186 protein-coding genes, 7 tRNA genes and 7 pseudogenes are annotated in these 179,292 nt (G+C 53.7%); 76 read left to right on the top strand and 124 right to left on the bottom strand.

The features are described from left to right. Window positions 1-258, bottom strand: a pseudogene (locus tag H7F11_RS06680) (hypothetical protein); the annotation flags it as partial. Between the two features lie 46 nt (window positions 259-304). Between H7F11_RS06680 and H7F11_RS06675 the strand changes: the two are divergent. After that, window positions 305-463, top strand: a pseudogene (locus H7F11_RS06675) (transposase domain-containing protein); the annotation flags it as partial. 96 nt (window positions 464-559) lie between these two features. Here H7F11_RS06675 and H7F11_RS06670 read toward each other — a convergent pair. The 3 genes and pseudogenes from H7F11_RS06670 to H7F11_RS06660 all read right to left on the bottom strand — a co-directional run. Next, a complete protein-coding gene (locus H7F11_RS06670) occupies window positions 560-769 on the bottom strand; it encodes a type II toxin-antitoxin system HicB family antitoxin (protein WP_193651539.1) in 210 nt (69 codons plus the stop codon). Between the two features lie 491 nt (window positions 770-1,260). After that, complete coding sequence (locus H7F11_RS06665) at window positions 1,261-1,674, bottom strand: GFA family protein (protein ID WP_193651538.1); 414 nt, start codon at window positions 1,672-1,674, stop codon at window positions 1,261-1,263. Window positions 1,675-1,950: 276 nt separating this feature from the next. Next, window positions 1,951-2,151, bottom strand: a pseudogene (locus H7F11_RS06660) (IS5/IS1182 family transposase); the annotation flags it as partial. Window positions 2,152-2,179: 28 nt separating this feature from the next. Here H7F11_RS06660 and H7F11_RS06655 point away from each other — a divergent pair. Together H7F11_RS06655 and H7F11_RS06650 are read left to right on the top strand one after the other, a co-directional pair. Beyond that, window positions 2,180-2,323, top strand: a pseudogene (locus H7F11_RS06655) (transposase); the annotation flags it as partial. Window positions 2,324-2,445: 122 nt separating this feature from the next. Further along, window positions 2,446-3,021, top strand: a complete 576-nt coding sequence (locus tag H7F11_RS06650; RefSeq protein ID WP_413773190.1) for a GTP-binding protein — start codon at window positions 2,446-2,448, stop codon at window positions 3,019-3,021. Between the two features lie 189 nt (window positions 3,022-3,210). Here H7F11_RS06650 and H7F11_RS06645 read toward each other — a convergent pair. The 3 genes and pseudogenes from H7F11_RS06645 to H7F11_RS06635 form a co-directional block, all read right to left on the bottom strand. Then, window positions 3,211-3,438: pseudogene (locus tag H7F11_RS06645) on the bottom strand (transposase domain-containing protein); the annotation flags it as partial. Between the two features lie 185 nt (window positions 3,439-3,623). Continuing rightward, entirely contained in the window at window positions 3,624-6,983 is a 3,360-nt protein-coding gene (locus tag H7F11_RS06640) for a tyrosine-type recombinase/integrase (RefSeq protein WP_193651536.1), read from the bottom strand. Next, window positions 6,980-9,697, bottom strand: coding sequence for a hypothetical protein (locus H7F11_RS06635; RefSeq protein WP_193651535.1), 2,718 nt, complete (start codon window positions 9,695-9,697; stop codon window positions 6,980-6,982). Before H7F11_RS06635 ends, H7F11_RS06640 begins: the two co-directional genes overlap by 4 nt. A 426-nt stretch (window positions 9,698-10,123) precedes the next feature. Between H7F11_RS06635 and H7F11_RS06630 the strand changes: the two genes are divergently transcribed. Further along, entirely contained in the window at window positions 10,124-10,345 is a 222-nt protein-coding gene (locus tag H7F11_RS06630; RefSeq protein WP_193651534.1) for an antitoxin MazE family protein, read from the top strand. Next, a complete protein-coding gene (locus tag H7F11_RS17225) occupies window positions 10,336-10,620 on the top strand; it encodes a type II toxin-antitoxin system PemK/MazF family toxin (protein WP_413773189.1) in 285 nt (94 codons plus the stop codon). Before H7F11_RS06630 ends, H7F11_RS17225 begins: the two co-directional genes overlap by 10 nt. Window positions 10,621-10,852: 232 nt before the next feature. Here the strand turns inward: H7F11_RS17225 and H7F11_RS06620 are convergent, their stop codons facing one another. The 4 genes from H7F11_RS06620 to H7F11_RS06605 form a co-directional block, all read right to left on the bottom strand. Next, window positions 10,853-11,407 carry a TraI domain-containing protein gene (locus H7F11_RS06620; protein ID WP_193658076.1) on the bottom strand — a complete coding sequence of 185 codons (555 nt, stop codon included), beginning with the start codon at window positions 11,405-11,407 and terminating at the stop codon, window positions 10,853-10,855. Window positions 11,408-11,778: 371 nt separating this feature from the next. Next, window positions 11,779-12,075 (bottom strand): hypothetical protein, encoded by a 297-nt coding sequence (locus H7F11_RS06615; RefSeq protein WP_193651532.1) that lies wholly within the window; start codon window positions 12,073-12,075, stop codon window positions 11,779-11,781. Further along, a complete protein-coding gene (locus H7F11_RS06610; protein WP_193651531.1) occupies window positions 12,068-13,297 on the bottom strand; it encodes a site-specific integrase in 1,230 nt (409 codons plus the stop codon). Before H7F11_RS06610 ends, H7F11_RS06615 begins: the two co-directional genes overlap by 8 nt. Continuing rightward, window positions 13,290-13,532, bottom strand: a complete 243-nt coding sequence (locus H7F11_RS06605) for a hypothetical protein (RefSeq protein WP_193651530.1) — start codon at window positions 13,530-13,532, stop codon at window positions 13,290-13,292. The genes H7F11_RS06610 and H7F11_RS06605 overlap by 8 nt, the downstream gene beginning before the upstream one ends. A 159-nt stretch (window positions 13,533-13,691) precedes the next feature. On the opposite strand from H7F11_RS06605, the gene H7F11_RS17220 reads away from it, so the two are divergent. Continuing rightward, window positions 13,692-13,913, top strand: a complete 222-nt coding sequence (locus H7F11_RS17220) for a helix-turn-helix domain-containing protein (RefSeq protein ID WP_193651529.1) — start codon at window positions 13,692-13,694, stop codon at window positions 13,911-13,913. A gap of 206 nt (window positions 13,914-14,119) precedes the next feature. On the opposite strand, the gene H7F11_RS06595 is transcribed toward H7F11_RS17220, so the two are convergent. Both H7F11_RS06595 and H7F11_RS06590 read right to left on the bottom strand, forming a co-directional pair. Next, a tRNA-Arg gene (locus tag H7F11_RS06595) sits at window positions 14,120-14,196 on the bottom strand. A 10-nt stretch (window positions 14,197-14,206) separates the two neighbouring features. Then, window positions 14,207-14,866, bottom strand: coding sequence for an RlmE family RNA methyltransferase (locus H7F11_RS06590; RefSeq protein ID WP_193651528.1), 660 nt, complete (start codon window positions 14,864-14,866; stop codon window positions 14,207-14,209). An 89-nt stretch (window positions 14,867-14,955) separates the two neighbouring features. Between H7F11_RS06590 and H7F11_RS06585 the strand changes: the two genes are divergently transcribed. From H7F11_RS06585 to H7F11_RS06575, 3 genes are all read left to right on the top strand, one after another. Next, window positions 14,956-15,249 carry a YhbY family RNA-binding protein gene (locus H7F11_RS06585; RefSeq protein WP_193651527.1) on the top strand — a complete coding sequence of 98 codons (294 nt, stop codon included), beginning with the start codon at window positions 14,956-14,958 and terminating at the stop codon, window positions 15,247-15,249. Between the two features lie 77 nt (window positions 15,250-15,326). Next, window positions 15,327-15,710, top strand: coding sequence for a Co2+/Mg2+ efflux protein ApaG (apaG, locus tag H7F11_RS06580; protein ID WP_142087622.1), 384 nt, complete (start codon window positions 15,327-15,329; stop codon window positions 15,708-15,710). Beyond that, entirely contained in the window at window positions 15,707-16,309 is a 603-nt protein-coding gene (locus H7F11_RS06575; protein ID WP_193651526.1) for a class I SAM-dependent methyltransferase, read from the top strand. The genes apaG and H7F11_RS06575 overlap by 4 nt, the downstream gene beginning before the upstream one ends. Window positions 16,310-16,585: 276 nt before the next feature. Here the strand turns inward: H7F11_RS06575 and typA are convergent, their stop codons facing one another. Together typA and H7F11_RS06565 are read right to left on the bottom strand one after the other, a co-directional pair. After that, window positions 16,586-18,412: a translational GTPase TypA gene (gene typA / locus H7F11_RS06570; RefSeq protein ID WP_075323303.1), complete on the bottom strand. Its 1,827-nt coding sequence runs from the start codon at window positions 18,410-18,412 to the stop codon at window positions 16,586-16,588. 154 nt (window positions 18,413-18,566) lie between these two features. Then, complete coding sequence (locus H7F11_RS06565) at window positions 18,567-19,787, bottom strand: porin (RefSeq protein ID WP_193651525.1); 1,221 nt, start codon at window positions 19,785-19,787, stop codon at window positions 18,567-18,569. 197 nt (window positions 19,788-19,984) lie between these two features. Here H7F11_RS06565 and H7F11_RS06560 point away from each other — a divergent pair. From H7F11_RS06560 to hslU, 7 genes are all read left to right on the top strand, one after another. After that, a tRNA-Gln gene (locus H7F11_RS06560) sits at window positions 19,985-20,058 on the top strand. 46 nt (window positions 20,059-20,104) lie between these two features. Then, window positions 20,105-21,022, top strand: coding sequence for a diaminopimelate epimerase (dapF, locus tag H7F11_RS06555; protein ID WP_413773188.1), 918 nt, complete (start codon window positions 20,105-20,107; stop codon window positions 21,020-21,022). A 34-nt stretch (window positions 21,023-21,056) separates the two neighbouring features. Then, window positions 21,057-21,233, top strand: a complete 177-nt coding sequence (locus H7F11_RS06550; protein ID WP_193651524.1) for a hypothetical protein — start codon at window positions 21,057-21,059, stop codon at window positions 21,231-21,233. 1 nt (window position 21,234) lies between these two features. Then, window positions 21,235-21,918 (top strand): DUF484 family protein, encoded by a 684-nt coding sequence (locus H7F11_RS06545; RefSeq protein ID WP_075323305.1) that lies wholly within the window; start codon window positions 21,235-21,237, stop codon window positions 21,916-21,918. Continuing rightward, the gene (locus H7F11_RS06540; RefSeq protein WP_193651523.1) at window positions 21,912-22,856 is read left to right on the top strand and encodes a tyrosine recombinase XerC; all 945 of its coding nucleotides are present in this window, start codon (window positions 21,912-21,914) and stop codon (window positions 22,854-22,856) included. Before H7F11_RS06545 ends, H7F11_RS06540 begins: the two co-directional genes overlap by 7 nt. Continuing rightward, window positions 22,853-23,392, top strand: a complete 540-nt coding sequence (hslV, locus tag H7F11_RS06535; RefSeq protein WP_010639818.1) for an ATP-dependent protease subunit HslV — start codon at window positions 22,853-22,855, stop codon at window positions 23,390-23,392. Before H7F11_RS06540 ends, hslV begins: the two co-directional genes overlap by 4 nt. Window positions 23,393-23,394: 2 nt before the next feature. Next, the gene (hslU, locus tag H7F11_RS06530; RefSeq protein ID WP_193651522.1) at window positions 23,395-24,717 is read left to right on the top strand and encodes an ATP-dependent protease ATPase subunit HslU; all 1,323 of its coding nucleotides are present in this window, start codon (window positions 23,395-23,397) and stop codon (window positions 24,715-24,717) included. A gap of 32 nt (window positions 24,718-24,749) precedes the next feature. Here hslU and H7F11_RS06525 read toward each other — a convergent pair whose 3' ends face one another. From H7F11_RS06525 to ftsY, 5 genes are all read right to left on the bottom strand, one after another. Continuing rightward, the gene (locus H7F11_RS06525; protein ID WP_193651521.1) at window positions 24,750-25,073 is read right to left on the bottom strand and encodes a hypothetical protein; all 324 of its coding nucleotides are present in this window, start codon (window positions 25,071-25,073) and stop codon (window positions 24,750-24,752) included. A 4-nt stretch (window positions 25,074-25,077) separates the two neighbouring features. Next, on the bottom strand, window positions 25,078-25,938 hold the full coding sequence (rpoH, locus tag H7F11_RS06520) for an RNA polymerase sigma factor RpoH (protein ID WP_193651520.1): 861 nt from the start codon (window positions 25,936-25,938) through the stop codon (window positions 25,078-25,080). 152 nt (window positions 25,939-26,090) lie between these two features. Further along, complete coding sequence (ftsX, locus tag H7F11_RS06515) at window positions 26,091-26,999, bottom strand: permease-like cell division protein FtsX (RefSeq protein WP_319803379.1); 909 nt, start codon at window positions 26,997-26,999, stop codon at window positions 26,091-26,093. Beyond that, window positions 26,996-27,667, bottom strand: coding sequence for a cell division ATP-binding protein FtsE (gene ftsE / locus H7F11_RS06510; protein ID WP_010637749.1), 672 nt, complete (start codon window positions 27,665-27,667; stop codon window positions 26,996-26,998). The genes ftsX and ftsE overlap by 4 nt, the downstream gene beginning before the upstream one ends. After that, on the bottom strand, window positions 27,664-28,803 hold the full coding sequence (gene ftsY, locus H7F11_RS06505; RefSeq protein WP_227485314.1) for a signal recognition particle-docking protein FtsY: 1,140 nt from the start codon (window positions 28,801-28,803) through the stop codon (window positions 27,664-27,666). The genes ftsE and ftsY overlap by 4 nt, the downstream gene beginning before the upstream one ends. Window positions 28,804-28,967: 164 nt before the next feature. Here ftsY and rsmD point away from each other — a divergent pair, with 164 nt between their 5' ends. From rsmD to H7F11_RS06490, 3 genes are read left to right on the top strand one after another with little or no spacing between them, the layout of a single operon-like run. After that, on the top strand, window positions 28,968-29,519 hold the full coding sequence (gene rsmD, locus H7F11_RS06500; protein ID WP_193651518.1) for a 16S rRNA (guanine(966)-N(2))-methyltransferase RsmD: 552 nt from the start codon (window positions 28,968-28,970) through the stop codon (window positions 29,517-29,519). Window positions 29,520-29,525: 6 nt separating this feature from the next. After that, window positions 29,526-30,050 carry a pantetheine-phosphate adenylyltransferase gene (coaD, locus tag H7F11_RS06495; protein WP_193651517.1) on the top strand — a complete coding sequence of 175 codons (525 nt, stop codon included), beginning with the start codon at window positions 29,526-29,528 and terminating at the stop codon, window positions 30,048-30,050. A 28-nt stretch (window positions 30,051-30,078) separates the two neighbouring features. Beyond that, window positions 30,079-30,330: a YfhL family 4Fe-4S dicluster ferredoxin gene (locus H7F11_RS06490; protein WP_193651516.1), complete on the top strand. Its 252-nt coding sequence runs from the start codon at window positions 30,079-30,081 to the stop codon at window positions 30,328-30,330. On the opposite strand, the gene H7F11_RS06485 is transcribed toward H7F11_RS06490, so the two are convergent. From H7F11_RS06485 to hemA, 5 genes are read right to left on the bottom strand one after another with little or no spacing between them, the layout of a single operon-like run. Further along, window positions 30,314-32,293, bottom strand: a complete 1,980-nt coding sequence (locus tag H7F11_RS06485) for a dynamin family protein (RefSeq protein WP_193651515.1) — start codon at window positions 32,291-32,293, stop codon at window positions 30,314-30,316. The two genes, H7F11_RS06490 and H7F11_RS06485, sit on opposite strands and share 17 nt — an antisense overlap. A gap of 16 nt (window positions 32,294-32,309) precedes the next feature. Next, entirely contained in the window at window positions 32,310-33,122 is an 813-nt protein-coding gene (gene mutM / locus H7F11_RS06480; protein WP_193651514.1) for a bifunctional DNA-formamidopyrimidine glycosylase/DNA-(apurinic or apyrimidinic site) lyase, read from the bottom strand. Next, window positions 33,115-33,960, bottom strand: a complete 846-nt coding sequence (gene prmC, locus H7F11_RS06475; protein WP_193651542.1) for a peptide chain release factor N(5)-glutamine methyltransferase — start codon at window positions 33,958-33,960, stop codon at window positions 33,115-33,117. Before prmC ends, mutM begins: the two co-directional genes overlap by 8 nt. After that, window positions 33,953-35,029, bottom strand: coding sequence for a peptide chain release factor 1 (gene prfA / locus H7F11_RS06470; RefSeq protein ID WP_227485323.1), 1,077 nt, complete (start codon window positions 35,027-35,029; stop codon window positions 33,953-33,955). The genes prmC and prfA overlap by 8 nt, the downstream gene beginning before the upstream one ends. 14 nt (window positions 35,030-35,043) lie before the next feature. Then, complete coding sequence (gene hemA / locus H7F11_RS06465) at window positions 35,044-36,375, bottom strand: glutamyl-tRNA reductase (protein WP_193651512.1); 1,332 nt, start codon at window positions 36,373-36,375, stop codon at window positions 35,044-35,046. Between the two features lie 55 nt (window positions 36,376-36,430). Between hemA and H7F11_RS06460 the strand changes: the two genes are divergently transcribed. The 10 genes from H7F11_RS06460 to H7F11_RS06415 all read left to right on the top strand — a co-directional run bounded on the left by H7F11_RS06460 (window position 36,431) and on the right by H7F11_RS06415 (window position 42,244). After that, on the top strand, window positions 36,431-38,092 hold the full coding sequence (locus H7F11_RS06460; RefSeq protein WP_193651511.1) for a tetratricopeptide repeat protein: 1,662 nt from the start codon (window positions 36,431-36,433) through the stop codon (window positions 38,090-38,092). Continuing rightward, window positions 38,089-38,739: a lipoprotein insertase outer membrane protein LolB gene (gene lolB / locus H7F11_RS06455; RefSeq protein WP_193651510.1), complete on the top strand. Its 651-nt coding sequence runs from the start codon at window positions 38,089-38,091 to the stop codon at window positions 38,737-38,739. The genes H7F11_RS06460 and lolB overlap by 4 nt, the downstream gene beginning before the upstream one ends. Before the next feature lie 2 nt (window positions 38,740-38,741). Then, window positions 38,742-39,587 carry a 4-(cytidine 5'-diphospho)-2-C-methyl-D-erythritol kinase gene (gene ispE / locus H7F11_RS06450; protein WP_193651509.1) on the top strand — a complete coding sequence of 282 codons (846 nt, stop codon included), beginning with the start codon at window positions 38,742-38,744 and terminating at the stop codon, window positions 39,585-39,587. Between the two features lie 5 nt (window positions 39,588-39,592). Beyond that, window positions 39,593-39,667, top strand: a tRNA-Gln gene (locus H7F11_RS06445). A gap of 47 nt (window positions 39,668-39,714) precedes the next feature. Then, on the top strand, window positions 39,715-40,662 hold the full coding sequence (locus H7F11_RS06440) for a ribose-phosphate pyrophosphokinase (RefSeq protein ID WP_193651508.1): 948 nt from the start codon (window positions 39,715-39,717) through the stop codon (window positions 40,660-40,662). Between the two features lie 71 nt (window positions 40,663-40,733). Then, window positions 40,734-40,809, top strand: a tRNA-His gene (locus H7F11_RS06435). Window positions 40,810-40,934: 125 nt separating this feature from the next. Continuing rightward, window positions 40,935-41,150, top strand: a complete 216-nt coding sequence (locus tag H7F11_RS06430; RefSeq protein ID WP_193651541.1) for a type II toxin-antitoxin system PrlF family antitoxin — start codon at window positions 40,935-40,937, stop codon at window positions 41,148-41,150. Then, complete coding sequence (locus tag H7F11_RS06425; RefSeq protein ID WP_193651507.1) at window positions 41,137-41,493, top strand: type II toxin-antitoxin system PemK/MazF family toxin; 357 nt, start codon at window positions 41,137-41,139, stop codon at window positions 41,491-41,493. Before H7F11_RS06430 ends, H7F11_RS06425 begins: the two co-directional genes overlap by 14 nt. A gap of 38 nt (window positions 41,494-41,531) precedes the next feature. After that, on the top strand, window positions 41,532-41,876 hold the full coding sequence (locus H7F11_RS06420; RefSeq protein WP_319803378.1) for a YbjQ family protein: 345 nt from the start codon (window positions 41,532-41,534) through the stop codon (window positions 41,874-41,876). After that, window positions 41,876-42,244, top strand: coding sequence for a hypothetical protein (locus tag H7F11_RS06415; protein ID WP_193651505.1), 369 nt, complete (start codon window positions 41,876-41,878; stop codon window positions 42,242-42,244). Before H7F11_RS06420 ends, H7F11_RS06415 begins: the two co-directional genes overlap by 1 nt. 10 nt (window positions 42,245-42,254) lie before the next feature. On the opposite strand, the gene H7F11_RS06410 is transcribed toward H7F11_RS06415, so the two are convergent. Continuing rightward, on the bottom strand, window positions 42,255-45,323 hold the full coding sequence (locus H7F11_RS06410) for a type I restriction endonuclease subunit R (RefSeq protein ID WP_193651504.1): 3,069 nt from the start codon (window positions 45,321-45,323) through the stop codon (window positions 42,255-42,257). Next, the gene (locus H7F11_RS06405; protein ID WP_193651503.1) at window positions 45,320-45,706 is read right to left on the bottom strand and encodes a hypothetical protein; all 387 of its coding nucleotides are present in this window, start codon (window positions 45,704-45,706) and stop codon (window positions 45,320-45,322) included. Before H7F11_RS06405 ends, H7F11_RS06410 begins: the two co-directional genes overlap by 4 nt. A 35-nt stretch (window positions 45,707-45,741) precedes the next feature. On the opposite strand from H7F11_RS06405, the gene H7F11_RS06400 reads away from it, so the two are divergent. Continuing rightward, window positions 45,742-47,094 (top strand): IS1182 family transposase, encoded by a 1,353-nt coding sequence (locus H7F11_RS06400; protein WP_193658082.1) that lies wholly within the window; start codon window positions 45,742-45,744, stop codon window positions 47,092-47,094. Between the two features lie 108 nt (window positions 47,095-47,202). Here H7F11_RS06400 and H7F11_RS06395 read toward each other — a convergent pair whose 3' ends face one another. From H7F11_RS06395 to H7F11_RS06365, 8 genes are read right to left on the bottom strand one after another with little or no spacing between them, the layout of a single operon-like run. Then, the gene (locus H7F11_RS06395; protein WP_193650231.1) at window positions 47,203-47,964 is read right to left on the bottom strand and encodes a restriction endonuclease subunit S; all 762 of its coding nucleotides are present in this window, start codon (window positions 47,962-47,964) and stop codon (window positions 47,203-47,205) included. Then, a complete protein-coding gene (locus H7F11_RS16715) occupies window positions 47,954-48,484 on the bottom strand; it encodes a hypothetical protein (RefSeq protein WP_227485313.1) in 531 nt (176 codons plus the stop codon). The genes H7F11_RS06395 and H7F11_RS16715 overlap by 11 nt, the downstream gene beginning before the upstream one ends. Beyond that, a complete protein-coding gene (locus H7F11_RS16710; protein WP_227485312.1) occupies window positions 48,391-48,981 on the bottom strand; it encodes an ORF6N domain-containing protein in 591 nt (196 codons plus the stop codon). The genes H7F11_RS16715 and H7F11_RS16710 overlap by 94 nt, the downstream gene beginning before the upstream one ends. After that, entirely contained in the window at window positions 48,974-49,222 is a 249-nt protein-coding gene (locus H7F11_RS06385) for a hypothetical protein (RefSeq protein WP_193650230.1), read from the bottom strand. Before H7F11_RS06385 ends, H7F11_RS16710 begins: the two co-directional genes overlap by 8 nt. A 3-nt stretch (window positions 49,223-49,225) precedes the next feature. Continuing rightward, the gene (locus H7F11_RS06380) at window positions 49,226-49,441 is read right to left on the bottom strand and encodes a hypothetical protein (RefSeq protein ID WP_193650323.1); all 216 of its coding nucleotides are present in this window, start codon (window positions 49,439-49,441) and stop codon (window positions 49,226-49,228) included. A gap of 30 nt (window positions 49,442-49,471) precedes the next feature. After that, complete coding sequence (locus tag H7F11_RS06375) at window positions 49,472-49,696, bottom strand: type II toxin-antitoxin system MqsA family antitoxin (protein WP_024892899.1); 225 nt, start codon at window positions 49,694-49,696, stop codon at window positions 49,472-49,474. Then, a complete protein-coding gene (locus H7F11_RS06370; protein ID WP_024892898.1) occupies window positions 49,693-49,980 on the bottom strand; it encodes a DUF4258 domain-containing protein in 288 nt (95 codons plus the stop codon). Before H7F11_RS06370 ends, H7F11_RS06375 begins: the two co-directional genes overlap by 4 nt. After that, window positions 49,970-51,541, bottom strand: a complete 1,572-nt coding sequence (locus tag H7F11_RS06365; protein ID WP_193650229.1) for a type I restriction-modification system subunit M — start codon at window positions 51,539-51,541, stop codon at window positions 49,970-49,972. The genes H7F11_RS06370 and H7F11_RS06365 overlap by 11 nt, the downstream gene beginning before the upstream one ends. A gap of 382 nt (window positions 51,542-51,923) precedes the next feature. Between H7F11_RS06365 and H7F11_RS06360 the strand changes: the two genes are divergently transcribed. From H7F11_RS06360 to H7F11_RS06350, 3 genes are all read left to right on the top strand, one after another. Further along, window positions 51,924-52,460 carry a hypothetical protein gene (locus tag H7F11_RS06360; protein ID WP_193650228.1) on the top strand — a complete coding sequence of 179 codons (537 nt, stop codon included), beginning with the start codon at window positions 51,924-51,926 and terminating at the stop codon, window positions 52,458-52,460. Between the two features lie 61 nt (window positions 52,461-52,521). Beyond that, entirely contained in the window at window positions 52,522-53,202 is a 681-nt protein-coding gene (locus H7F11_RS06355) for a hypothetical protein (protein WP_024892895.1), read from the top strand. Between the two features lie 211 nt (window positions 53,203-53,413). Beyond that, on the top strand, window positions 53,414-53,659 hold the full coding sequence (locus H7F11_RS06350) for a hypothetical protein (RefSeq protein WP_227485311.1): 246 nt from the start codon (window positions 53,414-53,416) through the stop codon (window positions 53,657-53,659). 214 nt (window positions 53,660-53,873) lie between these two features. On the opposite strand, the gene H7F11_RS06345 is transcribed toward H7F11_RS06350, so the two are convergent. After that, a complete protein-coding gene (locus H7F11_RS06345; RefSeq protein ID WP_193650227.1) occupies window positions 53,874-54,179 on the bottom strand; it encodes an Lpp/OprI family alanine-zipper lipoprotein in 306 nt (101 codons plus the stop codon). A gap of 308 nt (window positions 54,180-54,487) precedes the next feature. Between H7F11_RS06345 and H7F11_RS06340 the strand changes: the two genes are divergently transcribed. Next, window positions 54,488-55,072 carry a hypothetical protein gene (locus tag H7F11_RS06340; RefSeq protein ID WP_193650226.1) on the top strand — a complete coding sequence of 195 codons (585 nt, stop codon included), beginning with the start codon at window positions 54,488-54,490 and terminating at the stop codon, window positions 55,070-55,072. 10 nt (window positions 55,073-55,082) lie between these two features. Here the strand turns inward: H7F11_RS06340 and pepP are convergent, their stop codons facing one another. The 17 genes from pepP to cysM all read right to left on the bottom strand — a co-directional run bounded on the left by pepP (window position 55,083) and on the right by cysM (window position 72,648). Then, window positions 55,083-56,417: a Xaa-Pro aminopeptidase gene (gene pepP / locus H7F11_RS06335; protein WP_193650225.1), complete on the bottom strand. Its 1,335-nt coding sequence runs from the start codon at window positions 56,415-56,417 to the stop codon at window positions 55,083-55,085. 87 nt (window positions 56,418-56,504) lie between these two features. After that, window positions 56,505-56,864: a DUF4168 domain-containing protein gene (locus H7F11_RS06330; protein WP_193650224.1), complete on the bottom strand. Its 360-nt coding sequence runs from the start codon at window positions 56,862-56,864 to the stop codon at window positions 56,505-56,507. Between the two features lie 139 nt (window positions 56,865-57,003). After that, window positions 57,004-58,362, bottom strand: a complete 1,359-nt coding sequence (gene radA, locus H7F11_RS06325; protein ID WP_193650223.1) for a DNA repair protein RadA — start codon at window positions 58,360-58,362, stop codon at window positions 57,004-57,006. Continuing rightward, window positions 58,359-59,453, bottom strand: a complete 1,095-nt coding sequence (gene alr / locus H7F11_RS06320) for an alanine racemase (protein WP_193650222.1) — start codon at window positions 59,451-59,453, stop codon at window positions 58,359-58,361. The genes radA and alr overlap by 4 nt, the downstream gene beginning before the upstream one ends. Window positions 59,454-59,561: 108 nt before the next feature. After that, window positions 59,562-60,935 (bottom strand): replicative DNA helicase, encoded by a 1,374-nt coding sequence (gene dnaB, locus H7F11_RS06315; RefSeq protein WP_193650221.1) that lies wholly within the window; start codon window positions 60,933-60,935, stop codon window positions 59,562-59,564. 25 nt (window positions 60,936-60,960) lie between these two features. Further along, a complete protein-coding gene (gene rplI / locus H7F11_RS06310; RefSeq protein WP_010637682.1) occupies window positions 60,961-61,407 on the bottom strand; it encodes a 50S ribosomal protein L9 in 447 nt (148 codons plus the stop codon). A 36-nt stretch (window positions 61,408-61,443) separates the two neighbouring features. Next, window positions 61,444-62,361, bottom strand: a complete 918-nt coding sequence (locus H7F11_RS06305) for a DUF2232 domain-containing protein (protein WP_193650220.1) — start codon at window positions 62,359-62,361, stop codon at window positions 61,444-61,446. Between the two features lie 15 nt (window positions 62,362-62,376). Further along, window positions 62,377-62,649, bottom strand: coding sequence for a 30S ribosomal protein S18 (rpsR, locus tag H7F11_RS06300; protein WP_010637680.1), 273 nt, complete (start codon window positions 62,647-62,649; stop codon window positions 62,377-62,379). A gap of 17 nt (window positions 62,650-62,666) precedes the next feature. Continuing rightward, complete coding sequence (gene rpsF / locus H7F11_RS06295) at window positions 62,667-63,074, bottom strand: 30S ribosomal protein S6 (RefSeq protein WP_193650219.1); 408 nt, start codon at window positions 63,072-63,074, stop codon at window positions 62,667-62,669. Between the two features lie 107 nt (window positions 63,075-63,181). Beyond that, complete coding sequence (gene nagZ, locus H7F11_RS06290) at window positions 63,182-64,222, bottom strand: beta-N-acetylhexosaminidase (RefSeq protein ID WP_193650218.1); 1,041 nt, start codon at window positions 64,220-64,222, stop codon at window positions 63,182-63,184. Beyond that, window positions 64,206-66,344, bottom strand: a complete 2,139-nt coding sequence (locus H7F11_RS06285) for an APC family permease (RefSeq protein ID WP_193650217.1) — start codon at window positions 66,342-66,344, stop codon at window positions 64,206-64,208. Before H7F11_RS06285 ends, nagZ begins: the two co-directional genes overlap by 17 nt. Window positions 66,345-66,355: 11 nt before the next feature. Further along, window positions 66,356-66,880 carry a L,D-transpeptidase gene (locus tag H7F11_RS06280; protein ID WP_227485310.1) on the bottom strand — a complete coding sequence of 175 codons (525 nt, stop codon included), beginning with the start codon at window positions 66,878-66,880 and terminating at the stop codon, window positions 66,356-66,358. After that, entirely contained in the window at window positions 66,870-68,192 is a 1,323-nt protein-coding gene (gene rlmD, locus H7F11_RS06275; protein WP_193650215.1) for a 23S rRNA (uracil(1939)-C(5))-methyltransferase RlmD, read from the bottom strand. The genes H7F11_RS06280 and rlmD overlap by 11 nt, the downstream gene beginning before the upstream one ends. Continuing rightward, entirely contained in the window at window positions 68,179-69,000 is an 822-nt protein-coding gene (locus H7F11_RS06270; protein WP_193650214.1) for a 3'-5' exonuclease, read from the bottom strand. The genes rlmD and H7F11_RS06270 overlap by 14 nt, the downstream gene beginning before the upstream one ends. After that, window positions 68,985-69,683: a DUF1318 domain-containing protein gene (locus H7F11_RS06265; RefSeq protein WP_193650213.1), complete on the bottom strand. Its 699-nt coding sequence runs from the start codon at window positions 69,681-69,683 to the stop codon at window positions 68,985-68,987. Before H7F11_RS06265 ends, H7F11_RS06270 begins: the two co-directional genes overlap by 16 nt. Before the next feature lies 1 nt (window position 69,684). Next, the gene (locus H7F11_RS06260) at window positions 69,685-71,670 is read right to left on the bottom strand and encodes a hypothetical protein (protein WP_227485309.1); all 1,986 of its coding nucleotides are present in this window, start codon (window positions 71,668-71,670) and stop codon (window positions 69,685-69,687) included. A gap of 93 nt (window positions 71,671-71,763) precedes the next feature. Further along, window positions 71,764-72,648, bottom strand: a complete 885-nt coding sequence (gene cysM / locus H7F11_RS06255) for a cysteine synthase CysM (RefSeq protein ID WP_193650211.1) — start codon at window positions 72,646-72,648, stop codon at window positions 71,764-71,766. A 96-nt stretch (window positions 72,649-72,744) separates the two neighbouring features. On the opposite strand from cysM, the gene H7F11_RS06250 reads away from it, so the two are divergent. Then, window positions 72,745-73,440: a VIT family protein gene (locus tag H7F11_RS06250; RefSeq protein ID WP_193650210.1), complete on the top strand. Its 696-nt coding sequence runs from the start codon at window positions 72,745-72,747 to the stop codon at window positions 73,438-73,440. A 24-nt stretch (window positions 73,441-73,464) separates the two neighbouring features. Further along, window positions 73,465-74,169: a 6-phosphogluconolactonase gene (pgl, locus tag H7F11_RS06245; protein WP_193650209.1), complete on the top strand. Its 705-nt coding sequence runs from the start codon at window positions 73,465-73,467 to the stop codon at window positions 74,167-74,169. Window position 74,170: 1 nt separating this feature from the next. On the opposite strand, the gene H7F11_RS06240 is transcribed toward pgl, so the two are convergent. The 6 genes from H7F11_RS06240 to glgB form a co-directional block, all read right to left on the bottom strand. Beyond that, entirely contained in the window at window positions 74,171-74,506 is a 336-nt protein-coding gene (locus tag H7F11_RS06240; protein WP_193650208.1) for a type II toxin-antitoxin system HicB family antitoxin, read from the bottom strand. Continuing rightward, window positions 74,503-74,757, bottom strand: a complete 255-nt coding sequence (locus tag H7F11_RS06235) for a type II toxin-antitoxin system HicA family toxin (protein ID WP_193650207.1) — start codon at window positions 74,755-74,757, stop codon at window positions 74,503-74,505. The genes H7F11_RS06240 and H7F11_RS06235 overlap by 4 nt, the downstream gene beginning before the upstream one ends. 126 nt (window positions 74,758-74,883) lie before the next feature. Next, window positions 74,884-75,096 (bottom strand): hypothetical protein, encoded by a 213-nt coding sequence (locus tag H7F11_RS06230; protein WP_193658074.1) that lies wholly within the window; start codon window positions 75,094-75,096, stop codon window positions 74,884-74,886. Between the two features lie 206 nt (window positions 75,097-75,302). Next, a complete protein-coding gene (locus tag H7F11_RS06225; RefSeq protein ID WP_193650206.1) occupies window positions 75,303-76,232 on the bottom strand; it encodes an SPFH domain-containing protein in 930 nt (309 codons plus the stop codon). Continuing rightward, the gene (locus tag H7F11_RS06220) at window positions 76,208-76,669 is read right to left on the bottom strand and encodes an NfeD family protein (RefSeq protein ID WP_193650205.1); all 462 of its coding nucleotides are present in this window, start codon (window positions 76,667-76,669) and stop codon (window positions 76,208-76,210) included. The genes H7F11_RS06225 and H7F11_RS06220 overlap by 25 nt, the downstream gene beginning before the upstream one ends. A gap of 30 nt (window positions 76,670-76,699) precedes the next feature. Beyond that, a complete protein-coding gene (glgB, locus tag H7F11_RS06215; RefSeq protein ID WP_193650204.1) occupies window positions 76,700-78,892 on the bottom strand; it encodes a 1,4-alpha-glucan branching protein GlgB in 2,193 nt (730 codons plus the stop codon). Between the two features lie 195 nt (window positions 78,893-79,087). On the opposite strand from glgB, the gene glgC reads away from it, so the two are divergent. Genes glgC through murI form a run of 5 tightly spaced genes read left to right on the top strand, consistent with a single transcriptional unit; the run spans window position 79,088 to window position 85,857 of the window. Next, window positions 79,088-80,395: a glucose-1-phosphate adenylyltransferase gene (glgC, locus tag H7F11_RS06210; RefSeq protein ID WP_193650203.1), complete on the top strand. Its 1,308-nt coding sequence runs from the start codon at window positions 79,088-79,090 to the stop codon at window positions 80,393-80,395. Between the two features lie 4 nt (window positions 80,396-80,399). Continuing rightward, a complete protein-coding gene (locus H7F11_RS06205; protein ID WP_193650202.1) occupies window positions 80,400-82,100 on the top strand; it encodes a glycoside hydrolase family 57 protein in 1,701 nt (566 codons plus the stop codon). A 3-nt stretch (window positions 82,101-82,103) separates the two neighbouring features. Next, window positions 82,104-84,131: an alpha-amylase/4-alpha-glucanotransferase domain-containing protein gene (locus H7F11_RS06200; RefSeq protein ID WP_193650201.1), complete on the top strand. Its 2,028-nt coding sequence runs from the start codon at window positions 82,104-82,106 to the stop codon at window positions 84,129-84,131. Further along, complete coding sequence (locus H7F11_RS06195; RefSeq protein WP_193650200.1) at window positions 84,124-85,068, top strand: ROK family protein; 945 nt, start codon at window positions 84,124-84,126, stop codon at window positions 85,066-85,068. Before H7F11_RS06200 ends, H7F11_RS06195 begins: the two co-directional genes overlap by 8 nt. A 3-nt stretch (window positions 85,069-85,071) precedes the next feature. Next, window positions 85,072-85,857, top strand: a complete 786-nt coding sequence (gene murI / locus H7F11_RS06190) for a glutamate racemase (RefSeq protein WP_193650199.1) — start codon at window positions 85,072-85,074, stop codon at window positions 85,855-85,857. Here murI and H7F11_RS06185 read toward each other — a convergent pair. Both H7F11_RS06185 and H7F11_RS06180 read right to left on the bottom strand, forming a co-directional pair. After that, window positions 85,854-86,186, bottom strand: coding sequence for a hypothetical protein (locus tag H7F11_RS06185; protein WP_193650198.1), 333 nt, complete (start codon window positions 86,184-86,186; stop codon window positions 85,854-85,856). The genes murI and H7F11_RS06185 overlap by 4 nt on opposite strands. A 224-nt stretch (window positions 86,187-86,410) precedes the next feature. Continuing rightward, entirely contained in the window at window positions 86,411-87,739 is a 1,329-nt protein-coding gene (locus tag H7F11_RS06180; RefSeq protein ID WP_193650197.1) for a DUF445 domain-containing protein, read from the bottom strand. Between the two features lie 85 nt (window positions 87,740-87,824). Between H7F11_RS06180 and H7F11_RS06175 the strand changes: the two genes are divergently transcribed. Continuing rightward, window positions 87,825-88,013, top strand: a complete 189-nt coding sequence (locus tag H7F11_RS06175; RefSeq protein WP_010637640.1) for a YqaE/Pmp3 family membrane protein — start codon at window positions 87,825-87,827, stop codon at window positions 88,011-88,013. 63 nt (window positions 88,014-88,076) lie between these two features. On the opposite strand, the gene H7F11_RS06170 is transcribed toward H7F11_RS06175, so the two are convergent. Both H7F11_RS06170 and H7F11_RS06165 read right to left on the bottom strand, forming a co-directional pair. After that, complete coding sequence (locus tag H7F11_RS06170; protein ID WP_227485308.1) at window positions 88,077-89,180, bottom strand: Fic family protein; 1,104 nt, start codon at window positions 89,178-89,180, stop codon at window positions 88,077-88,079. A gap of 197 nt (window positions 89,181-89,377) precedes the next feature. After that, on the bottom strand, window positions 89,378-89,857 hold the full coding sequence (locus tag H7F11_RS06165; RefSeq protein ID WP_193650196.1) for a single-stranded DNA-binding protein: 480 nt from the start codon (window positions 89,855-89,857) through the stop codon (window positions 89,378-89,380). Window positions 89,858-89,959: 102 nt separating this feature from the next. On the opposite strand from H7F11_RS06165, the gene uvrA reads away from it, so the two are divergent. The 7 genes from uvrA to dmeF all read left to right on the top strand — a co-directional run bounded on the left by uvrA (window position 89,960) and on the right by dmeF (window position 98,918). Next, a complete protein-coding gene (gene uvrA, locus H7F11_RS06160; RefSeq protein WP_193650195.1) occupies window positions 89,960-92,761 on the top strand; it encodes an excinuclease ABC subunit UvrA in 2,802 nt (933 codons plus the stop codon). Between the two features lie 41 nt (window positions 92,762-92,802). Beyond that, on the top strand, window positions 92,803-93,357 hold the full coding sequence (locus tag H7F11_RS06155; protein ID WP_193650194.1) for a hypothetical protein: 555 nt from the start codon (window positions 92,803-92,805) through the stop codon (window positions 93,355-93,357). An 85-nt stretch (window positions 93,358-93,442) separates the two neighbouring features. After that, window positions 93,443-94,312, top strand: coding sequence for a thioredoxin (trxA, locus tag H7F11_RS06150; RefSeq protein WP_193650193.1), 870 nt, complete (start codon window positions 93,443-93,445; stop codon window positions 94,310-94,312). A gap of 99 nt (window positions 94,313-94,411) precedes the next feature. Beyond that, on the top strand, window positions 94,412-95,932 hold the full coding sequence (locus H7F11_RS06145; protein ID WP_193658072.1) for a Do family serine endopeptidase: 1,521 nt from the start codon (window positions 94,412-94,414) through the stop codon (window positions 95,930-95,932). 382 nt (window positions 95,933-96,314) lie between these two features. Continuing rightward, window positions 96,315-97,085, top strand: a complete 771-nt coding sequence (locus tag H7F11_RS06140; protein ID WP_193658070.1) for a hypothetical protein — start codon at window positions 96,315-96,317, stop codon at window positions 97,083-97,085. A gap of 298 nt (window positions 97,086-97,383) precedes the next feature. Beyond that, entirely contained in the window at window positions 97,384-97,662 is a 279-nt protein-coding gene (locus H7F11_RS06135; protein ID WP_193658068.1) for a metal/formaldehyde-sensitive transcriptional repressor, read from the top strand. Between the two features lie 8 nt (window positions 97,663-97,670). Beyond that, the gene (gene dmeF / locus H7F11_RS06130; RefSeq protein WP_193658066.1) at window positions 97,671-98,918 is read left to right on the top strand and encodes a CDF family Co(II)/Ni(II) efflux transporter DmeF; all 1,248 of its coding nucleotides are present in this window, start codon (window positions 97,671-97,673) and stop codon (window positions 98,916-98,918) included. A gap of 320 nt (window positions 98,919-99,238) precedes the next feature. Here dmeF and H7F11_RS06125 read toward each other — a convergent pair whose 3' ends face one another. From H7F11_RS06125 to H7F11_RS06090, 8 genes are all read right to left on the bottom strand, one after another. Further along, window positions 99,239-100,690, bottom strand: a complete 1,452-nt coding sequence (locus H7F11_RS06125; RefSeq protein ID WP_193658064.1) for a PQQ-binding-like beta-propeller repeat protein — start codon at window positions 100,688-100,690, stop codon at window positions 99,239-99,241. 169 nt (window positions 100,691-100,859) lie between these two features. After that, the gene (locus tag H7F11_RS06120) at window positions 100,860-101,309 is read right to left on the bottom strand and encodes a hypothetical protein (RefSeq protein WP_193658062.1); all 450 of its coding nucleotides are present in this window, start codon (window positions 101,307-101,309) and stop codon (window positions 100,860-100,862) included. Between the two features lie 227 nt (window positions 101,310-101,536). After that, window positions 101,537-102,472 (bottom strand): sulfur oxygenase reductase family protein, encoded by a 936-nt coding sequence (locus H7F11_RS06115; protein WP_193658060.1) that lies wholly within the window; start codon window positions 102,470-102,472, stop codon window positions 101,537-101,539. A 73-nt stretch (window positions 102,473-102,545) separates the two neighbouring features. After that, a complete protein-coding gene (locus tag H7F11_RS06110; protein ID WP_193658058.1) occupies window positions 102,546-102,719 on the bottom strand; it encodes a CsbD family protein in 174 nt (57 codons plus the stop codon). Window positions 102,720-102,766: 47 nt separating this feature from the next. After that, window positions 102,767-103,402: an ABC transporter substrate-binding protein gene (locus H7F11_RS06105; protein ID WP_193658056.1), complete on the bottom strand. Its 636-nt coding sequence runs from the start codon at window positions 103,400-103,402 to the stop codon at window positions 102,767-102,769. Window positions 103,403-103,430: 28 nt separating this feature from the next. Further along, entirely contained in the window at window positions 103,431-103,889 is a 459-nt protein-coding gene (locus tag H7F11_RS06100; RefSeq protein ID WP_193658054.1) for a DUF3568 family protein, read from the bottom strand. Window positions 103,890-103,972: 83 nt separating this feature from the next. Next, entirely contained in the window at window positions 103,973-104,233 is a 261-nt protein-coding gene (locus tag H7F11_RS06095; RefSeq protein WP_193658052.1) for a hypothetical protein, read from the bottom strand. A gap of 28 nt (window positions 104,234-104,261) precedes the next feature. Beyond that, window positions 104,262-104,534 (bottom strand): EexN family lipoprotein, encoded by a 273-nt coding sequence (locus H7F11_RS06090; RefSeq protein WP_227485307.1) that lies wholly within the window; start codon window positions 104,532-104,534, stop codon window positions 104,262-104,264. 476 nt (window positions 104,535-105,010) lie between these two features. Between H7F11_RS06090 and H7F11_RS06085 the strand changes: the two genes are divergently transcribed. From H7F11_RS06085 to H7F11_RS06030, 11 genes are all read left to right on the top strand, one after another. Next, entirely contained in the window at window positions 105,011-105,802 is a 792-nt protein-coding gene (locus tag H7F11_RS06085; protein ID WP_193658048.1) for an autotransporter outer membrane beta-barrel domain-containing protein, read from the top strand. A gap of 201 nt (window positions 105,803-106,003) precedes the next feature. Beyond that, complete coding sequence (locus H7F11_RS06080) at window positions 106,004-106,381, top strand: hypothetical protein (RefSeq protein WP_193658046.1); 378 nt, start codon at window positions 106,004-106,006, stop codon at window positions 106,379-106,381. 622 nt (window positions 106,382-107,003) lie between these two features. Beyond that, window positions 107,004-109,058, top strand: a complete 2,055-nt coding sequence (locus H7F11_RS06075) for a DNA topoisomerase 3 (RefSeq protein ID WP_193658044.1) — start codon at window positions 107,004-107,006, stop codon at window positions 109,056-109,058. Between the two features lie 406 nt (window positions 109,059-109,464). Then, entirely contained in the window at window positions 109,465-110,775 is a 1,311-nt protein-coding gene (locus H7F11_RS06065; protein ID WP_193658040.1) for a conjugal transfer protein TraB, read from the top strand. 48 nt (window positions 110,776-110,823) lie between these two features. Then, window positions 110,824-111,117, top strand: coding sequence for a hypothetical protein (locus H7F11_RS06060; RefSeq protein ID WP_193658038.1), 294 nt, complete (start codon window positions 110,824-110,826; stop codon window positions 111,115-111,117). Further along, window positions 111,080-111,292 carry a hypothetical protein gene (locus H7F11_RS06055; protein ID WP_193658036.1) on the top strand — a complete coding sequence of 71 codons (213 nt, stop codon included), beginning with the start codon at window positions 111,080-111,082 and terminating at the stop codon, window positions 111,290-111,292. Before H7F11_RS06060 ends, H7F11_RS06055 begins: the two co-directional genes overlap by 38 nt. Next, the gene (locus H7F11_RS06050; RefSeq protein ID WP_227485306.1) at window positions 111,264-111,854 is read left to right on the top strand and encodes a S26 family signal peptidase; all 591 of its coding nucleotides are present in this window, start codon (window positions 111,264-111,266) and stop codon (window positions 111,852-111,854) included. Before H7F11_RS06055 ends, H7F11_RS06050 begins: the two co-directional genes overlap by 29 nt. 95 nt (window positions 111,855-111,949) lie before the next feature. Next, window positions 111,950-112,390, top strand: coding sequence for a hypothetical protein (locus H7F11_RS06045; protein ID WP_193658034.1), 441 nt, complete (start codon window positions 111,950-111,952; stop codon window positions 112,388-112,390). Further along, window positions 112,369-113,139 carry a ParA family protein gene (locus H7F11_RS06040; protein ID WP_193658032.1) on the top strand — a complete coding sequence of 257 codons (771 nt, stop codon included), beginning with the start codon at window positions 112,369-112,371 and terminating at the stop codon, window positions 113,137-113,139. The genes H7F11_RS06045 and H7F11_RS06040 overlap by 22 nt, the downstream gene beginning before the upstream one ends. Before the next feature lies 1 nt (window position 113,140). After that, entirely contained in the window at window positions 113,141-114,394 is a 1,254-nt protein-coding gene (locus H7F11_RS06035) for a ParB/RepB/Spo0J family partition protein (protein WP_193658030.1), read from the top strand. 83 nt (window positions 114,395-114,477) lie between these two features. Further along, window positions 114,478-114,735: a hypothetical protein gene (locus tag H7F11_RS06030; RefSeq protein ID WP_065973711.1), complete on the top strand. Its 258-nt coding sequence runs from the start codon at window positions 114,478-114,480 to the stop codon at window positions 114,733-114,735. A 576-nt stretch (window positions 114,736-115,311) separates the two neighbouring features. Here the strand turns inward: H7F11_RS06030 and H7F11_RS06025 are convergent. Continuing rightward, window positions 115,312-115,548, bottom strand: a complete 237-nt coding sequence (locus H7F11_RS06025) for a MarR family transcriptional regulator (RefSeq protein ID WP_065973709.1) — start codon at window positions 115,546-115,548, stop codon at window positions 115,312-115,314. Window positions 115,549-115,826: 278 nt separating this feature from the next. Here H7F11_RS06025 and H7F11_RS06020 point away from each other — a divergent pair, with 278 nt between their 5' ends. Together H7F11_RS06020 and H7F11_RS06015 are read left to right on the top strand one after the other, a co-directional pair. After that, a complete protein-coding gene (locus H7F11_RS06020; protein ID WP_193651690.1) occupies window positions 115,827-116,009 on the top strand; it encodes a hypothetical protein in 183 nt (60 codons plus the stop codon). A 1,115-nt stretch (window positions 116,010-117,124) separates the two neighbouring features. Then, window positions 117,125-117,397, top strand: coding sequence for a hypothetical protein (locus H7F11_RS06015; RefSeq protein ID WP_193651689.1), 273 nt, complete (start codon window positions 117,125-117,127; stop codon window positions 117,395-117,397). A gap of 251 nt (window positions 117,398-117,648) precedes the next feature. On the opposite strand, the gene H7F11_RS06010 is transcribed toward H7F11_RS06015, so the two are convergent. The 6 genes from H7F11_RS06010 to H7F11_RS16705 all read right to left on the bottom strand — a co-directional run bounded on the left by H7F11_RS06010 (window position 117,649) and on the right by H7F11_RS16705 (window position 123,341). Further along, window positions 117,649-118,011 (bottom strand): hypothetical protein, encoded by a 363-nt coding sequence (locus H7F11_RS06010; protein ID WP_193651688.1) that lies wholly within the window; start codon window positions 118,009-118,011, stop codon window positions 117,649-117,651. A 623-nt stretch (window positions 118,012-118,634) separates the two neighbouring features. Next, on the bottom strand, window positions 118,635-118,802 hold the full coding sequence (locus H7F11_RS06005) for a hypothetical protein (protein ID WP_193651687.1): 168 nt from the start codon (window positions 118,800-118,802) through the stop codon (window positions 118,635-118,637). A 455-nt stretch (window positions 118,803-119,257) separates the two neighbouring features. Further along, the gene (locus H7F11_RS06000; RefSeq protein ID WP_193651686.1) at window positions 119,258-121,672 is read right to left on the bottom strand and encodes a type IV secretory system conjugative DNA transfer family protein; all 2,415 of its coding nucleotides are present in this window, start codon (window positions 121,670-121,672) and stop codon (window positions 119,258-119,260) included. Window positions 121,673-121,682: 10 nt separating this feature from the next. Continuing rightward, entirely contained in the window at window positions 121,683-122,300 is a 618-nt protein-coding gene (locus tag H7F11_RS05995; protein ID WP_193651685.1) for a lytic transglycosylase domain-containing protein, read from the bottom strand. Beyond that, entirely contained in the window at window positions 122,297-122,527 is a 231-nt protein-coding gene (locus tag H7F11_RS05990) for a hypothetical protein (protein ID WP_227485305.1), read from the bottom strand. Before H7F11_RS05990 ends, H7F11_RS05995 begins: the two co-directional genes overlap by 4 nt. A gap of 82 nt (window positions 122,528-122,609) precedes the next feature. Next, window positions 122,610-123,341 carry a TrbI/VirB10 family protein gene (locus H7F11_RS16705; RefSeq protein ID WP_227485304.1) on the bottom strand — a complete coding sequence of 244 codons (732 nt, stop codon included), beginning with the start codon at window positions 123,339-123,341 and terminating at the stop codon, window positions 122,610-122,612. Between the two features lie 195 nt (window positions 123,342-123,536). On the opposite strand from H7F11_RS16705, the gene H7F11_RS16700 reads away from it, so the two are divergent. Further along, a complete protein-coding gene (locus tag H7F11_RS16700; protein ID WP_227485303.1) occupies window positions 123,537-124,013 on the top strand; it encodes a hypothetical protein in 477 nt (158 codons plus the stop codon). Here the strand turns inward: H7F11_RS16700 and H7F11_RS05980 are convergent. From H7F11_RS05980 to H7F11_RS05960, 5 genes are all read right to left on the bottom strand, one after another. Then, window positions 123,971-124,954 carry a TrbG/VirB9 family P-type conjugative transfer protein gene (locus H7F11_RS05980; RefSeq protein WP_193651682.1) on the bottom strand — a complete coding sequence of 328 codons (984 nt, stop codon included), beginning with the start codon at window positions 124,952-124,954 and terminating at the stop codon, window positions 123,971-123,973. The two genes, H7F11_RS16700 and H7F11_RS05980, sit on opposite strands and share 43 nt — an antisense overlap. A 1-nt stretch (window position 124,955) precedes the next feature. Beyond that, complete coding sequence (locus H7F11_RS05975) at window positions 124,956-126,086, bottom strand: TrbG/VirB9 family P-type conjugative transfer protein (RefSeq protein WP_193651681.1); 1,131 nt, start codon at window positions 126,084-126,086, stop codon at window positions 124,956-124,958. Window positions 126,087-126,098: 12 nt separating this feature from the next. Then, entirely contained in the window at window positions 126,099-126,767 is a 669-nt protein-coding gene (locus tag H7F11_RS05970; RefSeq protein WP_193651680.1) for a type IV secretion system protein, read from the bottom strand. 210 nt (window positions 126,768-126,977) lie between these two features. Next, window positions 126,978-127,235, bottom strand: a complete 258-nt coding sequence (locus tag H7F11_RS05965; protein ID WP_010641624.1) for a CopG family antitoxin — start codon at window positions 127,233-127,235, stop codon at window positions 126,978-126,980. Beyond that, a complete protein-coding gene (locus tag H7F11_RS05960) occupies window positions 127,219-127,500 on the bottom strand; it encodes a BrnT family toxin (protein ID WP_193651679.1) in 282 nt (93 codons plus the stop codon). The genes H7F11_RS05965 and H7F11_RS05960 overlap by 17 nt, the downstream gene beginning before the upstream one ends. Window positions 127,501-127,932: 432 nt before the next feature. On the opposite strand from H7F11_RS05960, the gene H7F11_RS05955 reads away from it, so the two are divergent. After that, window positions 127,933-128,163 (top strand): hypothetical protein, encoded by a 231-nt coding sequence (locus H7F11_RS05955; RefSeq protein WP_193651678.1) that lies wholly within the window; start codon window positions 127,933-127,935, stop codon window positions 128,161-128,163. Between the two features lie 142 nt (window positions 128,164-128,305). Here the strand turns inward: H7F11_RS05955 and H7F11_RS05950 are convergent, their stop codons facing one another. From H7F11_RS05950 to H7F11_RS05930, 5 genes are all read right to left on the bottom strand, one after another. Continuing rightward, window positions 128,306-128,869 (bottom strand): DUF2062 domain-containing protein, encoded by a 564-nt coding sequence (locus H7F11_RS05950; protein ID WP_193651677.1) that lies wholly within the window; start codon window positions 128,867-128,869, stop codon window positions 128,306-128,308. Window positions 128,870-129,122: 253 nt separating this feature from the next. Then, entirely contained in the window at window positions 129,123-129,701 is a 579-nt protein-coding gene (locus tag H7F11_RS05945; RefSeq protein ID WP_227485302.1) for a hypothetical protein, read from the bottom strand. After that, window positions 129,698-130,552, bottom strand: coding sequence for an ATP-binding protein (locus H7F11_RS05940; protein WP_193651676.1), 855 nt, complete (start codon window positions 130,550-130,552; stop codon window positions 129,698-129,700). Before H7F11_RS05940 ends, H7F11_RS05945 begins: the two co-directional genes overlap by 4 nt. Window positions 130,553-130,562: 10 nt before the next feature. Next, on the bottom strand, window positions 130,563-131,564 hold the full coding sequence (locus H7F11_RS05935; protein WP_227485301.1) for a YdaU family protein: 1,002 nt from the start codon (window positions 131,562-131,564) through the stop codon (window positions 130,563-130,565). 117 nt (window positions 131,565-131,681) lie between these two features. Further along, a complete protein-coding gene (locus H7F11_RS05930; protein ID WP_081576713.1) occupies window positions 131,682-131,906 on the bottom strand; it encodes a transcriptional regulator in 225 nt (74 codons plus the stop codon). 81 nt (window positions 131,907-131,987) lie between these two features. On the opposite strand from H7F11_RS05930, the gene H7F11_RS05925 reads away from it, so the two are divergent. The 5 genes from H7F11_RS05925 to H7F11_RS05905 all read left to right on the top strand — a co-directional run bounded on the left by H7F11_RS05925 (window position 131,988) and on the right by H7F11_RS05905 (window position 134,909). Further along, window positions 131,988-132,752 carry a helix-turn-helix transcriptional regulator gene (locus tag H7F11_RS05925; RefSeq protein WP_193651674.1) on the top strand — a complete coding sequence of 255 codons (765 nt, stop codon included), beginning with the start codon at window positions 131,988-131,990 and terminating at the stop codon, window positions 132,750-132,752. 113 nt (window positions 132,753-132,865) lie between these two features. After that, complete coding sequence (locus tag H7F11_RS05920; protein WP_010641749.1) at window positions 132,866-133,099, top strand: hypothetical protein; 234 nt, start codon at window positions 132,866-132,868, stop codon at window positions 133,097-133,099. A 199-nt stretch (window positions 133,100-133,298) separates the two neighbouring features. Further along, entirely contained in the window at window positions 133,299-133,559 is a 261-nt protein-coding gene (locus H7F11_RS05915; protein ID WP_010641747.1) for a hypothetical protein, read from the top strand. A 92-nt stretch (window positions 133,560-133,651) separates the two neighbouring features. Next, entirely contained in the window at window positions 133,652-133,891 is a 240-nt protein-coding gene (locus H7F11_RS17215) for a DUF4224 domain-containing protein (protein ID WP_077273075.1), read from the top strand. Between the two features lie 28 nt (window positions 133,892-133,919). After that, entirely contained in the window at window positions 133,920-134,909 is a 990-nt protein-coding gene (locus tag H7F11_RS05905) for a tyrosine-type recombinase/integrase (protein WP_193651673.1), read from the top strand. A 13-nt stretch (window positions 134,910-134,922) separates the two neighbouring features. Here the strand turns inward: H7F11_RS05905 and H7F11_RS05900 are convergent. The 32 genes from H7F11_RS05900 to tldD form a co-directional block, all read right to left on the bottom strand. Beyond that, window positions 134,923-134,999: transfer RNA gene (locus H7F11_RS05900), tRNA-Pro, on the bottom strand. A 36-nt stretch (window positions 135,000-135,035) separates the two neighbouring features. Next, window positions 135,036-135,488, bottom strand: coding sequence for a MerR family transcriptional regulator (locus H7F11_RS05895; RefSeq protein WP_193651672.1), 453 nt, complete (start codon window positions 135,486-135,488; stop codon window positions 135,036-135,038). Beyond that, the gene (locus H7F11_RS05890; protein ID WP_226831449.1) at window positions 135,463-135,732 is read right to left on the bottom strand and encodes an integration host factor subunit alpha; all 270 of its coding nucleotides are present in this window, start codon (window positions 135,730-135,732) and stop codon (window positions 135,463-135,465) included. The genes H7F11_RS05895 and H7F11_RS05890 overlap by 26 nt, the downstream gene beginning before the upstream one ends. Window positions 135,733-135,774: 42 nt before the next feature. Further along, the gene (gene pheT / locus H7F11_RS05885) at window positions 135,775-138,168 is read right to left on the bottom strand and encodes a phenylalanine--tRNA ligase subunit beta (protein ID WP_193651671.1); all 2,394 of its coding nucleotides are present in this window, start codon (window positions 138,166-138,168) and stop codon (window positions 135,775-135,777) included. Window positions 138,169-138,180: 12 nt separating this feature from the next. Next, the gene (gene pheS, locus H7F11_RS05880) at window positions 138,181-139,203 is read right to left on the bottom strand and encodes a phenylalanine--tRNA ligase subunit alpha (protein WP_193651670.1); all 1,023 of its coding nucleotides are present in this window, start codon (window positions 139,201-139,203) and stop codon (window positions 138,181-138,183) included. 20 nt (window positions 139,204-139,223) lie between these two features. Then, window positions 139,224-139,583: a 50S ribosomal protein L20 gene (gene rplT / locus H7F11_RS05875; RefSeq protein ID WP_193651669.1), complete on the bottom strand. Its 360-nt coding sequence runs from the start codon at window positions 139,581-139,583 to the stop codon at window positions 139,224-139,226. An 18-nt stretch (window positions 139,584-139,601) separates the two neighbouring features. Beyond that, window positions 139,602-139,799, bottom strand: a complete 198-nt coding sequence (gene rpmI, locus H7F11_RS05870) for a 50S ribosomal protein L35 (RefSeq protein WP_010641739.1) — start codon at window positions 139,797-139,799, stop codon at window positions 139,602-139,604. Between the two features lie 9 nt (window positions 139,800-139,808). Continuing rightward, window positions 139,809-140,327 (bottom strand): translation initiation factor IF-3, encoded by a 519-nt coding sequence (infC, locus tag H7F11_RS05865; RefSeq protein ID WP_193651694.1) that lies wholly within the window; start codon window positions 140,325-140,327, stop codon window positions 139,809-139,811. Between the two features lie 16 nt (window positions 140,328-140,343). Further along, complete coding sequence (thrS, locus tag H7F11_RS05860; protein ID WP_193651668.1) at window positions 140,344-142,278, bottom strand: threonine--tRNA ligase; 1,935 nt, start codon at window positions 142,276-142,278, stop codon at window positions 140,344-140,346. A 54-nt stretch (window positions 142,279-142,332) separates the two neighbouring features. Then, window positions 142,333-142,407, bottom strand: a tRNA-Val gene (locus H7F11_RS05855). Between the two features lie 35 nt (window positions 142,408-142,442). Further along, window positions 142,443-142,757, bottom strand: a complete 315-nt coding sequence (locus H7F11_RS05850; RefSeq protein WP_024893606.1) for a DUF2818 family protein — start codon at window positions 142,755-142,757, stop codon at window positions 142,443-142,445. Then, complete coding sequence (nuoN, locus tag H7F11_RS05845; RefSeq protein ID WP_193651667.1) at window positions 142,757-144,202, bottom strand: NADH-quinone oxidoreductase subunit NuoN; 1,446 nt, start codon at window positions 144,200-144,202, stop codon at window positions 142,757-142,759. Before nuoN ends, H7F11_RS05850 begins: the two co-directional genes overlap by 1 nt. 13 nt (window positions 144,203-144,215) lie before the next feature. Next, on the bottom strand, window positions 144,216-145,697 hold the full coding sequence (locus tag H7F11_RS05840) for an NADH-quinone oxidoreductase subunit M (protein WP_227485299.1): 1,482 nt from the start codon (window positions 145,695-145,697) through the stop codon (window positions 144,216-144,218). A gap of 6 nt (window positions 145,698-145,703) precedes the next feature. Further along, on the bottom strand, window positions 145,704-147,686 hold the full coding sequence (gene nuoL, locus H7F11_RS05835) for an NADH-quinone oxidoreductase subunit L (protein WP_193651665.1): 1,983 nt from the start codon (window positions 147,684-147,686) through the stop codon (window positions 145,704-145,706). Window position 147,687: 1 nt separating this feature from the next. Next, a complete protein-coding gene (gene nuoK, locus H7F11_RS05830; protein ID WP_193651666.1) occupies window positions 147,688-148,002 on the bottom strand; it encodes an NADH-quinone oxidoreductase subunit NuoK in 315 nt (104 codons plus the stop codon). Window positions 148,003-148,004: 2 nt separating this feature from the next. After that, on the bottom strand, window positions 148,005-148,601 hold the full coding sequence (locus H7F11_RS05825; RefSeq protein ID WP_193651664.1) for an NADH-quinone oxidoreductase subunit J: 597 nt from the start codon (window positions 148,599-148,601) through the stop codon (window positions 148,005-148,007). Window positions 148,602-148,617: 16 nt separating this feature from the next. Then, window positions 148,618-149,109, bottom strand: a complete 492-nt coding sequence (gene nuoI, locus H7F11_RS05820; RefSeq protein WP_010641710.1) for an NADH-quinone oxidoreductase subunit NuoI — start codon at window positions 149,107-149,109, stop codon at window positions 148,618-148,620. A gap of 10 nt (window positions 149,110-149,119) precedes the next feature. Continuing rightward, the gene (nuoH, locus tag H7F11_RS05815; protein WP_024893600.1) at window positions 149,120-150,145 is read right to left on the bottom strand and encodes an NADH-quinone oxidoreductase subunit NuoH; all 1,026 of its coding nucleotides are present in this window, start codon (window positions 150,143-150,145) and stop codon (window positions 149,120-149,122) included. After that, on the bottom strand, window positions 150,145-152,493 hold the full coding sequence (gene nuoG / locus H7F11_RS05810) for an NADH-quinone oxidoreductase subunit NuoG (RefSeq protein WP_193651663.1): 2,349 nt from the start codon (window positions 152,491-152,493) through the stop codon (window positions 150,145-150,147). Before nuoG ends, nuoH begins: the two co-directional genes overlap by 1 nt. Continuing rightward, the gene (gene nuoF, locus H7F11_RS05805) at window positions 152,493-153,776 is read right to left on the bottom strand and encodes an NADH-quinone oxidoreductase subunit NuoF (protein ID WP_010641703.1); all 1,284 of its coding nucleotides are present in this window, start codon (window positions 153,774-153,776) and stop codon (window positions 152,493-152,495) included. The genes nuoG and nuoF overlap by 1 nt, the downstream gene beginning before the upstream one ends. Then, entirely contained in the window at window positions 153,766-154,257 is a 492-nt protein-coding gene (gene nuoE / locus H7F11_RS05800) for an NADH-quinone oxidoreductase subunit NuoE (protein WP_193651662.1), read from the bottom strand. Before nuoE ends, nuoF begins: the two co-directional genes overlap by 11 nt. 3 nt (window positions 154,258-154,260) lie before the next feature. After that, window positions 154,261-155,514, bottom strand: coding sequence for an NADH-quinone oxidoreductase subunit D (locus H7F11_RS05795; RefSeq protein ID WP_024893595.1), 1,254 nt, complete (start codon window positions 155,512-155,514; stop codon window positions 154,261-154,263). Next, window positions 155,498-156,106: an NADH-quinone oxidoreductase subunit C gene (locus H7F11_RS05790; RefSeq protein WP_193651661.1), complete on the bottom strand. Its 609-nt coding sequence runs from the start codon at window positions 156,104-156,106 to the stop codon at window positions 155,498-155,500. Before H7F11_RS05790 ends, H7F11_RS05795 begins: the two co-directional genes overlap by 17 nt. A gap of 3 nt (window positions 156,107-156,109) precedes the next feature. After that, a complete protein-coding gene (locus H7F11_RS05785; RefSeq protein ID WP_010641695.1) occupies window positions 156,110-156,586 on the bottom strand; it encodes a NuoB/complex I 20 kDa subunit family protein in 477 nt (158 codons plus the stop codon). After that, window positions 156,577-156,933 carry an NADH-quinone oxidoreductase subunit A gene (locus tag H7F11_RS05780; RefSeq protein ID WP_024893593.1) on the bottom strand — a complete coding sequence of 119 codons (357 nt, stop codon included), beginning with the start codon at window positions 156,931-156,933 and terminating at the stop codon, window positions 156,577-156,579. The genes H7F11_RS05785 and H7F11_RS05780 overlap by 10 nt, the downstream gene beginning before the upstream one ends. Before the next feature lie 134 nt (window positions 156,934-157,067). Then, window positions 157,068-157,152, bottom strand: a tRNA-Leu gene (locus H7F11_RS05775). Window positions 157,153-157,189: 37 nt separating this feature from the next. Further along, complete coding sequence (gene secG, locus H7F11_RS05770; protein ID WP_193651660.1) at window positions 157,190-157,627, bottom strand: preprotein translocase subunit SecG; 438 nt, start codon at window positions 157,625-157,627, stop codon at window positions 157,190-157,192. 4 nt (window positions 157,628-157,631) lie between these two features. Continuing rightward, the gene (gene tpiA, locus H7F11_RS05765; protein ID WP_193651659.1) at window positions 157,632-158,405 is read right to left on the bottom strand and encodes a triose-phosphate isomerase; all 774 of its coding nucleotides are present in this window, start codon (window positions 158,403-158,405) and stop codon (window positions 157,632-157,634) included. Window positions 158,406-158,502: 97 nt separating this feature from the next. Next, entirely contained in the window at window positions 158,503-159,843 is a 1,341-nt protein-coding gene (gene glmM / locus H7F11_RS05760; protein ID WP_193651658.1) for a phosphoglucosamine mutase, read from the bottom strand. Next, the gene (folP, locus tag H7F11_RS05755) at window positions 159,840-160,652 is read right to left on the bottom strand and encodes a dihydropteroate synthase (RefSeq protein WP_193651657.1); all 813 of its coding nucleotides are present in this window, start codon (window positions 160,650-160,652) and stop codon (window positions 159,840-159,842) included. The genes glmM and folP overlap by 4 nt, the downstream gene beginning before the upstream one ends. Window positions 160,653-160,705: 53 nt before the next feature. After that, a complete protein-coding gene (gene ftsH, locus H7F11_RS05750) occupies window positions 160,706-162,631 on the bottom strand; it encodes an ATP-dependent zinc metalloprotease FtsH (RefSeq protein ID WP_193651656.1) in 1,926 nt (641 codons plus the stop codon). 96 nt (window positions 162,632-162,727) lie between these two features. Next, window positions 162,728-164,173 (bottom strand): metalloprotease TldD, encoded by a 1,446-nt coding sequence (tldD, locus tag H7F11_RS05745; RefSeq protein WP_193651655.1) that lies wholly within the window; start codon window positions 164,171-164,173, stop codon window positions 162,728-162,730. A 313-nt stretch (window positions 164,174-164,486) separates the two neighbouring features. Between tldD and H7F11_RS05740 the strand changes: the two genes are divergently transcribed. The 6 genes and pseudogenes from H7F11_RS05740 (at window position 164,487) to H7F11_RS05715 (ending at window position 171,967) form a co-directional block, all read left to right on the top strand. After that, window positions 164,487-167,339, top strand: coding sequence for a ribonucleoside-diphosphate reductase subunit alpha (locus H7F11_RS05740; RefSeq protein WP_193651654.1), 2,853 nt, complete (start codon window positions 164,487-164,489; stop codon window positions 167,337-167,339). A gap of 20 nt (window positions 167,340-167,359) precedes the next feature. Next, window positions 167,360-168,475: a ribonucleotide-diphosphate reductase subunit beta gene (locus tag H7F11_RS05735; protein ID WP_193651653.1), complete on the top strand. Its 1,116-nt coding sequence runs from the start codon at window positions 167,360-167,362 to the stop codon at window positions 168,473-168,475. Between the two features lie 272 nt (window positions 168,476-168,747). Then, the gene (locus H7F11_RS05730; RefSeq protein ID WP_193651652.1) at window positions 168,748-169,359 is read left to right on the top strand and encodes a hypothetical protein; all 612 of its coding nucleotides are present in this window, start codon (window positions 168,748-168,750) and stop codon (window positions 169,357-169,359) included. Continuing rightward, window positions 169,359-170,345, top strand: coding sequence for a DUF262 domain-containing protein (locus tag H7F11_RS05725; RefSeq protein ID WP_193651651.1), 987 nt, complete (start codon window positions 169,359-169,361; stop codon window positions 170,343-170,345). The genes H7F11_RS05730 and H7F11_RS05725 overlap by 1 nt, the downstream gene beginning before the upstream one ends. 2 nt (window positions 170,346-170,347) lie before the next feature. Beyond that, a pseudogene (locus H7F11_RS05720) lies at window positions 170,348-170,634 on the top strand (IS66 family transposase); the annotation flags it as partial. 46 nt (window positions 170,635-170,680) lie between these two features. After that, window positions 170,681-171,967 carry a toll/interleukin-1 receptor domain-containing protein gene (locus tag H7F11_RS05715; protein WP_193651650.1) on the top strand — a complete coding sequence of 429 codons (1,287 nt, stop codon included), beginning with the start codon at window positions 170,681-170,683 and terminating at the stop codon, window positions 171,965-171,967. Between the two features lie 160 nt (window positions 171,968-172,127). Here H7F11_RS05715 and H7F11_RS05710 read toward each other — a convergent pair whose 3' ends face one another. The 4 genes from H7F11_RS05710 to H7F11_RS05695 all read right to left on the bottom strand — a co-directional run bounded on the left by H7F11_RS05710 (window position 172,128) and on the right by H7F11_RS05695 (window position 178,718). Then, a complete protein-coding gene (locus H7F11_RS05710) occupies window positions 172,128-173,354 on the bottom strand; it encodes a hypothetical protein (protein WP_193651649.1) in 1,227 nt (408 codons plus the stop codon). 553 nt (window positions 173,355-173,907) lie between these two features. After that, the gene (hsdR, locus tag H7F11_RS05705; protein ID WP_193651648.1) at window positions 173,908-176,205 is read right to left on the bottom strand and encodes an EcoAI/FtnUII family type I restriction enzme subunit R; all 2,298 of its coding nucleotides are present in this window, start codon (window positions 176,203-176,205) and stop codon (window positions 173,908-173,910) included. 9 nt (window positions 176,206-176,214) lie between these two features. Next, window positions 176,215-177,417, bottom strand: a complete 1,203-nt coding sequence (locus H7F11_RS17095) for a restriction endonuclease subunit S (RefSeq protein WP_193651647.1) — start codon at window positions 177,415-177,417, stop codon at window positions 176,215-176,217. Continuing rightward, window positions 177,414-178,718, bottom strand: a complete 1,305-nt coding sequence (locus tag H7F11_RS05695; RefSeq protein ID WP_227485298.1) for an N-6 DNA methylase — start codon at window positions 178,716-178,718, stop codon at window positions 177,414-177,416. Before H7F11_RS05695 ends, H7F11_RS17095 begins: the two co-directional genes overlap by 4 nt. 90 nt (window positions 178,719-178,808) lie before the next feature. Here H7F11_RS05695 and H7F11_RS05690 point away from each other — a divergent pair. Continuing rightward, a pseudogene (locus H7F11_RS05690) lies at window positions 178,809-179,292 on the top strand (transposase); the annotation flags it as partial.

The following is a 179,292-nucleotide window of genomic DNA, read 5'->3' as shown; positions in this document are numbered from 1 at the left end:
GTGGGCTCGGAGATGTGTATAAGAGACAGCCTGACGCCCATCAACCATCCGCACCGTCGCAAATTCTTCCAGCAATACCGCCACCTCTGCCTCTATGGCCTGCTCAATCAGAGAGCGTGCCGCGCGTCGAAGTATCCCTTCAATGCCCAGACCCAACTCTCCCATCCCACCTGCTATTACGGTATTCTTTTCCACGGCGTACTCCTTATGTTGCTCTTTGAGTCGGAAACCCTTTGTAGCAACAGTACGCCACCTCATTCAAGCCAGTTGTAACGCGCCCGTACACCACTTTCGAGCATAGCTCCGCCTTCACGACATTAATCCCTACGACTATCTGGTCGATGTCCTGCAGCGGGTCAGCCAGCATCCCGCATCTCGCGTCGCCGAACTGACCCCCAGACTCTGGAAACAGCACTTCGCCGCCAACCTCCTGCGATCGGACCTCTACAATATCCTGAAGTAGCCCGCAAGATACGCCGCTCAGTTACCGGTTACGTAGCGAGTGGTAGATGTCTTGGTCATAGCCGCTACTCCGAAAGGTTTCGAACGAGGCGTAAAGCTATCTTGATGTCTCAGGAACGCTGAACATTGTTACCAGCGGATGGCCCTGCGCTGGCAGCGGAAACTCAGACAGATAAAGTGCTGTAGCTTCAGTCAGATTGACAATAGCCTCTTCGACCGTTTCGCCTTGGGTGGTCGTACCTGTCTCTGGATTTAGCGCGACATAGCCGCCTTCTTCGGCGGGGGTAAGAACAGCAGTCAGTTCCATAGCTTCGCTCCCAAGAAGACATTCATTGTCTCGCAATTGATGCTTGACGCCTAAAAAATTTAGACTCAACAATGCTATCATCAAGCGATGTTTAATGCAAAATTAGCAGTAACAACACGCTGTATATTCATGGCATTTTCCATTGCACACAATTTAGGACAGCCTAAAATCTTCCAGATGAAAAACACCAAACCAGATTCCAGCAACCCACCCAAACTTCTGGATCGGCTGCGCGCTTTCTGGCTCTAACGCCTGGGCTCGTGCGTGTGGCCGCCGACCTGGATTTCCGATTCAGCGACCTCTTGTTCCTCACCAGCTACGAGGACGTAACCCTGAGGGCTTCTCTCCGATTGGTGAAGCCCGCTAACTGACGTACCACTTATCAGTGTGTCTAATTGAGCGGGAAGGTTTTTCAATCAAGCAATCCGACGCGTACTTGTGCAGCACACTGGCGATAGCTGTCGGCCAAATAGACTTGATATGCACAATCGTTAGCTTTGTGCCGCCCCCTGCTTTTTAGGTAGCTCTGGATTCATGCAGTCCCATGGTGCAGCGCTACTTACATGAAAATCCATTGTTGGAACATAATTCGATGGGTCATCTAAAGTGCCAGCCTTTATACCCAGCACTCCTGGCATATGGCCGAACCTTGCGAACAATTGGGAACCACAGTTCGGGCAAAAGCCTCTTTTGTGGATATTTCCGCTATCTGCCTGAGATTCGTAATATTTTACTGCACCTGAAACAACCACATTTTTTTCAGGGAAAAGCATCGCCGGAATAAATGCACCACCTGATGATCTTTGACAGTCTTTGCAATGACAATTTCCAGTAAACACTGGCTCAATATCAACTGAATAGCTGATTTCCCCACAAAGGCACCGCCCGGAATATTTTGCATTCATAAAAATTCCTATCTATATAGTTGATGCACAATCGGGATAGTGAAGAAGCCTCACGGTCCCCTCCTCTCACAACACACCGGACGAACGGGCCACATATCCTGCGGTTCGATGAACTAAATTCTAACAGTGCTGCAAGGCTCGGTACTCCTAGCAGCCCGTCGGTTTTAACTTCGGACTACTGCCAGATTTCGCCCCGAATTTTTTGAAATCGCTCATTTTGAGTCTTTTTCGGTCATTATTGCCCTGTTTTTTGCGGTTTATCTGCATTTTCCTGCCCTACAGGCGCAATACGGCCATGCGTTTTATGTTCCACGCCAGGCAGACCAGACTCCATTCTCCCTGAACCTGACGCAGGCCGCGCAAGGAGAACTGCCGGAATCCCATCACGGATTTGATAATCCCGAAGACCGGTTCTACCGTTTGTTTGCGCAGACGATAAACGCTTCGGCCTGCCTGCGTCTTCAGACGATGTATCATCGCCTGCATGCGGGTTGCATKYWMASGRACGGTAGAACCGGTCTTCGGGATTATCAAATCCGTGATGGGATTCCGGCAGTTCTCCTTGCGCGGCCTGCGTCAGGTTCAGGGAGAATGGAGTCTGGTCTGCCTGGCGTGGAACATAAAACGCATGGCCGTATTGCGCCTGTAGGGCAGGAAAATGCAGATAAACCGCAAAAAACAGGGCAATAATGACCGAAAAAGACTCAAAATGAGCGATTTCAAAAAATTCGGGGCGAAATCTGGCAGTAGTCCGAAGTTAAAACCGACGGGCTGCTAGCGAATGATCCACAGCTTAGGCAACACTTTTGCCCAGGGCGGATTGTGACGCTGATCGATGCTATACATGCCGAACTCCAGCAGATCCATCATCCAGAATGGCTTGCTCAGGCGGGTGCCGCCGATACGTTAGTGATCAGCAAAACTGATTGTGTCGAAACATCGGCACTGCTGGCGCTGCGCGATGCACTGGCAGGACTTAATCCTGCCGCTGATCTCGTTTACGGCTATACGGCGTCGGCGGCCTGGTTAACGCAGTTCGCTGCGGGGCCAGCGGTGACACAGCAGCGTGTCTTTAAAACATTGACCCGGCTAGGAACCCTCGCCGAGGTACACGCCGAGGTGCATGCAGTCAGTTTGATACTGGACAAGCCGCTCGATTGGACACATTTCGGAATCTGGCTATCAATGTTACTGCACGCCCACGGTGACCGGCTCCTGCGTTTCAAGGTGCTGCTCGATGTCGGCACTGAAGCTCCGGTGGTGTTACACGGCGTGCAACACGTACTGAACCGTCCGAGGAGATCAAAGCGTCTCTCACCCGTTTTATGGCAGCCATGGCTCCCATGAAGTGTTAATTCGCGCCTAACAGAAAAAAAGCTTTTTTTTCAAAATCTTGTTGGGAAAATCTAAGTGAAATAGTGAATGGGTAGAATTTAATGTCCGTTTTCACAAGCGCGGTTGTTAAACAGATACCGTCTTGATGACGCCTATGCAAGGTAAGCGTTCAGCGAATCCACCCTTGCGGATTGGAGCCAATCAGGCTAATGCAGATTTTTTCCAGTTCCACGGCAAGAGTTCGTGGAGTTTTTTGTTGGGCCAGGTCGGGAGCTTTTCGAGGGCATCACAGCGGTACGCGAAAGGCTCAATGCCATTGAGCTTGCACGTTTCGATGATACTGTAAAAGGACGCGGCCCGTTTACCACCAGCGTCATTACCCACGAACAAGAAATTCTTGCGGCCAATGGCCACACGTAGAGAATCTTCACTGACGATCTTGCGTGAGTACGGTCATCTTGCGCATGCCCAGAATGTTGGGACTCACGCCGTCACTGCGTAACGCCGTGACGTGGGCATAGCGGCGATGACCCGTCAGAATAGAGAGGAATAAGGTCCCCAGTACATCACGTTTCTGCGGCTTTTAAGTTAATACGTTGACGCTTACGATCAATCTACAACCCAACCAAAACCATCGCCCCCATCACCATCAAATAACTGAACGCCGGGGACATACCCTGCGGTTGCCACCCTGCCCGCTCAAAAACTGGCTGGATCTGCAACCAGGAGGCTTCCGTACTCTCCCATTTTTCAAAAGCATGCTTGACCTGAATCTCATCCCGCTTATTGAGATGCAGCGCTACCCGCCAGGATTGCCGCCAACGGGAACGCTGCTTCTCATGATCAAAGCTCAGATACCGGATATTACGCGGGGAAATCCCCAATTGCAGCAGCAGTTGCTTGTAGGCTTGCGCTAGAACCACTTCCTTAGTATCGTCCGGGGATCGTAGCAGCAAAACTCCAGGCTCACTGCGCCAGGCTCTTTTCAGGTACGCATCAAGCGCGCTGCTTAATAGTGCAGGATCTTGCTCCATCATGGTCCAGAATCCTGGAAGCATGTTTTTTAGGTGTTCCTGGTCATTCCGGGTTAAGGGACGGGGTGGCAAGGGTATTTCCAGCGTGCCTTTGCCGAACTGAGGAATTTTAAGCGACTTGTGGCGCGGACCCATCCGGCTTTTCAGCGCAAATATGTCCTGCGCTTTGCGCGCCATTCGGGCTAATTGCTGTGCGGTGTAGTCAACGTCTTCAGCTATGGGCTGCCAGAACAATTCGTCTTCTGCTTTTTGCGGATCGGTAATCACTGCAGATTGGGTAAACCCCTGCAAAAGTAAATACCAAAGATTTTCCAGGATGCGGATTTTGGACGCTCCTACGGATTGGGCGGATGCAGTTTCAGAGGATACAGTTTGAAACATCCCGTCCTCCTGTAAAAATTCGGGGGACTGCAGATCATCCGGCATCTTGATCCGAAGCCTTGACAACAGACCATCCATACCCGCCTGCTTATAGGCTCGATAAATAGTTTTCTCATGCAGTAGGCCTGCCAGTATTGCGAGCCAATCACGGATCGAATGGGCTTCAGCTATCTGTACACGCAGATGCAAAGCCAGAATCAGATCCAGGTTATGCAGGTAGTGGTTCATACTGATTTCAGGACCGGAGTGTCCCAACAGCGCCGCTACGGCATAGAGCTGCTTGCGGTTGGCGTGATCAACACCCAACAATCTCTGCCGAAATACCCGGGCGGAACCCTGTTCGCTCTTATATGGCAAAGGTAAATATTGCGGCCCAATATCTGCCAACATCAACTTCCACAAAATCTGGTTAGCAAAACTATGCCGCAGATGATGAAAATGCAGGCTTTGGTTGCCCGTAACCGCTCGCATATCTGCATGAATGCGGGACATCGCAGTTTCCTGGGCAATGGGATTGTGACCAATCTCAGGGAGCACAAAGAGATATTCCTCACCAGAAACCGCGCCACTTTCTCCGCGATAGGCTATCCATTTACGCAGAAGTTCCAGTTCGTCATTCTCCAACAGCACATCCAGTGGTAAAGCGCGCGTTGCATGACGGGTTTTCAAACGCCGTTCACTAAATGGACGAATGAGCAATCTGGCCTGCCCTATCAGATGACAGTCGGTCAGACGCAGACGCAGCACTTCCATGCGCCGCAGCCCACAACGGTAGCCCAGAATGGCAACCAGCGTGAGCAGATTGGGAAGCTGCTGATGGTGCAGGGCATGCCTGCCATCCTGAAGGCGTTTTTTCAGGCGAACGAACTCCGCCTCGCTGATGACCTGAGCGTCGGGAATCACATCGATCTGAAACCCACCCAGATCCTGAAGCAGTAAAGGGTCTACTCCCTGACGCTCCACCAGAAACTGATGCCATTCCCGAATGGCCCGAATCAGATGGACTCTCTGATGTACCGTATCGACCTGCTCCAGAAGGTCTTCATAAAGTTGACGCCAGGACGGATCACCGAAACTTTCCACCAACTGGGTATCTTCCAGCACCTGCAGCATCAAGGCCGCGAGACGGCTAACATAGCGGCGAATAGTCGTCATCTCCAAGCGGTGGCGATAGGATGAGCCTTCTTTCAGTAAATGCTCAGCCCAGGCAAACATACGCCTTCCCAGGGGATCCGAAACATTCTCCTGCTTCAGAGCGTCCTTTAGCAGTTTTAGAGCATTGGCTCGGTTTTTGGCCCGCATGGCCTGCCGTAGTGCCCGCAGCCAGGCGACCGTCACAACCCCTTCCATTACTTCAGGGGCTGATTCCAACGCTGCATCGGCTTTATTCGATATACTTTCCTTTGCCTCAGAAATCTTGGCCTGAGACCCTTCAGAATAGCCATGAATACGCCACCAACTTTGACTTACCAAGGCATGGGCATCCAGATCTCCCAAGGCATAAGCACCCAAAAATTGCGGTAATTCCAGACGCGCCGCTTGTGTCATGCCTCTGAACAATGCCCTGATTTGGAGATGCCGTCGTCCGATCCGGGGCCATTTGCGCAAGGGTAATGTCATGATCCGTTGTATTTCCTGCGCGGATATTTCCGAGGTCCGTTGCTGTAGCGTGTCTTCTGCATCATCTGTCCGTGGAAATGCCCGCAAATAATGCAAAATCAGGATTTCCGAAAATGGATCAGGAAACCAGCGGCGCAACCGCACACCACCCCGAGGCATAGGAATTTGCAGGTCCCAGAATGTGAGTCCCGGTGATTCGAAATAGACCAGCGCATGCCGCCCACGCAACATAGATGACAGACACTTTAATGCCACCATTTCCCCTAAGCCACCAAAAAGTAGTGCCGACAGCAGAATTTCTCCCTCACAATAGGCTTGGATTTCCGCCCGGGATCCATCCAGCCTTGAATGTTTTTGCTGCATTGCCTGTTTCAGCAGCATTCTGGCATTACCGACCTGCTGGTAATCCGCCATGGCTTGCCTCCGAAAGGGTATTGCTTCGCGTTCCAGCATCATCGGTACGGCCGGTGGGCACCAGGTCCATAACGATGCCTGATTCCCACGCCGGATCAGCAGGCTGAAATATTGTAGACATTTGGCCTGAGCCCGCAGCCGGGATTTGAGTCCGGCTTTGATGTCTGTACATTTATTGTTGCCCCCATCCGGCGCATAGGTTTCCAGGATCCGGTCATGCAGCGTGGTCGCCAAGGACTCCCGGCCTTTATCGGATACCAAAAAATGGGTAACAGCTCCCTGCAGGTTATTGAGGAAGGTTCTATAAGGCAGCCCTTCAGTTCCTTTCTTTCGGGCATATGCCGTATTGCTTTCCCGCAAAAGCCATCGCTCGTATTCTTCGATTTCTGCCTCGTCAAATAGAAACTGTCCACGTTTAGCAGCCGGCATCTGCAGAATTTCCTGACGAATTTCCTTAAAAGAGGCTGTCTGGATGGGAGGTTTGGGTGTTGCAACATTCAGAGAAAATTTTGCTTCTTCCATCATTTTTGTCGCTTGGCGACCCTAGTAGGCAAGGGCTGTGACCGGAAACCCAAGCTATTCAGCATCGACTCCAGATACGGCTTCAGCAGATTCACATAGGCCAGAGCTGACTGACTGGAGTAGCGGCTCCAGGGAGATTCTCCGGTATACCAATGCCCCATGAAGGCATCGACCACTTCGGCCGGGCAACCCCGTTCCAACAGGTAACTACGGCAGAATCGTCGATGACTGTTCACGGGCATATCCACCTCGAAAAGGGATATTAGTTCGGGACGCAAATCGTTTGGACACAAGCCTGTTATCGCCCGACCCTTCATCAGAAAATTGCTGCCAGAAGCGCTGTCGCGGACACGTGAACTCTCCGACCATTTTTTCTGTTGCATGGCCAGATCCCATTGCCTCTGCAATTGCTGAAGCAAATCTGGGGGTAACCAGAGCAAGCGCAGATGGGACTGATCCCGCGTCGATTTGTCCTGATGAACGATAAAGCCTGACGCAGTCCCTTCTGCGGGATTTTCTGGAAAAGGCGCACAAATTACCCGCGAGGCGGTGGCATAGGCAAAATACAACCAGGTGTAGAGTGTGTAGTCGTTGTAATAGGCATTCCAGTCTGCACTTAGATTTTTGGCATGGTTGCTGAGCGTAGGGAGGGATTGGACCTGTTGATCCAGGCGATCCTGCAATCGTTTTATTCCTGTCCGAATGATTTCAATCCTGGGCCGAAACAGGGAACCCAGATAGCCTGAATTATCTGCTGGCAAAACCTCAACGGAACCGGCCAACAAGGAATGGCTGCCATAGGTTTCCTGCAACACCTGGACATAGCGCGCCACCAACCTTTTCTGGGTGAGTGTCGTATAAAAACGCCGCACCTGACCAAGACGCTGTTTTTTAGGGAAAACCAGTTCTGTTTCCCCGATGTCTCCACGACCCGCGCATCGGTACCAGAGAAAATTTTCCACACGGGTCAGAGTGAGATAGCCAGAGGGGTCGACCGTGCGCAAATATTTCTGGATATCCTGTTGATAGTTACGCCTACCCTCTCCGAACAGGCGCACTTTGGGGAGGTTTTTATCTGAGTAATGGTTTAGTAGCTGCTCCAGATATTCGCCACAGCCCGTCACATCCGGCAGGCATAAGATGGAGTCCTGGATATCCGCACACAATTTCGGTGCTTCAGCAAATTGATTGTACCATCTGCTGGGAGGCTCGATTTTGACATACCATGTACCCCATTGCCTCTTTTCTCCCGATTGAAAGGCAAAATGATGGTATCCTTTGATATGGCCTCGGCTTTTGACCAGTTTCAGCTGGTGACATTTTTCAAAGCCAATACCAGTTCCGAGTAAAATAAACAAGATAACGAGGCTCTGTGCACGCAATGATGGCTTCAGGGGGGCTTTTTCGAGGGCATCGGGAAATGCTTCGGCCATTGCACGACGCAACCCGTGGATGGCGGTATCCGTCAACTGTTCATAATCCCAGAGGAAAAGCTGGTTTTGCAGGGCTTCCGCCCGGACTCGACCCTGCAATGCCGTCGTCAGCAGATTAGCCGCACCACCACCGGATTTACGTGAACATATGGGCACTTCCTCGACAAAAGCTTCACCCACATTTTCATCGACATCAATGTCGTACTCTTTCTGATAGCGAACAGCGTCACCCGGCTTGCTACCGAAACTGCCAGCTGCTTCGGCTCTTTTGCGAAGAGGGCGCTGAGGTTTTTGAGGATCTTGAAAATCCGGTTTGACCGTCTCTTGATCCAGATTCATAAGAGGCAGGTATCCCACAATACTTTCCTTTTTGCCTCTACCCTGAGTCAACCGTCCCGTTGGCTGATGGAAGTCATAGGCGGTAGCCAGCATATAGATGAAACCCTGCAAATGGCTCCGCAAGGAGCGATGAATGGGTTCGCGCGTCAGTTTTTTAAAAACTTCGTCAAACTCGCTTTTCTGCTTCCGCTCTCTTTCATCACCTTGTTCCTCTTGACCGTCGGTCTTTTCGCCCCTGGTATAGACCTGCCAGGCAACATAAATTGATTCCGCCAGTTCCTGGGGAGCATGTTCAGGATGCAAGAGTTCTGCCGAAATCCCTTCACGACGTGCAGAAATTTCCCGTAAAAAAATACCTGCCCGGTAGGTATAACCCAAAACATCGTCGTAGGGGGCTGAAGTAACCCTTGCAAAGTCATAGAACCGATCTTTGTTCCTGGCGATTAAGTGCAGATGCGCCAGAAGGACATGTCCCTGCAATAAATACCATTCATCCTGCTGGCCGAGGTCAGTTTTCCACCACAAGAGCGCATAGAGTGGATGAGATTTTGTACAAACACCTGTCAAGGGAGACTTATGGGGATTTTTTGCATATTCGGAGGGAGGAATAACATCGGGTTCCTGGCGTAGAATCCAATCAAGCAACAGGGGCCACTGCGACATTTCCACCGGCGGCGCGTTCAAAAATTCCGCCAAATCGATCAGGTCCAAGATTGATTGCAGATTTTCTGCAACGATGGTCAACTCCAGTAACGTGCCATAGACCCCAATGTCCCGAAACAGGGCCAACAGCGCATCTGCCGAAATGGTCGGGTCTCTTTCAGCCGCTTCCATACAACGCTGAAATTCCGGGCAGTCCCGTGGCGCAACCGCTGCGGACTTTTTTCCTCCCGGCTTTTTGGGCTGGGGCGAACGAGAGGGACTTGCGCTTTCTGCATCAGTCATTACATTGCCTTTCTATCTCCCCAGAACACACCCGTTATTATCAATCCAACCCTTAAACACCCGACATGGCATAATGGTCAGAAGGGTAACGAAAATAGCTGGTGGCCTTGTGTGGCATTTGGCGCAGACGCTCCATAAAGACTGTGGCCTTGGTCATGGTGGGGTTACCAATATGTGCAATCTGCTTTGATAGTTTAGGATGCGCTCCAGACGCTTTGATCAATTATTGCACACTCGTCCGCGTCTGTTTGCACAGACAATACACAGGGCAAGCGATCTGACGAACGTATTATGACAGAAAAAGTGAACTCTCCACCGCTAAAGGCAGTAGCTTCATTTGCAACTGAAAGCAAAGCCCAAATGCCTTTTGTCGTGCGTCTGCACGTATGGTAACATGTCACTATACATGCAACCAGCGGAGGTATCATGTCGTCTCTTCACACTTCAACCGACAAGACTGCCCGTCATCGCGAAAGAATGAAGGCTGCAGGTTTACGCCCTGTTCAGTTCTGGGTGCCCGACACCCGCTCCCCCGAGTTCGTTGCACAAGTTCGCCATCAGTGCCTGAAACTCAACACTGATCCAACCGAAGCGGATATTTTACAGTTTACCGAAGAAGCTGCTGCACTCATAGATGGATGGGTATAATGCAACGGGGGGACCTGGTCACACTGTCTCTGCACGGTGACTATGAGAAACCCCGTCCCGCCGTCATCGTGCAGTCTAATCTGTTGTCGGATCTCGAAAGTGTCGTGCTCTGTCCGATCACCAGCGATCTGCGTGACGCAGTATTCCGCGTGACGATTGAGCCCAATCCATCCAATGGCCTACGAGCCTTATCCCAAGTAAGGTGGACAAGCTGGCGACCTTACCAAGGAGCAAAATTAGCACCGCTTTTGGCCGTCTGGACGAGGGCAAGATGAAAGCAGTTGATCGGGCGCTGCTGCTGGTGATCGGCATGGCCTGATCCGCTCAAACGAACTCCCGATTATTTCTCAAGCACTGACCGTCAGCACCATATTGGTGAAGGCCACGCATAAGCCGGTCTGATCTCGGTTGCAGCCACTCGGCAGAAGCAACTACGGGGCAACTGGACCGGTTATTTCAAGGCTGAGGGCAACTGCTGGTCCTTGTTTGATATAATCGTTCTCCCTTTTACCCTACTAATGGTCTCCAGAAACGCGAAGCGGGCCCGGGACCTGACAGACAAGCAAACTGTCGATGGGGTGGTTGCGCCGTAAACGCCTGTTGGCGGCTATCTAATGCTGCACTCATTCGGTCGCAGGCCTCTACCTGAATCCTGCCGGGCATCAGGGGGCGGGTCGAACGACTGGACCAATGGATTTTGAGCGCAGCAACCAGATCAGGATTCAGCCGTCTTAACCACGCAAGATGAGAAGCCAGCACTTCTGTCGTAGCTTCCTCGTGCGCAACAGTCCAACCTTCCATAATGCGCCTGCCATCTTGATCATAACCCAGAACCTTCCCTACATCGTGCCATAGCAAAGCTGTGCGCGCGATCTCCCATTCCAGCAATGTCATGGATTCTATCCGGGTCAAAAGACGTAGAGCCTCCACAGAGTGCCGTAACAATCCACCCTTCTCTGCATGATGATGTGACTGGCTCGCTGGAATCTTGATCCAAAACAGGCTGATCTCAGGATCAAGCAGAATTCGTTGACTGAAACAGCGTAATGAGGCATTCGTCATTAATTGGATATGCGCCCATAATTCCCGGAGATGGACCGGGTAAGGTGTTTCAGATAGCAACCAGTTTGGTAGACTGGACATTGCTCTACTGTGCAGATCAGAATCAGTAAAAGAAACCAGACGCAAGTCCATGATATCCAGCACCCACTCTTGTCCCAACCGACGCGGACGTACGCTGGCAGAAACTTCGATCCCATCTGGCCAGAAACTTCGGAACGGAAACGCCTGCCACCAATAAGCTGTCCAATGTCTCCCCCCGGGAGTTGTGAGGCAACAGGAGCAGAAAGCCTCCCCAAAGCGACTGGTGCGATGCTGTAATCGGGAAAGCACAAATCTGTGTTGATATGTCGGCAAATGAGTCATGGCGGCCATTAGCATAGGTCTCCAACGTTCAGCGCCCTATCCAGCCTGTCCACGATATCTGGCAGCCGTTGTGCGGCCTGCGCTTCATCCATTTCCAGTAGCACCCTGCAAACCCATTGCAGTAAAATCATTTGGGTGGAAGTTTCTCCCGATACATCAAGTATCTGACAAAGCGTTATTGGATCAGGCAGGATAAAAGAGGCTTCCAGAGCTGCCACCAGACGGTTCAGAACCTCATTACGCACCTCCGGAAGAACTCCAGACGACTGCAACGATGGTGCCGTTGGAAGATGTTGCTCAGTCATGATCCACCTCCGAGGGTAATGACAAATGGGACAGCAGCAGCCGCTCCATCGCTGAACCATCCTGCCGGGTAAGATTGGGGACATAGCGCGAATAAACACGAAACAGCATTTCTGTGGTGCTATGACCCATTTGCCGGGCAATCCATTCTGGGCTTTCACCAGAAGCCAGCCAGAGTGTGGCCGCCGTATGGCGGGTTTGATAAGGCCTGCGAACTTTGAGATTCAGATAACGTAGCAAGGGGTACCAGACCCGCTTGGTCACATTATCGTGACGCAGGGGGGTTCCCTCGCGAGTGCAGAAAACATAATCATTCGGCACCCGCCTCTTGGCCCTATCCTTGTGATGGTAAATCTCGTGCAAAGCCTGAAACGCCTGATGAACAGGCAAAGACATTTCCACGGTCCGAAAAGAGCCATCGTTTTTAGTAGGGACCACTTGCCCTTTGACCGAAGCTTCATGAACCAGGATCTGCCGACGCGCCAGATCCACCTTTTCCCAGCGCAAGCCGTCTATTTCACTGGTACGCAACCCCGTAAAAAAGCGAATCAAATAATAATCACGGAAATCAGCACGCACATTCCGCAAAATCATATCCACTTCTTCCAGAGAAAAAGGTTCCACGTCCGTACGAGGCACCTTCAGGCTTTTGATTCCATGATAAGGTGCGGTAAACTCAAAACGGTTGGCCGCTTCGTTGAGGATCATCCGCAAGGGTGTGAGGATATGATTGATTCTTGAAGCAGAAAGGGTTTTCCCTTTCCGTCCGGGGACTTTGGCGAGGCCCGAACGGAACGCAAGAATATCTCCCTTGGTGATTTGGCCAACCCTTTGCTCCCCGAACACAGGCAACAGGTGCTTTTGCAATGCATTTTCCACGGTATAGTACTGGGTTTCCCGCCACTGAATCCGCATTTCTCCCAACCATAACTCTGCGAATTCTGCGAAGGTGGGGGTATTCTGTTGGCCCAACGTAAGTTGGCCATTGCTAATTTGCTCCTTTCCATTAACCACCCGTCCCGCCGATGCCTTTCCTGGAAAATGTGACGTGTAATCAAAGGTGCCAAGTGCGATTTCTTGCTCAATAATTGTCAAAATCTTCTGCATTTTCCGACGATTAGCTGGACTATCAAGAAGCGTGGTCTGTTCTCGACACCGCTGCCCCTGGTAGCGAAAATCAAAAAATAGTGTTTTAGTAGATTTCCTAACTCGAATGCTACCCATGACACACCCCTCCTCTAGACATGGGAATGGTTAATCCTGAAGAAAAAGAACTCGTTGCCATATCTTTCTCAATAACCTCCCATATATACAATATCTTCCTGCCCCCAAAAGGACGAATATAATGAACACCCTCAATCAGCACTGAGTCCTTCAACCTATCTCTGATAGTTCTTTCGTCATACTTGATACGAATCGACAATTCCCGAGTTGTTAAGTACGTAGTATTTTCTTTCATGGCGTTTTCCTCTATAGTCTTCACGATCTCTGGATGGCTTCCTTAATCTCACAATGCCATCTTGAACAACATTATTCCACACAAAATACCATGGTGCAATATTTTTTGTTGCCTTGGCTAGCATTCCGTTTTTCTGCATAACATTTCGAAAGGACGATCATGATTAAATGTCATCTTTCCAGATTGATGGGCGAGCATAAACTGCGAATCGCTGATGTAGCAGAACGCTCCGGACTAAATCGAAGTACAGTATCTCTGCTCTATAAGGAAACTGCGGTGAGGGTAGATATGGACACCATGGACAAGCTCTGTAAGCTCTTCCAATGTGGCGTAGGGGATGTTTTTGAGTATATTGAAGACCCCGAAAGCCATAATTATTGATTTTTTCTTCGTTTTTGCATTGTTTTTCTACTAATCATGCGATTATTTGCAATCGGCACGGAAGCTAAAGGTCAAAATTAGTAATCTTTTTGCTTGGCACAATGGGTAATTTACGAAAATGGGCACCATTTGGGCACAGAATGGGCACCACTTGGGCACAAAAAAACCGGCACGCAGCCAGCCTTAATGTAACTCAATGATTTTATTGGTGCGCAGTACTGGATTCGAACCAGTGACCTTCGGCTTCGGAGGCCGACACTCTATCCAGCTGAGCTAACTGCGCGTGCTGCAGATTATAGGGAACTCGCTGGCGCGTTGTCCAACCTTTCCTGTGCAACTCCCTGAAAGTCCAGCGCCAGCCAGTACTGTTCGGTAGAACGGGCGCGGGAAGCTTCCGGTTTGCGTACCACAATTTTTTTGAAATCCTTGCGCAGGGCACGGCGCAGCTCTTCAGCGCCCGCCCCCATAAACACCTTGATCAACAGCGATCCGCCCGGACGTAGCCAGCGTTGGGCCATATCCAGCGCCAGCTCCGCCAGGTCTATGGCGCGCGCCTGATCGACACTGGCAATCCCGGACATATTGGGAGCCATATCACTCATAATCAGATCCACCCCTTCCGGCAGGGCTTCCCGACAGGCGGCAATCACCGCATCTTCGTAAACGTCACCACAAATTACCGTGGCATCGGCGACCGGATCCATGGCCAGGCGGTCCACAGCCACCAGCCGCCCGTTACGGCCGATGAGCGGGGCGGCCACCTGGGTCCAGCCACCCGGGGCGGCACCCACGTCAAGGACGCGCATACCGGGGCGAATCAGCCGATCCTTCTCCTGAATTTCCAGTAATTTATAGGCTGCCCGGGAACGATATCCTTCTTTCATGGCACGCTGCACGAACACATCCCGAAAATGTTCTTTCAGCCATTTTTCACTGGATTTACTTCTAGCCACTGCAACAACCTCCGACCTTTGACCACCGCATCGCGCAAACGTACACTCCCGTCCACCATTTATCGAATCATCTGTCTGACGAGGATACCATGCTGGACGCCAAACTAAGACAAAACCTGCGCGGTCAGGCCCATACCCTCAAACCGGTTGTGATGATTGGTGCTCAGGGCGTCACTGATGCCCTGCTCGCCGAACTGGAAATCGCTCTGGATGCTCACGAACTCATCAAGGTCCGCTTGCCCCAAGTGGAACATGCGCTGCGCGATGCCATGATTACCCGGTTGGTCAGCGCCAGTCACGCCGAAATCGTTGGCCGTATTGGCCGCATCGTCATCCTGCATCGGCTCCGGCCCGCTGCAAAAACGCCCAACAAACGACGCTGAAGCAGCTTGGCAGGTGGCTTCCCGCTCGTTAGACTGGTTCTTGATTATCCTAGCGGCTCAACGCCCGGAGTAAGATCATGGCAGAAAACGCCCCCACAGACATTCGGATCACCGTAGAAACCCGATATATTCCCGAACAATCCAGCCCCGAGCAGGCGCATTATGCTTTTGCCTACCAGATCACCATCGAAAACCACGGCCCGCAAACCGCACAGCTGCTCAACCGCCACTGGATTATTACCGACGCCGAGGGTCATATCCAGGAAGTCAAAGGTCCCGGCGTGGTCGGCGAACAGCCCACCCTGCAGCCTGGACAACGCTTTCGCTATTCCAGTGGCTCGGTTCTGTCTACCGCTGTAGGCAGCATGCACGGCAGTTACGAATGGATCACTGCAGACGGGGAAATCTTCGAAAGCCCCATTCCTGCATTTCGTCTGGCCGTCGCTACGGTATTTCATTGAGCCGCAGCAGCCTGCAACGCGCCTACGGCATCTGGGCGCCCATTTACGATCAGGCAGTACGCGGTTTTTCCGAACCTTTACGACAGCGCAGCCTCCGCCAAATCCCCCAGAATGCGTCCTGTCAGATTTTAATTGATGGCATTGGCACCGGGCTGGACATTCCCTTTTTGCCAAATCACTGTACCGCCATTGGCATTGACCTGACCCACGCCATGCTGCGCCGCGCGCAAAATCTGCCAAGCACCATCCCATTGGTTCAGGCCGACGCCGAAGTACTGCCCTTTGCCAATGCGACCTTCGATTTTGTGGTGATGCATTTGATTCTGGCGGTAGTGCCCAATGCCGGCAAAGCGTTGGCAGAAGCCAGCCGGGTTCTCAAACCCGGAGGCCGGATTTTGCTACTCGACAAATTTTTACGCCCCGGCCAAAAAGCATGGATAAGACGTGCGTTGGGTCGGGTAGCGGGTGCCGTGGCCACCCATACCGATCTGACCTTTGAGGAGATTCTGGCAGAGCGCCCGGAATTACAGTGTATACGTGACGAACCGGGTGCCATGGGCGGCTGGTTCCGCCTCATCACGCTGGAAAAGATCGCATAAAATATCAAGCCCGGAAAGCGTTGCCGCTTCCGGGCCTGCAGTCAGCCACCGAACACAGCGTGTTAAGGGGGCAAGGTTCTCTTAATTTAAAAACGACAGTTGCCGTGGGTGCTTTGCAGCGTGTTTCGAGCCGTTGTTGTTCTTGGCGAAATCCAGCGCCCGTCAGGAAAGCTGTCTGAGCCCGTAGGGCGAGTTCTTTCCTGACAGCAGGATGAGCCTTGGAACAACAGGCGAGGAACAGCAAAAAGCACCCACGACAACTGCCGCTTTTAGGGCTTAACCGTTTCCGGCACCGCCACGTGAAGCTTTTTTACGCTCGTTTTCCGTGAGATAGCGCTTGCGAATCCGGATGGACTGCGGCGTTGCCTCCACCAGTTCGTCGTCGGCCAGAAATTCGACAGCAGCTTCCAGCGTCATTTTGATGGGTGGCGTCAACATGATGTTTTCATCAGAACCCGAAGCCCGCATGTTGGTCAGCTTCTTTTCCTTGAGGGGGTTGACCACGAGATCATTGTCGCGGCTATGAATACCAATCACCATGCCTTCATAAACCTTGTCGCCGGGGCTGACAAACATCCGCCCTCGATCCTGCAGATTGAAGAGGGCAAACCCCACTGCCTCGCCTTCTTCTGCAGAAATCAACACACCATTATTACGCGCCGGAATGCTGCCTTTGACCGGACCGTATCCGTCGAAAATATGGCTGATCACCCCTGTACCGGAAGTGGCCGTCAGAAACTCGGTATGAAAGCCGATCAGACCGCGTGCGGGAATTTTGTATTCCAGACGCACCCGGCCACGACCATCGGGCATCATGTCCTGTAATTCACCGCGCCGGATGCCCAGACGCTCCATGATGGTGCCCTGATGGGTTTCTTCCACGTCTACGGTCAAGGCTTCATAAGGCTCTTCCCAGACGCCATCGACCTGACGCTGAATCACCCGGGGACGAGATACGGCCAGTTCATAGCCTTCCCGGCGCATGTTTTCGATGAGGATGGTGAGATGCAGCTCGCCGCGTCCGGACACCATGAACACATCGGCATTATCCGTATCTTCCACCCGTAACGCTACGTTAATGAGCAACTCCTTATACAGGCGATCGCGCAACTGGCGGCTGGTGACAAACTTGCCTTCGCGACCGGCAAAGGGGCTGGTATTCACCTGAAAGGTCATGTTCAGGGTCGGTTCATCAATCGGTTTCCAGGGCAGGGCTTCGGGCGCTTCCGGCGCGGCAATGGTCGCACCAATGGAAGGCTCTTCAATACCGGTCACCGCCACAATATCGCCCACCGTAGCCGTTTCCCAGGGCACCCGCTTGAGGCCATCAAAACCCAGCAACTGCAAAATCCGCGCCTTGGTCTGGGTCTGATCCACACCATGAATCAGGACAATATCCTGGCCGGGTTTCATGGAACCACGGCGGATCCGGCCAATGGCAATACGACCCACATAACTGGAGTAATCCAGATCGGCAATCTGCATTTGCAAAGGGCCTTCCGGATCACCTTCCGGGGCATGCACATGGGTCAGAATCATCTCGAAAAGAGGTTTCATGTCCCCCGAGCGCACCTCAGGATCCTCACCCGCATAGCCCTGCAGACCAGAGGCGTAAATAACCGGGAAATCCAGTTGTTCTTCGGTAGCACCGAGTTTGTCGAAAAGATCAAAAGTGGCGCTGATGACATGGTCGACGCGAGCACCGGGGCGGTCTACCTTGTTGATGACGACAATGGGTTTCAGACCCAGTTCCAGCGCCTTGCGGGTCACGAAGCGGGTCTGCGGCATGGGGCCTTCGACGGCATCCACCAGCAGCAGTACACCATCCACCATACCCAACACCCGCTCCACCTCAGCGCCGAAGTCGGCATGTCCGGGAGTGTCGACAATATTGATATGGGTATCGCCCCACTGCACCGCCGTATTTTTCGCCATAATGGTAATGCCGCGCTCTTTTTCAAGATCGTTGCTGTCCATCACCCGCTCTTCCAGCTGCTGGTGAGCGGCAAAAGTACCGGACTGACGGAGCAACTGATCCACCAGCGTGGTTTTGCCATGGTCAACGTGGGCGATGATAGCGATATTACGAATTTGACGAGCCACTGATATTCCCCAAAACGGTCATAAGAAAAAACGCGGGATCAAGCCTCCCCGCAGCGGGTTTTCTTATAACGGTATCCTGCTCAAAAAGCAAATAAAAACCGCCCCGAAAGGGGCGGCAAGAGGGCGACCGAAGCCACCCGGGAACTGCTTTGACTTAGAAACCAGCCTGGAACTGCAGCATCAGGGTGTTGTAAGCCACACCGTTGATGGGTGCCTGCCCATTTACAGAACTACCATAGATCTGATTTATTGAACCACCACGGGTCGCCATGATGTAGTTCAACTGCACTTCGGCAGCATGGGGGTTGTTGGGATTGACGAAATAATTCAAGCCCACTGTAGCGTTACCCAAGGTACCCTGACCATGTACCGTGTACGAGTCGTAACGGATGGCAGGCTCAATATCAATGGGAGACAGGGTCATCTCGTAAAGATTGGCTCCCAATTCCGCATGCCAATCGTATGCGGTATAGGTAACCGGGTTGTAGAAAGAATTGGTTACAAGAGGAACAAACGCAGGATTACCAGGAGTGTAAGCAAAATTATTCATTCCGCTTGCTCTGGTGAAGCCTGCGCCATAGTGAATACCCATCAAACCACCATGCACGCCCACGTTCCAGCTGTAGAGATCGTCGCTATCATAATAGGTTTCGGTGCCTAAACTGCCACTTGCTTCAGCAGTCAACAACGGACCCATGCTGTACTTCAGCATGCCGGAAACAATGTACTTGCCATTACCATTGAGCATATTGCCCTGACCACCACCCATTGTATTGGCATTACTGAAAACCGTGTAATTGTCTACGGAAGTATTATCAAAAATACCGACCGCGTAACCTACACCTGAACCCATGACGTTGTTGGCATGGAACATGGCACCTGCAGAACGACCGGGCAACAGGGACTGACCCATATTGCGATAGATGAAGGGCAACTCGTTACCGGCAATGCTGGTATATTCCAGGCCTTCAGGGGTTTTGAACTTGCCGACTTTCAACTGCACAAAGGGCACCGGAGCATAGTTGATCCAGGCATCCATCAGCTGGGCTGTGGTGCCGCCCATCATGTTGCCGCCCAGGCCGTTATTCAGGCCATTGGCCATACCATTGCCGAGACCCGCTTCGTCATACGCACCCTCGATGAAATAGTTGACGCCAGGAACCGCTTCACCCTTGAAGCCCAGACGGATGCGGTTGGCACCAAACATCAGTCCATTGGAAGTACCGGGACCGGTACCGAACTGCTGGGCACCCGTGATCTGGGCATACCCAAAAACGACCGGACCGGTGTCATTACTGGAACTGTCTGCAGCAAAAGCCACACCAGGAACCAAAACTGCGGCCGCAACGGCCAAAGCGATAAGATTCTTCTTCATGATAAAGCTCCTCCTCGAGAGCATTGTTTGGATACTACGCTGCAAGTTATAGCACCGGTGTGGGCACTATGCAACATTTTGACAACACCTTTTTTACAACGTCAGCAAAATAAATACAAAGTCCGGTTTATTTTCACCTGATCCGGCAATCCGGTTTGACAGGGAAGCTGGCCTGAAGCTATCATCGCCGCCACTCTTGGGGAATCGTCTAGCGGCAGGACAGCGGACTCTGACTCCGCTAACCGTGGTTCGAATCCACGTTCCCCAGCCAAGAACATAGCAGCGCCCAGGTTTTTCCTTGGCGCTTTTTTGTTGCCATGATGACACTGGCCCTTTTCGAGCCTTCCGCCTTAGTCCGTGCTAAACTCTTGTCCATGATAGCTAAAACTGATCAAACTGCCCGCAGCGCACTGAATTTCACTAAAATGCATGGCCTCGGCAATGATTTTGTCGTGTTCGATGGTATCCGCCAGCGGGTCCATCTGACGCCAGAACAAATCCGCGCCATGGCTGACCGCCATTTTGGTATCGGCTGCGATCAAATCCTGCTGGTAGAAAACCCCCAGTCCCCGGACTGTGATTTTCGTTATCGCATTTTCAATGCGGACGGCGGTGAAGTTGCCCAGTGTGGTAATGGTGCGCGCTGCTTTGCGGTTTTTGTCCGCCGCGCCGGGCTCAGTGACAAGGAAGTCATTCAGGTAGAAACCCAATCCGGACAAATGCAACTGCGCATTCTCGAAAACGGCGATGCAAGCGTCAATATGGGGGCTCCGCGCTTTGCTCCGGAGGCCATACCTTTTAATACCCGGGAAGAAGACCCCGAATACCTGCTGGAAGTCCATCATGACACCCTGCGCCTGGCCGCACTCAGCATGGGTAATCCGCACGCCGTGCTGCGCGTGCCGGATGTGGCCACTGCACCCGTCACCCAGCTCGGGCCGCAAATCGAAAAGCACCCGGATTTTCCGCAGCGCTGCAATGTCGGATTCATGGAAATCTGCGACCGCTCCCACATCCGGCTGCGGGTCTGGGAACGTGGTGCCGGAGAAACCCTGGCCTGTGGCAGTAATGCCTGTGCGGCGGTGGTGGCCGGAATCCGCTGGGGAGCGCTGGACCCGGCCGTTGCGGTAGATCTTCCGGGGGGTCGCTTGCACATTCAATGGGCAGGACCGGGACAAGCCGTTATGATGACCGGACCGGCGCAGGTGGTTTTTGACGGAACCTGGCTCTTGTGACGCATTAGTTTGACAGACAAAGGGGAACAGCCTCATGCAGAATACCACGGTACAAGCCATAGCTGACAGCCTGAACTGCGACGCCCGGGATCTGGCTTTTCTGCACAAACTGACAGATCAGGAAGGTGAAACCCTCGCCCATCTGATCGCGGCGCAGGAAGTACACAGTGCCCCCGAACGCTACAGCGACACCCACTGGGAGGATGATTAAGTTGGCAACAGCCCCTGAACACGATGCTCAGGCAGAACAAGTCCGCCAGTACCTGCTCGAACATCCGCAATATTTATGGGATCAGGAAGATTTGTTACTGTCCCTGACCCTTCCCCATGTCGGTCGCGGGTCCGCCTCCTCCCTGCTGGAAAGACAGGCACAGGTTTTACGCGACGAAAATAGCCGTCTGCAGCAGCGCATTGCCGCCCTGCTGGGTGCCGCCCAACAAAATGCGGCGCTGGGCCTGCACCTTTCGGATCTGGCTACCGAATTGCTGAACACGCCGGACTGTCCGGCCACCTTGAATACCGTGCTGACCCGGCTGCACGAAGGTTTTCAGGTGGAGGCGCTGGCCCTAATAGCCCGCACGCCGGTGTCGGGTCTACCCCAGTTTACGGTGCTTGAAGAAGCGGATTTTCTGGAGATACTGGACGGCTCGCCGCCCACCCAAGCGGCCACTGGTCTTTCTATCAATCCAAGCCTGCGGAGCACTTTGTTTGCAGCCGAGGGCGCAGCTCTGGAATCTTTTGCCCTGATTCCATTGGTCGGCCAGCATATTCAGGCGGGCATTGTGCTGGGCAGTCAACATCCTGAGCGTTATGCCAAGGATGCGGGTGCGGATTTGCTCAATCAAATTGCCCGTCTGGTGACGGCCGCTCTGGATCGCTGCCTGACCCCATGTTGATGCAGGAAGCAGTCAACGACTTCACAGAGACTCTTGCCCGCAGCGGGCGCAGCAGCCCTGCCACCGTCGCGGCTTATCATCGCGACTTACAAGGCTGGTTGCACTTTATGCAAAGCCGTGGACATCAGGACATTGCCCATATTCAGCCCGGCGATTTGCGCGCTTATCTGATGGCGGAACGCAGTCGTGGAGTGGCTGTGCGCAGCCTGCGCAGACGCTTCGCCGCCCTGCGTGCCCTGTATCGGCATTTGCAACAGGCATTACCGGATTTATCGAATCCGGTGCAGGGCATCATGATGCCCAAATCCGAACAACGCCTGCCGGACTGGTTGACCGTCGATCAGGCCAAACAGTTGATGGATCCTGCCGAAAAGACCTCTACAGCCCCCAATTTTGCGCAGAGCCGCGATCAACTGATCCTGGAACTGCTCTATTCCAGCGCCCTGCGCGTCAGTGAACTGGCGGGATTGAACCTGCAGGATCTGGATCGTCATGGCGGGACCGTGCGGGTCATGGGCAAAGGCAGCAAGGAGCGCATTGTTCCAGCCGGGAAAAGCGTCTGGCGAATGCTCGAACTGTATTTACCACTACGTCATGCCCTGCTTATGGACAAGCATCTTTTTGAAGAAAACGCTTTACTGCTCAACGCCTCTGCGCATCGTCTCAGTGTTCGCAGCATTCAGATCCGCGTGACGGAAATGGGAGAAAAACGCCTGGGTCAGCATATTCATCCCCACACCCTGCGCCATAGTGCAGCCAGCCATTTTCTCCAGTCCGCCGGAGATTTGCGCGCCGTGCAGGAATATTTGGGACACGCAGGTATTGCAACTACGGCTATTTATACCCATATGGACTATCAGCAGTTGGCGCATGTATATGATGCGGCCCACCCGCGCGCCAGACACACAAAACGCCCGGAAACCGAGGACAATTTATGACAGATGCATTACCCATGCACGGCACCACCATACTTTGCGTGCGACGCGGCAGCAATGTGGTGATGGCCGGAGATGGTCAGGTAACTTTTGGCAATACCGTCATGAAAGGCAATGCCCGCAAGGTAAGGCGTATTGAACCGGGGGTGTTGACTGGCTTCGCGGGTGCTACCGCCGATGCTTTTACCCTGCTCGAACGCTTTGAGGCCAAACTGAAAGCCCATCCTGGACAACTGGCCAAGGCGGCTGTTGAACTCGCCAAAGAGTGGCGCACCGACCGGGTATTGCGGCGCCTGGAAGCGATGCTGGCCGTTGCAGACGATAAGCAAAGTCTGATTATTACCGGCCAGGGCGATGTGCTGGAACCGGAATTCGGCATTATTGCCATTGGCTCCGGTGGTCCCTTTGCCCTTTCTGCGGCCCGTGCCCTGCTTGAAAATACCGAGTTGCCGGCCCGTGAAGTCGCCGAACGGGCGCTGGGCATCGCCGGGGACATCTGCATTTATACCAACCACAACCATACGATTGAAGAACTATGAGCATGTCTGAAATGACCCCCCGTGAAATCGTCCAGGAACTGGACAAGTACATCATCGGCCAGTCTGACGCCAAGCGTGCCGTGGCTATTGCCCTGCGCAACCGCTGGCGGCGCGGCCAGGTGCCTGCCCCCCTGCATCAGGAAATCACCCCCAAGAACATCCTGATGATCGGACCTACCGGCGTCGGCAAAACCGAAATTGCCCGCCGTCTGGCGCAATTGGCCAATGCCCCTTTCATCAAGGTGGAAGCCACCAAATTCACAGAAGTGGGTTACGTCGGCAAGGATGTGGAATCCATTATCCGCGACCTGACCGAAACGGCGGTAGACATGATTCGTAGCGAACGCCAAACGGCCATGCACCAGCGCGCTGAAGAAATGGCCGAAGAACGCATTCTCGATGCCTTGATTCCCGGCCCCCGGGACAGCACGGTGCCACGCAGCGATGAAGGGACCCGCCAAAAATTCCGCAAGATGCTCCGCGAGGGCAAACTGGATCAGCAGGAAATCGAAATTGAGGTTGCGGCTCCCAAAGCGGGTGTGGAAATCATGGCGCCAGCGGGTATGGAAGAAATGACCAACCAGCTGCGGGATATGTTCTCCAATATGTCCCAAGGTAAAACCAGCACCCGCAAGGTGCCGGTGGCGGAAGCCCGGCGTCTGCTGACGGATGACGAAGCTGCCAAGCTGGTCAATGAAGAAGAAGTACGCGCCCTGGCCCTGGAAAGAGTACAGTCGGGCGGCATTGTTTTCATCGATGAAATCGACAAGGTGGCGGTGCGCTCCGGTAGTCAGCAGGGTACCGACATTTCCCGGGAAGGGGTGCAGAGGGATTTGTTGCCGCTAGTGGAAGGGTCCAACGTCAGCACCCGTTATGGCGTGGTGAAAACCGATCATATCCTGTTCATTGCCTCCGGGGCATTTCATCTCAGCAAACCTTCGGACCTGATCCCGGAACTGCAGGGACGACTCCCTATTCGCGTAGAGCTGGATGCCCTGAGTGCGGCAGACCTGGTCCGTATTCTGCAGGAGCCGGAAAACGCGCTGGTGCGCCAGTACAGCGCCCTGCTCGCCAGTGATGGGGTCACCCTGCAATTTACTGATGATGGCGTACGACGCATAGCCGAAATCGCGCAACAGGTCAACGAACGGGTCGAGAACATTGGCGCCCGTCGCCTGCATACCATCATGGAACGCCTGCTGGAAGAAGTGGCTTTTTCAGCGCCAGACCTGAGTCAGCCCAGCGTCGAAGTCAATGCAGAATATGTGGATGGGCGCTTGCAGGATCTGGCCCAGGACGAAGACCTGTCCCGCTATATTTTATAGACCGGGTTCAGAGTGTGTTACCGGAACGGAACTCAGGGCTTGAGATAAAACGCTCCAGCCGCCTGGGCTTGGGCAATGGCAATGACGCCCGCCGGAACCAGATGACTGCCAGCAGGCCGGGCGGCTGGGTCGAGGCCCATGTTGCGCAGACTGTTTTCACAAAAATCCACACATAAACCGGCGCTGATCCGCTCTTCGATTTCCCGCCGCCAGTGACCATGCGCCCACAGTGAAATCGGAGACTGACCGTTAGCAATGACGCGCAGCGCCTGATCGGGATCCGCTGCCGCTGCGTTGCGCGCATTGGCCAACAAATTCGGCCAGCGTCCTGCATCATCAATATGAAACAACAACATCTGTTCAGGCCGCCGGACTGAGTGCCAGCATTTTCTGCCGCAACTTGCCCATGCTGCTTTTTTCCAGCTGGCGGATACGCTCTGCAGAAACTCCCAGCTCATCACCCAGCACCTGTAATGTCTTGGGATCCTCGCTGAGCCAACGGTTTTCAATGATGTAGCGATCACGCTGAGGCAGGGCCGACAAGGCACTCTGCAATACGGCATGCTGGTGCTCGTCCCAATCCCTATCCAGGAGCTGATCCACAGTGGACTCCGCAGTATCAGCCAGTTCCATGACCCGCGAATGGCCACTTTCCTCATCGGGCTCCATATTCAGGGAATAATCATGACCAGTCATCCGGCCTTCCATTTCCAGCACCTGCTCTTGGGTAACGCCAAGATCTTCAGCAATAGCCGCACTTTCCTCACCACTCAACCAGCCGGTGTGGGTTCGGCTGGAACGCAGATTAAAGAACAGCTTGCGCTGGGCCTTGGTGGTAGCCACTTTGACAATACGCCAGTTGCGCAAAATGAATTCATGAATTTCCGCTTTGACCCAATGTACGGCAAAAGAGACCAAGCGTACGCCATGATCAGGATCATAGCGCTTGACGGCTTTCATCAGGCCGATATTCCCTTCCTGAATCAGGTCGGCTTCCTGCAGGCCGTAACCCCGATAGCCACGGGCAATCCGCACCACAAAGCGCAAATGACTGAGCACCAGGGATTTGGCCGCTTCGACATCTTCATAATTGCGCAGACGCAGAGCCAGGTCCCGCTCTTCTTCGGGCTCCAGCATGGGCTGGGCATTGACAAAACGCAGATAAGCCGTCAGCCCGTCGGCGCTGACCAAATCCCTACTGGCTATAGCAAGTTCATTCATAAGTTAGTCCTCGCAACGATCAACATACATTGGACTCTCAAGATCTGCAGCTGGTTCCTTATCTCCTAAAACTGAACCGAGCCTCTCAATACATATACAACATGAGAACTAGATGGGGATCCCGAACAATATTTTCAAGGGTAGTTCATCCGTTATGAAAAAGTATGGTCGAGGTGCTGACCCACTGCAAGGCGTGAACCCAGCCAGCCAAGAATAGCGCTGATGATAATCAGGATCAGTCCTTCCAGACCCGTCAGGCCTAAAAGCTGAAACCGGGTACCATACAAAGTCGCCAGACGATCAACCGGTCCCTGCAAAATCGCGATGGTAATCGCAATAATAATCCAGGCCAGTATTCCGGCAATGGCCCCCTGAATCAGTCCCTGATACAAAAATGGCCGGCGAATGAAGGCCCGCGTTGCCCCCACCAGACTGGCAATATCAATTTCATCGCGGCGCTGGGCAATATGCAGGCGAATGGTATTACCCATAACCAGAATTGCGCCCACGGCCAACATAATGGCCAAAATCCAGACAGCCCTTTTACCCAGGGCCAGAATGGCCTGCAGACGCGCCACCCAATGCAAATCGGATTGGGCACTGGCTACTCCGGGTTGACGCGCCCACTTCTGAACTTGCGCCTGCAAGGCCGCCGGACTTTCAGACAATGGATTCAGTTCAACAATAAACGAAGCCGGGAGTGGGTTTTCTCCGAGAATTTTGATGGCAGCCGTCATTCCGGCGTTTTTTTCAAATGTTTTCAATGCAGCTTCCTTACCGACATAGCGCACATTGACGACTCCGGTGCTGCCCTGTAACTGCTTCTGCAGCTGCTGTATGTCTTGCTCTGTAGCATCCTGATGGATAAACAGGGAAATCTGGGCCTGATCCCGCCATTGCCCCAGCAATTGCTGGAGATTATTGAGCGCCGCAAAAAGGCCCACAGGTAGCGCCAGCACAATAGCCAGGGCAAAAATGGTCATCAGCGTTGCTAAGGGCTGCTTCAGCAGGGTGTTCAAGGCATTTTGGGCGGCTTCCCGACGAATATGTAAGGCACTCACGCGGATTTCTCCTTGGAATTTTGCAGCATCCCTTGCTCCAGATGAAAGACGGGGAGCCCCAGACGTTCTACCTGGGACTGGTCATGGGTAGCCACCAGAACCGTGGTACCGTGCTGATGAAAGTCCCGAAACAGATCCAGAATTTCCGTGCTTAACGAACCATCGAGATTACCGGTCGGCTCATCGGCGAGCAAAATTTCCGGGGTATGCACAATGGCCCGGGCAATCCCCACCCGCTGCTGTTCGCCGCCCGACAGAGTGGCCGGCAAATTATGAATCCGGTTACCCAACCCGACTTTTTCCAGCGCTGCCCTTACCCGGCTTTGAATCTGCTTTCCAGATACCCCACTGACCTGCAAAGTCAGGGCGACATTATTGAACACGTCACGATCCATCAATAATTTGTGATCCTGAAAAACCACCCCAATGCGCCGACGATAGGCGGGGATATGACGTTTTTTAAGAGTCGAAACATCCACGCCATTGACCATCAGCGTGCCATGACTGACGTCCTCCAGACGCAGCAACAATTTCAGAAGCGTACTTTTGCCTGCCCCCGAAGGCCCGGTCAATAAAGCCATCTGCCCGGTCGGCAATTTAAGATTCAGTTCCCGCAGCACATGATGGCGGCCGGGATAATGTTTGGTGACATTGATAAATTCAATCATGACTTCGGCTCCGCGAAGAGGGCATCAACAAAAGATTCTGGATCAAAGGGACGCAAGTCAGCCACCTGTTCGCCTACACCAATGTAACGAATCGGAATCGGCAGAGCCCTGGCAATAGCCGCCACCACCCCGCCCTTGGCGGTGCCATCCAGTTTGGTAATACAAATACCTGTCAAACCAACAGCCTCATGAAACTGCCGGGCCTGATTCAGGGCGTTTTGTCCGGTTCCTGCATCCAGTACCAACCAGACCTGATGGGGCGCGTCCGGATCCTGCTTTGCCAGTACCCTTTTGACTTTTTTCAGCTCTTCCATCAGATGGTCCTGGGTATGCAGGCGTCCTGCCGTATCGGCAATGAGCAGATCGGCAGATCGGGCCCGCGCCGCCGCAAACGCATCAAAAACTACCGAGGCACTATCCGCACCCGTTCCCTGCGCGACTACCGGAACCTGCACCCGTTGTCCCCAGCCCTGTAACTGTTCAACCGCAGCCGCGCGAAAAGTGTCTCCGGCCGCCAGCACCATGGAAAAGCCTTCGGCTTTCCAGCGTGCGGCGAGTTTGCCCGTAGTCGTCGTTTTCCCGGCACCATTGATACCCACCATCATCAGCACCTGCGTCCGTCCCTTTTCCGGCACCCAGAGTTCCGCACGCGGCCGCAAAATATTGAGCAGGGCATCGCGCAGGGCTTTTTTCAGGACAGCGGGATCCGTCAGTTCCTTGCGACGCACCTTTTCCGTCACCGAGGCCATGATTTCCCGAGTCGCTGCAGAGCCCAGATCCGCTTGTAGCAATAACGCTTCCAGATCTTCCAGCAATTCGTCATCAATGACTTTTTTACCCAGGACCAGTCGGCCGACGCCTTCGGTAAATTGCTCACGACTCCGGTTCAGACCTGCCCGCAGTCGCGCAAAAAGCCCTTTTTGCACGGAAGCAGCGGCGGGTTCGGCAGCAGGCAACGCCATATCGGGAGACTCCGTTGGCTGCTCTTCCGGCTCTTCTAATGGCTGTGCAGGTGGCGGGGTGGTCTCGTCTTCAGATGCGGGTTCCGGCACTGCCTCAACATGTGCAGGCAGATCAGTCTCAGGTTTTTCCTCAGCAGGCTCAGACTGGACAGTTGCGTCAGCGGCTTCTGTCATTTCCTCCTGAGAAGGGCTTTTGTTACGCTTGAACCAGTTAAAAACCATTGAACGGGCAGAACCTCAGACATTATGAACAGTTGCATTATCCACCGAAGCAGCGCAGCGAACAATGCGCCCATCACTTGTGGCGCGCCGCCACCCGCTGCTCGAGCTAATAAAGCATGACCGTCAGCATCATTGCCGGACGTCATCGGGGTCGTCGTCTGTTGACCCCCTCAGGTTCAGGCGTTCGCCCTACGCCCGGGGTAGTCCGTGAACGTTTGTTCAACTGGTTGGGCGGGATGGTTGCAGGCGCGCGCGTTCTGGACCTTTTCGCCGGAAGTGGCGCTTTGGGGCTGGAAGCCTGGTCAAGGAATGCCAGTGAGGTGGTTTTTGTCGAAAAAAACCCCCGGCATCGCGCCCTGTTACTACAGAACCTCAAGGCCTGCGGGGTTCCGGAAAGCCAGCTTGCAGGTAAAGACGCTCTGGATTATCTACAGCAGAATGCCGCTTCCTTTGATATAGTGCTTGCTGATCCGCCCTTTGATCAGGGCTGGCCGCAGCGTCTGGCGTCTTGTTTTGCTGCCTGCGCAACTTCGGAAAAACCCTGCTGGCTATACCTGGAAAGTTCGGCTGCGGAACAATGGCAGGCCGCAGATATTCCTCAAGGTTGGCAGTCTTATCGCCACGGACATTGTGGTGACGCTTTTTACACCCTGTTTAGCAAGCAGTAGGAGAACATGCGCACAACATCCCAGCCCAGACGGATTATTTATCCCGGCACTTTTGATCCAATTACCCATGGTCATGAAGACCTGGTCCGCCGCGCTGCCCAACTTTTTGACGAGGTCGTGGTGGCCATTGCCTCGGAAACTCCCAAAAATCCCATATTTCCGCTGGCCGAAAGAGTCGCCCTGGCCACGGAAACCCTCACAGGCATTCCGGGAGTCCGGGTACGCGCTTTTTCCGGATTATTGATCCACCTCTTGCAGGAAGAAAAAACCCATCTGATTTTGCGCGGATTACGCGCCATTTCTGATTTTGAGCATGAATTTCAATTGGCTTCCATCAATCGCCGCATGGATGCGCAAATTGAGACCCTGTTTTTGATGACTTCCGATCAGCATACTTTCCTTTCCTCCAGCCTGGTTCGGGAAATCAGTCGCCTGGGCGGAGATGTCAGCGCTTTTGTCCATCCTGCTGTAGCCAGCGCCCTGAAACAACATTTTCGCGACGGTGTGGACCTACGCCATTCAGAAAAGTAGAATATGGAATTGGTCCAAGGAGAAATAAATGTCTCTGCTTATTGATGAAAACTGCATCAACTGTGATGTCTGTGAACCCGAATGTCCCAACAGCGCCATCAGTATGGGGCCGAAAATCTATGTCATTGACCCCAATCTCTGCACCGAATGCGTTGGCCATTACGACACGCCGCAATGCATGGAAGTCTGTCCGGTGGATTGTATCAGCAAAGATCCTGAGCATGCAGAATCTGCTGAACAACTGCAAAGCAAATTCCGGCAACTTACCGGACAGGCCTGAAAGGCTCTCGCAGCAGACTCAGGAGCGGAGCGGATTGGCGATCAAGCCGGTCACTCTGCTCCTGAATATTGGCAAGGCTCTGTTCCAGCTGCTGCACTCTCGTATCAATATTACCCATAGTCGTAGCAATGCTTTGTAGGGCATTCAGCTCTTCTTCGGCATTCTGATGAAATAGCTGGAGTTGCTGGTTCATGACGGCCATGATTTCATCCACCCAGTTTTCTGCTTCCCGACGGGTTTCGATGACAAAATCCCGGGTTCGGCCCGCTACCGTTAAAAATGCCTTACGCACCACGCTACTTTGAGTGTTCACCGCAATTTCCAGCATCATTCCAAAACGCTCGTAGCTTTCAGACATATCCATCAATTCCGCACGTCTGGGCATCATGGCGTAGGGCACGGCCCGCAAGGGGGGCAGGCGGTAACGCTTCTGCAAGGCCTTATATTCTTCTGCGACCATGGCGGACACTTGTTGTGCACCCTCCAGTGCCCGGTCAAAGTGGGCAATGGCTTCACTGAAAAACTGCCGAAACCGCTCGACAATTCCTGCGGTTGTCCAGGCCGAAAGCATTTCCGCCTTGGCGTTACTGATCACCAGATCAAAGGTGCTGGGTGCCAGAGGAATCAGCAACAACTCTTCCACTGCCTGGCGGAACCGGGCTTTTTTCTCTTCAAAAGCCTGTCGATCCTGCTCAAAATTTTTGAGCAGGATCTGGTGCTGTGCAACCAGTTTGGGGATTTTTTCAGCCGTACGGTCCTTGAGACTCTGTACACTATCCATTTGCGCCAAAAGACGATGGCGCTGATCCTGCAACATATTTTTTTGATCCAGCACCGCCCGCTCTATGAGCGTCCGGCATTTTTCCTTGATGGTTTCATGACGCGCTGGCAAAAGTACTTCCGCTATGGAGCGTTCCAGCGCGGCCATGCCACTGCGCTCCAGCAGTTCCGCATCCTGACGGATTCGGGCAACCAGGCCTTTTTGACCGGAAACCGGAATGACCTGATCGGGGCTGATACGTAAGCGGGTTGCCGTATTAGCCACCTGCCGGGTAATTTCATGTTGAATATCGTCTTCTTCCCGCAACTCGTCCCAAAGGGTGTCAATTTTATTCAAGAGTACAATCTGCTTTTGATGGGCATTGCGCATCAGGTATTGATCCCAGATCATCAGATCACTTTGCGTTACTCCGGTATCTGCACCCAGAAGAAAAACAATGGCGTCCGCATCTGCCAGCATGCTGAAGGTCAGTTCCGGTTCGGCACCTATGGCATTGAGCCCCGGAGTATCCAGCACCGTCAAGCCTGCATCCAATACCGGGTGTGCCAGATATAATATGGCGTGCCGCCAGCGCGGAATCAGTACCTTACCCAATCCGCAAGAAGGGCAAACCGTGCGTTCGCGATTTTTGGGGGTGCGGTTCAGCGGCGGGCAAAGACCAATACGCCGGGCATCTTCTACGGCCACACAAACCGTTTCCGTCAAATGCGCCAATGACTCGGACCGCTCCTTTTTGTCTGCCACAGACAAGGGGAACTTGCGCCAGGCACTTCCCGCCTTCTTAAGCTTTTCAATGCTGACATCGAGGCTGCGGCTGGCAATGGGCAGCAGCTGCAAACCGGGTCGGCCTTGCGGCGCACCGCGAATTTCCACGGGACACATAGTGGTCTGGCCAGAGCTGGAAGGCAGGAGTCTTTGCCCCATATCCGAAAAAAACAAGGCATTGATCAGTTCGGTTTTACCCCGGGAAAACTCGCCGACAAAAGCAATACGCAGACTGTCCTGTTCTGTGTCGTAGGCCAGGGCTTCCAACTGCAACATGGTTCCACTGGGCAGCAGGCCGAGGTCGGCAGTGAGTGCCGCCATTTCGTGCAGACCACTCACCAGATCCTGGCGCCAGCGGTTCAATTCAGACAGGCCCTCCAAAACCGGTGAAAGGATAATCGACTGCTCAGTGCTCATAGCTACTCCCGACAGGTCAGTGCTGACAATGGGAACAATAAGTAGTCGCCCGCCCGCCGATGCGCATTCCCTGCAAAGCTTTTCCGCAGCGGATACAGGCTTGTCCTTCTCGTCCGTATACCGCCAGAGATAGTCGAAAATAACCATTTCTGCCATCTGGTCGGGTAAAGTCTCGCAGAGTCGTTCCCCCCTGCTGAATAGCGGCTTCCAGCACGGAACGCACGGCTGCGGCCAGGAGCGTGTAGCGGGCCAGAGAGATGCGTCCGGCCGGACGACGCGGATCAATGCCTGCGGCAAAAAGGGCCTCATTGGCGTAAATATTTCCCACACCCACCACTTGATGCGCATCCATCAGAAAGGCTTTTACCGGAATCTGGCGCTGACGACTCTGAGCATGGAGATAGGCCCCGGAAAAATCCTCACCCAGAGGTTCCGGTCCAAGGCGGGCAATCAATGGGTGCGCATCCGCTTCTTTCAGCCAGCAAAGTACGCCAAAACGACGGGGATCATGGAAACGCAAACACGTATCCTGAGCAAAAAGCAGGTCCACATGATCATGTTTCTCCACCGGAGTGTCCTGCGGAAGCACCCGCAAGTGTCCACTCATCCCCAAATGAATCAGAATGCTGCCCCGTTGCAGATCCAGCAGCAGATATTTGCCGCGCCGTCTTATTTGCTCCAGTTTCTGACCGGCAACCTGCGCACTCAAATCCGCATTCACGGCCAGGCGCAAACGTGATTCGCGCACAATCGCGCCCTGCAGATTTTTTCCCAAAAGATGCGGACTGATTCCCAGACGGGTCACTTCCACTTCCGGTAACTCAGGCATGTTCAGGGCTCCTGGCGCTACTTACACGTTCTCTGCCTGCCAGATCACAATGCGTGTGTACCTGCTGAAAACCATGGTCATGCAGGAGTGTGCGCACCGCAGCAGCCTGCTCGCACCCATGCTCCAGCAAAATATGCCCCCCCGGATGCAAACGCGAACGGGCACCGAAAATAATATATTCCAGACATTCCAGACCCGTTGGACCAGCCACCAGCGCAGTCCCGGGCTCATGCCGCAAGTCCGGCAGATGGGGGTCATTACTGGCAAGATAAGGTGGGTTGGAAATAATTTGATCAAAACGCAGGGTTGGATCCAGGGGAGCATACCAATCACCCTGCAGCCACTGGATGTTTTTTACCCCGATTCGATCCCCATTCAGCTGGGCGACGGCCAAGGCTTCCGGGCTTTGCTCCACGGCAAAAACGCTGGCTTGCGGCCGTTCACGGGCCAGCACCAGGGCCAGTGCTCCAGACCCTGTGCCCAGATCAAGCAATTGCAGAGCATCACCAGCCTGATTCCCGGCCAGAGCCAGACTGACCAGTAATTCACTATCGGAACGAGGAATTAATACTGCAGCAGTGACTGCCAGATCCAGTCCATAAAAGGACCATTCACCCAGACAGTAAGCCAGAGGCACACCGCTGAGTCGCTGGTCCAGCAGTGTCTGTATTTGCGCTTTTTCAGCGGGAGCCAAAACCTTTTGAGGATTTACCAGAAGTTCCGTGGAACGGAGACCGAGACCATGTGTCATCAACCAGCGCGCTTCCTGGGCAGGCTGGTCACTGACTGCCGCCAACTGCGCACCCAGATGGCGCTGCCAATCCTGAAGACTAATCATCACCCAGATTTTGCAGCAAATCGGCCTGATATTCCTTGATCAGCGGCTCAATGACGGCATCCAGATCTCCCGCCAGAATAGCTTCCAGCCGGTACAGGGTCAGATTGATCCGATGATCCGTCAGGCGTCCTTGCGGAAAATTATAAGTACGAATGCGTTCGGAGCGATCACCAGAACCAATCAAAAGCCGCCGGGTTTGTGCAGCACTGCTCTGCTGTTTTTCCTGCTCCGTTTCCAGCAGTCGGGCCTGTAACAAGGCCATCGCTTTGGCACGATTTTTGTGCTGTGAGCGATCTTCCTGACAGGCTACCACCAGCCCCGAAGGAATATGGGTAATCCGGATGGCCGAATCAGTCTTGTTGATATGCTGACCACCGGCACCACTGGCTCGAAAGGTATCAATTCGCAGATCCGCCGGATTGATATTGATCTCACTGACCGTATCCACCTCCGGCAATACCGCCACCGTACAGGCGGAGGTATGGATACGCCCCTGGGCTTCAGTTTCCGGGACACGCTGAACCCGATGGCCGCCCGATTCAAACTTGAGTCGGGAATAGGCACCGCGCCCGCTGATTTCCAGCACGGCCTCCTTGTAGCCACCCCGCTCCGACTCCGATGCGGACAACAACAGCACTGCAAAACCCTGACTCTCGGCATAACGGGTATACATGCGCACCAGATCGCCGGCAAACAGAGCGGCTTCTTCTCCCCCGGTCCCCGCACGTACTTCCACGAATACATTGCGCTCATCGTTGGGATCTTTGGGCAACAAGCGCAAGCGCAAGGACTCTTCCAGTTCCTCCAGATCTTTATTTGCGCTCGCCAGCTCGTCATGGGCCATTTCCCGCAAATCGGGATCGCGCTCTTCAAGCAGCATTTTTTCCGCTTCGTCATGATCGCGTTGGCGCTGTTCGTGACGGCGCAACAAATCCAGTATGGGACTGATTTCACCCAACTCTCTGGAAAGACTCTGAAAGCGCTGGGTATCATTGACCAACTCAGGGCTGGTCAACATCTGGCTCAGTTCTTCAAAGCGAAAGGCCAACTGTTCCAGCTGGCCCTGCAAACGCGGACTGAGACTCATCCTTCAGCATCACTGAGATGAAAAAGAATGTCCAAAGCCGCAACCAGACTCTCATTGGTGGCTTCCTGGCAGGGCTGGCGCAAGGTCGCAATGGGATCATGCAGCACTTTATTGATCAGCGCCTTGGAAAAAGCATCCAGAACCGCGTGCGGATCCTGGCCCTGATCCAGATAATGCTGAAAACGCCGCACTTCGTCCTGACGCCGTTCTTCCACATGATCGCGCAGGCGGCGGATAGCCGGCACCACATCCAGACTTTCGCGCCACTGCTGGAATTGGCCCACTTCATCGGCAATGATCAACTCGGCGGCTGCAGCGGCTTCACGTCGCGCCCGCATTCCCGCCTGGGCAATATCATTCAGATCATCCAGCGTGTACAAATAACACTGCTCAATGCTTTCTACTTCAGGGGCAATATCCCGGGGTACGGCCAGATCCACCAGCATCAGGTCGCCACGTTCGCGCTGCGCCATGACGGCAGATACTGCCTCACGGCTGACAATGGGCTGGGTACTGGCCGTGCAGCTGACCACCACATCGGCGTCATGCAGAAGACTGGGGATCATTTCCAGGGCATGGGCATTTCCCGCAAACTTTGCGGCCAGTTGCTCACCACGTTCGGGGCTGCGATTGGCCACGGCAAATGTACTTACGCCGTGCTCCCGCAAATGGGTGGCCACCAGTTCTATGGTATCTCCAGCCCCAATCAGTAATACCGAGCGACCTTCCAGACCACCGAGCAACTGTTTGGCCAGACTGACCGCTGCGTAGGCCACACTCACCGGGGCAGAGCCAATGGCAGTTTCCGACCGCACCCGTTTGGCAACCCGAAACGTCCAGTGCAGCAGGCGATTCAAGACCGGACCGGCTGCACTGCTGTCAGCAGCTACCTGATAGGCATCTTTCACCTGTCCCAAAATCTGGGGTTCACCAATAATCATGGAATCGAGGCCGCAGGCTACCCGAAACAGATGACGGACCGCCTCTGCGTCGCTGGAGTAATAAATATGTCCATCCAGAGAACGGGGATCAATCTGATGAAAAGCACAGAGCCAGTTCTGCAAGGCCTGACGATTCGACCCATGACCGCCATGCACGTAAATTTCGGTGCGGTTGCAGGTAGATACAATCAGAGCTTCCTTGACGAGTCCCTGATCAAGCAGATCGCGATGCGCCACAGCCAGCGATTCTGGAGAAAAGGCGACCTTTTCCCGAACCGCAATCGGGGCAGTATGATGACTTAGACCAAAGCAGAAAATAGCAGCGACCGTCCCTGCAGAGCGACGATGGAGGGGCTGAATTGTCGCTGACCGCGCACAGGATTGCAAGCCGCAGCGCCAGCAGTTATTGTGCTTGCTGAATGATCAATCCGGAGCAGATGGTATGAGAAGCAAGCTGAGCGGCATGGTGGCAGGAATACTGCTCAGCCTCATCGCTGGAAATGCTGTGGCCGATACCAACCCTGCCGGGATGACCGGAGAACAATTGTATTACCTCCTGGTTGCCGAATTTGCGACCTTGCAGCAGGAGCCGAAGCTCGCCATACCGGCATGGGCAGAAGCGGCCAAACTGGCTCCCGAGGCAAATGTTTTAGAGCGCGCCACCCAGGCTACCGCCCGCTTCGGAGATTTTGATGACGCCCTGACCCTGGCCAGAAAATGGCGGAAACTGGCACCCGATAGCGCCAGGGCCGACCAGTTTGAGGCAGCACTGCTGCTGACCAAAGGTCATGAACAGCAAGCCATCAACCTGCTCCAGGCAACTCTGGCGCGCTTTCCTGATGATCCCAAAATCACCCTGCAACTCTCGGAATTACTGATTGCCCACGGCCAAAGTGGCGAAGCAAAGCGACTATTGACAGCGCTGGCCAGCAAAAATCCAAATTCTGCGAATGCTTACTATACCTTGGGTCGCATTGATCTGATCGAAAACAAGCCCGACCATGCCATCACATGGCTGGAAAAAGCGCTCAGCCTGCGACCTGACTGGCAGGAAGCTGCCATTCAACTGGCCGAGGCCCTGCAAGCCTCCCAAGGGCCGACCGCAGCCCTGCACAGTATTCAGTCTTTTACAGCCCATCATCCTGAAGCGACAAAAGCGCGCCAGTATCTGGCCGCGCTGTATTTGAAGATGGGAGGCACAACCCAGGCCTACCGGCTGTATCAGGGAATGGCGCAGCAGCATCCGGACAATCCCGAAATCGCCTTGTCCCTGGGGATCATGGATATTGAACGCCACAACTGGCAGGCGGCTGAAAGCAGTCTGCAGCACGCCCGCGATCTCGCCCCCCAATCTCCCGCACCCATATATTATCTGGGCCGGCTGTATGAGGCCCAGGGCCGCTGGGCAGAGTCTCTGCAGTGGTATCAACGCATTCACTCCGGCCCCCTGTATGCAGAAGTGGAGCTGCACAGTGCGCGCGCGGAGTATCAGCTGGGTGACCATAAAAAAGCCCTGACCCGCCTGCAAACTTTGGCGACTGCCCACCCCAAAGAGGCGCAGATTCCCCTTCTCCAGGCCGGTTTATTACAAAGCAGCGGCCACCTGCAGCAAGCCCTGCAAATACTTCAGCAAGCCCTCGCACGCCTTCCGGAAAATGCGGAACTCTGGTATGCCCAAGGTGCCGTCCAGGAACAACTCCATGATTTTCCAGCCATGGAGAAATCCATGCAGCAGGTCATTCAGCTCGCCCCTGATAATGCCCAGGCATACAATTTTCTGGGCTACAGCCTTGTGGAAAGGAATCAGAATCTCCCCGAAGCCAGCACCCTTTTACACAAAGCGATTGAACTTGAACCCGAAAATCCGGAAATTCTGGACAGTGTCGGCTGGCTCCATCATCGTCAGGGCGACAACCAGAAAGCTCTGGAATACCTGCAAAAAGCCCACCAGGCCCTTCCTGACGATCCCGAACTCAGCATGCATCTGGGACGTATCCTCTGGGCTCTGGGCAAACATCAGGAAGCCCGTCACGTCTGGCAACGGGCGCTGGATAAAAATCCCAATGACATCCCTCTCCGCCAGGAACTGACCCGCCAGCCATGAGACTTTCTTTCCCCACAACTTTAACTTTTGCGGCGTTGAACCGGCCTCTGCAACTCGGTACCGGGGCCATTCTCGCCTTGACGCTCTCGGCCTGCGCGACGATGACTCCTGTGCATCCCAACGCTTCCAACGTTCTCCCCACGGCGGAACGTAATCAGGTGATTTCCAGCCTGAAATACTGGCGTGCCAGTGGCGAAGCCGTCCTCAGCACACCCAAACAGAATGAAAACTTTGGCTTTCGCTGGAAACAGTCGCCCCGGCTGCAGGAACTTTCCATTTATGACCCTCTGGGCAGAACCGTGGCACGCATCACGGTAGATGCTTCCGGTGCTCATCTGGAAACCATCACCGGAGAACATCGGCAAGCTCGCAATCTGTCCACGCTACTGAGCATGGTCCTGCATGTCGAACTTCCTGCTGCGGAACTACCGGACTGGATGCTCGGCTTGCGCGGTAATACCAGTACCATCAGCAACAACGCTTCAGGATTGCCGAACATTCTCCGCAGTGGCCCCTGGCAGGTCCATTATTTGCAGTACACCCCCGTCGGCGGACTGACCATGCCCAAATTATTACAGGCAAATGGTCCGGATGGCATTGCCCTGCGGATGGCCATTACCCAGTGGCAAATGGGTCAAGCAGAATAAACATGCGTATGTCCTACCCTGCCCCGGCAAAACTGAACCTGATGCTTCGGGTCGTCGGACAACGGCCCGACGGCTACCATGAACTGCAGACCGTTTTTCAATTTATTGATTTTGCTGATCAGCTACAATTCAGTTCGCGACCCGCAGGTCAGTTTTCCCGAAGTGGCGGAGCCGCAACCGTCGCTGAGGCAGATGATCTTGCCATCCGTGCGGCGCGCCTGCTGATGGAAAGCGCAGGCATCCGGGAAGGCGTCCATATTCACATCGACAAGGTTCTGCCGCTGGGCGGCGGGATTGGCGGAGGCTCCTCGGATGCCGCCAGCACCCTGATCGTTCTCAACCGCCTCTGGCGAAGCGGCTTTACCCGTCAGGAGCTGATGGCACTCGGCACCCAACTGGGTGCGGATGTTCCGGTGTTCATTTTTGGACAGAGCGCCTGGGCAGAAGGGATCGGTGAACAGCTATCCGCCCTGAATGAGGTCCCCGAATCCCATTATGTACTCGTACATCCCGGCATTGCTGTCAGTACCCGGGAAATTTTTACCGCTCCAGAATTGACACGACAGCACCCGCCCAGCACAATAGGCGCGTTTCTCGGCGGGGTCATGGAAAACACCCTGCAAAGCACAGTATGTGCACGCTACCCGGAGGTCGAATCCGCTATCCAATGGCTGAAAAGTCATGGATTGCGCGATGTTCGTTTAACGGGTAGCGGTGCCTGTGTTTTCGGGGTTGCAGAAGATGCAAGTAGCGCCCGGATCATCGCTGGACAAGTACCTTTGCCATGGCGATCCTGGGCGGTCAAAGGATGTAATCGGCATCCTCTATTTGATCCTGCCGAGCAATGAGTTATTGGGGCGTAGCCAAGCGGTAAGGCACCGGATTTTGATTCCGGCATTCCCAGGTTCGATCCCTGGCGCCCCAGCCAATTGTCCTCGGACTGTTTTGCCACCTGCACAGAGAGAATGACATCACATGGCCCACGGCAATCTTATGGTGTTCAGTGGAAACGCCAATCCTGTTCTTGCTGCGCAAGTAGCCCGTTTTCTGCAAATTCCCCTGGGGCGAGCCGAGGTCAGCTCTTTCAGCGACGGCGAAGTGTTTGTCGAAATCCTCGAAAACGTCCGGGGGCGCGACGTATTTGTCCTCCAGCCCACCTGCGCACCGACCAATGATCATCTCATGGAATTACTGACCATGATTGACGCCCTGAAACGCGCCTCGGCCAACCGGATTACTGCCGCCATGCCTTATTTTGGTTATGCGCGCCAGGACCGGAAATCCCGCTCGCGCACGGCCATTACGGCCAAGCTGGTGGCGGACCTCATCACCAGCGCCGGGGCCAATCGGGTTTTGACCATGGATCTGCATGCAGATCAAATTCAGGGGTTTTTTGATGTTCCTGTGGATAATATTTACGCCTCCCCCATTTTACTGGGTGACATCTGGCGGAAAAGCTACCCGGAACTCATTGTCGTTTCTCCTGACGTAGGGGGTGTAGTTCGTGCCCGCGCCATTGCCAAACGGCTGGAAGTGGATCTGGCCATCATCGATAAACGCCGTCCCCGCCCCAATGAATCCGTGGTCATGAACATTATTGGTGACGTCGAAGGACGCACCTGCGTATTGGTAGATGATATGGTAGATACCGCTAATACCCTTTGTGAGGCTGCTCATGCCCTCAAAGCCCAAGGGGCAGTCAAGGTCTGCGCCTATTGTACTCACCCGGTCCTCTCCGGACCGGCCATGGAACGGATAGCGCGCTCCGAACTGGATGAACTGGTGGTTACGGATACCATTCCGCTCCGTAAAGAAGCGCAGGAAAGCCCGAAAATTCGCGTACTGTCGGTCGCCGAACTCATGGCCGAAACCATTCGTCGCATTGCTGAAGAAGACTCTGTCAGCTCATTATTCATGGACTAAGGATTAACTCCTGCCTGTCGCCGCCTTGCGGCCAAACTTTGCCCGTTGTATCATGCGCTCTCTCCAATATGGTGGCTGTAGCTCAGTCGGTAGAGTCCCGGATTGTGATTCCGGTTGTCGCGGGTTCGAGCCCCGTCAGCCACCCCATATAATACAATCACTTAGCGATGTTTGCTAAGTGATTTTTTGCGTCTTATTTTTTTATCAAGGCTTGCAGATAGCAAGGAATATCCTTACCATAAGTCGTCTCAGAACCCGCAGGCATGAGCGCCATGATTACCAGCAAATTGACCAGCAAAGCCCAAACTACCATTCCGCAGCCGGTGCGTGTTGCATTGCGTCTTCGTGAGGGGGATGCGATCGCCTACCGCATTGAGGATGGCAGGGTCATTCTGAGTAAAGCGACTCAAGAAGCTGAGGAAGACCCCTTCGTGCTATTTTCCGAATGGGACAGTGAAGCAGATCGACGGGCCTATGGGCAGTTGTGAAGTTTGGGATGTCGTAAGGCTACCGTTCCCCTATACCAACCGACCTGTTCATCAGTACCGCCCCGCTCTGGTCCTTGCAATCAACAACGGTACAGGGTCTCCACGTCTGCTGTGGGTGCTCATGATCACCAGCGCGGAAAACAGGGGGTGGCCCGGAGATGTTGAGATTGCCGATCTCGCAGGTGTCGGCCTGCCAGCGGCGTCGGTGGTGCGCACAGCAAAAATCGCCACTGTAGAGATGGACATGGCGGAACGCATAGGCCGTCTGGCCATGCCGGATCGCCGGCGTGTCATTGATGCAGTCCGGGACCGCCTTGTCGTGGCGGGGATTTGTAATGACTAAGGGTGCTGGACCTGTGATGAACGATGAAGGGGATGGTGGTGGAAAATAATATCCTGATACTCACCATCAACGACTGCCCCGGTATGCGGGTGGTTCGGGTCCTTGGGCCGGTCTATGGTACGGGTGTCCGGTCCCGCAATATCGTTGGTAATCTTCTGGGCGGTATCCGTGCCGTTTTTGGCGGAAAACAGTCTGGCTACTTAAAAATGATTGCCCAGACCCGCGATGATGCTCTGGAACAACTGGCGGAACATGCCCGATCTCTTGGGGCCAATGCCGTTCTGGGGATGCGTTTCGATTCTGGTGAGTTTGACGCCGGACAGGGGCAGGCCATGAATGAGGTCACGGCCTATGGAACAGCGGTGGTGGTGGAAGCAGTTTAATGCCGGTGGAATTATCCCCTATTGTGCCGCTACTGGCAGGACTGGATGCCAAACAGCAAGAAACTTCTTTGAGTGTGGGGGCTTCTGTGAAAAGGCAGCAGCAAACCGGCCACTGGACCGGCGACCATGTCGTGTTCAATGTGAACCGCCAGCAGATTTTTACACTGCCCGCCTGCGAGATAAATTCCAGGACCGCAAAAAGTATGGGTATCCCCAAGATACTATCCACACACCATCCTGAAGTCTGCGCCATGCTGTATGAGGACCAGCACGGTGCCGTCTGGTGTATCCGCCTGAACGGACCGGGTTTGCCGGTCTTTCAGGATGACTGGTTCCAAAGTTATGCCAAGATTGCCGTGCTGGTATAACGGGCTTTGGTTATGCCGCCAACCCCTCAGCCTGTTCAATAACCGTATTCACCGCCCCTTCCTGCATATCGGGCGGATAACCATGTTTTCGTAAAACCCGTTTCACCATGCGCCGCAGATGCGCTCGTGCCTGCTCGCGGATGGACCAGTCGATGCGGGTGTTCTGGCGCACGGTATCGGCTACTTCCTTGGCAATCATTTTCAGGGCTTCGTCGCCCATGGCCTGCACGGCGGAATCGTTGGTCGCCAGTGCGTCGTAAAAGGCGGCTTCGTCCTTGCTGAGGCCCAGTGCCGCATGGCGCTGATCCAGCGCTTGCAAGGCTTTGGCGAGTTCGATGAGTTCCTGCATGACCTCAACGGTATCCACCGAACGGTTGTGATATTTATGCAGGGCTTCTTCCAACTTTTCCGAGAAGGCTTTGCTTTGTACCAGATTGCCTTTGCCTTCCTTGCGCACCTTGTCCTGTAAGAGTCTTCTGAGCATTTCCAGCGCCAGATTCTTTTCGGGCATAGCCTCAATCTGGTGGATGAACTCATCGGACAGCAGGGATATTTCGCTTCTGGGGATACCAGCTACCGCATACAGGTCCACCACCCCTTCGGGGGCAATGGACTGGTCAATGAGTTGGCGAATGGCGTATTCCTGTTCTTCAATGATGGTTTCTGCTTCTCTGGACTTATCCAGTGTGGCACGAACACTCAGGAAGAAAACGATTTCCGTCCGGCAGCGTTCAACCGTGTCATCCCCTGCGGCCAGTGTCGCCGCTTTTTTAAGGCCCGATGTGGCATTACGAAAACGACGCTTGAGGCCCTCTTCGGTCAGTTCCTGCGCCAGAATGAACTCAAGTGCCTTACGCAAGGTAGCGACCTGTTCTGACCCGTCGCCGGTCAGATAATCCTGATAGTCCAACCCATGGAAAATACTGCGGCAAATATCCAGCTTTTCCAGCATGACCTTGATGGCGGCCTGCACGGTTTCTGCCGGATTACCCTTGCCACCGGAACGGGTATAGGTGGCGATAGCGTTTTTCAGGTCTTGGGCAATGCCGATGTAATCCACCACCAGCCCACCGGACTTGTTGGTGAACACTCGATTGACGCGGGCAATGGCCTGCATGAGGGTGTGCCCGCGCATGGGTTTGTCCACATAGAGGGTATTGAGCGCCGGGGCATCAAAGCCCGTTAGCCACATATCGCGGACAATGACGATTTCCAAGGGGTCTTCGGGGTCTTTGAGGCGATCAGCAATATCTTCATTGCCTGCTTTGCTGCGGATATGCGGCTTCCATTCGATGGGGTCGCTGGCGGAACCGGTCATGACCACCTTGATGCGACCTTGTGCATCATCGGTACTGTGCCAGTCGGGGTGTATCTGAGTGATGGCGTTATACAGGTCCACGGCAATGCGGCGGCTCATCGCCACAATCATGGCCTTGCCGGACAGGATACTTTTGCGCTTTTCCCAGTGGTCCAGCAAATCAGCGGCAATCTGTTCCATGCGTTTCGGCGCACCCACCAAGGCTTCCAGTTGCGCCCAGCGGGTTTTGAGGCGTTCGCGGTTTTCCTGTTCGTCGTCTTCGGTGATTTCCTCGAAGGTTTCGTCGATGATGGGGCGCTGGTCTTCGGGCAGATTGAGGCGCACCAGACGGCTTTCGTAATAAATGGGGACGGTAGCCCCATCTTCTACGGCTCTTTGAATGTCATAGATGTCGATGTAATCCCCGAAGACTACCCGCGTATCCCGGTCATTCAATTCCAGCGGGGTACCCGTAAAGGCCACAAAGGTAGCATTGGGTAAGGCGGCGCGTAGATTGGCGGCGTATCCATCGAGAATCTCGTATTGGCTGCGCTGGGCTTCGTCCACCATGACGATGATGTTCTTGCGCTCGGATAATACCGGATGCTTGCCCAATGGCGCGTTGCGGTCTTTCTGGAATTTCTGGATGGTGCTGAACAGGACACCACCGGATGCCCTTTGCAGCAGTTCCCGCAAATCACTGACGCTATCCGCCTGTTGCGGGTCTTGCCGCAAAAGTGTTTTGCTTGCTGCAAAGGTGTCGAACAACTGGCCGTCCAGATCGTTGCGGTCGGTGAGCATGAGGATCGTGGGGTTTTCCAGGGCGGGATGTTGGATGAGCATCCCCGCAAAAAAGAGCATGGTGAGGCTTTTGCCGGACCCTTGGGTATGCCAGACCACCCCACCCCGGCGGTCGCCCCCGATGCCTGTCGCCGCCAAGGTGGTCAGCAGGGCTTTCTGTGCGGCATGGAACTGATGGTAAGCGGCCATCTTTTTGATGATTTTATGGCTGTCGTCGCTCAGGACGATGAAATAGCGGATCAGGTCCAGAAAGCGCTTCGGTTCAAAAACCCCGTGAATCAGGAAACGTAAAGGATCATCCCCGCTTTGCATGAGTTCCTGCCCGTCGATGGTTTTCCGCGGCAGGAAGCGTTCATAAGGGGCACCCAGACAGCCCACGGCGGCTTTGAGGCCATCACTGATAACCAGCACGGCGTTGTAGGCCATGAGGTTGGGGATATCGGCCTGATAGGTCTGTAGCTGATTCCAGGCCTTGCGGATAGTGGCGTTGGCGTCTGCCATGTTTTTGAGTTCAAAGAGACCCAGCGGCAGACCATTGATAAAGACCACCAGGTCAGCCCGGCGATTGACCCGGTCATGGATGACGGTGTACTGGTTCACGACCAGAAAATCGTTCTGTTCGGGATGGTCGTAATCCATCAAGCGGACAATGCTGCCGCGTTCTTCGCCATCTACCATAAAGGCCACCCGCACCCCTTCCACGAGCATCTGCTGGAAAAGGCTGTTCTCGGTCATGAGTCCACCCACGGCGATGGCCTGCACATGGCGCAGGGCTTCTTCGCGGATGTCTTTGGGGGCTTCGGGATTCAGGCGATGAATGGACTGTTGCAGGCGTTCCAGTAACAGGGGGCTTTGATAGTCCTGCCGTTCGGGATGGTCGCTGTCGGGGCTGATATCGGGGCCAAAGGCGTAGGTGTAGCCCAGTTCTTTGAACAGGGCGATGGCGTGGTGTTCGATGGTGGATTCGTTGAGGGGGGTCATATTTTCTTGGGCCGGAACTCAATGTTTACGGCTTTGGGGTCCATGCAAAAGACTTCTTTCATGATGCCCAACTTGTCTATTTCAGCCGGTTTTTTGCTGAGCATGTATTCCCAATGTTCCCGCAATACCATGAACCGGACGGGTGATTTGTTCTTCAGGGCGTAAGTAAAGGCAGATAAGATTAAAAAACCTGTTTCATCAAAACCGAGTGGTATATCTGCAAGCTCTGGGGGGATATCATCCACGGTGGAAAATCCTTCCAATGGTTTGCCGATAAATTGATGGTTCCGTTGAACAGAGGCGACACCACGTTCCGTGGTGGTGAAATCAAAAAGGGGGATGCTAGCAGCTTGTCGGACTTTCCCTTTGCGTCGAATTATCATATAATTACTTATAATTCAATGTGATGAGTGATTTCATGGCCCACTTCCTCGATGCTGACCGCAAGACCGATTATCTTCTGCCCCCCTCCATGGACGACTGGCTTCCGGAAGGGCACCTGGCGCGATTTATCGTGGAAGTCATTGATCAGCTCGATCTCTCGCTGCTGGTCCAACAATATGCGGGTCGTGGCCATAAGGCCTATCACCCGGCCACCCTCCTGGCGATTCTGGTCTACGGCTATGCCAACGGGGTCTTTTCCAGCCGTAAACTGGAACAAGCCACCTATGATTCCGTGGCTTTCCGTTACCTCGCGGCCGGTAGCCATCCGGATCACGATACCCTGGCCACCTTCCGTCGCCGTTTTCTGGGCGAACTGCAAGGATTGTTCGTGCAGGTATTGGAACTGGCGCAGGAGATGAAACTGCTGAAGATCGGCCGGGTGTGTCTGGATGGCACCAAGATCCACGCCAATGCTTCCAAACATCAAGCCCTGTCCCATGGGCATATCGAACAGATGGAGCGTCATCTCCAGGCCGAAGTACAGGAACTCTTTGCACTGGCAGAACAGGCGGATCAGTCCGGGATTCCCGAGGGCGTGAATCTGCCCGAAGAGATCCAGCGCCGAGAAGACCGGCTGGCCGTGATGGCAATAGCCAAGGCGAAGATTGCCGAGCGGGCACAGGTCCGTTATGCCAAAGAGAAAGCGCAGTACGACACGCAAATGGCACGCCGTGCGGAACAAGAAGCCCTGGGACAAAAGCCCCGAGGCAAAGCCCCCCAGGCACCGGACCCGGCGCCTAAAGCGCAGGACCAGATCAATCTCACCGATGAAGAATCCCGCATCATGCCGGTCTCAGGCGGTGGCTTTGAACAAACCTATAATGCCCAGGCCGCCGTGGATGACCAGACAATGCTGGTGGTAGCCACCGGAGTCAGTCAGGCCCCCAATGACAAGGAACAGGTCATCCCCATGTTGGAAACCCTCCAGGCACAAACAGCGCAACTGGGGCCCATAGAAGCGCTGGTGTCCGATACGGGTTACTGCAGCGAAAAGAATGTGGAGGCCTGCGAAGCGCTGGGGATTACCCCATTCATTGCCGTGGCCCGAGAAGAACACCATCCCGACTGGCGGCAACGGCATACAGAACCGGAAGACCTCCCTGAAAATGCAACCCGCATGCAGGCGATGATACATCGTCTGAAAACGCAGGCAGGCCGAAGCGTTTACCGTCTGCGCAAACAAACGGTAGAACCGGTCTTCGGGATTATCAAATCCGTGATGGGATTCCGGCAGTTCTCCTTGCGCGGCCTGCGTCAGGTTCAAGGAGAATGGAGTCTGGTCTGCCTGGCGTGGAACATAAAACGCATGGCCGTATTGCGTCTGTAGGGCAGGAAAATGCAGATAAACCGCAAAAAACAGGGCAATAATGACCAAAAAAGACTCAAAACGAGTGATTTCAAAAAAATCGTGGCGAAATTTGGCAGTAGTCCGAAGTTAAAACCGACGGGCTGCTAGGCTTTCAAGTATTCCAACTTCCCACCCTTCAGGAATTTCCCCCAATTCCGAGTCCACCAACCGATCCGGGAACAGGTCCAGAATTTCCGGCGTGAGTTTCAGCCGTTTGCAGATGCTTTCCGGTGATTCCCCGGCCATCTTGGCGCGTACTGGGTCGAAGTCCACGAACCACGACTGGAAGATGGCCTGCGCCATGGCTTCCAGCGTCTTGGCCGTCTTGCGGTTGTTCTCGATCTTGTCGTCAAGGGTGCCCAGAATGTGGGCGATGCGGCGTTGTTCGGGTCTTGGCGGCAGGAGGACTGGGAGATTCTTGAGAACATTCGTATCCAGTTTGCCAGCACCAATGCCTGTATTTTCCACCTTGGAAAGCAACATTGTTTCGTTGCCAGCTAGCCAGTGGTACAGAAAATCCTTGTCAAGCCCGTTTTTTGCACACAAGGCTTTTACGTCTTGGTTAAAGGAGACGTCTCTTACAGCAATCCCAACAGGAATGCGCTTGTGAAGCTCACTACCTCGTACCAATAGCAGCACATTTCCTTTTCTCGTTAGCCTGCTACCTCGCTTCAAACCTTCTGGCGTCAGCGTCCTATCCGACTCAGATAGGCGACCAGTTTTCATCGAACTGGCACTTATCCAAGGGATATCACCACCCCAAAATTCAGGATTGCTTTTTGGGGGCGTCCCGCCTGAAGACCATTCAGTCAAGTCACCGAGCGCAAGTTTCTGCCACTCACTCGCCATATCCAAGCCCCTTCAGGTTGGCCTCAATGAGCGCATCCACCCGCTCCATCACCTTCAATCCGCTCCCGTCCATTCTGGAAAAGGCAAACCACTTCTTGCCCAAATCCTTGAGCGACGCGCCGAGGTGGTAGGCCGCTTTGCCGTCCAGAATCAGAAAACGGTCGTGGCTGTCGCCAAACTCATGTATCTGGATCGGCGGATACTGGGCGTTGTGCTTTTTCAGGTCTTGGGCAATCTGCTTGCTGATGGTTTTGGTCAGGATGGTGGCGCTGACGCCTTGGCGGCGCTTGGTCAGTTGCATCAGCACACTGTCGTCGATGTAGTTGTCGATCAGGACGATGGATTGTTTCGCCTGGCGCAGCAGGTCATTGACAAACACATAGGCGTCGAATATCTGGCCGTCAAAAAAGATGCCCTGGGTGGGATTCAGGGTTTTGCTTTCAAGCGCGTCGAATACCTTGTTGAAGCGGTCGTCGGTGTTGATCTCGTGGTGGATTTGCCGTTTTTCCAGCGAGTCCATGCGTTGGAGCAGGCCGCCATTGGGGCCATGAACCGGCGCATGGCGATAAAGGCATTGATGATGTGGATGCTGATCTGGACGGCAGTTTCGCTGCGCAGCACCGCCGAGAGCATGGCCACGCCCTGTTCGGTGAAGGCGTAAGGATGGTACCTTCTCCCGCCATGGGCACTTGAGGTCACAGATTGTGATCTCAAGTCAGGCTCCTCGTTTAAGGTCACCAATGGTGACCTTAAAGAATCGTATTCAACCTGGGTGAGATGAAAGCGGAAAGACTCGGGAAACCGATCGATATTGCGCTTGACCGCCTGGTTGAAGACCCTGGTTTCAACGCCGTATAACCCTGCTAGATCGCTGTCCAGCATTACCTCCATCCCGCGCACAGTGTATATGAGGCTGCGCAGACTATCTCCCCGCAGTGCGATACCCGTGTCTTTATCACCCCCCATACCCGGCTCCTTCAGGTTGGTTTTTGCCGACTTGTCGTTGCGGTTATCCATCGCCCGCCGTCTCCGCATAAGACGGTAAGGGTGACCTGACCGGCTGCAAGTAGGCCCATGCCTCATCCTCTTCGGGTTTCAACCAGTCTTCAGCCAGTGCAGATTCTGAAAGCAGCGATTCTTCGTTGGCAAGCGGCGTTAGCAAGGTCAACAAGGCACGGCCTGCCGGAAGCGGCTTGCCCAACCCCACGGGATGAACCTGTCCCTGTGCATCAATTTCTACTTCAATAGTTTGTAGCATGGCTCAATCCTCGGATTCTTCATCCAGTTGAAGGTACACCACATACTCACTCTCAACATCCACGGCGATGATTTTGCCTTCCATCAGGGCATTCAATTCCTTGGGCGTTATACGGATAAGTTCACCACTACCCCATCGCTGCCCAAACACGGTATCCCCATCTAGAGGGTCCATGACCTCGTTGACAATCGCTACCCCACGGTTTCGGTCTACGCTCATGTCATCACCTGACCTGCTTGCCCTTGGGTCTCAGGCCACATACCGCAACACTTCCACTTCAGCCCGATGACGAATGGCGTCTTCACCCAGTGTCATGATGCGCTGGGTAGTGGCATCGTCTAAATAATATTCCCCGCACTGTGTACAGACCTCTGCGGGTACATCCTTGATAACCAGCACGGTGTCGGCACGTTCCAACGTAACGGTAACGAATCCGGGTGCCGTTTGTCCCTGCTTGCAGATAACACATTTCATGGCAAATTCCTCTTCCTGAAACCTTCCATCCACTGATCAACCTTGGGAATATAGACCGTAATCACAATGCAGTGGTCGGATATCGCATCCTTTGCGGCTACCAAGTGTAGCGGTTGGCCGTCAAACCAGCCTAGCATGAGCACGCTGGGATATGGTTGATCTGTCGGGTATTCGTCAATGACTTCACCAGCAGATAGTGTACTTACCACTGCATCCCGGGATATTCCGCGCTCAAACATGCGCTGAACGGCATGGCGACTAAAGGCGATTTCCTTACAGTTCATACCCCAACAACCCCAGATTCTTCCTCATTTCGTCTTCCAGCCTGCGTCCTTCGGCCAACTGTTCGGATAGATCTTTGGTCAGCCGTGCCATCTTTTCTTCAAAGGGTTCACCGTCATCATCCTTGGCGGCAGCCCCCACATAGCGCCCCGGCGTCAGGACGTGGCCGTTCTTGCGGATGTCATCCAGACTGGCGGCTTTGCAGAAACCGGGAACGTCTGCATATTCCCCGTCCCCATCGCCGCGCCAGTTGTGGTAGGTATCGGCAATTTTCTGGATGTCTTCGTCGGACAATTCCCGATGGGTGCGGTCGGCCATGAAGCCCATGTTGCGGGCATCAATGAACAGCACTTCGCCGGTGCGTTCAAACAGTTCCTTGCCCGCCAAGCCCCGTCCGTCATCACGGTTCTTTGCCAGAAACCATAGACAGACGGGAATCTGGGTGCTGTAGAACAATTGACCGGGCAGGGCCACCATGCAATCCACCATATCCGCTTCAATGAGGTTTTTGCGGATTTCGCCCTCGCCGCTGGTATTGGATGACATGGACCCGTTCGCCAAGACAAAGCCCGCCACACCATAAGGGGCCAAGTGGTGGACCATGTGCTGCACCCAGCCGAAGTTGGCATTGCCTGTGGGCGGTATGCCGTACTGCCAGCGTTTGTCTTCCCTTAGCAGATCGCCGCCCCAATCGGATATGTTGAAAGGGGGATTAGCCAGAATGTAATCGGCGCGTAAATCAGGATGCAGGTCTTTGTGAAAGGTATCTGCGGCTTCCACCCCCAAATCCGCCTCAATACCCCGAATGGCGAGATTCATGAGGGCCAGCTTCCACGTATTGGGATTGGATTCTTCCCCGTAAACGCTGATGTCGCCCACTTTGCCGCCGTGGGCTTCGATGAACTTTTCCGACTGGACAAACATGCCACCGGACCCGCAGCAGGGGTCATAGATACGCCCTTTATACGGGGCCAGCATGGTGACCAGCGTTCGGACTACCGAGGCCGGGGTGTAGAACTCGCCGCCGCGTTTCCCTTCGGCACTGGCAAAACGGCCCAGAAAGTATTCATAAACCCGCCCCAAGGTATCACGGGCTTGATGTTCTGCAGTCCCCAAGCCAATGGTGCCGATGAGGTCCACCAGTTCACCCAGACGGCGCTGATCCAGCGTGGGGCGGGCATAGCCTTTGGGCAGGATGTTTTTCAGATGGGGATTTTCTTTCTCGATCTCGGTCATGGCGTCATCAATGCGCTTGCCGATATCGGTCTGTTTGGCGGCGGCTTGGATCACTGGCCAGCGTGCCGAAACCGGTACCCAGAAAACGCCTTCTGCCGTGTATTCGTCGCGGTCTTCGACAGCATACGTCCCGGCCTCTTCCCGAATGATTTCCGTATATCTATCGGCAAATCGGTCTGAAATGTATTTGAGGAAAATCAGGCCCAACACGACATGCTTGTAGTCGGCTGCGTCCAGATGACCGCGCAGCTTGTCGGCAGTTGCCCAGAGTTTGGATTCGAGGCTGCTGGGGTCTTCGGTTTTCTTTTTGGCTGGTCCGCGTGGCATGGTGTCCCCTTTTGATTTTGTGTTGTTATATCATGAAAAGGCGGGATGAGGTGAGCGGGTGTGACTGGAATCGGGTGCAAGGTTGGACTAAAATTCAACGAGTTGTAGCCTTGCGTAAAAAACCTTGTGAATCCTTCAAACCGTTAGAGGGCAAAATATGACCACACGGGAATTTTTTCTTTCTGCGACGTTTACGGCAGGGCTGATGTTCATAGTGTCATCGGTAGTTCTTGCCATTGGCATTGTTTACGGTTCAGTAACCCCTTTGTTTTACGTGATCTCTGCTGGCCACCAAAATAAAGGTTGAAGATGAAAATTACACCAGTTTTTATAAAAAATGAATGGAATTGTTTTGTAAAACACCTTGCTCTGGCGTGAGTCAATGACAGACAGTGATATCAAAGCGTTTTATTCGCCAAATATAACCTTCATATTTTTCTATACTTATGGTTCTATCGCCTTAATTATCCTGATCTTTGAGGTCGTAGCATTCCATTACGCGGACAATCGCCCAACATTGTGGGTGACGTGGGTCACCATGAGTTCTTTTGTAGGCGGGTTTTGGATATTGCAGAGATACAAGCCTACCAGAATATCCATTCACCCTCATAATTATTTTTATGTCGTCAAGAATGTAGAATCTGTTATTTCGGAATTACCCATCATCCTTGAGCAGGAAAGAAAGTTTTACGGTTTTTCCCACGGCTATAGAAAAGTAGAAAATGGGGATAGTAGCGTATCATTCATCCCTGTTGGGAAACTGTATGGGGCAGGTGACAGCTTTTATAAAAGCATGATTGGAAAAGTAACGGTATTTTCTGGCACAACGGGAATCGTTGAAGTGAAAAAAGATAATGATGGCGCACTCATCTATGGCCCGTATTTTACCTTAAAGAAAGTATATGATGAAATCTGTTAATCCGTGATGGCAATCCAAGGCCCTTATTTTCTGGGTGCCCTCAATATGCTAAATTCCCGCAATGAGCAATGTTCACCCATTCCCCGCAGGCGGTAAATCCGCCAAACACTTGCGCAAGAAACGTAAACGCCTGACCGCCTATGGTCCGGCTCTGTTGCTGCAAGACATTGATAGCCAACCAGTAGATGTGCTCGATGCTATTATTCAGGCGGGTAGCCTGTACCTTGAACAGGCCGGTCAGGAACCCACTGCGGATGATTTGGCTGTCCCTTGCGCCCAGTTTCTGCAGACTATTCACGGCATGAATGCCCTGACGGAAGCGGCCAATGTGCTGATCTATGAAGCGCAGAGATACCCGGAATTAACGGATCAAGAAGCCGTGGATTGGTTGGTTCAACGGACCAAAGCCACACACAAGGTCATGCGCAAGCTGGATAAAATGCTTCCAACGAATGAATTTATTCTTTCTTCAGACAGTTTTGGACCGGACTTCATGGCGGAATACGCCACCAATGCTGCCATGCTGGTGGTCAGTTATTTTGCGGATGATCTACTGACTTACTATGACGAAAATTTCATCCAGACCAAGAAGGACCGGCGCAAGACGATGATGCTCGACTACCGGGATGCCTATCGGGAAGTGATTCAGGATTGCCAGATACACATAAACGCCCACGGCTTTCTGCTGAAAGAACTGGCTTCGGCGCAACGCGCATTGAATAAAGTAATGAAAGAACTATGACGGGTATCCAATGATTCTTGGGCACTCGTAAATGTTGACATTATTGACAACACCCAAGAAAACGAAAAAATCATTCCATGAAAGCAACCTTGATCACCCGCTTTAGGGATGTTGCACCTACCTAACGGTGACAATCTGAAAATGGTTGTTTGGCGCGTACCGCTATCAATGTGGATCAATTGATTGAGGATTTTATTGTAGAGGTGGAACGGTGGAAACGCGGACACTGACCATTACCGTACAACCGGACTGGCAGGCTGCTCTACGCAGTGCGGGCAAGGCTGCTCAGTCTGAAACCTACCAGGGAGAAACCCTGAATTTTGAATCAGCGGATGTATTTCTTGGCCGACTAACGGCATTACGCTGGTCGTTACTACGCCAGATTATGCGGTTAGGGGATGTCTCCATCCGCGAGCTGGCCCGGGCAGATAGGTCGAGATGTGCGCCGCGTACATGATGATGTGGTAGTGCTCACGGAGCTCGGATTGATTGAGCGCACAGCCAGTGGGGGTGTACTGTGTCCTTTTGTGGATATTCATGTGGATTTGCATTTTCGCAAGGCAGGTTAATCAAGACCACACCAAACTTTCTATAGCCTCATGTAAGCACCAAAAACCAAAGGCCCCGCCGGAAACCGGCGGGGCCTTTGCACATCCAGTACGACGATAAAATTACTTCATCATCGCCTTTTTGAACATGCGCTCTACCTTCTCATTGGCTTCTTCAGCCTTCTGGTTGGCAGCATTGGCAGTGCTCATGGCCTGATCAGCCGTGCTCTGTGCGGCATTAGCCTTGCTCAAAGCGTCAGTAGCAGTGCCCTGTGCGGCATTGGCCTTGGCAAGAGCCTCGTTGGCGGTGGACTGCGCGGCATCAGCCTTGGCAGAAACCTTAGCGAGGTCAGAACTGGTAGCGCAACCGGCCAGGCCCAAGGGCAAAATCAGCGCAGTCACTTTCAAAGCTGTGGTAAACTTGCTCATAGCAGTCTCCTTTGTTGGGTTGGAAAACGAGCAGATGAATCATAACTAAAAAAATAACCATACGCCAGCATCCACGTCACAATGGGTACTATTATTTTTCAATTTATCTGACAATAAAGGCAGCACAACACCACGCACAAGCTCGGATGCAATCGCAACCGATTGTTTTTAATAAATTTAATTTATCTCCTTGATTTTTTCCAGATTTTTTATAAAATATTGTTCCTTTTCATGATTTGAGAACAACGCCCGTCTGTGTTTCGACTGGGAACCGGCTCCAGAATGCCAGCTCAAAGCGGGAGAACCCTATGATTAAAAGTCTGTCTGCAGGAATGTGCGTTGCCCTGATGGCTTCATTATTACCGAATGCTCTGGCATTTAATTCTTCAGGATTGCCAGCCGGGATGCTCACTCAACTCACTCCGCAAACAGCCATCGTCGTGAACCCTTCTGGATCTGGCTCCCTGGAAAAAACCAGTGATCAAGGTAGTAACACCCGCAATGAATCTGCCGCTGGGCAAGGGGATGGCGCCCTCATCATTCACCATCAAGTTTTTTATTTGCGCCGGGTTACGGCATATAACGCTTTACCCAGCCAGACCAACAGCAATCCTGGCATGTCAGCCTGCGGACCCACCCGGCCTGATCAGATCGCCCTGTCGCCTGATCTTTTCTTTCGCAGCAATGGCAGCAATCGCTGTGGAGAACAAATCAACATCGTTCTCTCTTCGGGAAAAATCATTCATGGCATCGTATGGGACACCATGAATCCCCGTTACCACATGGCCGCCGATATTCTGATGGGCAGCGTCCAGCAAGCAATGGACTTTGGTGTTCGAAAAGCCCGCTTGCGTTTTGTGCATTCCAGCAAACCCAGTACCAGCGGCATCTGAACACTTCCGTTCAGGCCGGCCCCGCAGCCATCGTTGCCTCAATGTCTGCCACTTTTTTAGGGACATTTTGCGAAAGAATCTCGGGGTCGGCCGCTGTTACCACCACATCGTCTTCGATCCGGATGCCGATTCCCCGCCACCTTTCCGGTACCGAAAGATTCGCTGGAGCAAAGTACAGACCCGGCTCTACCGTCAATACCATTCCCGGTTCCAGTTTGCGCGAGGTCTTGTCTTTATTGCGATAATGTCCCACATCGTGCACATCCAGGCCCAACCAGTGACCGGTACCATGCATATAAAAAGCTTTATAGGCTCCCTGTTCAATCAGGGCATCACGACTGCCTGAGAGGATTTTCAGATCACGCAGGCCATCTACCAAAACCTTGACCGCCTCATCGTGATAATCAGACACCGGCCTCCCGGCCTGCACCGCAGCAATTCCAGCCTCCTGAGCAGCCAGGACGATTTCGTAGATTTCCCGCTGGGCAGGACTATACACACCATTCACCGGGAAAGTACGGGTAATATCCCCCGCATATCCAGCAACTTCTGCCCCGGCATCAATCAGAACCAGATCTCCGTCGCGTAATTCCGCATTATTTTCCGTGTAGTGAAGAATACAGGCATTTTCACCGCCGCCAACAATACTGGGATAGGCCACACTCGGTGAACCCAGGCGCCGAAAAACATGTTCAATTTCCGAGCACAGGGCATATTCCATCATGCCCGGCTGGCACTGGCGCATGGCATGACGATGCCCGGCACCACTGATGCCGACAGCGGCCCGCATGCACTCCAGCTCGGCAGGATCCTTGAATAGGCGCATTTCATGAATCAGACCGCCGACATCCACCACTTCCTGCGGATAACGAATGCCATGACGAATTTTGCTTTTCGCCAGATTTCGCCAATGCATGACTCTGGCGTCAAAATCACTGTTTTGTCCCATGGGATAAAACAGAAGCTCCCGGCCTTCCAGAAGTGCCGGTATTTGCTCATTTAAATCATGAATGGAATAACAGCGATCCACCTGGCATTGGGCCAGCGCCCCCTCCAGACCCGCCCTGCGCCCATCCCAGGTTTCCCGAGCCGGATCACGAGGACGGCAGAACAGAATTTGCTCTCCCTCAGAATATCCAGGAATCAGGACGAGGACGGCCTCAGGCTCCTCAAATCCGGTGAGGTATAAAAAGTCGCTGTCGCCGCGAAACGGATATTGCACATCACTATTACGCTGTTTGGGGACAGCCGTAGGAATAATGGCAACGGCAGAGTCATGCATTTTCTGCATGAGCTGACGGCGTCGGAATGGATAATCGGGAGTAGGTAAATCAAGTATGGGCATAAGGCAGGCCTCCTATGCCCCTATTATCACATAAATAACCCTGAAAACGACAGTTGGCCTGAAGGCTTTGCAGCACCAATCTGGATTTTAGTGCATCGCCGCTTCAACCTGTTTGAGAAAGGCTGGGTCAGTCTGGGTTTGCTTGAGCATGCTGGAATATTGTTCAGCGCTCAGATGGTTGGTCGCCAGCACTTTGTCCAACTTTTCCACATAGGATTTTTTGACCGCGTCCTGCTTGGCTTTACTCACGCCTTTCTGACTGATTTCAGCATGAGCCTGCGCGTTCAGGGGTTTGATCTGCTCAACAGCATGGGCAAAATCCTTAATCTGAGCCGGGCTTGCGGCCATGGCATCACTGGCAAAAGCCACATTGCTGACTAGTCCCAATCCTCCCAGCGCCAACACGACAAGTCCGAATTTAACAGAATGACCCAACGATTTCTGCATGGTGTTTCTCCTCTTGTGAAAGCAAAAATAAACCACATATATCAGTAAATTACGTGACAAATTGACGACTGTACAGTCGCTACCGTAACGACTCCTTGAAGATTTTGCAAGCCATGAAAACCCGTTGGGGAAAATCTCTCTAAGATCCCGAAAAGGCATCATCCATGGCATCACCCAGGCGCAGTACCGAAGTGATTTGGAACGTGCCGGGAGCCTGCAGCTGATCTCCACGCGGAGTGATCGCGCCTTTAAAGCCCAGCTTGACCGCTTCGCGAATACGCCCCTGGGCATCGGCAACGGGTCGCACCTCTCCCGCCAGACCCAGTTCTCCAAACACTACCCGTCTTCCCGTCATGGCCTTGTTGCGAAAACTACTTAACAAGGCCAATGCCACAGCCAGATCGGCGGCGGGTTCATTGACCCGAATTCCCCCAGCAATATTCACAAATACGTCCTGATCAAAAAACATGCTGTCCCCATGCCGATGCAATATAGCCAGCAACAAAGACAGGCGATTGGGATCCAAGCCAATGGCGACGCGGCGGGGATTAGCCAATGGGCTGGGGGTCACCAGTGCCTGCACCTCGACGAGCAGCGGCCGTGTACCCTCCTGCGTTGCCAGCACCACACTGCCGGGTACCGGTTTTTCATGCTGGGAGAGAAACAGCTGCGAGGGATTGGCCACCTCACTCAATCCGGCTTCCTGCATCTGGAATACGCCCAACTCATTGGCTGCACCAAAACGATTTTTGATGGTGCGCACAATCCGGTAGGGGCTGCCAGCTTCTCCCTCAAAGTACAGCACCGTATCGACCATGTGTTCGAGAACACGCGGACCGGCAATAGCACCTTCCTTGGTCACATGCCCAACCAGCCAGACGGTGGTTGCACTGGCCTTGGCAAAACGCACCAGACGGGCGGCACATTCACGCACCTGGGCTACAGATCCGGGTGCCGACTGCAGGCTATCGGTATACACGGTCTGTATGGAATCAATCAGCAACAAATCGGGTTTTTCAGCCTGCAGTAGTGCTTCGATGGCTTCCAGATGGTTTTCAGCCAAAACCCGCACCGGACTTTTCCCGAGGCTCAAACGCTGGGCGCGCATGGCCACCTGAGCCGCCGATTCTTCTCCCGTCACATAGAGCACCTTGCTACTCAGACTGAGATGATGGGCCGTCTGGAGAAGCAGGGTCGATTTGCCGATTCCGGGTTCCCCCCCCAGCAAAATAGCCGCACCGGGGACTTGCCCACCTCCCAGTACCCGATCCAGCTCTGACAATCCGGTCGTTCTTCGGCCAGCATCTTCCAAAGGTACCGCATGGAGAAACTGGGGCGGGCTCGCATTGGCAAAAGCGGTCTGCGATCGCGCACTGCTTTTTTCGACACGCTGTTCCACAAAGCTGTTCCAGGCCCCGCAATCCGGACAGCGGCCCAGCCATTTGCTGCTGCTGCTCCCGCAATCCTGGCACACGAATACATTTTTATCGCGACTCATGCCCGCAGCCTCCTGGGAACGCGCATCTGGATGCGGCAACTCATTTCATAAGGGATGGTATCCAGCTGCTGAGCGAGCGTTTCCAGAGTAGGTCCTTCGCCACCCATCAGCGTCACCTTGCTGCCAATATCTGCCTGAATATGGGTAATATCTACAAAAAGCATATCCATACTGACCCGCGCCAGAGTACGGGTTTCCTGACCGGCCACCCTGATGGCAGCACCTGATCCCAGCTGACGCGGATAACCATCGCCATAACCTGCTGCGACAACTCCCACCCGACAGGCTTCTGCTGCCTGCCAGGTGGCACCATAACCCAGCCAGTCGCCGGCCTGAAGATGGCGCGTCGCGACGATTTCACTTTGCCAGGAAAGCACCGGTTGCAGGCCCACATCCACACCATTTTTACCGGTGAAGGGCGATAATCCGTACATCATCAAACCCGGGCGCACCCAATATTGTTGGGCCGAAGGCAGACTCAGAACAGCCCCGGAGTTGGCCAGACTATGCTGGCCCAGCGTGTAACCTGAATACGCTTTGACCATGCGCTCAAATACCGCTATCTGTTGATCATTGAATGGATCTTGCGGGTAATCAGCACGCGCCAGATGACTCATCAGGCCCAGCACCTGCCAGTGTGGATAGGGCTGCAGTTTTGCGAAAACTTCACGTAATCGCTCCGGGGAAAAGCCCAGACGGTGCATGCCCGTATCCACCTTGATGAAAATTTGCAGAGCGCAATGCGGGACCAGGCTTTCGAGCCAGGCCAGTTGGCGATCTTCATGAATGACCAGCCAGTAAGCACGTTCGGTGGCGAGCAGTACTTCTTCCGCTGTAAAAGGACCGCCCAACAGACAAATGGGTTTGTTCAATGCCAGAACGTGCAGCGTTTCGGCTTCTTCCAGAGAGGCCACGGCAAAAGCATCCACACCGGCTGATGCCAGAACCGGAGCACAAACACGCACATCATGACCATAGGCATTGGCCTTGACCGCCGCCATGATTCTGGCCTGAGGCGCATGATTACGAGCCACCTGGAGGTTGTGGCACAAGGCTGAAGGGGAAATTTCGGCAAATACAGGGCGGGTCATGGGGCTATGATAATCCAAGCGCCGTTAAATCTGAAAACAAAGGGTAGAGAGAGACATTGCAGCGGCTGTGGCGCTCACGGTTACGGCTGGGCGCGCAACCGGAAAAACTCAATGACTGTATTCGCCACCCGTTGGCGCATAATTTTCGAAGCGGGTATATTCGCCGAAAAAGCTCATCCGCACGGTTCCGATGGGACCATTGCGCTGCTTGCCGATAATGACTTCGGCAATGCCTTTTACCTCTTCATTATCCTTGTTGTACACCTCGTCCCGATACAAAAACAGGATCAGATCGGCGTCCTGTTCGATGGCCCCGGACTCGCGCAGGTCCGACATTTGTGGACGCTTTTCAGTACGGTTTTCCAGACTGCGATTGAGCTGGGACAAGGCGATTACAGGAATGGACAACTCCTTGGCAAGGGCTTTCAATGAACGACTGATTTCGGAAATTTCGGCTACCCGGTTATCGCCTCTACCCGGAACCTGCATGAGCTGCAGATAATCGACCACAATCAAATCCAGGCCCTGCTCGCGCTTCAGACGGCGTGCCCGGGAGCGCAGGTCGGCAGGAGACAAGGCCGCAGAATCATCGGCAAAAAGTGGGGCGGTGCCCAATTCGCCAATGGCATGGGCCAGTCTTGGCCAATCGTCATTTCCCAGGGTACCGTTACGCAGACGGTGCTGATCGACCCGACCCCGTGATGACAAGGCCCGCAAAACAATTTCGTCTGTAGGCATTTCCATGCTGAACACCAGCACATTTTTGCCTTCAACGCAGGCGACGTGCTCGGCCACATTCATGGCAAAGGATGTTTTTCCCATACTGGGACGACCTGCCACAATCACCAGTTGACCCGGATGCAAACCCGAAGTTTTTTCATCCAGGTCAGCAAAGCCCGTAGCCAGACCAGTAACCCCTTTTTTGTCACGGGCGACTGCCTCAATACGATCAATCACGGCGGGCAAGACTTCATTCAACTGTTTAAAAGCTTTGCCTGACCGCTGCTGTCCTTCTGCCAGTTGGAAAACCCGGCTTTCGGCTTCATCCAGAAGCATCCGCGCTTCGCGCCCGTCAGGCCGGTAAGCCAACTCGGCGATTTCCCGGCCTACCCTAATCAGTTGGCGCAGGGTGGCCCGCTCACGCACAATGTGGGCATAAGCCAGCACATTGGCCGCAGAGGGCGTTTCATTGGCCAGCAGGAGCAAATACTGCACACCGCCGGCATCAGCGAGATGCTCATGATCCTGCAGGGTTTCTGACACCGTGACCGCATCCACGACGCGACCGGCGTTAAGCATGTTGCTGATCGTCTGAAATATCAGCCGATGCCGGCGCTCATAAAAATCTTCTGCGGCGACCGCTTCCATGACCTGATCCGCAGATTCAGGATCAATCAGTAACGCACCGATAACCGATTGCTCGGCCTCAATGGAATGCGGCGGAGCTTTCACCCCGCCGCCGTAGTCATCCTCTTCGTACAAGGTCGCGTCTCAGCGTGCCCGGTGATCAGGCCCGCTCGACAAAAACCATGACATCGAGCTCGACTTCAGGGTGCAGATGGATACGGGCGGGGAATTCACCAATCCGCTTGATGGGGCCATCTACCAGACGAATTTCGGTATGCGCCACTTCATGGCCCTGTGACTTGAGAGCAGCACTGATATCGTGCAAACCCACAGAACCGAACAGACGGCCGTCCTCACCCGCCTGCAGGGCAATTTTCACGACGGCATCAGCCAGAGCGGCTGCACGCTGCTGGGCGGCCTGCAGGCGTTCCATTTCAACCTGCTCCAAAGCCGCCTTGCGCTCGGCAAATTCTTCCAGATTCCGTTGGTTGGCAACTACGGCCTTGCCCTGAGGCACCAAAAAGTTACGTCCATAACCGGGTTTGACTTCGACAACATCACCCAGGCGACCCAGCTTGTTAATACGTTCCAGCAAAATCACTTTCATGTTCAATTCCTCCCAAAAATTCTTGCAAAACGTTCCTCAGGAACGTGGTCTCAATAGTCTTTGCCGCAGGTGAAACACCCTGTCCAGAATTCCCAGCACACTCAGTACCAGCAGCAACTGTGACAACAAAATCAGGGCAATATACAGTCCTACCAGGGCCATGGTGGGCCAGCCTTTGGCAGCAAACCACAAATGCACAAAGCTCAAGCCCTGCAGGAGATACCAGGTCCCGACCAGCAGCGCCAGATTTTGCAATGGCCAGGCCGATGCACCGTGGAGCAGACTAATGCCCAGCAGAGTTGCCACCACCAGCCAGATCAGCACGCCCGGCAATTCCAGGCTGCCGTAAAAGCGTTGCGGTCGATCCAGACCTTGATAACGCTCGTACCAACGACTGGCCAGCAATGCCGCAAGGGTCCATAGCAAAACCAAACCCGCTGCCATGATGCCCGGCAACAAGGGTGCCATATGCAAAACTGCCGCCATCTGCACCTTGCTGATCTCCTTGGCCAGGGGTTTCAGCGTCTGTGTCATCTGGGTCTGCCAAAAATCTGGCCCGGCCCCCAGTGGGACTACCCACAACATCAGCACCAAAATCAGCAAAGACAAGCCAATCAGCACCCAGACCACGCCACTCCACTGCGTATCCCAATGCAACCCCTCACCCAACAGTCGCCCCGGTAACCAGGCCACCAGTGCAAATAGCACCCCAAACCAGGGGTTAAAGGTAAAGAGCATACTGGCGATACCGGCGATGACCAGCACTTCCAGACTTTCCTTGCGTCCTGCCTGTAAAGTGACCAGAGCCACCAAAGCCACACAGTTCAAGAAGAGGGGCGCAGCCAGAAAGGGTACCAACCCGGCCAGACTGAACAGGACAGCAATACTTAAACCGGCTTGCCAGCGTCCGCTGAGAAACCAGCGCAGAACTCCACCCTGTGGCTGCGCCGTCACTGCTCCGTCAGCGCCTTAACGCACGACGTATGGTAACAGGGCCAGAAAGCGCGCGCGCTTGATGGCTGTGGTCAACTGCCGCTGATACAAATTACTGGTGCCCGTGATCCGGCTGGGGACAATTTTACCGGTCTCGCCAACATAGGCCTGCAAGGTTTTCAGATCCTTGTAGTCAATTTCCTTGACGCCTTCTGCCTTGAAACGACAGAACTTGCGACGCCGGGTAAAATTTCCACCGCCACGTTTATCACCGTCACCGTCACGATCTCTATCCCGATTAAATGCCATCTTGTCTGCTCCTTGAATCAGGCCGTAGCAACGGCTTCATTATCACTGTGAATGGATTCGCTTTCGCCTTGTTCGTTGTCGGTTTCGACGCGTTCACGACGATCATTTTCGTCTCGGGCCAGAAAAGACGCTTCAGTCACTGCTTCTTTACGCGCCAGAATCAGATGCCGCAGTACCGCATCATTAAAGCGGAAAGCATCTTCCACTTCAGCCAGGGCAGCACCGCTGCATTCCACATTCATCAACACATAATGAGCCTTATGAGCCTTTTTGATAGGATAAGCCAGTTGCCGACGACCCCAATCCTCCAGGCGATGGAAACGACCGCCATCGCCTTCGATCATGCCGCGATAGCGTTCAATCATCTGGGGGACTTGTTCACTCTGATCAGGATGGACCAGAAACACGATTTCATAATGACGCAAACGTTGCTCCTTATGGTTCACTGCGGAGTCCGGACGCCCATCGCCCGAACAAGGAGTAAAAAATGGTGAGGGCGTATTCTAATACGCGACGCGGGAAAAACAAGAGCTTAACAGGATAATTCGGTGATTTCGCGCATACAGCGGGCGCGCTCAGGGGCCGACAGGGGAATTCCGGCGTCTCCAGCAAGAGCGGCAAGCGTGTTGGTCCCGGTCTGCATTCCCTGATTTTGCAGGTGCTCAATGGCTGCATGGGCACCATCAGGATCATTGCAAACCAGGAGCAGATCCGCACCCGCAGCCTGTGCCGCATCCACCCTTGCAGACATGTCTCCCGCCGCATGGGCACCCACCATGCTCAAATCATCACTGACAATAACGCCTGTAAAACCCATTGATCCGCGCAATACGCCTGTGAGCCAACGCGATGAAAATCCGGCGGGCTGCTCGGGGTCTATTTGCGGATACAGACAATGGGCCGGCATGATCGCTGGAATGGCTGCCTGAATCATAGAGCGGAAAGGCTGCAAGTCTTCCTCAATGGCGACAAGTGGTCGATCATCGCGAGGCAAAGCCAGATGCGAATCGGCTGCCACAGCACCATGGCCAGGAAAATGTTTGGCCACTCCCTGCAGACCGGAATCAGACATCCCCTGCCAAAGACGCGCCGCAATGGCACCTACCCAATCCGGATTACGGTGAATGGCGCGATCACCAATCACCCGGGAAATACCGCGATCCAAATCTACACAGGGCGTGAAGCTGAAATCTACGCCAATTTCCCGCAATTCAGTGGCCAGCAGACGCCCCCAGTCATAAGCCAGGGATTGAGCCGCCTCCAGACCCAGAGCTTCGGCCTTTTGACCCAGCCTGGCCATGGGTGGAAAGCGTGTCACGCCCTTTTTGAGACGTTGTACCCGACCACCTTCCTGATCGATTCCAATCAGGAGTGGGGGACTGCGCAGCGCATGAATTTCCTGGCAAAGCGCCTGAACCTGTTGCGCATCTTCACAGTTACGGGCGAACAGGATGACGCCACCCACCGCCGGCTGGCGGAGCCGCTCAAACTCTTCGGGTGTTGGCCAAAGACCAGCAATATCGACCATCAGGGGACCACGCATGAGCAATCGCGGTTCAGCGGAGTGGGACATCCGGGCTGGTCTCCACGGTCGGATCGGCTTTTGCTGCGGAGGGTGCCTGAGCCGCTGCCTTACTCCCTTCCTTATCCACATCCTCCTGCTGGACCAGCTCCATATCGGGCGACATGGAAATAGGCAGCTCAATGCGCGGCGGCTGGCTGGGAATACCATGCACATGCACCGGAACAATCATCATGCTGAAACCATCATGCTGGAGTCGATCCTGGACAATAAAGCTGACTTCATCATGCAGGAGACCATGGAAAGGGCCCTTGCTCCGGTTGTCAATCACCCGTCCTGCAAAAAAGATACTTTGCGGAAAGTAGCGAATAGCCACATCCGCCAGTTCTTCCATAGCCAGAATGCGGTCGGTGGAGTAGGTAGCAAACCAGGTGGCAGCCATCCCTTCATTACGACAGAAGGCCATATACTGATTGGCTTCTGCTTCCACATAAACCTTCAGATCTTCGAGCGCCTTGATGCCCTTGAACTCGCCCTGTCCAACAATGCCAGCCAGCAAAAACACGTAATTTTTGACGAAGCCACCAACCATACGATGCGCCGTCAGCAAGGTATGCAAACCCAGGCCATCAAAGCGGCTCACAAAAAAGACCGCCGTCGCGCCCCGGGGGTCCAGGGGCAGATTGGGACCCGGCTCCAGATGTTCCGGCACCACATCCAGCATGGTCTCATCCAGCTCAGCGGTAATTTTGCGGATGCTCTTGTAGTGCCGATAAATCAGGTATCCGAGCACAACAACAATCAATGTCACCAGCAGGGTAAACCAGCCACCAGCATCAAACTTTTCGAAAATGGTGATGGCCAGAATGGATGCCGTGACCATGAAACCGAGCACACTGATCGTGAGGTGGCCTTTCCAGCGCGGCTCATGATGCCGCTGGGCAAACCAGTGGCGACTCAGCCCCGCCATGGTCAGCGTGAAGGTGATAAACACGTTGATACTGTAGAGCACCACCAGAATACTCACATGCCCGCCGGTCGCCAGCAAAATGGCCACCGCTGCAAAACCGACCAGCAAAATGCCGTTTCGCGACACAAAGCGGTCCGACAAATAGGAAAAGCGTTCTGGAAGCCAGCGGTCTACCGCCATGTTGGCCATGACAATGGGGGCAGTGATAATGCCGGTATTGGCGGCAATATACAGCAGCAATCCTTCCGTGACCAAAGTAATTACCGTGGCTGTAGGACCAAAATGGATTCCGGCAATAGTCCAGTCGCTGGTGATGGCCGTGTAAAGTACGGCATTGAGGGTCTGTCCCTGATGTTCATGCACATGATACATGAGATAGAGAAATATCAGGCTTCCGGCCACCAGTGACAGGGAGGTGGCCAGCAGGGTCATGGTCCGCTGACCAGTCTGGATGCGTGGTTCGCGCATGATATGGACCCCGTTGGCCACGGCCTCCAGACCGGTGTAGGTTCCACCGCCCAGACTGAAGGCACGCATGACCAGTGCGGCAATGAATATCCAGCCATACAACTGGTTATCACGCGCGGCTCCAGCCACCGTATTGTGGGCGATACTCGGAAAATCGCCGACATGACTGACCAGACCAAAACCCAGCATGATGATATGGGTAGCGACAAACGCCATAAAAATGGGCAAGAGAATCTTGATGGACTCCTTCATGCCGCGCAAATTGATGAAAATCAGAAACAGCAAAATAGCCACATCAATCAGGATGCGTTCACTGTACCAATAGGACGGCAGGCTGCTGAGCAACGTTTCGGTACCAGAGGCCACGGAAATGGCTGCGGTCAGAACGTAATCCACAATCAGGGCTGAACCGCTGACCAGACCCGCTTTCGGACCGAGCAGCGTTGAGGCCGTATGATAACCACCACCGCCATCCGGGAATAAGGCAATCACCTGCTTATAACCTGCCGAGATAATGAACACCGAAACCGGAATACCAATGGCCAGGAAAACCGCCAGATATTCATGCCCCTTCAAGGCATAATAAATTTCCGGAGGACCGTAGGCGGATGAGGACAAAGCATCTGAACCCAGGCCTACCCAGGCCAGAAAGGCAGCCAGAGACAAGCTTTCAAACAGTTTCGGGTTGAATACGTTTACGGCACGACGAAATCGGGGTAAGCGAATCCAGGCCATTCAGAACCTCCTCAACGGGGGAAATCAACAGGGGGCTGTAGCCCAATAAAAACAGGGAGCCCTGGAGCAGTTTCAGGGAAGAGGATGCACACATTCTCCGGGCTCATGCGAATGCAGCCGGCCGAGACGGGCTGACCGAGACGAGCGGTATCGGCGGTGCCATGGATATAAATGTAGCGCCGGAACGTGTCGCAATAGCCGCCGCGATTAAACCCGGATTCCATGCCGGAAAGCCAGAGAATCCGCCCCAGTATCCAGTCCTGATGGCCGTTTTCGTCCGGATTCTCGCTGGCGTCATAGCAGTCTCCCGTCCAGCGGCGTCCGCGCAGAATGGCATTAGCTGGCAATCCCGCGCCAATTTTTGCCCTGACTTGATGCCAACCGCGTGGCGTACAGGCGCTGTCACGCCTTTCTCCAAGTCCGTTAAGGGCCGTTGAAATGGGATATTGCACTGTTTCGTGCGCAGCTTGCATCACCCGCAGGTTCTGAGTGGCAACATCCACCCAAAACCAGTTTGCTGGCGTTTCATTTTTCAAAAAGGGCAATGGATTCGACATGGGCAGTATGGGGGAACATGTTAATGACACCCGCTGCTTTCAGGTGATAACCACGCTCGTGCACCAGATATTCGGCATCCCGGGCCAGAGTCGCCGGATTACAGGAAACATAGACCAGACGGGATACACCGGGAGTCAGACTTTGCAACACTTCCATAGCCCCACTTCGGGGCGGGTCAATCAGCATTTTGTCGATAGTTCCTGCCATCTGAAAGTCACTCATCCGCGCCTGGGTCAGATCAGCCACCTGATATCGGGCTTGCGCCGAGAGCCCATTGGCGGCAGCATTTTCCGAAGCCAGGGCCACCAACCGTGCATCGCCTTCAACGCCCAGCACATTCGCGCCCAAACGCGCCATGGGCAAGGTGAAGTTCCCTAAGCCACAAAACAGATCAAGAATATGGTCACCGGCCTGAGGACGGAGCAGAGCCATGGCACGGCGCACCGTCACCTGATTGACAGACTGATTCACCTGAGTAAATACCAACGGATCAAAACGCATCCGCAGTTGATAATCCGGCAGGTCATAATGCAGGGCGGACGGTTGTTCGGGGATCAGCGGATGCAAAGTATCGGGACCGCGCGGCTGCAACCAGATTTGCAGGTCGTGATCCAGTCCAAATTGACGTAAATGCATGAGATCACTGTCCGCCAGGGGACGCATATGCCGAAACACCAAAGCTACAGCGTCGGGGGTACAAGCTACTTCAATCTGGGGGAAATCCTGGGGAGACTGCATTTTGCCAATCAGGACCCGCAGTTCCGGAATACGCTGGCCAACGCGGGGGTCGAGCACCAGACACTGGTTCATATCTACCACGTAGTTGCTGCTACGTTCTCGAAAACCCACCAGAGCACCACGGGTTTTGGGGGTCCGCACCGAAAGGCGGGCCTTGCTTCGATAAGCCAAACCCGGACCAAAAATGGGTGGGAGAATTCTCTGTGGACGCACTTTTCCAATGCGCCAGAGGTTATCCTCCAACTGCCGCTGCTTGATGGCCACCTGCGCGCTCACATCCAGATGCTGCAAACTGCAACCGCCGCACAATCCAAAATGAGGACAGGGGGGTGTTACCCGCAATGAAGAAGTTTTCAGGAGCGTGACCGTTTCGGCCCGTTCAAAAGTTTTGTGATTTTCAGTGCGCCGGGCCATGACCTCTTCGCCCGGCAGGGCGCCATCGACAAAAAGCACCTTGCCGTCCACCCGGGCAACACCCCGTCCTTCTGCATCCAGGCTTTCAATGAGTACCCGCTCAGGCGCTGCATCGCGAATAGGCTTAGGACGCGACATGCAGGTTCTCCGGCCACAAGTCCAGAAACTCGCGGATATGGGCTTCATCACGGCCCTGTAAATAGCTGCGCAACTGGTTCTGACGCGCCTCATAAGCCAACTTGTCCAGATGCCCCCGGGTCAACTCAAAGCGCAAATGCAGCAGCGCAGTATTCAGAACGTCCACTTCGCAGTAATGGCGAATGGCTTGTTTTTCGCCCTGCTGATAATGATTCAGGACCTCCGCACCGCTCATGCCGAGTTTGCCCGGCAGCCCCAGCAACAGAGCCATGTCCTGCAAGCGCGCAACATTACGCGCCTGGTAAGCAGAAAGCACATCCATAAGATCCAGATGGCGCTCATGATAACGACTGGTGTAATTATTCCAGCGATAGTTGGGTTCGTTTTGCCCCTGTTCCCAGTACCGCGTTGCCGGAATGCCGTGCAAAAAAGCCCGATAGTGCAACACCGGTAAATCAAAGGCTGCACCATTCCAGGACACCAACTGTGGAGCGTGACGCTGAATCATCTGAAAAAAAGCATGAACCAGCGTCGCTTCCGGATCCTCAATCGCGCCAAAGCTGCTGAGTTTAACCTGATCGCCTTGCCACCAAAGCGCTGAAATGGCGACCACCTGATGCAGATAAGGGCGTAAAAACTCGCTGGCACCCTGGGTTTCAATTCGGCGTTGATGCTGCAGCAATTCGGCCACTCCCGCATCATCGGCAAGATCAATACCATGCAGGCGCCGACCTCCGGAAATATCCGGAATCGTTTCGATATCAAAAACCAGAATATTCTGCAAAATGGTGTTTATTTCTTCTGCCACTGACCACTGGCGTTCTGATACCAGTATCCTGCAGGGGCCTTGCTGATCCAGGTCTGGGCAAAAGTCTGTTGAATTTGTCCTTCCCAATCAGGATGACCATTGGCATTGGCTATTTGTTGGTAAAGATTCTGCAAGGTACTGTTATTGCTGCTAACCAGGCCACTGAGGCCGGCGCGTGCCTGCAAAGGCACTGCGGAAGCATCATGAATGGCAACCAGCCCGTTGGCCGTCCAGCCAACGGCACCACTTTCAAAATAGGGACGCATCTGCGCGGCAATGGATTCCAACTGGGCCCGTGCGGCCTGCACCCCGGGACTGGAAGCATTCAGATCGGCTGCCGCCTCGGCCGGTGTACTCAATGCCGAAAAGCTCGTTGCCAGCAGATAACCGGCCACATGAGCCGGTGTCAGACGCTCAAAAGCACTGGGGGCTGGTGCAGCTGCGGGCACGGCAGGGGCAGGAGCCACCTGAGCCGGTGCTGAAAGGGTGGGCGCTGTGGGCGTCGAAACCGCGCCGTGGGCTGCCGCCTTGTAAACTTCACCCACCACCTGATCAGCAAGACGTTTGGCAGCAGCGGCCGGAAAATAAATATTCACCGTGACGCAAGCCGAAAGCCCCATCAGCATGCCCAACACCAGCAGTGCCTGCCAGGTTCGGTTTTTCAGCAAAGCTTGCTTCATCATTCTATTCTCCTGTGTGCATTTGCGGTCCGGTTTCCATGGCCGTTTTCAGTCTCGCCAGCAACTCATCCCAACTCACCCGACGATTGTACCCCACTATATCCACCCTGGGCAGTCCTTGTCCCTGCAAAATGACAAAGCCACCATTTTCTGGATGGACGCCAGAAAGCTCTGCCACACCATTTGACAGATTTACGCCCATCCCCAGATGACTGTAACTGAAGGTATTGAACATCCGCAAAAACAGTCCCTGGAAGAAGCCGCTGATCCCATCTCCCCCACCCAGCTTGGTAATGCTCTGAACCGCCTGGTAACTGATTTTTTGGGGAACACCAGGCGTCTTGACGGTTTCAAAATGTCCCTGAAAAGCTTCTGGAGACCAGTTCAACAGGTACAGATTGCGGAGATTTCCATCCAATACCCCGCTGATATACCCAAAATGAAAAGCGTCCGTGAGCGGCTTCAATTGCAAGCCCTGAACGGACACGTTAGCCCGCAACAACGGCATCACGCCCAGGAAATTCTGCACCTGCAGGTCACTTACCCGCAACTTGCCACCAAAAATACCTGCGCTTAATTCTCCACTGGTCTGTATTGTCCCGGCGTGATAAGTCAAGCGCGGAATGGAAGCCTGAATCGTGCCGGTGAAGGGCGGCCAGTGCATAATCTGCGTCAGGGATTTCATGCTCACCCCCTGCAAATTACCCTGCATGGAAAAACCGGAATGGGATCCCGTCCAATGGCCGGAAAGCTCCTGAAAATGCAGCACCCCACCCAGAAGGTGGAGATCCACCGGCTGTTGCAAGGCAAATCCCCCCGGATGCAACAGTACGCGCACGGCCAGCGGGCCTAGAGGAATATGATACAGGGTGGCGCTTTGCCAGTTAAAAACCGCCTTTTCCACGGGTACATGGGCACCCCAGGCGCCATGACTGACGACGCCTGCCAGGCTCATTTGCTGGGTAGAAAAATCACCGTGCGGCAAATCCCAATGCACAGAACGCAAAGCCGGATTTCCCGCCACCGAAAAATGCAAATGACCCGCCAGCAAAGCCTGTGCTGCAAAACTGCTGGCTGGCAATAACGGTTTAATCCAGGTCGTAAAAAGGGGTGCCAGAGCGACATCTGCATCCTGCAAATGCCAGTCCAGCTTACTTCCCTGAACGGGTTCACTGACGGCAAATTTTGCGGTTCCCAGATTCGGCCAATTTATCTGACCCCGCTCCAGATGCCAGTTTTTTGCCGACTGGCGCCAGCGACTCTGCATGACAACCGGTCGCGCCGGCGCCGCCCAGTACCAGGGACTCCATAAAATGCCACCCTCGTCCCAACGCAGCTGAACCTGTCCCTGCCAGTGTCCTTGCAGATGCCCATCACCTGACAATTGTGCGGCGACATTCTGGGCTGCCTGCAACCCATCGGGACTACTGAACTGGCCTTTGTGCAGTTGCGCCCTGAAATGAACCGCAGAAATTTGTGACCAGCCAGCACCCGAAGAATGCATCTGCCAAGCGAGTTCTCCGCCACTTTGCCAGGTGGCCGGGAGCAGATTCAGGGCGGAAACCCAATCGCTTAAAGCGACTTCTCCCCGGGTCTGTAATTGCCAGCGACCTGAAGCTGCACTGCGCGCAAGCAGGGTCAGCTTGCCCAATTTTGCCCCCTCCAACTGGAAGTGCAGGCTACCAGCCCCCCCGGAACGCAGCACCTGAAAACGTCCAGTACCTTGCAAAGCCCCCCAGGGACTTCCCGAAATCGCCAGGTGCAAGGCTGAACACGACCAACCCTGCCGGGTCTTCAGGACACAGTTACCCTGTATGGCTTGCCAGGGACGTTGTTTGCCAAGCTGCAGGATCCCGGCCTGAAATTGCAGACTGGCATTTTTCTGCGCATGCGTCCGCAACATGACCCTCAGGTGCTGCGCTTGCCAGGCAGCGCCCTGAACCCGTGCCGCCGTGATTTCCAGGGTCTGCGCCCAAGCCGAACCGGACAACAAAAATCCCGCACAAAAAAATATAAGCCAATACCTGAGTCTGAACCCGGCGGTTGTTGGCAGGCGCAAGGGGTTAAAGTCCTGCATAAACACTCAGGCCGGAAAAACGCCTGTACTCAGGTAGCGATCACCGCGATCGCAGATAATTGCCACCAGGACCCCCTGCTCCAGAGTTTGGGCAACGCGCAGGGCGGCGGCCACCGCGCCTCCAGAAGATATTCCGGCCAGTACCCCTTCATCGCGCGCCAGACGCCGGGTCATGTCCTCGGCTTCCTCCTGGGTCACGTCTTCTATCTGACTGACCATCTCCCGATGGTAGATTTTTGGCAAATAGGCTTCCGGCCAACGGCGAATACCAGGAATTTTAGCTCCTTCAGCGGGTTGTACGCCGACAATCTGAATATCCGGAGAGACCGTCCGCAAGTAGCGGGAAGTACCCATGATCGTCCCGGTGGTACCCATGGAAGAGACAAAATGGGTGATGCTGCCGCGTGTATCCCGCCAGATTTCCGGACCCGTACTGAGATAATGAGCTTCCGGATTATCGGGATTGGAAAACTGGTCCAGCATGAAGCATTCTCCGGCGGCCACCATTTGCCGGGCCAAATCAATAGACCCTTCAATACTACGTTCAGCTGGCGTCAAAATGACCTCAGCGCCATAGGCCCGCATCACCTGACGCCGCTCGATGCTCATGTTTTCCGGCATAATCAGGGTCATCGGGATCTTCCGCACCGAAGCCGCCATAGCCAGAGCAATGCCGGTATTGCCGCTGGTGGGTTCAATCAATCGGGTGGAAGTCGTGATGGTGCCGCGCTCCAGAGCCCGCCGGATCATGTTCATGGCCGGGCGATCCTTGACGGAACCTGCCGGATTATTCCCCTCCAGCTTGCCAAAAATATGGACACCCGTTCTGGGTGCCAAACTCCTGAATTCGCAAAGCGGGGTATTCCCCACCCAATCTTCCAATCCGCCCATATGCTTCTCCTTGCCTGAACATGACGCCATCATAGACCCAAGCCCTAAACCGGGGCTATCCTGAACCCCCTTCAAGTCGGGATTGGAATCCTTGGAATGGAAAACAAGCACACAGAAAGTCACGAGAAAAACACGGGTTGGCTGCGTGCTGGCGTGCTGGGTGCAAACGATGGTCTCCTTTCTACTGCAGGACTGCTCAGTGGAGTCATAGCGGGTCAGGCCAATCATGATCAGATTCTGCTGGCCGGAGTTGCCGCCCTGTTATCCGGAGCGCTGTCCATGGCGGCCGGTGAATATGTTTCCGTCAGCTCTCAGCGTGACAGCCAGAAAGCGCAACTCCGGCAGGAAGCCCATGAAATAAAGAAAAATCCTGAACTGGAACAACTCGAACTTTGTCGAATTTATATGGACCGGGGCCTGGATGAAGCGCTGGCACGGCAAGTCTCTTTTCAATTGATGCAGCGTGATCCCCTCGAAGCGCATGCACGGGAAGAGCTGGGCCTGACTGAAGTCGCTGAAGCGCGCTCTGTTCAAGCGGCATTAGCCTCCGCTGTTTCTTTTGTGAGCGGCGCGGTACCGCCGGTTCTGATCGGCGCTTTTGTCCCGCACGCCTATGCGCTGCCCATACTCTTTGTAAGTACGCTGATTCTTTTGGCCATACTGGGGGTCATATCTGCCAAACTGGGTGGATCAAACCCTTTGAAGGGTGCCTTGAGAATCCTGTTTTGGGGCACAGTCGCCCTCGCCTTTACGGCACTGATCGGTCACTTTCTCGGTCAGGCTATCGGCTAGGACCATTTTTCGGAGGTATTCAGCATGCTGGAAGAAAACTCACTGCCAAGATGGCATATTTATCCTGACCAGGAACAGATCAGTACCCATCTTGCGGCGGCCATCACCCGCATGGCGGCTGAGGCCATCGCCCTGCGCGGTACTTTTCATCTGGTGGTGGCGGGAGGCAATACGCCGCGTGCCACTTATGCCCGGCTGCCATCCATGGGCCGCGACTGGCAATGCTGGCATATTTATTATGGCGATGAGCGCTGCCTGCCGCCCGAAGATCACGAACGTAACAGCCTGATGCTTGCCCAAACCTGGTTATCCCAGGTACCCATTCCAGGCGCCCAGATTCATACCATACCCGCCGAAGCAGGAGCCAGTGAAGCGGCCCGCCGCTATGCAGCCATTCTGCCCGCACAACGTTTTGATTTGGTACTTTTGGGTTTGGGAGAAGATGGACATACGGCCAGTTTGTTTCCCGGACATGACTGGGGGCAGGAAAAAGGCAGCTCTCCCACCCTCAGTATTCTGGATGCTGCTAAAGCCCCCCCGCAGAGAGTCAGCCTCAGCGCCTGGAGACTGCGCCATACACACGCCCTGTTTTTTCTGGCATGCGGCTCAGGAAAGCAGGACGCCATTGCTTCCTGGTTACGCGGTGAAAACATTCCTGCAGCGGTGGTGGGTCGTGGCGCGGATGTTTGGCTGGATATGGCTGCGTGGCCGGAAAGTCTGCCGGGGTAGTTTACTCTATACGAACCTCACGGCTCAACGCTTCAATAGCCAGCTGATTAAGGCTTTTGCCACCTGCCTGCGCCTTGATTAAGGCTGCGGCATGAAGCTCTGGCGGAACCCTGAGCAAAAGCTTACCGCTAGCCGGTTTTTCAGGTGATTTACCAATTTTTTCACACGCCTCAAGGTAATCATCCACGGCCTCTTCAAATGCCGTGTGTAAATCAGCAACATTCTCGGCGTGAAAGCCAATAATGTCTTGTATGCCAAGCAACCTGCCAACCAGACTATTGTCGCGGTCATCGAAATCAATGCGGGCGGTGTAGCCCTTGTAAGTCAGTGTGTTCATGGTTTAACTCCGATAGCAGTTAAATAGTCGCGTGCTTGCTCAACTTGATACGGTTTAGCTTCCTTGGTGGGATGCGGGCGATGAAAAGCGGTAATTCTGCCATTAAATTCAAAACGAACACGAGAACCACGCCCTTCGATAGCCCGACAACCCAACGCGATGAATAGAGTTTCGATACGCACCCATTCGAGAGAAGCTGTAGTCGGTTTGGCAAAAATAGCTTGCAACGTTTTGGTGTGCTTGGCATTCATATGATACATGCTATCAAAAAACGATAGCAATAAAAACAATTTTGGCAGCACCCTGCTACCGGATTGCTAAATTTATATAGGGAGTATTTTTCAGACTGCTGAACGTGTGGCTACGGAGTGCGCCGCTTAGCGGTATCCAGCGAACGGAAGGAGCAGGTTGAGCGCCAGAGGTGTTGGGTCGGGGTTACCGAAACGAGAAGAGCTAACTGGCATGCCAAGAGACCCAATCTGGCTGAGCACCATCGTTAACATAGAAGTATACCAATATTCTGTAGCACCACTCCACTTTGATGCACCAAGCGAGCGGATACTCATCGATTTGGCCATTGGCAAGCTCATACGCGGCAACTCCTTGTGCACTGAGGTCACCCTGCGAGACAAAAACACTATCGCCTTCGTACCGGAGGTACATGAGCCAAGCGTGTTTGCCGTTGCGAAGCATGCAAACGGAAGGGCCACATGCTTAACGCTAACGTCGCGATATAGCCCCAAATATTGGGGCGCGCTCTTGTCCTACTTCTGGCATCCAGCAACAGGCCCGGCGTTCATTCCGCAGCCGTTTTCTGCGACTGCTTAACCATAGAAAGCGCCGTTCCCACCAGAGCACCAATATTGCCGAGATCGGAAGGAATCACCAGACTGGTACTGCTCTTGGCCAAATATCCCCACTTTTCGATGTAGTCCTTGGCGAGCTGCATTTGCAGGGCTTCGTAGCCTCCGGGTTCACGGGCTGCCGAACCAATAACCCGGATGGCTTCGGCGGTAGCCTCGGCAACCAGTTGAATGGCTTTGGCTTCGCCTTCAGCACGCAATACTTCCGCCTGTTTGCGGCCATCTGCCACATTGATGTCCTGTTGCCGCTGACCTTCAGAAGTGTTGATTTGCTGCTGTCTTTGTCCTTCGGATTTGGCAATCAGGGCGCGCTTTTCCCGCTCTGCGGTGATTTGCAGTTCCATGGCGCGGATGATTTCCTGGGGTGGGGTGATGTCCCGTATTTCGTAGCGGAGCACCTTGACGCCCCAGTTCAGGGCCGCTTCATCCACCGAAGCCGCCACCGCCGTATTGAGCAGCTGCCGGGAAGACAGGGCTGCATCCAGATGCAACTTGCCGATTTCTGAACGCATGGTGGTTTGTGCCAACTGGATAACGGCAGTAAAGGGGTTGCTCGAACCATAAGCCGCCTTGACGGAGTCCGTAATTTGCAAATAGAGAATCCCGTCTACCGTCATGGTGGTGTTATCAAAGGAAATACAGGCCTGCGCGGGCACTTCCATGGGTACTTCGCGCATATCAAAACGAAAGGCCACACGGTCCAGAAAAGGAATAATAAAATTCAGGCCCGGTTCCAGAACCGCGTGATATTTACCGAGTCTTTCAACCACCCAGGCACGCTGCTGGGGAACCACCCGGATGGTGGTGCGTAAAATCAGAAAAGCCGCAACAATGACAATCAGGATGATGATGAGGGAGGACATAAAGACTCCTTGTCGGAGGGTTGCCGGGGTAGCACCCCTAAATGTAGCAGGTTATCGGTCTTGCCCACGATCACGGCGCGATCACCGGCACAGGGGGCCGGGCCATCATCTACCACCGCCATCCATTCGCTGCCCCGGTAACGCACCGTATAATGTTCATTCTGGTCAGGGCCACGAATCACATCCACGCCCTGACCCAAGTCAAAATCCGTCAGTCCCTGGGCTTTTCCGGCGAGCCGGTGGCGCAGCCACATTCCGGCAGGCAGCAATACCAGACAGAAGCCCAGAAACACCCAGTGCAAAACCGCGCCAGGCAGCACCAATCCGGTAATAGCGGTAAACAAGGCGGCTAAAGCCACCGCCGCCAGATAAAAAGTGCCGGTGAACAATTCGGATATTCCCGCTACGAAAGCGATAATGACATAAATATAAAGCATGCTAATTACCCACGCCGGGAGTCATTCTCCTCAGTCCATTTGCAAAAACAGTGCTGCCAGGGGCGGCAGAGTCAACTCCAGTGAACAGGGTAATCCCATCCAGCTCCGCGCTTCGGCAAACAGCGGAAGGTTACCCACATTACTGCCCTGATACGCAGCTGCATCACTATTGAAAATTTCCCGGTAACGCCCGGACTCTGGAACGCCGATACGATAATTTTTGCGCAGTACCGGAGTAAAATTGAACACTGCGAGAATAAAAGCACCGTTGCGATCGCGGCGCAGAAAACTGAGTATGGACTGGTCTGCGTCATGGCAATCCACCCAGGCAAAACCCTCTGGTGCAAAATCCAGATCATGCAAGGCTGACAAGTCGCGGTGCAGGTGTCCGAGATCCCGACTCAGCCAATGTATCCCCTGATGCCAGGGTGTTTGCAGCAAATCCCAGTCCAGAGCCTGCCCACAATTCCATTCCATTCCCTGGGCAAATTCATTGCCCATAAAATTCAGTTTTTTACCCGGATGAGCACACTGATAACTGAGCAGCAGACGTAAATTGGCAAAACGCTGCCAGGTATCGCCAGGCATTTTATCCAGCAAAGAGCGTTTTCCATGCACCACCTCGTCATGAGAGAGGGGCAGTACAAAATTTTCTGCATATGCATATAACTGGCTGAAGGTCAGATCATTCTGATGAAAGCGCCGATAAACCGGATCTTGCTGCATGTAGGACAGGGTGTCATTCATCCAGCCCATATTCCATTTCATGGAAAAACCCAGCCCGCCCACATAGGTGGGGCGGGAGACCATGGGCCAGGAGGTCGATTCTTCGGCAATGGTCAAAATACCCGGATAGCGCTCATTGAGCACCACATTCATTTCCCTGAGAAAATCAATGGCTTCAAGATTCTCCCTGCCACCATACTGGTTGGGAATCCATTCCCCCTCGTTCCGGGAATAATCCCGGTAGAGCAGGGAAGCCACCGCATCCACCCGCAGGCCATCAATATGAAAACTGTCCGCCCAATAGCAGGCATTAGCCAACAGAAAATTGCGGACTTCGTTGCGGCCAAAATTGAAAATATACGTCCCCCAGTCACGATGTTCACCTTCACGGGGGTCTGCATATTCATATAAAGCGGTGCCATCAAAACGTGCCAGTCCCCAGTCATCCTTGGGGAAATGCCCCGGCACCCAATCCAGCAGCACCCCAATACCGGCCTGATGAAAAGCATCTACAAAGGCCCGAAAACCATCCGGGTTCCCGAAGCGGCTGGTCGGCGCATAGTAACCACTGACCTGATAACCCCAGGATTCGTCCAGAGGATGCTCCATCACCGGCATAAGTTCGATATGGGTGTAACCCATGTCCTGCACATAGCGCAGCAGACCTTCGGCAAGCTCGTCATAGCTCAGAAAATCCCCTTTCTCGTCGCGCTGCCAGGATCCCAGATGCACTTCGTAAATATTCATGGGGGCATGCTGCCAGTCGGCCTGCGTCCGCGCAGCCATCCAGTCCTGATCTTTCCAGACATGCTGACTGTCCACTACCCGGGCTGCAGTACTTGGACGTCTTTCAAAAGCATTGGCATAAGGATCGGTTTTCACAAAAACCGCGCCGGAATCCCGGTGACGGAGTTCAAACTTGTAGATTTCGCCCAATTCCAGTCCAGGAACGAACAATTCCCAGAGGCCACTCATTCCCCGGACCCGCATCGGGTGATAACGACCATCCCAGTGATTAAAATCGCCAACGACACTGACCCGCTCCGCATTGGGTGCCCAAACGGCAAAAAACACTCCTTCGACACCTTCATGATAACGACGATGGGCGCCCAGATGTTGATAGGCTTCATACAAGCGACCCTCACTGAACAGATAAACTTCCAGATCGCCCAATACCGGACTGAACACATAGGGATCATAAGCCTCGTGCGTGCCCAGGGAATCCAGCCAGCGGTAACGATAGGGGGTGGGCAGGCTTTCTCCGGCATGGGTGAAAATCCCGTCGGGATGCTGCATGGTCATCAGCACCCATCCCTGCGGGGTTTGCAGTTCTACCTGAGAGGCCCCGGGCAAAAAAACGCGCTGCATAGCTTGATTGTCGTTACCGATCCGGTGCTGCCCCAACCAGGCGAAGGGATCGTGATGACGGGCCTCGCGAATGGCTATTTCGTCATGATTCCAATCTTCGCCATGATTTTTTTTTGGTAATTTCGTCACCACAATCTCCTTTTCATCATTGTGATTGAGGAGCCACTCCCACCAAGAGCATAACACATCGCCGGAAAAGACCATTGTCCCCTTTGAGTGCTTGCCGACATCCTCCAAGTTCAGTACCTTTAAACCGAAAGCACGGGGGAATCCTGTCTATACTCCTAGCTAGGTGTAATACCAGTGCCCGACAAGGAGAAGAGCATGTCCGAAGAAAACCAGAGTGGCCCCAGCAATTCCCCGCGCTTTGTCAGTAACCTCACCAAAAATACCCTCGCCCTGGTCCTGGCTGGCGGTCGTGGCAGTCGCCTTGGACCATTGACCGACTGGCGCGCCAAACCTGCCGTGCCTTTCGGGGGCAAATTCCGCATCATTGATTTTTGTTTATCCAACTGCATGAACTCCGGCATTCGCCGTATTGGTGTGCTGACCCAGTACAAAGCGCACAGCTTGATTCGTCACATTCAGCTGGGCTGGGGATTCCTGAGAGGCGAGTTCAGCGAGTTTATTGAAATCCTCCCTGCCCAACAGCGCATGAATACCGGCTGGTACAAGGGAACCGCAGACGCGATTTTTCAGAATATTGACATTTTGCGTGCCCATCGGCCGCGTTATGTGATTGTTCTCGCTGGTGACCATATTTATAAAATGGACTATGGTCAGATGCTCGCCGAGCATGTGCAAAGTCAGGCAGATATGAGCGTCGCCTGCATTGAGGTCCCTCTGGAAGAGGCCAAAGGTTTTGGGGTCATGACCGTCAACCACGAAGATCGGGTGACCGGTTTCACCGAAAAACCCAGCGATCCCACACCCACACCCAACAACCCCGACCGTGCGCTTGCGAGCATGGGTATTTATGTTTTCAACACGGATTTTTTGTATGAACAGCTCATCCGCGATGCGGACAGTCGCGAGTCCAGCCATGATTTTGGCAACGATCTGATCCCCTACATGGTGTCACGCTATCGGGTCATGGCTCACCGCTTTCGTAACAGCTGCATTTCCAGCAATGAAGGCAAGGCCAGTCGTTGCTACTGGCGGGATGTCGGTACGGTTGACGCCTACTGGTCTGCCAACATTGATCTGGTGCATGTAACCCCGGATCTGGATTTATACGACAGCCGCTGGCCCATCTGGACGTATCAGGAACAACTCCCGCCTGCCAAATTTGTCTTTGACGACGAAGGAAGACGCGGCATGGCCCTGGACAGTATTGTCTCGGGAGGCTGCATCATCAGTGGGGCTACGGTCCGTCGTTCCCTGCTGTTTTCCAATGTCCGGGTCAATGATGGCCATACCCTCATCGAAGATTCGGTGATTTTGCCCAACGTGCGCATGGGCGAAGGGGCTCGCCTGCGTAAAGTCGTCGTCGACAAGGGTACTATCATCCCTGACGGGCTGGTGGTGGGCGAAGATCCTGCCGAAGACGCCCGCCGCTTTTATCGAACGCCCAATGGCGTCACTCTGATTACTCCGGAGTTATTAGGCCAGCAACTACATTTTGTGAGGTGACCTCATGCCCCCCGCACGCGCACTTCATGTCATTTTCTGCTGGCATATGCACCAGCCCGATTATCGCAATGCGGATGGGCAATACGCATTGCCCTGGACGTACCTGCACGCCTGCAAGGATTATGCAGACATGATCGCCCATTATGAGGAAAACCCCATGGCTCGGGGCGTATTTAACTGCGTGCCGATTCTCGTTGAGCAGATTGAAGATTACACCAGTCAGTTTGAAAGTGGGCATTTTCGCGATCCTCTACTCATCGCCCTGGCCAGCACTGATCTAAAAACCCTGAACAATGAGCAACGTCATCACCTCATGGAACAGTGCTTTCGACTGGATCCGGAACATATGCTGAATCCCTTTCCCGGATACCGCCGACTGTATGAAATATATACCATCATGCACAGTGATCCGGCGGAACTTTCTGACTATTTGTCCATTCAGTTTCTGGCCGATCTGCTGGTCTGGTATCACCTGGCCTGGACTGGTGAAACCGTGCGGCGCGGCAGCCCGCTCATTAAGAAGTTGATGGACAAGGGACACGGTTTCACGCTCGCAGACCGGCAGGATTTAATACGCTTTCTCGGTGAGCTGATCGGCGGACTGATTCCCCGTTACCGCGCCCTGGCAGAAGCAGGACGTATCGAAATATCCACCACCCCCTACTACCACCCCATTGGCCCCCTGATGCTGGACTTTGCCGCCGCACGGGAAGCCATACCCGATGCGCCATTGCCCGAATCCCCTGAGTACCCTGGCGGGGTCGAGCGTGTGCGCTGGCATATTAAACGCGCTCAGACTTATCATCCGCAACATTTCGGCATTGCCGCCCAGGGCATGTGGCCAGCAGAGGGCGGGGTTTCTGCCGCCTTCGTCAAAATGCTGGGTGAGGCTCAAGTGACCTGGACGGCTTCGGGAGAAGGCGTACTCACGCATAGCCTGCTGCGCAGCGATGACGATTCTGCACCACGCGGTCGGGCCGAATATTTATACAAGGCTTATCGCCTCGAAAATCAGGGACCGGCGCTGTTTTTTCGGGATGACGCGCTCTCTGACACCATCGGTTTTGACTATAAAACCTGGTTTGGCCACGATGCAGTCATCGATTTCGTGCATAAGCTCGAAGCCATCTGGCGCCAGACCGAAGATCAGGATCATCCCGTCGTCAGCATCATTCTTGATGGAGAAAATGCCTGGGAATACTACCCCTACAATGGCTACTATTTTCTTTCCGAGCTCTACCGGGCCCTTTCCAATCATCCCCATATCAAAATGTGTACCTTCGGCGACTATGTCCAGGACCATCCGGAAGCCATTAAAAGCATTCCGGATCTTGCCGCCGGGAGTTGGGTCTATGGCAATTTCAGCACCTGGATTGGCGATGGGGCCAAAAACCGGGCCTGGGATATGCTCTGCGCCGCCAAGCAGGATGTTGACCAGCATTTTGCCGGACTCACCCCCGAACTGCAGGAAGAAATCACTGAACAGTTAGGTCGTTGCGAGGGCTCGGACTGGTTCTGGTGGTTCGGAGATTACAATCCTGCCGATTCGGTCAGGGATTTTGATCACCTGTTCAGGATGAACCTGCGCAAACTTTATAACCTGATGCAAATTTCTCCTCCAGAAACCCTCAACGAACCCATCAGTCATGGTGGGGGACCCGCCGAATCTGGAGGTACCATGCGCCGCACCCATATGGAAGGATAAGCAATGACCCACAGCACCCCCCTCCTCCTGGGCGTCCACGCCCATCAGCCGGTTGGTAATTTTCCGCAGGTGATTGATGACGCCGTAATGCGCTGTTATCACCCCTTTCTTGAAGCCATGCATCGCTTTCCTGAATTTCCCTTTGCCATTCATATCAGTGGCTGGTTACTACAATATATGGTGCAACAACACCCCAACACCATGAAACTGCTGCAGGAAATGGTCACCCGCCAGCAGGCGGAGCTGGTGGGCGCCGGGGACACCGAACCGGTGCTGGCGGCTATTCCCCATGCAGATCGCATCACCCAACTGGAAGCCATGGCCGACCGACTGGACAAAAATTTCGGACAGCGCCCGGTGGGGGCCTGGCTGACCGAGCGCGTTTGGGATCCCAGCGTGGTTCCCGCCCTGCAAGAGGCGGGAATTCAATATGTGATGGTGGACGATTATCACTTTCTCTGCGCGGGGGCCTCTAGCGACCAACTCGGCAGCTTTCATCGCACCGAAGAAAATGGCCAGGCTATCGATGTTTTCCCCATTTCCGAAGCGTTGCGTTATCGCCTGCCTTTCTCGGAGGCCGCTGCCGCAGTCACTTATATCGAAGAAATATCCGCGCATAATCCGGGTAGCGCCGGGATTTATTTTGATGACATCGAAAAATTCGGGGTCTGGCCGGAGACTTATAGTTGGGTTTATGAAAAAGGCTGGCTGGAACAGTTTCTCCAGGGCGTCCTGAATTCTCCACATATTCAACCCATGCGTTTCAAGGATTATCTGCACCAGCATCGGCCCCAGGGTATGATTTATCTGCCCACGGTGTCCTACAGTGAAATGAACGAATGGACACTGGCACCGGATGCGGCCCGCAACTACGCGGCTTTTCTGGAACAGGAAAAGGCTGCAGGCCGCCTGGACCTACGCAAGCCACTCATTCGTGGCGGAATATGGAAAAACTTTCTGACCCGATATCCCGAGTCCAACTGGATGCAGAAACGCATGCTGCAATTATCCCGGCGCTTTCATGCTTTGCCCAAGCGCCAGCAAAGCAAGCAGATGCGTGCGGATTTACATGAAACCCAGGCCAATGATGCCTATTGGCACGGGCTGTTTGGCGGCATTTATCTGCCGCACCTGCGCCGGGCGGTGTACCATGCCATGGTTCGACTGGAAGCGCAGCTCGATAAAATCCAGGCACGGCCAGGTTTGCAGTTCATTGACGTGGATATGGATGGCCATGAAGAGCTGTATTATCACAATGACGATCAACAGTTGATCATTCGCCCGACGCCCTCCGCCGCCGTAGCCGAGTGGGATTGTTACAAACTGCATCACAATCTTGGGGATACACTGGCACGGCGCGACGAGGCCTACTACGACAAAATCCGGCACGGGGCAGTGGATCATGCGGCTCCCAGTGAAGGTATTGCTTCCGCCCACGACCGCATCAGCTTCAAAACAGAAATTAAGGCAGATGATCTGCTTGCCGACACCGCCCCCTGCCACAGTTTTCAGGAGTGGCTGGATAATGTCGCAGTCACGTATCCGGAAAGCAGCATCGTTCAGGATGCTCCCCATTTTGCGGGCGGTATCGCTGACAGCTGGGCGGTCAGTAAAGCCTATAGCCTCGCCCATAAAGGAATGATGGTGCATTTTCGGATAGAATCACCAGCTTCCCAACACAATACAGAGTCTCACCATTTTCAGACTCGGCTATTTCTGGCCATGCCCAGTTGTGATGGGCCGGCGGGACAGTTTTTTGCGGATGGGCAATCCCAGGGTGGCTTCGGACTTCCCATCCAGGGTGAAAAAACCCGACAAATCGTGCTGGAAGATGCCGTGATGGGCGGTAAAATCACCCTCCATTGCAATCCGCCGGTGCGCTGGGAGGCTGCGCCCCATATGACCGTTTCCCAATCCGAAGCGGGCTTTGAAAAAATCATGCAGGCCCTGCAACTGGATTTTTACTGGGACCTGACGGCTGGCAAGACGCAACATATCGAAATCCTTACGGAGATCATCGCCTATGACTGAGAAACTGACCATAGGTATTGATGTCGGTGGCACCAATTTACGTTTTGGGGTTTTCCGGGGTAATGATTGTCTGGACAGTATTCGCCATGAAGTAGATCTGCACGCCAAATGCGCTGCGGCAGCCGATTCAGAAAGCGCTGCCCGACTGTTCACGGAACTGCTTGAAGCAGGCATTGCTCAACTCCGCCATCAATACCCGGAAATTATTCGAGTCGGGGTGGCTGTGCCCGGTTTTGTGAATGCCAAAGGCGTTTTGCTGCAATCGCCCAACATTCCGCAACTCATCCACTTTGATTTGCAAAGTGCCGTTCAGAATGCCTGCCAATTGCCTGTACTCATCGAAAATGACGCCAATGCTGCCGGATATGGCGAATTCTGGGAAGAAAAACAGGAAAATCCCGAATTGCGCGATCTCTTGTACGTCGGCCTGGGTACCGGTGTCGGTGGTGGGTGGGTCCATGACGACCGCCCCTGGCGCGGTGAACATGGAACCGCCATGGAGATAGGGCACATCATCGTGGTCCCCGGCGGAAGACGATGTGGCTGTGGTAATCAGGGTTGCCTGGAACAATATGCCTCGGCACGCGGAATCCAGTCCAGTTACGTGGAACTGACCGGCACAGCACCGGATACTGCCGTTATTGCCCAGATGGCCTGCGATGGACGCCCCGAAGCCAGTCAAACCTTTCAGATGGCCGGTGATTATCTGGGACAAGCCCTGGCCAGCATTTTGAAGGTTGCCGATGTCCGGGTCATTCGGGTGGGAGGCGGGGTCAGTGCGGCCTGGGATTGTTTTGCGCCAGCCTTATTACAACGTTTGGACGCTGACTTGATTCCCGCGCTGCGCGGCGAGGTGGAAGTCAAACGCGGCAATCATGATGATCTCGCCGGAATGCGCGGGGTCGCCCTGCTGGCCGATCAGGAACTCAGCCAATAACCGATGCGAATTGGTGTATTTGATTCCGGACTGGGTGGCCTCAGCACCCTGCTCTCCTGCCTGCGTTATTTGCCGAATGCCCATTTTTTGTTTTATGGCGATAGCGCTCATAGTCCTTATGGCGACAAAACCGCCGGCGAAGTACAACAATGGACGGAAATTGCTTATGCCTGGTTTGTCCGGCAAGGCGTAGATGCCGTGGTACTGGCTTGCAACACGGCTACCAGCGCGGCAGCCATACCTCTGCGGGAATATGCGGACGTGCCCATCATCGGTATTGAGCCCGCCATCAAAAAAGCGCTGATGCTTTATCCCGAAGGCAGTATTCTCCTGCTGGCCACAGCCATGACCGTCACCGGTGAAAAGCTTCGTAATCTCTTGACGCAATTACCAAATGCCGAACAACGCGTGCAGCCTCTTGCTTGCCCGGGTCTGGCAGAACGCATTGAATCCCAGAGCAATGACTGGCAGCAGCAAGTCCAGGAGTATCTGCACAATCATGTTCTGCCTTATTACTCGACAGACACTCAAGTCATTGTGCTGGGCTGCACCCATTACTGCTGGATCAGCAACTGGCTGTCAGAGCTAAATGGACGGAATATTCCCACCCTGGATGGAAATGATGGCGTGGCGCGGCAATTATGTCGCAGGATCGACATACGGAGTCTCCCCGAGACGCCACCGGATTTGCCCACTGAAGCATCCATTGATTTTTATTTTACCGCCGCCGCTGCTGAAAAAACGCAAGTTGCCCGTCGCCTGCTGCGCGCTCACGGGGTCAAAACCTAGTCCATCTGGGCCCCATGATCCGTCAACTTCACGCCATATTTTTTGGCCTGAGCTTCGCCCTGGGCGTAAGCCAGATTAGCCAGTTCCTCCGCATGCTTGGCCTTGACCACTGCCTCATCATATTTACCGGCTTTGTCTGCCGCTTCGGCTTCTTTATAAATTTTCGGGGTGGAAAGCCACAAATAATGCACGGCTGAAGTTTTTGCCATGGCCGTCTTGGCCGCCGCCAGCGCATGCTGCGCGTCTGTAGCGGTAACCGTCGCCGCCGTCGCAAAACCCGCCATCATCAGGGTGCCTGCTGCCATCACACTCATCAATAGACGCTTCATAAATGCACCTCCCTCTACAAACCTTGTTCAGAATGAAACAACCGACCGGACATTACTCCAATCCTCAATCCAGCAAAATTTGTTCCTTCCCGGTAACTACCTGAAAAAACAAATCCCTCAACATCAATCCAGCAATCTGCTCAGGTTGAAATGGCCAATTCGGGCCAGAAGACCCAATGCACATGCGGGCCATACCGGACCATTTGATTCCATCGGCAGCACCTCTATATGAGTAGAGGCACAGCCAGCGCCAGGGCATGAATCAATACACCCACCAGACCGCCGACCAGGGTTCCGTTCACCCGAATATATTGCAGATCGGTCCCCACCCCTTCTTCCAGCAGGCGGATCATGTCTTTTTCGGGCCAGTCCTGAATGGTTTTTTCAATATGCTGCGCCAAACCATCGCGCATGGCCGGGGCCAAACGACGAGCACTGTTTTCCAGATAATCATTAATGGCCTCCCGCAAGACTGCCTGTTCCGCCAAAAATGTCCCCAACTGCCCGGCCAAAACCTGAATCTGACCCCGTAAACGGGAATCTGGACTGCGCAGATCCTTGTCCAGCCAGGCGCGCAGGTCGCGCAACAAACCATCTGCATACTCCTGCACTGCCGGATGGGAAATCAGGCCATTTTGCCAACGCCGGATACGCTCCTGAAACCGGGCGTCTGTCCGCAGCCGCACAATCGCATCAGCCATCCAGCGATCAAAAGCCAGGCGGCGTGGATGCTCGGGATCGTCCTCGATTTCCTGCAAAAGTTGATGCGCGGCCTTTACCAGATTTCGCGCGAGATTATCACTCAGGGTGGCAGGGTCCATGAGCGCACTCATCCAGGAGAACAAGGTGGGATAGGCGCGTTTCAGAATGGCTGCTATTTGCTCGGCCAGCAGCCCCTGCGTTTCTTCCCCATCCAGCCACTCGCGCAGGCGCTGAATACCATCTTCCAGAAGGGCCTGATGACGGTGGTCTTCTGTCAGTAATGCCAGAATATTTCCCATCCAGCGCGCCCCATCCACGCGCTGAAGCTGGCGACCCAGCGCGCTTCGCAGGGCAACACGCAATTCCTGATCATCAGTCAGCGCCAGGGCTTTTTGCAGCAACGTCGTCAATTGCCGGGCCAGCAGATGGCTGCTTTCCGGCTGGATCAGCCACTGCGCCAGCCAGGTGGCGGGATCGGCGCGGCGCAACAGGCGGACAATGGCTTCGCTTTCCAGAAAATGATCACGAATGAACGTGGCCAGACGCTTCGCCAGACGCGCCTTGTTTCTCGGCAAAATGGCCGTATGGGGAATGGGCAGACCCAGCGGATGACGAAACAGGGCCACCACCGCAAACCAGTCCGCCAGCCCGCCCACCATGGCGGCCTCGGAAAATGCCCCGGTCCAGGCCCAAATGCCCAAAAATCCCTGACTGGCTGAAAACAAGAACAACAGCAATGCCAGCAACAGTAAAACCAAAGCCCAGCGACGCATCACCTGCAATTTTTGCAGGCGTTCTCCTGGCCGAGGATTCAGAAGTGTTTTTGGGGGTTCATTATTATCGGCAACCATGTGAGCGAGTTTAGCACGGAGACTTGCATTCTGTAGAAATCGCCATTTAATATGCAAACATAATTATTGGCAGGGAGTATGGATCATGCGTCTTATTCTGGCGATTTTTTTACCTTTTCTGGTGTTTTTTACCATTGGCCGGCCGCTCGCAGGCATCATCTGCCTGCTTCTGCAAATCACCGTACTGGGCTGGATACCGGCGGCCATCTGGGCGGTTTACGCCTTAAGCCAGTACAAGACCGATCAGAAAATCCAGAAAGCGCTGGGACGTTAAAGGCCCTTATTAAGCCGATATCGGTTAACCAAGATAAGACTTCCTGCTCAAGTTGGCATTCGGTCAGCGTTCGTCTTCCTTAATGACGCGGATCAATGCCAGATTGATGTAGTAGTTGCTTCGTCCTGCCTTGACCTTTTCGACAAAACCCGCTTCGGCCAGATCGTCGAGGTATTTTGTTGCGGTCAGACGTGAAACCTGAAGATCGCGCTCAAAAAAGGCGATCTTGGTGTAAGGATGCTGGAACAGACTATTGATCAAGTCTTGGCTGTAGAAGCGAAACTGATTCCGGATTCGCTTCTTGTAGTCCATCAGGGCGAGGCTGATCGCTTGAATCATTTTGATGGCCTGCTCTGCGGTCTGTTCCACAGCATCCAGCATGTACATAACCCATTCTTCCCAGGCTTCATCATCCCGAACGGCCTGAAGCAGGCGATAGTACTCCCCTTTGTTCCGAACGATGTAGTTGCTGAGATAAAGCAACGGGATGTCCAGCAACTCAGCCTTGACCAGATAAAGCACGTTGATGATGCGCCCGGTTCGACCGTTGCCATCGTAAAACGGGTGGATACTCTCGAACTGATGATGAATCAGAGCCATCTTGATCAACGGGTCAACGTTGAACAGGGCATCGTCATTGATAAATCGCTCTAGGTCGCCCATCAGGCGGATGATCTCGTTATTGTCCTGCGGTGGAGTGTAGACCACCCGGCCTGTATCGGTCTGAAGATCAGTGCCCGGTAACTGGCGAAAGCCTGCGTCGTTCTGTTCCAGTGCTTCCTGAATTTTCAGAATTTGCCGGTTTGTAATCAACCCGGTTTTGCGCACCTCCTCAAAGCCCGTGCGAAGCGCTTGCCGATAACGCAAAACCTCCTTGGTAGCCGGGTCTGAATACACGCGCTCTAAAGCTTCGCCCTTGAACAATGCATCGTGCGTCGTGACGATGTTTTCGATCTCGGAACTGTCTTTGGCTTCCTGCAAACCCAGAGTATTAATCAGGATGCCCTGGTTCGGGATGGTCCGTGCCATACTCTTGAGTTCCGCAAGCTTACGGCTGCTTTTTACTAGCTTCTTCAGAATAGGAGCAGTTTCGAACCGTACCGGATCGAGCTGATGCAGCGGCTCAAGTGTCATGGTTGCTCCCGAATAGATGGAATGGCGAAACATGCAAAGAAAAACAACTCGACCTATACATATCGCGAGAAATATGCATAGGAAAACCCATTCTTATATACACGTCAAGTTTAGTCGGAATAAGATCTGTCTGCCGGGTTGGCATTGTGTAGCCCGTTTCGCGCACATTAAAAATCCCAGAAAGTACAAGACGTTCCGGGATTATGTTTACAATTTATGTTTGGTGGTTTTTAAAAAGGAATATCGTCATCAAAATCTTCCATTGGCGGGGGTGGGGTATCCTGTTTGCGCCCGCTGCTGGCCGGAGCTGAAGAAGCACCCGTCGAATGACCGCCGCCATGATCTTCTTCGTCAAAACTGGCTGCACCACCACCGCCCCCGCGTGGACCCACCAATTGCAGCCGGTCACCGATAATTTCAGTGGTGTAGCGCTCCTGACCTTCCTTGTCGGTCCACTTGCGGGTCTGCAATCGGCCTTCCACATAAGCCATACTGCCCTTGCGCAGGTATTCGCCAGCAATTTCGGCAGTACGTCCAAATAGCACGATACGATGCCATTCGGTGCGTTCCTGTTTATTCCCTTCGCGATCCTTGAAATTTTCAGAGGTGGCAATACTGAAATTGGCGATAGCAGCACCACTGGGCTGATAGCGCATCTCCGGGTCCCGGCCCAGATGTCCTAATAATATGACCTTGTTCACTCCCGCCATTGTCAGATCTCCTTGAGTACAAGGGGACGGCCGTCCCCGAAAGCCCTATACTAACCCATCCAGAGAAAAACTCATTCCTGAACCCAAAAAGGCTACGGCTACATGGAACATATCCAGATCCGGGGCGCACGTACCCATAATCTCAAAAACATCTCATTGACCCTGCCCCGGGACCGCCTCATTGTCATCACCGGCTTATCCGGTTCGGGCAAATCCTCACTGGCTTTTGACACGCTCTATGCCGAAGGTCAGCGCCGCTATGTGGAGAGTCTTTCGGCCTATGCCCGGCAGTTTCTGTCGCTGATGGGCAAGCCTGATGTGGATGCCATTGAAGGGCTATCGCCCGCCATTTCCATTGAACAGAAATCCACTTCCCATAATCCCCGCTCTACCGTCGGCACCATCACGGAAATCCATGACTATCTGCGTCTGCTGTATGCCCGCACTGGCACGCCCTGGTGTTGCGGAGCACCCATTCAGAGCCAGACCATCAGCCAGATGGTAGATCAATTACTGGCCCTGCCTGAAGGCGAAAAACTCATGATTCTCGCCCCCATGGTGCGTGATCGCAAAGGCAGTCATGAAGAGGTGATCAGCGCGCTGCGGGCCAGAGGCCTGATTCGTGCCCGGGTAGATGGGGAAATGCTCGAACTGGATGACATTCCGACCCTGGACAAAAAACGCAAACATCGCGTTGAAGCCGTCATTGACCGCCTGGTGTTGCGCGAGGACAGTGGGCCGCGTCTGGCGGAATCCCTGGAAACCGCACTGAGCCTCGCCGATGACCAGGCCATCGCCGTGTTGATGGGGCCGCAACATCAGGAAGAACGCCTGTTCTCCGCCCACCATGCCTGTCCCAGTTGTGGACGTTCCTTTCCGGCCCTCGAACCCCGGCTGTTTTCTTTCAACAATCCGGCAGGGGCCTGCCCACGTTGTGATGGCCTGGGAGAAATTACCTTTTTTGATCCAGACCTGATTATTCCTGATCCGGGTGCCAGCCTCAGCGCCGGGGCCATCGCCGCCTGGACCAAGCGCCACAAGGAACATTACACCCCCTTGTTGAATGCGCTGGCCGCTCATTTTCACTTTTCCCTGGAGTTTTCCTGGGAAGACCTGCCTTTTGAAGTGCGTGAGCAAATTCTGCACGGTTCCGACGAACGTATTACCGTGCAGCAAGGTTCACGGACGCATCAGATTCATTTTGAGGGAGTCATTCCCGGACTGGAACGGCGCCTGCGCGAATCCCAGTCTAATCTGGCGCGGGAAGAAATCATGCGTTACATGGGCCGCCTGCGCTGTCCGTCCTGTCACGGCAGCCGTCTGCGTGAAGAAGCCCGTATGGTCAAGGTGGGGCCTCTGGCCCTTCAGGAAGTGTCAGCGCTGCCCATTCGCGAATCCCTGCAACACTTTGCGAATTTGCAACTGGAGGGCCAGGAAGCCATCATCGCCGAGAGAATCCTGAAGGAAATCAGCAGCCGCCTGAAGTTTCTGGTAGATGTGGGTCTGGCCTATCTGAGTCTGGATCGTTCCGCAGAAACCCTTTCCGGTGGCGAAGCCCAGCGCATTCGCCTGGCCTCCCAGATTGGTGCCGGTCTGGTGGGGGTCATGTATGTTCTGGATGAACCCTCCATCGGCTTGCACCAGCGTGACAATGACCGCCTGATCGGCACTCTCAAACATCTGCGTGACCTGGGTAATACCGTCATTGTTGTAGAGCATGACGAAGATGCCATCCGCGCTGCAGATCATGTAGTGGATATGGGCCCCGGCGCCGGTACCCACGGGGGTGAAGTCATCGCTCAGGGTACTCCCGAAGAGATTCGCGCCAATCCGGACTCCCTCACCGGTCGTTACCTGACTGGTGATTTGTGCATTGCAATTCCCGAACGCCGCCGTCACGACCAGCAACGCTGGCTGGAAGTCATCGGTGCGACAGGCAACAACCTGAAATCAGTCGATGCAAGAATTCCCATCGGCCTGTTTATCTGCATCACCGGCGTCAGCGGCTCGGGCAAATCCACGCTGATCAATGACACCTTGTATCCCGCCTGCGCGCGGGTTCTGATGGGCAGCACGCAGAGTCCGGCTGCGCATCAGCAACTGCGTGGCCTGGAAGCCCTGGACAAAGTCATAGCCATTGATCAAAGTCCCATCGGCCGTACCCCCCGGAGTAATCCGGCCACTTATACCGGACTGTTCACCCCGATTCGCGAGCTTTTTGCCGCCACCAGCGAGGCCCGGGCCAGAGGTTACAATCCGGGGCGCTTCAGTTTTAACGTCAAGGGCGGCCGTTGTGAAGCCTGTGAGGGCGACGGCGTCATTCGCGTTGAAATGCATTTCCTGCCGGACATTTACGTACCCTGCGACGTTTGTGCCGGAAAACGCTACAAGCGGGAAACCCTGGATGTGCATTACAAGGGCAAAAATATTCACGAAATTCTCGAAATGACGGTGGAAGATGCCCGCCAGTTTTTTGATCCGGTACCAGCCATTGCCCGCAAATTGCAAACACTGCTGGATGTAGGGCTGGGTTATCTGCGCCTCGGCCAGTCCGCCACCACACTTTCCGGTGGCGAAGCCCAGCGGGTAAAGCTCTCCCGGGAATTATCCCGACGGGATACCGGACGCACCCTATACATTCTTGATGAACCTACCACCGGCCTGCATTTTCATGATATCGCCCTGCTCCTGGTGGTCCTGCAGAAGCTCGCCGATGCGGGCAATACCATTGTGGTCATTGAACATAATCTGGATGTCATCAAAACCGCCGACTGGATTATTGACCTGGGTCCCGAGGGTGGCTCCGGAGGCGGGCAAATCATCGCCACGGGCAGCCCTGACGAAGTCGCCCGCAATCCGGTTTCACACACCGGTCACTATCTGGCGCGACATTTATCCCGATAAATTGCACAATAGTCCTGTAAACATGACCTGGAGCCGTGAATATGTCCGTTCTCCCCGAACGCCGTGAACAAATCCGCAGCGCCCACGCCGCCCTGATCCTGCAGGTAGTTGCAGCCTGCCAGAACCCCCGGTTGCGCGGCGCTGTCGACGACCACCTGCGCGTCGCCGCTGCGAATGGTTGGGGAGAACTGGTGGCGGTCATTCAACAGATTATGGCTGGCAAGCGTGAACTGGGTTTACTGCAGGGACTGGATGAAGAAGACAGTGTCATCGTCGAATCCATTCTGATGGGTCTGCAAAATCCCGAAACGCTCCCCAAAAGTACGGGGCAGGCCGACCCGGGACTGGCGGCCCCAGGGCTGGCCAGTGTCATCCTTGCCGCGCGTCGGGGCGACCCCCAGGCCGTCGCCTGGTTGGGGCAAATGGCCAGTCAAATGCAAAAAGCCGGGGGCGACATGGCCCGTATGGGGGCCGCTCTCGGCCCCTTGTCCCGAGGTTTGGATGATCGCCGCAAGCTGGAAAAAGGCATGGGACCATTGGGTCGCAGCCTGCTTCAGGGGGTACTGGACGAACTCGCCAAAGCCGAATTGCAATAAGGTCCATTCCACCCGAAAAGCTTGAAATGTTGCTTTATCGCCCCAATTTCCCGAGTCAACGTCTTTTTATTTTCAGGAGTATTGCATGGCCACTGGTGAACACATCCTCGAAGTCAACTTAGGTAATTTTCAGGAAGCCGTTATTGAGCTTTCCCAAAAGGCCCTGGTCCTCGTGGATTTCTGGGCACCCTGGTGTGGACCCTGTCGCGCCCTGGGTCCTGTCCTCGAAAAGCTGGCGGAAGAAATGCAGGGAGCCTTTGTTCTGGCCAAAATCAATTCTGATGAAAACCCGGAACTTTCCCGGGAATATCAGGTGCGCGGAATTCCCGCAGTCAAGGCTTTCAAAAACGGTAAAGTGGTAGATGAGTTCACCGGTGCTCTCCCGGAGTCGGCCATCCGCCAGTTTCTTGAAAAACATTTACCCAAGCCCGGCGATGATCTGCGCGCCGAGGCCATGGCCGCCATGGCCCAGGGCAAAACCGATGAAGCCCAGTCACTTCTGGAAGAGTCCCTGCAAACAAACCCTCAAAACGATCAGGCACGTTTGGCACTGGCCCATCTCGCCATACAACAGGGACGTCATGCGGATGCTCAGGCACAAATTGATGCCATGTCCCCTCTGTTTCAGATGGAAATCGAGGTCGAAGGCCTGAAAGCATTACTGGAATTTACGGATGCGGCGCGCAAAGCTCCGCCCATGGCCAAGCTGGAGACGACCATTGCCCATGAAAAAGGCGACACGCGCGCTCTGGCCATGTATCAACGGGCGCTGGTTCTGCTTTTGCAGGGCCAGGAAGCTGCCGCTTTGGATCAACTGATTGAAATGGTGGAAAGACACAAAAGTTACGACGATGGCCTCGCCCGCAAAACTGTTCTGAAGATTTTTGCCCTGCACAGCAATCAGGGACCACTGGTTGAGCAATACCGCACCAAATTATCCCGCGCTTTGTATTAAGTGCTATGGTAGACATCAGGCAGGAACTAGATGCTTTATTACCGAGTCTAAACGCAAATGCGTCAATGCTGCAGAACCAAAACTCCAAAGGAGAGTCCTATGGCGAATAGTCGCCCGAAAACCCTGTTGAAACGCCCGAAACTACTGATTACTGCTGTTGTCGCTGCGTGCTTTGGTTTTACCCTGGGCGCCACCGAATGGGCACAGGCCGATGCCACCCCTACGTCGCCCGCCTTATCCATCCACACCAACACCGCACCCCAACAGGCGCTGGTTGCCCTCCCGGACTTTACCCCCATTATTGATCGCTATGGTCCGGCAGTGGTGAACATCAGCAGCACCACCAACAAAGTCATCCACCAACAGCACAACCCGTTTCCGCCAAATTCTCCTTTTTACCAGTTTTTTCAGCACTTCGGCGCACCCGGACAAGCCGGTCCCAGCCATCAGCAGCACGAAAAAATCCAATCTCTGGGGTCTGGATTCATCATCAGCCCGGATGGTTACATTGTCACCGCCGGTCACGTAGTACGGGGTGCCAATCATATTGTCGTCACCCTGACCAATCATCATGCCTATCCCGCCAAACTGATCGGACTTTCGGTGCGCTACGACACGGCCCTGCTGAAAATTGATGCCAAGGATCTGCCCACAGTTCCCATCGGCAATTCTGATCATCTGAAAGTCGGCCAGTGGTTGCTGGCGGTAGGTGCGCCCTTCGGTTTTTACAATACCGTCACCCAGGGGGTAGTCAGCGCCATGAACCGGCCGTTGCCTGATGACGAATACATCCCTTTCATCCAGAGCGACGTGCCCATTAATCCTGGCAATTCCGGTGGTCCGCTCTTTAACATGAAGGGCCAGGTAATCGGCATCAATGATCAGATATACACCAACAGCGGCGGATACATGGGCTTGTCTTTCTCCATCCCCATCAATACCGTCATGCGCGTGGTGCAGGACTTCAAGGACCATAAACCCATTCAGTTCGGGTACCTGGGTGTCGAAGTGCAGGATGTCACACCGCAAATGGCGCAAGCCCTGCATCTTCAGGAACCGGTCGGCGCCCTCGTGGCTTCGGTGATGCCGGGCAGCCCCGCTGCCAAGGCTGGCATCCAGCCCGGTGATGTCATTGTGACCTATGACAGCAAACCGGTTTACAACGTCGGCCAACTGCCGCCCATGGTCGGCAACACGGTTCCCGGCACCCATGCCAGCGTGGGCATCCTTCATCATGGCGTCGCGGAAACCAAAAATGTTCTGGTCACCGCCCTGCCGAAAAACATGGACGAGCAGCCCGGCAGTACCCAACCGGCAGCGCCTGCAAAGACCCTGAAAATCAGTCGGATGGATATTCATGTTCAAAATCTGACTCCAGACATTGAAAAACAGCTGGATGTTCACCATGGTGTCGTGGTGGTAGGTGTCAGTGAAGGCCCTGCCGCTGAAGCGGGCCTGATGCCCGGGATGATCATTCAGCAGATCAATCAGCAGGATGTCCAAAATGTCAGCGAGCTGGCGCACATTGTCGCCGGGTTACCAAAAGACCAACCCATTCCCATGTTGGTCCGTCAGGGTAAAGCGAGCATCTATGTGGTCATTACCCCGGCAAAGAAATAGTACACTGTGCATTGGCACGCGTGTTGTCCCCAAAACCATAATGGACAACGTAGTTAGGGGATTTTAGTTTTTTGCATCGAGTCACAGCTGGCGGAAGAGGAAGTCCATCTCATCCATTCATTCTGGAACAGAACCTGGTACGAATTATTTAATTGCTTTAATCGGTGCATCACTTTGGTATAAAATCTCTATTCCAGATTAATAGCTTCTGGGTATTCCAGCCTGTAGTGACATTGTGAATACCCTTTTGTCCTTATTTCCAGGCTTTTCGCTTTGATCTAAGGATGGCGTTAATCCTATCAAGAACTTTTGACATACTGGGTAGACAAGCTGATTTGCCACCTTGCTACCAGTTTCATGAGAGAGAAAATAAGGAACGTCAATGAACACAGCTGTCTTCAACCGCACTTCCGGAAATGCACCACTCCTGAAGGTACCTAAAATTACCGCCTATTTTTGGATAGCGAAACTCCTGACTACTGCCATGGGAGAGGCCACGTCAGATTTTCTCGTATTTCACACGAACCCCTATCTGGCTGTTATTGGTTGTGGTTTATTATTCCTGATTGCTCTCTGGCTGCAGATGCGTAGCAATCAATATAAAGCACACTATTACTGGTTTGCTGTTATCATGGTAAGCATTTTCGGGACTCAAATAGCGGACGTTACCCATGTCGTACTGGGTGTCCCCTATGATATCTCGACATCCGTTTTTCTGATGGCATTGATCGGGATTCTGGGAATCTGGAAGCTCAAAGAAAAGACGCTTTCCATTCACAGTGTGCATACACCTCAGCGCGAGGCTTTTTATTGGGCGACCATTGTAGCCACCTTTGCGTTGGGCACCGCCGCTGGTGACATGACTGCATCGAGCCTGGATTTAGGCTACCTTGAATCGGGGATCTTGTTTGTCATAATGTTTGGCATTCCCGTGATTGCATATTTCATGTTCGATCTTAATGAAATAGCTGCCTTCTGGATTGCCTATATTTTGACCAGACCATTGGGAGCCTCTTTCGCGGATTGGACAGACAAACCCATTCAGTTCGGTGGCCTTGGTCTGGGTACGGGTCCGGTGAGCATATCGCTAACATTGGTCATTCTGATGCTGCTCACCTACTTGATAATTCACAGAGTGGACGATCCCAACTAAAATTTAATGCGAAAGAGAGGGGTTTATGGTCACAGAAACCCCCGGCCTGTGAATGCCATTTTACGGGATATGAAAACATCTATGCCGGATCGGGCAGGAGTCCGAACCTGATCGGCTTTTTTATCCAGCGTACGGCATTGCTCTGGACACACGAGGCTTCATATTCGGTGGCGGCATCCCTGTATTATGTGTGTGCCACGAACCAAGGGAATAACGCACTCTCCTGGCGGTATATGAGGCTGCATCACCTTTTTTTGGCCGCATTGCATAGGGTAGGGGGGTACTCTATACTGACTCTATGGCACATACCATTAAAGAGAAGCAACAGCTGCTTGCCCGCCTGCGCAGAATACGGGGGCAGATTGAAGCCATAGAGCATGCATTAGAGGAAGAAAGAGGCTGCGAAGTGATTATGCAGCAAATCGCCAGTGTGCGTGGTGCCATTGCTGGATTTATGGCAGAGGTCGTTGAAGATCATGTCCGCACCCATCTGGTAGATACAACCAGTTTTCCAAAGGCTCTGAATCAGGAAGCGACAGAACAGCTTATAGCAGTAATTCGTACCTACTTGAAGTGAGGCAATATATGGCCGTTCAATCTGCCAATCTACGGCATGGACACATTTTTCTGCGAACCGACCACGAACATAATGAACGAAGAACCTGGTGGGTGGTCTGGATATGTATTGTAATGATGTTGGTAGAAATTGTCGGTGGCTTTTTATCTGGATCTATTGCCCTGATAGCCGATGGCGTTCACATGAGCACGCATGCAGGTGCCTTATTGCTAACAGCATTAGCCTATCGCTATGCACGCAAACATGTTCATGACCCACGTTTCAGCTTTGGGACTGGGAAAATCGGTGACCTTGCTGGTTTTAGTAGTGCCATTGTCATGGCAATGATTGCAGTGGTGATAGGGTTTGAGGCTGTGAGACAATTTTTTGCTCCAATGCCGGTCAATTATACTGAGGCGTTGCCTATTGCTGGCCTGGCCTTATTGGTTAATGTGATTACCGGATGGATTCTTATCGGTGGCCACTCTCACCATCATGGGCACCACTCCATGCACACACATCCGCATATAACTGACCATGAAGATGAGCGAAAATCCTTTTTCCTTAACAATAAAAATATTCAACTAGAAATTTATGAGCGGGGTGTGCCGCCAAGATTTCGCATCTATAGTGACCATGCCACCGATCTAGCCAACTTGCCTGTATCCGTCGAGACCGTACGCCCCAATGGCCAACGCCATGTATTCCTCATGGCGACTCAAAAAGGTTATCTGGAATCTGTTGAAGAAATTCCCGAACCACATGAATTTTCGGCCATAGTTGACTGCAATGGAACAAGCAGTTTGGTCCAATTTTCTGAACACGAGCACACACATGAGTCGATCGGGCGGGATAACAATATGCGTGCGGCGATTGCTCATATTGTAACAGATTCAGCGGTATCCGCTCTTGTTGTTGTTGGGCTATGGCTGGGATTTACTTTTAATTGGCTCTGGATGAACCCATTGGCAGCTATTGTTGGGGCAATTGTTATCGGAAATTGGGCATATGGATTAGTCCGGGACACCGCCAAAATTCTTTTAGATATGACCCCTGATCAAAGTCTAGCCCAGCAGATGCAGGAGAAAATTGAAATGGATGGTGACACAGTGTCAGATTTGCATCTCTGGCGCCTTGGTCCGGGTCATCTTGGTGCAATTCTTTCTGTGCAGACATCCACGCAATCTAGTATTAAAGAATACCAGCAGAAATTATCATGTTTTAGGTCCATATCCCACTTAACTATTGAGATCTATAGAACTGAACCTCCAAATTGAGTGAGTGGGTGATCGAGGTGATTTATCGACTGCCTTGGTCGGTATTCTTCTGTTGGATGTGAATCTGGTACATTTGGCCAATGGAAATGCTTTGTGAGATGGATGAATAGAGGGCATAAGCCAGGTAAGAATACACCATCCCTACTCACCCGTTGTCAGTAAAGGCGGTTTCAAGTTTGAAGTGCAACACCATTGTTTAACTGCCTGATTTGCTGTGCCATCACTTCGGCTGGAGTGTGGTTTCGCTGATCGGGCATCAATTGCCTGTATTTTCTGGCCATCTCTCACCTCCGTCTGCCTTCGACCAGAGGTGTTACACTTCATTTTAGGGCGCGCCCAGTTTTTACGGAGACAACCTTCCCAGAAGATCCTCCAACTACCAAATGGTTTCTACTGAGCAAAACATCTGCGGGTCCAGGAGATCCAGCAAAAAGATGCCTTTTATATAAAACCCTTCCATTGTTTGGGTTAATCACAAACAATACACCGTGACTGTTCACTAAATACAATTTACCGTTATAAATATTAGGATTGCTGACATCTTCTCCAGTATCAACGGACCAAAGTAAACGCCCAGTACCAACCCTCAAAGCATATAGTATATGAGTTATCCGAGGCTCTATAAAGATAGTACGATGCCAAGCAGTGAGTGGAGGATCATAAATTCCCGCCTTTTCCGGATCATGGTTGGACATCTTGGAAAAATGAACGTGGATATCTAAAAAGTGCGCCACTCTACGGATGGCAGCAATAGTCCAGTTGGACCAATAGTACTTTTCATCCAGTAGACGTTGATGTATCCATGCGTTGGGAGGCAGTCTCTTTGTATAAGTGGTTTTATTAAAGATCACATCACCTGTTTTTGCCTGCATACCAATAACCTGAAAGGTGAAGTATTTCATCTTTTCATGTCGCCAGATATGGTTGATAATCTGTAACAGACCATATGGTGGATTTCGCATATATGCTGTATAAACAATTCCATGAGAGAGGACTGGAGATGCTTCAGCGAGATTTTGAGCATGAGAAAGATTTTGTGACCATACCACCTTATGAGTTCGCCAATCGATATCATAAAAATAATTTTTGTCTGTAAATGAATTATCAGTCCCAAAATAAAGCTGATTCTGTGCATGCAGAGGTGAAGACATTGCTGACCAACCACTAATTGCTGTTTTCCATAGAATATGGCCCGTTTTCTCGTTCAAAGAAAAGAAATGACCACCGCCATCAGGGCCAAGGATTTCGTGATTTACATACGCAGGTGTTGGCATAACTTGACAGCGGGTCAAATGTTCCCAGGCAGTATGGCCTGTTTTCCTGTGAACGGCTATCACTCCATGCGGGTATGGTGAACGGCAAGAATAACCTTTATTTGTCGAAAACATGCGCTTTCCACCCATTCCAACAATGACCAAATGCCGAGTAACAATGGGTTCTGTCATACTGATATTAGGTAATTTTGTGGACCAAATTATCCGACCATTTTTCCCATCAACTCTGACGACCTTTCCTTGTTGAGGTTTTGATCTTCCAGCGCTTATAAACAGATTGTTTTTGCGGATATTGATGGGAGCGATAATTCTTTCACCTAAATTTATTGTAAAACTTCCCAATTTCTGATTCGATGTATTCAGATGGTGAATATTATCTTCAAATTGATTCACTGACGATGCCGAAGCTATAGTCATGGGCGCAGTTGCAAGATATAGAATCACAACTATTAACCAAACATGTTTTAATGCATTAATTTTTTTTGTGGTGATAGACAATAACCGGTTTATTCTCATTTCTGGCCACCATGGTTAACAATCAACTCAAGAGAATCACCTGTGATTTTTTTGTTTAATCTGTTAGTACTATAGAAAATGATATTTTTTACAAACAATAGGACCGTGTTATTTACATAAGCACCATCAAATATAGAGTTCATCATTTTTATTACTCTCCAACTACATTGCCCTGAATCCTCACAACGATGCGTAATACAAGGTTGGCAATAAACCCTCCAACAATAAGCATGATATTGGCAATTTGCATATCAATATAAGCATCTGATTTTTTCTGAAACACCAGTGCTGCAGTTTTAGTCCCATTAGCAAGAAGCTCCAGAGTAAACAATGAAGACGCAAATATGATCAGGACTATCAGCATCACATTTATTGCAACATTCCATGTATTATGATTAATGCGTTTTGCAATTAATACCGAATCAGAATAGTAAATAATAGACATCAAAGACATTTCTAAGGCAATTTCTGCAAAATCCCCAGAATATATTCTTATCACAATAAAAAACAAATAAATAAGCACGGGAATGCTTAATATGGAAATCTCTGAAAATGAATCGATGCAAATGTGGATTATTTTTTCTATTTTATTAAGATTCATACGCACTCCACGTGATCAACAAAGCGAGTAATATTAGTTCGCAAAAGTACTGGTAAAGAAAATTATCTTTTCATATTTATTGGCAAGTACTATCAAATGCCTACCATTCAATTTAAATGACCATGATGAACAGCCCCCTCATTGCCCATTACGAAGCAATTCCCCAAGGGCTGTTTTTGAAAAGTTCAGATCTGTAAGTGAAAATGACAGATCTTTCCAGCTTGCCATTAAATGACTAATTTTTTACGCCATTGTCCCTGTTCCATCATGGGCTCAAAAAGCATGTAGTAAGGCCCTTTATCCAAATGGGCAAGTACGCCCTCATTGTGAATCTGCCGCAACTCGTAATCCAGCATCGCATGGGCTATGCCCATATGTGCATGTTCAGGAGACTCCCATTCCATGTGCACCAAGTACTGCGTTGGCTTCTGTCCCGGAATCAGTGGCTTATCAGGCACCTGACTGCCATAGTTGGTGTTGTACTCTGGTGGATTGGCGCCCAGCGTGGCCTTCAGCATCCCTTTGGGGTCAAACTGAAAGGATCCTATGGCAGAAACGCCAAACTGTTTCATGATCATCCAGCCGATCATGCCCGGAACATTTTCTTTCATCCAGGTGAGCGTCTCTATGGCCCCTTTTTCAAAAGCTTCCTCATGCCCGTCCATCACCCAATGGTCACCAATGGCAATACTTCGCTTTGCCGATAATGCCACTTTAGGCACGAGCTTCTGCTCTGCGAAAGACTTTCCTAAAGCTGCAGGAATATCGGTCATACCCATAATCAGGGGGAGATCGGAACGAATGACTTCATAATAGGGTTCCCATGGTCCCTCTATGACCATATCCAGGCAGCTTCCACATAATTCAAAAATTTCCTTGAAGTTTTCATGATGCATCTCTTCATGCGACTTCACGTCTTTCCATGCGGTGTACTGAAACATGGAAATAGGATTCAGGGTTTCATGCATATCAATAGCGCCACCACCATAGCGCCCAGCCATAGGATGAATGCCCGTCTGCAATAATTGTTCAAAACCTAAAAACCCGGGATGCGAGGCCGTAGTGATACAAACCTTGGGCCCAACCTTCATCATGGTTTCATAACTTTCCGGTCGATTGGCTACTTTTGACTGATTGATGGCAATAATAGGATTTTTACTCATACATTAACCTCCAGTAGTTACTCATGGAACAAGTTAGACAAGTGAATTACCGATTAACTCACCTATAATATCCTCAATAAGAGATGACAGGAAAACATTTAATCAGAGCACCTCTCTTTGAAATCACCCATTTTTCCTGTACATATCCTGCTTCCTTTGTGTCTTTACCTTCAGCCTCTTGCTGAGCGTTTCCGGTAATTTTACCGGCGACTTCTTTGACGGCATCTTTGACCTGCGTTTTATTCATAAAACTCTCCTTAGTTGATAGATTGTTCAGCAACACGACCTTGGTTATTACTGGGCTGCGTGAGCTAACTTTTCCGAGTGTTTATCGAGCTCATTCAGTAGCACATGAATCCCGCCTTTTTTCAGAGCACTGGTAAATTCTGCTTTCTGCATCGCCAGGTTGCTGACGCCGTTTGTCGTTACATTGACAATTTTCCATTGGCCATGGTTTTGGCTGAGCAGATAATCAAACGTGTTGTTTTTACCACCATTGCCGGACTTCAACGTACTGCTGACCATCATTCGGTGGCCAGGCACGCTCTTGGAGACGGGACTACTAAACTTTTGACCAGCGTAATGGGTGAAATGCGCGGCATAATTTGCCACAGAATAATCGGTCAGCGCCTGCACGAACTGCTTCTTTTCTGGAGCAGACAGCTTATCCCACGCGGTCCCCAGGCTGTAGTGCGCGATCTTTGAAAAATCATAGGCGTGGCTGATTTCGGGATACAATGCGTGAAAACGACTCTTAAAGCTACTGGATGGCCCCATTTTCATGGAGTGTATGAGCGCCATGTTGAGCTTGGCCACGACGCTGTCGGGCGCATTACCTGTTGACGCAATAGCGCTTCCTGTACCCAACATGAATATCGTTATACAAGCACCCAAAAACTTTGGGTTTTCTGTACGTTGTGAAAATTTCATCCTTATCTCCTTTTTCATTTACTTGAAATCAAATAGGCGGGGCCTTGACGGTAGCCTGGACACCCAGCGTCTGGTTCAACGACGAGAAAAACTGTCTGGAAAGTGTTTTATTGCCAAATAGTCCAACGCCCATCGTCACTTTGGTAACCCCTGGACTTGTAGATTTCAAAATGACGCTGACATCCGTGCCTGCTGCCGTTTTTCCATCAATGATCCATTTGTCTGGATTTTTCTTCACATTACCCACATAGGTAATATGCATTTCCGAAAAAACATGCAGAACGGCAGCCTGAACCGTTCCGTGCGGCCTTGGATAATAGGCATGATAGTCGGATAGAACGCCTGAATGTACAGCAGCAACGCTGCCGGCTCCCGCACCGGCTGCAGCGATAGCGACGCAGCCACTTAAAGGCAATACCGCCCCCATACAGAGAACTGCAGCCATCCAGCCGAGTTGCTTCCCGTAGTTTGGATATTGAATACGCATTGTTCATTCCTTGTGTTTGCTGTAAGCATGGAACGGATAGGGCGTCAGGATCCTGCTCAACGAGCAGGACGCTCTATTCCAGTTTACTGGGCATTGTTCGCTTCCCGAGCTGCCTGGTTTGCCGTCTGTTGCGCAGCGTCTGCCCGGTTTAATGCTTCATTTTGTTTATGCTGTAGCGCATCGGCTTTCGCCAAGGCCCGATTGGCTGTCTCCTGGGCAGCGCGTGCATTATTCTGCGCTGACTCGGCTTTGGCGCTAGGGCCGCCTCCGCACCCGGCAAGGGCCAGAGGGGCCAACATGATCATTGTCAGCGTGAGCGTCTTCATCGTTTTCCATACATTCATGATAATTTCTCCTTTGAATTAACACACCTCAAGGCAAGGCTTTCCCGAAACTATGTAGAGTTTTATTGGCGTTATAAGACAATGCATTACCAGAGGCTTTTTCAGCATTTTTGCAGGATGCCAACTTGTCTCGGCCGGCACTGTTTTTACACCAGGCTACTTCCTGCGACATTTTTTTCTGATGATGTAAATACCAGGAAACTGGATGGCCACCCTGGGGCCCTTGAGAAACGGCTGAACAACCGGCAAGAGCCATGCCGAATAACGGCGGTATTAGAAAAAACAATTTTGATATTTTCATATTCTCACTTATCTCCTTCTCCATGTAGATAACTGGATTTAAGATTCAGCTAATTTGATACGTTGATTTATTGTCGATTAATTCTGGTACATTGTCAAAAATTGATTACAATAACGTTGCTGTAGCTAATTGGCGACTTCTTAATGCTTTCTCATATTTCCTTGATTACTGTTTATTAACAATGATCATGGCGGGTTACTGAAGATCTAAAACATACATTATAAAATTACTTTGTCGTTGATATGAAACAATCAAAATAAGAATTTCATTGTACAAAAATGAATAGCATAGATCAGATAACGACACTGCAAAAAGGGCATAGGCAAGCAATAAAATACAAATATAACGTCACCATAAATAAGAATATAATTAAAACAATACAAATAACTTATTTATTTTTCAGATAGATACAAAAGTTGATAAGCTGTAAAATATTTACTATAGTATATAAATCAATTTGCACAAAGGTGAATCAAATGAAAACTATTGCTTTGATTGGCTGCGCAGCGCTGGGCGTGTTCCCCGTATTGGCCTTTGCCAGCCCACTTCAACATGGTCTGAACTATATCGGCATTTACGGGGAGGCTATCGGTACACCCGATTCATACAACTCTTTTAATACGCAAGATTTCGCACAGTCCTTCAAGTCCATGAAACCCGCTGCTGGTGGAAACACCTCGGGTGGTGTCGGTGTGGTACTGAACGGTATCAGTCAGGATGATGTCCTCTTGCATCTAGGGTTTAATTATGGATTTAGCCCCATTATTGGTGACAGCAATGGAAATACCAGCAACAATGGTCATTCCATGGCTTTTAATGCGCGGCTGGGCAAGGGGTTTCAGTTTGGTCACAATCTGATAGTGGGCCCCTATATTGGCTATCAGTACGCTCAGTTCAAATTAGGGATTGGTGATAATGGCAACTTCGGAAATGCAACCTACAATAATAATGCCATCGGTGGTGGATTGTTTCTTGCCATGGGGCCTGTTCAAGACCTCACCCTGTCTGCCCATGCTGGCTATATGGTGGGCATATCATCCAATGAAAAAGTGAAATTTTCTGATTTGTCCGTTCAGCCTGGCGGCGTTCCATCAGCCAATGTATTCCAGGTGGGCAGTAAACTAAGTTACCGCTTCCTGCCGAATGTCAGTGGATTCGTCGGGGTGAATTACGATCGCTACTTGGCATCTAAACAATTCGGCCCCATCAACGTGAAGACCCGTGTAAACAGCTTGCGGGGTATGGTAGGTGTTGCTTATAACTTCTAGCCAAACATTTTTGGTACGATGATATGACTTTTCTGTGAACTAACAGTTGTTTTTAATGCTGTTAGATCTACTGGCTTAGAGGTTACGGATAAAGTCATCCCCAGCGTAACAATCTGGAAGGTTTTTGTTTTATTGTTTACTAATATATCCTGAAGCAGAATGTAATTAGATTTTTCATATATTAGCAGAAAGGAGGACAAAATGCGTAACCTCAAATTATCCAAAATGCTGTTCAACGGATTGTTTCATGTTGCTCTGGTAGCCAGTGCAGATAAGGAATGTCGCTATCTACTAGTCGATGGTTTACGTGAGTTAATTACAGGCTTAAATGAGCTGATTGATCTCAACGATATGCCTGCAAGCTGTAATAACGGGGAAGTTCTGGAGCACGATATTTTAGACATTGAGCATGTAGTTTTTTTAATGTTAGAAGATGCCCGTGCTAAAGACAAGAATTTAGAATTACAATGCTCATTAAGTCAATTGATGGACGAACTTACCGCTATTAAATGGTTTTTGTCTAACCGGTCACAGATTAATAGCTCGATTAGGGTAATGGCTCCTCGACACCATGTGTAGTATATGAGAAGTCTCAGCGATGTATAGTGCCTACATAGAAGAAGCAACCTCTCATCGCTTACTGAGATGTTGATAACTGAAAGTTAGCACGATGAGGCTGTAGTAGAGAATGATGGCAATCAAAATTATGTGCAATGGTTAATCATTCAAAGCCATGAGGCTCCCATTATGGTCGTTAAGCTTTTGAATTCTTAAGATGGACACCTTTATCAGGGAGCAGATTTGGCCCTTTCCAAGGTTCATGGCTCAGTTTATTTACAGCCCCAACCTGATTAAACCGAATTTCCAATCAGCGTTATCGTTAATCATTATTTGGCTCATGTTACCATCAAATGACTAGGAATATGTAGGGTAACCGAATCATTGCTCTTGTCGACCAGTTCAAAGGCAGTGCGGAATATTCGGCAATCCAGAAGTTGGCAATTGCGGCGGCATCGGCGGATGCCATGAGACAGAAAAAGACCTGATTCCCAACCTGCCTTTGAACGACTGCTTCCGCTGCATTTTGGTCGTTCGGATCTAACGCTTGCCGATCCGGGACAGTGACCGACCCAACAACGATCTATACCCTTGCGTTGGGGTGACGCAGAGCGTCTACCCGGTAGACGATTGAGGGTACCTAATGAAACTATACATCGCTGAGAAGCCCAGTCTGGGCAAAGGGATCGCCGAGTATTTGCCCGGACCGAAGAACAAGGGTAACGGGTTCATTCAGTGCGGATCCGATACCGTCGTGACCTGGTGCTTCGGCCATATCTTCGAGCAAGAAGAGCCGGACTTCTATACGCCCGATGATGTCCCCACCACGCCGAAGGGCAAGAAGAAATGGCGATTTGAGGATTTGCCCATTTTCCCCGAGCAATGGAAAAAGCGGGCGAAGGATGACGCCAAGGCCCAGATCAAGGTGATCCGGGACCTGCTCAAGAAAGCTTCGTCTGTCGTCAATGCAGGCGACCCGGACCGAGAGGGCCAGCTGCTGGTGGATGAGGTACTGGAGGAACTCCGCTGGAAAGGACCAACCCTGAGGATCTGGCTGGCCGCCCTCGATGAGCAATCCGTGCGTAAGGCGCTGGCATCGCTCAAGGATAACCAGGACTACCAGAATCTCCGCAATTCTGCCGAAGCCCGTGCCCGCGCGGACTGGCTCATGGGCATGAATCTCACCCGCGCATTCACGCTGCGCAACAGCGGCGCTGGGGTCGTCTCCGTGGGTCGGGTGCAGACGCCGACCTTGGCTCTGGTCGTGGCCCGTGATGAGAAGATCGAGCACTTCAAGCCGAAGGACTACTACGTTCCGCGCATCAACGCGGGCTTCTGGGCCACCTGGGAGCTGAGGGAGGATTTCGAGGGCGTCGATGTCGAAGGCTACCTCACCGACCGGAAAGCCGCTGATCGGCTGGTATCCCGGGCCAAAGCAGACGGCAAGGCGTCGGTGAAGGACTTCACCAGCGCCGAAAAGCAGCAGCAGGCACCATTAGGCTTCTCCCTTGCCGAGTTACAAAAGGTCTGCTCCGCCAAGCTCGGCATGTCGGCGCAAAATGTCCTTGATGCGGCCCAGGCGCTGTATGAGGAACACAAGGCGGCGACCTATCCCCGGACCGATTGCCGCTATCTACCGGAAGAACAGCATGGGGATGCCGGACAGATACTGTCCGGCCTGGCAAAAGCTGGATTTGCGGATCTGGTGAAAGCCGCTGATTCTGACCGGAAGTTGGCCATCTGGAATACGGGTAAAGTGACGGCGCACCACGCCATCATTCCGACCGGCTCCATGCAGGGCTCCATGAGACCCGCCGTGGCCAAAGTCTACGAGATCATCGTCCGCTCCTATCTCGCGCAGTTCTATCCGCCCTATGTGTATCGAGCGATCAGGGCCATTCTGACTTGCACCGGCGAGGACTGGAAGGCGACTGCCAACATCCCGGTCTCCGCAGGCTGGAAAGCCGTGTATGGGATGACCGATGACGATAGTGATGACACCCCCGCCCAGCTGATCCCGGCGCTCAAAAAAGGCCAGGTTCTGAACGTCCAGGATGCAGATGTCCAGGCAAAACAGACCAAGCCGCCGGCCCGATTTACGGATGGGTCGCTCATTGAGGCCATGAGCAACATCCATAAGGTGGTGGAGGATGAAGCCGCCAAGGCCAAACTCAAGGAAACCTCCGGACTGGGAACCGAGGCCACTCGGGCCAGCATCATTGAAACGCTGCTGACCCGGGGATTCCTGGAGCGTAAGGGCAAGCAGATCCTCTCCACCCAGGCAGGGCGGGCGCTGGTTCACGCGCTGCCCAAAGACCTCACCGATCCCGTCCTGACGGCACGCTGGGAAGATGCCCTGTCATCCGTGTCTGAGGGCCGCGTGACGCTACAGCAGTTCGAGGAAGCCCAGCGCAAATTCGTGGTGCGCATGATCGAGGCGGCCAAGGCGACGACCGTTGCTGTCGGCCAGGCACGGCCGACTTCCGGCGCTAGTCGTGGTAAGTCGTCTGCCGTGAAAACGCGGGGCAAGATGCAAAAGGTTGGGCCCTCCTGCCCCGCCTGCAAGAAACCAACCATCATCCTGAAGACGAAGAAAGGCGACGCTTTTTGCAAGTGCGAGGGCTGCCAGTCCTGCTGGTGGCCGGACAAGCAGGATGCCAGGAAGCTCGGAACGAAGTGGAGCGAGAAAAAAACATGAGCGAGACAATTTGTTGCTTCCTGAGATCGTCTACCCGGTAGACGAACCCCGCTTTTCCCAGGACATCTGGTCGCGTTATCCCCGCAGCTCCACCGCCTTATGGACGACTCGTTACCGTGTAACGACCAGCCGGTACTCGTTCCGGCTTGCCGACCACAACCCAGACGGCCGCCGGGGGTCCAGTTGGACCCCACTTCGTTGTCTGGGCTTCGGACTGTGGATCGCGGGGATAACGCTCCAAAAAATCGTCTACCCGGTAGACGAAAACGCCAAAAAAAGTGTCTACCGAAAGAAAAGCGGAACGCAAGATAAAGAAGGGGTCATGTGGGCGTTTTCCGGGAAAACTTGGCCACTGCGCCCGTCTACCCGGTAGACGATCCGCCCCATCTCCGATCTATACCCGCTCATGCAGAGCAAATACGTACCCGTTTCCGTCTACCCGGTAGACGATTCGCGGAGAAAGTCCGCTCCCATCTCCAGATTCGCCATTCCGGCACTCCTGGGCGCCCTGGTTGGTGCCCTGGCCTGGCCTCATGCCATCTGGCTTGCCCCACTGGCGTTGCTGCTTCTGCCCATCGTGAACAAGCGGCACTGGTTGCACCCGTTTCTGCTGATGCTGGGTTACCACCTGGCGACGACCTATGGTCTCATCAAAGGCACATCGGTTTTCTTCCTACACGCCGGGCTGTTTCTCGGTATGGGGTTCTGGTCGCTGTCATCTCTGGCCTTTGCCCTGCCCTATATGGCGTACCCGTACATTACTCTGTATTTCCGTGGCAGCAGCCCTGCGGGCGGCAGCCTTACTGGCGGCGGTTTTGGCGCGGTCACGGCCACCGTCATCACCTCCGCCATATCCACGATCTTCCCGCCTTTGGGCATCATCGGCTGGACTTCCCCCTGGCTCGGCGCCGTCGCCGCAGGACCAACCGGCATCCTGCTGACCATTCTCGGGATCTTCGCGCTGGGGCGCTTGACGCAGAAGAATCAAGAGATCTTGACCCGCCTGCTGGTGGTTGGATTTGTTGTCGTCGCTCTTTGGCTTTTGCCTTTTGCTTTCCCTGCCCTGGATGCCATGATGGGGCACCCGCTGCCCACAGCGCCCACTGGCTGGGTGGGCATCGATACCCACCTGGGCCGTCTGCGTTCCAATCTTTCCTATGTCGAGGCATCCATGGAACTGGCTCCGAAGGTCCTGGCGGATCTGCGCTCTGGCGACAAAGTAGTGTTACTCCCCGAAACCGTGGCTGGCCCCTGGCTGCCGGGCACCCGGGCCATTTGGCGCCCGGTCATCCGCTGGACGGCCCGACATCCAGAACAAATCGTGTTGCTCGGGGCCGATGTGCCCCTTGCCAAGGGTTACCTGGATGCTCTGGTCAAGATCCAGGATGGCCATCAGACGGTGCTGCCGGATCACATCCCTGTGCCATTCTCGATGTGGCACCCGTGGCGCCCCCAGGGCAGTTTCCGGATGGCCCCGTTTTCCCGAAAACCGGAAACCACGGAGATGGACGGCAAAAAGGTCGGCTATCTCATCTGCTATGAGCAACTGCTGATGTGGCCGGCCCTCGATCTATACCCGCATGGGATACAGATCCTGCTGGCTCCGGCCAATGACTGGTGGGCGCGGGGGACTAATATCCCGGCCATCCAGAGAGTGTCGGCAAAGGCCTGGGCTGCGTTCTTCAGGGTACCGGTATTGTTCGCGGTGAATCAATGATGGGGGGAACGGATGAAGAAGCCTGATCATATGAAGGCAGGAGTTTCCATGGGAAACCCCTCTGGTCCCTGCGATCCAATGCTGGCCTGGAAGTCCGTTCTGGATTCCCTGGATGACAGGCGCCGTGAACGACGCAAGGATCTGCTCAAGACGCACCGGTCCCGCCCCCTCACCGTGCAACGGCGGATTGCCAAATGGGAAAAGATGCTCCCTGCGGATTATTCGCGGATTCCGGCTGAACAGCACATTGCAGCCCTGGAAGCCTCTCCGGAAAAGGCGATCACGATCCTGAAGGAGCGGGTGCGTGAGCAATCCTCTTCGACCAGTCATCGCTCGGTTTGACCAGAGGCTCATCGCCTTCTTCGAACGGCCCGGCCCGCGCAAGCTGGCCGAAGCCCTGCTTTGGGGTGCCGCCCAGTTCGAGTGGCTATTCTTCTTTCCCTTTCGGCTATTGACAGGCCCCGCACGTTGTTTTCTGGAGCGCCACCATGCAAAGAATATCCGCCGCAATCGCTAAGCGGCTGCTCTGGTGGGGCACATGGGCGATCATCGGTGTCCTGGTGCTGAATGCTGCCGTAGGGCTATGGATGCAGTCCCAGCATCTGGTGTTGAACGACTCCACCTGCGAGCCGGTGGGCCTCTACCAGCTTCTCGGCTCGCCCTATCCGTTGCATGATGGAGAACTGGTCGAAGTCGGGATTCCTGGCCCCGCCCATCACACCGCCGTTGCGGAAGGACTGAAGTACCACTGGTTTCCCGCTGGACAGCCGTGGATCAAAGAGATCGCCGCTGTCCCCGGGCAGACCGTACGGCTGACGAGATCCGGGGTCCGGGTAGATGGGCACACTCTGCCCAACTCCCGGGTGGATCGCTGGACGCCCGGCCACCATCACCAGATTGTTCATTACCCTTTCAGCACCTATCACCTGCAGCATGGGCAGGTCTGGCTCTACGCTCCAGGCAACTATGCCTTTGACTCCAGCTATTATGGCCCGGTCCCGGAGACCAGCATCCTGCAACGGGCGGTTCCCTGGTGGACGATTCCCGGGAGCCAGTTCTGGCTGCAGAAGGGAGACTGAGCCCCGGGCCGTACTCGTAAATCGTCTACCCGGCAGACGATCTGGCCCGGCGCTGATCTATACCCATTCGTGAAAGGGGCACGCCAGGAAAAATCATGCTGACACCATCTCTCTTTAACGGTATGCCCTATGCGGGGGAATCGACGGTGATCCCGTTAAAGATGCACCTGTACATCCAGGCTCTGGCCTTCGTTCAGGGGATGACGCTGAGGGCCGTCCATGAGGATTGCGCCACCCGGTTTCTGGCCGAAAAAGCCTGGGAGAAAGGACTTCGATGGCGGGATGGGCACCCTCCGGCCGTGTCCGGCCCGGAATGGGTGGAAGTGCACGTGCGGATTCCGGCGCATCTGGCGGACAACCTGGCAGAGGTCAGCCGCCGCAACAGAGTCGGCCTGCCTGATGTGCTCTATACGATGTTGTATTGGTATGCCTGGATTCTGTACCCGCCACTGCAGGAGCAGGAGCGGCGGAAAACGAAGTTTCGCGCTGGCAAAGCGCGAGAAGCGAGGGAGAGATGCCACAGATCATTACCGTGACCAATCAGAAGGGCGGCGTAGGAAAGACCGCTCTTGCCGTTCACATTGCGGCTTATGCCAGCATGGCGGCAAAGAAAAAGACCCTGCTCGTGGACATGGACGGCCAGCGCAATGCTACGTTCATCACTACGGGTGAGCCGAATGGCCGTGGCAAATCGGTATTGGAACTGTGGGATGGGGACACCCGTCTGGAGTTCCAGGATACCCGGTTCGGGGATCTCCAAATCCTGCCAGGCCACCAGCATGTCCATCTGGTGGAAAAGCAGGGATTGAAGGCCGGACAGGAGGCGATGAGCCGTTTGCTCGACATCGATTTCGATGTGGTGGTCATCGACACGCCACCAGCCGCCGGCGTACAGCAGCTGGCCCCGCTCTATCTGGGCGGATTGCTGGTGGCGCCCGTGGAGCCCGACCTGTTGGCGTTGCAGGGGCTCACTTCGCTGCTCAAGGTTTGGCGGGAGATCGCCTCGCAGGTCGATCTGGGATTGTCACTGGTCATCAACAAGCGGGTTTTGAACTCCACGAATCAGCAGATGGTCGTGGATGCGATCACCGAGTCGGGTTTCGGTCAGCATGTGCTTCCGGTGCATCTGACCAATCGGCAGATTGTTTCCAACGCCATGAAACAGGGGATGCCTGTCTGGAAGCTGGACCCGAAAGACGCGGCAGCGGCGAAATGGGCCATGGCCTGCAAGATGATTCTGGAAATGGACCGGGTGCCGACGGAAGAAACGGTGAAGGAGGGATAAAATGGCCAAGGTAGATCTTTCAGAGAATCTCTTTGATGAGATGAAGCGCACACTGGCCGAGATGGCGGGAGATTCCGGCGAGACCGCTGCCAAAGCCGATCGTCTACCCGGTAGACGACTTCCGGGCCAGGAAACGGCTCGTGCGGATGAACGAAATGCCGTCGGGGGCGGAACGATCGGCGGCGGAGCCGCTTCAGCGCTCTTTCTGGCGTTGTCGGAGATCGAGCCAGACCCGGAGCAGCCGCGCAAGACGTTTGTGGCATCCGGAGCGCAGGACGCCATCGACAATGATCTTGAACTGCTGAAGGAGAGCATCCTGCAGCATGGGGTATTGCAGCCCATCGCGGTTCGTCATGTCGCGTCGGGAAGGTATCGGATCATAGCGGGCGAGCGGCGCTGGAGGGCATCCATGGCTGCCCGGGACAGTGGCCAGCCATGCCGTCGCAAGGGCTATGACCTGTCCCGGATTCCCGCCGTGATCCTGGAGCCCGACACAGACGCCGACCGGCTGGAAATGCAGCTGGCCGAAAATCTGGCGCGGGCGGATATGACGCCCGTGGATACGGCGAAGGCTGTAAAGCAGCTGATGGATAGCCTGGACCCAAAGCCGAGCCTGGCGGATCTGGGCAAGCGGCTGGGTCGATCCAAGGCATGGGTACATCAGATGCTCTCTCTGGGGAGCGAAGATGCACAGGCAGTGGCGGAGTATCTGGGCGTACCGCTGGAGTCCATCGGACAAACAGACATCAGTCGCATGAAAGGATGGATGAAGGACGCGGGCAAGCGCATCGTGCTGGACGCCATCCGTGCCAGACTGCAGGCTGGGGAAACCCTCTCCCGTGTGCTGGTGGATAGAGAGGAAGATCGCTACGAACAAGGTTTGAGCGGAAAACCGCAGGAGGTAGACATGCAGCAGGAAAAAGGGTTCGTGATGGGTTCGCACCCTGCAAGGGCTTTTGATGCCAATGGGGAAGAAGTGGACATGTCCACGATTGACCTGTCCGAAGTTGATAGCGATGAGGACATTGAGGATGGGGGCGCCGTGGATGAGAACGGAGTGGTCATCGGAGATCCGGCGGATGGAGTATCCCTGCCGGGGGCACCCCTGCCGGGGGCATCCCTGCCGAATCAGGTGACGGTGGCCCTCCCCCGCCCTTTGTTGGAGAGGGCTTTTGCAAAGGCCGGGCGCGAATTGTCCGGGACGATGGGAACGACGGAGATCGTTGAGGTGTTGGAGTTGGTATTAAACGGGTGACCGCAAACCGCGACATGAAGGAGCGTGAACGCTTGAGGTTGTTTTGCGGTCTCATGTTGGCCTAAACCTCAAGGAGAATAGTCATGTTTGGATTTGGCGAACACAATGATCACGCAAACGTCCAGCAGGTCATCTGCACCTGTGGAACCAATATGGCCTACCAGGGCGCACACGGTCTGCGTATGGGTGGGCTGACCGGCATGTTGGGGGCGGGCGCTGCTTTCCTGGGCGGTCAGGTAGCTACCGATGGCGAAGAAGCCTTTGAGAAAAAGCTGGAAGTCGATATTTACGTTTGTCCCCAGTGCCAGGACGTGCGGTTGAAATACCGCAAAGGCCTGTAAATTGGGTGTCAGCAAAAGTTCCCATGCACCCCAGTATGGGATGCGGCGGCAGCCAAAAAAAGAACAGGCACCGATTCAGGACGCCACACAACCTGATGGGTATCTACAGGAAATTAAACAGAACATCGTAAAATCCTGTGGTGGCGCCAGGACACCCTTAGCAGCCGGAACGGGCGGAAGTGGGTTTCATTATCCGCGCGATCTGGCATTGCCAGAAGACCCTGTGCCGGAATGCAGGGTGCCCAGCAAGCCACAGGTCAAAATAGAGGTCCGGAAATCCCGGAAAATAACAACCCAGACACCAAGTCTGGCCTGAGAAGGAAAAAACTTGCTTTCTATCGAACCACAGGCAGGTCCAGTGCCCATTATCCAGGTTACTTGGGCAAAATTTGGGCATTTGCCAGTTTGCGCCATTCTTTTATTCACTAAAACAAGTGATAATTTTTATATTGTTACATGATGGACCATCGGATTAGCAATAATACAGTCCAAAAACTAGCCGTTACGGAAACACAATAACGCAACTGGTCACACATTGATCAAAATCCGTCTTCAGGCCGAAAAATCAAACACCCTTCATTGCGTGTGTTCCAATGAGATGGTTTTCAGTGCCCAGAGATTGACAGGGTGTCCTTTGATGCTTTTGATGCAGCGTAGCACGTGTACCTGTCCATGACGTTCCATGTCCAGGATGATGCTGTTGATGCGACTGGCGCTGAGATGCAGCTGTTTACTGATTTCAGCCACAGTCATGGGACCTGCGCGCAGGCAGGCGATAACGCGGTCCCGATCTTGGAGAGTCAGTCTATCCATGGACATCCTTTACCAAACAAAAAAAGCCCACATCGATGTGGGCTAGTCAGAGGAACGAAGCATGATGCCATTCCCGGGCTGCTCGGCATTGTCCTTCCGGGCAAGGACCTGACGAAACAAACCCGCACAGATTCGCTATGCCTCATTGCTTTCTACCGTACCGCTGTACATCGCCTGGCGCAAGCCAAAATCATCACATTTTTTAACACATTGACCATCCGTGGATGGACGGATTTGTGCTAGGCTGAGGGTAAACAATTCAGGAAAGGATCATTGCTATGCGCATGGATCAATACACAGAAATTCAACGCAGAAGTTTTCGGGTTCTGCGGCTGATCACCGCTCTGGTTGCGGTAGCTATTCTTTCAGGATGCATCATCGCTCCTGGCGGATATGGGTACGGCTACCGTGGTCATCCCCCCATTCACTACGAATGGTGGCACCACGGGCAGTGGCGGTGATGCCATGGATGCTCATAGGAAAAAGTATCGTGACTACTTCATATCCAGTTTCCTGTCAGTCACGTTTTGGGGGTTACTGCTGTTCGCAACATGGGCGGCTTCGAGCCCAATGGCCGCCGCACAGATAAATTTCGCGTTCTCCGTCGGAGACGGGGTCAATGCGTATTACCTGCCTAACGTGTCAAACTTTGTGTACGCATACGATAATTACTACTACGACTGGACGGGCAATGGCTGGCTGTACAGCACGGATTACTATGGTCCTTGGTATCTATTACCGGCAACCAGCTTCTTGCCACTCCCGCTCGAATATGGGCCGCCACCACCGACTTATCCCTACCAACCCTATTTCTTCTGGTGGCGATCCAGAGTGGCGCCCTGGTATCAGGTGCACCATCCCCATTGGTGGTTTCGGCACCATGCGGACATGGCGCATTACCGGATATGGCGGTCCCGCGTGATCCCTTTATACCGGGGTAGGCCTTTTTATCGCGGACCCATGCACCCGGTATTTCACCACCCATATCCTGTTCGTCGGATTGCCGGTCCGGTGATGCGGGGCAGAGTGATTCATCCTGAGGTTCATCCGATATTCAGACCAGGATTTCGACAGGGCGCACGTCCCGTTTTTCACCCGCCGGTGCACGGACCTATAGCGCGTCCGCACCCAATCTATCACCCCGGTCAACCACAACGGTTCCATCCAAGATTCCGCCATCCGCCGGTACATCGTGCCATGCACCCGGTTCAAAGAAATAGAGGGCGGAGAGGTCCAGGCGGGCAACATGACCATTGACCCGGATACTTAATTGCCACTTTTGCTCGTGTTGTTTGGACCCAGACCTGCGTATTACCAATCCGAGGTCTCAATGAGGGACGCTACATTAACAAAACAACGTGACAGGTCACGTCCTCTCAAAACCTGCCATACAGGGATGCAATCGTGAATCTGCATCAAGAGGGATTTTCGAGAACGGAAACTCCACAAAAATCGAATTTCAGATTACACCGACAGAGAAAGTCAGCATCTTATGGTAACCTTATTCAAACCCCTTATTCATCAGGGAAACCATTCCGACTAGCTGTAACATGAAGAAGGATAGGAGGTAGTAGTTATGTCTGTAGATTTAGAACAACCTTTAATAATTAAAGAAACTCAAGTGCCTGTTCGTTATCTAGAGAAGAAGAGCGATGGACGTATAGTGGTGGAGATGCCTGTATCTAGGAAACGGGTTATAGATGTGTTGGTGCTTGAGCATGAATTGGGGAATACAGAAAAGGAATATAAGGATATGAGCCCGGGGGAAAATGTCGCGTTACTAACAATAACGGGAGGTTTTCTTGCTTTGATCTGGTACTTAAAGAGGAAAGGGAATGGATGGCTCTGATGAGTCTGGTCACGCCAATGGATGGTTCACAGGCTAATATATATGTAGGGCGAAAGGGGGCAAAAAAGGCCCACACTTCAGTGGGCCAACGGAGACGTCAAAACATCCGCCCGGACTATTCAGCAGGGTCCTTCCGGGCAAGGACTTTGGCCTTTGCCGCCTAGAGGATGGCAGGCGGCGCTTCTGCCTGATTACCCCTATCATAGCCTTGTCCCTCTCTGGGAATCCACCAGGGGGCAGGCATGTGATCATCAGCCGCCGTTATTCGTGAGGTTGTCCTGCAGGACATAAGGAACCATAAACAACGAGCCCCATGACAAGCGGCTCGTTTTGTTTTGGCCGTTAAGGTGCGCCAGGCCCTCCAGGGGGCGGTCCGCCTGGCCCACCCGGTGGAGGCGGTCCACCCGTAGGTCCTTGGTGGGGTGGCTGTTGAGATCCAGGTCCTCCAGGCCCCCCTTGTGGCGGCCCTCCTCTCGGGCCAGATTGAGGCCCTTGCGGGGGTCCTCCTGCTGGCCCTGGCTGGAACCGAGGCCCTCCATGGTCAGGACCTGGTTGTGGGCCGAAACCTGGCCCACCCATAGGTCTTTGGTGAGGTCCAGGCCCTCCAGGTCCACCCTGTGGTGGCCCCCCTCTCGGACCAAATTGAGGTCCTCCAGGGCCTGGTCTTCCGGGTGGTGGACCTGGTGGTGGACCGAACCCCGGCCCACCTGGTTGCGGCCTCCCCGGAGGCCCAAAGCCCGGTCCACCGGGAGGAGGCCCAGGCGGAGGCGGTTGTGGTGCGCCAGGCGGAGCCGGTGGCGGTGGTTGCACCCCCAGATAATTAAAATAAGTGCCAGGTGGTGGTGGCGGTGGCGCTCCTGCCGGTGGAGGCGGAGGCGGAGGCGCTCCTGCCGGCAGAGGCGGGGGCGGTGCCGGATAATACTGGTAGTATGTCTGCGGGTAGTAGTACCACATCATGTACTGCGCATAGAGTGGCTGACTGTAATAGCCGGTATACGCTGAGGGCGGCTCAAAATAGCCATATTGCTGGGGCAAGCCCGTGTTACCGAGATTGATCCCGAGGTCGCCCAGCATGACACTGAGATCAAACGGCCCAGCAGACGCCGGTGTAGAGAGGGATAAAACCCCTAATCCGGCAAGGCCTATGGCGATACTGAGTACAATGGGTTTACGCGGCATAGCAAATCCTCTTTTGTTGGTTTACTGGATGAAGCCGAACTTGTTCCCAGAATTTTGCTTATGGAAGGGAAGGAAGTGGATTACCTGCCGTAACCATTGTTGTACTGACCAGGTCCTTGGCCGGGAGGAGGCGGTGGCGGCGGCGGATGACCGTAGCCGTTGTTGTACCGACCGGGTGGAGGTGGCTGGTTATACCCTTGATGTCCATACCGGCCGTAGGGGCCATAAGCACAGCCTGAGAGCGCCAAAATACCCAAGGTAACTGCAGCGATTTTTCTAGTTGAAATAGGCATAGCTTATCCTCCCGTGTTTTTACCATCCATGAATATGGGGCGTCATGCGGAATTTATCAACTAGCATTCCGGGCTGGACCTCGGCCATAGTCTGGCATCTCTAACAAACAGAAGGCATCAGAAGTACTCCCACTCGTGATAGCATATTCCGATGGCAGTTGGAATTCTTCCATTTTCTTTTCAATGAGATGAATTATTTATGCGACCTTTGAAGCTGTGAATACTCTGGGGATGGTATCATTGTATACAAACCCAAGCGCAGGTGGTGATCTTACGGGAATCCACCCACAAAGGATTATTCCAAAAGTGCTTGGGATCGGTGGGCTGGGAATTTGATCGGGATTGAACATTGGCAGGCCAGGTGCTAACAGCGGTGACGGTGCTACAATCATCCGTCGCCGTCATCCCCCATCAACCCCCCTATAACGCTTCTCTCCGCGTCCCGCGCGGACGTGTCATATTTTCCCTCCCCCGTGGGTTTGCGACCCGCGAGGGGCTTGCACCCAGCGAAGGGCTTGCACTCTCCTGCCACGGCGTCCAGATCGCCAGCCGCCGCAGCCAATGCCGCCCTTTCAGCCTCGCTTACTTCCTCGACAGACTCCTGCTCTTCCGGTTTTTTCTCAATATGGGGGATGGGTAGCGTTCCACCCGACTCGCCCAGAATAGCCTTGTAGTCTTTCCTGGCTCCGGGGATGGAATCGCTCTTCTCCGGCCACCGAATGGATGCCCGATCAAGCCATTCCGGGTTCTTGAAATAGAGCAGCTGCTGTCCATAGATGGGATGAAAGCCCGCCGCGAATACCAGCATATCGCCCGGGGTCTGGATATTGGCACCTTCCTTTTCCGGTCCCCGCAAGGTCATGACCTCATCCGCCGTCAGCAGGGGGCGGGACTGGTAGCTGAGGCTCGTCGAATAGCCCTTGTTCTGACCGAACAGCGAGCCGTCAAAACTCTGGTTGTCGTTTTCCATGGTCACGGTACGGGTACCCAGCATGTCGGAGATCCACCTGGCCGTCTCGACCTGGTTGGGCGCGTAGGCCGCCCGGATGTGGCAATTGCCGATGACGGTCCTGGCCCCGGCCTTGCCGTAGCCATGGCCTTCATCTTCCAGCTGGGCGATGTCCTGGGTGATGAGATACAGCTTGACGTTGTAGCCTGCGAGGAAGGCGATGCTGTCCAGGAACACATCGAGTTTGCCCAGGCTCGGGAATTCGTCGAGCAGCAGGAGCAGCCGATGCTTTCCCCTGGCAACGATTCGCCCGTCTTTCGCTTCCAGGCGTTCTTCTGCGGTGAACTGGGAGGCGATCTGGTTGAGCACCAGGCGAATGAGGGGCTTGAGCCGGTTCTTGTCTTCCGGACTGGTGACCAGGTACAGAGAGACGGGTTGTTCGGCGTCCTGAAGGTCGGCAATGCGAAAGTCCGAATACTCGGTCCACTTCGCGACGATGGGATCCCGGTAAAGGGACAGGAAGCTCATCATGGTCGAAATGACGCCCGATTTTTCATTATCGGCCTTGTTCAGCATCTCCCGCGCGGATTGCGCGATGACTGGATGCACTTTGGTGAACTGGCCGTTGCCGTCCCGCCAGCCATATTGCTCATCCGGGTCATGCTCCGTCTGCATCATGCGCTCAAAGGCTACGTCCACGCTTTCCAGCGTGGGATCGTTGAGATAGGCGGCAACGCCCCGCAGGGTCTTGTCCGGCATGGCGTAGAGTACATGCAGAATGATGGACGTGAGCAGGGCAAAACCGGTTTTCTGCCAGTGATCGTTCAGACCCTTGCCATCCGGATCCACAATCATCGTGGCAATGTTCATCACGTCCTTGACTTCATACTGGGTTCCGACACGCACCGCATCCAGTGGGTTGAAGTGGCAACCCTCTTCGGATACCGAGCCTGGTGAAAACTTCAGGATATGGTGGCCCATGGCCTTGCGGTATCCCGCCGTCAGGTTGAAGTTTTCCCCCTTGATGTCATGCACGACAACCGAGTCCATCCAGCCGTCCAGCAGTGTGGGCAGGACCAGGCCCACACCCTTGCCGGATCGGGTCGGGGCAAAGACCAGGATGTGCTCTGCCCCGGTGTGCTGGAGTGGAGTGGCCACCCCGTTCTCGACAAAGGCCCCAACATAACAGACATGCGGAGAGTCAAACCTGTCAAAAATTGACGGCTTCGGGATCTCTGACAGGCGTTTCTTCTCGCTCTCCGCCCTCTTCTTCCGCCACTCTGCGGCCTCCTTTTTCCGCTTTTCCTGCCGGTCTTTCCATCGGGCCAAGTCGGAATCTCCCTTGAGCCCAAGCCAGGTATGTAGACGATCCATCCCCGTCCTTGGCGGGGGAGAAGGCAGGAGCGCCGCGCGGATCGCGTCACTTTTACCCGCCCAATGCGCTGAACCATGCACAGGATTGTCCAGGACGGCTTTTTGCGCGTCCTTGTGCTTTTTCCCGAGTATCCCCGCAGTGAGCATGCCCAGCACCATGGCCGGCAGACCTGCGTCATAGAACGCCTGATGAATCACTGGATAGTGGATGTTCAGGATCATCGGCCGCAGGAACGGCAGGGGGTCATACAGACGCCAGCCGTAGGGCAATGCGATGTAGGCATGCGTCTTCTGGATGAAATCGTCGGTCCACCGGTAGCCGGGAAACACGTCCCTGGCCACATAGGATATGCCTAGCGTGTAACCGAGAACGCCCGCCGCAACGCCGACGAGCGTCGTCTTGAGCCTGCCGCCCCGGGCGAGGCGCTGGACCTTGTAGTCGGAGACGGTGGAGTTGGGAGCATGAATCTTGTTTACCATCTCGAAGTCCTTATGGGAGAACCGGCCAGGAGTGGGAGTCACCTGAGGGTGCAGGCGTTACCGCCTGAGCAGGCTTTGCCAGCCACCGGAATTGAGGAAAGGGATTGGTCGGTAGTGCCTTGTTGACTTGGGAGACGGTGCGCAGTCCGCCGTAGTCGGCAGGCTTGCGGCCGGCAGACGCGAATGCTCCAGCGGCACCCAGTATCCGGTTGGCGTATTGGGCATCCCCCCAGAGCCGCCCAGAGTTGTACGCTTCAAAGGCGTGGTAGAGCGCTTGTTGGCCCCGGTAGCCGCTGGCCAGCGCCTGTTGCCAATCCATGTGCAGGATCTCGCTGCCTGCCCGAAGGTTACCGCAGGCATTGAAGGCTGTCCTGGGAGTGAGCCCGAAGGCGGCGAAGTTCCCGGTATCCACCTGGGCCAGCCCCACGTCGACCCGCTGGCCTGCGGCCATGGCGTGCCGCAAATACCGGATGGCCTGAGCCCGACTGCCGGGAATGACCATGCTCCGCGTACTGTTGTTCCACATCGCCAACGGGTTGCCCCCGGACTCCACCCGCACAATGGCGGCCATCGTCGAGGGTGCGACCATGGGGGCGCATTCCGCACTGATCTGGGAGACTAAAATCATCGCGCACTCCGTGACGATGCTGGGCGGATATCTTCCGATTCCAGAATCCGATCGATCATCGCGGAGACGCTCCATCTGCTTCCCTGAAAGCCTTGCAGTCGCTCCAGCACGTCGGCAGGCAGGGTGATCGACATGGGGCGAAGGTGGCGCCCCGGGTGCTGTTTCTCCCGCCGCCGGGCCAGATCCTGCAGGCCCTCATCGGACAGGGAACGCACTTTCTGTGTCACAATCGCTGTTCGCCTTGCCGGCGAAAGCCCTGCGCAATCGTGCTCTGTCCGGATGATGATGCTTCCGCGCATTTTTCGCTCCTTACCCCTTGGCAGGGTGCAACCCATAGGGATTGAGATTTGGTCCAAGCGCCGGGTCGATCATGGCCGACCCCGTCTGCATGGCCGGGTCGTAGGGGCCGGGGAAGATCATGTCATGCGCCACCACCACCGAGAACAGATAGCCGGTGGGAATGGTAATCGTGGGTGCGATATCGATGTACTTTTCCAGCAGCTGGGATTCGGCTTCCCCAAAGGTCTGTGCCAGTGCTTGCTCGCTGTCCTGAAGTGCCACATTCCCGGACATCTGGCCTGTCACACTGGTCGACGTGGACGGAGAGGCAATCGCCATCCCGGCATCCACGATCGACATCAATAACGCATTCCTGAAGATCAGCCAGGTGTGGTCATTGACCTCCCCGGCGAAGCCCGCGTATCCAGCACCGCCTGCCCCTTCGTATCCCGGCAGGTTCATGGTGGTACCGTTCGGAAACTCGATGCGCGTCCAGGCAACGGCCAGCCGGTTGATGCCCAGGGCCGTCTGTGTGTCATAGGTGCCCACCAATTTGGCGCCGGCAGGGATCAGGAGCGTTGCCCCATTCACGGACGAATAGACGTTCTGGCTGACCACCGCCGTGATCTCTCCCGGCAGATAGCTCTTGATGCCCGTCTGCAAAACGGCGGGAATGACCGATCCGGAAAGAATCTCGTAGGGGCTCATCTCCCGGGTCACCAGGGGCGGCGGGGTCTTTTTCTTTGTTTTCTTCGCCGCCATCTGCTCCGCGTCCGGCAGGGCCGTAGGGAGCACTGTCGGAGCCTTCGCAGACGGCGTTGATTCCGGCGTTTTCCAAGCAAGGCCCTCACCGGCTCCGCTCCCCACGCTTCCCGTACCCAGGGCGGACGCGAAGGCGGCGTCCTGCGTTGCGTAGGGATTCTTTGTGGGCGCTGTGGACGCTGGAGCCTTCGCTGGATGAGACTGCTCAGCATCACTGTTCGTGGCCGCAGTTGCCGACGCGTCCGACGCCCCTCCAGGCGTAGTGGGCTGGTGGACCTGCTTCCGGTGCGCAGGGGCGACCGGTGCGCCAGTCCCGCTCGCTGGCTGGATGGTTTTGGCCTGCACCTGCGGCCTGGTGTGCCCGAATATCGGGTGATTTTGCAGATACTCATAGCCGCCATAGGCGCCCAGTCCGACCACCGCAGCTGCGATATAGAGTGGCGTCCGTTTGATGCGCGTCGCCATCCGGTCCCTGTCCGGCTTGACCTCGATCCCGGGCTGACTGGCTTGTGGGCCTGGTTGCCTGCCAGGGCCTTTGCGGCTATCCACGGCGGGCTGTTGTCCCGCCGGGAGCAGCCCTTTCTTTTTCTGGAGCAAATCGGAGAAAAATTCTTTGCCGCTTTTCATGGCTACGCTCCTGCCTCGTTCGTGAGGCGAATTTCGGCCAGGTGATTCCAGTTGCCCGTGAGCAGATCGATACGGTAGGGGACGGCCCCCACGGCCAGCGTGTGTCCTTCCATGCGGTAGCCCACCAGCAAGGATTTGCCAGCCTGGTTGCGCACCAGAACCATCGGGGGTTTCCCTGTGGGCAGGCGGATATAGGTCATCCTGTCCTTGATGTCGCTGACCACGCTGATCGGCTGGACAGGCTTGCAGTCGCCCGTGAAACACTGCATTTTCCAGTCGAGATCGGCATGTGTGGCATTTACATGTGGAGCATTGGCATGCGCAGCATGGGCGATGACCGTGGCCTGCCTGTACTGGTTGCGTGTACCCGCATCCCTGGATTGGGGGAGATCGTGAGGGACGCGATAGAAGGACAGAACCGGCGTGAACCGGGAGGTACCGCTGACCAGGCCCACGGTGTACGTCAACGGATAGCCATGAGGGCTGGTCGCGACGATCTGGATACTGCCTTTGAGTCCGGCAAAGCGGGGCATGATTTCCAGAATGGGATGCCTGCCGGCTGCGGTCTCCTTCACGACCCACTCGGCGCGTGGGGCGCCGACCAGGGAGACCGGCTTGACGCCCTTCCCCAGAATGACCACGGAGAAATTGCCAGGGGCGGTCTGAAGCACCGGCAGGACTTGCCCCAGTGGCACGATGACCTCTCCGCCCGGGCGCGTGAATACGGGGAGCTGCGAGAGCGTGCCCAGGGCAAAGGCCCGCACCGATTGTTGCTCCACCGCCCGGATGGGTTCGCCATAGTGGATATTCAGACTGTGCCGAAAAATCTGGGCGGTGTTCACCGTCTCGGCAATTGGCGCGGACTGTCCGGCAACTCCTGGCACCTTCACCGTGGATGCCATAGAAGCGGGCACACTTGCTGCCATGGCAATCGTGGCCATCACCAATACAGACCGTTTTTTCATCGTTTTTGCCCCGTAGCGCATGTTACCTCTCCTCCTGCTGGATGGTGACCACCTCAGAACCCAGCCGTAACAGGATCTCGGCAGGAACTGAATCGACAACATAGGTGTTGCCCCGGATCTGGGTATTGACTCCGATCAGGTGTCCGCTGGCATTGCGGGCTTGCAGGATGGGAAAGCCTCCGTGGCTCGCCAGCCCCTGGGGCATGTCGATGAAGGTATGGGTCCCATCGTCATACACGCGCAATGGACGGATCGGCTTGCAGTCGCTGGAACGGAACCATCCGCCGCCACCGCAATGAATGGACCAGCGAAGATTGACGTGATTGAGACGGATATTGGGCAAAGGCAGTACATTGCCTTTAGGGTCGGCAGTCGACGGATCCGTTGGCGCGTTGTCTGCCGTCTGCAAGGCAGCCGCCTGCGAGCCTGCTGACGGCAAGTCTGTTTTCCAGGAACGGACCTCGCCCCCGCTATCCTCGATCTTTAGGGCGGGGATGTAGTGCACTGCGTCACTGACCAGACGGATTTCATAGTTGATGGGCCTGCCCTGGTCGGTTGCGGCTACCACGATGTTTTGGTGGAGACCCGTAAATTTCGGGCTCAGGAAGATTTCCGGCTGTTTCCCAACCAGCGCCTGCTGCACATTCCATTCCGACTTGCTGATGCCAACGGTCGTCACGGGCCTGATCCCGTCGGGCAGCTCGATGATGCATGTGTGCAGCGGCGAGCAAACCAGCACGGGCCGACCGGCCAGGCTGTCGACGGTTCCGTTCGCGCCACTGATTACCGGAAGAGTGTCATCCATTGCCTGGGACGCCGTAAGCGACTGACGTGCCAGCGCTCTGGTTGCAGCACTTTCTGGGCCCTCGGGCGGCGTGGCGATGGACTGTTGCCACACCTGCACCGCCGCTATCCGCTCGGCGGCCTCCGGGGAGATGGCCGGGACCTTCTGGCCCGCAGATGTGGTGCCGCCAGATGCGGATGATGTCGTGGACGGATGGGCGGAACCGGTTTTCGCCCCTGCAGGCTGTATTGGCGGTCTTCCCTGCTGCGAACTGAACGGGTTCACCGCAGGGAGCCCAGTATTCACGCCGGCCAGCGCCAATCCAGGAAGGACGGCGAGCCCCAAAGAAAGCCATGTTCGATTTATCATCTCATCTTCTCCTTACACCTGGGGACTGAATGCAAAGTGCGTGATGTAGATGCCGAATGGATTGCCTTTCAGGACATTGGGGTTGTTCGATGGCGGGACCGTCGCGTAAGTGACCGTGCCTTGCCAGTTCTGCTCGCCATCCTCCCCGCCATGCGGGCCATAGCGCTTTACCAGGAAATCGACGATGTACGAGCCACCCTTGCCCGTTACCTGCCCAACGGGAACGGCGCTCTGGATCGTGACCGTGTTGCCTTGCGTCTTGTTGGAATAGGCCGCGTAGGGATTGTGCTGCGCATAGAAGGCGTCCAGCGAGGATTCCGCGCTCGATGCGATGTAATGATAGGATTCATCGATGAAGTGCTTCTGCACAAACTTGTCCGGGCTGCGCGTGAAAGCGAGCCAGGTGAAGCGGGAAACGATGTGCTGCACTACCGGCTGGGCAAAAGAGCCAGCCCGCACGGCCTGCGCCAGTTCCACAGCCTTTCCCAGTTTGTCCACCTCGACGACATAGGGCACCACATGGACACGGTCTGCCTCAAACACCATGCCCGCCCCAAACAGGGCGGCAATGCCGATAGCCGACAGGGCAGCGATGCGCCAGTTTCTCGCCTGCGCGATGTAGGAGCCGTAGCGCTCAAGCCATTCCTGGCGGGCAGCCAGATAATCGGGATTGCTCGACATGAAAATACCCTCTCAGATGGTTCCTGAGAGGGTATAGATCGAGGGCTAGGGGGATAACCGGCAGGAGGCGGCGTCGCCTTATGCCAGCCTACAAATGATTTCCTCTGCTGGATGAGAGCAATCCATCTACTGGCGACTATCAAGGTTCAACGACGGCTGGGCAGCGGAAGCTGTCCATTGCTTACGTTGGAGAGTGGGTACAATACTCGGCTACTGCTGATGACGTGGTCGAGCTACATCGGCTTCCAGAAGCATGCGCACGTAGCGGGTGTAGGGCACGCCCTTGGCTTTGGCTTTGGCCTTCACGGCTTCCAGCAATGCTTCGGGTAACCGCATGTTCAGGGCGGCGTCTTTCGGCGCGATTTCGAAGCGCATTGGCTGGAACTGCCGGAAGTCGAGGTCGGACAGGTCCTGCTCTAGGAACGCTTCGGCCTCTGCATCAGTCTTGAACTTAGGTACCTGCTTCATAATTCGCAATCTCCTTCTCGTGCATGTAACGGGCACTGATCGGGCGAATGAGGTCATCCCTGATGGCAAACGCCACGAACATTGGCCTGCCATCGACCCGGCCCACCGCAATATGCCGACTTTCTGTCGGGAGGGAGTGCTTCGGGTCGGGAGCAACCATCACCCTTCCTTCGAGAAACAATCGCTCTATCACTTGGCGGGAAACGCCATGCTTTCCGCACTTCGGCCAGTTGCCGCTATCCCAATCGAAGCCCACTATCTCCATGAGAGAAGTGTAGGCGTGCGTCTACACAAACGCAACTCATCCATTTGCCCAGGTATCTGACCACCAATGGGCGGTTTCCGCTCCGTTGCCGCCATTCGCCCTGCAGCCAGGAGTGACAGCAACGCAGCGGAAGCGGTCATTCGCGCCCAGATTGGGAACGGGTTAATATTTGCCAATATCAGGCATCAGGCAAATCGGCCGGGCCATCCCGAAGCTTTGAGTAATAATTTGGCACCACATTAGCCAAGGGAGTCCCTATCTCTTGCGGCCTTGGTACGGCCGCAAGAGATTATTTCCAGCGCATGGTTGCTTCTCCTTCGTACAACGGAAAAATCTGTTTCTTGGTTATATGACCTGGTATTCGTGCAAACGAGTCAGGGTCAAAGAGCCGACCAAGATAAATACACGCTAAGGACAAAGGGAGGAAGGACCGTGCGGCAGATTGGATTTGACAAGAAATTCACCCTTCTGGTGCAAAAGTCTCATCTAACAAAGAACACAATTCAAGGGCAGGAACAAGCTGCTGCGTCATTGGAAAGAGCAGAACGGCAATTGCGCGATATGTGGGGAGAAAATCCCACGGGAAACCGGGTGGCATCTTCATCGCCAGAAATTGGAAGTGGTAACAACCGGATTCTGAAAGGGGTCTTAGTAGAGGCTTGAGCCGTGTGAGGGGAAAGTCTCAAGCACGGTTCTTAGGGGGGGATGGTCCAACAATGGCCTGTCCCTACCCAACTCCATATAAGTAACGAAATACATTAATAGACTTAAAATTGAATAGACAATAAATTGTTAACATTCGTTTTTACCGCGCTCTGGTCTGACGCAGCCGTCTGCGGCACATGCGCCAGATAACCCAGATGCGCCAGCCCTGCATGATGCCAAAATAAGCGAGCAGAGCGAGGGCGGTGCCCAGTATCAGGCTGCCTATCCAGGTAACCAGATAGGCATGCCAGAGCCGGTCACCCATCGCCAGAATGCCAATATCACCATGAAATATTTGATGAATATCACGATAATGAATGGTGATGGCAGGAGCGATGCCCAACTGGGTGAGTAGCCAGAAACCGAGTTCATAACAAGCGAAAAAAAACGGTATGATGGTCAGAGGGCCCGTGACCACGAAAGGCATTGCTACCCCTACCGGAATGTAGGCCCGCCGCCAGAGACTGAGCAACAGGATGCTGAACACTTGCCCAAAAAAAGGCAGGCTTCCAATAAAAGTCCCAATGGCGGCAGCACGAGCGACGCTATGGCGATGCGGGTGCCAGAGCATCGGGCGTGCCAGATAATGGGTAAAACGTCCGAGGGGACGTTTTTTGAGGATTTCCTTACGGGTGGGAAGGCTGACAAATGCGGGTAGGCGCAATGGGAATTTCCAAAACAATATTCGCCTTAGTGTAGCCAAGCACTTGCCTGGAACCAAATCCTGGTCGTCCTTGGTGTTAAACAGCGCTTGAGATTTATCAGTTTTTAGCAGAAAACAGCGTCAAAATGCTTTGCCCTTGACCTGACATGTATTCCACAAAATATGTCAATCTATCCAAGTGGTTAAATATTCATTTTTAACAAAGTCGCATGGTAAATGCATGATGCTGACATATGGCAAAAGATGACGCTGATTAACAGTGGGGCAACACGAATTCCGCATTGAGCCGTTTTCGATAAATGAAATCTTCCATGGCATCACGGGAAGCAAACCGGGTGTGCACGTCAACGAATATCGCCATATTGGGGTGCGGCATCGTTGTCAGGTCGTGCTTCTCCGTAAAGTGCTGCAATGCCTTGGTGGCCGCCGTGACGGCAAGATCGTGATGATCGTCGCGATGATCTGGTATAGACCATTCAGCCATCCTGATTTTGGATTCGATGATCGCGGCTCCACGCCGAATGGCCTCAGAGATGATCTGGTTCATCGTGTGATTTTGTCGGGGGGTCAACTGGATGCTTTGCGACCAGCGCATAAGGCGGATGGCCACCTGTGCGCTGCAGTCGTATCCCTTCGGCGCAAAGTCACTCCCGCGCAGGTCTTCCAGAAATCGCTTTGGCTCTGAAAAGAATGGGCCAAGGTCGATCAGGTAGGATGCCAGGTCTCTGGTCGCGCTTCGGGCGCAAGCGGAGCGGACGGGATGCGGGTTCAGCTTGGGGTGACCTTCTGAGAAGTGATCCATCAGCAGGTGCTGCTCATGATTTCTGTTCATGATTCACCCCGCAGACAGATAGCCGTATCGGATTTGCACCCCCTCCCCCGGCGATGGCTCTGCCAGTCAAAGAGCAGCAGGCCGCCATTTTGACACAGCCGATCGAAGGCGGCCGGACCCAGATATTTCTCCACGCCCTCCATATTCTCGTTGGACAGGATAAGGGTCGGCTTCAGGTCGCGGTACCGGTGATCGATCACCTCGAAGAGATGCACCCGCTCACCATCGCTGCCGAAGGTTTTCCCGATCTCGTCGATAATGAGCAGACCCACTTCCGCAAACCCACGGATAACCTCCAGCTCCGTACTGTTGCCGATTCCCCGCTGCCAGGTCTGGCGGATCCGGGCAATGATGTCGTAGGCCGTGACCTGGAGCACGCTGTACCCTTTGGACAGCACCACGTGGGCGATGGCAGACGCCAGGTGGTTCTTGCCCGTGCCAGGATTCCCGCAGAGGATGAGGCAGGATCCCTTTTGGGCGCGCTCTTCGAAATGATCTGCGTAGTCCCGGCAGACGTCGAGGGCCGTCTGCTGACCCGGGACCTCGACCACGTAGTTGTCGAAGCCGCAGTCAAGGTAGCGCTTTGGGATGGCCGCGCTCTCCATGAGCCGGCGGGAGGCATGCTCCGCCGCGCACACCGGACAGACCGGTGACAGGTAGCGGATGACGTCCCGCTCATCCACCATGGAGATCGGATAGCGGCCATGGCGCGCGCACTCGCGGTACTGGGGATGACGGTCGGGCAGGATCGCCTCATTGGTAGAGTCGAATCCCCATTTGGCAAGGAGATCCCTGGCAGCATCGCCCGCAGGGACGGATGGCTGATGGTGGATATCGGACTTCTTTTCCATGGCGGCTCTCCTACAGTCTGACATAATGAGATTTGGCAACGGCGATGGGCGGCAGCAGAGAGCGGTTGGGCGGCCCCGCTGCCGGCTGGCTCTTTCCTCCTTTCCCTGAAGATTTCCCAGGATCTTTCAGCATTGCAGAGATGTAGCCGACATGGATGCCGCCGCCTTTTTTCTCCAAGGCGATCTCCGCCGCAGCCAGAATGTGCTCATCGGAATGGCGTGCACACATCTCCTGCACAACGACCATGTGAGGGGCTGCACGAACACCAAGTGCCCGTAGTTTCTTGCATAATGTGCCTTCGCGGGTTGCGGTCGGCGGTGGAGAGGACTCTGTGGGTGGCGTTTCCTGAAACGTTTCACCCGCCGTTTCGGAAACGTTATCAACGTTTCTTCTCTCTCTCTTTTCTCCCTCTCCTTCTTTTCTATGAAACGTTTCAGCCGTTTCTGGAAACGTTTCCGTGAAACGGCCTTGAGACGTTTCAATCGTTTCATCGGCTTGGGTAGAGTGTGCTTCCTCAGTTCTGATAGACTGAGCGCTTTCCTGTTTGGCCCTTTGTGCCGCCCGCCAGCGACGAAGGCGCTCACGATCCTTGGCGCGCGGGTCCGAAGGGCTTGATGTCGGCTGTTGAGTCTTGTTACCCCAGGCATCGAGTACCATTTCCGCAAGCACGGGATGGTACAGGCGGCCATCGGAGCAAAGGGAGAAGCCATGCAATGCAATCGTTTTGACTTTCATCCACCGTCGGAGAGAACCCCGATATCCAGCGAGGCAAGCCAGGATCCTGTCATCGTTGGGAAGACTGCCAGCCGGTACCTGCCGCATGGATTCGGTCCACAGCTTTACCGCTGCGCCGAACTCCTCATTGCTGGCCAGGTGGATGAAGTCGCTGGAATGGAGTCGGCTCAGGTCCAGCTTCATCCAACAATAGGAACGCAGATCAATGTCGGCTGATACAGGTGGGGGCGGAAGCGCTGAACAATCCAGTTCTTGTGCGTCATTTGGAATTGGCATGGTCTCTTCCAGCCTTCTCAGCCCTGCGAATGGGCGCCAGGAATGATCGCGCGGCTGAAAACGCAATCCGGGTGCCCCCGTTGCCTGGCATAGAAGTCGTAGTAGTCGATTGGTGTCTCATGTGGCTCCCCGGTCTCTGATCTCATCCAAGGGGCCGAAAATGTCGGGCCGGAGTTCGGCACGGGTGACAACGCCGGCGGTGGCGCGCTCGATGGCGATGGCGCGGGCGAGGGGAACTCCTCGACGCCGCCAGTGGCTAACTGCCATAGGGCAAACTCCTAGCGTGCGCGCGAGCGATGACTGGGAGCCAAAATGTGACACTGCACGGTCAAGTCCATTCATGAGGCAAAGTATAACCACAATGGTGACACTGTCAACACAGCGGTGCTTCCCTGCTTGTGAGCTAAGGGGAACAATCAACGCATGAAAAACCGAAAACCTACAGGATCTACAATTGCTATTGCCATGCTGGAATCGGACAGGCAGAAACGCGGCTTATCCAAGCGCCGCTATGCGCTAGATGTTCTCCAGCTCAAAGATGCACAGAACTATCAACACTGGGAGGAACGCGGGGTTCCCAGAAAGGAGCTGGTCAGGTTATCCAATATACTGGGAGTTCCTGCTGAGACCCTTGATGCACTTGGAGGACAGGGCATTCACAGCCAGTTGGAAAAGTCTGGTGTGACTGAAAGTGTGGATGTCAGTGCGTGGTATCCAGGCGAGGAACCAGTGCCGGATGGTTATGCCGCCATAGAGGCCGTATTACTGGAAGTTGGAGCGGGTAATCGGCTAGTTGTCACTGATGCACCAGAAAAGAAGTTGAGACTATACGACGCTGATTTCTTTGTGACTAGACGTTGTGTGCTGAACGCGTGCAAGGCGTACCGGGTGCGAGGGGAAAGCATGAGCCCCTTCATTTTTGACAATGACTGGATTGTTGTAGACACCCGCCGGCGCGTTCCGCCCGGACCGGGCGTGACAGATCCACGATTGTGTACTTTTGTCCTGCGCGTAGACGCTGAAGTAATGGTTAAAATGGTTCACCGGCTCCCGGACGGATCATTGCGGGTTAGCTCCATCAACCAGGACCCGGTATACGCTCCTTTTTCAGTCCCTGAGAACCGCTTAGATTCCGTGGAGATCTGGGGAGGCTACTTGGAGCGTAGTGGCGGCAGACCGATGAGGTGATGGATTAGGTACCTATCGTTGTTATAACCATTATGTTGACATTGTAACCTTTGCGGTTATAATTTCTTCATCGAAGCCGCCCTTCCCTCGCGGCATCATGGAGACCAGCAGCCATGCAAAGAACCACGCTTGATGATGAACCAATCAGGCAGGGGTTTCACCCCAATGCGGACGGGGTTGTCCCACTGCACCTAATCCCTCTCAGATTTACTCAGAAACACGCACCGGTTTCCGTCGCCTACCGCGACGGCGCTGTACTGACTTTCCTCTTCGATCGCTCCACACCCATTGTCGACCTCATGGCCATGATCTCACGCGCCGGCACGGTGCAGAAGGTGGTGCTCTGATGCAGCGCACCCGCCTGTTCATAGTCACAAGGAAGGGCCCAAAGCAACGGAGCCGTTTGGAGTTGCTGCTTAGCCGGATACTCCTGTGTGCACCGAGAGGGTCCTTTCTGTTTCGGGTGCCAGGCCGCATCGGGAGAGACGCGCGTGGTGACACCCCCTCACGGTGGTGCTCTGTTGTACTCTGGAACGAGGTGGCATCATGATCCAGATCGCAAAGGACGCCTCACGTCTTGGCATACTCATCCGGCCCAACGGCACCCGGCTACCCATAACAGGGCTTCAATCCGAAGGGACAACTTCAGTAACAGGTATTTACTTGGGGTTCGAGACGGCCATTGGTGCCATCATTGCTTTCGGATACTCTCCGGAAGATTCTACGCCAACACCTTCCGAAGTTTGGGAAAACGCTGCGGGAAGGTATCAGGCACAGGCCCCGCTGGCAGTCCATTTTGGGAGCTGATCCATGAGCGCCCTACCCCTAAAAGAGCCCTCTCGCCGAATCACGCGCAATAACGGCGGGAGCTTCCGCGTGGCAGACTGGATTTTGGAATCATGGCTACTTTTCTAACGCCGGAAGATCTATATAGCCTCACAGGACTGAAGACCAAGCCTGGGCAGGTCAGATGGCTATGTGACCATGGTTACAGGCATGAAGTGGCGGCAACCGGGCGACCAGTGGTACTTTGGGCAGAGGTCGAACGTCATCTCGTTGGATCAGGGGCAATGCCCAGACGTAATGGGCCGAGACTGGATGTTCTGAAGCAGGAGACACGACAACATGGGACGGCATAGATCGTCACACCATAACCTACCGCCAAGGATGCACCAGAAAGGCAAGGTATACTATTACGTCACGCTCGTCGCCGGAAAGCGCCAGTGGACCAGGCTCGCAGATAATTATCCTGAGGCCGTTGCCAAGTGGGCCGAGATGGAAGGACATAATGCCTCCGGCTCCACGATGGGACAGGCCATAGATCGCTATATCGGTACGGAGCTATCCAAGCTCGCAGAGTCCACCAGAAAGGAATACATCCGTCAATCCGCGCGGCTGCGCTCCGTGTTTGGGCACATGCAGATCGTCGAGGTGAGAGGTATGGATATCGCCGCTTATCTGGACCAGCATCCATCACCTGTTGCAGCCAATCGCGAGATGGCCCTTCTTTCAACGGTCTTCTCCTTTGCCATTCGATGGGGCTGGTGTGAACACAATCCAACCAAAGGTGTCAGGCGAAACAAGGAAAAACCACGGGACCGCTACATCACTGACCAGGAGCTCGACCTTATCAGGTCACATGCAGATAGCCAGTGGCAGTGCATCATTGATATCGCCTACCTCACCGCCATGCGACGTGGCGATATCATGAGGCTTCGATTTTCGGATATCAACGGTGACTCTTTACTTATCAGTCAGGGCAAGACCGGGAAAAAGATGGACTTCATCATTACCAATGCATTGGACGAGGTGGTTGCACGTTCCAGGAGTTTGCGCCGCAGGGTAGGGTCGCTCTACTTCTTCTGCACACGAGATGGGCAACCCTATAGTGTGAGCGGTTGGAACAGTGCCTGGCGACGTATTGTGGCCAAATCTGGCGTGGAGGATATTCACTTTCATGACATACGAGCCAAGGCGCTTACTGACGCCAAGCGGGTCGCTGGAAGAGACTACGCGCAAGCCCTGGCCGGCCATGCCAGCGGCGATATGACTGAGGCATATATCAGAGCCAGAGAAGCGGAGCGGATCACCCCACTGAGCAGGATTGTAGAAAAAGGCGGTGATTGTAGAAAAAGAAATCAGGAAGATGCATCCTAACCCTTTGATTTATTGGTCGGGGCGAGAGGATTTGAACCTCCGACCACCTGAACCCCATTCAGGTGCGCTACCAGGCTGCGCTACGCCCCGCAAGAGCCGCTACTCTAATGCTTCGCTGGCGTCGGGTCAATGCTTGCCGGCACATATTTTTATCAATTCGGACAATTCAGTCCGCAGGTAGGTCAGGCGGTTGCCCGTGCTGGAATGCAGGCCGGAGGCATTATCCTCCATTTCGAATTCCAGTTGTGCCGCTGAGACCGGATGCCCGTGACTGGATTCGTTGCGCAGCCCCTGAAGTCGTTCACGAGCGCCGTGGATGGTGTAACCTTCTCCATATAGAAGCTCACGAATCTGTCGCACCAATAGTAAGTCGTGGCGCTGGTAATAACGGCGATTACCTTTTCTTTTCAGCGGACTGAGTAGCGGAAATTCCTGCTCCCAATAGCGCAGTACATGGGCCTTTACCCCACAAAGCAGAGACGCCTCGCTAATGGAGAAATACCGTTTTTCAGGAATTTCTGGTAGCGCGGCGAGCTCTTTGCCAGCTTTACCCTTAGCCGTTATCTGGTTCGCTACCATTGACGTAGGCTTTGAGCTTCTGGCTCGGATGGAAAGTCACCACCCGCCGTGCGGTGATGGTAATTTCCACGCCGGTTTTGGGATTACGTCCTGGGCGGGGGTTTTTATCGCGCAGGGTGAAATTACCAAAGCCGGAGAGTTTCACTTCTTCGCCCTGGGCCAGGTTTTCGCGAATATGATCAAACATGGCTTCCACAACACCTTTGGCTTCACGCTTGTTCAAGCCCATGGTTTCAAACAACATATCAACAATTTCTGCTTTCGTGACGGCCACTTTCTTTTCTCCCTATGCCCTGAGTTCTATGGAGCCGATTTGCTTCACTGCTGTGAGCATTCGCTCCAGTTCCATTTGTACATCAGCCTCAGTCAGCGTACGCTCACGATCCTGCAAAATGAGCGCAAATGCCAAACTGTAGGTCCCTGCCGGCAGGGATTCCCCCTGATAGCGATCAAAAATACGAATTTCCTGCAGCACCGCACTGGCAGCCTGCTGCATTGCCGCCAGAACTGCTCCTGCCTCAATGTTTTCGGGTATGACCAACGCCATATCCCGGCGCAAGGCAGGATAGGGTGACAACGCCGTAAAATGCCGCCCTTTCTGCAAATGTTCCAGCATCTCTATGTCCAGATAGAAGAAAAAGGCCGATTTGTCCAGGTCATAGCGCGCTGCGAGGGTCGGATGCAGAGCCCCGAGCATCCCGATTCGGCGGCCTTCAACCAGAATTTCTGCGGCCTGTCCGGGATGCAGCGCATGCTCAGTGGACAGGGTCTGGAACTCAAAATGGGTTTGTGGCCATAACGCCAGAATGGCGGCTACATCCCCTTTAAGATCAAAAAAATCCACATCCCGGGTGGGTTGCGCCCAGTTTTCACGATCTGCAGCGCCCCAGATACAACCCGCCAGGATCATGCTCTGTCGATCTGCCGAATAGACTCGCCCCATTTCAAAAAAACGAATACGATCCTGCTGACGCTTCGCATTAAATTGCAAGGTCTGCAACAAACCCGGCCAGAGGCTGGCACGCATCACCGCCAGGTCTGCTGACAAGGGGTTCAGCAAGGCGGGTGCATCCGCATTCGGCTGGAAATCATCCTGAGATTCCTGGCTGATAAAACTGTAGGTAATGACTTCGTGATAATCGCGGGCCTGCAAAATATGGCGCAATCTCTGAGATGATGACGGCTTATCGGGAACCGCCCGCAAGATGCCACGCGGGCGATGGGCTGGAAGACGGTCATAACCGTAAATTCTTCCCACCTCTTCAATGAGATCTGCCTCAATCCGCAGATCAAAACGATGGCTGGGGGCAGTGGCCTGCCAACCATCCTGCGCCGGATGGATCTGCAGACCCAAACGCGTCAGCAACTGCTCAACGTCGGTCGCCGCGTAGGGCATTCCCATCACCCGCTCAAGACGTTTTTGCCGCAATGAAATTTCGGCGGAAGCTGGCAACTGGCCCTTCAGGGTAAATGAACGGGAGGCACGCAATTGCGCGGCGGCCAGCTCCATCATTTGCGCGAGCACGCCTCTGGCCACCTGCGGAGCCAGATTAAAATCCACGCCCCGCTCGTAGCGCATGGCGGCATCGGTTTGCAAACCCAGTCGACGTGCGCGGCCCTGAATGACCTTGGGTTGGAAAAACGCCGCTTCCAGAATAATGGAACCGGTTTGCGCGGTCACACTGCTACGGCGTCCGCCGATAATACCCGCGAGTGCCAATGGTCCCTGCGCGTCGGCAATGACCAGCATATCAGGCTCCAGGTTCAGATCGCGGCCATCCAGCGCATCAAGGACTTCTCCGGTCCTGGCCCAGCGTACACACAGGCCACCCTGAATCGTATCAGCATCAAAAGCGTGCAAAGGCTGACCGGTATCAAACATCCAGAGGTTCAGCAAGTCCACCATCGGGTGGATACTGCGCTGACCGGCACGGCGCAAACGCTCACGCAAAAAATCCGGCAAGCGATTTGGTACGCCGTCAATCCACAATGCGGTATAACTGGGGCAGGCTGTTCTGGCTTCAGCATCTATGGATACAGAATAATCACCCTGCACGGGGTGTTGGGTGGAGTCCTGCTGAGACCACTCGGGGCCTTGCGTGACAGCCTGGGGATCATGCAGTTGCTGCGCCCCGAGGGCATACAGATCACGTGCCACGCCCTTTATGGACAGGGCATCACCACGATTAGGGGTAATGCCCAAAGTCAGAATTTCATCATCCAAATGCAGGTAGGTCCGCAGATCTGCACCTACGGGAGCCTCTGCATCCAGAATCAACAATCCGCTACTGCCATCTTCCAGACCCAGCTCACCGGCCGCACAAAGCATGCCCTCCGAACGCACCCCGCGCAGTTCCGAAATGCCTATTTTTTTATTACCCGGCAACTCCGCACCCGGCAAGGCCAGGGGTACCCGCTGCCCTTCAGCCAGATTTGCAGCCCCACAGACAATCGTCCGCAGGGTACCGTCACCAGCGTCTACCTGAGCGATTCGTAGCTTGTCGGCTTCCGGATGCGCTGCCACGCTTTGTACCGCCGCAACGACCACAGAATGAAAAGGCGGAGCAGCAGGCTCGATAGCCTCTACCTCAATTCCACCCATAGTCAGCCGACGCGCGATTTCTTCCGTATTCCAGGAAAAATCCAACCAATCACGAAGCCACTGAATACTGATACGCATAGCCTTCGCTCCTCAGGAAAACTGCTTGAGAAAGCGCAGATCGTTCTCAAAAAAGAGACGCAAATCATTGACCCCATAACGCAGCATGGTCAGTCTTTCGATGCCCATGCCAAAAGCAAAACCGCCGAATTGTTCGCCATCTACTCCGGCACCAGCCAGTACCGCTGGATGCACCATGCCGCAGCCCAGCACTTCCAGCCAGCCGGTTTGCTTGCAAACCCGACAACCTGAACCACCACAGATGACGCAGCCCACATCCACTTCCGCAGAAGGCTCCGTAAAGGGAAAATAGGAAGGCCGAAAGCGCACCGGCAAATCCGGTTTGGCAAAAAAACTCTGAAGAAAATCTTCCAGCAGGCCACGCAAATCAGCAAAACTGGCTTCTTCATCAAGAAGCAGGCCTTCCACCTGATGGAACATGGGCGTATGGGTAATATCGGAATCCCTCCGGTAAACGCGTCCCGTTGCAATCATCCGCAAAGGCGGCTGCTGCTGCTCGAGATAGCGAATTTGTACGGGAGAGGTATGCGTACGCAACACCCGATTCTGGTCAAAGTAGAACGTATCGTGCATCGCCCGCGCTGGATGATCTTCGGGAATATTCAGCGCTTCAAAATTATGATAATCGTCTTCTATTTCGGGACCATCACTAATTTCAAAACCCAAACCGGAAAAATATTGCTCTATCCATTCGAGTGTCTGACGGATGGGATGACTGCTCCCCAGCGCAATACGCCTTCCGGGCAGAGAGACATCTATTCGCTCAGCCTCCAGGCGGGCTTGAATCCGTGCAGTTTCCAGTACGGTCCGGCGGGATTGCAGCAGATTCTGCACTTCCTCCTTGCGCACATTCAGTAATTGTCCGGCTTCACGGCGCGATTCTGGAGATAATTGTCCGAGTTGCTGCATGGCCTGGGTCAACAGCCCCTTTTTCCCTAACCAGTGCAGACGAATTTGTTCCAGCGCAGCAAGATCTGCAGCGGCCGCAATATCACGCGTGGCCTCTGCAAGGGAAGCTATGGAAGACAGCGACATATCCACAGCCTCCGTCACAATTAAGCGGCCAGCTGGCCTTTAGCCACCTCAACCAGACGGGTAAACGCCAGCTTGTCGCGCACCGCAATATCCGCAAGGACCTTGCGATCCAGCTGAATGCCGGCACGCAACAAACCATTCATGAAACGGCTGTAGCTAAGCCCTTCTGAACGCGCTGCGGCATTGATGCGCACAATCCAGAGGCTGCGGAAGTCCCGCTTCTTGGTACGACGATCCCGGTATTCATAAGTCAGGGCCTTCATCACCGCCTGATGGGCGATGCGGAAGTTGCTTTTACGTTGACCACGGAATCCCTTGGCGCGAGCCAGGACTTTTTTGTGACGGGCGTGGGCGGTTACGCCACGTTTTACTCTAGGCATGGTACGATTCCTCTGTCATCAAGCGTAGGGAAGCATGCGCCGCAAGGCAGCCTGATCGCTTCCCGAAGTCACCAAGGTGTGGCGCAGATGACGCTTCCGCTTGGTCGTTTTTTTGGTCAGGATGTGGTTCAAAAACGCCTGACGATGCTTAAATTTGCCGGATCCGGTGCGCTTGAAACGCTTGGCCGCTCCGCGATTGCTCTTCATTTTTGGCACGATGCTCTCCTATTTTTTCCGTGGGGCGACAATCATCACCATTTGCCGTCCCTCCATGCGTGGCCGTTGTTCAACCACCCCGACTTCTGCTAAATCCTTTTCTACCCGGTTGAGCAGTTCCATGCCCAGTTCCGGGTGAGACATCTCACGACCGCGAAAGCGCAGGGTAATTTTGGCCCGGTCTCCATCATCAATAAAACGCATGATATTACGGAGCTTGATCTGGTAATCGGCATCATCCGTACGCGGACGGAATTTGATTTCCTTTACCTGGGTCTGCTTTTGCCGACGCTTCGCTTCATGCTGACGCTTGCTTTCCTGAAAGCGAAACTTGCCGTAATCCATGATCCTGCAAACAGGTGGTTCCGCCTGTGGAGCAATTTCCACCAGATCCAGCTCGGCTTCTTCTGCGGCCGACAAGGCTTCCATAACGGAAACCACACCCATTTGTTCACCTTCCACCCCTATCAGCCGGACCCGCGCTGCGGTAATTTCCCGGTTGATATTGACTTCTTTCTCCGTCGCGATCGCCTTATCCTCCTCGCTAGCCTTGCCACTCCAGGGTATTCTGCCGCTCCTGATGCATTTTCTGCAGAGCGGTGCCCAGCGCAGCAATGCCATGGGAACCCAAGTCCTGACCGTTCCGATCCCTGAGCGCCACGGTTCCCGCTTCCTGTTCGCGTTCTCCGACGACCAGCATATAGGGCACCCGGCGCAGGGTGTGGGCGCGTATCTTATAACCTATCTTCTCGTTTCTCAAGTCCGTTTCGACACGGAGGCCGAGTTTGCTCAATGCTGCAGTGACAGATTCCGCATATTCGACAAAATGCTCACTGATCGGAAGCACCGCAACCTCCACGGGTGACAGCCACAACGGGAATTTTCCTTCGTAATGTTCGATGAGCACCCCGAAAAAGCGCTCCACGGAACCAAATATGGCGCGATGCACCATGATAGGCACCTGCCGCGAACCATCTTCGGCCACATACTCCATCCCGAAACGCTCGGGCAAATTAAAATCGAGCTGGATGGTGCTGCACTGCCATTTACGGCCAATGGCATCCTGAATTTTCAGATCGATTTTCGGCCCGTAAAAAGCTCCGCCCCCTTCATCCACCCGATATTCAAGGCCTGCACGTTCCAAGGCCGTCTGCAAAGCCTGGGTAGCTGTTTCCCAGATGGCATCACTGCCCACGGAGTGCTCTGGCCGGGTGGAAAGGTTGATTTCGTAGCGGTCAAAACCAAAGGTGCCGAGAATTTTTTGAACCAGCGTCAGCACTTCGCCAATTTCCACCGCAATCTGATCAGGGCGACAGAATACATGGGCGTCATCCTGGGTAAAGCCGCGCACCCGCATCAAACCATGCAGTGCGCCAGACATTTCATGACGGTATACCGTCCCCAGTTCCGCCCAACGCAGGGGCAAATCCCGATAGGAACGCAACCTGTCTTTGTAAATCAGAATGTGAAAAGGACAGTTCATGGGCTTGAGCTGATACGGCTGGCCTTCGTCCTGCATGGGATCAAACATGGATTCCGCGTAGAAGTCCTTGTGCCCAGAGGTATGCCACAGCTGCTCATGGGCAATATGCGGAGTAAACAGTAATTCATAGCCCCCATCCACGTGGGCACTGCGCCAGAAGTCCTCAATGACTCGCCGGATCCGGGCACCCATAGGATGCCAGAAAACCAATCCGCCCCCAGCATCTTCCTGGATGGAGAACAAATCCAGTTCGGTGCCAATACGGCGATGATCGCGCTTTTCAGCTTCAGCCAGTTGCTGCAAATAGGCGTCCAGATCTTTCTGGCTCGCCCAGGCCGTTCCATAAATCCGCTGCAACATGGGATTGCGGGAGTCTCCACGCCAGTAGGCTCCGGCCACCCGCTGCAACTTGAAGGCACCCAGTGATCCGGTAAAAGGCACATGAGGACCCCGGCAGAGATCTACGAAATCACCCTGGCGGTACAAACTTAATGCTTCACTGGCCGGAATATCACGGATAATCTGGACCTTGTAGTCTTCACCCATGCTCTCGAAGAGATCAATGGCGGCATCACGAGACAATACTTCGCGCTGGACGGCAAGATTCTGCTTCACCAGTTCGCGCATCCGGTTTTCAATGGCGGCAAGATCTTCCACCGTAAAGCTGCGCGCACTGGCAAAATCATAATAAAAGCCGTTTTCAATCACCGGGCCGATAGTCACCTGAACACCCGGAAACAGCGATTGAACCGCCTGCGCCAGCAAATGCGCAGTCGAGTGGCGAATCACTTCCAGACCTTCGGGACTGTCCTTGGTGATAATGGCTACAGCCACATTCTCATCCAGCACCGTGGAAAGATCCTTGAGGGTACCATCGACGCGCATGACTACTGCTGCCTTGGCGAGTCCGCTGCCGATAGTGCGCGCCAGTTCCAGCCCGGTGAGAGGTTCAGGGAACTGTCGATGACTACCGTCTGGCAACTGAATGTCTGGCATATGCCCCCTCCAAAGAAAAAGCACCAGAGAGATTCCTCCCTCTGGTGCGGGATTTGGTAGGCACGGGCGGTTTCGAACCGCCGACCTCTACCGTGTCAAGGTAGCGCTCTCCCCCTGAGCTACGCGCCTGCAGCCCGCAAATGTACCCATTACGCGGGCTCCGGTCAAGATCTACGCAACATGGGCAGCACGTTAAAGCGCCAGATGAAACCCGGTATGGCAAAAACGGCAAACATGCACAGGGCAATCACATAAAATTCCCACCCCTGGGCATGAAGGCTACCATCCAGACTGTTTTCAACAGCCATGCCGATCAGCCCCACAATCAAGTACATCACCAACCACTCCAGCAGATACCACTGCAGAGCCTTGCCTCCCGCAACCGGGCGTATAAAAAACAGGCGATTGCTCAGCCAGGGCAAATTGGCTGCCACAAAAGCCAGTAATATATAAAGTAGTACCCAATTATGCATATCCATCAAATCACTCCCTGCATGGCATAAAAACAGAAGGCCATCAGCGGTCCGGGGACAATCCCCAGAACCAGCAAGGCCAGACTGTTGATACTGAGGGTAGCACTGGCAAGATCATCGCGCACGATCGGCCCGCTTTCCGGTTCAGGGGCATCAAAATACATGACTTTAACGACCCGCAAATAATAGAAAGCCCCAATTACTGCCAGCAATACGCCGATCACCGCCAACCACACATAACCCGCTGCAATGACGGCCTGGAACACCGCCAGCTTGGCATAAAAACCCACCGTCGGCGGAACACCCGCCATGGAAAACATGATGATGAGCATCAAAAAGGCATACCAGGGTTTGCGCTGCGATAATCCCTTGAAATCATCAATGCGATCCGCCTCAAAACCCGCCCGGGTGAGGAGCAGAATCATCCCGAAACCGGCCAGAGACATCAGCACATAAACAATGGTGTAGAAAAATGCGCTGGCAAAGCCAGCTTCTGTCCCCGCAACAATGCCCAGGGAAAGAAAACCCACATGCCCTACGGTTGAGTAGGCCAGCATCCGTTTCAGATTCTGTTGGGCAATGGCAATCAGGTTGCCTACAACCAGAGATACCAATGTCAGGGCAATAAATATCTGCTGCCAGGATTCCAGCATGCCGTACCCACCATCTACCAGCAGGCGAATAATCAGGGCAAAGGCACCGATTTTAGGTGCCGAGGCCAGAAAGGTCGTTACCACCGTGGGTGCGCCCTGATAGACATCCGGCAACCACATGTGAAAGGGGGCTGCGCCGAGCTTGAAAGCAATACCCGCCACGATAAAGACCAGGGCAAATACCAGAATCAGATTACTGCTGGTAACATTCACCAGTGCTGCAGCAATATGGCGAACCTCCAGGGTTCCTGTCAGTCCGTAGAGCAGCGACATACCGTAAAGCAGCAAACCCGAAGCCAGGGCACCCAGAACAAAATATTTCAGCCCTGCTTCGGTTGCGACCAGGCTGTCGCGATTGAAGGCAACCAGCGCATATTGACTCAGCGCCAAAAGCTCCAGCCCCAGATAGATGCTCAACAGGTTGGCGCCCGAGACCATCACCATGACCCCCAGCAGGGCAAAAAGCAACAATACGTAGATTTCGCCCCGGTATATGCCGCGATCCATCAGATAGCGTCGCGAATAGAGCACCACCATCAATACGGCCAGATAGCTGAACAATTCGGCCACATTGGTAAACGGATCCAGCACCAGCAAACCGGCGAAAGTCGTACCACTTTGTCCCAATTCAAAAAAGGTCAGCACTGCTGCACCCAGCAGCGTCAGGACCGTCAACACCGGAGCCACGTCCCGCAGTCGTTCACCCAGGTATAAATCCGCCAGCAACACCACGCAGGCCATGATCAACACCCAGATTTCCGGTATCGCAAAAGTCCAATGCAGCAGAAAAGCATTCATAGGCAGTGTCCTTCTACGCCGGAATTTTCGAAACAGCTATCTGCGCCACCAGATGCTGTACCGAAGTATGTACGATATCAAGGAAAGGTGCGGGCCATACGCCCAAGAGCAACGTGAACGCCGCCAGGGTCCCAAGCACCAGCATTTCGCGGGCATCGAGATCTTTCAGGGCTGCCACCTCGGGGTGCACAATTCCACCAAAAATAGCGCGTTTGAACAGCCACAGGGTGTAGCTGGCTCCGGTAATCAGACCAGTAGCGGCAAGAATCGCATACCACGGATTAACCTGATAAGTGCCGAGCACCACCATGAACTCACCCACAAAACCGGAAGTCCCCGGCAACCCCACATTACCCATGGCGAATAACATCATCAACGCCGCAAATATCGGCATGACGTTGGCGACCCCTCCATAGGCCTTGATATTCCGGGTGTGCATACGGTCATAGAGCACGCCGATGCAGAGGAACATGGCGGCACTGATAAAGCCGTGAGAGAGCATCTGAATAATACTGCCTTCAATGGCGACACTATCAAACACGAAAAAGCCCAGCGTCACAAAGCCCATGTGGGCAATGGAGGAGTAAGCCACCAGTTTTTTCATGTCTTCCTGAACAATGGCCACCAGCGCCACATAAATAATGGCGATCAGGGAAAGCAGAATCATCAGCCAGGCGAGTTTGTGGCTGGCATCCGGAACAATGGGCAGACTCAGGCGCAGAAAACCGTATGCACCCATCTTCAGCATGATAGCGGCCAGTACCACCGATCCGGCGGTAGGCGCCTCCACGTGGGCATCCGGTAACCAGGTATGTACTGGCCACATGGGAATTTTTACCGCAAACGCCACAAAAAACGCAATAAATATGAGAATCTGCGCCGTCATTCCCAGGGGGGTGTGCTGATAAACCAGCAAGTCGAAACTGTTGCCGCTGTGAAAATACAGGTACAACAAAGCCACCAGCATCAACACGGAACCCAGGAAGGTATACAGAAAAAACTTGATGGTGGCATACACCCGTCGTCGTCCACCCCAGACGCCGATAATCAGGAACATCGGAATCAGCATGGCTTCCCAGAATACATAAAAAAGAATGGCATCGAGGGCGCAGAACACGCCGATCATCATGCCTTCCATAATCAGGAAAGCCGCCATGAATTGGGCAACCCGGGTCTGGACATTACGCCAGGAGCTGATGACCACCAGTACGGTCAAAAAGCTGGTCAGCAATATAAACCACAGGGATATACCATCCACACCGAGGTGATAATAAATATTCAGGGAAGGAATCCACGAAACCCGCTCACTGAATTGCATGGCCGCAGTGTGCGTATCAAAACCCGTATAGAGGGGAATGGTAACGGCAAAGGCCAGCAAGGACACAATCAGGGCCAACCAACGCGCCAGCGCCGCACGGCGATCTCCAACGGCCAGAACCAGCAGGCCGCCGACGATGGGTATCCAGATAGAATAGCTGAGGAGCGAAGCGTTCATCAGTGCCTACCCCTTCCAGATCACAAAATATGTCATGAATAAAATCAACCCGATAATCATGGCGAAAGCATAATGATAAATGTATCCCGTTTGCACTTTACGCCAGGACAATGCCAACTTGCCGATGCCGAAAGCGGTGCCATTGACCATCAGGCCGTCAATCAGTTTTTCGTCACCAACATGCCAGAACAACCGTCCAAACTGAATAACACCGCGTACCAGAACCGTATTATTAAAAGTGTCAAAACCGTATTTACTCTCCAGCAGCCAGGCTGCCGGACTGAGGATGCGGCTGAGCCATTCGGGTAAACCCGTATTCCAGGCATAAAAGTAGGCAGCACAAACAATACCCGCCACGGCCAACCAAAAGGGCCAGGCTTCCAGACCATGCACGAGGAAGACGCCAGCGCCCTGCCAATGTGCGGCAATTTCACCGATGGTGTTGAACTGCGGAGCAATAACCAGCGAAGAATCGAGAAAATGCCCCAAACCTACCGGACCGATGTACGCCCAACCGGCATATACCGCAGGAATAGCCAATGCAATGAGTGGCACCGTAATCACCCAGGGTGACTCATGCAGATGATCCCGGATGTAGGGGTCCATGCGGGGTTTACCGTGGAACACCATGAAAAACATCCGGAAAGTATAGAGGGCCGTGACAAAGGCTCCCGCCACCAGAATGAACTCGGCCCAGCCAGCTCCCGGCAAGGTGGAAATACCCACAGCTTCAATAATCAGATCCTTGCTGAAAAAACCGGCAAAGGGCGGAATACCCGACAGTGCGAGACCGCCGATCAGAAAGGTGATGTAAGTAATGGGCATAGCCTTGCGCAAGCCGCCCATTTTACGGATGTCCTGCTCATTGGCCATGGCGTGAATCACCGAACCCGCCGCCAGGAACAGCAACGCTTTGAAAAAAGCATGGGTCATGAGGTGAAAAATAGCCGCTGAAAAGGCCGAAGCCCCCAGTGCAGCCGTCATGTATCCCAACTGGGAAAGGGTTGAGTAGGCAATAATGCGCTTGATGTCATTTTGCACCAGTCCGATCAGCCCCATGAACAAGGCGGTAATAGAGCCAATCAACAAAATGACGGTCAACGCTGTGGCCGATTGTTCATAAATGGGCGACATCCGGGCCACCATGAAAATCCCGGCGGTAACCATGGTCGCGGCGTGAATCAGCGCCGAAATGGGGGTTGGGCCTTCCATGGATTCCGGGAGCCAGACATGCAGCGGCACCTGGGCTGATTTGCCCATGGCACCGATAAACAGCAGCAAGGCAATCCAGGTCAGTACATTCCAGGGATGTCCGGGAATAATTTCTACGGTCTGGCCGACCAGATGGGGCACCATGGCAAATACCGTCCGGTAATCGAGACTGCCGCAGTAATGATAAATAGCCGCAATACCAATCAGGAAACCGAAATCACCGACCCGATTGACAATAAATGCCTTCAGGGCTGCGACATTGGCGCTTTCGCGCTGGAACCAGAAACCGATGAGCAGATAGGAAACCAGACCCACCGCTTCCCAGCCAAAAAACAACTGAAGAAAATTGTTGCTCATCACCAGCATGATCATGCTGAAAGTGAACAGGGAAATATAACTGAAAAAGCGGGCATAACCAGGATCACCATGCATGTAGCCTATGGTGTACAAATGCACGCAAAGCGACACAAAAGTAACCACCACCAGCATCAGCGCGGTCAGGCTGTCCACATCAAACCCGATGGGTACTTGCAGATGGCCGAGCACAGCCCATATATAGATATTGCCGTAAAAATCGACCCCATGCAGGGTCTGAAACAGTACCGCGAGGGCCAGATAAAAAGAGACGGCAACCCCCGTCAAGGGCGCCCAGTGCGCTTGTTCCTGCAGCTTCCAGCCGCCAAAACCAGCCACCAGAGAACCGGCCAGCGGTGCCAACGGAATAATCAGGTACACAAGAAGAGGCGGAAAGGCATTCAACCAGTCAAAAACCCACATATCAGCCTCTCAACTCGTCAATATCTTCTACGTTGATACTCCGGCGGTTTCGGAAGTAAACCACCAGAATGGCCAGACCAATGGCTGCTTCAGCAGCAGCTACCGTCAGGATGAAAAAAACAAAAACCTGCCCTTCGAGATTACCCTGATAGCGGGAAAAGGCCACCAGATTGATATTCACTGCCAGCAGCAGTAATTCAATGGCCATCAGCAAAATAATCACGTTTTTGCGGTTCAGGAAAATCCCCACCACACCGATGGAAAACAGGATAGCCCCGAGTATCAGATAAGCGGCGAGCGTTGGTTGTCCACCCATCATCATTGTTCTGGCCTCCGCAAATTCACCAGGCTGATGCGGTCTTTGGCACGCACTGCCATTTGCGCATCAATACTCTGGGTTTTAGTGCCCTGGCGACGCCGCAAGGTCAGGGCAATAGCCGCAATAATCGCAACCAGCAAAATCACCGCCGCAATCTCAAAGGGATATAAATAATGAGTGTAAAGCAATACGCCCAGGGCGCGGGTATTATCTGCATTGGCAGGAATAGGGCCGGGAGCAGGAATATGGCCCAACGGCGAAGTCCAGAAAACCACGGCCAGTTCCAGCACGCCCAGAATGGCAATGGCCAGCCCCAGCGGCAGGTAACTCAAAAACCCTTCCTTGAGACGGGTCAAATTAATATCCAGCATCATCACCACAAACAGGAAAAGCACCATGACCGCGCCCACATAAACCAGAATCAGGATCAGACCCAAAAATTCTGCGCCCAGCAAAATGAACAGGGCGGCGGCATTAAAAAACGCCAGCACCAGAAAAAGCGACGCATATACCGGATTTCTTGCCGTGATTACCGCTGTCGCAGAACCCAGCAATATCGCCGAAAAAAGGTAAAAAAGAATAGTGGTTATGATCATAATGATTATTTTCCTGTCAACGATATGCGCGGTCTGCTTCGCGATCCGCTGCCAATTCTGCTTCCAGACGATCACCATTGGCGAGGAGCATATCCTTGGTATAAATCAGATCACCACGAATTTCGCCGTGATAGGACAACACCCTACTTTCGACAATGGAATCCACCGGACAGGATTCTTCACAAAGACCACAAAAAATGCACTTGCTCAGATCAATGTCATAACGGGTGGTGCGGCGGGTTCCATCATTGCGTTGCTCACTTTCAATGGTGATCGCCAATGCCGGACAGACGGCTTCACATAATTTACAGGCGATACAGCGTTCTTCACCGTTTTCATAACGGCGCAGGGCATGCAGCCCCCGAAAACGCGGAGACTGGGGCGTTTGTTCTTCGGGATACTGCACGGTAATTTTGCGGGCAAAAAAATACCGGCCGGTCAGCTGCATACCGCGCAGCATTTCCGTCAGGAAAAAAGTCTTGAACCACTGCTTTGGGCGAATTTGCATATTGTTCTCCTCAGCGCAGAATGGCACGCATGGGTGTTTCCAGGGCAATACCCACTACCACAATCCAGGCAATGGTTACCGGAATGAACACTTTCCAGCCCAGGCGCATGATCTGGTCATAGCGATAGCGTGGGAATGTTGCACGAATCCACAAAAACACATATAGCAGAAAAGCGGTTTTGAGCAGCAACCAGACCAGGCCGGGTATCCAGGTCAATAATGGTGTGTTGATGGGTGCATACCAACCGCCCAGAAACAGGACCGTCGTCAACAACGACACAAAAATCATGTTGGCATATTCCGCCAGGAAAAACAGGGCGAAAGCCATTCCAGAATATTCCACATGGAAACCGGCGACAATTTCCGACTCGCCTTCCGCTACGTCAAAAGGTGCGCGGTTGGTTTCCGCCACACCGGAAATAAAATACACCAGAAAAAACGGAAAAAGGGGCAACCAGTACCAGGACCAGAATCCGCCACCGGCCTGGGCCTCGACAATTTTGCTCAGATTCAGGGTCTGGGCCAACATCAACACCCCGACCAGGGCAAAACCCATGGCGATTTCGTAAGCAACCAGCTGTGCGGCGGCGCGCATGGCACCCAGAAACGCATACTTGGAATTGGAAGCCCAGCCCGCCACGATAATGCCGTACACGCCCAACCCGGCAATCGCCAGCACGTACAGCAAACCGGCGTTCATGTTGGAGATAGCCACATCCGGCCCGAAAGGCACTGCCGCCCAGACCAGCAGCGCGGGGACAAACGCCAGCACCGGTGCTGCCAGAAACAGGAAGCGATTGGCACTGGTGGGAATGATGACTTCCTTGAACATCAGCTTCAGCGCATCGGCAATAGGCTGCAGCGAACCTCTGAAACCCACCCGGTTGGGTCCCAGACGGACCTGCATGTAACCAATGACCTTGCGTTCTGCCAGGGTCAGGTAAGCCACACCCAGCAATAACGGCACCACCACAATGACAATTTTGATAATCGACCAGATGACTGCCCACCAGCCGGTTTGATAAAAATCGTGCATTATGATGCCCTCTGGGTTTCCGGCAGTAATGCTGCCATCGCTACGGAACAGGGCAGATAAGGCGCAGCAAGTCCTGAAGTTTCCGGGTAGCCCAGAGGAATCCAGATGCAACCCAGAGGAATATGCGTATCCAGATCCAGCGCCAGAGTGACTTTTCCTGATGCGGAACTGACTTCCACGGCCTCACCCTGAATTCCCGACTGACGGGCCTGATCGGGATGCATTCTGGCAACCAGGGGCGTACTCAGCGGCTTGGCCCGGCGTACCAGAGGATCCCCCTGATATATGGGCCAGTCGCCAAGGCGCAACAACGCGCCTGCTGGTATGGGTTGCACTGCTTCCAGTGCTGGGAAGGCGTGGAAAGGCGGAATATCCATACCATAGTCGCCCACAGCATGATGCCAGGCGGCGCTCACTTCGCTCAGTTCATTGTACTGAAAGTCCGGCAGCTTCAGACTATCACCCAATACCCGCAATATTTTCCAGCCGGGCCGGGCTTCACCGGGTAATTTCACTGCCGCGCGGAAGGACTGGCAGCGTCCTTCATTATTCACATAAGAACCTGAACCCTCGGCAAACGCGGCCATGGGTAGTATCACATCCGCATACTGCCGGGCTTCATTCCCAAAATGACTGATGCTTAAAACAAACTCGGCATCGCGCAGGCGCTGGACGGCTTGTGCTCCTGCAAGACTATCCACACCCGGCTCTACGCCGAAAAGAATAAAGCCCTGCATTTCGGCATTCCAGCAGGCACCTGCAGGCAAACCGGGCTCTGCAAGCAGGTGGCCGCCAGGAGCGCGCTGGGGGACACAGCCACTCAACCAGGCTCCGGCACTATTGCTTTCATCCGCCAGCCAGCCAATCCGCCCACCCGCCAGTTCGGCAATGCTTTCCACCTGCGCCAGCAGATCAGCAGCCTGGGGATGATGCAGCAAGGCACTGCCAATCAAAATGAGCGGATTATCTGCTGCCGCCATTTCCCGGGCCAAATCTACCAGACCATCGCTCTGTTTTTCTTCATGAACATGGGCAAAATGCCCCGCCAGTTGCTGGTACAAGGCCAGATCTTCACCCGCCCCGGCAACCATCTGGGTGACCGGAAAATTGAAATCCTGACGCATGCTGTCAATGCTCACTACCTTGCCGCCGTTCAGTACCGCCTTATGCAGGCGATGGTTGGTCAGCGGCTGCTGGTGTCGGGTGAAGCCATGACAGAGCACAATCAGTGGCTCTCTTTCCAGTTCTTCCAGACTCATATTCAGCGCCGGATAAAGAGGCATGGCCGCATCCGCACGGAAATCCTGCTGATGCAGACGATGATCCACATGCGGGCTACCCAGTCCGCGCAACAAGGCCTGGAACAAAAACAGTTCTTCGTTACTGGACTGTCCGGAAATCAGTCCGGCCAGCTTGTCTGCACCGTGACGGGCCAGCACTTTTTCCAGTCCGGCGAGCGTCGCTTCCAGGGCTTCGGCCCAGGAGACTTCCGTCCACTTACCCTGCGAATCGCGCAACAACGGCTTGGTCACCCGATCAGGCGCATTTAGTCCGGTGTAGGCATAGCGCCCCTTGTCACAAATCCACTGTTCATTGACAGCTTCATTATTGCGCGGCAAAACCCGCAGCACTTCCTTGCCCAGACTTTGGACATCGGTATTGCAGCCCGTGGAACAATGCGGACAAATGCCGGGGGTGTGCTTCAGTTCCCAGGAGCGGGCCTTGTAGCGGAAGGGTTTGCTGGTCAGCGCGCCCACCGGACATAAATCAATCATGTTTCCGGATAATTCCGATTTCACAGCCTTGGCGACATAAGTGCCAATGGCCATGTGTTCACCGCGTCCGGTAGCCCCAAGCTCCTTGATGCCACCGATTTCCTGCCCGAAACGCACACAGCGGGTACACTGAATGCAGCGGGTCATTTCCGTAGTGATCAGCGGACCGATATCCTTGTCTTCGACAACCCGCTTCTCCTCATTGTAATGACTGTGCGGATTGGCAAAGCCCATGGTGATGTCCTGCAATGGACATTCGCCGCCCTGATCACAAATCGGACAATCCAGGGGATGGTTGATCAGCAAAAATTCCAGAACACCCTGCTGGGCCATTTTTGCCTTGCGCGAAGCCGTGGCTATTTTCATTCCGTCGGACACCGGGGTGGCACAGGCGGGCAAGGGTTTTGGCGCTTTTTCCACATCCACCAGACACATCCGGCAATTGGCGGCAACAGAAAGTTTGGGGTGATAGCAGAAAAACGGGATATAAATCCCTAGAGACTCAGCGGCCTCCATGATCGTGGTCCCGGCTGCCACTTCGACTTGCTGTCCGTCTATTTCAATATGCAGCATCAGTGTTCTCCCATACTGATCATGCAGCTTTTGTGTTCAATATGGTATTCATATTCCTCACGAAATAACTTGATGGAACTCACCACTGGGGCCACACCACCATCTGCCAGGGCGCAGATGGTCCGCCCCTCAATCCGCGAACCCACATCCAGAAGCAGTTGCAGGTCTTCTTCCCGACCCTGACCGTTTTCGAGGCGATGCATGACCCGCCACAACCAACCCATGCCTTCGCGGCAGGGTGTACATTGACCACAAGACTCATGCATATAAAAACGGGCAATGCGCTCCACCGTGCGGACCATGCACACACTGTCATCCATGACAATCACGGAACCCGCACCCAAAGCCGAACCCGCCTTGGAAATGGAGTCGTAATCCATGGTGACATCCATCATCACCTCCCCAGCCACCATCGCCGTGCTGGTTCCACCGGGAATCACCGCTTTCAGCCGGCGACCAGGACGCAAGCCCCCGGCCATCTCCAGCAATTCCCGGAACGGAAGCCCCATGGGGACTTCGTAATTTCCGGGTTTCTGGACCTGACCAGTGACGGAGAAAATCTTGGTGCCCCCATTATTGGGTTTACCCAGATTCAAAAACCACTCGCCGCCCCTGGTGATAATGTCCGGCACCGAGGCGAACGTTTCGACGTTGTTGATGGTGGTGGGTCGCCCATAAAGTCCGTAGCTGGCGGGAAAAGGTGGCTTGAAGCGCGGCTGGCCCTTTTTGCCTTCCAGGGCTTCCATAAGCGCGGTTTCTTCCCCGCAAATGTAGGCCCCGGCACCCCGATATACATACAAATCGAAGGAAAAACCGGTACCCAGAATATTCTGGCCGAGATACCCCGCTGCATAGGCTTCAGCCAGCGCATCCTCGACAATATGGATGGGTTCAATAAACTCGCCACGAATAAAAATGTAGCCCGCCGTGGCACCCATGGCATAGGCACCAATAATCATCCCCTCAATCAGGCGATGCGGTTCATAGCGCATAATATCCCGATCCTTGCAGGTGCCGGGCTCGCCCTCATCGGCATTGCAGAGCAGATATTTCGTGCCACTGACCCCTTTGGGCATGAAACTCCACTTCAGTCCGGTCGGAAAGCCGGCACCACCGCGTCCACGCAGAGCGGATTTTTTCATTTCGGCAATAATCTGCTCGGGCGCCATCGGTTCCTGGAGGACCTTGCGCAAAGCTTCATAACCACCGGTTCCGGCATACACGGACAGACGATGGGAGTCGGGAATACCACGATTCTGCAGCGTAACGCCATTAACGTACATCTTCAGATCCTCCCCGCAATTGGGCAATCAGGGCATCCAGACTTTCTGGAGTCAGGTTTTCGTAGTACCGATCTCCCAGCTGCATCATCGGCGCATCTTTACAGGCACCCAGGCATTCCACTTCCTGCAGGGTGAACAAGCCATCAGCCGTCGTTTCACCCAGACCGATTCCCAAGGTTCTACTCAGATGACCAATGATTCTGTCTGATCCGTTCAGAAAGCAGGACACGCTGCCACAGACGCAGAGCTTGTGGCGACCCACGGGCTTGAGGTCATACATGGTGTAAAAAGTCGCCACCTCAAAAGCCTGAATGGCTGGCAAACCCAGAATTTCTGCCACATATTCAATCAGTTCATCACGCAGATAACCCTGTTCTTCCTGGGCAATACGCAGTGCCGCCAACAACGCAGAACGCGACTCTTCCTGCGGATACTTGCTGCGCTCAAAGGCAATAGCTTTCAGGGACTTTTCCGATAACATGCTCTACCTGTCAATCTCGCCGAAAACAATATCCATGGTGGACAGTATCGCCACCACATCTGCAATCATGTGTCCCTTGGCCATTTCATCCATCGCTGCCAGATGAGAAAAACCGGGGGCACGAATTTTCATCCGGTAGGGTTTGTTGGCACCATCAGAAATCATGTAGATACCGAATTCGCCCTTGGGAGCCTCAACGGCTGTGTACACTTCTCCTGCCGGAACGGACATGCCTTCCGAAAACAGCTTGAAGTGATGGATGAGGGCTTCCATGCTGCCCTTCATTTCTTCACGGGGCGGCGCGGCCACCTTGAAGTCATCCGTAATGACCGGCCCCGGATTCTGGCGCAGCCAATTCACGCATTGGGCAATGATGTGGTTGCTTTGCCGCATTTCCGCCACCCGTACCAGATAGCGGTCATAACAATCCCCGGTACTACCGACAGGAATCTCAAAATCCAGATCAGCATAAGCTGCGTAAGGCTGGGTCCGCCGTAAATCCCAGGCTACCCCGGAAGCCCGCAACATGGGACCGGTAAAGCCCAGCTGCACCGCCCGCTCGGAACCTACCACACCAATCCCCACTGTTCTTTGTTTCCAGATGCGGTTATCGGTCAGCAATGTTTCATATTCGTCGACATAACCGGGAAAACGCCGGGTAAAATCTTCAATGAAATCGAGCACCGTTCCCTGACGATTGGCATTGAGTTCATCCAGGCGCCTGGCATCCCGGTAAGGCGAGGCCACATATTGGGGCATCTGTGCCGGGAGATCACGATACACCCCACCAGGCCGATAATAAGCTGCGTGCATCCGCGCACCGGAAACCGCCTCATACACGTCCATAAGATCTTCCCGCTCACGAAAGCAGTACAGGAAGACACTCATGGCACCCACATCCAGCGCATAGGCACCCAGCCAGAGCAGATGGTTGAGAACCCGGGTAATTTCGTCGAAAAGCGTACGAATATACTGGGCACGCCTTGGCACTTCCAGACCCAGCAGCTTTTCCACAGCCAGGCAGTACGCATGCTCGTTACACATCATCGACACGTAGTCGAGGCGGTCCATATAGGGCAAATTCTGCAGATAGGTTTTATTTTCGGCCAGCTTTTCCGTAGCACGATGGAGCAAACCAATATGTGGATCAGCACGCTCGATGACTTCCCCGTCCAGCTCCAGCACCAGACGCAACACCCCGTGTGCCGAAGGATGCTGCGGCCCGAAGTTCATGGTGAAATTATTGATTTCTGGCATTGTAACGCCCCTCCTCCCCGGACCGGATGATGCGCGGGACAACCACCCGTTCTTCGGTGCGCGTGGGTTCGTAAATGACGCGCCCCTGATCGGCGTCATAACGCATTTCTACGGTTCCCACCAGCGGAAAATCCTTACGGAATGGATAACCCACAAAACCATAATCGGTAAGAATACGGCGCAGGTCGGGATGACCATCAAACAAAATCCCGTACAGATCAAAAGTCTCCCGCTCAAACCAGTTGGCGGCCGCCCAGACATCCACTACGGAGGGAACAATCGGCAACTCCGTGTCCGCAAATATCCGCAAACGGATGCGCTGCCGGTGTGGCAGGGAAAGCAAATGATAGACCACCGCAAAACGCGGACCTTCCCAGGTACCGTCGCCATATTCGGAGTAATCGACTCCGCATACATCTATCAGCATGTCGAAGCGGCAGGCAGGATCGTCGCGCAACCAGAGACAAGCTGCGTGGAACTCTTCCAGCGCTATTTCCACCGTCAATTCTTCACGATCAACACGGGCATCGCGCAGATTATCTCCCAGCTTTGCGCTCAGTGTCTGGCGCAGGTTTTCAAGTGCGTCAGTCATGGCTTACCTGGCTATCGTGTTGGTGCGGCGAATTTTTTTCTGCAACTGAATCAGACCGTAAAGTAGCGCCTCGGCAGTGGGCGGGCAACCGGGAACATAAATGTCCACCGGTACGATGCGATCACAACCACGCACTATGCTGTACGAGTAGTGATAATAGCCACCACCATTAGCGCAGGAACCCATGGAAACCACCCATCGCGGTTCCGGCATCTGGTCATAGACCTTACGTAAGGCTGGGGCCATTTTATTGACCAGAGTTCCCGCCACAATCATCACATCTGACTGACGCGGACTGGGACGAAACACGATACCAAAGCGATCCAGATCATAACGGGCTGCTCCGGCATGCATCATCTCTACGGCACAGCATGCCAGCCCAAAAGTCATGGGCCACAAGGAGCCGGTCCGACTCCAGTTGACCACGGTATCGATGCTGGTGGTCACAAAACCTTTTTCGAGGATGCCTTCTATTCCCATTCCAAGGCTCCTTTTTTCCACTCATAAATGAAACCCACCACGAGAATGGCGAGAAAAATCATCATGGCCAGAAAACCCATCATGCCGATCTGATCAAAGACCACGGCCCAGGGGAACAGGAAGGCAATTTCCAGATCAAAGAGAATGAACAGAATGGCCACCAGATAATAGCGCACATCAAATTTGACGCGCGCATCTTCAAAAGCCTCAAAGCCACATTCATAGGGCGAGAGCTTTTCGCTATCCGGTTTGTGCGGTCCCAGCGAGGCGCCCATCAGCAATGGGACCACACCGACCACCAGTGCCACCACAATAAAGATGAGCACGGGTAAATAGTGGTTCAACATCCCCAACACTCCTCCACCCAAATATGGACCTGAAAACACCATCTCCAGAGTCCGCTATAAATTAATTTTCTTATATATAAATCAATGCTCTGGTATACTCCAGAGACAAAAAAACAGCCCTATAGGCTGCAATTTGGTGCCGAAGACCGGATTCGAACCGGCACAGCTTGCGCCGCCGCCCCCTCAAGACGGTGTGTCTACCAATTTCACCACTTCGGCCGAAGTTCTAAAACTTTCTCATGACCCGCTTGCTACGTCAAGGCTTCACAGGTGTTTTTGCTGTAGAAACTGGCGCTGCTGGCACACTGCCTGCTGCGGATGTGCTTACGGCCGCTGCCGCAGAACCCGTAGCCGCTGCCGCAGGATGAACGACCGTGGGCGTTGCAGTAGCGGGTTTCACCGGTAGCGTGCTGGTAACCGGTGCCTTGCTTGGCAAGGCAATCCCGGAAACCGCACTGCTTGCAGCATGATCGGAAAGATACGCCAGACCAAGACTGTTCAGAAAAAATATGGCACCAATAACCGCAGTGGTATGGCTGAGGAAGTTTCCCGCTCCCTGGGCGCCAAATACGGTTTGCGATCCACCGCCGCCAAATGCTGCGCCCATATCCGCCCCCTGACCTTTCTGAATCAGGACGAGCCCTACCAGGACGACACAAATAATCACCTGAAACACCAATAACAAGGTGTACATCAAATCAACCTCCTCGTCCTGCCAATTCGGCAGCACGACAAATTTGAATAAACTCTCCCGCGCTCAGGGATGCTCCGCCAACCAGAGCCCCATCAATATCTTCCTGCTCAAACAGCGCCGTTGCGTTGTTGCCCTTGACGCTGCCTCCGTACAACAGAATCAGGCGCTTGGCCAACTGGCTGGAATGCCCTGCCACCAGCTTACGAATAAAAGCATGTACGGCCTGGGCCTGTTCCGGACTGGCACTTTGCCCGGTGCCAATGGCCCAGATGGGTTCGTAGGCAATGATGAGGTTAGGCTGGTTGGACTCCAGATTCAGCAAAGGCAATATCGCCTCTACCTGACGCTGCAGAACCTGTTCGGTAGCGCCCTGGGCGCGCTCAGCTTCGCTCTCACCCACACAGACCACGGGTATCAGGCCCGATGACAGCGCCGCTTTCACCTTGCGGGCCACCAGTTCGTCCGTTTCCGCAAAAATCTGTCGTCTTTCCGAATGTCCTACCAAAACATAGCGACAACCCATGTCGCGGAGCATTGCACCCGAAATTTCTCCGGTATAGGCCCCATTGGGTTCCCAGAACAAGTTCTGCCCCCCCCAACGCAAAGCGGTTCCCTTTGCTTCCTGAGTCACCGCGTGCAAAAGGGTATACGGCGGGAACAGCACCACTTCAGGACGCATCTGCTCCAGATCGGCGCTGAGAATGGCTTGGGTAAGATGCACGGCATCGGCACTGAGGCCATTCATCTTCCAGTTTCCTGCAACCATGATGGGACGCAAATCAAATCTTCCTTGTTCAGCTATATGTCATGATCGTCTAATGTGCGACCGAGTGTAAAGACTCCACTCGAAGCGGTCAATTTTGCATTTTCTGATTTTATCCGGGCGCCAGATCACTGAGTTCTTTGGCAAGCTTCTCGGCAACCCGCGCAGCCAGGTCTACTGACACGGCCTCGACCATGACCCGCAACAATGGCTCTGTACCTGATGGCCGCACCAGTAGCCGCCCTTGATCCGCCAGTTCTTGTTCTGCGGCCGCAACCCGTTCTTGGGCTGCGGGATGATCCAGCAAACGTCGTGCATCTGCCAGACGTACGCCAATCAGGACCTGCGGATAGGGCTGATAGCCTTCCCGTAATGCCTTCAGGCTTTTGCCGGATTTACGCATAATGGCCAGCACACGCAAGGCAGCCAGAATCGCATCCCCCGTGGTATTGGCCGGCGTAATAATATGCCCCGATGATTCGCCACCCAGAGGGAAGGCGTGCTGCTGCATGGCTTCAAGAACATAGCGATCGCCGACGGCGCTACGCACAAAGGGCACTCCCAATTCAGCAAGGCCCTGCTCAAGGGCCAGATTACTCATGACCGTACCGACCACGCCAGACAAAATACCCTGCTGCTGCATGTCGCGGGCCAAAAGCCAGATGAGTTCGTCGCCATCCAGCAGCGCGCCCTGCCCATCCACCAAAATCAGTCGATCACCATCACCATCAAAAGCAATACCAAGGTCAGCCCGACTGCTGCGCACCTGCTCCTGCAGGCTTTCCGGACAGGTCGAACCGACTCCGGCATTGATATTGATGCCATTGGGTTCCACACCGAGCAAAGTCAATTGTGCGCCCAACTCCCGGAATACCATGGGGCCCACCTTATAATTGGCACCGTGAGCACAATCCACAACCAGATGCAGGCCACGCAAGTCCAGGTTGGCGGGAAAGGTGGTTTTGCAAAACTCTACATAACGACCTGCTGCATCCTCTACGCGGCGCGCCTTACCAAGCTGTTCGGAATCACAAACCAGCATTGGCCGATCCATCCAGGCTTCAATGGCTTCCTCCTGGGCATCGGGCAATTTATAGCCGTCGCCTGAGAAAAACTTGATACCGTTATCCTGATAGGGATTATGCGAAGCGCTGATGACAATTCCGGCGTCCGCACGCAGGGTACGCGTCAAATAGGCAATGGCTGGTGTCGGCAGGGGACCGACCAGCAACACATCCACACCAGCACTGGCCAGACCGGATTCCAGTGCTGATTCCAGCAAATAACCGGAAAGCCGTGTATCCTTGCCAATCACCACCCGGGGTCGCCCCGTAACACCAGCAGTCAGCACATGACCTGCCGCCCATCCCAACTTCAACACCCATTCAGGGTGAATGACGGAATCTCCGACCCGCCCCCTGACACCATCAGTGCCAAACCACTTTCTGCTCATTGTGTTTCCCTCAGCGGCTTTTCAGCCCCTTGTTTCTGAATACCTGTCCAGACTTTGATGGCCTGCACCGTTTCTGCCACATCGTGGACGCGCAGCACCTGCGCACCATGGGCCACAGCCCATAGTGCGGCGGCAAGGCTACCGGCCAGACGTTGAGCGGCAAGGGCGACGCCAGACAACTCCCCAATCATGCTTTTTCGGGAAACCCCGACAACAATCGGCAATCCCAGACTTTGAAGTACGTCCAGTTCCCGCAAAAGCCGGCAGTTTCCCCGTAGATCTTTGGCAAAACCAAATCCGGGGTCCAGCAATAACTGTTCACGGCGGATTCCTGCTGTTGCGCATACAGCCATGCGTTCCCTGAAAAAATGGGTTACCTCGCCAAGCACATCGTCATAGTGGGTATTGGTCTGCATGTTTCTTGGAGTGCCCCGCATATGCATCAGGCAAACCGGAATGTCCAATTTTGCGACCATGGCCAGCGATAGGGAATCGCCCTGCAGTGCCGTGACATCATTCATCAATCCCGCCCCCAGGGACCAGGCTTCGCGCATGACGTTGGCTTTGTAGGTATCTATGGACACCGGCAAAGGTACTGCCGCCAGAACGGCTTCCACCACCGGAAGCAGGCGATCCATTTCTTCGGACTCGGAAACAGCGGGGGCACCTGGACGGGTTGATTCCGCACCAATATCAATGATGTCGCCGCCACTCTCCCAGATCTGGCGTGCCCGCATAACCGCCAACTCCGGGCGGATATAAGTTCCGCCATCGGAGAAAGAATCGGGGGTGACATTCAAAATCCCCATAACACAAGGGCGCCCCAAATACAGCGGGCGCCCATTGCAATCCAGCGTTATGGTCAAACGGGATGCTCTCCGGGATTAAGGCCCGGCAGCGTCTGACCGCCAGTCTTATCCGAACTGGCAGCATTACCATCCGGGGGCATGGTCGGATAACTGCCTGCGTCATCTACCGGCGGACGGGGATCACGCCCGGCCATGATGTCGCTCACCTGATTGGAATCCAGGGTTTCGTACTTCAACAACGCCTGAGCCATAGCTTCGACCTTGTCGCGATTTCCCTCGATCAGCTTGCGCGCCACATCATAACGTTCACGAATGATGCCCCGGATTTCTCCGTCCACGGTCATGGCTGTCTGTTCGGAAATGTTACTATGCTTGGTCATCTCCCGACCGATGAACACTTCTTCTTCCTTCTCACCGATCACCATGGGGCCAATACTGGACATACCCCACTGGGTCACCATTTTCCGGGCCAGATCCGTGGCGCGTTCAATATCATTACCCGCACCCGTGGTCATCTGATTCAGAAAGACTTCTTCGGCAATACGCCCACCCATGAGGATGGAAATGTTACTGAGAATTTCCTCACGCTCATAATTGAAGCGGTCTTCAGTGGGCAATTGCATGGTTACACCCAATGCACGGCCACGAGGAATGATGGTCACCTTATGCACCGGGTCCGTGCCGGGCAACAACTTGGCAACCACCGCATGACCCGATTCATGATATGCCGTAGTTTCCCGCTGCTTGTCACTCATCACTACCGATTTGCGTTCGGCACCCATCATGACCTTGTCTTTGGCGTTTTCAAAGTCATGCATATCGACCAGACGCTTACTCTTGCGCGCCGCCATCAAGGCTGCTTCGTTGACCAGATTGGCCAGATCAGCCCCGGAAAAACCAGGCGTACCCCGTGCAATGACTTTGGGATCCACGTCGGGTGTAATAGGCACCTTGCGCATGTGAACCTGCAGAATCTGTTCACGACCACGAATATCGGGCAGAGGCACAGTGACCTGACGATCAAAACGCCCAGGACGCAACAGGGCAGGATCCAGCACATCCGGACGGTTGGTGGCAGCCACCACAATAATCCCTTCCGTACCTTCAAAACCATCCATCTCTACCAGCAACTGGTTGAGGGTCTGTTCGCGCTCATCATTACCACCGCCAAGACCCGCGCCACGCTGGCGTCCAACTGCATCAATTTCGTCAATGAAAATGATGCAGGGTGCATGTTTTTTCGCCTGCTCGAACATGTCGCGAACCCGCGAGGCGCCGACACCCACGAACATTTCCACAAAATCAGAGCCGGAAATGGAGAAGAACGGTACCCGGGCTTCACCGGCAATGGCGCGTGCCAACAAGGTTTTACCGGCACCCGGTGAACCCATCAACAGCACGCCCTTGGGAATCCGACCACCGAGACGCTGGAATTTTTGGGGATCGCGCAGGAAGTCGACAATTTCCGCCAGCTCTTCCTTGGCCTCTTCAACGCCCGCCACATCAGCGAAGGTGACCTTGTTGTTTTCTTCAGTCAGCATCCGGGCCTTGCTGCGCCCGAATGTCATGGCGCCTCGACCACCCGCACCACCGCCACCCATCTGGCGCATGAAGAAAATCCAGACACCAATCAGCAGCAGCATGGGGAACCAGGAAATCAGGATGGACAGCAAAATAGACTGCCCTGCCGGGGGTTTCACATTGATTTTTACGCCTGCAGCAAGCAACTGCGGCACCAGCTGGGTATCATTGGCCGGCGTGTAAACGCTGAACTTTTGCCCGGAACTGAGACTACCCGTTACATGATTGGCATCAATATTCACATCGGCCACTTGCCCTTGCTTGATGCTATTCACAAACGTCGAAAAGTCCATAGCCTGAGCGGGCGTCGAACTACTCGTATTGAGGTTCTGAAACACCAGCATCAGGATGACCCCTATGGCCACCCATAACAAAACGTTTTTTAAGACATTATTCATAAGTTACCCCCCGCAAGGGAGAATTTGATCCAGATTCAAGACTGACAGACGCTTTGATGTTAGCCCTCTGAAAAGCCACTGACAATAAGATTTTGTTCAACCCTGTGTTCCTCCCACCGTCAGATCGCGTATTTTGAGAGTAGGCTGACCGACGCCTACCGGCACACTCTGGCCATCCTTGCCACAAGTACCCACACCCGTATCTAACTGGAGGTCATTACCGATCATTTCAACCCTGGTCAGTACATCCGGACCGTTGCCAATCAGTGTCGCCCCTTTTATTGGCCGGGTTATTTTACCATTTTCAATGAGATAGGCTTCAGAAGCGGAAAACACAAACTTACCGTTGGTAATATCTACCTGCCCCCCGCCAAAGTTCACTGCATAGAGACCACGCCGGACACTGGCAATAATTTCCTGAGGATCCCGATCCCCCGCACGCATGTAGGTATTGGTCATCCGGGGCATGGGGAGATGCGCGTAGGACTCGCGACGACCATTGCCGGTAGAACGGGTGCCGGTCAGGCGGGCGTTGAGTGTGTCCTGTAAATAGCCCTTGAGGATGCCGTCTTCGATGAGGGTGGTACACTGGGTTTCCGTGCCTTCGTCATCGACATTCAGGCTGCCCCGGCGATTTTCGAGGGTACCGTCGTCCACCACGGTCACCCCAGGAGCCGCAACCCGCTCACCGACCCGCCCACTAAATGCACTGGTGCCCTTGCGATTGAAATCACCTTCCAAGCCATGGCCGATGGCTTCATGCAGTAAAATGCCCGGCCAACCCGGCCCCAGCACCACATCCATACTCCCTGCCGGGGCCGCTTCAGCTTCCAGATTAATCAGCGCCTGACGCGCGGCTTCGCGGGCAAAATCATCGGCCATCTGGCCCTTCAGGAAGGTCTGGTAATCATAACGACCACCACCACCGGCGCTCCCTTGCTCGCGCCGTCCACCCTGCTCGGCAATGGCCGAAACATGGAGACGTACCAAAGGACGGACGTCTGCCGCCATGGTGCCATCCAGCCGCGCCACCAGCACCGCCTCAAATTTGGCGCTCAGACTGGCCATCACCTGAACAATGCGGGGGTCTACCGACCGCGCCACTTGCTCCACCCGCTCCAGCAGGGCGATTTTTTCTTCGTTGGGGATAGAGGCCAACGGATCGGTTGGCTGATACAAGGACAGCCCATTGCGCCGCTGCCAGACCAGGCCCCGATTTTCACCCGGCTGATGGACAATGGCGCGCGCTGCATCGGCCGCCGTCAGCAGCGCTTCGACACCAATTTCATCGGAGTAGGCCAAGCCCTGGCGCTCACCCTGAATGGCGCGCACCCCTACCCCCTGTTCAATGGCATGACTCCCGTTTTTCACCACCCCTTCTTCAAGACTGAAGCCTTCGCTGCGACTGTACTGAAAGTACAGGTCGGCATCGTCCAGCGCCCGATGAGACAGTCGGCCAAACACTTTTTCCAGCTCCCCTTCACTGATACCGCCGGGAGTAAACAAGGTGGCACGCGCTATATCGAGGGTTGAAGCAGTCATATCATCCTTCCTTGAGAGTCCATACCGTCAGTATGCGCCCAAGAGACCAGTTAGAACAAGTCCAAATTTTAATTTCTTTAGACGCGCTCTGTAACTTCCACAAAAATCTTCGCAAAATGATTGCACTGGCTATCTTATCCACAACTTGCAAGCCATTTATCCACCCTTTCATCCACAATATGTAGTTGACAACAGCACCAGCAAGACTATATTTGGTGTGTGGGGCGTCTGGCAGGCAATTGTTTTCCGGGTGCCCATTGCGTGACATAAACGCTTTTTCCAGGCCCTTTACGCCCAGCTTCGGAGTCTCAACATGCCCAATCCCGCCGCTCAAACTGTTGTCAGCAATCCTGCATACGATCCATCAGAAGCCAGTCATTACAAGGTCATTCGCCGCAACAATGCGATGGTCACCTTTGATGCCAGCAAAATTCATATTGCCATGACCAAAGCCTTTCTGGCCGTGGAAGGTGGCGGCGGTGCCGCCAGCGCCCGGGTGCGCGACCTCGTCACGCGCCTGACCGGGCAGGTCATTGAGGCGCTGCAAAGACGCCAGCCGGGTGGTGGCACCTTTCACATCGAAGACATTCAGGATCAGGTAGAGCTGGCCTTGATGCGGGCGGGCGAACACGAAGTCGCACGTGCCTATGTGCTTTACCGCGAAGAGCGCGCCCGCGAACGCCGTCAACAGAGCATTTCAGCCCCGCAGGCGGACATACCGCAAATTCAGGTGAAATATCCAGACGGTACGCAGCGGGCGCTGGATCTGAAGCGTTTGCGGGCCGTCATTGAGGAAGCCTGCAGCGGCCTTGGCGAGGCTGTTTCCGTTGATACCCTGATGAACAACACCAGCAAAAATCTGTACGATGGCATCAGCGAAGATGAACTGTTTCAGGCTCCCATTTTGGCCAGCCGGGTCATGATCGAGCGCGACCCCGCCTATGCTTATGTTTCTGCGCGCCTGTTGCTGGACCGGGTACGCTGGGAAGTGTTGGGTGAAGCCGCCACCCAGACCGAAATGGCCGCACGCTATCCTGAATACTTCCGGGATTACCTGCAGACCGGCATTGCCCACGAACTGATTGATCCGCGCCTTGGTCAATATGATCTGGACCGTATTACGGCGGCCATCAAACCCGAACGCGATCTCAATTTCCAGTATCTGGGCCTGCAGATTCTTTATGATCGTTACTTCCTGCATGTCCGCGAACGCCACATTGAACTGCCTCAGTCTTTCTGGATGCGGGTGGCCATGGGTCTGGCTGTCAATGAAGTGGACCGTGAAGAACAGGCCATCGCCTTTTATGAAGTGCTGTCCAGCTTCGATTTTGTCAGTTCGACCCCCACTCTTTTCAACTCAGGAACCTTGCGGCCGCAATTGTCGAGCTGCTTCCTGACCACCGTGGGCGACGATCTGGACGATATTTACGAGGCCATCAAGGAAAACGCCCTGCTCTCCAAATTCAGCGGCGGCCTGGGTAATGACTGGACTCCCGTACGGGCTCTGGGTTCTTTCATCAAGGGCACCAATGGTAAATCCCAGGGAGTCGTGCCCTTCCTCAAGGTGGTCAATGACACCGCTGTTGCCGTCAACCAGGGCGGCAAGCGCAAGGGTGCAGTCTGCGCCTACCTCGAAACCTGGCACATGGACATCGAGGAATTTCTGGAACTGCGCAAAAACACCGGCGATGACCGGCGCCGCACCCATGACATGAACACCGCCAACTGGATTCCTGACCTGTTTATGGAGCGAGTGGAAAGTGGTACTGCCTGGACGCTGTTCAGCCCGAATGAAACGGCAGATCTGCATGATCTGACCGGCTCCGCTTTCCGGGAACGCTACGAACATTACGAGCGTATGGCCGATGCGGGTGAAATCGAACTGTACAAAAAAATCCCCGCCCTGCAGCTGTGGCGCAAAATGCTGACCATGCTGTTTGAAACCGGCCATCCCTGGATTACCTTCAAGGACCCCTGCAATTTGCGCAGCCCGCAGCAGCACGTGGGTGTCGTACATAGTTCCAATCTCTGCACGGAAATCACCCTCAACACCAACGACAAGGAAATTGCCGTTTGTAATCTGGGCTCCGTGAACCTGATTGCGCACCTGAAAAATACCGCAAGCACCGATCAATCCACCCTGCGCACCGACAGCACGCCCGAAGATCTGCTGGAACTGCTGGACACCGACAAGCTCAGCCGGACCATCCGCACCGCCATGCGCATGCTCGACAATGTCATCGACATGAACTACTACGCCGTGGCCAAAGCGCGCAACAGCAATATGCGCCATCGTCCTGTGGGTCTGGGTCTGATGGGCTTTTCAGATGCCCTGCTGGAAATGCGGATACCCTATGCTTCGCCAGCGGCCGTCGCCTTTGCAGACATCAGTCAGGAAGTGATTTCCTACTACGCCATTGAGGCTTCTGCCGATCTGGCGCAGGAACGGGGCAGTTACCCGAGCTTCCAGGGTTCACTCTGGAGTCAGGGGGCATTGCCCATCGACAGCATCGAACTGCTGGCCGCCAGCCGTGAACATGGCGTTGATGTAGACCGCAGCATTCGCCTCGACTGGAACGGGCTGCGGGACAAAGTTCGCAAAGGCATCCGTAACAGCAATTGTCTGGCCATTGCCCCCACGGCGACCATTTCCAACATTGTTGGCGTCAGTCAGGGGATTGAGCCCATTTATCAAAACCTTTACGTCAAATCCAACCTGTCCGGCGAATTTACGGTGGTAAACAGCTACCTGGTGCATGACCTCAAACGTCAGGGACTCTGGGACGAAGTCATGGTCAATGACCTCAAATACTTCGACGGATCAGTCTTGCCCGTGGATCGCATTCCTGCCGCCCTCAAGCCGCTCTACGCCAATGCCTTCGAAACTGATCCGGAATGGCTGGTCGAAGCCGCTGCCCGTCGTCAGAAATGGCTGGATCAGGCGCAGAGTCTGAATCTGTATTTTGGCCAGCCGTCCGGCAAGAAAATTGATGAAACCTACCGTCTGGCCTGGAAGCGCGGGCTCAAAACCACCTATTACCTGCGCTCGCTGGGAGCCACAGCGGCGGAAAAATCTACTGTACAAACAGGCACTCTCAATGCCGTGTCCGGCCACCAGCCCAAGGCCTGTGCCATTGATGATCCCACCTGTGAAGCCTGCCAATAAGCAGAGGAGAAATTGCCGTTATGTTGAATTTTGAAAACAGCCTGCGTCCCGAACCACTACGCAGCAGCAGCCTGAATGATTTGCCGGAGTCTGTGCCGGAAGAGGAAAGCATACGTTTCGCCCGGGTACGTGCCGAAGACAAACGCATCATCAACGGTCGTGCGGATGTCAATCAACTGGTTCCTTTCAAGTATCAGTGGGCCTGGGACAAGTATCTGGCTGCCTGCGCCAACCACTGGATGCCCCAGGAAATCCAGATGTCCCGTGATATTGCCCTCTGGAAAGACCCCAAAGGCCTCACGGAAGATGAGCGCCGCATCGTCAAGCGTAATCTTGGTTTTTTTGTGACCGCCGACAGCCTCGCTGCCAATAACATTGTACTAGGCACCTATCGGCACATCACCGCGCCAGAATGCCGCCAATACATGTTACGGCAAGCCTTTGAGGAAGCCATTCACACCCACGCCTACCAGTATATTGTCGAATCCATTGGCCTGGATGAAGGTGAAATCTTCAACATGTACCACGAAGTACCGTCGGTGCGGGATAAAGACCAGTTTCTGATGCCCTTCATCGACATCCTGGCCGACCCCAACTTCAAGACGGGCACCCTAGAAAATGACCAGAAACTGCTGCGCTCCCTGATTGTTTTTGCGGCTATTATGGAAGGGACTTTTTTCTATGTCGGGTTCAGCCAGATTCTGGCCATGGGCCGACAGAACAAGATGGTAGGCGCTGCCGAACAATACCAGTACATTCTGCGCGATGAATCCATGCACTGTAATTTTGGCATTGATTTAGCCAATCAGATCAAGGTCGAAAACCCACAGCTTTGGACAGAAAGCTTCCAGCAGGAAATTATTGATCTGATCCGCCGTGGCGTGGAACTGGAATGCGCCTACGCCGACGACACCATGCCCCGTGGGGTTCTGGGTCTGAATGCCCCGATATTCAAGGACTACGTCAAATTCATCGGAAACCGGCGCCTGGTACAACTGGGCCTGCCCCAGCAATATCCGGGCGTACAAAACCCTTTCCCGTGGATGAGCGAAATGATGGATCTCAAAAAGGAAAAGAACTTTTTTGAAACTCGGGTGACGGAATATCAGACTGGGGGGGCGCTGAGTTGGGATTGATGTTGGGGTGATTGTTGGGTTTTACGGAAAAATGGTGATGCATTGCCCATATGTGAGTACGCACCGAGCTCAGAAGTTTGGATCTGGTTCTGAATTATGGCTGTATTTATCTTCTGGAATGTTTTAGGTTTTCCTAAAGTTATATCTGATGGTAAATAATTTGAAATACAGGATACTGACTTTCATGGAGCATTTTTATAATGTGCGTATTAGTCAGAATCATGCTGTTTAAATTACGTTAGAAGCAATAGAGTCCAGTGTTAGGATGAATAATGAACTTAGATGAATTTAGTGCTGAACTTAAAAACAAAAATAATGAAGAAGATGTCCTCGAATTTTGCCGAAAGCATGCTTTACATGGCACGCCCTATATATTCAATACTCGGGATGAGGAGTTCTACGATTTTAGGAAACGGATTGCGAAAAAGTTCGGCATCCCTTTCCACGAAATATTTATTACAGGATCGGCGAAGCTAGGATTTAGTCCGTTTAAGAAAAAAAGCTTTGATTATGACTCTGATATTGATGTTGCCATTGTGTCACCAAGACTGTTTGAGAGGTTGATGACTAATATCGCCGAATATCAAATGATGATCAGAAAAAATAGAACTTCAGTCAGTGCTAGAGAACTAAAAATTTATCATTCATTCCTAGAGTATGTAGCACTTGGTTGGATTCGTCCTGACAAGCTTCCGGTATCCTTTCAGATGAAGGCAATCAAGAATGATTGGTTTGAGTTTTTTAGAGGCATATCCAATGGAAAATCAGAGGCCGGTAATTATCACGTAAATGCGGGCGTTTTTAAAAGCTATGAGCATCTAGAAAATTACACCCTTTCTGGGATAAAAGATTTAAAGCGATCAAGAAACCTGAGGAAAAACTAATGTCAACGCAGATTAAGCCTTCTGTTACCAATCCCACAATTGCAGATATTTATGAAAAAATTGACACTAATAGATTAGATCTAAGCCCAGATTTTCAAAGAAAGTTTGTCTGGACACAAGAGCATCAAGAGCAATTTTTAGACACCATACTTCATGGCTTTCCATTTCCTGAAATATATGTTTGCCAAGGAATTACGGATACCAAAAAATTGAGAACTACCCAGAAGGTAATCGATGGCCAGCAGCGCCTGACTACAATTAAAAACTATATTGAGAACGACTTTAAAAAAGATCTTAGAATTGTACCCAGCTTCGTAAGTTTGACCGAAGAGCAGCGCGAGGATTTTCTTTCTTACCAGATTGTTGTACGTGATATAGGGAAGGTTGAAGAAGGCCTAATCAGAGAGATATTTAGACGAATAAATCTGACAAAATTCAAGCTTGAAGATATAGAAATACACAATGCCATCTACGATGGAAAGTTTATTCAGGTTGCCAAAGATTTGGCGAATGAAGTAGAACTTGATCAGTTTGGTGTGTTTCATGAGTCTGAATTTACGCGAATGGCAGATGTTCACTTCTTCCTGCAGGTCATGTCGACTTTGATAAGAGGAGGCTATTTTCCTCGTGACAATGAAGTGGAAAAGTGTGTGGCGGAATATAATGAAGAATTTCCCGAGTCTCATAAAGTGAAATCACAAGTGCTTAAGGCGATAGCCATAATTCAGGATTTGGGCCTGGAGGTAGATTCGATTTGGTTTAGAAAATCATGCTTTTTTACTCTTGTGGTAGAGCTTTGTTTTGCAGGCGCTATCCCTTCAGATCTTATCAGTCGTTTAAATGAATTTGATCAAAACGTTCTCAGAAGTAAAAACATGAAAGAAACAGATCATGGGCTTTTCTATCATTCAATGTATTCTGGAACAAATGACAGGAAAGCAAGGATTAATAGGTCTGATTTATTTAAGAAATATATGCTGGTGTAGCGGCCTCTAATAAAGCGCTGAAGCGTTGGAAGACCTGACGCTGTACCTCGAAGAAGGTCAGCTCAGCATCGACAATAATCCGGTAGAGCGGGCGCTGCGGGGCGTGGCCATTGGCCGCAAGAATTTCTTGTTCGTGGGTAATGACGCGGGTGGTGAACGGGCCGCCACCTTTTACAGCATCATCGAAACGTGCAAGCTTAACGGTATTGAGCCCTTCGCCTACCTCTGTGATGTCCTCGACAAGCTCCCGACCTTGCCCAATAAAAAACTCCACGAACTCCTACCGTAGAACTGGAAAAAATCTGCATTAGCCTGATTGGCGCCAATCCGCAAGCTTGGGTTCGCTGAACGCTTACGACCATCAGGGCTCAACGGCGGCATGGCAGAGGAAGCGACCCTTCCCGTTCGGCTTGGGAATGAATAATATCGGTCAAGTGCAGGCAGCCGTCGGATTGTCGGATCGCATGATTTCGTATCTTGAATGCATACAGGGAATGGATACACGGCCCGCTAAGGTGGTAAATACAGTTATGAACGAAAATGCGCTAATACCTAAAATTCCGCCCGCGCTGAGGCGATTACGCCGACTTTACCAGATTAAAGGAGATCCTGCGCTTGCAAGTATTATTGATTTCGGTCGGGTGCACGTAGAACAATGCACTGGGTATGATAACTGGAATGGTGGAACTATCGGCCATGACGTGTTTTTGTTTGTCCCAGAAGACATTATGGATCTCGTAGACTTAGACAAACAAGCCTCTGTGTTCGAGCGACTGAGAGACGATTTAAACAAGGCGATACCTGAAGTAGAGAACGAATATGTCCGCGCCGTTTACGTAAAGAGTGCGGACGAATTGGATCCGCAATTTCAGGCATCTATTAATTTAACTGGGAAGCCGCAGATCGTTCCTGAACGAACTGGCCTATGGAAAACTAATAGTCTTCGCATCTTCTTAAGTCATCGTGATAAGCATAAAGGCGTGGCGCATGAGCTCGCAGAAGCACTTGCGCCTTTTGGCGTTTCTTCGTTCGTCGCACACGACGCAATAAAACCCATGCGTGAATGGGAGAAGGAGATACTGAATGCTTTGATCACAATGGAGGTTATGGTGGTACTTCTGACGGATGACTTCCACGAAAGCGAATGGACAAATCAGGAGATCGGATTTGCCTTAGGAAAAGGAATTCCTATTATTTGCGTAAAGGTCGGGACCACTGACCCTTGTGGCTTTATTGGATCAAAACAGGCGTTGAAAGTGCCTTATGATAAAGTTGTTACCGTGGCCCCGAAGATCCATCGTGCGTTGATAAATGAAATTGGACAAGAAGGGCGCCTGAAGGAAATTCTGATTGAATCTTTTATTTCGTCGCCCAACTATATTGAAACCATGGATCGACTGGAGCGATTGACTAATACTGCTGATCGACTAACTGACAAAGAATTCGAGCGGATCAAGGAAGGCTACGCCAGCAATCACCAGCTTTACACCTGTGGCGGTATTCATAATCGGGGTAATTGGTTTAAAAGGTATCTTGAATGTGCCACCGGCAAGAAACTAGAGTTTAAAGATAGGGAAATAATTGAAATCATGCCTTCCGCCGAAAATGAGTTACCGTTTTAGTTGGAGTTGAAATTAAAACTCTGATAGACAGGACTTCGAGCACAGAAAAGCTTTAGAATTACCAAACCTTAGTGCCGGAAGCTGTCAATTGATCCTCGGTAATAAATGAATGATTCCAGTCTAATCCGACAACGAACTACTTACAAATATCTTGCGCCTTCTACTGAACTATGGTCAGTGAGCATCTACCCCCACTACATAAAGGCATTCCAGGAAGAGTACCAAGGATTGGTATTGTCTGATCCCCACTTATCGAGTCACGCCTTGTTGTCCAACCTGCGGTTAGGTGCTTGTTTACCGTTTGATGGTGAGGATGACGGTAGGAATTGCCCTGACCATAAGAGTAGGCTATATAATGCGGATTTGTACTTGCCTGAGGAGGAATGTCTCTTCGATACAATCCTCCGTGGTGAGTGGCAATCAGACCGCCAAGGCTGTGCGGCAATGATATTTGAGGAATAAGCTTCACATACTTCGCATCACCTGGACAAAGGACATGGACCTTATCATTATGGGGACCTACCTTCGCTACAAAGACAAGTCCAGAGTTGTTCCGATCCAAGGTGTTAGGCAATTTGTGAATTTCACCAAAAGGTGTAATTACTGACGTTAAGTTGTTCGGCCAGATATTCAACGACCCGTGCGATTGGAGTTTCTGTGCAAATCTCATGTGAGACGGTCCAAGCGCTTGCCGAGGAACAATCCACGGCAACTGTTGAGCACTTTGGTGCCTGTCGCCTGAGATCCAATGGTCCATATCCCAATGGGAAAGCACAACCGGTGGATTGAGAGTAAAGCAGGGCTGAAAGTTGGCGGGATATGTCCCAGCATTTGTTCCACATCCACCGCCTAGATCGAAATAGAGGGCAGGCTGAAGGCTATTCGTAAGAACCGCCAAACATGCCCCTTGGCCAACATTATAAACCGCTAGGTAGTTATCTTTTTGTTTGGGGATTAGATGATTCAATAATTCTTCAATGGTATCTTGCGTGGCATCTTGCAAGCCATCGAGTGATACTATCTGCCTGAGACTGCGGCTTACCCTTCCTCTTCCATCCAGAGGCTCTATATTCTCAATGAAAACCTCTTCTATGTTTTCGTCATCGCTTGGGGAGCGATACCGTTGTGTCGCCAAGCTCCCAAGACTAGACACAGTAGCGATATTAAATCGGCACCAATGATCCACACGAAGGTTGCGCGTATTTTTTGAGGAGTCATGGGCCTCCAAAATCACAGGCTCCAATTGTTCAGCACGGGTTTCAAAGGTGTCGGCTTGGTGAAGTCGTTCTAGGCTCTTTGTGGGTATCGCATCGAAACGTATAGAAATGCCTTCCCGCGTGTGTTCAATTGAATCTACATAAGCAAAATATGACTTGTTTGAATGCATCTCCCAGATCCTGATACGGTATTATGTAATGAATACTACGCTGCTACTGAGCAAATATCAGTAGGCAGTTGAAGAAATGGTTGTGGCTGGCAATCCTCGTGATACGAACGACTGCTTACAGTCTAAACCTGAAATTCACTCTGAATGATACTACCCCAGTGGTCTGATAATCATAATCTGGAACAGCAGTCCACTTTCTTAACAAGTTATGTTGCTGATCTCCTGTGCTCGTATTATATCATATCGATGAGGGCTTTAGCCTTTCTCTTGTCAATATCTAGGTCAGTCTTCTGGTTATATTCCACCGCCGCGAGATCATCCCCCCGCTTTCGATTTTGCCATGGTTCCGGGCCTCAATAAGTATTGCTTCCAATGCAGGAATCAGCTTTTCCGCTGGATATGATGCTGGCATAACCCCAATACTACCGGTCTCGTGGTAAACAGCGTTCACAGTAGCCGCTGGAGTAGCGCCCAGTGTAGTGTAACGGCATAGATGATTCCGCCAATACCTCATCTATGGCAGCACGCCATTTCTTGTCTGTTACGCTCATCTTTATTCCCTTTGCCGTGCATCATACAAATACCGCTGAAACCCGCTGAACACTTCCCTTACCTGTACTGGGGTGCCCAGTTCCGCAAACGCATCGGCGATAGCGTTGTTGTACTTCAGCCGGAGTAGGAGCGATAGCTTTTCGGTATCCAGTTCCGCATCTCCCACTTTCACGTATTGCGCCAAAACAAAGTCCAGAAAGGCCCGCTGTTTGTCGGTGAACTGGTGGCCCATACTCTGCTTGGCGTGTTCAGCCCGCTCTGTCCTGGGAACCGGTTGCAAGGCAAAAGCCACATAGGCCAGCACGTCATAGAGATCACTATTCTGCGCGTCGATGATTTGCTGCATCTCCATGATCAGTTCCCGGTTGTAGCCCTTCTCGGCCAGTCCCTGCAGAAAGCTCTTCCGCGTCTCAGGATCGCTCCATATCTGGCGAAGCGCGTCCTCATCCTTGAAGAACTCTGGCAGTGTGCCAAAGAGCCCTTCCAGAAACTGCGCTGCCGTAACGGGATTGCCATCGGGTCCGAAATAGATGGTGGAAGATATACTTTGAATGCTGCGCTCCTTTCCGTCCCGCAGCTTCACCCGGATTTTGACGGGCCGCTCGGTCGGCGGTAGGGGTAGCCGGGGTTCCCGCACTTCGCCGCTTCCCCCTGTAGGTTCCGGCTCCAGCGGCTCGCCATCCCATTCCGGATCACCAAAATGATGATGCGCTTTCACGAAGTCATAGACAGTGAAAAAGTCCTTCCCCTCATACAGCCGGGTGCCCCGACCGATAATCTGTTTGAATTCGATCATGCTGTTGATTTGGCGAAGCAGAACAATATTGCGAATGTTTCGGGCATCGACGCCGGTGCTCAGCTTTTGGCTGGTAGTCAGGATGGTGGGGATATTCTTTTCGTTGTCCTGGAAGTCTTTCAGATACTGATCGCCCATGCTGCCGTCATTGGCCGTGACGCGGACACAGTAGAGGGGATCGGTGCTGGTCTTCTCCTGATTGATGATGTCCCGCACCAGGGCGGCGTGTTCCTGATTAGCGCAGAACACCAAGGTCTTCTCACGCTGATCGATGTGGCTCATGAAGAGCTTTACCCGATAGCGTTCGCGCTCGAGGATGACGATTTTGCGATTGAAGTCTTTTTCCAGATAGGTCTTGCCGCGCTGGATTTCGCCTTCGAGGAGAGCATCATCGGGGGTGTATATGTATTCGTCGATGGTGGTGGCGAATTGCTTGACCTTGAAAGGGGTCAGGAAACCGTCATTGATGCCGTCCTTGAGGCTGTAGATATAGACCGGCGCGCCAAAGTACGCATAGGTGTCCACGTTGTCGTTGCGCTTGGGGGTGGCGGTGAGGCCCAACTGTACCGCAGGCGCAAAGTATTCGAGGATGCCGCGCCAGCTGCTTTCGTCCTTGGCGCCGCCCCGATGACATTCATCCACCACGATGAAGTCGAAAAAGTCCGGCGGATAATCCCCGAAGTACGGTGTCTCACCGGGGCCACTCATGAAGGTCTGGAAGATGCTGAAAAAGATACTGCCGTTGGTAGGGACGCGGCCTTTCTTGCGGATATCCTCAGGAGCAATCCGCACCAGGGCATCTTCGGGAAAAGCGTTAAAGGCATTGAAAGCCTGATTGGCGAGGATATTCCTGTCCGCAAGAAAAAGAATACGTGGCCTGCGGCTGGGTTCGCGGGAGAGGTTCCAGCGGGCCTGAAAAAGCTTCCAGGCGATCTGGAAGGCGATGAAGGTTTTGCCGGTGCCGGTGGCCAACGTCAGGAGGATGCGCTCCTGTCCCTGCGCAATGGCTTCCAGGACGCGCTGTACGGCGGTCTCCTGATAGTAGCGGGGTTGGAATGATCCGCCGACACTTTCAAACGGAATGGCGGCAAAACGATCCCGCCAGGCATTTTCTACGGCATGGGTTTGATTCCAGAGTTCTTCGGGGGTGGGATAGCGGGTGATGTCGCCCTCGCTACCCGTTTCCATATCCATCCCATAGATGGATGTTCCGTTGGTGGCATAGGTGAAGCGTATGGCCATCTTCAGGGCGTATTGCTTAGCCTGCATCACTCCTTCGGTATGGGGCAGATCGCGGCGCTTGGCTTCGACGATGGCGAGCTTCTCGTTGCGGTACTCCAGCACGTAGTCGGCAATTTCCGGCTTGCCGCGTTGCCCGGCGCCCTGCAGTCGTCCCTGTGTGATCCGGTACTCCCGCAGTACCCGGCTGCCTTCCACCACACCCCAGCCAGCGGCCTTGAGGGCGGGATCTACCAGTTGGGCGCGGGTGTCGGCTTCATTCATGGCGGAGTCCTATAGGTCGCCGTTGAAGGCTTGGTGTAGGAGGGATTGTTTTAGTTCGTCGAGGGCGGCAAGTTTGTGTTGGTAGAGGGATTCGAGGTGTTGAGTTTCTTCATGTAAATTATCGAGACGAGCAACAATATGGTTCTGCTCCTCAACGGTCGGGGGAATGAATATGGAAAGGGAACTCCACTTCGACTTGTTGATAATGGGAAGGGTCGCTTGTCCAGCATTTTCATGAACGCGGCGCTGGAAGTCTACAGTGATCATCTGGTAGTAGACCATTTTAGCAGATATTCCAGTCGCTGGAGTTAATGAGTTAATCTGTTGATTAGTTGCAATTATCCTGTTTGCATACGCGGATTTGCCAATGGTTGCTCCAATGCATACCATGATTGCTGATGGTGCCATAACCAATCGTGCTTTTGCCGCTCCATTCTGACTTAACCCTTCGTTATCGTAGGTAATAGAGCCATCAGGCTTAAAGTCACCTGGTTTCACGAAGGGAATATGTTTACCCAGGTTTTCGGGCTCAGATGCCTTTGGTGTAGAACCGGTTTGAGTCTTACCGACTTCATCCAGCCGCTTCTCCACCCACCCTTCACCCCGCTGCGAAAACACCGCATTCAGATGGCTCTCAAAGATCTCACGGGCATTCTGGAGATTCTTCTCGGCGTTCGCTTTTGCGGTTGCTATGCCTTCAAAGGCTTCGTCGAGGATGGCGACGATGCGGCGCTGTTCGGGGAGGGGTGGAATCGGAATAGGATAATCTTCAATAAAGTCCTTTGTGATTCGCTTATGGCCTACAGCTCCGGCCATTCTGCTAGCACCTTCGTTTCGGAACGATTGCCGTGACAGGTAATAATATAGCCATTCGGCATCAAGCTGTTCGTTTGCTCGAAACACAATGTATTCACTGGAACCAAACCCGATATTATTAATTAAATCTGATGCGATACCCAGTTTTCCATTCTCAAAACAAGGCGTAATTTTGGCTAGTAAAACATCGCCATTAGTAAAATAGGTATAGCTTCCTATCACGTCACTCATGGTTCTAGTCTGGTTAGTGATCAGATACTTCTGATCTATCCCTAAGGTTTCCATAGGTGCGAACGATACAAAAAAATCGGCATTCTGGCCCTTGCGAGCCTCTGACTTCGGTGGTTTTATAAGGCACACCTCTTTAAGGGGCTTAACGTCCCACCCATCCCTCACAACAGCCCCCGAATAGCCGCCAGCACCTCAGCACTCTCGGCATCCAGTGCGGCAATCTCATCCAGTATTTCTTCCGGGCTACGCAGCACCTTTTCATCACCGCCATTGGGATTTTTGACCGACAGGTCATAGGTACGGGTGTCGATTCCGGACACATCTACCGACCATGACTGCGGCGAGTCGACCTTGGTCTTCTGCAGTGCGATAAACTCCGCCAGATCGTTGTCATTGAGGGGGTTCGTCTTCCCCATGTTTCGTCCGGGGTTCAGCTGGTAGTACCAGACCTTTCGGGTCGGCGCGCCCTTGTCAAAGAACAGCACCACGGTTTTTACTCCCGCCCCCTGAAAAGTCCCGCCCGGCAGATCCAAGACGGTATGCAGGTTACAGTCTTCCAGTAGCAGTTTGCGCAGACTGACCGAGGCGTTATCCGTATTGCTCAGGAAGGTGTTTTTAATGACCACGCCGCCCCGGCCACCCGCTTTCAGCATGCGGATAAAGTGCTGCAGGAATAAAAAGGCTGTCTCGCCGGTCTTGATGGGGAAGTTCTGCTGAACCTCCTTGCGTTCCTTGCCGCCGAAGGGCGGATTGGCCAACACCACATCTACCCGGTCTTTCGGCTGGATATCCATGAGATTCTCGGCCAGGGTGTTGGTATGGACGATGTTCGGCGCATCGATGCCATGTAGAATCATGTTCATGATGGCGATGACGTAGGCCAGACTCTTTTTCTCTTTGCCGTAGAAGGTACGCTCCTGCAGCGTCTGCATGTCGCCGGTGGTCAGTCCCGGCTGGGCCTTAAGATAGTCGAAGGCCTCACAGAGAAAGCCCGCCGAGCCCACCGCGCCGTCGTAAATCTTCTCGCCGACTTTGGGCGCCACCACCTGCACAATCGCCCGAATCAGGGGGCGGGGCGTGTAATATTCGCCGCCGTTACGACCGGCATTCCCCATGTTCTTGATCTTGGCTTCATACAGGTGGGAGAGCTCATGCTTCTCCGTCTGGGACCGGAAACGCAGACCATCAATGATCTCCACGATCTCCCGCAGGTTGTAGCCACTTTGAATCTTATTTTTGATTTCACTGAAGATTTCACCGATCTTGTACTCGATGGTGTTGGAGCCAGTAGCGCGGCGCTTGAAGCCTGACAGATATGGAAACAGTCGGATATTCACAAAATCCCGGAGGTCGTCCCCGGACAAGGCCTTGTGGTGGTCCATCCTGCCATCTGCCGTTTTGGGCGCCGCCCAATGCTCCCAGCGGAAGGCATCCTCCAAAATGAAGGTGTAGGGACGGCCTTCCAACTCCGCCTCCATGCCCCCGGTGTCAGGGTAGTTGTCGCCTCTCTGAAATGGAGTCAGGTGTAGGGTGGGGGCGGAAAGTGGATTATCGAGATGAAGAGTTATTCAGCAGAACGTAAGGCCGCTGTATTGCAGAAGATGTTACCGCCCACCAGTTTATCTGTGCCAGAACTGGCCAAACAGGAAGGGATTTCTGATGTGACGCTGTACCATTGGCGTAAGCAGGCGATAGCGAGTGGGACGATGAGTGCAGTGACCAAGAAGACCGCAGAGTGTTGGTCTGCCGAGTCCAAGTTGGCAGCGGTGGTGGAAACGGCACTGCTGTCCGAGGTGGAGTTGAGCGCATATTGCCGGGAGAAAGGGCTGTATCCAGACCAGGTAAAAGGGTGGAAACATGCCTGTATCGTTGGGCAGCAGACCGCCACCCAACAGAAACAGACAGCGGGTGCGCAAGGTCGTGCAGACCAGAAACGGATTCGTGAGTTGGAGCGGGAACTGCGTCGCAAAGACAAGGCCTTAGCCGAGGCGGCTGCGCTGCTGATCTTGCGAAAAAAATTGAACGCCCTCTGGGCTGTCT

The sequence above is a fragment of the Acidithiobacillus sp. HP-2 genome (assembly GCF_015100155.1).
GTDB lineage: Bacteria > Pseudomonadota > Gammaproteobacteria > Acidithiobacillales > Acidithiobacillaceae > Acidithiobacillus.
The sequence above is the reverse complement of the archived record's forward strand: the minus strand, read 5'-3'. Positions and strand labels throughout refer to the sequence as shown.

What these genes read in the sequence shown, in the direction of transcription:
- H7F11_RS05825 (WP_193651664.1), bottom strand. Translation starts at nt 148,601, where the DNA reads ATGATCATAACCACTATTCTTTTTTACCTTTTTTCGGCGATATTGCTG.
- H7F11_RS05920 (WP_010641749.1), top strand. Translation starts at nt 132,866, where the DNA reads ATGCAAAGAACCACGCTTGATGATGAACCAATCAGGCAGGGGTTTCAC.
- rplT (WP_193651669.1), bottom strand. Translation starts at nt 139,583, where the DNA reads ATGCCTAGAGTAAAACGTGGCGTAACCGCCCACGCCCGTCACAAAAAA.
- H7F11_RS06585 (WP_193651527.1), top strand. Translation starts at nt 14,956, where the DNA reads ATGCTGGACGCCAAACTAAGACAAAACCTGCGCGGTCAGGCCCATACC.
- ftsH (WP_193651656.1), bottom strand. Translation starts at nt 162,631, where the DNA reads ATGAATAATGTCTTAAAAAACGTTTTGTTATGGGTGGCCATAGGGGTC.
- H7F11_RS06375 (WP_024892899.1), bottom strand. Translation starts at nt 49,696, where the DNA reads ATGAAATGTGTTATCTGCAAGCAGGGACAAACGGCACCCGGATTCGTT.
- rpsR (WP_010637680.1), bottom strand. Translation starts at nt 62,649, where the DNA reads ATGGCATTTAATCGGGATAGAGATCGTGACGGTGACGGTGATAAACGT.
- H7F11_RS05995 (WP_193651685.1), bottom strand. Translation starts at nt 122,300, where the DNA reads ATGATTTTAGTCTCCCAGATCAGTGCGGAATGCGCCCCCATGGTCGCA.
- H7F11_RS06030 (WP_065973711.1), top strand. Translation starts at nt 114,478, where the DNA reads ATGTTTGGATTTGGCGAACACAATGATCACGCAAACGTCCAGCAGGTC.
- H7F11_RS06045 (WP_193658034.1), top strand. Translation starts at nt 111,950, where the DNA reads ATGCTGACACCATCTCTCTTTAACGGTATGCCCTATGCGGGGGAATCG.
- H7F11_RS06230 (WP_193658074.1), bottom strand. Translation starts at nt 75,096, where the DNA reads ATGAGCTTGCCAATGGCCAAATCGATGAGTATCCGCTCGCTTGGTGCA.
- H7F11_RS05710 (WP_193651649.1), bottom strand. Translation starts at nt 173,354, where the DNA reads ATGCATTCAAACAAGTCATATTTTGCTTATGTAGATTCAATTGAACAC.
- H7F11_RS06110 (WP_193658058.1), bottom strand. Translation starts at nt 102,719, where the DNA reads ATGAATAAAACGCAGGTCAAAGATGCCGTCAAAGAAGTCGCCGGTAAA.
- H7F11_RS06180 (WP_193650197.1), bottom strand. Translation starts at nt 87,739, where the DNA reads ATGGTTGCCGATAATAATGAACCCCCAAAAACACTTCTGAATCCTCGG.
- H7F11_RS05785 (WP_010641695.1), bottom strand. Translation starts at nt 156,586, where the DNA reads ATGGGAATAGAAGGCATCCTCGAAAAAGGTTTTGTGACCACCAGCATC.
- prmC (WP_193651542.1), bottom strand. Translation starts at nt 33,960, where the DNA reads ATGATTAGTCTTCAGGATTGGCAGCGCCATCTGGGTGCGCAGTTGGCG.
- H7F11_RS05780 (WP_024893593.1), bottom strand. Translation starts at nt 156,933, where the DNA reads ATGTTGAACCACTATTTACCCGTGCTCATCTTTATTGTGGTGGCACTG.
- nuoH (WP_024893600.1), bottom strand. Translation starts at nt 150,145, where the DNA reads ATGCACGATTTTTATCAAACCGGCTGGTGGGCAGTCATCTGGTCGATT.
- H7F11_RS06460 (WP_193651511.1), top strand. Translation starts at nt 36,431, where the DNA reads ATGAGAAGCAAGCTGAGCGGCATGGTGGCAGGAATACTGCTCAGCCTC.
- H7F11_RS05930 (WP_081576713.1), bottom strand. Translation starts at nt 131,906, where the DNA reads ATGAATGGACTTGACCGTGCAGTGTCACATTTTGGCTCCCAGTCATCG.
- H7F11_RS06565 (WP_193651525.1), bottom strand. Translation starts at nt 19,787, where the DNA reads ATGAAGAAGAATCTTATCGCTTTGGCCGTTGCGGCCGCAGTTTTGGTT.
- H7F11_RS06340 (WP_193650226.1), top strand. Translation starts at nt 54,488, where the DNA reads ATGATTAAAAGTCTGTCTGCAGGAATGTGCGTTGCCCTGATGGCTTCA.
- nuoE (WP_193651662.1), bottom strand. Translation starts at nt 154,257, where the DNA reads ATGTTATCGGAAAAGTCCCTGAAAGCTATTGCCTTTGAGCGCAGCAAG.
- H7F11_RS05730 (WP_193651652.1), top strand. Translation starts at nt 168,748, where the DNA reads ATGAACTTAGATGAATTTAGTGCTGAACTTAAAAACAAAAATAATGAA.
- pgl (WP_193650209.1), top strand. Translation starts at nt 73,465, where the DNA reads ATGCTGGAAGAAAACTCACTGCCAAGATGGCATATTTATCCTGACCAG.
- H7F11_RS05890 (WP_226831449.1), bottom strand. Translation starts at nt 135,732, where the DNA reads ATGTTGTTTGAAACCATGGGCTTGAACAAGCGTGAAGCCAAAGGTGTT.
- H7F11_RS06395 (WP_193650231.1), bottom strand. Translation starts at nt 47,964, where the DNA reads ATGGCGAGTGAGTGGCAGAAACTTGCGCTCGGTGACTTGACTGAATGG.
- H7F11_RS06360 (WP_193650228.1), top strand. Translation starts at nt 51,924, where the DNA reads ATGACAGACAGTGATATCAAAGCGTTTTATTCGCCAAATATAACCTTC.
- H7F11_RS05915 (WP_010641747.1), top strand. Translation starts at nt 133,299, where the DNA reads ATGATCCAGATCGCAAAGGACGCCTCACGTCTTGGCATACTCATCCGG.
- nuoN (WP_193651667.1), bottom strand. Translation starts at nt 144,202, where the DNA reads ATGAATGCTTTTCTGCTGCATTGGACTTTTGCGATACCGGAAATCTGG.
- H7F11_RS17220 (WP_193651529.1), top strand. Translation starts at nt 13,692, where the DNA reads ATGATTAAATGTCATCTTTCCAGATTGATGGGCGAGCATAAACTGCGA.
- H7F11_RS06430 (WP_193651541.1), top strand. Translation starts at nt 40,935, where the DNA reads ATGATTACCAGCAAATTGACCAGCAAAGCCCAAACTACCATTCCGCAG.
- H7F11_RS06525 (WP_193651521.1), bottom strand. Translation starts at nt 25,073, where the DNA reads ATGTTGTTGTTTCATATTGATGATGCAGGACGCTGGCCGAATTTGTTG.
- rsmD (WP_193651518.1), top strand. Translation starts at nt 28,968, where the DNA reads ATGACCGTCAGCATCATTGCCGGACGTCATCGGGGTCGTCGTCTGTTG.
- H7F11_RS06330 (WP_193650224.1), bottom strand. Translation starts at nt 56,864, where the DNA reads ATGCAGAAATCGTTGGGTCATTCTGTTAAATTCGGACTTGTCGTGTTG.
- dapF (WP_413773188.1), top strand. Translation starts at nt 20,105, where the DNA reads ATGATGACACTGGCCCTTTTCGAGCCTTCCGCCTTAGTCCGTGCTAAA.
- H7F11_RS06485 (WP_193651515.1), bottom strand. Translation starts at nt 32,293, where the DNA reads ATGAGCACTGAGCAGTCGATTATCCTTTCACCGGTTTTGGAGGGCCTG.
- H7F11_RS06345 (WP_193650227.1), bottom strand. Translation starts at nt 54,179, where the DNA reads ATGAGCAAGTTTACCACAGCTTTGAAAGTGACTGCGCTGATTTTGCCC.
- hslU (WP_193651522.1), top strand. Translation starts at nt 23,395, where the DNA reads ATGTCTGAAATGACCCCCCGTGAAATCGTCCAGGAACTGGACAAGTAC.
- H7F11_RS06400 (WP_193658082.1), top strand. Translation starts at nt 45,742, where the DNA reads ATGGCCCACTTCCTCGATGCTGACCGCAAGACCGATTATCTTCTGCCC.
- H7F11_RS16715 (WP_227485313.1), bottom strand. Translation starts at nt 48,484, where the DNA reads ATGGACTCGCTGGAAAAACGGCAAATCCACCACGAGATCAACACCGAC.
- H7F11_RS06205 (WP_193650202.1), top strand. Translation starts at nt 80,400, where the DNA reads ATGCCCCCCGCACGCGCACTTCATGTCATTTTCTGCTGGCATATGCAC.
- H7F11_RS16700 (WP_227485303.1), top strand. Translation starts at nt 123,537, where the DNA reads ATGAGACTGCTCAGCATCACTGTTCGTGGCCGCAGTTGCCGACGCGTC.
- H7F11_RS06250 (WP_193650210.1), top strand. Translation starts at nt 72,745, where the DNA reads ATGGAAAACAAGCACACAGAAAGTCACGAGAAAAACACGGGTTGGCTG.
- H7F11_RS06620 (WP_193658076.1), bottom strand. Translation starts at nt 11,407, where the DNA reads ATGACGAATGCCTCATTACGCTGTTTCAGTCAACGAATTCTGCTTGAT.
- H7F11_RS05850 (WP_024893606.1), bottom strand. Translation starts at nt 142,757, where the DNA reads ATGGATATGCATAATTGGGTACTACTTTATATATTACTGGCTTTTGTG.
- H7F11_RS06615 (WP_193651532.1), bottom strand. Translation starts at nt 12,075, where the DNA reads ATGACTGAGCAACATCTTCCAACGGCACCATCGTTGCAGTCGTCTGGA.
- H7F11_RS06170 (WP_227485308.1), bottom strand. Translation starts at nt 89,180, where the DNA reads ATGTTTCGCCATTCCATCTATTCGGGAGCAACCATGACACTTGAGCCG.
- nuoI (WP_010641710.1), bottom strand. Translation starts at nt 149,109, where the DNA reads ATGCAAATTCGCCCAAAGCAGTGGTTCAAGACTTTTTTCCTGACGGAA.
- ftsY (WP_227485314.1), bottom strand. Translation starts at nt 28,803, where the DNA reads ATGACAGAAGCCGCTGACGCAACTGTCCAGTCTGAGCCTGCTGAGGAA.
- uvrA (WP_193650195.1), top strand. Translation starts at nt 89,960, where the DNA reads ATGGAACATATCCAGATCCGGGGCGCACGTACCCATAATCTCAAAAAC.
- H7F11_RS06155 (WP_193650194.1), top strand. Translation starts at nt 92,803, where the DNA reads ATGTCCGTTCTCCCCGAACGCCGTGAACAAATCCGCAGCGCCCACGCC.
- hslV (WP_010639818.1), top strand. Translation starts at nt 22,853, where the DNA reads ATGACAGATGCATTACCCATGCACGGCACCACCATACTTTGCGTGCGA.
- mutM (WP_193651514.1), bottom strand. Translation starts at nt 33,122, where the DNA reads ATGCCTGAGTTACCGGAAGTGGAAGTGACCCGTCTGGGAATCAGTCCG.
- H7F11_RS05925 (WP_193651674.1), top strand. Translation starts at nt 131,988, where the DNA reads ATGAAAAACCGAAAACCTACAGGATCTACAATTGCTATTGCCATGCTG.
- H7F11_RS05725 (WP_193651651.1), top strand. Translation starts at nt 169,359, where the DNA reads ATGTCAACGCAGATTAAGCCTTCTGTTACCAATCCCACAATTGCAGAT.
- H7F11_RS06440 (WP_193651508.1), top strand. Translation starts at nt 39,715, where the DNA reads ATGGCCCACGGCAATCTTATGGTGTTCAGTGGAAACGCCAATCCTGTT.
- secG (WP_193651660.1), bottom strand. Translation starts at nt 157,627, where the DNA reads ATGTACACCTTGTTATTGGTGTTTCAGGTGATTATTTGTGTCGTCCTG.
- H7F11_RS06075 (WP_193658044.1), top strand. Translation starts at nt 107,004, where the DNA reads ATGAAACTATACATCGCTGAGAAGCCCAGTCTGGGCAAAGGGATCGCC.
- trxA (WP_193650193.1), top strand. Translation starts at nt 93,443, where the DNA reads ATGGCCACTGGTGAACACATCCTCGAAGTCAACTTAGGTAATTTTCAG.
- murI (WP_193650199.1), top strand. Translation starts at nt 85,072, where the DNA reads ATGCGAATTGGTGTATTTGATTCCGGACTGGGTGGCCTCAGCACCCTG.
- H7F11_RS06105 (WP_193658056.1), bottom strand. Translation starts at nt 103,402, where the DNA reads ATGAAATTTTCACAACGTACAGAAAACCCAAAGTTTTTGGGTGCTTGT.
- H7F11_RS06050 (WP_227485306.1), top strand. Translation starts at nt 111,264, where the DNA reads ATGCAAAGAATATCCGCCGCAATCGCTAAGCGGCTGCTCTGGTGGGGC.
- H7F11_RS06095 (WP_193658052.1), bottom strand. Translation starts at nt 104,233, where the DNA reads ATGAATGTATGGAAAACGATGAAGACGCTCACGCTGACAATGATCATG.
- H7F11_RS17215 (WP_077273075.1), top strand. Translation starts at nt 133,652, where the DNA reads ATGGCTACTTTTCTAACGCCGGAAGATCTATATAGCCTCACAGGACTG.
- H7F11_RS06065 (WP_193658040.1), top strand. Translation starts at nt 109,465, where the DNA reads ATGCAGAGCAAATACGTACCCGTTTCCGTCTACCCGGTAGACGATTCG.
- ftsE (WP_010637749.1), bottom strand. Translation starts at nt 27,667, where the DNA reads ATGATTGAATTTATCAATGTCACCAAACATTATCCCGGCCGCCATCAT.
- thrS (WP_193651668.1), bottom strand. Translation starts at nt 142,278, where the DNA reads ATGCCAGACATTCAGTTGCCAGACGGTAGTCATCGACAGTTCCCTGAA.
- H7F11_RS16710 (WP_227485312.1), bottom strand. Translation starts at nt 48,981, where the DNA reads ATGGATAACCGCAACGACAAGTCGGCAAAAACCAACCTGAAGGAGCCG.
- H7F11_RS06635 (WP_193651535.1), bottom strand. Translation starts at nt 9,697, where the DNA reads ATGACTGATGCAGAAAGCGCAAGTCCCTCTCGTTCGCCCCAGCCCAAA.
- coaD (WP_193651517.1), top strand. Translation starts at nt 29,526, where the DNA reads ATGCGCACAACATCCCAGCCCAGACGGATTATTTATCCCGGCACTTTT.
- H7F11_RS06540 (WP_193651523.1), top strand. Translation starts at nt 21,912, where the DNA reads ATGTTGATGCAGGAAGCAGTCAACGACTTCACAGAGACTCTTGCCCGC.
- H7F11_RS06630 (WP_193651534.1), top strand. Translation starts at nt 10,124, where the DNA reads ATGTCGTCTCTTCACACTTCAACCGACAAGACTGCCCGTCATCGCGAA.
- H7F11_RS06195 (WP_193650200.1), top strand. Translation starts at nt 84,124, where the DNA reads ATGACTGAGAAACTGACCATAGGTATTGATGTCGGTGGCACCAATTTA.
- H7F11_RS06410 (WP_193651504.1), bottom strand. Translation starts at nt 45,323, where the DNA reads ATGACCCCCCTCAACGAATCCACCATCGAACACCACGCCATCGCCCTG.
- apaG (WP_142087622.1), top strand. Translation starts at nt 15,327, where the DNA reads ATGGCAGAAAACGCCCCCACAGACATTCGGATCACCGTAGAAACCCGA.
- H7F11_RS06115 (WP_193658060.1), bottom strand. Translation starts at nt 102,472, where the DNA reads ATGAGTAAAAATCCTATTATTGCCATCAATCAGTCAAAAGTAGCCAAT.
- H7F11_RS06185 (WP_193650198.1), bottom strand. Translation starts at nt 86,186, where the DNA reads ATGAAGCGTCTATTGATGAGTGTGATGGCAGCAGGCACCCTGATGATG.
- H7F11_RS05965 (WP_010641624.1), bottom strand. Translation starts at nt 127,235, where the DNA reads ATGAAGCAGGTACCTAAGTTCAAGACTGATGCAGAGGCCGAAGCGTTC.
- H7F11_RS06040 (WP_193658032.1), top strand. Translation starts at nt 112,369, where the DNA reads ATGCCACAGATCATTACCGTGACCAATCAGAAGGGCGGCGTAGGAAAG.
- H7F11_RS06550 (WP_193651524.1), top strand. Translation starts at nt 21,057, where the DNA reads ATGCAGAATACCACGGTACAAGCCATAGCTGACAGCCTGAACTGCGAC.
- H7F11_RS05740 (WP_193651654.1), top strand. Translation starts at nt 164,487, where the DNA reads ATGCCCAATCCCGCCGCTCAAACTGTTGTCAGCAATCCTGCATACGAT.
- H7F11_RS06200 (WP_193650201.1), top strand. Translation starts at nt 82,104, where the DNA reads ATGACCCACAGCACCCCCCTCCTCCTGGGCGTCCACGCCCATCAGCCG.
- alr (WP_193650222.1), bottom strand. Translation starts at nt 59,453, where the DNA reads ATGACCCGCCCTGTATTTGCCGAAATTTCCCCTTCAGCCTTGTGCCAC.
- H7F11_RS06405 (WP_193651503.1), bottom strand. Translation starts at nt 45,706, where the DNA reads ATGATAATTCGACGCAAAGGGAAAGTCCGACAAGCTGCTAGCATCCCC.
- H7F11_RS06380 (WP_193650323.1), bottom strand. Translation starts at nt 49,441, where the DNA reads ATGAGCGTAGACCGAAACCGTGGGGTAGCGATTGTCAACGAGGTCATG.
- H7F11_RS06000 (WP_193651686.1), bottom strand. Translation starts at nt 121,672, where the DNA reads ATGGTAAACAAGATTCATGCTCCCAACTCCACCGTCTCCGACTACAAG.
- H7F11_RS06610 (WP_193651531.1), bottom strand. Translation starts at nt 13,297, where the DNA reads ATGGGTAGCATTCGAGTTAGGAAATCTACTAAAACACTATTTTTTGAT.
- H7F11_RS06605 (WP_193651530.1), bottom strand. Translation starts at nt 13,532, where the DNA reads ATGAAAGAAAATACTACGTACTTAACAACTCGGGAATTGTCGATTCGT.
- H7F11_RS05840 (WP_227485299.1), bottom strand. Translation starts at nt 145,697, where the DNA reads ATGAACGCTTCGCTCCTCAGCTATTCTATCTGGATACCCATCGTCGGC.
- pheS (WP_193651670.1), bottom strand. Translation starts at nt 139,203, where the DNA reads ATGTCGCTGTCTTCCATAGCTTCCCTTGCAGAGGCCACGCGTGATATT.
- folP (WP_193651657.1), bottom strand. Translation starts at nt 160,652, where the DNA reads ATGGGGATTTTGAATGTCACCCCCGATTCTTTCTCCGATGGCGGAACT.
- glmM (WP_193651658.1), bottom strand. Translation starts at nt 159,843, where the DNA reads ATGAGCAGAAAGTGGTTTGGCACTGATGGTGTCAGGGGGCGGGTCGGA.
- radA (WP_193650223.1), bottom strand. Translation starts at nt 58,362, where the DNA reads ATGAGTCGCGATAAAAATGTATTCGTGTGCCAGGATTGCGGGAGCAGC.
- rplI (WP_010637682.1), bottom strand. Translation starts at nt 61,407, where the DNA reads ATGAAAGTGATTTTGCTGGAACGTATTAACAAGCTGGGTCGCCTGGGT.
- nuoG (WP_193651663.1), bottom strand. Translation starts at nt 152,493, where the DNA reads ATGCTGCATATTGAAATAGACGGACAGCAAGTCGAAGTGGCAGCCGGG.
- H7F11_RS05945 (WP_227485302.1), bottom strand. Translation starts at nt 129,701, where the DNA reads ATGAACAGAAATCATGAGCAGCACCTGCTGATGGATCACTTCTCAGAA.
- ispE (WP_193651509.1), top strand. Translation starts at nt 38,742, where the DNA reads ATGCGTATGTCCTACCCTGCCCCGGCAAAACTGAACCTGATGCTTCGG.
- dmeF (WP_193658066.1), top strand. Translation starts at nt 97,671, where the DNA reads ATGGCCGTTCAATCTGCCAATCTACGGCATGGACACATTTTTCTGCGA.
- H7F11_RS06090 (WP_227485307.1), bottom strand. Translation starts at nt 104,534, where the DNA reads ATGAAAATATCAAAATTGTTTTTTCTAATACCGCCGTTATTCGGCATG.
- H7F11_RS06370 (WP_024892898.1), bottom strand. Translation starts at nt 49,980, where the DNA reads ATGAACTGTAAGGAAATCGCCTTTAGTCGCCATGCCGTTCAGCGCATG.
- H7F11_RS05940 (WP_193651676.1), bottom strand. Translation starts at nt 130,552, where the DNA reads ATGGAAAAGAAGTCCGATATCCACCATCAGCCATCCGTCCCTGCGGGC.
- rlmD (WP_193650215.1), bottom strand. Translation starts at nt 68,192, where the DNA reads ATGTCGCGTCCTAAGCCTATTCGCGATGCAGCGCCTGAGCGGGTACTC.
- H7F11_RS06285 (WP_193650217.1), bottom strand. Translation starts at nt 66,344, where the DNA reads ATGGCCTGGATTCGCTTACCCCGATTTCGTCGTGCCGTAAACGTATTC.
- H7F11_RS06135 (WP_193658068.1), top strand. Translation starts at nt 97,384, where the DNA reads ATGGCACATACCATTAAAGAGAAGCAACAGCTGCTTGCCCGCCTGCGC.
- H7F11_RS05790 (WP_193651661.1), bottom strand. Translation starts at nt 156,106, where the DNA reads ATGACTGACGCACTTGAAAACCTGCGCCAGACACTGAGCGCAAAGCTG.
- H7F11_RS05795 (WP_024893595.1), bottom strand. Translation starts at nt 155,514, where the DNA reads ATGCCAGAAATCAATAATTTCACCATGAACTTCGGGCCGCAGCATCCT.
- H7F11_RS05970 (WP_193651680.1), bottom strand. Translation starts at nt 126,767, where the DNA reads ATGTCGAGCAATCCCGATTATCTGGCTGCCCGCCAGGAATGGCTTGAG.
- H7F11_RS06060 (WP_193658038.1), top strand. Translation starts at nt 110,824, where the DNA reads ATGGGAAACCCCTCTGGTCCCTGCGATCCAATGCTGGCCTGGAAGTCC.
- H7F11_RS06015 (WP_193651689.1), top strand. Translation starts at nt 117,125, where the DNA reads ATGTCTGTAGATTTAGAACAACCTTTAATAATTAAAGAAACTCAAGTG.
- H7F11_RS06425 (WP_193651507.1), top strand. Translation starts at nt 41,137, where the DNA reads ATGGGCAGTTGTGAAGTTTGGGATGTCGTAAGGCTACCGTTCCCCTAT.
- H7F11_RS05960 (WP_193651679.1), bottom strand. Translation starts at nt 127,500, where the DNA reads ATGGAGATAGTGGGCTTCGATTGGGATAGCGGCAACTGGCCGAAGTGC.
- cysM (WP_193650211.1), bottom strand. Translation starts at nt 72,648, where the DNA reads ATGGGCGGATTGGAAGATTGGGTGGGGAATACCCCGCTTTGCGAATTC.
- H7F11_RS06490 (WP_193651516.1), top strand. Translation starts at nt 30,079, where the DNA reads ATGTCTCTGCTTATTGATGAAAACTGCATCAACTGTGATGTCTGTGAA.
- H7F11_RS17225 (WP_413773189.1), top strand. Translation starts at nt 10,336, where the DNA reads ATGGGTATAATGCAACGGGGGGACCTGGTCACACTGTCTCTGCACGGT.
- H7F11_RS06640 (WP_193651536.1), bottom strand. Translation starts at nt 6,983, where the DNA reads ATGATGGAAGAAGCAAAATTTTCTCTGAATGTTGCAACACCCAAACCT.
- H7F11_RS06165 (WP_193650196.1), bottom strand. Translation starts at nt 89,857, where the DNA reads ATGGCGGGAGTGAACAAGGTCATATTATTAGGACATCTGGGCCGGGAC.
- H7F11_RS06265 (WP_193650213.1), bottom strand. Translation starts at nt 69,683, where the DNA reads ATGATGAAGCAAGCTTTGCTGAAAAACCGAACCTGGCAGGCACTGCTG.
- H7F11_RS06225 (WP_193650206.1), bottom strand. Translation starts at nt 76,232, where the DNA reads ATGTCCTCCCTCATCATCATCCTGATTGTCATTGTTGCGGCTTTTCTG.
- H7F11_RS06145 (WP_193658072.1), top strand. Translation starts at nt 94,412, where the DNA reads ATGGCGAATAGTCGCCCGAAAACCCTGTTGAAACGCCCGAAACTACTG.
- H7F11_RS06020 (WP_193651690.1), top strand. Translation starts at nt 115,827, where the DNA reads ATGCGCATGGATCAATACACAGAAATTCAACGCAGAAGTTTTCGGGTT.
- H7F11_RS06385 (WP_193650230.1), bottom strand. Translation starts at nt 49,222, where the DNA reads ATGCTACAAACTATTGAAGTAGAAATTGATGCACAGGGACAGGTTCAT.
- rpoH (WP_193651520.1), bottom strand. Translation starts at nt 25,938, where the DNA reads ATGAATGAACTTGCTATAGCCAGTAGGGATTTGGTCAGCGCCGACGGG.
- H7F11_RS05905 (WP_193651673.1), top strand. Translation starts at nt 133,920, where the DNA reads ATGCACCAGAAAGGCAAGGTATACTATTACGTCACGCTCGTCGCCGGA.
- H7F11_RS06365 (WP_193650229.1), bottom strand. Translation starts at nt 51,541, where the DNA reads ATGCCACGCGGACCAGCCAAAAAGAAAACCGAAGACCCCAGCAGCCTC.
- H7F11_RS06100 (WP_193658054.1), bottom strand. Translation starts at nt 103,889, where the DNA reads ATGCGTATTCAATATCCAAACTACGGGAAGCAACTCGGCTGGATGGCT.
- lolB (WP_193651510.1), top strand. Translation starts at nt 38,089, where the DNA reads ATGAGACTTTCTTTCCCCACAACTTTAACTTTTGCGGCGTTGAACCGG.
- H7F11_RS06220 (WP_193650205.1), bottom strand. Translation starts at nt 76,669, where the DNA reads ATGCTTTATATTTATGTCATTATCGCTTTCGTAGCGGGAATATCCGAA.
- hsdR (WP_193651648.1), bottom strand. Translation starts at nt 176,205, where the DNA reads ATGAATGAAGCCGACACCCGCGCCCAACTGGTAGATCCCGCCCTCAAG.
- pheT (WP_193651671.1), bottom strand. Translation starts at nt 138,168, where the DNA reads ATGCGTATCAGTATTCAGTGGCTTCGTGATTGGTTGGATTTTTCCTGG.
- H7F11_RS06080 (WP_193658046.1), top strand. Translation starts at nt 106,004, where the DNA reads ATGCGTAACCTCAAATTATCCAAAATGCTGTTCAACGGATTGTTTCAT.
- H7F11_RS06005 (WP_193651687.1), bottom strand. Translation starts at nt 118,802, where the DNA reads ATGGCCCCTACGGCCGGTATGGACATCAAGGGTATAACCAGCCACCTC.
- H7F11_RS05935 (WP_227485301.1), bottom strand. Translation starts at nt 131,564, where the DNA reads ATGCCAATTCCAAATGACGCACAAGAACTGGATTGTTCAGCGCTTCCG.
- H7F11_RS05975 (WP_193651681.1), bottom strand. Translation starts at nt 126,086, where the DNA reads ATGATAAATCGAACATGGCTTTCTTTGGGGCTCGCCGTCCTTCCTGGA.
- H7F11_RS06415 (WP_193651505.1), top strand. Translation starts at nt 41,876, where the DNA reads ATGCCGGTGGAATTATCCCCTATTGTGCCGCTACTGGCAGGACTGGAT.
- H7F11_RS05895 (WP_193651672.1), bottom strand. Translation starts at nt 135,488, where the DNA reads ATGGTAGCGAACCAGATAACGGCTAAGGGTAAAGCTGGCAAAGAGCTC.
- H7F11_RS06120 (WP_193658062.1), bottom strand. Translation starts at nt 101,309, where the DNA reads ATGAATCTTAATAAAATAGAAAAAATAATCCACATTTGCATCGATTCA.
- H7F11_RS06670 (WP_193651539.1), bottom strand. Translation starts at nt 769, where the DNA reads ATGGAACTGACTGCTGTTCTTACCCCCGCCGAAGAAGGCGGCTATGTC.
- glgC (WP_193650203.1), top strand. Translation starts at nt 79,088, where the DNA reads ATGTCCGAAGAAAACCAGAGTGGCCCCAGCAATTCCCCGCGCTTTGTC.
- H7F11_RS16705 (WP_227485304.1), bottom strand. Translation starts at nt 123,341, where the DNA reads ATGGCGGCGAAGAAAACAAAGAAAAAGACCCCGCCGCCCCTGGTGACC.
- H7F11_RS06140 (WP_193658070.1), top strand. Translation starts at nt 96,315, where the DNA reads ATGAACACAGCTGTCTTCAACCGCACTTCCGGAAATGCACCACTCCTG.
- nuoF (WP_010641703.1), bottom strand. Translation starts at nt 153,776, where the DNA reads ATGTACGTTAATGGCGTTACGCTGCAGAATCGTGGTATTCCCGACTCC.
- nuoL (WP_193651665.1), bottom strand. Translation starts at nt 147,686, where the DNA reads ATGTGGGTTTTTGACTGGTTGAATGCCTTTCCGCCTCTTCTTGTGTAC.
- H7F11_RS06355 (WP_024892895.1), top strand. Translation starts at nt 52,522, where the DNA reads ATGAGCAATGTTCACCCATTCCCCGCAGGCGGTAAATCCGCCAAACAC.
- H7F11_RS05980 (WP_193651682.1), bottom strand. Translation starts at nt 124,954, where the DNA reads ATGCGCTACGGGGCAAAAACGATGAAAAAACGGTCTGTATTGGTGATG.
- H7F11_RS06025 (WP_065973709.1), bottom strand. Translation starts at nt 115,548, where the DNA reads ATGGATAGACTGACTCTCCAAGATCGGGACCGCGTTATCGCCTGCCTG.
- H7F11_RS06035 (WP_193658030.1), top strand. Translation starts at nt 113,141, where the DNA reads ATGGCCAAGGTAGATCTTTCAGAGAATCTCTTTGATGAGATGAAGCGC.
- tldD (WP_193651655.1), bottom strand. Translation starts at nt 164,173, where the DNA reads ATGACTGCTTCAACCCTCGATATAGCGCGTGCCACCTTGTTTACTCCC.
- nuoK (WP_193651666.1), bottom strand. Translation starts at nt 148,002, where the DNA reads ATGGGTGGACAACCAACGCTCGCCGCTTATCTGATACTCGGGGCTATC.
- pepP (WP_193650225.1), bottom strand. Translation starts at nt 56,417, where the DNA reads ATGCCCATACTTGATTTACCTACTCCCGATTATCCATTCCGACGCCGT.
- H7F11_RS06085 (WP_193658048.1), top strand. Translation starts at nt 105,011, where the DNA reads ATGAAAACTATTGCTTTGATTGGCTGCGCAGCGCTGGGCGTGTTCCCC.
- H7F11_RS05735 (WP_193651653.1), top strand. Translation starts at nt 167,360, where the DNA reads ATGTTGAATTTTGAAAACAGCCTGCGTCCCGAACCACTACGCAGCAGC.
- H7F11_RS06665 (WP_193651538.1), bottom strand. Translation starts at nt 1,674, where the DNA reads ATGAATGCAAAATATTCCGGGCGGTGCCTTTGTGGGGAAATCAGCTAT.
- H7F11_RS06235 (WP_193650207.1), bottom strand. Translation starts at nt 74,757, where the DNA reads ATGAATGCCAAGCACACCAAAACGTTGCAAGCTATTTTTGCCAAACCG.
- H7F11_RS06240 (WP_193650208.1), bottom strand. Translation starts at nt 74,506, where the DNA reads ATGAACACACTGACTTACAAGGGCTACACCGCCCGCATTGATTTCGAT.
- H7F11_RS06175 (WP_010637640.1), top strand. Translation starts at nt 87,825, where the DNA reads ATGCGTCTTATTCTGGCGATTTTTTTACCTTTTCTGGTGTTTTTTACC.
- nagZ (WP_193650218.1), bottom strand. Translation starts at nt 64,222, where the DNA reads ATGTCCCACTCCGCTGAACCGCGATTGCTCATGCGTGGTCCCCTGATG.